This is a genomic window from Mesorhizobium sp. WSM4887 (assembly GCF_029625865.1).
Taxonomy (GTDB): domain Bacteria; phylum Pseudomonadota; class Alphaproteobacteria; order Rhizobiales; family Rhizobiaceae; genus Mesorhizobium.
On the sequence record NZ_JARTVP010000001.1, the window covers coordinates 374,750 to 603,533 of the forward strand.

Genomic DNA, 228,784 nt, shown 5'->3' on the forward strand with positions numbered 1-228,784 from the left:
CCACAAATAATTTGTTGTGTTGTGTTGGTCCTAAAAAAATATTTTTTTTTCCCCGGGGCGGGGCCGGCCCCCCCCCCCCCCCCCCCAAAAAAACACCGGGGGTTCCCCCCCCCCCCCCCCCCCCGGTTCGATCGCTGGCAAGCGGCTCAGGCGTTGGCGGCTTGCTTGTGCTGGATCGTATGGCTTTTCTTGAGCAGATCCGAGACCAGAAAGGCCAGTTCGATCGCCTGGTCGGCATTGAGGCGCGGATCGCAATGGGTGTGATAGCGGTCCTGCAGGTCTTCCGCCGTGATGGCCCGGGCGCCGCCGGTGCACTCGGTGACGTTCTTGCCGGTCATCTCGACATGGATGCCGCCCGGATGCGTGCCTTCGGCGCGGTGCACCTCGAAGAAGGTCTGCACTTCCTTCAGGATACGGTCGAACGGCCGCGTCTTGTAGCCGGCCGCCTCGATCGTGTTGCCATGCATCGGATCGGAAGACCACACCACGTTGCGGCCCTCCTTCTTCACCGCCCGCGCCAGCTTCGGCAGATGCTCGGCGACCTTGTCGGAGCCGAACCGCGCGATGAGCGTCAGCCGTCCGGGCTCATTCTCGGGGTTGAGCAGGTCGATAAGCTCCAGCAGGCCGTCCGGCGTCAGCGACGGACCGCATTTCAGGCCGAGCGGATTCTCGATGCCGCGGCAATATTCGACATGCGCATGGTCGGGCTGGCGGGTGCGGTCGCCGATCCAGATCATATGGCCCGAAGTCGCGTACCAATCGCCGGAAGTCGAATCGACGCGGGTCAGCGCCTCCTCGTAGCCGAGCAGCAGCGCCTCGTGGCTGGTGTAGAAATCGGTCTCGCGCAGCGCGAAATTGGTTTCCGACGTGATGCCCACCGCGCGCATGAAATCCATCGTCTCGGTGATGCGGTTGGCGAGCGATTCGTATTTCTCGCCCTGCGGGCTGTCGGCAACGAAGCCCAGCATCCAGCGATGCACGTTCTCCAGGCTGGCATAGCCGCCTTGCGCGAAGGCGCGCAGGAGATTGAGGGTCGCCGCCGACTGGCGATACGCCATCTCCTGCCTTGCGGGATCCGGGATGCGCGACGCGGCGTCGAACTCGATGCCGTTGATGATGTCGCCGCGATAGCTCGGCAGCGTCACGCCGGCCTTGGTCTCGCTGTCGGAGGAGCGCGGCTTGGCGAACTGGCCGGCGACGCGGCCGACCTTCACCACCGGCTGCGCGCCGGCGAAGGTGAGCACCACCGACATCTGCAGGAAGACGCGAAAGAAGTCGCGGATGTTGTCGGCGCCATGCTCGGCAAAGCTCTCGGCGCAGTCGCCGCCCTGGAGCAGGAAGGCCTCGCCGGCGGCGACCGCCGCCAGTTGCTTCTTCAGCTTGCGCGCTTCACCGGCAAACACCAGCGGCGGATAGGTGGTGAGCCGGGCTTCCGTGGCCTCCAACGCCGCAAGGTCCGGATAGGCCGGAACCTGCTTGATCGGCTTTGCTCTCCACGAATTCGGCGACCATTTTGTCATCGCTGCACCCAAAACTCTTCAGAGCAATTCCAGGAAAACTGTGAACGGTTTCCGTCCGGAATTGCGTCAAAACAAACTGGCGAGCGGTCTCGCTCGCCATTCCCACCCCAATCAGAGGTCGCGGCTCCTTACACGAAGCCGATTTTCTATTCTAGCCGGGAATTTCAGCAGTGGCGAATGCCTTGAACTGCTCGGATGCCGGTCTGGAGCCGTCAGGCAGCTTTGTCGACCAGCCGCGCCAATTGAGTCATGACAACAGCCGAGCCGGCCAGCCGCTTCTCGGCATTCGGCCAGTCACGCATGAAGACGACGCTGTGGTCGGCCCTGATCTTGGCCAGCGAGCCCTGCTCGCCGATGAATTTGACCAGTCCGACCGGATTGGGGAATTCGCGCTTGCGGAAGTGGATGACGACGCCCTTGGGGCCGGCATCGAGCTTCTCGACATTGGCCTTGCGGCAAAGCGCCTTGATGAAGACGATCTTCAACAGATGCGTCACTTCTTCCGGCAGCGGCCCGAAGCGGTCGATCAGCTCGGCGCCGAAGCCGTCGATCTCCTCGGTGGTCTCCAAGTCGCCAAGGCGGCGGTAGAGCGCCATCCTGAGCTGCAGGTCCGGCACATAGCTCTCCGGGATCATCACCGCGGTGCCCACCGCGATCTGCGGCGACCAGCCGCCATCCAGCACTTCGCCGGAATCCTTCACTTCGGCCACCGCTTCCTCCAGCATCTGCTGGTAGAGCTCGAAACCGACCTCCTTGATGTGGCCGGATTGTTCCTCGCCGAGGAGATTGCCTGCGCCGCGGATATCGAGGTCGTGGCTGGCAAGTTGGAAACCAGCGCCGAGCGTATCGAGCGACTGCAGCACCTTGAGCCTGCGCTCGGCCGTATCGGTGAGCTTGCGGTTGGCCGGCAGCGTGAACAGCGCATAGGCTCGCACCTTCGAGCGGCCGACGCGGCCGCGCAACTGATAGAGTTGGGCCAGACCGAACATATCGGCTCGGTGGATGATGAGCGTGTTGGCGGTCGGAATGTCGAGGCCGGATTCGACGATAGTCGTCGACAGAAGCACGTCGTACTGGCCGTCATAGAAGGCATTCATGATGTCGTCGAGTTCACCGGCCGGCATCTGGCCGTGGGCGACCGCTACTTTCAGTTCCGGCACGGATTCTCTCAGGAAATCATGGATTTCGGCAAGATCGCTGATACGCGGCACGACATAGAAGGAATGGCCGCCGCGGTAGCGCTCGCGCAGCAGCGTCTCGCGGATGACCAGCGGATCGAAGGGCGAGATGAAAGTGCGCACCGCCATGCGGTCGACCGGAGGGGTGGCGATCAGCGACAGCTCGCGAACACCGGTCAGCGCCAACTGCAGCGTGCGCGGAATCGGCGTCGCCGAAAGTGTCAGCACATGCACGTCGTTCTTGAGCTCCTTCAGCCGCTCCTTGTGCTTGACGCCGAAATGCTGCTCCTCGTCGATGATCAGCAGGCCGAGATTTTTGAAGGAGATCGAGCTACCGAGCAGCGCGTGCGTGCCGACGACGATGTCGACCGTGCCGTCGGCGACGCCCTTCTTGGTCTCGGCCAGTTCCTTGGAGCCGACCAGGCGCGATGCCTGCGCGACGCGGATCGGCAGGCCGGAAAAGCGTTGCGAGAAGGTCTTGAAATGCTGCCGCGACAGCAGCGTCGTCGGCACCACGACGGCGACCTGGAACCCTTCCATCGCCGCGATGAAGGCGGCGCGCAGCGCCACTTCCGTCTTGCCGAAGCCGACGTCGCCGCAAACCAGCCGATCCATCGGCTTGCCGGCGCCGAGATCGTCCATGACGGAATCGATTGCCGTCTGCTGGTCGTCGGTTTCTTCATAGGGAAAGCGCGCCGCGAACTCGCCATAAAGGCCGTCGGCCGGAATCATGGCGGGTGCTGCGCGCATCTGCCGCTCGGCGGCGATGCGGATCAATTGCCCGGCCATGTCGAGCAGCCGCTTCTTCAGCCGCGCTTTGCGCGCCTGCCAGGCGCCGCCGCCGAGCTTGTCGAGTGGCGCTTCCGCCGAATCCGAACCGTAGCGTGAGAGGAGCTCGATGTTTTCGACCGGCAGGAACAGCCGGTCGTCGCCGGCATAGTGGATTTCGAGACAGTCATGCGGTGCGCCGACCGCTTCGATGGTGCGCAGACCAATGAATCGGCCGATGCCGTGGTCCGCGTGAACGACGATGTCGCCGGATGACAGCGACGATGCTTCGGCAATGAAGTCGGAGGCACGCTTTTTGCGCTTGGAGCGGCGGATCAGCCTGTCGCCTAGAATGTCCTGTTCGGCGACGACGACCATCCCGTCGGTCTCGAAGCCGGATTCGAGCGGCAGCACGGCAAGACCGGCCTGCCTCGGCTCGAGCTTTTCGACCTCGGAAAGAGTCGCCACCGGTTTCAGGTTGCCGAGATGATGCTCGGCGAGGATCTGGCCGAGGCGGTCGAGCGAGCCCTCGGTCCAGCCGGCGACGATGACGCGGCGGCGCGCGGCGCGCTCGTCGGCAATATGCTTCACCACCACGTCGAAGACATTGCTGTTCGGGTCGGCGCGCTCCTCGGCGAAGCTGCGGCCTTGCCGCGAGCCCGCATGGAAGACCTTCTTGCCGCCGACATCGGGTGCGTCGAAAACGGTGAAATCAATGTCCTCGCGCGGTCCGAGCGAGGCTTTGAGATTTTCCGGCGAGAGATAGAGCAGATCCGGCGCCACCGGCTTATAGGGCACGGCATCTTTCAGCGCGCCGTCAGCCTGCTTCCGCCGCGCCTCATAGTGATCGAGGATCAGCGTATGGCGCTCGGCCAGCGCCTCATGCGCGAGATGATCGAAGATGACAGGCGCGTCCGGCAGATAGTCGAACACCGTCTCCAGTTGCTCGTAGAAGAAAGGCAGCCAGTGCTCCATGCCGGCAAAGCGCCGTCCTTCGCTGACGGCTGCGTAGAGCGCATCGTCGCGCGACGGCGCGCCGAAGGCTTCGATATAGGAGCGGCGGAAGCGGCTGATCGTTTCCGGCGTCAGCGCCACCTCGCTCATCGCCTGCAGCGCCATCGACTTGCGCTGGCCGGTCGTGCGCTGGGTCGCCACGTCGAAGACGCGGATCGATTCCAGCGTGTCGCCGAAGAAGTCGAGCCTCAGCGCCTCGCTCCAGCCGGGCGCGAAGAGGTCGAGAATGCCGCCGCGCACCGCGAACTCGCCGACGTCGCGCACGGTCGGCACGCGCTCGAAACCGGAATTCTCCAGCCGCGCGATCAGCACGTTCATGTCGATCTGGTTGCCGGGCTTGGCGTGGAAGGTCTGCGCCTCGATCAGTTCGGCCGGCGGAATGCGCTGCAAGAGCGCATTGGCCGTCGTGAGGATAACGGCGCGGTGCGGCTTTTTCGCCAGCGCAACGATGGCGGAGAGCGCGTCGAGGCGCCGCGCGGCGGCATCCGCGCCCGGCGAGACACGATCGTAAGGCAGGCAGTCCCAGGCAGGCAGTTCCAGAACCGGCAGGCCGGGAGCGGCAAAGGCGAGCGCATCGATGATCGCCGGCAGCCGCTGGCCGTCGCGCGCGACGAACAGCACCGGCTTGTCGGGCGCGATCTCCTGCGCCGTCCGCGCCAGCGCGAAAGCTTCGTAACCGTCGGCGACGCCATCGACGATGAACTGGCCGGCGCGGCCCTTCGGCAGGCCAATGGAGGGAATGAGACTCATGCTTCTTTCAAAATGTCATGGTCCGGCGCGACGCCAGGATCTTCTGCAGCACCGCGCAATCGATATCGGGCGGAACCGGGCGCTCGCCGGTGATCATCGGCAGGAATTCGGTGTCGGGGATTTCGAGGAGCTTTTCATATTGGTCGATTTCGTCGGCGGTCAAGGCGCCGATCTCGGCATCGGCGAAGGATCCCAGGATGAGATCCATCTCGCGCATGCCGCGATGCCAGGAGCGGAACAGCAGCTTGCGGCGGCGGACGTCCAGGCCCTCGCTTGATCGCTGTGTTCCGGTCATCGCGCTACATCCCTGTTCGAAGCGGCGCATATAGCGTGGATAGCGATTGGTGTCAGCCTTTGCGCTGCGGCCTCCGCGACATAAGCTGACGAGATGCGTCCTTCCATCCTCGATCCCCTGTTCGTCCCGATCACCTCGCTCGCCGGCGTCGGCCAGAAGGTCGGGACCATGATCGAACGTGTCGTGCCGGCCGATCTCGGCGACCGCGCCGCGCGCGCCGCCGATCTTCTGTTCGTGCTGCCCAACACGGTTATCGACCGCCGCAATCGGCCTGGCATCGCGCTAGCGGCCGAAGGCCAGATCGTAACACTCGAGGTGCGGGTCGACCGTCACCAGCCGCCGCCGCGCGGCAACAGGTCCGTGCCCTACCGGATCTACGCCCATGACGACACCGGTGAGATCGCCTTGACCTTCTTCCATGCCCATGCCGCCTATCTGCAGAAGATGCTGGCTGAGGGCGAGCGCGTCGTAATCTCCGGCCGCATGGAATGGTTCAACGGCCGCCCGACCATGGTTCATCCCGACCATATCGCGCCGCTCGACGAGGCCGAGGGCCTGCCGCTGGTCGAGCCCGTCTATCCGCTAACCGCCGGCCTGTCCGCAAAAGTGCTGCGCCGCGCCATCGGACAGGCGCTCGGCCGCTTGCCGGAACTGCCGGAATGGCAGGACGACGCCTTCATGCGCCGCCACACCTTTCCGTCCTTCGGCGATGCGCTCACCCGCATCCACTATCCCAAGGACCCGATCGACGTTGCCGTCGAGGGTGCGGCCTGGCGGCGCCTGGCCTATGACGAGCTCCTGGCAGGGCAGGTGTCGCTGGCGCTGGTGCGCGCCAGAATCCGCCGCCTTTCGGGCCGGCCGCTGGTCGGCGACGGGCGCGTTGTCGAGAAACTGCGCGCTGCCCTGCCCTACAAGCTCACCCCCAGCCAGGAATTCGCGCTCGGCGAAATCAACGCCGACCTGGCCGACCCCGAACGCATGCTGCGTCTGCTGCAGGGCGATGTCGGCTCCGGCAAGACGGTGGTCGCGCTGCTTGCCATGGGGCGCGCGGTCGAGGCAGGCGGCCAGGCTGCGCTGATGGCGCCGACCGAAATCCTGGCGCGGCAGCATCTGGCGACCATCGCCCCGCTGGCGGAAAAAGCCGGCCTCAGCGTCGCCGTCCTTACCGGCCGCGAGAAGGGCCGCGAACGCGCCGAAACACTGGAAGGCCTCGCCAGCGGTGCGATCGACATCGTTGTCGGCACGCACGCGCTGTTCCAGGAGACGGTGACCTTCCACGACCTCGTGCTTGCCGTCGTCGACGAGCAGCACCGCTTCGGTGTCCACCAGCGTCTCGCCATCACCGCCAAAGGCGACGCGCCCGATATGCTGGTGATGACGGCGACGCCCATTCCGCGCACGCTGGTGCTGACCGCCTTCGGCGACATGGATGTCTCGAAGCTCACCGAAAAGCCGGCGGGCCGCCAGCCGATACGCACCGTCACTTTGCCAATGGAGCGGCTGGACGAGTTGGTCGGGCGCATGGTCGACGCCGTCGCCGAGGGTCAGAAGATCTACTGGATCTGTCCGCTGGTCGAGGAATCCGAAGAGATCAAGCTGATGTCGGCGGAAGACCGCTTCGCTTCACTGAAGCCGCTCTTCGGCGAACAGATCGGCCTCGTCCATGGCCGCATGAAAGGGGCAGAGAAGGACGATGCGATGCGCGCTTTCAAGCAGGGCGAAACGCGCATATTGATCGCCACCACCGTCATCGAGGTCGGCGTCGACGTGCGGGACGCCACGATCATCGTCATCGAGCATGCCGAGCGCTTCGGCCTTGCCCAGTTGCACCAGCTGCGCGGCCGGGTCGGGCGCGGCGACAAGCCATCGTCCTGCGTGCTGCTCTACAAGGATCCGCTCGGTGAGACGGCGAAGCGCCGGCTGTCAGTGATGCGCGAGACGGCGGACGGCTTCCGCATAGCCGAGGAGGATCTGAAGCTGCGCGGCGAAGGCGAACTGCTGGGCACCCGCCAGTCCGGCACGCCAGGTTTCCAGGTCGCGCGCATCGAGTTCCATGCCGACCTGCTGGAAGCCGCCCGCGACGACGCACGGCTGATCCTGTCGCGCGACCCCGAATTGCAGTCTGGGCGCGGCGAGGCGCTGCGGCTGTTGCTCTACCTGTTCGGGCGCGACGAGGCGGTGCGGCTGCTGCGCGCCGGCTGAGCCGCGCCCAGCGCCGGATTGGCAAGCGGCCCTTCGATCGGCTCGCCGTTCAGCGTCACCAGCTTGGCCTTGACCTCCGGCGCCACCATGCCGGCCGAAACGATCAGCTTGGCGCCGTCCTCGATCGTCATGTCGAGCAGCACGATCTCGGATTTATAAACATACATCAGGAAGCCTGTGGTCGGGTTCGGCGTGCAGGGCATGAACACCGCGACCAACGGATCGCCTTCCTGGTCGAGCTTCTGGTTGATCTCGGTTTCCTTCTCGCTGGCGACGAAGACCAGCGACCAGACTCCCTTGCGCGGATATTCGACCAGCCCGACCTGGCGGAACATGTCGCCCTTGTTCGACAGCACCGTCTCGAAAATCTGCTTCAGGGAGCGGTAGATACCGCGCACCAGCGGCATGCGGCCAAGCAGCCGCTCGCCGAAATTGACGATTGCGCGGCCGACGATGTTGGCCGTCATGAAACCGATGAACGTGATCAGCACCAGCGCCACGATCAGCCCGAAACCGGGGACCGGAAACGGCAGATAGGTGTCGGGGTTGTAGCGGGCGGGAATGTAGGGCTTCACCCAGGAATCGACCCAGCCGATGAGCGACCAGGCGATATAGGCGGTGATCGCCAGCGGCGCGCAGACGATGAAGCCCGTCAGGAAATAATTCCTGAGCCGGGTCATGCCAGAGGTCTTCAGGGCGTCGGACATAGGATCACCGCGGCGCAGATTGCGGTTGAACTTTAGTGAACCGCAATTCGGTTTGGAACTGCGAAGTTTTTAAAGAGCGCTCTCTATGAAGCGGCTTTCAGCGTTCCAAATGGAAGCTCCTGCGTTCGCGACTGGCTGCAACACCCCTTCCCTTCGTCATCCACGCGCGGAGCAAGGAGCGAAGCGACGCGGCGTAGACCCAGGATCCATTCCGCGACGCCCCTCGAGGAGTGAAAGGGCCATCGGCAAGCCATACTTCGAACTACGGTGCCCAAAAGAAGCAGTGACAGTGCTATTCCACCGTGACCGATTTCGCCAGATTGCGGGGCTGGTCGACATCGGTGCCCATGAACACCGCGGTGAAATAGGCGAGCATCTGGATCGGCAGCGCGTAGATGATCGGCGCGATGATCTCAGGTACTTCGGGCAGGATGATCGTCTCCATCGACTTGATGCCGGCCTGGGCCGCGCCCTTGGCGTCGGTGATCAGGATGATCTTGCCGCCGCGCGCCGCGACTTCCTGCATGTTGGAAACCGTCTTTTCGAAGATGCGGTCATGCGGCGCGATCACGATAACCGGCATGTTCTCGTCGATCAGCGCGATCGGTCCGTGCTTCAGCTCGCCGCCGGCATAGCCTTCGGCGTGGATGTAGGAGATTTCCTTGAGCTTCAGCGCACCTTCCATGGCTAGTGGAAAATTGGTGTCGCGGCCGAGATAGAGCACATCCTTGTAGCGGGACAGCTCACGCGAGATGCGTTCGATCTGCTCGTCGAGCTTCAGCACCTGTGTGGCAAAGCGCGGCGCCTCGGAAAGCTCCCGCACCAGCCGCTTCTCCTCATCGCGCGAGATCGTCCCGCGCGCCACGCCGGCCCGCACTGCGAGCGAGGCCAGCACGGAGAGCTGGCAGGTGAAAGCCTTGGTCGAGGCGACGCCGATCTCCGGCCCGGCAAGCGTCGGCAGCACGACGTCGGATTCGCGCGCCATGGTCGATTCGCGCACATTGACGACCGCGCCGATCTTCATGTCGGCCTGGCGGCAGTAGCGCAGGGAAGCCAGCGTGTCGGCGGTCTCGCCCGACTGCGAGATGAAGAAGGCCGCGTCATTCGCTGACAACGGCATCTCGCGGTAACGGAATTCCGAGGCGACGTCGATGTCGACCGGCAGCCGCGCATAGCGCTCGAACCAGTACTTGCTGATCAGCCCGGCCAGATAGGCGGTGCCGCAGGCCGAGAGCGCCAACCGGCCGATCTTGGCAAAGTCGAAGGGCAGATCGAGCGGCCTCGACACGCCGGAGACGAAATCGACATAATGCGCCAGCGTGTGCGAGATCACCTCCGGCTGCTCATGGATTTCCTTTTCCATGAAATGGCGGCGGTTGCCCTTGTCGACCATGAAGCTGGTCGAGAGCGACTGCTGGCGCTTGCGGTCGACCTTCTTGCCGTCGGCGTCATAGATGGTGACGCTGTTGCGACGCACTTCCGCCCAGTCGCCATCTTCGAGATAGGTGACTGCGTTGGTGAAAGGCGCCAGCGCGATCGCGTCCGAGCCCAAAAACATCTCGCCGTCGCCATGGCCGACGGCAAGCGGCGGACCGTTGCGGGCGCCGACGATCAGATCCTCGTCGCCCTTGAACATGATCGCCAGCGCAAACGCGCCCGAGAGCCGCTTCAGCGCCTGGTGCGCTGCCTGGACCGGCTTCAGCCCCTTGGCGAGCTCCCGCGCGACCAGATGCGCGACGACCTCGGTGTCCGTCTGAGAGGCGAATTTGTAGCCATCGCGGGAGAGCTCGTCGCGCAGCTCGGCGAAGTTCTCGATGATGCCGTTGTGGACAATCGCGACGCCTTCGGAAAAATGCGGATGCGCATTGGTCTCGTTCGGCACGCCATGGGTCGCCCAGCGGGTATGGCCGATGCCGATCGTGCCTTCCAGCGGATCTTCTTTCAGCCGGCGTTCGAGATTGATCAGCTTGCCTTCGGCGCGGCGGCGGCCGAGCGTGCCATTCTCGATGGTGGCGACGCCGGCCGAGTCATAGCCGCGATATTCGAGCCGCTTCAGCGCATCGACGATCAGCGGCGCGACCTGTGAATGGCCGACAATTCCAACGATACCGCACATATGCTGCCCCCGATTCCCCGCGAAAACCCAGCGCTATTTACGGATGGCCGGCCTGCCGCGAAAGTCACTTTGCGTTTCGTTCGGTGTCACCCGGAACGGTTTTGCGACTGATGCACCATGACACGCCGCGCTTGCAATCCGGTTACTGCAAATGGTTGGTTTTTCGCGGCGCGGTGCTCGATCATTTATGGTTGGCGCCAGCGGCGCCGGCCCAGCAAACGTCCTTTGACGATCATTCCGCGGCTCTTTTCTTCGCCGCGGCCGCCGACGCGAAGCGCTCGCGCAATTCCTTGCCTTTTCTGGGCAGCGTCTTTTGGCGGGCGCGGCCGAAGGCCAGCGCATCGTCGGGCACGCTCTCGGTGATCACGCTGCCCGAAGCGATGTAGCCACCCTTGCCGATCGTGACCGGCGCCACCAGCGCGGAGTTGGAGCCGACGAACGCGCCCTCGCCGATATCGGTGAAGAATTTGGAAAAGCCGTCATAGTTGCAGGTGATGGTGCCAGCGCCGATATTCGCCCCAGCACCGACCCGCGCGTCGCCGATATAAGTCAGGTGGTTGACCTTGGCGCCTTCCTCGATCGTTGCCTGCTTGACCTCGCAGAAATTGCCGACCTTGGCCTTTTGCCGCAGATCGGCGCCCGGCCGCAGCCGCGCGAACGGCCCGACATCGCAATTGGAAGCGATCGTGGCGCCTTCGATATGGCTGAAGGCGTGGATTTTCGCCCCTGAAGCGATCTTGACGCCCGGGCCGAACCAGACATGCGGCTCGACAATCGTATCGGCACCGATCTCGGTGTCGTGCGAGAAGTAGACGGTTTCAGGCGCGATCAGCGTCACGCCGGCAAGCATCGCCTCGCGCCGCTGGCGCGCCTGCCAGATAGCTTCCGCCTCGGCGAGCTCGGCCCGGTTGTTGATGCCGAGCGCGCTTTCGAAGCTCGCCTCCGTGGCCACCACATCGAGCCCGTCCGCGCCGGCGAGCTCGACGATGTCGGTGAGATAGAACTCGCCCTTGGCATTGTTGTTACCGACCTTGTCGAGCAGCCGAAGCGCCTGGTTGCCGGCCACCGCCATCATCCCGGCATTGCAGAAGCCGAGCTTTTTTTCCGCCTCGGAGCAGTCCTTCTCCTCCCTGATGGCGACGAGACGCCCGCCCTTCTCGATCAGCCGGCCGTATCCCGTCGGATTGGGCGGGCGGAAGCCGATCACCGCAACGGCAGCACCCTCCGCCAGCTTCTGCCGCGCGGCAGCCAGCGCTGCCGCATCGATCAGCGGCGTGTCGCCGAACATGACGAGGATGTCGTCGTAGCCCTTCGCTATCGCTTCGCGCGCGGCAAGCACCGCATGGGCCGTGCCGAGCCGCTTCTCCTGCACGAAGGTCTCGGCTTTCGGCGCGAATTTCTGCACCGCCTTCCGCATCTCGTCGGCGCCGTGGCCGATCACCAGCGCCAGACCCGTTGCCCCGGCGGCCTCAGCGGCCTTCACCACATGAGCCACCATCGGCAGGCCGGCAATGGCGTGCAGCACCTTGGGCATCGCGCTCTTCATGCGCGTACCTTCGCCGGCGGCGAGGATGACGGACAGGCAGGATCTCTGGCTCATAGGGCAACCGTATGAAAGGATTCAAATCATCGCATGCTAGCAGCGGCGTGATGCTGCACCAATGCGGTTAAATTCCGGTGAGACAGCGGATCACCTGGACTCTTGATCGGCGGGTCCACAATTCGATCCTGTGCACGAAGTGGCAGATCACCCGAGCCGCCCGAGCGCCGGGAAGTTTTCCAGCAGCCAGTAGGATGCGCTCTGCACGCCACCGGTGAGAAAAAACACGCCGGCGACGACGAGCAGCGCGCCGATCGCTTTTTCCACGCGACCGAGATGGACGCGGAATTTTCCCAAGAAGCGCATGAAGGCGCCGGAAAACAGCGCCGCGATCAGGAAGGGGATGCCGAGCCCGAGCGAATAGGCGGCGAGCAGCAGCGCGCCCTCGCCCACCGTCTCGCGGCCGCCGGCTAAAGTCAGGATCGGCCCCAGCACCGGGCCGATGCAGGGCGTCCAGCCGAAGGCAAAGGCCAGCCCCATGACATAGGCGGCGATCATGCTGGCCGGCTTGCCCTGCGACTGGAAGCGCGCCTCGCGCGACAAGAGCGGGATGCGCACGATGCCGAGGAAATTCAGGCCCATGATGATGATCAGCGCGCCGGCCACCATCGCCAGCGGTTCCTGCCAGACGCGCAGCAGCCGGCCGATCGTCGAGGCGCCGGCGCCAAGCGCGACGAAGACGGTCGAGAAGCCGAGCACGAAGGCAACAGAGGCATAGAGCAGCGCGCCACGTGCGCCTTCGCGCGCCGTCGCGCCGGCGTTGCCGCGGAAATCGTCGACCGAAACGCCGGCCATGTAGCAAAGATAAGGCGGCACCAGCGGCAGCACGCACGGCGACAGGAACGAGATCGCCCCGGCTCCGACCGCGCTGACATAGCCGATGTCCAATGCCATTTCACGATGCCCCGGTTGTGCTGGCGCCGATATAGCGATGCCGGCGCCCTCGTGCCAATCACCATTGTGTGGCGCGTGGTCGCTAGCCGAGGAAGAAGCGGCGGCCGCTGCGCGTTCAATGGATGGCGCGCCAGTGCCGCGTGCCGTCCGCGTACCGCCGGGCCGATGCTGGTTCTGTCGGCGACTCCCCTCGGTAAAAGACCGAACCAAGACACGATCCGTCGGTGCGCCAAAAAATGTGTTCTCCGCCATACACTCTAAGAGTGTATCGCTGTCGGCCAGTTCGCAAATTGGGCCTGTCCCCTTGACCGATTGCAAAAGCACGGCCATGTGAGCGACGAAAAGAGTGGGATTTCGTCGTGCGCCGCGGAGCTCTTCCGCCGCCTCACAGCTGATAAGAGACCTCATGGACGTCGTCGTCGTCGAATCGCCGGCCAAGGCGAAGACAATCAACAAATATCTGGGCAAGAACTATAAGGTCCTGGCCTCGTTCGGCCATGTCCGCGATCTGCCGGCCAAGGACGGCTCGGTGCGCCCGGACGAGGACTTCGCCATGTCCTGGTCGGTAGACACCGCCTCCGGCAAGCGCCTCGCCGACATCGCCAAGGCGGTCAAGGACGCCGACGGGCTGATCCTCGCCACCGACCCGGATCGCGAGGGCGAGGCGATTTCCTGGCATGTGCTGGAAGTGCTGAGGCAGAAGCGCGCGCTGAAGGACAAGCCGGTCAGCCGCGTCGTCTTCAACGCCATAACAAAGACCTCGGTAATGGAGGCCATGGCCAATCCGCGCCAGATCGATGCGCCGCTGGTGGACGCCTATCTCGCGCGCCGCGCGCTCGACTATCTCGTCGGCTTCACCCTCTCGCCGGTGCTGTGGCGCAAGCTGCCGGGCGCCCGTTCCGCCGGGCGCGTGCAGTCGGTGGCGCTGCGGCTGGTCTGCGACCGCGAATCCGAGATCGAGCGCTTCGTCCGCGAGGAATACTGGCAGATCGCCGCCATCCTCAACACGCCGCGCAACGACAGTTTCGAGGCGCGGCTGACCGCCTATGCCGGCAAGAAGCTGCAGAAGCTCGACATCGCCAACAAGGCCCAGGCCGACGACATCAAGGCGATGCTCGAAGGTGCGACCTTCAAGGCGCTGTCGGTCGAAGCCAAGCCCACCAAGCGCAATCCGGGCCCGCCCTTCACCACCTCGACGCTGCAGCAGGCCGCCTCCTCGCGGCTCGGCTTCTCGGCCAACCGCACCATGCAGGTGGCGCAGAAGCTTTACGAAGGCATGGATGTCGGCGGCGAGACCGCCGGCCTCATCACCTATATGCGAACCGACGGCGTGCAGATGGCGCCGGAGGCGATCACCGCGGCGCGCGATGCCATCGCCAGCGAGTTCGGCGCGAAATACCTGCCCGAAAACCCACGCTATTATTCGGTCAAGGCCAAGAACGCCCAGGAAGCGCATGAGGCGATCCGCCCTACCGATTTCAAGCGCACGCCGGCATCGGTCAGGCAATATCTCGATGCCGATCAGGCGCGCCTCTATGAGCTGATCTGGAAGCGCGCGATCGCCAGCCAGATGCAGCCGGCCGAGATCGAGCGCACCACGGTCGAGATCGAGGCGGTCAACGGCGCCCGCACCGCCGAGCTTCGCGCGGTCGGCTCGGTCATCCGCTTCGACGGCTTCATCGCCGCCTACACCGACCAGAAGGACGAGGACGCGGAGGACGAGGAAAGCCGCCGCCTGCCCGAGATCCGCGCCGGCGAGCAGCTTGCCCGCGAGGCGATCAACGCCACCCAGCACACGACCGAGCCGCCGCCGCGCTATTCCGAGGCGTCGCTGATCAAGAAGCTGGAAGAGCTCGGCATTGGCCGGCCGTCGACCTACACGGCGATCCTGAAGACGCTTGAGGACCGCGACTACGTCGCCATCGACCGGCGCAAGCTGGTGCCGCAGGCCAAGGGCCGGCTGCTGTCGGCCTTCCTCGAAAGCTTCTTCGAGCGCTATGTCGAATATGACTTCACAGCCTCGCTCGAGGAAAAGCTCGACGAGATCTCCGACGGCAAGCTCGCCTGGAAGGACGTGCTGCGCGACTTCTGGAAGGATTTTTCGGGCGCCGTCGACGACATCAAGGAACTGCGCGTCTCAGACGTGCTCGATGCGCTCAACGACGAGCTGGCGCCGCTGGTGTTCCCCGCGCGGGAGGACGGCTCAAACCCGCGCGTCTGCCCGAAATGCGGCACCGGCAACCTGTCGCTGAAGCTCGGTAAGTTCGGCGCCTTTGTCGGCTGCTCGAATTATCCGGAATGCTCCTATACCCGCCAGCTTGGCGACGCCGCCAATCCCAACGGCGAGAACGGCAACGGCGACGACGGCGTCAAGCTACTCGGCAAGGATCCATACACCGCCGAGGAGATCACGCTCCGGAGCGGCCGCTTCGGCCCCTACATCCAGCGCGGCGAAGGCAAGGACGCTAAGCGCTCGAGCCTGCCCAAGGGCTGGACCGCCGAGTCGATCGACCATGAGAAGGCGCTGGCGCTGCTGGCATTGCCGCGCGATGTCGGTAAGCATCCGGAAACCGGCAAGATGATCTCGGCCGGTCTTGGGCGGTACGGACCCTTCGTGCTGCACGACGGCACCTACGCCAATCTCGAAAGCATCGAGGACGTGTTCTCGATCGGCCTGAACCGCGCCGTTTCGGTGATCGCCGAGAAGCAGCAGAAGGGCAAGGGCGGCCGCAACGGGAGCACGCCGGCTGCGTTGAAGGAACTGGGCGAGCATCCCGACGGCGGCGGCAAGATCGTCGTGCGCGACGGCCGCTACGGACCCTACGTCAATTACGGCAAGGTCAATGCCACGCTGCCCAAGGGCAAGGATCCGCAATCGGTGACGATGGACGAGGCAATCGCCCTGATTGCTGAGAAGGAAGCCAAGGGCGGAGGCGGCAAGAAGCCGTTCCGCCGGGCGGCAAAGAAAGGATAGCACGACGTGGCGCGCAGGATCTCCGGAAGAAGTCACGGCGATCCGCGCAGCGCCGACACCAGGGCGAAGGTGGTCAAGGATGACTACCGGCCCTCGCGCGACGAAATCCTGCGCTACATCGCTGAGAACCCCGACCGCTCCGGAAAACGCGACATCGCCAAGGCGTTCGCGCTGCGCGGCGAGGACCGCATCTGGCTCAAGGATCTGCTGCGCGACCTGCAGGATGAGGGCCTGCTGACCAGGAACCGCAAGCGGCTCACCCGCGCCGGCTCCCTGCCCCATGTCGCCGTGCTCGACATTTTCGGCCGCGATAACGATGGTGTGCTTCTGGCGCATCCGAGCGAATACACCGGCCCGGGCTCGCCGCCCGTGATCGCCATCCGCATTTCGCGCGGCGCCAGCGGCCCGGTTCCGGGCATCGGCGCCCGCGTCCTCGCCAAGACCTTCCCGACCGACGATCCCTCAGGCCCCGCCTATACCGGGCGGGTCATGAAGATTTTCGAGAAGCGCAGCGAAGCCGTGCTCGGCGTCTTCCGCGTGCTGAAGGACGGCACCTTTCGCATCGAGCCGGTGGAACGCCGCCAGCCCGAGCTGATCGTCGACAAGGAATTCCAGAACGGCGCCAAAAATGGCGATCTGGTCGAGGTCGAGCCGGCGCGCGCTTCGCGCTACGGCCTGCCGCGGGCCAAGGTGCTGGCGGTGCTGGGCTCGCTGACTAGCGAGAAGGCGGTCTCGATGATCGCCATCCACGCCCACGACATACCCCACGTCTTTCCGGCCCATGTGATCGCCGAAGCCGACGCCGTGAAGCCGGTTTCGCTTGCCGGGCGCGAGGACTGGCGCGATCTGCCGCTGGTTACCATCGATCCGGCCGACGCCAAGGACCATGACGACGCGGTGTTCGCCACGCCCGATACGGATAAGAAGAATCCCGGCGGCGTCATCGTCACCGTGGCAATCGCCGATGTCGCGGCCTATGTCCGCTACGGCACGCCGCTCGACCGCGAGGCGCTGAAGCGTGGCAATTCGGTCTATTTCCCGGACCGCGTCGTGCCGATGCTGCCCGAGCGCATCTCCAACGACCTCTGCTCGCTGCGCGAAGCGGAGGACCGCCCGGCGATCGCCGTGCGCATGACCTTTTCGGCGGAAGGCCGCAAGCTCAGGCACTCGTTCCACCGCATCATGATGAAATCGGCGGCCAAGCTCGCCTACCCGCAGGCGCAGGCGGGGATCGATGGCGTGCCCGACGACAAGACGGGGCCGATCCTCGAAGGCGTTCTGAAGCCCCTCTGGGATGCCTATGCCGTGCTCAAGCGCGGCCGCGACAGCCGCCAGCCGCTCGAACTGGAGCTGCCGGAACGCAAGATCCTGCTCAAGCCCGACGGCACCGTCGACCGGGTCGTCGTGCCGGAGCGCCTCGACGCCCACAAGCTGATCGAGGAGTTCATGATCCAGGCCAATGTCGCGGCCGCGGAGACGCTTGAATGCAAGAAAGAGCCGCTCGTCTATCGCATCCACGACGCGCCGTCGCTGGCGAAACAGGAATCGCTGCGCGAGTTCCTGCACACGCTTGGCCTGTCGCTGACGCGCGGCGCGCAGATGCGGCCCGGGCAGTTCAACGGCATTCTGGAGCGGGTGCGCGGCGCCGACAACGAGGCGCTGGTCAATGAAGTGGTGCTGCGCTCACAGAGCCAGGCCGAATACTCGCCGAAGAACATCGGCCATTTCGGTCTCAACCTGAGACGCTACGCGCATTTCACCTCGCCGATCCGGCGCTATGCGGATCTCATCGTGCATCGCGGACTGATTGCCGCGCTCGGCCTCGGTCCCGGCGGCCTGACGCAGCAGGAAGCGGATCGCCTGGAAGAGGTCGGCGCGCTGATCTCGGCCACCGAACGCCGCGCCATGGCGGCCGAACGCGACACGGTCGACCGGCTGATCGCGGCCTATCTCGCCGAGCGCATCAACGACACCTTCGACGCTCGCATCTCCGGCGTCGCCAAGGCGGGACTCTTTGTCCAATTGCCGCAGTATGGCGCCGATGGTTTCATCCCGGTGTCAAGTTTGGACGGCGATTACTATATCTACGATGAAACCGCTCGATCGCTGTTCGGAGAGCGCACCGGCAAGGGCTACCAGCTAGCCGACCGCGTCGAGGTGCGGCTGCTCGAGGTTGCGCCGATGGCGGGCGCGATGCGTTTCGAAATGCTGAGCGACCCGAAGCCGCTGCCAGGCTCGCGACGGTCGTTCCACAAGACCAAGGGCCGCGCCCGCGCGTCGCAGTCGCGCATGGGTCCCCGCGGCAGGAGAAGATGATGTCGAAGGGCATGGAAGAACAGGTTTTCGGCGGCGAGCACCATTCGGGCCGCGTCGCGCGTCCGCTGTGGACGGCAATCAAGCGCGGCATGCTTGGCCGGTGCCCGCATTGCGGCGAAGGCAAGCTGTTCGGCGCCTTCACAAAGCCCGTCGACAAATGCGGCGTCTGCGGCGAGGAGCTTCATCACCATCGCGCCGACGACCTTCCCGCCTATCTGGTGATCGTCATCGTCGGCCACATTGTGGTTGGCGCCTTCATGACTGTGGAGGCCGCCACCACGCTTTCGACCTGGCAGCACGCGCTGATCTGGGTGCCGCTGACCATTATTCTGGCCGTCGCGCTGTTGCAGCCGGTCAAAGGCGCCGTCATTGGCCTGCAATGGGCGCTCTATATGCACGGCTTCGGCGGCGAGAAGGACGAGTTCGAGCCGCATCTCTAAGCCTGGAGCGGTTCTGTCCTTGATACAAACAACGACCATCTCCGAGCAGTGGAATTCCAGATCGAGAACCGCTGCGCGTTTTTCCTGGAATTGCTCCGGCAGCGACGTTTGGTCCGGGGCTGGTGCAAAGGCCCGAACACGTAAGCCACTTTCGCGTTCGAGAAGTTTCCGCTAGGTCGAGCGCATGGAAGGAATGACCAAGGCGGATGTCGACAAGCTCGATAAAGGCTTGGCCGTGCACGGCGGTCGGCCGCTTCGCCCGCGCGATGCCGCAACCTTGATCCTGCTCGACAGGAGAGCCAGCGACGTTCTGGTGCTGATGGGCCGGCGCCATGCCGGCCACGCCTTCATGCCGGGAAAAATCGTCTTCCCCGGCGGCCGCACCGATCCCGCCGACAGCCGCGTTCCGGTGGCTGCCCCGCTGCATCGTGAGGAAGAGGCAAGGCTTGTGAGCGGCCCCGGCCGCGCGAGCGCCGCACGGGCGCGCGCCATCGCCATGTCGGCAATTCGTGAGACTTACGAGGAAGCCGGCCTGCTTATCGGCCGTAAAGGCCCGTTCGCGACCGCCAAGCGCGATTGGCAGGGTTTCGTCGAACACGGCGTCGCACCGTCGCTGGACGCCCTGCGCTTTATTGCGCGCGCCATCACGCCGCCCAACCGCGTGCGCCGCTTCGATACCCGGTTCTTCAGCGCCTGGCGTGAGGATGTTGCCGTCGAATTGCCCGACGGCGGTCCAACCAACGAGTTGGAAGAGCTCGTCTGGCTACCGCTTGGCAACGCCCGCAAGGCCGACATTCCCGACATCACCCGCATGATCCTGGAAGAACTGGAAAGGCGCCTCGCCCGCGATCCGTTACTGCGTCCGGGCGGCGCAGTGCCGTTCTTCCGCCTCATCCGAAACCGCTTCGTTCGCGAAGTCCTTTAGAAGCAGAGCATCCCCATCGATGACGGTCGATACCCAGCAACAGGGCGACGAACGCGTACACTGGCTGCCGATGACTGCGGCGATCTCCTCGATCAGCGTGGTCGGCATTGCCATCGGCCTCGGCATGCCGCTGCTCAGCGTCATCCTCGAATCGCGCGGCCACTCGGCCTCGATGATCGGCCTCAACACGGCGGTCGCCGGGCTCGCCTCGATCGCCGGCGCGCCGCTCGCCACGCCGCTGGCCATGCGCCTCGGCGTCGCCCAGACCATGCTTTTGATGATCGCCGTTGGCGCGCTCGCTTTTGTCGGCTTCCATTTCGCGCCGGCCTTCTGGATGTGGTTTCCGCTCCGCGTCGCGCTGCACATCTCGCTGACGGTGCTCTTCATTCTGTCGGAATTCTGGATCAGCACCTCGGCGCCACCGCATCGTCGCGGCCTTGTGCTTGGCATCTACGCCACGGTGCTTTCCCTGGGCTTCGCTGCCGGGCCGTGGCTGTTCGCCCATGTCGGCTCCGGTGGCTTCCTGCCGTTCGGCGTCACCATTGCGCTGGTGACGCTCGCTGCCATCCCGGTGCTGGCGGCTCGTAACGAGAGCCCGGCGATCGTCGCCGACGGCGAAACCAGCCATTTCCTGCGCTATATCTGGATGGTGCCCACAGCAACCTTCGCCGTGCTCGTATTCGGCGCCGTCGAGACCGGCGGCTTTTCGCTATTCCCGGTCTATGGCAGTCGCATCGGCTACTCGGAGGCCGACGCCGCGCTGTTGCTGACCATGATCGGCCTCGGCAACGTTCTGCTGCAGATACCGATCGGGATGATCAGCGACCGCGTCTCGGACCGCCGCTACCTGCTTCTGGCCTGCGCCACGGTCGGCCTCATCGGAACCGTGTTCATGCCTTTCTTCGCCAAGGACTGGCACCTGATGGCGGCGCTTCTGTTCGTCTGGGGCGGTGTGGTCGCGGCCATGTACACGATCGGCCTTGCGCATCTGGGTTCCCAGCTTTCCGGCCATGAGCTCGCCTCCGCCAATGCCGCCTTCGTGCTCTGCTACGGCGTCGGCATGGTGATCGGTCCGCAGGCGATCGGCATCGGCATGGACGCCTTCGGCCCTTCGGGCTTCGGCTGGTCGCTGGCGCTGTTCTTTGCCGCGTACATGCTCCTGGTCCTCGTCAGGCTGGTGCGAAAGATCCTCTAGTGAAAATGTCGCCCAGCGCCGGGCATGCTGACATCACCGTGTCAGCAGGCCCCCTGCTATACCCTCGCTCCGATGCAGGAAGAGCGAGGATATAGCGATGATCGACAGCGGCTTTGAAACCAAATCCCTCAGGATGGAACTGCTTCTGCTCGTCACCTTCCAGGCGCCGGCAGCCGATGTCGAGCGCATCATGGAGGCGGTGGTGGCGATCACGCCGCTGCGCATGGGCAAGTATGACGGCAATGCCTACCAGTCGGCGCAAGGCATAGAGCGATACCGGACGCTCGAAGGCGCTGCCGCGGGCGCCGAGATCGAGTTGCGCAGGCGGCCGGGCACGGTCGAGGTGTCGTTCGAACTGCCCGACGATCAGGCGCTCGCCGCCCGTGTCGCCGAAGCGATATTCCAGGCCCATTCCTACCAGGAGCCTGTGATCCGCATTCAGCCGCTGCTGACCAGCCGTTCCAAGGGACTCGACGACCATACCAATCTGAACCGCTGGTGGAACACCACCGGCGACTGGAAGAAGGCCGATCTGCAGGTCAGGGAGAACGCCTGACGCGGCGAGTTCCGCCGCGTCAAAACGGGGCAAGAAGGCGCTTGGACTTGACTTTCCGGGCGCGTTCTTTATGTGTCGCGCCAAGTTTCCCGCGTCCGGGTGTTTTCCCCGTGCTCCAGCGGCCAAAACTCCACGAACATTAACGGACGAACATCATGGCCAAAGCCGCAAACATCAAGATCAAGCTTCTGTCGACCGCCGACACCGGTTTCTTCTACGTGACCAGCAAGAACAGCCGCACCAAGACGGACAAGCTGTCGTTCCGTAAGTACGACCCGATTGCCAAGAAGCACGTCGAGTTCAAGGAAACCAAGATCAAGTGATCCGGTTTATCCTGAAATGCCGAACGCCGCCCCTTGGGGCGGCGTTTTTGTTTTCAGCGGGCGGACGCTCGAGCAAGAAAGCCCGCGGCTGCCTGACGCTGAATCATGCATGAGAAAAAGGGGGCCGGTCGGCGGTTGGCAGCGGTACGAGGAGGCCACTATGTGCCAGCGCCGGCCGGCCGACCCCACGGACCCAGGAGATGCGGCGGACCTGAGCATCATGGGGTATTTTTTGGATCGAGCCGGGCAGTCTACCCTCGTGCCGGCTTCGTCTTCGGTCTATGCCAAGCAGATTTGCGCAAGAACGTATGAAAATCAACCATTTCTTAACCACGGCTCCCGAATCGCTTGGATTAAGGTAAATTCCTAACCCTATCGGGTTGACGCGGAATTGGGGCTTCCGTGCGTAACCGCTTCACGGCGCAACGATTTCAGGCAACGCGCTTAAGTCTTCTGGTCTTGTCCATGTCGATGCGGCAAAACTGCTGCGCACCATTGGGTGGCATGGATTAGGCGGCCTTGGCGACAACCCGGTTGCGGCCGCCGCTCTTGGCCTCGTAGAGCGCAAGGTCGGCTCGCTTCATCAACCCCGCGACCGTATCGGCTCCCCTCAGCACCGATGACACGCCGACGCTGACCGTCACCTCGATCGTCTTGCCACTGCTTCCGATTGCGAAGGGCGCCTGCGCGATCTCGGCGCGGATACGCTCGGCCACCTTCTCGGCGATGGGCCCGTCGGTATCCGGCATGACCACGACGAACTCCTCGCCGCCGAAGCGGCAGGCGAGATCGATGCCGCGCACGTTCTTGCGCAGCCGCCTGGCGAATTCGCGCAGGACGTCGTCGCCGCCGTCGTGGCCATGCGCGTCATTGATGGATTTGAAACGGTCGAGGTCGGTGATCATCACCGAGAGCGGCCGCCGCCGCGCCACGGCGCGGTCGAACAGCGTCTCAAGATGGCTGTCCAGGTAGCGGCGGTTGTGCAGGCCGGTCAGCGCGTCGGTCACCGCCATCTCGATGGTCTGGGTGACGCTGGCGCGCAGTTGATCGTTATAGCGCTTGCGCCGCACCTGCGTGCGCAGGCGCGCCGTCAGCTCGTGCTGATCGATCGGCCGCGTCAGATAGTCGTTGATGCCGAGTTCGAGGCCGCGGATGATGCGGCCCTCCTCGCCCTCATCGGCCAAGAGCATGATCGGCAGGAAGCGGGTGCGGTCGAGCGAGCGCAGTTGCGAGCAAAGCCGGAGCGCATCGAAATCGGCGAAGGCCGTCGAGATCAGCACGCATTCATAGGCAGTCTCGGCGGCCTGGAAGAATCCGGCATTCGGATCGGTGGCGACGTCGAGATCGGCGCTGCCGCGAAGCATCTTCTGGATACGCTCGATAGACGACTTGCGCTCGTCCACCAGAAGCACCTTGGGCTTGGTATCTTCCGTCGCGAAGTTGCGGCTGAGCAGCTCTTCGATACCGATGTTGCGCGTGGTCGAGGCGCGCAGCCGCAATTCGTCGGTCAGCGACTTCAGCCTGACCAGACTCTTCACCCGCGTCATCAGTTGCAGATCATTGACCGGCTTGGTGAGGAAATCGTCGGCGCCCGCCTCAAGGCCGCGCACCCGGTCCGATACCTGGTCGAGCGCGGTGATCATGACAACCGGAATATGCGAGGTCGCCGGGTCGCTCTTCAGCCGCTTGCAGACCTCGAAGCCGTCCATGCCCGGCATCATCACGTCGAGCAGCACGACATCGACCTTGCCGTTTTCGCAGGTCTCGATCGCATCCGGGCCGTTGCCGGCCGTCAGCACCTCGAAATATTCGGCCAGCAGCCGAACCTCCAGCAGCCGCACATTGGCGGGGATGTCATCGACGACGAGGATCCGCGCGGTCATCTCAAAGGCTCCGGCTCAGGCATCGCCCAGATAGGATTTGATTGTTTCGATGAAGCGCGGCACCGAGATCGGTTTGGAAATATAGGCCTCACAGCCGCCCTGACGGATGCGCTCTTCGTCGCCCTTCATCGCGAAGGCGGTGACGGCGATGACCGGGATCGAGTGCAGTTCGTCGTCTTCCTTCAGCCACTTGGTCACTTCCAGGCCAGAAACCTCGGGCAGTTGGATGTCCATCAGGATCAGGTCCGGCCGGTGCTGGCGCGCGAGATCCAGCGCCTCCAGGCCGTTGCGCGTGCGGACCGTTTCGTAACCGCTGGCTTCGATGAGGTCCCGAAAGAGCTTCATGTTGAGCTCATTGTCCTCGACGATCATGACCTTCTTAGCCATCAATTTCCCGTCCCGACGGTCCCCTGAGCCGAAGACCGCCGTCATGCGTCCTTGCCGGATCGCACCCAACCCGCCTGTACCCTACGTCAATATGATTGACGAAACGCAAACCTGCCGTTGGAAAAGCACACCCATTCCACTTGCGGCTGCAGGGCTGAAGCGGCTGAGACTTGCCGCAAGCGACGCTTGCCATTACTGCGGAAGAAAGACTCAACATGCACATCGGCAAAAGGTAATGATGACGAACGCAGCGTCAATGCGCGAGGAGGCGGAAACCCTTGCCGTCAGGGCGCTTGGCTTCGTCGCCGGCGATCCGGAGCTGTTGCCTCGCTTCCTGGCGATAACCGGCATCGAGGCGCGGTCGATCCGCCACGCTGCCGCGGAGCCGGGCTTCCTTGCCGGCGTGCTGCAGTTCATCCTCGCCCACGAGCCGACGCTTTTGCGCTTTGCCGAGGAAACGGGCACGCCACCGGCTGCCGTCGGCAAGGCTTTGCGGGAGCTGCCGCTCGGCAACGACGATCATGAGCGCTCGACATGAGCGACGATCCCGAAACCGCGCGCCAGATCGAGGAGTTGGCGGCCGACGACCGGCCGCTGCTGGTGCTCGATGTCGATGATGTCGTGCTCGAATTTATCCGTCCCTTCCCGCGCTACCTGAAGTCGCGCGGCTTCGGGCTGACTCTCGCCTCCTTCCGCCTCACCGGCAACATCGCCGAGACGACGTCCGGCCGGCTGATCGAGCAGGCGGAAGTGACGGCGCTTCTCGGCGATTTCTTCGATGCCCAGGCCGATTGGCAAAGCATCACCGACGGCGCCGCGGAGGCGCTGGCGTCGCTCGGACAGCGCGCCGAAATCGTGCTCCTGACCGCGATGCCACACAAGCACCGCGCCGTGCGCCGGGCGTATCTCGACGCGCTTGGCCTGAACTACCCGCTCCTGACCACCGAAATGGCCAAGGGCCCAGCCATCGCCAAGCTGCGCGGCGCCAAGGGCCGGCCCGTCGCCTTCGTCGACGACCAGCCCTCCAACCTGCTGTCGGCGCGCAGCTCTGTGGTCGACGCGCACCTCTTCCACCTGATGGCCGACAATTCGCTGCGCGCTTTCCTGCCGCCGACGCCGGACGACATCATCTCGGTCGATAACTGGCGCGAGGCGGCGCCGAGGATTGCGGGCGCGCTCGGGCTATAATTCAGGCGCTCAGGGCTGCAGCTTCGCTCCAGCCCCGTCATTGTCGCCGCCGTCCGAATCGGCCCCGCCGGTTGAATTGTCCGTTCCGTTCGCGCCGTCATCGCCGCTCGAATTGTCGTCCTGCCCCGCGCTGTCGTCCTGGACTTTATCCGGGCCCTTCAGCATGGCGCCGTTGACGACGATGGACCCATCGGCCTTGGTGTTGATCACCCACTCCAGGCGACCGTCAGGCAGTGTCTTGCCAAAACCCTTGACGGCAAGCGCGAACGGGAAGGCCTGCACCATTTGCTCATCGCTCTTTGCCGCTTCCTTCAGGGCATCGACGATCCTGTCGTAGCCGGCGACGTCGATGGTCACGCTCCCATCGGCTTTCTTGCTATCCGGGAAATACACCTCGCCTTCCATGGCGACTTCGATACCGCCATTCTTTACTGTCGAGTGCCCGAACACGATCTTGGGCTTCTTGGCCTTGAAATCCTCGACCAAAGCCTTGCCGAATGCATCCGGCAGCGACGGATTCTTATTGAGATCAAAGGCTTCGATCGTCTTCCTTGCCATGGTATCGAGATCAATATTGGCGCCACCGAAGTTGAGGTCGATATCCGTCGGCAGCAACGCGACGCTCCAGGCGGGCAGCGCTTGCTGCGGGATCGTCAGGCCGGAGGCCTTGATCGAGTAATCGACTCTGCCGTTCGGTGAGATTCCGTCCATCGCGAACGCGGTGCTGAACTGCTTCGCCGCGAATTTGCCGACAGGGCTCTCCACCTCGAAATCCTTGAAGCTGTAGTTGCCGTCGATCCTTTCCCAGACGGGCAGCGCGGCCAACAGGAGCGATTTGAGCTCCGCCTGGTTAGCCTTGAGCTTGCCTTCGTCCTCATTGGCGACGGCAAAGGCAAGAAGGTCGAGCAACGGCTTCGTCCGTACGCCCTTGCCATTCGCATCAACGGAAAGTTCGGGCGTTTTCAGGGTGACTGGAAAATTCATTCCGCTGTTGGGATCGTCCATCTTGATAGTCTCGACGAAGCTCGAGACCTTTTGCGTTGCCTTGAAGTCGACGCCGCCATTGGCCGACTTGGTGGCGGCAATCGTCGCGGTGCCGGCACCGGCGGTGACGTCCGCCTGCTGCTTGGCTTCCCGAGACGTCATCGTCATGCCGGCCATCGAGCTGGCGCCGCTGGTGAACGCCGCCAGGTTCGGATCGTAGACGGCGGAGCCCTTGCCGTCCTTGACCGAAACTTGGATGCTTTGCGGGCCTTCGGGTCCGTTGAATTCGAAGGACATGGTGTGGGAAAAATCCGAGGTGACCTCCCAGAATCCATCGCTGCGCGGCTTCACCATCAAGGCATAGGGCGCGAGGTCGATCTTGAACGGCTTCTGCTCCGGCAGGGCGCTGACCAGGGCCTTGACGTCCACTGCGATCTTGTAGGCGTCGCCTTCGACCGAGACCTTGAGCACGCCCTTCTCGAACGCCTGCTTGCCGAGATAGCGCGCCAGATTGTCCGAAAGCTGTTTGGCGCCCTGGCTGTCGACGGTCTGCGCAACGGCCGGCGCGCTGAAAGCAAGAATGAAAACAAGTGGCAAAACACAATTCACGTCAGTCTCCGTCGGTCTCGGAAGGCAAATCGTTTCGTCTTCTGGTGGAAAAGAAGCATTACAGCCGCAAGACGATGACTGTAAGCCAAATCATCAAGCGGCTAAAGCACCAGCCGCATCAGCGGCCTGCCGGGCTTGCGCTCCAGAAGCCTCTCGAACCCGGCCTTCTCGAACACGCGCGACGAGCCGACGAACAGCCCGATCGAACGCGAATCGCGCGACAGATCGATCGGGCAGGCTTCCAGCAGCCTGGCGCCATTTTCGCGGGCAAAGGCGATGCCGCCGTCGACAAGGCGATGAGTGATGCCCCTGCCCCGCGCCTTGGCGCGAATGAAAAAGCAGGAGATCGCCCAGACGTTCGGGTCTTGGGCATCCGCGGGATCGACAGGCGCCGAGCCCCGGCCTTGATTGTTCCATTCAGGCACGTCGGCGCGCGGGCCGACCTGCATCCAGCCGACGGCCTTGCCGTCCTCGAAAGCTAGAAGCCCGGGCGGCGGGCCGGCTTCGATGCGCGCCTTGATGTGATCCTTGTTGCGCTCGCGGTCGCTTGCCCGCCGCTCCGCCGGGGTCAGCCGGAAATGCGTGCACCAGCAGCCGTAACAGGCGCCCTGCTTGCCGAAGAGATCCTCGAAATCGGTCCAACGCTCAGGACTCAGCGGTACTATGGTCGTGCTCATACGTTCTCCCCAGGCCAAGCTTGTTGCAGGCCCTGCACTGTCGTACCATTGCGTTTGTTCTCTTTATGTTCGCAGCGATGGCGGCTCCTGTCAACAATCCCGAACACGGCTTCTGTCGCGACTGCCTGGCTTCTCAGCGCAGCGAGACGCGCCGTTGCGAGCGCTGCGGCAGCCCGCGCCTTGTCCGTCATCCGGAACTCTACCGGCTGCACATCGCTCACATCGACTGCGACGCTTTCTATGCCGCCATCGAAAAGCGGGACAATCCGGCGCTGAAGGACAAGCCACTCATCGTCGGTGGCGGCAGGCGCGGCGTCGTCTCCACTGCCTGCTACATCGCCCGCATCCAGGGCGTGCGCTCGGCGATGCCGATGTTCAAGGCGCTCGAGGCCTGTCCCGAGGCCGTGGTGATTCCGCCGAACATGGAAAAATATGTCCGCGTCGGCCGCGAGGTGCGCGCGCTGATGCAGGCGCTGACGCCGCTGGTCGAGCCGCTGTCGATCGACGAAGCTTTTCTCGACCTCGCCGGTACCGAGCGGCTGCATGGCATGCCGCCGGCGCTTGTGCTGGCCCGCTTCGCACAGACCGTCGAGAAGGAACTCGGCATCACCGTTTCCGCCGGTCTCTCTTACTGCAAGTTCCTCGCCAAGATCGCGTCGGACTTCCGCAAGCCGCGCGGCTTTTCAGTCATCGGCGAAGCGGAAGCGCCAAGCTTTCTCGCCGGGCAGCCGGTCACGCTGATCTGGGGCGTCGGCAAGGCCTTGGCCGCGACGCTCGAGCGCGACGGCATCCGCACCATTGCCCAGCTGCAGCGCATGGAGCGCGGCGAGCTGATGCGGCGCTACGGTGTCATGGGCGACCGGCTCTACCGGCTTTCGCGCGGCGAGGATGACCGCCGCGTCGACCCCGACGGCGATGCCAAGAGCGTATCGGCCGAAACCACCTTCGACAACGACATCGGCTCGCTGGCAGAATTGGTGCCGGTGCTGCGCGGCCTGTCGGAAAAAGTCTCGGCGCGGCTGAAGAAATCCGGCATTGCCGGGCGCACCGTGGTGCTGAAGCTGAAGACGCAGGATTTCAAGCTGCGCACACGCAACCGCCAGCTTGGCGATCCGACACGGCTGGCCGATCGCATCTTCCAAACCGGGCTCGATTTGTTGCGTCGCGAGACCGACGGCACGAAATTCCGCCTGCTCGGCATCGGCGTCAGCGATCTTTCCGACGACGGGAAGGCCGATCCGCCGGATCTGGTCGACGTCCAGTCGCGCAAGCGCGCGATGGCCGAAACCGCGATCGACGAGCTGCGCGACAAATTCGGCAGGAAGGCCGTCGAGACCGGTTACACCTTCGGCAAGGGCCGTGCTGCCAACCCGCCCGAGCCGCTCGAGGACTGAGACCGGCTGGCATTCATGGGCGGCTTGATCAGGTGCGCTGCAGGTCGATCCGGCTCGTCACCATGGTCTTGCCAGTTTCTGGATCCGTGTCGGTCACCGTCAGCCGCATGCTGTCGCTGCCGGTCTTTTCGACGGTCAACTGCGCTTTGCGGTCGCCATTGACCTCCTTTGCCCAACGGATGCCGAGATTGAGCGCGTTGCCCGAGCGGCTGCCGTTCAATTGCGCCGGCCCGGTACGTGAGCCGATATAGACGCCGCTATAGCCCCTGCCGGTGGCCTTCAGATCCGCGCTGATCTCCCGCGTCATCAAGATCAGCCCGCGGCATTTGCCGTCGAGCGACAGCGAGGTCGAGGTAGCGCCGGATTTGAAGTCGCAGGAGATATTCACCGTCGGCGCATTCGCGCTCACCTTGAAGGTGCCGTTGCCGGCGAAGCTGCCCTGGAACGAGCGCAGGAAATCTGCATCGTCGGCGTAGGCGCTCGCGGCAGTCATCAGGCAGCCGGCGAGAACGAGCGGAACCACTGGTCTCATCGAAATTCTCCCCCGTTGGAGCCGAAACGCGCCTCCTGGCCTCGGAAGGCGCAAACAGACTCAGGAACGCAAGCGATCTTGGCAGGTTCCCCTGCCGATATCACCGTTTTGCAACAATGTCGGTTGGCGTGAGGGTATTTTAAGCCGGCGGCGGCTCAGGCCGAGAGCGCGGCCTTCACCCAATCCAGCCGCGCTGCCGGCACCAGCCCGTAATTATAGAAATTGATGCCATCGACATCAGTTTTCCGCGCCGGGCTGACCTTCGCCGCTAGCAACTGCGGACCCGCCATTTCCGGGTAAAAAAGCCGGTAGCCGGTGCCGAGAAATTTGCCGGCGCCGAGCGCGGCGCGGCCGTCCGTCACCAGGCTTGCGACATCCTCGGCCTGCATGTCATAGGCGCACAGGATCGCCCCGTCGCAGACCTTGCCGACAGCCGCCAGATCGCAGCCACCCAGCCAGCCTTCCTTGAGGTCGATGATGAGGACCTCGGTGACCGGATGCGCCACCTCGCGCAGCTCGGCGATCAGACTGGTCACCGGCTCGAAGCGCCAGACCAGATAGGCGTGTAGCTCCGGCCATGGCCCGAAAACCTCGAGTCCGCTCGCTGGAAAGCTGGGGAAGCGCCGCTCCGGCACTGCGCGCTCGCAGGTCTCGACAATCCATTGCCGGACGAGCGCTCGCGCCGGTTCGGCGTTGACCCCGGCTTTGGCTGCGCGATCGACACAGGAGGGACAGAAGCACAGCGACAGCAGGAAATCCTCCTCGGGCGTCAGGCCGACGCCGTCCTTTTCGTGATGGTACTCATGGGCAAATCCCATGAAGGAAGGGCTTTCGAGTTCGATCCTGTCCGGTTTGTAGCCGTGCGAGATGTCCGCAACCAGCGCCCGGACATAGGCGCGCGCGTCGGGATGCGAGGGACAGAGATTGTAATAGTTGGGATCGCCGAAGGCGTTGCGAGTGACCGCCTCGGGATGAAGCATGCCGAGGCGGGTGTTGTGCAGGCACACCGTCCAGCAAGAGACCCCGGGGCCGCCCTGTTCCCGCCGGCGGACGAGTTGGCCAAGCACGTCGCCGCCTTCGCTGATCACATCCGCGACCTTGGGCTGGATGGCGAGGTCGGCCCATCGCGCCGCTGACGGCTTGAAATAGATGGTGCCATCCTCTGGAAAATAGGCTTTTCGCCGCGGGCTACGCGGCTGCAGGAAGCGACCGGCATGATAGGAGGTGGCCAGGCTGATCATGTTGAGGCCGGCGCGCTGGACAATATCGCGCTCGACCGTCTCCAGGCCGAGATCCTGAATGTCCCAGGGATAGGTCCACATCGAAAGCTGCATGCTCATCCTCGGTTCTTCGTCCCTTCCGGGCCGGCGTCAGCCTTCGACCGGCTCGGCCACTTGCATCAGGCAGTCGCCCGCCTCGCACATGGTGTGCAGCCGGCGCGACAGCACGATGCCGCTTTCGGAGAAACGCATCGCCTCCTCGGCAAGCTCCAGCCGTTCGAGATCGTGATACCATCCCGCCAGCTGGCCAGCACTGACGCTGTCGCCGAGGCGGACCGCAGGCTCGAACCAGCCGCGCCGCGTCGAGTAGATGCCCTGGCTGTGCCTCGACAGCGAAAGCAACCGCGTCGGCTTCGCCGGCTCTGCGTCCGATGTGAGCACCGGCGCCGCGACCACGCCCAGCTCGACCATCAGGCGATCGAGCGCGCGAGCGGTAAGCGTCATCGAATCGACGGTAGCGGTTCCGCCGCCGCCGAATTCGCCGCTGACGCCGATGGCGCCAGCCCGGCGCGCGGCACCCATCGAGGTCGGCGAGGCCTGGCCGTTGTCTGCGACGAAGCCGAACGGCATCCCGAGCGCGCGCATTAGCTCGACACCCCGCCGATGGCGCTCGGCATCGGCATTGCGCTCGACCAGCGCCGTCGGCAGATGCTCCATCGAGGTGCCGCCCGAATGGATGTCGAAGACGACATCGTGACGGGGAAACAGTTCCGTTTCCAGGAAATGGGCGAGCCGACTGGTCGGCGTGCCCGTCGGATCGCCCGGGAACGCGCGGTTGAGGTTGCCGCCGTCCAGCGGCGAGCAGCGCTTGGCGGCCATAACCGCCGGCGTATTCGCCATCGGCAGGATTGTGATGCGACCGCTGATTGCGGCCGGATCGAGCCGGCGGATCAGCTTGGCCAGCGACAGCTCGCCCTCATACTCGTCGCCGTGGTTGCCAGCCATCAGCAGCAGTGAGGGACCCTTCCCGTTGCGAATGGTGCAGATCGGTACCTTGACCTGGAAATAGGGTGAGCGGTCGACCGAGAACGGAATGCTGAGATAGCCGTGCGTTTTGCCTTCGCGGTCGAAATCGAGCGTGTGGACAAGGCCGGTATGCATGCTGTCCTCTCAGACGGCCGCGACGGCGGTGACTTCGATGCGCAGGTCCGGGTCGGCCAGACGCGCTTCGACGCAGGCGCGTGCCGGCAGGCGCTCGGGATCCACCCAGGCATCGTAGATCTTGTTCATCGCGTCGAAATCGCCGATCTGTGGCAAGAAGATGTTGACCGCCACGAGCTTCGACTTGCTGCTGCCGGCCTCATGCAGCAGCGCCTCGACTTTGGCCAGAACATCGCTGGTCTGCGCTTCGATGCCCCCCTTGCGGTCGTTGGCGACCTGGCCGGCTATATGCACCATGCCGCCATACACCACCGCCTGCGACATGCGAGAGCCGGACTGGAAGTATTTGATCATCTCGGATCCTTTCGAGTTCTTTTTGGAGGCCTGGTCAGCCGAAATAAGTCGGAATGGCATGGGCCACACGACCGGTCTCATCCACACCGAAAATAACGCGATAGCGGTCGAGGCAGGTGCAGGGATGCGAAATGCCGAATTCGATGACGTCGCCGACCGCGATGTCGTCGCCAGGCTGGAGAGCCAGGAAGGCATGCTGATCGTTGAGCTTGACTACCTGCGATTTCTCAGGTGAAGCCGGCAGCGGCTCGCCCGAACGATACACCCTGAGCGGCTTGGGAAAACCCTGGTCGAAGGAGACGTCGCGCATGCCCATGCCGCAAATGACGAGATCAGGTTCCGGCCGCGAAAGCACTTCGGCCCAGACACGCAGGACCGGACGGAAAGAATTGCGCGCCGAGGCGGTGGCGCCGCCGAGCTCGAAACCGCTGCGGCTGTCGACCGCGCCAAGCGATCGGTCATAGACGCCGTGGTCGTGGAAGAAGATGGCACCGCTGCGCAGCACCAGCGTCGCCTTGCCGTCCTGTTCGACCAGCGGCGAAAGCGCCGCCACCACCCTGTCGAAGAAGACCGACCCGCCGGCCGTCACGACCAGGGGAGCCTCGCCGCCGAGGCGAGCGCGGAGCCTGAGGAACATGTCGCCCACCGATGCCAGCAGCGCAGAGACCGCTTCATCGGTGCGCAGCGAATCAGGCTGAGCGGCAGCACCTTCATAGGTGCCGACGCCGGCAATGCGCAGCCGTCCGCCGGTCGCAGCGACGGCATCGGCGATTGCTTCGGCCTCGGCCGTGGTTCGTGCGCCGGCCCTCGCCGCGCCGAGCTCGACCAGGACACGCAACGGCGGGAGATCGGCAGCTGCCCGCCACGCATCCGCCAGTGCCCGCACGGCCGCGACCGAGTCGGCGAAGACATAGAGCTCGGCATCCGGCCACGCGCCAGTCAGTTTCGCGAGCCGGCCTGCACCACCGGCGCCGCCGACCTCGTTGGCAATGATCAGTCTCGAGAGACCCGCCTTCAGCATCACCGTTGCCTGCCTTATATCGGCGACCGTCGTGCCCCAGGCACCGGCCTTGACCAGCGAATGGGCGAGATCCGGCGCCATCGGCGTCTTGGCATGCGGCGCGACCGCAGCGCCCTGCTCGCGCGCATAACGCAGGAACAAGTCGCGATTTGAGGCGAAGGCCGCTTCGTCAAGGGTGAGCAGCGGCAGCGACATGCGGCCATCGGCCGGATGCCAGCCTTGCTGTCCGGCCAGGCTGGAATCCAATCCGGACGTGCCGGGGGGCACGCCACGGATACGATCGTCGAGCATGAAATTTTCATGCACGACAAGCGATTGGGCCGGTGTGTTCTCGCTCATCCGATGCTAACCCTTCCGTCGCCGAACAATGGCTCAACCGATTGCCGGCCAAGGCCTGAGGGAACCGCGTGCCAAATCCCTACTCCGGACCCATCATCGACGCCCATCACCATCTCTGGGATCTCAGCCTCGGCCGCCATCCCTGGCTGACCGCCTCTGCCGGCGAACGCGGCGGCCTCGGCGAGCTTGATGCCTTGCGCCGCAACTATCTGCCCGAGGATTATCTGCGCGACGCCGCCCGGCACAATGTCGTCGCCAGCGTCCATGTCGAAGCCGGCTGGGCGAGCGACGACAGCGTCGGCGAGACCCGCTGGCTCGAGACGCTCGACAAGTCGTGCGGCGGCGTAGCGGCGCGCTACGTCGTCCATGTGCAGTTGGCGAGCCACAACGCGGCGGAGTTGATCGAGGCGCAGGCCGCGTTCGACCGCGTCATCGGCATACGCGACATTCTGAGCTGGGACCCTGATCCCGCCCGGCGCTTCGCCGCTCGCGACGGCATAATGGACGATCCCGCCTGGCGCGCCGGCCTTGGCTCGCTCGCCCGGTACGGGCTCTCCTTCGACCTGATGGTGTTTCCACGCCAACTGGCCGAGGCAGCGCACCTCGCCGCGGCCTTTCCCGACCAGCAATTCGTCCTCAACCATTGCGGCAGCCCGATCGACCGTGATCCCGAAGGCTTGCAGAGATGGCGAGACGGGCTGCGCCTGCTGGCCGAGCGCGACAACGTCGCCATCAAGATATCCGACCTGGTCGCTTACGATCATGACTGGACGCTCGAAAGTCTGCGGCCGATCGTTCTGCATTGCATCGACTGCTTCGGCATGAAGCGCGCCATGTTCGGCTCCGACTTCCCGGTCGCCGGCCTGCACGCCTCGTTCAATGAGGTATATGACAGCTTCAAGGTGATCACCGCGGATCTTTCCCGGGACGAGCAGGCGGCGCTGTTCTTTGGCAACGCCGCTCGCATCTATCGCCTGGACGCCGGGTCATCGCCGGGCTTGCTCCCTGCCTGAGAGCAGCAGGAGCCCGAGGATGAGCGAACCGAACAGGATGCTGCGCCAGCCGGGCGATGCATTGACCACGGTGATCAGCGCAGTGATCGTCATCAGCAGGATGGCTCCCGGGATGGTGCCGGCATAGGTGCCGAGCCCGCCGAGGATCGAGGTGCCGCCAAGCACCACTGCGGCGATCGAGGCGAGCAGATAAGGATCGCCGATCCCGACATAGCCCTGCCCGTTCATGCCGAGCACCAGCACGCCCGCGAGCCCCGCCGTGAATCCGCTTATGCCGTAGACAGCCAATGTCGTGGAAATGATCGGCACGCCCGACAGCGAAGCCGCAAGCGGATTGGCGCCCATGGCGAAGATGCGGGCGCCGAAAGGCGTTGCATGCATCAGCGTCAGCACGAGCATGGAAACCGCGATCCACAGCAGGATGCCGGCCGGGATGCCGGCCGGCCGCGCATTGCCAAGCCAATGAACCAGCGGGTTCTCGGCGGTGACGGCACTGCCGCCGGCAATGATGATCAGCAGACCCTGCAGGAATGTCGCCATGGCCAGCGTCATGATCATCGGATGGACGCGCAGCAGCGCCACCCCTAACCCGTTGACCACGCCGATAGCTGTGGTCAGCGCAAGCACCGCGAGCACGGAGGCAAGGCCGGTCGGATCGGCCTGCCATGACAGCAGCGGCAGGCTGATGGCGCTGACGGTGACGATCGCTGCCACCGAGAGATCGATCCCGCCGGCGATCACCACGAAGGTCTGCCCGGCCGCCACGAGGCCGATCACCGCGCCAAGTTCTACCAGGTAGCGCAGATGTCCGTAGGCGCCGAAGCCGCGCGATGCGATGCTCGCCGCAATCCAGACTGCGACGACGATGGCAAGGGTGAGGAACGGTCGGCTGGTGAGGATCGCCCTGGCGCGTCTGCCGCCGGGGCTTTCGGTCCACGCTGTCATTGCTGCACCTTGCGGAATTGCGGGATGGCGACCGCGCCGATGATGATCAGCCCTTGCGCGACATACTGCGCTACCGGGGTGAAGCCGAGGAAGAACATCACGCTAATCATCAGGCTGAGCAGCAGGCTGCCGGCGAGCGCGCCTCGCATGGTGCCCTGCCCGCCGAGAAAGCCAATGCCGCCAAGCACGGCAGCGGCAATGGAATTGAGCGTGAAGGCGGTGCCGATGACCGGATCGCCAGAGCCCGTTTGCGCGGCGACGAACAGCCCGGCGCCGGTCGACAAGAGGCCGCTGATCGCATAGGCGGCCACACGCGCCGCGTCGACCGGCACACCGGAACGGTAAGCCCCGACCGGATTCTCGCCGGCGGCATAGAGGCTCAATCCAAGCGGCGTGGCGAGATAGAGCTTCCACAGCAGGACGACCACCACCAGCAGCACGAACGCCGCTGGCGTGTCGCCGGCAAGCAGGTCGGACAGCCAAGCCGGGATGGAGCCGCCAGGCCTCGGCAGGATCAGCAGTGCGGCGCCACCGATGATGAACGAGCCGGCGAGCGTCACCACGATCGCCGGCAGGCGCAGCCTGACCACGATGAAGCCGGTCGCGGCGCCGATGCCGAGCCCGGCAAGCGCCACGGCGGCCGCGCCGCCGGCGACGCCCAGCGGTCCGCCCATGGTGGTCGCGGCAATGACCGCGCCGAGGCTGACGGTCGCGCCGATCGCAAGGCTGATGCCGCCGGTGAGCATGAGGATCGCCTGCGCCATCGCCACCAGCGCCAGCGGGAACCAGCTCTGGGTGAACTTGGCAAAGCCGGAGACCCTGAACAGGCCCGGAAAAAGCACGGCATAAGCGATGAGAAACGCCAGCACCACCAGGAAGAGGCTGCGAACGCCGATGTTGCGGCGCGCCTGCACCTGCCAGTAGAGCGCGCCGTCGGCTCTCGCGGATGGAATGATGCTCATGCCGCCACCTTCCGCCTCTCTGCACCCATCGCCGCCGACACGATGGCTTCCTCGCTCAGCGCGGCACGCTCGATCATCCTGACGACGCGGCCTTCACGAACCACCGCGACGCGGTCGCATAGATGCACCAGTTCCGGCGTATCGGAACTGAGCAGCACGACCGCCTTGCCAGCGGCGGCGAAGGCGCGAAGCATCAGATAGATTTCGCGCTTGGTCTCGACATCGACGCCACGCGTCGGATCGTTGAGCAGCAGCACCAGCGGATCGTGCGGCATCCACTTCGCCAGCGCGACCTTCTGCTGATTACCGCCCGACAAGGCCTGCGCCGGCCGCTGCAGATCGCCCTTGATGGAAAGCTGGGCGGCGAGATCCCTTCCCTTCTGGCGTTCAGCCTTGCGGCTGCGCAGCTTCAACGACGGAAGTCGTGCGAGGGTAGGCAACATCATGTTGGTGATGATCGGATGAATAAGGTGGAGGCCCTCGCGCTTACGGTCGGCTGGCACATAGGCGAGCCCCAGCGCGTTGGCTTTCGGCACATTACCCGGCAGGCCCGACACGCCGTTTACCGTCGCCGAAACCGTCCTCGCCGGGATGGCCCCATAAAGACCGAGCAGCAGATCCTCCTGCCCCTGACCGACCAGGCCGCCTATGCCCAGCACCTCGCCGGTCCCGATGTCGAGGTCGACGTCGTGCATCAGGCCGGCCGAGAAGCCGCGGACCGAGATGGCGGCGCCGGGCGATATCGACGGCTGCCATTTCGGAAAGAGATCGCCGGGGTCGCGCCCGACCATCAGGCGCACCAATCCAGTCGCATCGGTTCCCTCCAGCGGCCGGTCGGCCGTGCAGGCGCCGTCCTTCAGCACCGTCACATGCTGGCAGAGCGCCATCACCTCGTTGAGCCGGTGCGAGATGTAGAGAATGGCGACGCCTTCTCCACGCAGCCGTCCCAAAAGGTCGGTGAGGATTTTCGTTTCCGTCGCCGAGAGCGACGAGGTCGGCTCGTCGAGGATGAGCACGCGCGGCCGGCGATAGAGAGCCTTGGCGATCTCCACCATCTGCCGTCGCCCGAGAGATAGATTCCCAACCGGTGTCGACAACGGCTCGTCGAGGCCGACGAGTTTGCATGCCGCCTTCGCCCGCGCGGCAAGCTCCTTGTAGTCGACCAGCCCGAAGCGCTTGGGATAGGCGCCGATGCCGATGTTCTCGGCTATCGAAAGGCTGGCCGTCAGGCTGAGCTCTTGCTGCACGACGGCGATGCCGGCCTGTCGCGCGAGCGCTGGCGTCATGCGTGCCACGGCACGCCCATCGACCTCGATGGTCCCGCTGTCCGGGCGCAAGGCGCCCGACAGGAGGTTGATCAAGGTCGACTTTCCGGCGCCGTTCTCGCCGAGCAGCGCATGCACGCGGCCCGGCTGGAGAGCGATGGAAACGTCGCGCAGGACGGGGTTGCCGAAGAACGCCTTCGACACCCCCCGCGCGGCAAGGAGCGGAGCCATGGTCAATGCTGCGACCCTTCGCCTACTTCTGCGCCAGCAGCTTCTTGAACAGCTCCTCATCGTAGGGCGAATAGATGTAGCCGTCAGCCGGGAAATCTTTCGCCCGGGCGAGGTATTGATCGATGTTGGAATTGTCGATGACCGGCAGCGGAATCTTGACGAAGGCCGGCACGTCCTTACCCTCCAGCGCCTGAACCGCGGTGTAGGTGGCAAATGCGCCGAGCCAGTTCGGCTGCATGGTCGCCCAGCTCTTCAGGCCCTTTTGCTTCCACAGCTCGAGGAACTGGCGCGCATTCTCGCCGGTGATCGGCACCTGGTCGCGGCCCTGCTTGTCGAGCGCGAGCACCGCACCGGCCGAGAGCGCGCCGCCGAGCGACAGGATGCCGTCGATCTCGGGATTGGCGAACAGCAAGCTGGTGACGGCTTCCTGGGCCGGCGCGACATTGTACGGCGTGTTGGTCTCGGCGAGGATTTTCACGTCGGGGTGGGCCTTGAGCTCGGCATCGGCGCCCTTGCGGCGATCGTCGCTGACCGAAACGCCGGCCGGGCCGTTGAGGATGAGGATCTTGCCCTTGCCGCCGATGGCGTCGATCAGGAACTTCGCAGCCTGGTCGCCCCACTGCGAGGAATCCGTGTTGACCTTGGCCGTCACCTGGTCGGTATCGACCAGGCTGTCGAAGTTGATGATCGCAATGCCCTTGGCGCAGGCATCCGCGATCACGCGCGCCGGAGCGGTCGAGGAACCGGCGATCAGGATGATGGCGTCGACATTGGAATCGATCATCGACTGGATCTGCTGGATCTGCACATTGGCGTCGCCCTGGGCGTCGGTCACGACCAGCTTGTCGACCAGCCCCTGCTTCTTGAGCGCCTCGACCTCGGCTTCGATCGTGCCCTGGGTCTGCTTCATCCAGGTCGGCACGGAATAGATGTTGGCCCAGCCGATCGTATACGGCGCCTTGCGGTCGCCCTTGATGCACTTCGCGGCCGCATCGGCCTGCGAGCCGACACCCACGGCCAGGACGAGACCGAGGCAAAAGGCGCTGGCGGATGCGAAAAACGATGACTTCTTCATGACGGTTCCCCTTCTGTAGCTCTTGTCCGGACGCGCGGAGTCGGGACGGCGAAACACCGCGGTCGCCGCGTCGCGGAAACCGCTTGTTCGTCGTCTGGACTTCTTCTGCCCAGCTCGTTAGTTTGTCCGATATTCCAGACAGAATGTCTGTATATCGGACAAACTGGATGCTAGACTGAGCCTTGACATCTTTCAAGCGTCTTGAGACGAGAGCCGAAAATGATTTTTGGGCGGCTGGCATGAGCGAAGGCGCAACTGGTTTGATCGAGGCAGGCGCCGGGGCACAACCGCAGCCCGGCGAGCGCCGCCGCGGCATCGACCGCGTCATCATGCTGCTCGAGGCCCTGCTGAAGCATCGCGCGCCGATGCGCGTCGGCGACATCGCAAAGATGATCAACGCACCGCGTTCGACGACCTATGAGATCGTCAACAGCCTGCTCGAAGCCGAGATGCTCGAAAATGTCGGGTCCGAGGGCTACGTCTATTTCGGGCGGGCGATGCACTTGTTCGGATGGGCGTACTCGCATCACAACGCACACTATCGCCGCATCCTTGAAACGCTGGACAGGATGGCGGCCGAGACCGGTGAGACCGTTCAGCTCTGTGGTCTGCGCGGCAACAAGTATGTCGTTCTCGATTGCCGGGATTCTCCTGGCCCTTTCCGCATCTCGAGCGATGTCGGCGTCGAGGTGCCGATCCCCTGGACGGCGTCGGGGCGGCTGCTGGTCGGCCATATGCAGGAGAGGGAACTCAAGGATTTCATTCCTGCCGCCGACTACGAACTCCCCGACGGTCGGGTCATTGCTCCCGACGAGTTCTTCGCCGATGTCGACCTGGCTCGCCGGCAGGGCTTCAGCGAGACCTCGGCGCTCGCCGACCGTTTCACCTGGTGCATGGCGGCTCCCATCCGCGACAGCCACGGCGCCATCAACACGACGCTTTGCTTTGTGCTGCCGGTCGATACGCCGGAGCCGCGTCGCAACCAGTTGCTTGAGCTGCTGCGCGAGCGCGCCCGCGCACTGTCGCTCGCCGGAAGCTGAGCCGGAATGCGGCCGTCTGGCCCAGTCGAATGCCGCGACTACCGGTTGCGGCACAACGACGGTGTTGCGACATAGCGCCAATGGCACCCGCTCCCTCGATCACCAAGGCCGCGCTCTGGATGGCGCTGTCGATCGCCTCGTTCCTGGCGATGTCGGTCGCTGGCCGTACCGCGACGGCCGCGCTCAATGTCTTCCAGGTGCTGGAGCTGCGCTCGGTGATCGGCTTCTTCATCCTGCTGCCGCTGGTGCTGATGGGCGGCGGCTTTAGGGCGATGCGCACCCAGCGCCCGCTCGCCCACATTGCCCGCAACGTGGTCCATTATGCCGGCCAGGCCGCCTGGCTCTATGCGCTGACCTTGATTCCGCTGGCCGTGCTGATCTCGATCGAGTTCACGACCCCGATCTGGACGGCGATCCTGGCGGTGAGCTTTCTCGGCGAAAGGCTGTCGCGGGCCAGGCTGACGGCAATCGTGCTGGGGCTGATCGGCGTGGTGATAATCGTGCGTCCCGGCGTCGGCTCGGTCGATCCCGGGCATCTCGTCGTGCTGGGAGCCGCAATGTGCTTCGGCGTCTCGGTGGTCATGGTCAAGTCGCTGACGCGAACCGACAGCGTCGTACGCATCATCTTCTGGATGCTGATCATTCAGTCCGTGGTCGGCCTCGTCCCGGCGCTCTATGTCTGGCGCAACCCGGCAGTCGAACTGTGGCCGTCGATATTGGTGGTCGCCTTCACCGGCATGTCCTCCCATTTCTGCATGGCCCGCGCGCTCAGCCACGCCGATGCGACCGTCATTTCGCCGATGGACTTCCTGCGCGTGCCGCTGTCTGCGCTGATCGGATGGCTGCTTTACAACGAGCAGATCGATGTCTTCACCGCCGGGGGCGCCTTGCTGATCCTGACCGGCAATCTGCTCAACCTGCAGCGCAAGGCGCCTCAGCCTGCCGAAGTCGCGACCTCCTAGCTGCCAGGTCAGACGCCCGGTTGGGTTGCCTGCGAACTGGCGTCGGCGGGACCGTCATCACTCGCCTCATCGCTCAATCGTAGACGCCATCAAATAGAAGATCATTGTCGCCGCCGGCCTTGAAATGTCCGGCGTAAGAGCCCGCTGGCAGCAGCAGGGCTTCGCCCGCACCGTTGCGTAATGTTACGGTCTTTGGCCCGATCGCAAGGTGAAATGGCGGATCAAGCACGGTGCCGTCGATTTCGACCCGGCCCCGCAAAGGCGTTCCATCGGCGCTGTAGAGCGCATAAGTTCCAGCAATAGGAACATCAAAGATCTTCCGCTCACCGGGTTGCAGGCGGAAACCAGCGATCCTGAGGTTTGGCGCCACACGGACATAGCTGTTCAAAATCAGGGGCGCGACTACCGGATAGATATAGTCCATCCGGTAGGACCACAGGATCAGCTTCGGGCGAGACTTGCTAAGCACATTGTAAGCCTCGGAACGCCCGCTTTCCCGCAAGGTCGCGAGCACGTAGTGTTTGTCGAGCCACAAAGTTGTTGGCTCCATTCGATTGGGCAACATTCCTATGCCGTCGAAGTACCGCTCGTCGGGTGCAAGCAATGACTCCGCACGCGCCACCAGCTCAAGTTGGGCCGTATTGTCGAAGCGAAAGTAAAGTATATTGGCAACGAAGCTTATGGCCATCGCCGTGACCAAGGCTATCCACGCCAGGCGCAGATAACGCGCGCGGGCTGCGAGGCCGTCGAGCATCGTCAACGACCATAGCGACATGAACGGCAACGCCATGATGAACACGTAGGGCCACGGCTGGTCGTGCGCGAAGACCAGCACCGTGATGACGACAGAGAAGATCAGCGCAATTCGCCTCCGCTCGTCGAGCTTCATGATCTGTATCAGAGACAGAGCCATGCCGGCGAAACAGAAGACGTAAAGAACATAATTGCGCGCGAGCGTCTGAACCACGAAGCGCCTCAGCCCCCCGTAGTCACCGCCGCCGCGCGTTGCGACCTCAAGAGGGCCGAACACCAAGCTCTTGGCGATGGGAACAGGGTCGGCGCCGCCGAAGATGAAGCAATATGCGATTATAGGCAGAGTCCATCCCAGCACGAGCCATGCCCCGCGGACCATGCCTGCCAGGTAGCGTCTCATCAAAGCCGCGTCGGTGACCAGGCCAAGGCCTAGCGCAAGGTTGAAGTAGATTGATTTCTGCGTTGCGAGAAACGACAGGCCGCTCAAGGCGCCGGCAGCGACAAGCTGCCATCCCCTCAATTCACGGGCCCGTAGCACGACCAGCAGCGCCCCTACGGCGAAGAACACCGCCAGCGGTTCGGCGATAGTGCGAAAGATGCGCTCCATGAAATTCGAGAAGCACAAGAGGACGAGGACAATGGCCAAGGCACGAACCCGATCCTCCCCAAGCGCGCGAGCGCAGGCGTAGACCAAAGCAATGGTCGCGCATGCCAGCAACGCGGTCTGCATACGACCGACAAGCAGAATGGACGTGGCATCCCAACCGATCAGGTGAGCCAGCTTGTAAAAGGCGGTGGAACCGACCGCCTTGCTTGGCTGCACGGTGGCGAACAGCCCATTAAACAAATGCTTCGCGTATCCAAGCTGACCAAATTCGTCCATGACGAATCGGCAATTCCAAGCCAAGGCGAACAACAACGCGATCTTCAGTACGATCAAAGCGCGTAGAAAGATCGTTAAGCGGCGCGATCCTGCACCGAATAAATCAGTCAGACCTGCTTCTGATCGCATTCAATCCCGCCCTGGAATGAACCTCAGATTTAAGCGACGTTAATTAAGAAAATTGGCTAGGCCACACGGCCCAGACGTTTGGAACCCTGTTCGGTGTTCGTTGCTGGAAGGCCTCAAGCACAGGCCAGGGCCGAAAGCGCCTGAACTTCGGCCAGATGCGGACGCGAAACCGCATCGACCATGGCGAAGTAGGTCAAGGTTTGGCCACTCCTCCGCCTGCCAAGGTCAGCACGCCGAGCGCCGTTGCGCGCCAGTCGTACTGCGCCAACGCGTAACGAGCCATGGCGGCTCGCTCCTCGGAGGTGAGGGCAAGGCTGTCGATGGCATCGGCGCAACGCCTGGCCGACCCGTCGGGATCGGTGAGGTCGATGGCAACGCCACGCAGCCATTTGGCCGCGCCTGGGTCGGCACGGTTGCTCGGTTCGCCGCAGACGACAGGCAGCCCGCAGGCCATTGCCTCTTGAATAACGAGCGGAAAGCCCTCTCCGACGCTCGGCAACAGCAGGAAGTCAGCCCCCCGATAAAGGTCCGCCAGGGCCTGAGGGCTCTGGACACCAAGGTCGTGAACATTGGCAAGTCCCCATTTGCCGGGGTGGATCGGGCCGCTGCCGACCATCAAAAATGCGAGATCCTGGCGGAACGCAGCCAAGGCCCGCAGCACCGACAGTCCTTTCTTCTCGACGTAGCGACCAACGAAAAGAATGCGACGCGTACCCAGGAGGATCGAGATCGCCGCAGGGGCCTCCGGCACAGGCAGCGGGCCTGAAGCGGGATGAAAAATCGCACCGTCAACACCGTTGAACAGCAGTTGGAAGGGAATGCGCGCTGGCGTGCCCACAAGATCATGGCGCACGGTGTCGCTGATGAACACAACTGCGTCAGCGGCTCGGAGCATCGGGCGCGTGATGACGATGTTGGCTAGTGCCATCACGGAGCGGAGAATGCGCGAAGAAAAGGGGATGCCGGCGATATGCTGGATCAGCACCACGCGCTTGCGGAAAGCCTTCGACATCAGCAATGCCAGGATCGATGTCATGTACAGCGCATCGTGCACTACGACCGCATTGCTACGGTGCATTTCGCGGGCCAGCGCGCGAATCGCACGGACGCGCGCCAGCGGCATTGGCAGCCCAATGACCTTCTCGATTGGGTCGACGCAGGCAAGAGGGACCGCTTCAACGTCGCTTTCCGGCGGCTGATCGGCATCGCTGGCGGCCCAAACAGCCTGAACGCCCAGTTGCGTGAATTGTCGGCACAAATGCCCGGCCACACGCTCTATGCCGCCGCCGTGACCTTCATAGAAATGGCTGACGGTCAAAATGCGCATCGGACCGACCCATCAAGCGGGCTCGAAGCGCATTGTCACTTCGAGACGATTGGGAAACAGCAGTTCATGGATGCTTTTTCGATATTGCTTCGGCGCAGCGCGACGAGCAATGCGGTAGCCACTTTCGGTTGCTAACTTCCCCCATTCTGCCCGCTTCAAGTAGCGCGCCCAGATCATTCCGCCAAATGGGATATTGCCTATCGCATCCATTGCGGTGAGGCGCAGGTCGTCCAGCCTTCCGCAGCTTTCGTGATCCTTTATGTAAAGCGGACCATCAACCACGCGCCGAATTTCACGCAGCAAGTCCGTACGTGCTGTGACTGGAACGTGATGTACTACATTGTTGAGTGTCGCCGCATCAAAACTACGGTCCGCGAAAGGCAGGGTTTTGCCGTCATACTGCTTGGTCAGCACGCTCAGCGAAGGGCAGAAACGGTCAACCATGTCCACTGTCTGCACCTCATCCACCGGAAAGAGTTCGGCTATGGCTTGAGCGATCACCCCAGTGCCACCACCGACGTCGAGCAATTTGCAATGCTGCTTGTCCCACAGCTCGCGTAGACTATCGAGCATAACCGCCTGATAAGTCGGCGCCTTGTTTCGATAAAAGGCGAGGTGACGCGACAGGATGTCCTGCAGAAGCTTCGGATCGATCGGGCCCATTGCCGTGGCCAAGGTCATGGTCCCCCCGTCATCCAGCGGTTTGGCGTGGCGATAGCCCATCGACCAAGCAGGAAGTTCAGCGCCAGCATGCAGACCGAGGCAAGTGGCGAGGCGAACACCATCGGCAGGCCGGCCTGCTGATGCCAAAACCATATGGTGACAAATGCCAATGGTATGTTGGCGATCATTGCAATGACGTACCGTGCGAAGGTTATGGGAGCCAATGGTCGCCGAAAGGTGAATACGCTATGAAGCACATAGCCAGTGCCCGCCACGACGCAGAAGGACAACAGTACGGCCAGCCACAAACGTATCCCGACCCTGTCAGACAAGATGATGACCACGTTGTGCAGCGCGATGCAGATGCCGGCGATCACCATATAGGCGAAGGGCGCGCGCACGCTCATATCGCTGCCTTCCGAGCGCGGACCAAGAAAACGCAGGCATTGTCGTCGCGTATCTGGGCGGGCGTTAGACGATCTTCCAATTGAGCGCGCAGGTTCATCAACAGGGCAAGGAGCGACGCCAAAATTGCGCCTATGATCGGTAGGCGGCGAAGGAAGAAAGCAAAGCCCGTAAGGCGGATTAGCGTCGTGGTTGCCAAGGGCCCGGCAATCGCATGCACCTCTTCGACTTCGAGGCCGCGATCGGCAAGATCTACGACAAGTCCGGTGCGTGTCCAACGACGATGGTCCTCAGGGTGAGGGTGGTAGAGCCAGCTGCCGTGAGTAGACAACAACAGCACACCGTCATCGCGCAGCAATCTCCGAATCTCGGCGCAGTACGAGTCAAGGTCGCGCACGTGCTCCAGGACCTGTACTGAAAGCACTGCTCCAGCGATGCCATCTGCTAGTGGCACGCGGCCCTGCTCGTCAATTTTCAGGAAGCTGCCCTCGCCGATATCCGCGCCGCGATAGTCGATCTTCATTTCGAACATCATGTCAGCATAGGGCATGTCACCACAGCCGAGATCGACCATTAGTGTGCCCGGCCTAACATGCGCCCTCGCCTCTTTTCGCAACAGCCGAGCTAGCCCGCGCAAGACCAGCCAGTCCGTATCCCAAATCCGCGGAACCGCCCTGCTTCCCCTCATCCCACCAGCTTTCAATGCACCACCGACCTGCTGGCGCCGACTCTATCTTTTTTCCGTCGCGCTAGGCGCTCGATGTCGAAGCGCTCAGAACGCACGCCTATCGTCCAGATTATCAAGCAGCAACTTGAGAACGAAGCCGGACAGCACCATGGACATCCCGGCCACGCAGGCGGTGGTGATCACGAAGGTCAGGTGCACCGATTGCTCCATCGGGCCGCCTATGAAGATCCAATGCAGTGCCAGCAATACGTCCGCGACAAAGCCCGCCACCGCGAGCATGCCGCCGGAAAAGACCAGCCATTCCAGCGGGCGGCCGCGCATCAGCCAAGGCACGACCCGGCCGCCGTGGCCCGGGTGATAGATAGCGATCGCCACCTTGGCCAGCATACCGAAAAGGATGGCCGAAAGGCCAATCAGCGTCGCCATCGCGGAGAGCGCGACGAAGTGAATTCCGAAATACCACCCTCCGATCCGGACAGGTCCCGCCGCGAGGACCGCAAGACCAGCAATACCGGACACCAGCAAGGTCGCTCCCGGTATGAGATACATGGTGTTGGGTGCATGGGCCACGATCAGCCGCAGATGTCGCCAACCGTCGCGGAACGAACGCAGGTGAGGTGGGCGGCCGCGCTTGTCCGGATAGAGCTTGATTGGCACCTCGCGGATCACCAGGCCCGCGCGATGCGCGTTGATGACCATCTCCGAGGCGAATTCCATGCCAGGCGAGCGCGCGCCCATTTGGCGAAACGCATCGCGGGTGAATCCTCGCATGCCGCAATGAAAATCGTGTATCGGAGAATGATGAAGCCAGCGGGCAATTGTTGAAAGCGCAGGATTGCCAAGATACCGATGCAGAGGGGGCATGGCGCCGGGCTCGATACCGCCGGCGAAGCGATCGCCCATCACCAGTTCGGCACCACCCTCCAGCGCGTCGATGAAGTCGCCTAGGCTGCTCCAGTCGTAGGAATCGTCCGCATCCGCCATGACGAGGTACTTGCCTCGTGCAGCTTCAGCCGCCGCGCTGATCGCCGCGCCGTATCCCTTGACCCGCTGGTGCACGACACGCGCGCCGAGGGACTCGGCAATCTCCACCGACCGATCGGTCGACCCATTGTCCCCGACGACGACCTCGCCCTTAATGCCCCGCTTCGAAAAAACGTCAAGCGCCTTGCGGATGCAGATGCCGAGCGTGCGCTCTTCGTTCAGGCAAGGGATAATGGCCGACACGAGAGGGGCCCCTGCGTCATCGGCGTGCTGCCCATCGAGATCAGTTGCGACGATCGCGAGATTCGACTTGTCGACCATCGTGCCCGCTCCTGCCCAATCGTCAGCCTTGCTTACAGCTTGGGCCCCAACATTTCCGCAGCCCAGCTGCAAGATTAGCAAGAACAAGTTAGGCAAAGATATACAAAACCATACGTCGTTGAGCGAATGACGTGGTTTGGCCAGTACGGGTGATGGCGGCGGGGCTTGAACTGGTGGCCACGCCTCGCGCCAAAGCATTCCAGGAAAGGCGTGAGCCGGTTGCTGTTCGGAGTTGCGCGAAAACAAGTCGTTGGAACGCTTACACCAGTTCCACTTCGACGACACCCGGCACCGCGCGCATGGCCGACGCGACCTGCGGCGAGATGCGATAGCGGTTGGGGAGTTCGATCTCCACCTCGCCCTGGCCGGCTTCCTTGATCAGCACGAAGCTCACCTGACCCTCGCCCTTCACGGCAAGCTGGTTGGCAAGGACGTTGATCGGCTGAGCATCGCGCACGAAGATGCGCAGCGCCTTTTGGATGCGGCTTGCTTCGTCCTCCAGCGACTGCACCGTCTGGATGCGCAGATTGATCCCCTCCGGCCGGTCTTCGGCCGAGACGGTGATCACCACCGAACGGCCGGGCTCCAGCATGTCGCGATACTGCGCCAAGCCTTCGGAGAACAGCACCGCCTCGTATTGGCCGGTGGTGTCGGAAAACTGCACGACGCCCATCTTGTTGCCGGTGCGGGTCTTGCGCTCCTGCTTCGTGGTGACGGTGCCGGCGAGCCGGCCGGCCGCAGCGCCGCGTTTGACCGCGGCGGAGAATTCCGCCCAGTTCTGCACCCGCATCTTCTGCAGCGCGGCCTTGTATTCGTCGAGCGGATGCGCAGAGAGATAGAAGCCGACCACCTGGAACTCGCGGTGCAGCCGGTCGGCGGCAAGCCATGGCTCGGCCGCCGGCAGGTTGAGCGCCTGCGATTGCGCGCCGAGCGAGGCGCCGAAAATATCCGTCTGGCCCGAGATGGCGTTCTGCTGCGCCAGCGACGCGAGCCCCATCATCCGCTCCACGCCGGCCATCATCACGGCGCGGTCGTGCCCGAAGCAGTCCAAGGCCCCCGCCATGATCAGGCTTTCGAAGACGCGCTTGCCGACGATCTTCGGATCCACGCGCTCGCAGAAATCGGCAAGGCTCTTGAACGGCCTCTCACCGCGCTTCTCGACAATGTGCTCGACCGCCGCGTCGCCGACGCCTTTGAGCGCAGCCAGCGAGTAGAAGATCTTGTTCTCGCCGACCTCGAAGGGTCGGAAGCTGGTCATCACCGACGGCGCCACCACCTCGATGCCGAGGCGCAGCGCGTCCTGGCGGAAATCGGCCAGTTTGTCGGTGTTGCTCATGTCGAGCGTCATCGACGCCGCCAGGAACTCGACCGGGTAGTGCGCCTTGAGGTAGGCGGTCTGGTAGGAAACGACCGCATAAGCCGCGGCGTGCGACTTGTTGAAGCCGTAGTCGGCGAATTTCGCCAGCAGATCGAAGATGAAATGGGCCTGCGCCTTGCCGACGCCGCGCTCTACGGCGCCGGTGACGAAGCGCTCGCGCTGCTTGTCCATCTCGGCGCGGATCTTCTTGCCCATGGCGCGGCGCAGAAGATCGGCTTCGCCGAGCGAATAGCCGGCAAGCTCCTGTGCGATCTGCATCACCTGTTCCTGGTAGACGATGACGCCTTGAGTTTCCTTCACAAGGTGGTCGATCTTGGGGTGGATCGAGGCCATCTCCTCCTCGCCATGCTTTCTGGCGTTGTAGGTCGGGATGTTCTCCATCGGGCCTGGGCGATAGAGCGCGACCAGCGCGATGATGTCCTCGATGCAGTCCGGCCGCATGCCGATCAGCGCCTTGCGCATGCCTGCGCTTTCAACCTGGAACACGCCGACCACCTCGCCGCGCGACAGCATGGCGTAAGTCTCGGGGTCGTCGAGCGGGATGCGGGCAAGATCGATATCGACACCACGCCGCCGGATCAGTTTCACCGCCGTTTCCAGCACCGTCAGCGTCTTCAGGCCGAGGAAGTCGAATTTTACCAGCCCGGCCTGCTCGACATATTTCATGTTGAACTGGGTGACCGGCATGTCCGAGCGCGGATCGCGGTACATCGGCACCAATTCCGACAACGGTCGGTCGCCGATGACGATGCCGGCGGCATGCGTCGAGGCATGGCGGTAGAGGCCCTCGAGCTTCTGCGCGGTGTCGAGCAGCGTCTGCACGATCGGCTCCTTTTCCGCCTCCTCGGCGAAGCGCGGCTCGTTGGCGATGGCGTCCGCCAGCTTGACCGGGTTGGCCGGGTTCTGCGGCACCATCTTGGAGAGCTTGTCGACCTGGCCATACGGCATCTGCAGGACGCGGCCGACGTCGCGCAGCACCGCACGCGCCTGCAACGTTCCGAAGGTGATGATCTGCCCGACCTGGTCGCGGCCGTATTTCTGCTGGACGTACCGGATGACCTCCTCGCGCCGGTCCTGGCAAAAGTCGATGTCGAAGTCCGGCATCGAGACGCGGTCCGGGTTGAGGAAGCGCTCGAACAGCAGCGAGAAGCGCAGTGGGTCGATGTCGGTGATGGTGGTCGAATAGGCGACAAGCGAGCCGGCGCCCGAACCGCGCCCCGGTCCGACCGGGATGCCTTGCGCCTTCGCCCATTTGATGAAGTCGGCAACGATCAGGAAGTAGCCGGGGAACTTCATCTTCTCGATGATGCCGAGCTCGAATTCGAGCCGCTCGCGATATTGCTCGACCGTGTAGCCGGGCGTCGGTCCGTGCGCGGCAAGTCGCGCCTCCAGGCCCTCGCGCGCCTGGCGCGCGAGCTCGGCGGCTTCCGCCTTCTCGGCGGCGTCCTTGTCGGCGGAGTCGGCGCCGGTGAAACGCGGCAGGATCGGGCTGCGGTTCTTCGGATAATAGGAGCAGCGCATGGCGATCTCGACCGTGTTGTCGATCGCTTCCGGCAGGTCGGAGAACAGCCGCGCCACCTCGGCCTGGCCGCGCAGAAAATTGTCAGGCGAAAGCCGCCGGCGATTGTCTGCGGCCACCACCGAGCCTTCGGCGATCGCAATCAGCGCGTCATGCGCCTCATAGTCTTCACGCTTGGAGAAGAAGGCCTCGTTTGTGGCGACCAGCGGCAGTTCGTGGGTATAGGCAAGGTCGAGCGTCGACTTTTCGACCATGCGGTCATAGCCGGCGACCCGTTCCAGCTCGACATAGAGACGGTCGCCGAAAAGCTCTTTGAGGAACAGCAGCCGCTGTTCGGCAAGGTCGCGGCGGTCCGCCTTCAGCGCGCTGCCGATCGGGCCACGCGGGCCGCCGGTCAGGCATAGCAGGCCATCGCAATGGCTCTCCAGCATGGCGCTCGTCATGTGCACCGGCTCGCCGGGCGGCGTTTCCAGATAAACCTTGCTGATCAGCCGGACCAGATTGGCATAGCCGGCCTCGCTGGCGGCGATCAGCACGATCGGCGACATCTCGGGACCGTGCCGGCGGCGGTCGCGTTGGGCGTCGCTCGTTTCGCCGGAAAAGACGAGGTCGACCTGGCAGCCGATGATCGGCTGGACGCCGTCCTTGACCGCTTTCTGGGCGAATTCGAGCGCGCCGAACAGATTGTTGGTGTCGGTCACTGCGATCGCCGGCGCTTCATCCTTGACCGCGTGGCCGACGATGGCGCCGAGCTGCAGGGCGCCCTCGAGCAGCGAATAGGCTGAATGCACGCGCAGATGGATGAACCTCCGTGCAGGCGTCTCCGGCTGCGTGGCCTTCACGAGAGCTTCGCGCTGCAAAGGGTCGCGTGGAAGTCGTTCATCCGCCATGTTTTTTCGCGCTATCTCAAGGACTCATCCGTGCAGATGTATTGTCCCGGACGCCGCGATGCCAGTCCAGTACAATCGATCGCGAACCACAAGCTTGCGGCCTATGTCGCCCTGGCTCAGGCGAACTCCATGATCACAGCGTCGACCGCCAGGCTGTCGCCCGGTTTGGCGTTTAGCTTCGCCACGGTGAGGTCGCGCTCCGCGCGCAGCACGTTCTCCATCTTCATCGCCTCGACCACGGCCAGCGTCTCGCCGGCCTTGACTTCTTGGCCCTCGGCGACGGCGATCGACACCACCAGTCCTGGCATCGGGCAAAGCAGCATTTTCGAGGTATCCGGCGGCAGCTTTTCCGGCATCAACCTTTCCAGCTCCGCCGTCCGCGGCAGCATGGCTTGAGCCGTCACCGACATGCCCTTCCAGGCGATACAAAGGCCGTTCAGCACCGGCCGGACCTGCGCCGCGATCCGGTTGCCGCCGACCCTGCCGCGCCAGATCGCGTCGCCCGGCCGCCAGTCGGAAGCGACCGTCAGCGGCTCGCTGCCATCGATCGACAGATCGATCTCCATCGGGATCGAGACCATGCCGTCGAGGATGCCGGCGCAAAGATAGTCCGAGCCGATCTTCACCACCCAGTCGCGCTTGAGATGGCCCGAATGCGGTGCCAACCGGCCGCTGAGCCGGTCGAGCCGGTCCCGTCGCAGCAGCTCGATTGCGGTGGCGATCGCGGCAAACACCGCCATCTCCTCACCGTCCGGTTCGACCGGCGCGAAACCGTCCGGATACTCCTCGGCGATAAAGCCGGTGGAAAGCCGCCCCTCGCGCCAGCGCGGATGCTGCATCAGCGCAGCGAGGAACGGAATGTTGTGCTCTATGCCGTCGACGACAAAACCGTCCAGTGCTTCGGACATGGCATCGATAGCCTCGAGCCGCGTCGGCGCCCAGGTGCAGAGCTTTGCCACCATCGGGTCGTAGAACATCGATATCTCGGCGCCTTCGGCAACGCCGGTGTCGTTGCGGATCACCACATCGCCGAACGTGCCCTCTTGCGGCGGCCGGTAGCGCGTCAGCCGGCCGATCGAGGGCAGGAAATTGCGAAACGGGTCCTCGGCATAGAGACGGCTTTCCACCGCCCAGCCGTTCAGCTTGACCTCGCTTTGCCTGATGCCGAGCTTTTCGCCGGCGGCGATGCGGATCATCTGCTCGACCAGATCGATGCCGGTGACGAGCTCCGTCACCGGATGCTCGACCTGTAGTCGCGTGTTCATTTCAAGGAAATAGAAGTTCCTGTCCTTGTCGACGATGAACTCGACCGTGCCGGCGCTCTGGTAATCGACGGCTTTCGCCAGCGCCACAGCCTGCTCGCCCATGGCCTTGCGCGTCTTGGCGTCGAGGAACGGCGACGGCGCCTCCTCGACCACCTTCTGGTTGCGGCGCTGGATCGAGCATTCGCGCTCACCCAGATAGAGCGCATTGCCATGCGCGTCGGCCAGCACCTGGATCTCGATATGGCGCGGGTCAACGACGAATTTCTCGATGAAGACGCGGTCATCGCCGAAGGAGCTTTTCGCTTCCGAACGCGCGCGCTCGAAGCCGTCGCGCACTTCCGCGCTGCTCCAGGCGATGCGCATGCCCTTGCCGCCGCCGCCGGCCGAGGCCTTGATCATCACCGGATAGCCGATCTCGCCGGCAATCCTTTCGGCGTGGTCGGCATTTTCGATGACGCCCAGCCAGCCGGGCACGGTCGAAACCTTGGCCTGGCTCGCGAACTTCTTCGATTCGATCTTGTCGCCCATTGCGCGGATCGCCTTGGGCTTCGGTCCGATGAAGATGATGCCTTCCTTTTCCAGCGCTTCGCAGAAAGAGGCGCGTTCCGACAGGAAGCCATAACCCGGGTGCACCGCTTTGGCGCCGGTTTCCTTGCAGGCGGCGATGATCTTCTCAGGCACTAGATAGCTCTGCGCCGCCGGCGACGGGCCGATATGCACGGCCTCGTCGGCCATTTCGACATGCACGGCGTCGCGGTCGGCATCCGAATAAACCGCGACCGTGGCGATCCCCATCTTGCGCGCCGTCTTGATCACGCGGCAGGCGATCTCGCCGCGATTGGCGATCAGGATCTTCTTGAACATTCGGATGTCGTTCCTCCGGCGAAGCCGTCCAGTTCTATGGACAATCCCGACGCGCCTCAAGTGTCTGCAGCCCCTGCCCTTCGGCGCTCGATGCTTTTGCAGAAGCGGCGTCGAAAAACGTCGCAACAGACGTTGGCCGCCACCTTCGAACCCGGTAAGGTGGTGGCGAGCGCAAGAAAATGGCAGGCGGTATTCGCCTCGCCGGGCAGGCTCGACGGCCTGCCATAAAGCTGAGACTTTTAAGATTGCCTTGGGAGGAATGCCTCATGAAAACGCGTGCCGCAGTTGCCGTTGGTGCCGGAAAGCCGCTGGAGATCATGGAGGTGGATCTTGAGGGGCCGCGCGAGGGCGAGGTGCTGGTCGAGGTCAAGGCGACCGGCATCTGCCACACCGACGAGTTCACGCTCTCGGGCGCCGATCCGGAAGGCATCTTTCCGGCGATCCTCGGCCATGAAGGCGCCGGCATCGTCGTCGATGTCGGCAAGGGCGTCACCTCGGTCAGGAAGGGCGACCATGTCATCCCGCTCTACACGCCCGAATGCCGGCAGTGCCCGTCCTGTCTCTCGCGCAAGACCAATCTGTGCACCGCCATCCGCGCCACGCAGGGCCAAGGCCTGATGCCCGACGGCACCTCGCGCTTTTCGGTCGGCGGCGAGAAGCTGTTCCACTATATGGGCTGCTCGACCTTCTCCAACTTCACCGTGCTGCCGGAGATCGCGGTCGCCAAGGTCAATCCCGACGCCCCCTTCGACAAGATCTGCTATATCGGCTGCGGCGTGACCACCGGCATCGGCGCTGTCATCAACACCGCCAAGGTCGAGCAGGGCGCTACGGCCGTCGTCTTCGGCCTCGGCGGCATTGGCCTCAACGTCATCCAGGGCCTTCGCCTGGCCGGCGCCGACATGATCATCGGCGTCGACTTGAACAACGACAAGAAGGCCTGGGGCGAGAAGTTCGGCATGACGCATTTCGTCAATCCGCAGGAGATCGACGGCGACATCGTGCCTTACCTGGTCAACCTGACCAAGCGCGGCGCCGACCAGATCGGCGGCGCCGACTACACTTTCGACTGCACCGGCAACACCAAGGTGATGCGCCAGGCGCTGGAAGCCTCGCATCGCGGCTGGGGCAAGTCGGTCATCATTGGCGTTGCCGGCGCCGGCCAGGAGATTGCGACGCGGCCCTTCCAACTGGTCACCGGCCGCACCTGGATGGGCACCGCCTTCGGCGGCGCGCGCGGCCGCACCGACGTGCCGAAGATCGTCGACTGGTACATGGAGAAAAAGATCCAGATCGATCCGATGATCACCCATACGCTGACGGTCGACGACATCAACAAGGGTTTTGACCTCATGCATGAGGGCAAGTCGATCCGCAGCGTCGTGGTTTACTGAAGCAATGCCGCATCGGTCGTGGGCTGGAGCCCGCAACCTTTGCGGCTCAACATGGGAGGAAGGACGAATGGCGGAAAAATTGCATCCGAAGATCGACAACGGGCTGCCGAAGGAAAGTGCTGCCTTTTCCGGCGGCACGCTGGTCTGTCTCTGCACCAGCAACCCGGTGAAGGTGAAGGTCAAGGGCCAGATCGCCCACAACCATGCCTGCGGCTGCACCAAATGCTGGAAGCCGGAAGGCGCGGTGTTCTCGGTCGTGGCCGTTGCCGGCACCGGCGACGTCACTGTGGCCGAGAATGGCGACAAGCTGAAGGTGGTCGACCCGGCAGCGCTGATCCAGCGCCATGCCTGCACCAGCTGCGGCGTGCACATGTACGGCCCGGTCGAGCGCGACCATCCCTTCAAGGGTCTGTCCTTCATCCATCCCGAGCGTTTCGAGGAGGACGGCTGGTCGCCGCCCGGCTTTGCCGCCTTTGTCTCCTCCATCATCGAAGCCGGCGTCGACCCGAGCCGCATGGACGGCATCCGCGGCCAGCTGAAGTCGATCGGGCTCGAACCCTATGACTGCCTCAACCCCGCCCTGATGGACTACATCGCCACCTGGACGGCGAAGAAGTCGGGAGCCTTGGCGGCCTGACGATTGCGGGATTTCTGGTAAAGGGCCGGCCAACGCCGGCCCTTTGCACATTTGGAGAGACGATGCCAGCACCCATCATCTATGTCGATGCCGATGCCTGTCCGGTGAAGGCCGAGGTCGAGAAGGTGGCGGAGCGGCACGGCGTCGTGGTTACCTATGTCTCCAATGGCGGCCTGCGCCCGTCGCGCGATCCGATGATCCGCAATGTCGTAGTCTCCAAGGGCGCGGACGCTGCGGACGACTGGATCGTCGAGAACGCCAAACTCAACGATGTCGTAGTGACGGCCGATATCCCGCTTGCCGCGCGCACGGTGGCGCTCGGCGCGCATGTGCTGGGACCCACGGGCCGTCCCCTCACGCCCGAGACCATCGGCATGGCGGTGGCGATGCGGGATTTGAAGCAGCATCTGCGCGAGACCGGCGAAAGCCGCGGCTTGAACGCCGCCTTCACGGCGAAGGACAGGTCAAACTTTCTCGGCGAGCTCGACCGCATCTTGCGGCGGGCGCTCAAATCCGCCACACCCGGCTGACCCGAAGCCCTTTGAGAACCGGCCATGGGCGACGACATATCCCTCAACACGCCGATCCACCGGCACGTGCAGTTCGCTTTGGCTGCGGCCATCGGCATTGTCGCGCTGCTTCTCGCCCTGATGCTGGGGGCGCCGCTGCCCTACTCCATCGGCGCCAACCTCTTCTTCGCCGCTTACACTCTTCTGGTGCTGGTCGCGATGCCGAGGCTCACCGTCAGTTACCTGAGCAAGAACGCGCGTGCCACGGACCTGCCGGTGCTGCTGATTTTTGCGGTCACGCTCCTGGTCGTCGGCCTCGCCATCGGCTCGCTGTTTCAACTCATCAACCAAAAGGCTGCCGCGCATCCGCTGGAGGTTCTGTTCGCGATGCTGTCGATCCCGCTTGGCTGGTTCACAATCCATGCCATGGCGGCGCTGCATTATGCGCATGTCTACTGGATGGACGGCGACGAGATCGACGAGAAAACCAGGAAGAAGAATCCGGTCGGCGGCCTCGATTTTCCCGGCGGCAAACGCCCGGAAGGCTGGGATTTCCTGTATTTCGCGACCGTCATCGGCATGACTGCGCAAACCGCCGACACTGGGATCACGACCTCGCGCATGCGCCAGGTCGTGCTCGTCCATTCGATCCTGAGCTTTTTCTTCAACACGGTGATCGTCGCCGCCGCGGTCAATCTCGCGGTCAGCCTGGGCAGTCCATAATAAATCCGTGATCGGATGAAACAACGCTTGGGCCGGAGACGTATTGGGAGGAGAACAAGGCTCTGAGAGGCCGCAGACGAGCGAGCCGGGAGGACACCAAGATATGGAGACCGTCGCCAGAAGCGAACCCTCCGCCGAGGTGGAAGCATCCGCGCCGAAGGACCCGACGCTGATTTACCGGCAATCGCGCTGGACGCGCCTGACCCATTGGCTCTGGGCGTTCTCGCTGTTCTTCATGCTGCTTTCGGGCCTGCAGATCTTCAACGCGCGCCCGCAACTCTACATCGGCAAGGAATCGGGCTTCCAATACAACAATACGATCCTCGAGATCGGCGCCGAAAACACAGACGGCGGACCGCGCGGCTTTACCAAAATCTTCGGGCATCGCTTCGACACCACCGGCGTGCTCGGCTGGTCCGGCCCTCCCGGACAGGAAACGCCGCGCGCCTTTCCGTCCTGGGCGACGATCCCGTCCTACTACGACCTCGGCACGGCCCGCGTCGTGCATTTCTTCTTCGCCTGGGTGCTGAGCGCAACCCTGCTCATTTGGCTGGTCGCGAGCCTGATCAACGGCCATATCCGCCGCGATCTTGCCCCTCGCCTGGATGACTTGCGCAAGCTGCCGCGCGACATCCTCGACCATGCGAGGCTGAAATTCCACCATGCCCGCGAGTACAACACGCTGCAGAAAATGGCCTATGGCGGCGTGCTCTTCGTGCTGTTGCCGCTGATGATCATCACCGGGCTTGCGATGTCGCCGAGCATGAACTCGGTGCTTCCCTGGCTCAATGAAATCCTGGGCGGTCGGCAGACGGCTCGCACCATCCACTTCATTGTCATGGTGTTGCTCGTGCTCTTCTTCGTCGTCCATATGCTGATGATCGTGGCTGCCGGTCCGATCAACGAGCTGCGCTCAATCATCACCGGCTGGTATCGCACCGACCCGCCCGCAAAGCACGACCAGGCAACCGAGAGGAGCGCCTGACATGGCAAAATTCCAGATTAGCCGCCGGAAGTTCTTGACCTCCGCCAGCCTCGGTCTGTCAGGCATCGCGCTGTCCGGCTGCGATGCCTTCGACAGCGGTCTGGGCGTCGGCAGCGGGCTGCGCAGCTTCCTCGAAAACGCCAACGGGCTGACATACCGCGCGCAGCGCCTGCTTGCCGGCCGGGACGCGCTGGCACCGGAATTCAGCGAGGCCGACATCCGCCAGCCGCAGCGGCCGAACGGCGTCACCGCGCCTGACGACGACACCTATAAGGGTCTTCTCGCCAACAATTTCGCCGACTGGCGCCTGGAGGTGACCGGCCTCGTCGAAAAACCGCTGTCGCTCACCCGCGAGCAGTTGCAGAACATGCCGAGCCGCACCCAGATCACCCGCCACGACTGCGTTGAAGGCTGGAGCTGCATCGCCAAATGGACCGGCACGCCGCTCGCGCTGGTGCTCGATCAGGCCATCGTCAAGCCGCAGGCGAGCTACGTCATGTTCCATTGCCTCGACACGATCGACCAAAGCCTGTCTGGCGACATCAAATATTACGGCAGCATCGACCTGATCGATGCCCGCCATCCGCAAACGATCCTGGCCTACGGCTTGAACGGCAAGCCGCTGCCGGTCGAGAACGGCGCGCCGCTGCGGGTGCGGGTCGAGCGCCAGCTCGGCTACAAGATGCCGAAATATCTCTACAAGATCGAGCTGGTCGACGGCTTCGCCAATGTCGGCGGCGGTCGCGGCGGCTATTGGGAAGACAATGGCTACGACTGGTATGCCGGTATTTGATGGCGCTTCGCCTGCAGGCCGAGCACGATCTTGCGTCAGCCGAGTTCAACGCGATTGAGAAAAGCCTCACGGCGACAATCGGCCATTCCAACATCATCCTTTGCAAGACGATGGCCTCGGGCGACTAGGCCGCCTTGCTGGGCCGCCGTTCAGACCGGATCGGGTGTTGTCATCGGCGTCGGCTGCCGAGAGATATGTCGCTGGGAGGTGACAAGGTGTCGCCGACGGGCTATGGATGGCGCGTCGAGGGCTCAGGTGACTGAGTCCTACCTGTTTGCGGGAGAGAACAGCGCAAGCTGTCGCCGAAGGGGAAATCGCCCGAAATCTCTCAGGCAAAAGAACCGTGGACGGGAAAGACAACTCTGGAAAGTCGGGAATCTTCCCGCGCCGAAGGTGTAAGCGCTGCCGACAGAGTTACGGGGCGCGAGTCTCTCAGGCTTCAGACAGAGGGGCACGGACTAGACCGCTAATGGCGGTCGATTGCGTGCAACTCTGGAGAAGACATGACCGGCGAAGACACCAAACATCTACCCCTCGAGGATTTGCATAGCGCCGCGGGCGCGCGTTTCGGCGCTTTTGCCGGCTGGTCGATGCCGCTGACCTATCCGGCCGGCGTGATGAAGGAGCACCTTCACACGCGCGAGCATGCCGGCCTGTTCGACATCTCGCATATGAAGCTGTTCGAGGTCGGCGGCCCGGGCGCCGCCGCCCTACTCAACCGCGCCTGCCCGCTCGACGCCGGCGCGCTGGAAATTGCCCAATCCAAATATACCTTCTTCCTCAACGAGGCCGCCGGCGTCATCGACGACTTGATCGTCACGCGTCTTGACGATGGCCGATTCATGGTGGTGGCCAACGCCGGCAATGCGGCCGAGGATGAAAGGCATCTGCGTGCGTTGGCCGCGGATTTCGATGCCAAGGTCGAGCCGCTCGACCGCGTCTTCCTGGCGATCCAGGGTCCGGATGCCTGGGCGGCCCTTTCGCGAGCCGGTATCGAAACGGGCTCGCTGCTGTTCATGCATGGTGTCGAGCCCCGGCAAAACTGGTTCATGAGCCGCTCCGGCTACACCGGCGAGGATGGATTCGAGATCGGGCTGCCGGAAGCGGATGCCCGCGATCTCGTCGGCAAGCTGCTGCAGGATGAGCGCGTGCAATGGATCGGCCTTGCCGCCCGCGATAGCCTGCGGCTCGAGGCCGGGCTCTGCCTGCATGGCCAGGATCTGACACCCGAGATCGATCCGGCGAGCGGCGGTTTGATGTGGGCGATCCCTAAGGAGCTCCGCGCTTCCGGTCACTTCATCGGCGCCGACGCGCTGCGCTCGATCCTCGAGCGCGGGCCGTCTCAGAAGCGGGTTGGCCTGAAGCCCGATGGTCGTCAGCCGGTGCGCGCCGGCGCCGCGCTTGTCGATGCCGACGGCAATGCGGCCGGCCACGTGACCTCGGGCGGCTTCGGCCCGTCGACGGGCCACCCGGTCGCCATGGGCTATGTCGACAATGCGCTGGCCAAGCCCGGCATCAGACTATTCGCCGACGTCCGCGGGACCAGGATCCCGATCGATGTCACTTCGCTGCCCTTCACGCCACATCGCTACCGCAAAGGATGATATTCCGATGGCAAATACCTATTTTACTGAGGATCATGAATGGCTGCGCGTCGAAGGCGGCGTCGCCACCGTCGGCATCACCGACTATGCGCAGGAGCAGCTCGGCGATCTCGTCTTCGTCGAACTGCCGGAAATCGGCCGCAAGCTCGCGAAGGGCGACACTGCAGTAGTCGTCGAATCCGTCAAGGCGGCCTCTGACGTCTATGCGCCGGTCGACGGCGAGATCACCGAAGCCAACACAGCACTGTCGTCGGACCCTTCATTGGTCAATTCGGCGGCGACCGGCGATGGCTGGCTCTGGAAGATGAAGCTTTCCAACGCAAGCCAACTCGACAGCCTCATGGACGAGGCCGCCTACAAAGCCCATATCGGCTGATACCAGGATCTTGGAAATGACCGCAGCACCCATTCCTTTCTCGGCCCGTCACATCGGCCCCAGTGTCAACGATGTCAGGGCCATGCTCGCCACCATCGGCGTTCCGTCCGTCGAAACGCTGATCAGCCAGGCCGTGCCGAGATCGATCCGCCTCGACCTGCCGCTCAACCTGCCCACTCCGGCCAGCGAGGCCGAAGCACTGGCCGAATTGTCGGCGATGATGGTGAAGAACACGGTGCTGAAGAGCTTCATCGGCGCCGGTTATCACGGCGTCCATGTGCCGCCGGTCATCCAGCGCAACATGTTCGAGAACCCGGCCTGGTACACGGCCTACACGCCTTACCAAGCCGAGATCAGTCAGGGCCGGCTGGAGATGCTGTTCAATTTCCAGACCCTGGTTGCCGAGCTGACCGGCCTGCCGGTGGCGTCGGCATCGCTGCTCGACGAGGCCACCGCCGTTGCCGAAGCGGTCGGCATCGCACTGCGCCATCACCGCGACAAGCGCACCAAGGTGGCGCTTGCCGGCACGCCGCATCCGCAGACGCTCGATGTCGTGCGCACCCGCGCCGAACCGCTCGGCACCGAGGTCGACGGCGAGACCATCGACGACAACACCGCCGCCCTGCTCGTCTCCTGGCCGGACACTTTCGGCGTCTATGGCGACCACAAGGCGGCGATCGAGAAGGCCCGCGCCGCTGGCGCTCTGGTCGTCTTCATCGCCGACCCGCTCGCGCTTACGTTGACGGATGCGCCGGCCAAGCTCGGTGCCGACATCGCCGTCGGTCCGATGCAGCGCTTCGGCGTGCCGATGGGCTTTGGCGGCCCGCACGCGGCCTATTGCGCCGTCTCCGACAAGCTCACCCGTCTAATGCCCGGCCGCCTCGTCGGCCAGTCGACCGACAGCAAGGGCCGCCCGGGCTATCGCCTGGCGCTGCAGACGCGCGAGCAGCACATCCGCCGCGACAAGGCGACCTCCAATATCTGCACCGCGCAGGCGCTGCTCGCCAACATGGCGACGGCCTATGCGATCTGGCACGGTCCCGCCGGTTTGCAAGCGATCGCGGAGCGCGTCCACACTCTCGCCAACCGCCTTGCGGTGGGGCTGAAGACAGCGGGCGTGGCCGTTCTCGGAGCACATCGCTTCGACACTGTGACGGCGGAAGTGAAGGGCAAGGCAGCGGCAATAGCCGCCGCCGCCGAGAAGACTGGCCGGCTGCTGCGCGTCATCGATGCCGACCACGTCGGCATCGCCTTCGACGAGACCTCGACCGAAGCCGACCTCGAAGCGATCGCGGCGCTATTCGGCGCCAAGCCCGGCACGGTGGCAGCCGGCTCGATGCCCGGTAAGCGGCGCGGCAAGGAGTTCCTCACCCAGCCGGTTTTCCACGAGAACCACTCCGAGACCGAGATGATGCGCTTCCTGCGGCGGCTGGCCGACAAGGACCTCGCGCTGGACCGCGCCATGATCCCGCTCGGATCCTGCACCATGAAGCTCAACGCCGCCGCCGAGATGATGCCCGTGAGTTGGGTGAATGTCGCCAACCTGCATCCCTTCGCGCCGGCCAGCCATTCGGCCGGCTATCGGGCCATGGTCGGCGACCTGGAGGCTTGGCTGTCGGAGATCACCGGTTTCGACGCGGTCAGCCTGCAGCCCAATGCCGGCAGCCAGGGCGAATATGCCGGCCTGCTCGCCATCCGCGCCTATCACCGCGCGCGCGGCGAAGGCCACCGCACCGTGTGCCTTATCCCGTCCTCCGCGCATGGCACCAATCCGGCGAGCGCGGCGATGGCGGGAATGAGTGTCGTCGTCGTGCGCTGCGCCGAGGACGGCAGCATCGACATGGATGACATGCGGGCCAAGGCCAACGAGCATTCCAAGAACCTCGCGGCGCTGATGTTCACCTATCCCTCGACGCATGGCGTCTACGAGGAAGGCGCGCGCCATCTCTGCGCCCTCATCCACGAGCATGGCGGCCAGGTCTATTTCGACGGCGCCAACCTCAACGCCCTAGTCGGTCTCGCCCGCCCCGGCGATATCGGCGCCGACGTCTGCCACATGAACCTGCACAAGACCTTCTGCATCCCGCATGGCGGCGGTGGGCCGGGCGTCGGCCCGATCGGCGTCAGGGCGCATCTGAAACCCTATCTGCCGGGCCATGTCACGGAAGGTTCGGCGCATGCCGTCGCCGCCGCGCCCTTCGGCAGCGCTTCGATCCTGCCGATCACCTGGATGTATATCCGCATGATGGGCGGCTCCGGGCTGAAGCAGGCCACCGAGACGGCGATCGTTTCGGCCAACTATGTGGCGACGCGGCTCGCGCCGCATTTCCCCCTCCTCTACAAGGGCAGGAGCGATCGCATCGCCCATGAGTGCATTCTCGACACGCGCGTGCTCAAGGAGAGCGCCGGCATCAGCGTCGACGACATCGCCAAGCGCCTCATTGACTACGGCTTCCACGCCCCGACCATGTCGTTCCCGGTTGCCGGCACGCTGATGGTCGAGCCAACGGAATCCGAACCCAAGCGCGAACTCGACCGATTCTGCGAGGCGATGATTGCGATCGCCGGCGAGGCGGCGAAGGTGGCGAAGGGCGAATGGCCGCTCGACGACAACCCGCTGGTCAACGCCCCGCACACTGCCGCCGAGGCATTGGCAGGCGCATGGCCGCATCCATACTCGCGGATGGAAGCAGCCTACCCAGCGGGTGACGTCGATCTGGCAGCAAAATACTGGCCGCCGGTTTCGCGCATCGACAATGTCGCCGGCGACCGCAACCTGGTCTGCTCCTGCCCGCCGCTGTCGGAATATCTCGGCGCCGCAGAGTAGACGGTAGGGCAAGTTAGGCCGAGCGCAGGGCTGGCCCGCTATCGGGCTGGTCCTCCTGGCGTTGGGCGATCACGCGGTTTCGCCCGGCGCGCTTTGCGGCGTAGAGCGCGGCGTCCGCCTCAGCCAGCACCTCGTCTAGGGTCCGGCCATCGGGGGCGCCAAATCCCATGCCGCCGCTGACGCTGCTGCGCAACGGACCACGTTGAGTCGGAACGATTTCGGTGCCGAAAGCGACCCCGATCCTGCTTGCCATATCGTGCGCCTTTTCCGGCGTCATGCGCGATAGGACGAGCGCGAACTCCTCACCGCCTAGCCGGAAGGCATCGACCCCGGCCCTGCCATATTTCTTGATGACCGCCGCGAAGCGGCAAAGCACCTGATCGCCGACGGGATGGCCGAAGACATCGTTTGTGGTCTTGAAATGGTCGAGGTCGAACATCGCGATCGCCATGAACGGACCGAAGCTGCGACCGCCGTAAAGCTCGTTGAGCGCCCTGCGGTTCATCAGGCCGGTCAGCGGATCGGTCATCGTCGCGGCCTTGAGCTCGATCTGCGCCTGCAGATGGTGCAGCGAAAGCGTCAGCGCGCCGAAGCCGGTCATGCAGGCGACCGCGACGACGGAGTTCAACCGCTCCGCCCAGTTGTCGGGCGCGGCGCCTAGGACCCATTGCCCTTGCACCAGCAGCACCAGGCCGCACAGCGCGAAGGATATCCCGCAGGCGCCGCTGAGAAACGAAACGACGAGCAGTATCCGGCGGTCGTGATCGCCCTTCATCCAGAACATCGTTCCGATCGCGCCGAGCAGCGCCGTCACCGTCGAATAGGTGATCAGAAAGCCGACGCCATCGAAGCCGAAATAGGTGACGAGGGCGCAAGCCGCCATCGCTGCCAGCGCCGGCACGATGGCGCGGCGATAACTGTGGATGCCGAGATACTGCATCGCCGACAAACAGATGACGAGGAACCCCAGGCTGAGCAGGGCAAGCACCATCTGGCAGAGCCACGGGTTGGCGTCCTTGGTATAGCGCCAGAACAGGACGACATGGGCAACGAGCACGAGTATGCCGCAGGCGACCGTAAGCACGAAACGCGCCTGCGGCGCGGTGAGCCAGATCGCGAGCATCGTGACGCTGAGGCATGTGCCCGACAGCGCCGCCGCGAGCAGGAGCGAGCTGAAATCCAACATCTCTGAAGATCTGCCGTTGGGGAGACTCGTTGCTTCCTCAATGTAGGTTGTAGAGGCGTGGCGCAAACCCTTTTCGGCCGGTGTCCGCTGCTCGCTCGACAAAGGGTTTACAAAGCGTCGACATGTCCGCTGAAACTACGGCCCGGTTCCGCGGCGGGACGAGCCGGAAGCGGATCAGCTCTTGTCGAGCAGCGCTAGGTTGGCGTTGACCACGGTCTGGTCGGCGAGACCGGCCTTGGCTTCGAGCAGCAGCGCCCTTGCCTTCTTCTTGTTGCCGCGCAGGAGCTGCGAATAGCCCATATTGTTGACGATCTGCGGCTTGCGCCCGGCAACCCTCAGCAATTGCGTATAGGCGCGGTCGGCGAAGTCGAAGCGGCCGAGCTCGTCATAGGAGGCGGCAAGCCCCATCCAGGCTTCGGCATTGTCTGCCTTGAGCTCCACCGCTTTGCGGAAATGCTGTTCTGCAAGACCGAAATTCGCCTCCCGGAATTGCGCCTTGCCCTCCGTCAGGTCGGCGGCGCTGATATCCTTGGCCGTCGCCTGGATTGCGGTGGTCTTGGTCGTGTCGACGCTGCTGTTCGTAGTACAGCCGGTGATCATCAAGACGGCCGCCAATACCGCCGCTGCCGTGGAAAGTCTGTGACGCATGCCCTGCCCCGTCGCCCGATTTGCCGGGTCGTTCTTCAGCAAGGACCATACAGGAGAGCGATTAAGCTTCGGTGCCGAAATGCGCCTAAATTTCAGTTGCTTGCAAAGGATGCGTTAACCAGCACCGCCGGCCTCAGTGCGACGTCAGCCTTACCACGATCGGGATGATGGCGACCATCAGCACCACCGGCAGGATGCACACCGTCACCGGCACCGACATCTTGGCCGGCAAGGCATGTGCCTTTTCCTCGGCCAGCGACATGCGCTTGTGGCGCATTTCGTCGGAAAAGACACGCAGCGCTCCCGACAGGCTGGTGCCGAGCTCCTTGGACTGCTGCAGGAGCGTCGCGAAGGAGCGCACCTCGTCGAGGCTGAGGCGATCGGCGAGCGCTTTCAGCGCATCGTCGAGGCTGCGGCCGGCCCTCAGCTCCAGCGACACAAGCTGCAGGTTTTGGCTGAGCGACGGATAGGTCCTGGCGAGTTCCTTCGAGACCCGCTCGATGCCGGCCTCCATGCTCATGCCCGCGTCGGAGCAGACGATCATCAAATCCATGAAGTCGGGAAAGCCATTGCGGTATTCGCGCATCTTTTCCCGCACCTTCTGCGTCAGCACCAGGCCGGGCAGGAAATAGCCGGCCGCTCCCGACAGGATGATGAAGGTCCAGCGGCTGGTCACGGTCGATTCGGCGCTGGCCGCCCAATGGTTGACCAGGAACGCCCCAAGCGCCATTCCGACCAGCGCGGCAAAACGGATCAGGAAGAACGTACCGACGGCGCGCGGCTCCATGTAACCGGCCTGGATGAGCTTCATGCGCAGTCGCGCGACATTCTCCGGATCGCTCTTGGCATAGAATTCCTGCGCCCGCCTCACCGCCTTCTCGCGCACGGCGTTCGCGTTCTTCCTGGGTGCCGGCTCGGGCTGCTCGATCGGCTGCGCCGCCTCGACCTTCAGCCGGCGCTTGACCTCGTTGCGGTCGCCCTGCGCGACGACCAGCGGCCAGGCCACCGCGCCGCCGCCCATCACCAGCAGCAGCACAGCCACCGGCATCAGCGATGTCGGCGCTAGCGAGGCAAGGAAGCGGATGACCTCGTCCATTTCAGAACCTGAAATTCGACATCTTGAACATGATGGCATTGCCGAGCAGGAGCCACAGGATCGAGCCGCCCAGCATGTACCAGGTCTTCGGTATCCCCCACACCTCGCGATAGAATTGCGGCATCAGCACCATGATGGCGGTGAACAGAAGCACCGGCACGGCGGTCAGGATATAGGCCGACATGCGGCCTTCGGTCGAAATGGCGCGCACCTTGCGCCGCAGCTTGCCGCGCTCGCGGATGGTCGACGACAGGCCGTCGAGGATCTCGCGCAGATTGCCGCCGGAGCTGCTCTGGATCGAGACTGCGGTGACGAACAGCGGCAGGTCCTCATGGCCGACGCGATCGAACAGGTTGTTGAGCGCTGAAACCAGGTCCGAGCCATAAGTCACTTCGTCGGCCACGACGCCGAACTCGGTGCCGATCGGATCGGCCATCTCGCGCGCCACCATCGCGATCGCCACCGGCACCGGGTGGCCGGCCTTGAGGCCGCGCGTGATCAGCTCCAGCGCTTCCGGCAATTGCATGCCGAAGCGCTTAAGCCGGCGCTTGCGCAGAAAACGCATCGCCATAACCGGCAAGACCGGCACCAGCACAGGAAGCAGGACCAGCCCGAACAGCAAAGGCAGGCCGTACCAGACGGCGAAAAGCGCCAGAGTGAACGCTGTCCCCGACGTGATCGTGAGGAATTTGGGCATCGGCATGATCATGCCGGACTGCGTGCGCAAGGCGCGAAAGCGATCGAAGGAAAGGAGGGGCGTGCCCTCTTCCATGCCGCGCTCCTTGCGCAGCTGGATCAGCACCTGCTCCTGGCTGATCTTGTTCTCCGCCAGCTTCATGCGGCGATTGATCGCCGTGCGCTTGTCGCTGCGGCCGGCATAGAGCAGGTAGCAGCCTTCGGCGATCATGATGCCGGTGAGCGCCGCCGCCGCGTAGACGGCATAGATCGGGCTGAATCCCTCGAGCACCGGCTACTCCTGCGGCCGGCCGGGTTCGAAATACTTGCCCGGAAATTCGATGCCCATGTTGCGCAGGTCCTCGAGGAAGCGCGGTCGGATGCCCGTTGCCTCGAAATGGCCGACGATCTTGCCGTCCGCCTCCATGCCGGTGCGCACGAAGCGGAAGATCTCCTGCATCTGGATGACGTCGCCTTCCATGCCCGTCACCTCGGCGACGCTGGTCACCTTGCGCTTGCCGTCGGACAGGCGTGTCAGCTGCACGATGATGTCGATGGCGCTCGCGATCTGGCTGCGGATCGACTGCACCGTCATCGGCATTCCGGTCATGCCGAGCATTTGTTCGAGGCGCGATATTGCGTCGCGCGGCGTGTTGGCGTGGATGGTCGCCATCGACCCTTCATGGCCAGTGTTCATAGCCTGCAGCATGTCGAAGGCTTCCTCGCCACGGCACTCGCCAAGGATGACGCGGTCGGGCCGCATGCGCAGCGCGTTCTTGACCAGATCGCGCTGCTTCAGCTCGCCATGACCCTCGATGTTTGCCGGGCGCGTTTCCATGCGCGCGACATGCGGCTGCTGCAGCTGCAACTCGGCGGCGTCCTCGATGGTGATCAGGCGCTCGTCCTCGGGAATGAAGGCCGACAAGGCATTGAGCATCGTCGTCTTGCCGGTGCCGGTGCCGCCGGAGATGATCGTCGTCTTGCGCGCATGCACGGCCGCCGCCAGCACCTCGGCCATGTTCTGGGTGATGGCGCCGAACTCTACCAGTTTGTGCAGGCCGAGCTTGTTCTTGGAGAATTTGCGGATCGATACCAGCGGCCCGTCGACGCCGACCGGCCTGATCGCGGCGTTGAAACGCGATCCGTCGAGCATGCGGGCGTCGACCATCGGCTGCGATTCATCGACGCGGCGGCCGACGGCCGCGACGATTTTATTAATGATCCGAAGCAGATGCGCCTCGTCCTTGAACGGGATATGGACCTGCTGCAGCTTGCCTCGCTTTTCGACGAAGCAGTTCTGATGGCCGTTGATCAGGATATCGTTGATCTCCGGATCCTTGAGCAGCGGCTCCAGCGGGCCGAGGCCCACCATCTCGTCGACGATGTCGTCCACCAGCGCGTCCAGCTCGGCGGTGTTGATCGCCATTCGCTCCTGACGCGTCTTTTCCGAGACGAACTCATGCACCTGGCGGCGCATTTCATCCTTGGGCAGCCGCTCCAGCGCGACGAGGTTGATTTCTTCGAGCAGCATGCGGTGGATGCGCACGCGCGCGTCGAGCACCTTGTTGGCGCTCTTTGCGGGTGCTGCTTCCGGCTTCGGCGGCGCCGGCTTGCGGGTCGTCGGAATGACCACGGCGTGATGCGCAACGGGCGCGGGTTCGGGCGCCCGCAGCGGACGGACATCGCGATTCTGCAGGTTGGAGAAGCGACTGCTCATCCTGCTTTCCTCTTCAGGAGGCCCTTGCCGAGGCCGAACAGCGACTTCGACTTTGCCGTCGTTGCCACCGCCTCCTCGGGCAGGATGATTTTCTTCAGGTCATTGACGACATTGGCGTTCGGATCGATGTCGTGCAGCGGCACGCCGCGGTCGACGGCCTCGCGCACCAGCCGGTAGTTGTTGGAGATGCCGCCGACGAAGTGCTCGCCGAGGATATCCTGGACGTCGGCCTGCTTGATGCCGCTGTCGAACATCTTCTGCTCGAAACGGTTGACGATGACGTTCGGCTTCACTTCCTTGCCGGCCGTCTCGTAGATGGCCTGGATGAGACGCTGCGTGTGGCGCAGGCAAGGCACCGTCATCTCGGCCACGATATAGAGCTTGTTGGAGCCGAGCAGCACCGTCTCGGTCCACGGGAACCAGGTGCGCGGCATGTCGATGACGACATTGTCGAAATAGGCCGAGACGAGGTCGAGCATGCGCACCACGACATCGGTCTTGAACGAGCGCATTTCCGAAGGGCGCGTCGGCGCCGCCAGCACGCAGAGCCCGCTTGCATGCTTGGACAGCATGACGTCCAGCAGCTGCCGGTCGAGACGTTCGGGCTGGTTCTCGATTTCGGTGATGTCGAAGCGCGGTTCGAGGTCGAGATATTCGGCGCAGGCGCCTTGCTGGAAATTGAGGTCGACCACGCAGGTCGAGGCGCCGCGCGTCACCGAATGGTGCAGCTGGAAGGCGGTCTGCAGGGCAAGCGTGGTGGTGCCGACACCACCGGCGGCCGGCATGAAGGTGTAGATTTGCGATTCGGAGTTTTCCTCCCGCCCCGGCCCCTGCAGCGCGCGAATGACGGAACGCACCAGATCGGCGGTGGTGATCGGCTTCACCAGGAAGTCGGCGACTTGGAGCTGAACCAGGATGCGCACCGCCGCCGCATTGAATTCCTGCGTGACGACGACCACCGGGACGCGGCCTTCGATCCTGCGCATGATGCGCCGCAGCGACTCGATCTCTTCAAGCCTGGCCGCGTCCATGTCGACGATGACGGCGCCGAAATCGGTCTCCTGGACCTCGCCGCGCAGTTCGTTGACGCTTTTCTCGACCGTCAGAAGCTCGATGACCTCGGATGCAGCGAAAGCCGTCCGCGTGTCCTGCGAAAACGCCCGATCGGTCGAAACGAGCAGGATCTTCTTGGTCTTGGTGCCCGATGCCATGGTCGTCAGCTCATCAGTCTGCTGTCGTTGATACCGATGTCGTTGAAGCCGACGCCGCGCCGCCCTTCGCGCCCGCGGCAGTGGCCGTGGAGTTCGTGCTCGGAGCCGGCACCAGAAGCCTGGTGTTCTGGACGCCGTACTGCCAGGGATCGACCATCTGCATGGCCGTGTTGGACGCCTGGGCGTTGCCGGCGGCCGGAGATACGCCTTCGGTGCGCACATAGTCGTCGCTGGTGCAGCCGGAGAGCGCGCCGGCGAGCAGCAGAGCGATGCAAGGAGCCAGACGCATGGCTTCAGTCCTTCGGCAGATCGAGGAAATGGCCCGACGTGGTCGCCGCCACCGGACGGGCCCCGCTGCCGTCGGCCAGCGCCAAGGGGCGCTTGGGAGCGGAAGCGTCGACTTCCTCGGTGTTGTTCAGGAAGTAGTCGGCATTGCTTGGCGGCCGCGTTCCGTCGGTGGGCTCGACCATCTTCTTCGACGGGTCAACCGGTTTGACCAGGTAGGGCGTGACGATGATCACCAGATCGGTCTCGCGCCGCTGATAGGATTTCGAGGAGAACAGCGGACCGAGAACCGGCAGCTTGCCGAGCCCCGGCAGGCGCGAGGTGGTGATGTCGTTCTGCGACTGCAGAAGGCCCGCGATCATGAAGCTCTGGCCGTTTTTCAAGTCGACCGACGTCTTGGCGCGACGCACGATGAAGGCAGGAATGGAAATGCCGCTGCTGACTTCGATCGACGCGGAGGGATCGATCGACGAAACTTCCGGCGCGATATCGAGGCTGACCAGTCCACCCTTGAGCACGGTCGGCGTGAAATCCAGACCGACGCCGTATTTCTTGTAGCTGACGCTGATCTTGCCGTTGTCCTCGGACACCGGGATCGGGAACTCGCCGCCGGCAAGGAAGCTCGCGGTCTGGCCCGAGCGGGCGATCAGGTTGGGCTCGGCCAGCCGCCGGGCGAGACCGCGCTCTTCCAGCGCCTTGATGGCGATGTCGATCGAAACCCCGTTGGAAAGCAACCGGCCGATGATCTCGCCGGTCCCGGCGGTTGGCACGGTGCCCGGGTCGATGATGACGTCGCGACCGCCGACGCCGAAGGCAAAATTGGCCCCGTATTTGGCGCCGAGATCCTGTCCCGCCTGCCGGTTGATCTCGACGAAACGGACATTGAGCTGAACCTGCTGCGAGGACGAGATGTTGACCGAGTTGATCACTTCCTCATTGCCGGAGAAGCGCGACGCGATCTTGCTCGCCTTGTCGGCCGCGACCGCGTCTTCCGCCTCGCCCGAAAGCACCACGCGGCCGTTGGCCGAACCGACCTTGATCTTGGCATCCGGCACGCTGGCGCGGATGGTGTTCGCGAGTTGGTCGGTGTCCAGCGTCACCTCGATGTCGATGGTGCCGACGAGCTGCTTGTTCTGATCGAACAGCGCGATGCCGGTGGTGCCGAGATTGTTGCCCAACACATAGAAGGACTTGTCGGTCAGCGGATTGACGTTGGCGATCTCCGGATCGCCGATGACGATCTGATAGAAGGCCGCGTTCGTCATGATCGTCTTGGGCTTGCCCTTGGCGACTTTGATCGAGGCGTTCTTGGTCGCCGAGACGTATACGACGTCGTTGTTGGCCTGGGCCGGCGCCCCAAAGGCCAGCATTCCGGCGGCTGCCAGAAAGGCGCCCGCCGCCATTGCACGCAGAAGGCGCAGCCCTCTCGTCGTCCGTTCTTTGTTCAACACATGCATTGTCCCGTTCCCGCCGGTCCCCACCGGCTATTGTTCTTGTTCCTTGGAAGGAACGACGTCTCCCTCGGCGGGCTTGGAGGGAACCTTGTATTCCTCCACCTTCGTGCCACGGGACACGATCACCGTCTTGAATTTTGGCTCCTCCGGCTCCTTCGCCACCGCCTTGACCAGCGAGGCGGCGCTTGCCTCGGCGCTCGCGGCAACCGAACCGCCGAAGGAAGAGATGGTGGTAAGCCCGTTGCCGCTGGCGCTGGCATCGGCGGCGGACCGCAAAGACAGCGACAAGGAGCCGACGGTGCGGGCGAGCGCTACCTTCTGCGCCCCTTCGTTCGTGACCTCGAGGGTGACGGAATTGGCGACCTGCGGCTCGGTCTTGCGCGCGTCCGCGCCCTGCCCGACCGAAAGCACCTTGGCGTCGGAGACGACGATTTCGGACGTGACCGTCGAGCCGGCTGCCCCTTGCGCGTTCTTGGACACTTCCTGGATTTCGCCGGCATCGCGCGTCAGCACGACGTCGACCCGGTCGCCCGGCGTGATGAAGCCGCCGACGCCGGCGATCTCGTCGGTGCGGATGGTGACGGCCCGCATGCCCGGCGACAGCATGTTGGAAAGTGTGGCGCGGCCATTCGGTCCCGACAGCTTGGCGAGCAGCACCGGCTCGTTGACCTCGATCGGCGACAGCACGACGCGGCTGCCTTCGGCCAGCAGCTTGTCGACGGTCGGGAAGGCGCCTTGCGGCAGAGAATCCTGCGGCCACGGAATTTCGGTGAGTTGCGACCGGTCGAGCTGCATGCCGTAGCGCAGCGGCGCATTCGCCACAACGATGGTCTTGAATTCGACTTTGGCCTCGTGCGGCACCACGATCGATGCCGTCTTCTGCTCGGACTGGGCCCTCGCCTGGCTTTTGACCCAGAAGTCCGCGGCAAAGATCGAGATCGCGCCGAAAACGGCTGCGATGCCGATCATGGTTATGGCCCTGCCCTTCACAACGAAACCCCTGACGCCCCGTGGTCTTTTGTCGTTGAGGCTCACGCTAGGCGTTAATGTTAAAGAATCAGGAATCCGAAGGGTGGAGCCCGCCCTATTTCCAGCGGCTTGGTTATCGAATGGTTTTGGAATAAGAGACAGTTTGATCCCTGAACGGAACAGGAACTCGTTCGCCCGCCAAAAGCGTGGCAGTATCGAGGAGTGATTCGCAGTACCGGACTTAATGGCTAGCATGGACGACACCAGCGATCTTTTCGGCAACCCGGAAAAGCAGCCCCAGCAAGTACGCGCGCCCTCGCGGCCGGCCGATCCGCTGGTGCAGGCCGCGAAGCGCTCGGCCGCCGCCCGCGACGGCAGCGAGAGCTACAGCGCCGCCGACATCGAGGTTCTGGAGGGGCTGGAGCCGGTGCGGCGGCGCCCAGGCATGTATATCGGCGGCACCGACGACAAGGCGATGCATCATCTCTTCGCCGAGGTGATCGACAATTCGATGGACGAGGCGGTGGCCGGCCACGCGACCTTCATCGACGTCGAGCTTTCGGCGGACGGATTTCTTACCGTCACCGACAATGGCCGCGGCATTCCGATCGACCCGCATCCGAAGTTCAAGAAGCCGGCGCTCGAAGTCATCATGACGACGCTGCATTCGGGCGGCAAGTTCGACTCCAAGGTCTATGAGACCTCCGGCGGTCTGCACGGCGTCGGCGTATCCGTCGTCAACGCGCTGTCCGATCACCTCGAGGTCGAGGTCGCGCGCGGGCGCCAGCTCTATCGCCAGCGCTTCTCGCGCGGCGTTCCGGTGAGCGGGCTGGAGCACCTCGGCGAGGTGCACAACCGCCGCGGCACCAGGACCCGCTTCCATCCCGACGAGCAGATCTTCGGCAAGGGCGCCGCCTTCGAGCCGGCCCGGCTCTACCGCATGACGCGCTCGAAGGCCTATCTGTTCGGCGGCGTCGAGATCCGCTGGACCTGCGATCCCTCGCTGATCAAGGAAAAGGATCAAACTCCGGCCAAAGCCGAGTTCCATTTCCCGGGCGGCCTCAAAGACTACCTCAAGGCCACCCTCGGCGACGAATTCCAGGTCACGCGCGAAGTCTTCGCGGGCAAAAGCGACAAGCAGGGCGGCCACGGCTCGCTGGAATGGGCGGTGACCTGGTTCGGCGGCGACGGCTTCCTCAACTCCTACTGCAATACGATTCCCACTCCCGAGGGCGGCACCCATGAGGCGGGCTTCCGCAACGTGCTGACGCGCGGGCTTCGCGCTTATGCCGACCTCATCGGCAACAAGCGCGCCTCGATCATCACGACCGAGGACGTCATGATCTCGGCCGCCGGCATGCTGTCGGTATTCATCCGAGAGCCGGAATTCGTCGGCCAGACCAAGGACAGGCTGGCCACCATCGAGGCGATGCGCATCGTCGAAACCGCCATCCGCGACCCGTTCGACCACTGGCTGGCCGACAACCCGCAGGAAGCCTCGAAGCTTCTCGAATGGGTGATCGCGCGCGCCGACGAGCGTGTGCGCCGGCGCCAGGAAAAGGAAGTGTCGCGCAAGAGCGCGGTACGCAAGCTGCGCCTGCCGGGCAAGCTCGCCGACTGCACGCAGAACGCCGCGGCCGGCGCCGAGATCTTCATCGTGGAGGGCGACTCGGCCGGAGGCTCGGCTAAGCAGGCGCGCGACCGCGCCAGCCAGGCGGTGCTGCCGCTGCGCGGCAAGATCCTCAACGTCGCCAGCGCCGGCAACGACAAGCTTGCCGCCAACCAGCAGATTTCCGACCTGATCCAGGCGCTCGGCTGCGGCACCCGCTCGAAATATCGCGACGAGGACCTGCGCTACGACCGCGTGATCATCATGACCGACGCCGACGTTGACGGCGCGCATATCGCTTCGCTTTTGATCACCTTCTTCTACCAGGAGATGCCTAACCTGATCCGCGGTGGCCATCTCTATATGGCCGTGCCGCCGCTCTATTCGATCCGTCAGGGCGGTAAGGTGGCCTATGCACGTGACGACGCGCACAAGGACGAATTGCTGCGCACCGAATTCACCGGGCGCGGTAAGGTCGAGATCGGCCGCTTCAAGGGCCTTGGCGAGATGATGGCCTCGCAGCTCAAGGAAACCACGATGGACCCGAGGAAGCGCACGCTTCTCAGGGTCGACGTGATCGATGCCGAGCAGGCGACCAAGGACGCCGTCGACGCGCTGATGGGCACCAAGCCCGAGGCCCGCTTCCGCTTCATCCAGGAACGTGCCGAATTCGCCGAGGCCGACGTGCTGGATATCTGAACGCGGACTGGTCCATAACAGGCTCCGGCACGGAGACTTGCATGTGACCTGGACGCGGCTGAAGGATCTAGCCGGGACACCGTTAAGTGAGTTGACCCAGCCGACGCGTTCGGACTGGATCTTCGCCCTGCGAACGGTTTCTGCCGGGCTGATCGCGCTGCTTGCCGCCTACGCCTTGAAGCTCGATCATCCGCAATGGGCGATGATGACGGTGTTCATCGTCGCGCAGCCGGTCGCCGGCATGGTGCTGGCGAAAGGCTTCTACCGCCTGCTCGGTACGCTGGCCGGCGGCCTGGCGGCGATCGGCATCACATCGCTGTTCGGCACCAATCCCTGGCTCTTGGTGACGGTGCTGGCACTATGGATCGGCGTCAGCACCCTCGTTTCCTCGCTGCTGCGCAATCCGGAAGCCTATGGCGCCGCCCTTGCCGGCTATACAGCGATGATCATCAGTCTGCCGGCATTCGGGCAGGCGCATCTCGTCGTCGATCTCGCTGTCGCGCGCTGCGCCGAAATTGTGCTCGGCATCGTCTGCGCCGGCGTCACCAGCCGGCTGATCCTGCCGAAGCTCGCGGCGGACGCCATCATCTCCAGGCTGAAACGCAGCATTCTCGATCTCGCCGACTACGCCTCAGGCGCCTTTTCCGACGGCGATCCGGCCGGTCTTGCCGCTCTCCAGCGCAAGCTGATCACCGATGCCCAGACACTTGCCGAAATGCGCACCTATGCGCGCCTCGAAGCGCCGAGCTTCGCGACCCGCGCCCATCCGGTCCGGCGCACGATCGGACAGCTCCTGTGGGCGCTCTCGGCGGCCCGCGCGCTGCATACCCATGCCGCGCCGGAGAATGCGACGCTCATCCCTGTTCGCAGCGAGTTGAAGGCAATCGTCGGGGAACTCGCTACGACGCGCGACGCGTTGGACGACACCGGCCCATGGGTGGCTCGGCTCGAGGCAATCGCGATCAGGGCAAGAGAAACGGCGCCGGTGGCCACCGATCCCGGTGAAGACAAGGTCGGCACCATCACCCGCCTCACCATTGCCGCCGATTTCGCGGAGGCGCTGAAGCAGGTGATGCGCGGCTTGGATGCGCTTCGCTCGCCGGTTTCCCGAACGTCTCGTGAGCGGCAGCAACCGGCCCTGGTCGTGCACCGCGACTATCATGCGGCCTGGCGCAATGCGGTGCGCGCCGCGCTCGCCACGCTTCTGGTGGCCGCCTTCTGGCTGACCACCAAATGGTCGGAGGCGGCGGGCACCGTCATTCTCGTCGCCGTCGTCTCCAGCCTGTTCGCGGCGCGTCCCGATCCGGTTCAGTCGGCCTGGGGCTTCTTCACCGGAACGCTCCTCGCTTTGCCTTTCGCTTTCCTCGTCGGCCAGATCGCAATGCCGGCGCTGCCCGGCTTCGGCTGGTTCACCCTCTTTGTCGTGCCGATCCTGGTGCCGGCAGCGCTCGGCATGGCCAATCCGCGGCATGTCGGCGTGGCCACCGCCTTCGCCATCAATTTCCTGGCTTTTCTCAGCCCGCACCAGATGATGACCTATGATCCCGGCCCGTTCTTCGCCGGATCGACATCGATCCTGGTCGGCATCCTGATCGCCATCGGCGTCTTCATCGTCGTTCTGCCGGCCAATCCCTCGGCCAGTGTTGAGCGCATCTCGCAGGCGATGCGCGAGGACCTGGCGCGCCTTTGCCTGCATGAGCGCGTCCCCAGGCGTTCGGCCTTCGAAAGCCTGGCCTATGACCGGATCAACCAGTTGATGCCGCAACTGCAGCAGACCGGGAGGAAAGGCGACCCTATTCTTGGCGGCAGCATTGCCGCCGTGACCGTCGGCCTCGAAGTGCTCCGGCTGCGCCAGGCGCAACTGAACTCCATCGTGCCACGCGAGACGGTCGAGTCGATCGGCAGCTTCCTGCGCGGCCTGGCGCGGGAATTGCTGTTCAGGAGGCATGGCGAGCCGCAGACCTCGACCATCGCCGTGGCGCGGGAATATGCGGCGAGCATCGCCGGTCGCAGCGACCGGCCGGAAATGCTTCAGGTCGCGGCCTCACTGCGCATCATCGCTGCCGCGATGCAGGATTATCCGGATTTTTTCGCGAAGGGGGCACCCTTAGACGGGCCGGGCCGGGATACGTGAGCATCGAGCAGGAAGCCGCCAGGCCGGCCACACCTGGCACCGACGTGCGCTAGGCGGCGGCAATTGCCAGCGCATGCCCGCGCGCGTTCTCGCGCAGCGCGTCGAGATGGATCGACTTCACCAGTCCGGCGAGATCGCCCTCGGCCGATTGCCCGCCGAGTTCCTTCAGCATCAGCCAGCTCACCTCCTGCACGCCGGCGACACGCTTGCCGTTGGCGACCTCGCGCCAGATCTTCAGCGCGCGCAGGATGATGCCGTGCGTGGCGGCGGCGAGGCCTGCGCTGCGGAACAGCGCCTGCAACGCAACGTCGTGCCCGCCGGCCAGCAACGCCCTCACCCGCTGCTCGGATTGCTGGGCAAGCGCCACCAGCGCCGAGCCGAAGAAGTCGACCTTGCCATGCGCGACGGTGCGGATGATGAAGCTCGCGGTGAGGTCTCCGCGCAGTCTGAGATGCTCGATCAGCGCCGCGTGCTCCTCGGCGCGCGTGCCCTCGATCAGGGTCACCGAGGCCTTCACGCAGGCGTCGCGCATCACGCGGTCCGCTCGTGCCGCCCCCATCAGCGCCAGCACCAGCGGCGATCCCTTCAGCGTCTCGCCGAGCTTGACCAGAAGCATGTGCCGGCAGTCGGCGGGAAGCCGCGCGTCGGCGATCAGCGCCTCACGGACCAGCGGCAGGTGGCCGTGCCGTTCGGCCATGCGGCGGAAGCTCAGCGATGCAATATCGGCGCCGCTGTTGGCGATCAGCGTGGCGCAGGCTTCCGGCTCGCCGATCTCGGCGATGGCTGCCGCCAGCGACATCGAGACGACGGGACGGTTGGCTATCAGCTTTTGGGTGGCCTTCTGGCCGCAGGCGACGCGGTCGATGAGATCGGCATCGGTAAGCAAAGGCGAACGCGCCAGCACCAGCGCCGCCACTTCCGGCTGGTCGGAAGCGAGTGCTGCGATCACCTGCGGCGGGGCGTGATGGCTCATCGACAGCGCTTCGGCGAGCGCCTGCCGGACCTTGGCGGAAACGTCGTCGAGCAGCAGCGTGAGCGCCGCCTCGGCGGCGCAGCGATCCTCGAACGGCAGGTCGGAATTGATGTAGGCGCGGGCCAGCGCGCTCGCGGCGGCGGCGCGCTCGGAAACCCTTGCCTTATCGATCCACTTTAGAAAATGCGAAACAACCATGCCGATCAGCTACGCCCTTGCCGAAACGTTTCGGCCCCGTTGGGAACGGTAAGCTGGAAATGGTTTACGAACGGTTCACCATGTTTCTTAACCGGCTTGATGGCTTTGCAACCAACACCTATCAAACAGGAATAGCGAGGAGATCGACCATGGCCGGGCTTTATCTGGAGGAGTTCGTCGTCGGCCGCGTCTTCCGGCACACGCTGCGCAAGACCGTCACCGAAAGCGACAACATGCTGTTCTCGGTGATGACGCTGAACCCGCAGCCGCTCCACATCGACTTCGACTTCGCCGCGAAGAGCGAATGGGGCAAGCCCTTGGTCAATTCGCTGTTCACGCTCGGCCTGATGATCGGCATCTCGGTGAACGATATCACCGTCGGCACCACTGTCGCCAATCTCGGCATGAAGGAGACCGTCTTCCCGCACCCGGTTTTCCACGGCGACACCATTCGTGTTGAGACCACGGTCGTTTCGGTGCGCGAGTCCAGGTCGAAGCCCGATCGCGGCATCGTCGAATTCGAGCACCGCGCCTATAATCAGAACGATGTTCTGGTCGCCAAATGCACGAGGCAGGCGATGATGATGAAGAAGGCGTCCTGATGCGCTCGCTGCTCTTCGTGCCGGGCGATTCCGAGCGCAAGCTGGAAAAGGGCTTTGGCGCCGGCGCCGACGTGGTCATCGTCGACCTTGAGGATTCGGTCGCTGCCGGCAACAAGGCGGCCGCCCGCAAAGTCGCGGCGAACTTCATCGCCGGCCACCGACAGCAGACCAGCTCCGACATCTACGTACGCGTCAACGATCTGTCGACCGGCCTGACCGACGATGATCTTGCGGCGCTCGTCCCGGTGAAACCCGACGGCATCATGCTGCCGAAGTCGAACAGCGGACAGGATGTCCAGCAGCTCGCGGCCAAGCTTCGGGTGCACGAGGCCGAAAGCGGCTTGCCGGATGGCGGCATAAAGATCCTGCCGATCATCACCGAAACCGCATCCGGCCTGCTGGCTGCCGCGAGCTACGCCGGAGCAAGCAGCCGGCTTGCCGGACTTACCTGGGGCGCAGAAGATCTGTCGGCCGCAATCGGCGCGCGTTCGGCGCGCGACGAGAGCGGCCGCTACACCGACGTCTTCCGCCTGGCGCGCGCGACGACCATCCTGGCGGCCGGAGCGGCGGAAATCGCCGCGATCGATACCGTCTTTCCGGATTTCCGCGACATGGCCGGTTTCGAAGCCGAATGCAGAGAAGCCGAGCGCGACGGCTTTACCGGCAAGATGGCGATCCATCCAGCGCAGGTGCCGGTCATCAACACCGCCTTCACGCCGTCGCCGGAAGCGGTCGAACGATCGCGGGCGATCGTCGACGCCTTCGCGGCGGCGGGAAATCCGGGCGTCGTCGGCATCGACGGCAAGATGTATGATCGGCCGCACCTGCGGCTTGCGGAGCGGCTGCTGGCGCGCGCGAGGGCGGCGGGACTTTCAGCCTGAACCGCCAATCACCAGACCATGGGGATCAGCTTGCAGCGGACGTGAGCCGTGTACCCCTCCCAGTTAATCCTTGCTCCAGCGCGGCCGCCGCATCGAGAAAATCTCGTTCACGCTGGCATAGTCCATATAGCCGAGCCTGGCGACATTGCCGGCCCTGACGATGTCGAACAGGCCGTCCCTGAGATAAGCATCGTCGATGTGGACCCCGACGACCTCGCCGGCGACGACGATGGCGCTGGTCTCGGCGCCGTCCAGCGCCCGCGGCCGAAATATCTCGGTCACCTTGCATTCGAGGGCGGCGGGCGCTTCCGCCACGCGCGGCGGCGCGACGAGGCGCGACGGCGCGATGGCGAGATCGGCATAGGCGAACTCGCTGACGCCGCGCGGTGCATCGACGGCGGTGCGGTTCATTTTCTCGGCAAGCTCGCGGCTGACGAGATTGGCGACGAATTCGCCGGTTTCTTCAGCGAAGGTGGCGCTGTCCTTCGCGCCTTCGGATGAGAACCAGACGATGAAAGGACGCGTCGAAACGGCATTGAAGAAGGAATAGGGCGCCAGGTTGATCTCACCGGCCTTGTTCAATGTCGAGATCCATCCGATCGGGCGGGGTGCAACGATCGCCTTCGACGGATCGTGCGGCAGGCCGTGCCCCTTGGATGGCTCGTAGAACATCTCAGCCGGCCCACGGCCCGGCATAATCGGCATAGAGCTTCGCCGGATCGGGTCGGGGCCGCTCCGGCGCCGGTCCCTGGTACGAGCCGATATGGACGAAGCCGATGACGCGCTCCTGCGGCGACAGCCCGAGGATCGCCCTGCCTTCCGCAACGTCGGAATACCAGTTGCTGATCATGTTGGTGCCATAGCCCAGCGCGTTGGCCGCGATCATCAGATTCATAGCCGCCATTCCGCCCGACAGGAACATCTCCCATTGCGGGATCTTTGGGTTCTCCCGCGGCACGGAGACGACGCCGATCACCAGCGGGGCGCGCGAGAAGCGCGCCAGTTCCTGGTTGCGGCGCCCCTCCGGCAACGGTCCTTCGCGCTGCTCGGCAAGCGCCGCGAGCTTCTTGCCAATCTCGACCCGCGCCTCGCCGCGGTAGACGATAAACCGCCACGGCTCGAGGCGGCCATGGTCTGGCACCCGCGACGCCGCGGCGATCATCGTGGCGATTTCCGCATCGCTCGGCGCCGGCTCCTTGAGGTCGGGAATCGGCGCTGAATTGCGGGTCAGCAGGAAGTCGATGATCGGCGACGCCATGGGCGCAAGTCTCCTAGCATTTCAATTTTGAGCTGAAGCGCGCCATCGGGAGGTCGGGCGGCTCGGGCAATGGCGCAATTATACGCCGGATAAAGAGCCCTGGCGGAGGGCGGCAGGCTCTTGAGCCTTGAAATTGCCACCGCCTTGGGCTTCAACGCAAGGCATGTTTGAGGAGACTCTGCGCCTTTTCGTGATCGGGCTCGTCGCCGCGTTGTTTGCGGTGCCGGTTTCGTTCGCGCTGGCCCAGAACGCCAACGATGTCGGCAATATCAAGGTGCCGGGCATTTCGAGCTATGCGACGCCGAAGAGCGAGCGGTCGCTGGCGCTTGGCAGCGGCGGAGCGATCACCCTTTCTGCGCAACTGACCGACAAGGGCGCCGACATCACCCGCGGCATCGTCTGGCGCGTCTTCAAGCCGGAACCGGCCAGCGACGGCAAGCTGCCGATGGTGGCGTCCGCGCATGGCGGCACGGCGGTGTTCCAGCTCGACCCCGGCAGCTACCTAGTCCACGCCTCTTACGGACGGGCCGGCGCCACCAAGCGCATCACCGTCGGCAAGGACGCAAAGCGAGAGAGCCTCGTTCTCGATGCCGGCGGCTTGAAGCTCGATGCGGTGACGTCCGGCGGCGCGCACATCGCGCCAAAGAAGCTCCGCTTCGCGATCTATGAGGGCCAGGCCGAGACCAATGGCGACCGCGCGCTGATCGCCCCCGATGTGGAGCCGAACACGGTGGTGCGGCTGAATGCAGGCACCTACCATGTCGTCTCCACCTATGGCGCGGTCAACGCCGTGATCCGCTCCGATATCCGCGTCGAGGCCGGCAAGCTGACCGAGGCCACCGTCGAGCACCGCGCAGCCGAGATGACGATGAAGCTGGTGCGCGAACCCGGTGGCGAAGCCATTGCTGACACCTCTTGGTCGCTGCTCAATGAATCGGGCGATCCGATCAAGGAAGCCGTCGGCGCCTTCGCCTCGATGGTGCTGGCCGAAGGCCAATACACCATCATCGCCAAGAACCGCGACCGTATCTACCAGAAGGATTTCACCGTCGTCGCCGGCCAGAACCAGGAAATCGAGGTCGTGGCCAACGAATCGTCCGCAATCGATCCCGAGGAGGGCGCGGACTAGCTGCTCAGGCGGCTTTGCGCATCCGCTTGCTTAGAAACGGTACGCGTCCGCGCCGCGCAGCCGCCGGAGCGAGATCGAAAACCGCTTGGTAGAGCTGGTCGAGCAACGCCTTGCGGTCGCGCAACGGTTCGAGCTCGCTCCACTTCAGCACATCGCCGATGCGCACCTCGATCGCCTTGCCGGACAGCCGGGCGAATTCGCGGATGAGCAGGGAGGTGCGCAGCGTCAGCGACGCCTTGCCGACGAATTTCGCCACGCGGTTGTCGCGCTCGGCCATGTTCATCGGCCCACTGACGAGGTGGAACAGACGGCCGTTCTGGCCGGAGAAATGCAAAGGGATGACCGAGGCCTTGGCCTCCTGGATGAGCTTGGCCGGAAACATCTTCCACGGCAGGTCGATCGCCCGGCCGAACCCCTTCGGCGCCGTGGCGACGCCGCCGGCCGGAAAAACGACGATGGTGACGCCTGCCTTCAACAGCCGCACCGCCTCGTGGCGCACGGCCATGTTGTTCTTCAGCGCTTCCTTGGTCTCGGAAAAATCGATCGGCAGCGAATAGGCTTCCATCTCGCGGATCCTGAGCAGGTCCTTGTGGATCATGACCCGGAACGGACGGCCGAGCTGCTCGGCGAGCGACAGCACTGCAATGCCGTCGCCGATGCCGAAGGGATGGTTGGCGACGATCACCAGCGGACTAGCCGGCACATTTGCCGGCGGCCAACGGCCGGCGTGGTGCACCCTGACGTCGATCAAGTCCAGCATGCGGCTGAACACACGTTCGCCCGTTGGAGCGACCTGGCGCCGCCACAAGTCGTAGAGCACGGCAAAGCGGTCGCGGCCCGACAGGCCTTCGACGGAATGGATGAACCACCGCGTCAGCGCCGGCTGATGCCGGTTGGCGTAGGAGAGCTCGGGAAACGGCCTTCCCCGCGGTTTCAGCTTGAGCATGGCGGCTCGGCTACAAGGTTGGCGTGACAGGCGTGTGAAGATGGCGGTGGACTATGTGCCACCGCCATTCGAGAAGCGATTGGAGATTAACGATTTTAGGCCGCGCGGCGCTTGCGGTCCGGAGAGACGGCCTCGTCCGCCAGCAATTTCACGGCGTCGTCGAGCTTCAGCGATTCCTGGTCGCGGGAGCCGAGACGGCGGACATTGACGGTTTCCTCTTCCGCCTCCCGCTTGCCGCAAACGAGAATGACCGGAACCTTGGCCAGGCTGTGCTCGCGCACCTTGTAGTTGATCTTCTCGTTGCGCAGATCGGTTTCGGCGAGCAGCCCCGCAGCCTTCAGCCGCTCGACCACTTTCGTGGCATACTCATCCGCGTCGGAGGTGATCGTCGCCACCACCACCTGCAGCGGCGCGAACCACAGCGGGAAATGGCCGGAATAGTTCTCGATCAGGATGCCGAGGAAGCGTTCCATCGAGCCGCACACCGCGCGATGCACCATGACCGGCTGCTTCTTCTCCGAATCCGAGCCGATATAGAAGGCGCCGAAGCGTTCCGGCAGGTTGAAGTCGACCTGGGTGGTGCCGCACTGCCATTCGCGGCCGATGGCGTCCTTCAGCACATATTCGAACTTCGGCCCGTAGAAGGCACCCTCGCCCGGATTGACCGAGGTCTTGATGCGATTGCCGGAGCGCGTGCGGATCGTCTCCAGCACATTGCTCATGATCGCCTCGGCATGATCCCAGGCCTCGTCTGTGCCGACGCGCTTGTCGGGCCGCGTCGACAGCTTCACCGCGACCTCGTCGAAGCCGAAATCGGCATAGGTCGACAAGATTAGATCGTTGATGCGCAGGCATTCCGCGGCGAGTTGCTCCTCGGTGCAGAAGATATGCGCATCGTCCTGAGTGAAGCCGCGCACACGCATCAGCCCATGCAGCGCGCCCGACGGCTCATAACGGTGCACATTGCCAAACTCTGCAAGCTTTACGGGCAGTTCTCGGTAAGACTTCAACCCATGCTTGAAGATCTGCACATGGCCGGGGCAGTTCATCGGCTTCAGCGCGAAGACGCGGTCGTCGTCGGTGTCGTCACCGGCAACCGTCACCTTGAACATCGCGTCGCGATACCAGCCCCAGTGGCCGGACGTCTCCCACAGGCTCTTGTCCAGCACCTGCGGCGCGTTGACTTCCTGGTAGCCGTGCTCGTCGAGGCGGCGGCGCATGTAGTTGACCAGGTTCTGGAACATCTTCCAGCCCTTGGCGTGCCAGAAGACGACGCCCGGTCCCTCCTCCTGAAAATGGAACAAATCCATCTCGCGGCCGAGCTTGCGATGATCGCGCTTCTCGGCTTCCTCCAGCAGCATCTGGTATGCCTCGAGCTGCGCCTGGTCGGCAAAGGCGGTACCGTAGATGCGCGTCAGCATCGGGTTGTTGGAATCGCCGCGCCAATAGGCGCCCGCCACCTTCATCAACTTGAAGGCGTTGCCGATCTGCCCGGTCGAAGCCATGTGCGGACCGCGGCAGAGATCGAACCAGTCGCCCTGCGCGTAGATCTTGATATCCTGATCCTCGGGGATAGCGTCGATCAGCTCGACCTTGTAGCGCTCGCCCTTGTCGGCAAAGACCTTCTTCGCCTTCTCGCGCGACCACACTTCCTTGGTGAACGGCCTGTTGCGGGCGATGATCTCGCGCATCTTCTTCTCGATCACCGGGAAATCGTCCGGGGTGAACGGCTCGTTGCGCGCGAAGTCGTAATAGAACCCGTTCTCGATCACCGGCCCGATGGTCACCTGCGTTCCTGGCCAAAGTTCCTGCACCGCCTCGGCCAGCACGTGCGCCGCGTCGTGGCGGACGAGTTCCAGCGCGCGCGGATCCTCGCGGGTGATGATCTCGACCTTGCCGGACCCGCCGAGCGGATCGGAAAGATCGCGGACGGTGCCGTCGAGGCTATAGGCAACAGCCTTTTTCGCCAGCGATTTGGAGATCGATTCGGCAAGGGCGGCGCCGGTCATGGCCGCGTCGTACTCGCGGACGGAACCATCGGGAAATGTCAGGGACACGGAATTCAGCATCAGAGTTGTCCTATCCAGTCCCGCAAACGAGCGCGGGTGGTGAATGCATGTCGCAGGAAGTGTGCTGGAGCATGCAGGGTTGGCCGGAGGCGCCAATCACTTGGACGCTGGCGGGCGGCAGTCTTTTATGAGGAGTTTCCGCCGCCGTAAAGCCGCAAGCCGTTCTATTTGATGAGCCCGGGAAGATCGTTCAGGAAGCCGCCCGCGTCGCGAGCCCCTTCGGCAAGATCGAAGCCGGGCTGACGCGCTCGTCGCGGAAGCCATCCTGGCAAAGCGTCGAGCCGCTCGCCGAGTCCTCGATCAAAGTGCAGTGGATGTCTTTGAGCGGCGCCGACTGCGCCCGCATCGGCAGGCCGAGCATCCAGGCCAGCAGGAACAGAATAATGGCAATGAAGAACGGATAGCGGTCTATCTGGCGCATCGAAGTTCACTCCGGGAAAGGGATTATGCGGAGCGGCTTAGCGAGGCCTCTTGTCTCGATTTTGTCTCAAATTGGCAGTGTTTGTGCAGGCTGACGTTAACCCTACCGGATCGTAAACACCGGCTGCGAAGCGCTTACATAGTCAGCCATCTGCGTCGCCGTGCTTCCTGCCGATCTGCCAATAGCGCCACGGCATGAACCAGACATAGCGCGGCGCAAGCGTCTCCGGCACGCGGTCGATGCCATGCGTCCCGAACGGCCCACAACGCGAGACCCGGAACAGCGCCAGCCAGCCCCCGGTCCACAATCCATGGCGGGCGATTGCCTCATGCGCGTATTCGGAACAGGTCGGCAGATGCCGGCAGCTATTGCCGACGAAGCCGGAAAGCGTCAACTGGTAGAGGCGCACGAGCGACGTGCCGAGGACGCGGCCCGGCGTCTTGCGCCAGGGTCCCTGCCAGTTTCGCCCATGCCGGACCGGCCGGACACCATGGATATGTCCTGGATGGTCTCCCATCCGCACTTCTCCGCAGCCAGCTTCCTTGTGCGTTAGATGTGGGTTTCGAGCCGGGAACGCAACGACCTTTTATCGGTCATCGCCGGGAAGGCCGGACGGGACGCCGGTCGGTCCACTCGACATGGCGCCGGGATACCAAGCGAGTTCGCCATAACAGGCAAGCAGCTCAGGAGATCGCCCTCAAGCAGCCTCTCCGGCGCGCTTCTTCTCGATCTGGCCGATCGCGTCGACCACCGCATCGAAGGTCAGCATGGTCGAGGCGTGACGTGCCTTGTAGTCGCGCACCGGCTCCAGATATTTCAGATCGGCGAACCGGCCTTCCGGCGGCGCGCCGTTTTCCTTGAGCATCTTCAGCATGGTCTCGCGCACTGCGCGCAGCTCATCGGCGTTCGCGCCGATGACATGCTGGGCCATGATCGAGGAGGATGCCTGACCAAGCGCGCAGGCCTTCACGTCATGAGCGAAATCGGTCACCACGTCGCCATCCATTTTGAGGTCGACTGTGACGGTCGAGCCGCACAGTTTGGAGTGCGCTCTGGCGGTCGCATCGGGGTGGTCGAGCCGGCCGATCTTGGCGATGTTTCCGGCGAAGCTCAGGATTTTCGCATTGTAGACGTCGTCGATCATATTTTTCCAATCCGTCGCCGCCAAGCGAACAGGCTTTGCCGCTGTTGCGTCTTCCTTTCGCTGTGCACGACCATATATAATGATGGCAGCCGGGCATCGACAAGGCAAACTCAAGCCATTGTCATTGCTCATCTGTTCACGCCGCTTACGGGCTGGAAACCGGGCGAGTTTCACCCGAAAGGTCGTGGTCCGTTCAACTCGTCCCACCTTTGAGTGGGACTACGGGAGACGCCTTTATGGATGCCGTCATCAAGAAACTCATGCCCCCTTCCTCCTACATGGAGAAGCCTGTCACCGATCGCCCAAGCGAGGCCGAGGTCGAAGCCGCCGTGCGCACGCTTTTGCGCTGGACCGGCGACAACCCTGATCGCGAGGGCCTTGTCGACACGCCGAAGCGCGTCACCAAGGCTTTTCGCGAGATGTTCAACGGCTATGACATGTGCCCGGCCGAGGAGCTTGGCCGCACTTTCGAGGAAGTGGCCGGCTATGACGATCTCGTCATCGTCAGGGACATCAAGTTCCACTCCCATTGCGAGCACCACATGGTGCCGATCATCGGCAAGGCGCATGTCGGCTACCTGCCGGACGGCAAGGTCGTGGGTCTGTCCAAGATCGCGCGCGTCGTCGACATCTTCGCCCATCGCCTGCAGACGCAGGAAGCAATGACGGCGCAGATCGCAGGCGTCATCCAGGACGTGCTCAACCCGCGCGGCGTCGCCGTCATGATCGAGGCCGAGCATATGTGCATGGCCATGCGCGGCATCCGCAAGCAGGATTCGACCACGCTCACCTCGACCTTCACCGGCGTCTTCAAGGACACGCCCGAGGAACAGGTGCGCTTCGTCACCATGGTGCGTGCCTGATCGCCGCCTGCTGCCGGCCTTCAGACCATGGTCCCGAAAAGCGGGACCCGGTTTTCGGATAAGATCATGGTCCAACAAAAAGACGAACCGGCAATGTCGGCACTGCAATTTCCCAAAGCCCCGGCAGACAAGAAGGCGCTGGAGGAAGGCACCGTCCTTTCTCCGCGCTTCGATGCTGCCGGCCTCGTGACCGTCGTCGTCACCGACGCCGGCGACGGCATGCTTTTGATGGTCGCGCATATGAATGCCGAGGCGCTGGCGCTGACGCTCGAAACCGGCATCTCCCACTACTGGTCGCGTTCCCGCAACGCGCTGTGGAAAAAGGGCGAGACGTCGGGCAACGTCCAGCGCGTCGTCGAGATGCGCACGGATTGTGACCAGGACGCGATTTGGTTGAGCGTCAAAGTATTGGGCCAGGACGCAACTTGTCACACCGGTAGGCGTTCCTGCTTTTATCGGACGGTGGGGCTCAGCGACGGCAAGGCGGTGCTTGCCGACGATGGCAGCAAGCCGCTGTTCGATGCGCAAGAAACGTATCGGAAGCCGGTGTGAACCATTCGATATTCACAAACCACTCATATTCACTATTCTCAAACATCCTTGTGATAGAAGGGACACGGGACAAGGGAGATCATGATGCTCGAATGGGCGTCATTGCGCAGCAGACCTGACGTTCAGGAGGCCAACGGCCTTGCATCGTCCGGCGGCGTGCTCGATCCGAAATCGGCGAAGAAGATGGGCATCTCGCTGGCGCTCGGCGGCGGCTGTGCGCGTGGCTGGGCCCATATCGGCGTGCTGCGCGCGCTGGACGAAGCCGGCATCGAAGTTTCGATGATCGCAGGCACGTCGATCGGCGCGCTGGTCGGCGGCTGCTATCTTGCCGGGAAATTGGACGAACTGGAAGAGTTCGCCAGAAGCCTGACCAAGCGGCGCCTCTTCGGACTGCTCGATCTCAATCTGCGCGGCAGCGGCCTGTTCGGCGGCATGAAGCTCGATGCGCGGCTGCGCGAACATGTCGACGGTATCCGTTTTGAGGAACTGTCGAAGCCCTTCGTCGCCGTCGCTTCCGAAATCCGCACCGGCCACGAAATCTGGCTGTCGAAAGGTTCGCTCATCACCGCCATGCGCGCGTCCTACGCGTTGCCCGGCGTCTTCGAGCCCGTAAACTGCAACGGGCGCGTGCTGGTCGACGGCGCGCTGGTCAATCCGGTGCCGGTCTCGGTCTGCCGTGCTTACGAACAGCCGCTGGTCGTTGCCGTCAACCTCCACTACGATCTGTTTGGGCGTGCCGCGGTGATCAAGCACAGCGCGGGCGAACTCGTCATCGAGAACGACGCGCCGCGTCCCGGTCAGGTCAATCCCCAGCACCCGCCGCACCAGACCCGCCTCGGCATCACCGGCGTCATGGTCGAGGCCTTCAACATCATCCAGGACCGGATTTCGCGCGCCAGGCTCGCCGGCGATCCGCCCGACATGTCGCTGCAGCCGAAGCTCAGCCATATCGGACTGACCGAGTTCCACCGCGCCGACGAGGCGATCCGCATCGGCTATCAGGCGACCATGTCCCAGATCAGCGAATTGCGGCGGCTGCAGACGGTGCTCGCCTGATCCGAAGCGTCAGTCAAGCAATCGCGGCATCTGTGATGCGGAATTGCACTGAGCGGTTGCCGTTCCAGTAATTGCCCGACAGCGAACCGGCTATGTGCACGGTCTTGCCCCTGTTCTTGAACAGGAATTCGCCGAGCGCGGTGTCGACGGCGCGGAACGCGATCGCCTGGAGGTTGCCGCCGCTTTGCGACTGCAGGTCGGCGCGGATGTGGTTGGTGCCGATCGGCCGCGCATCGATAAGTCTGTGGCGCGGCAGCACAAACACCGGCGCGATGTGTCCGGCGCCGAACGGGCCGGCTTTCTCCAGCGCGTCGAGAAGCGCCAGCGTCGCGCCCTCGGCGGCTAACGCGCCGTCAATCGCGAGGCTTTCCTCGCTCTGCAGCCGGAACACATCCGCCGCAGCGCGCTCCTCGAAGAAAGCCCGAAGCGCGCCGAGCTTGGCACGTTCCACGGTGATGCCTGCCGCCATGCCGTGACCGCCGCCCTTGGCGATCAGGCCGGCCTGCGCCGCCTCGCGCACCAGCCGGCCGAGATCGAAACCGGAGACCGAGCGCCCCGAGCCGGTGCCGATCCCATTGGCATTGAAGGCGATGGCGAAAGCGGGACGGCGCGCATGTTCCTTGAGCCGCGAGGCCAGCAGCCCGACGATGCCGGGATGCCAGCTGTTGCTGGCGGTCACGACGATGCCAGGGCCGGTGCCGCCGGCAAGCTCCGCGTCGGCCTCGGCGCGCGCCTGCGCCAGCATCTCCAGTTCCATCTGCTGCCGTTCCTGGTTCAGCCGGTCGAGCGTCTCGGCAATGCTTGTGGCTTCAACGAGATCCTCGGTGGCAAGCAGCCTGCTGCCGAGCGCGGCATCGCCGATGCGCCCGCCGGCATTGATGCGCGGCCCGATCAGATAGGCGAGATGGAAGGTATTTATCGGCTCGCCGATGCGCGAGACCCGCGCAAGCGCCGCCAGCCCCTCATTCTTCTGCTGGCGCGCCACCTGCAGCCCCTTGACTACGAAAGCGCGGTTGACGCCGGTGAGCGGCACCACGTCGCAAACGGTCGCCAGCGCGGCGAGGTCGAGCAGCGAAAGCAGATCGACCGGCGCGGCGTTCGGCAAGCGTTCACGAAGCACCTTCGCCGTCTGCACTAGGCACAGGAAGACCACACCGGCGGCGCAGAGATGCCCCTGCCCCGAAAGGTCGTCCTCCCGGTTCGGATTGACCACCGCATCCGCCGCCGGCAGCGGTCCGCCGACCTGGTGATGGTCGAGCACCACGACGTCGGCGCCGGCATCTTTCGCCGCCTCGATCGACACGGCGCTGTTGGTGCCGCAGTCGACGGTGACGATCAGCTTCGCGCCGCGCGAGATCAGCTCGCGCATAGCTTCCGGATTCGGGCCGTAGCCTTCGAAGATGCGGTCGGGGATATAGATCTCGGACGGCACCGAAAAATGCGCCAGAAAGCGCTTCAGCAGCGCCGACGACGCGGCGCCGTCGACATCGTAGTCGCCGAAGATCGCCACCCTCTCGCCGGCCACGACCGCATCCGCGATGCGCGCCGCCGCCTTCTCCATGTCGGTCAGCGAGGCCGGGTTCGGCAAAAGCTCGCGAATGGTCGGATCGAGGAAGCGCTCGGTCTGCTCGACCGTCACGCCGCGCCCAGCCAGCACCCTTGCGACGATGTCCGGCACGCCATGGCCCTGCGCGATGGCCAAAGCGGCCATGTCCTGCCGCTCGGTCAGCCGGTGCTCCCAGGAAACACCGGTCGCCGACTGCCTGACATCGAGGAAGAAGCGTCTCTCGCCCATCATGAGACGCGCCGTCTGCACACCATCTTTCGGCAGATATCAAGATGCGACAGCCCTAGCAATTCCGGGAAAGCGAACCACCCCGGAAAACTGTGGAAGGGCGCTCCGACCGTAATTGCGCGAAAGTGTCTACAAGGACGAAATCAGAACTTTTCCAGATCCTGGTGGCGCGCCTTGATCTCGCGCACTGTGCGCGAGGACGAGCGCAGCACGATGGTGTGAGTGGTGATGAAGGTGCGCCCGAACTTCACCCCGCCGAGCAGATTGCCGTCGGTGACGCCGGTCGCCGCGAACAGCACGTCGCCGCGCGCCATGTCCTGCGCGCGATAGACCCGCTTCGGATCCGAAATGCCCATCTTTTCGGCCCGTGCAATCTTCTCCGGCGTGTCGAGGATCAGCCGGCCCTGCATCTGTCCGCCCGTGCAGCGAAGCGCCGCCGCGGCCAGCACCCCTTCCGGCGCGCCGCCGGTGCCGAGATAGATGTCGATGCCGGTCTCTTCCGAATCGGTGGTGTGGATGACGCCGGCGACGTCGCCGTCGCCGATCAGCCGGATGGCGGCGCCCGTGGCCCGCACCGCGTCGATCAGCTTGGCATGGCGCGGCCGGTCGAGGATGCAGGCGGTGATGTCGGGCACCGCCACGCCCTTGGCCTTGGCGAGATTGGCGATGTTCTCGGCCGGCGGCGCGTCGATGTCGATCAGGCTGTCCGGGTATCCCGGCCCGATGGCGATCTTGTCCATGTAGACGTCGGGCGCGAACAGCAGGCTGCCCTTTTCCGCGATCGCGATGACGGCAAGCGCGTTGGGAAGGTTCTTGGCGCAGATCGTCGTGCCTTCGAGCGGATCGAGCGCGATGTCGACCGCCGGGCCTTTGCCGGTGCCGACCTCTTCGCCGATATAGAGCATCGGCGCCTCGTCGCGCTCGCCCTCGCCGATGACCACGGTACCCTTGATGGCCAACCGGTTGAGTTCCTGGCGCATCGCATCGACCGCGACCTGGTCGGCCGCCTTCTCATCGCCGCGACCGCGCAGCCTGGCAGCGGCGACCGCGGCCCTTTCGGTCACACGCACCACTTCCATGGTGAGGATACGATCGAGGCCGGCTGCGATGTTTTGGGCCATGTTCATGGATGGGCATTCCTCGTTGAAACTGCGCTTTGCCTCCCGCCAGAAGCGCGCTTCTTCTGGCAAAGCTCCATGACAACGGCAAGACTTGCCATTTCAATTTTTGAAATGGCAGCAATATCAATCGATTAAAGGTGAAGTATGACTCGAACTATTCCGCCCGCTCGATACGGATCACCTGCGGCTTGTCGGTGAGATGGCCGTCCTTGGTGACGCCTTCGACCGCCTTGCGCACCGCCGCTTCCGTTGTCTCGTGGGTGACGAGGATGACGGTCTTCTGCGCTTCGGTAGCCGGCCCGGCGGCCTGCTGGACGATCGATTCCAGTGAAATATCGTTGTCGGCCATGCGCTTGGCGATCGCCGCGAAGACGCCGATGCGGTCGTGCACGGTGAGCCGGATGAAATAGCCGCCGGCATGGCTGCGCATCTGCGCTTTCCTGTAGGGCTTCAATTCCTTCGCCGGCCAGCCGAAGACCGGCCCGTGCTGGAAGCCCGGCCGGCTCTTGGCGATATCGGCAATGTCGCCGACCACCGCCGAGGCGGTGGCATTGCCGCCGGCGCCGGGGCCGGAGAGCAAAAGCTCGCCCAGGATGTCGGTCTCGATCGCCACGGCATTGGTGACGCCATGCACCTGCGCGATGACCGAGGCCGTCGGCACCATGGTCGGATGCACGCGCTGCTCGATGCCGCTGTCGGTGCGCTGCGCGACGCCGAGCAGCTTGATGCGGTAGCCGAGCTCGGCTGCGGCGCGAATGTCGGCCTGGGTGATGTTGGAGATGCCCTCCATGTAGATGTCGTTGGCGGCAATCTTCGTGCCGAACGCAAGGCTGGTCAGGATCGACAGCTTGTGCGCCGTGTCATGGCCTTCGATGTCGAAGGTCGGGTCGGCTTCGGCATAGCCGAGGCGCTGCGCGTCCTTGAGGCAGGCATCGAAAGAGATGCCTTCGGCCTCCATGCGGGTCAGAATGTAGTTGCAGGTGCCGTTGAGGATGCCGAAGACGCGACTGACTTGGTTGCCGGCCATCGCCTCGCGCATCGTCTTGATGACCGGGATGCCGCCGGCCACCGCAGCCTCGTAGTTGAGCAGCACGCCCTTCTTCTCGGCGATCTCGGCGAGTTGCACGCCGTGCTTGGCCAACAGCGCCTTGTTGGCCGTCACGACATGGCGGCCGGCCTCGAGCGCCGCCTTCACCGATGCACGCGCTGGCCCTTCGTCGCCGCCGATCAGCTCGACGAAGACATCAATGTCGGCCTTCTCGGCCATCTTCGCGGCATCGTCGAACCATTTGGTGTCGCCCAGATCGACACCGCGGTCCCGCTTCGGATCGCGCGCCGAAACCGCTGTGACGACAATGTCGCGACCGCACTGGCGGGTGAGCTCGGCGGCCTTGTCGTTGAGCACGCGCGCCACCGAGGCGCCCACCGTGCCAAGGCCGGCAATTCCAACACGCAACGCTTCAGCCATGTCCGGCGACGCCCCTCAAAGATTGGTCGGTGTGATGTGCGGTGAATTCAGCGGCGCGCGGTGAGCGGCACAACATTGTTGGGCTGCTTGGCGGTCGAGGCCAGGAAGCGCTTGATGTTGCGCGCCGCCTGGCGGATCCGGTGCTCGTTCTCGACCAGCGCCACACGAACGAAATCGTCGCCGTGCTCACCGAAGCCGATGCCCGGCGCCACCGCCACGTCGGCGTGCTCGATGAGCAGCTTGGAGAATTCGAGCGAGCCGAGCTGGCGGAACTGTTCCGGGATCGGCGCCCAGGCGAACATCGAGGCCGCCGGCGCCGGAATGGTCCAGCCGGCACGGCCGAAGGAATCGACCATCACATCGCGCCGCTTGTGATAGACCTCGCGCACCTCGGCGATGTCGGCACCGTCGCCGTTGAGCGCATGCGCCGCCGCCACCTGGATCGGCGTGAAGGCGCCGTAGTCGAGATAGGATTTGACGCGCGTCAGCGCCGCGATCAGCCGCTCGTTGCCGACCGCGAAGCCCATGCGCCAGCCGGGCATGGAAAAAGTCTTCGACATCGAGGTGAACTCGACGCAGACATCCATCGCCCCTGGAACCTGGAGCACCGAAGGCGGCGGATTGCCGTCGAAATAGATCTCGGAATAGGCAAGGTCCGACAGGATGATGATGTCGTTCTTCTTCGCGAAGGCGACCACGTCCTTGTAGAAATCGAGCGAGGCGACAAGCGCCGTCGGGTTCGACGGATAGTTGAGGATCAGCGCCAGCGGCCTCGGAATCGAGTGGCGGATGCCGCGCTCGACCGCCGGGATGAAGCCGTCATCCGGTTCCACCTGCAGCGACCGGATGACGCCGCCCGACATGATGAAGCCGAAGGCGTGGATCGGATAGGTCGGATTGGGGCACAGGATGACGTCGCCGGGCGCGGTGATCGCCTGCGCCATGTTGGCAAAGCCCTCCTTCGAGCCGAGCGTCGCCACCACTTGCGTGTCGGGATTGAGCTTCACGCCGAAGCGGCGGGCATAGTAGTTCGCCTGGGCCCGGCGCAGGCCCGGAATGCCGCGCGAGGACGAATAGCGATGCGTGCGCGGATCGCGCACCACTTCGCATAATTTGTCGACGATGGCCTTCGGCGTCGGCAGGTCCGGATTGCCCATGCCAAGGTCGATGATGTCGGCACCGCGCGAGCGGGCGCTGGCCTTCAGCCGATTCACCTGCTCGAACACGTAAGGCGGAAGCCGGCGGACCTTGTGAAATTCTTCCATTGGAGTTCCAGACGATCAAAGGGGGCGCTTTTCGGCGCGCGATATAGACCTAATTGCAGTTAGGGTCGAGGGCAGGATCGCATTTGCCTTCGATCTGCTTCAGCGCGTCGTCGCCATGCGTCCTGGCGAGCGTGTTCAGCGCCGCCGTATTGGCGGCTGGCTTCGCGCGGCCGCCCTTGGCAAGCTGCGCCTGCTGCTCGGCCTTGAGCTGGGCAAGCTTGGCGGCAGTCTCTTCCTTCGTCAGCTGCTTGGCGGCTACCGGCGGCGGAATGTTGAGGTTCGGATAGGAGCCGGTGTCCTTCGGCCCCTCGGTCACCGCGGTCGGCCTCGCATTGTTGGTGTTGCTGCTGGTCTCGCAGCCGCCCGCAAGCAACGGCGTGCATAGCACCGCGGCTGCGGCGGCGATGCGGCAAATCGAACCGGCGCCGAGAAAATAAGTCCCGCCAACATTAATCGTCATATTGTTTTCCTGGCAGCCGGGTTAGAGCGTGTTGGACCCGGTCAGATGTCCCATGGTAATATGTCAAGAAAACGCTCCGGGAGGAACCCCGCGAACCATGTCCAAAGCGCCCGATTCGGACAAAGCGGAAAATGGCGGACCTTCGACCGTCGAGCAATATCTGGTGAAAGATCCCGAACGCTTCGCGTTGAACATGGCGCGCATGATCGAGCAGGCCGGCAAGGCGGCCTCCGCCTGGGCCGAGCCGCGCGAAAAGGGTGAGGTGCGCGACCACGTCGCCGAACCCGTGGTCGACATGGTCAAGACCTTCTCCAAGCTCTCGGAGTACTGGCTGGCCGACCCGCAGCGCGCGCTTGAAGCGCAGACGCGGCTGTTCGCCGGCTACATGACGGTCTGGGCGAACGCCATCCAGAAGGTCAGCCCCAGCCCCAACGCCGAAGCCCCGGAGGACGCGGTCAAGCCCGAGCGCGGCGACAAGCGCTTCCAGGATCCGGAATGGGGCCGCAATGCCTTCTTCGACTTCCTGAAACAGGCCTATCTCGTGACCTCGCGCTGGGCCTCCGATCTCGTCGATCATGCCGAGGGCCTCGACGAGCACACCCGCCACAAGGCGAGCTTCTACGTCAAGCAGGTTTCCAACGCCATCGCGCCGTCGAATTTCATTCTGACCAATCCCGAGCTGTTCCGCGAGACCGTCGCCTCCAACGGCGAGAATTTGGTGCGCGGCATGAAGATGCTGGCCGAGGACATCGCCGCCGGCAGGGGCGACCTGAAGCTGCGCCAGGCGGACTACGCGCCGTTCGAGATCGGCAAGAACATCGCCACGACACCCGGCAAGGTCATCGGCCGCAGCGATGTCGCCGAGATCATCCAATACGATCCGACGACGGAGACGGTGCTGAAGCGCCCCCTGCTCATTTGCCCGCCGTGGATCAATAAATACTATATCCTCGACCTCAACCCGCAGAAATCCTTCATCCGCTGGGCCATCGAGCAGGGCCACACGGTCTTCGTCATCTCCTGGATCAACCCGGACGAGCGCCACGGCGCCAAAGGCTGGGAGGCCTATATCCGCGAGGGCCTGCAATATGGCCTCGACATGGTCGAGAAGGCGACCGGCGAGAAGGAGGTCAACGCCATCGGCTATTGCGTCGGCGGCACTCTATTGGCCGCGGCGCTCGCGCTGCTGGCGCAGGAAGGCGACCACCGCATCAGGTCGGCGACCTTCTTCACCACTCAGGTCGACTTCACCTATGCCGGCGATCTCAAGGTCTTCGTCGACGAGGACCAGGTTGCCGCGGTGGAGCGCTCGATGGGCGAAAAGGGCTATCTCGACGGCACCAAGATGGCGACCGCCTTCAACATGCTGCGCTCGGGCGACCTGATCTGGCCCTATGTCATCAACAACTATATGCGCGGCAAGGATCCCCTGCCCTTCGACCTGCTCTACTGGAATGCCGATTCGACCCGCATGGCGGCGGCCAACCATTCCTTCTATCTGCGCAATTGCTATCTCGAGAACAATCTCTCCCGCGGCACGATGGAGCTTGCCGGCCGCACCGTCTCGCTGGCCGACATCACGATCCCCGTCTACAACCTCGCCACGAAGGAAGACCACATCGCGCCGGCGCTCTCGGTGTTCCTCGGCTCGCGCTATTTCGGTGGCGACGTCGAATATGTCATCGCGGGCTCCGGCCACATCGCCGGCGTCGTCAATCCGCCGGCGGCGCACAAGTACCAGTACTGGACCGGCGGCAAGCCGGTGGGGGATTTCAGCACCTGGTTCGCCGGCGCGCACGAGCATGCCGGCTCATGGTGGACGCACTGGCAGCACTGGATCGAAAGCCAGGACAACATCCATGTGCCCGCCCGCAAACCGGGCAAGCGTATGAAAACCTTGGGGGACGCGCCGGGCACCTATGTCAAGGTGCGTGTGTAACCGGCTGTAATGTCTGGTGAGTTGACGGGCCGCCCAAACAGGGCGAAATGGTGCTGTTAATCGTTTTCGTAGCCTCAGCTCGCCTGCAGACAAACAATAAATCCGAGGCTTTGCAGATCGATACAGATCCCGTTTCCGGTTCGGGAACAGGAGGTCGCCGCCAGAGGCACTGGAGTGCTGCGGCGACGATGTACGGACCGGATGCCAAGGGGGAATTTTATTTTGAAATCAGCAGGTTGGCGCCTCGCACGAAGGGAAAGCCGCAGCATCGTGGCAGCGCTCTTATCCGTGCTTCTGGCCTCCTGCACCTCGACCGGCGACCCGACGATGTCGGTCGTCACGCCCGCCTACAATTCAACCGCCACCGAGATGAGCGCGGCTTCCAGCGCCCAGTCCGAGGCGTCGGCCGATTCGACCTCGCAGGCGGCGTCGACCTCCCCGGCATCCCCAGAGGCGGCATCGACCGTGATGGGCGAAGACGACAAACCGTTGCCGGAAAAAGTTGCCTATGTGCCGGAAACCCGGCCCGGAGCAGCCTTCCCCGCGGTAGCGGTTCCTGCTGACGCCGGCTCGATCGCCGGCAACACGCCGCAACCGCTGGTACATCCGCCGCAGACGGCAGAGGAGACGAAAGCGGCCACCGACAAAGTCGCTGCCGGCGATGCCGCCGCGGTCGCATCGCAAGCGCAGGCGACCGTGCAGGCGATGAGCAAAGGCGTCTACGTGACAGCGGGCGAGCCCCAGCAGCAGCCGATCGCCGCGCCGAAGAAGGGGCTGTTTGCTTCTCTGTTCAGCACCACGCCGGCCTCGGCCGCGCCTGCCCCGCTGATCAACACGCGCTCCAGCGACCAGCCCGCCGCCCAGGCCAAGACCACGTCGCCGGCGACAAAGCCGATCGTCACCCTCGCCTCCGCGACCCCGGGCGACAAGCCGGTGCAACTGGCTTCCCTCGGTGACGACAGCAGCAACCACATCACCGGCGCCGATGCCTTGCCCGGCGTGCGCCAGACGGCGCTGTTCGAGATCAAGCGCAAGTCCGGCATCGACGACGAGAGCGACGTCGATCTCAACGAGGACGAAGGCGGCGGCTCCTACCAGGTGGCGTCCGCCGCCGGTATGGCAAGGCTCGCGCCCAACGGCCTCTTGAGACAGAACGAAAGTGTCGACGTCGCCTGCCTGAAGCCTTCGCTGGTGCGCGTGCTGAAGACGATCGAGGGTCATTTCGGCCGCAAGATGATCGTCACCTCCGGCTATCGCGACCCTGCCCGCAACCGCCGCGCCAACGGCGCCAAGAACTCGCTGCACATGTATTGCGCTGCCGCCGACATCCAGGTTCCCGGCGTCTCCAAGTGGGAGCTGGCGAGCTATGTGCGTTCGATGCCGGGCCGCGGCGGCGTCGGAACCTACTGCCACACCGAATCCGTCCATGTCGACGTCGGCCCCGAGCGCGACTGGAACTGGCGCTGCCGCCGGCGCAGCGGCGGTGGCGACAACTAAGCGGCTTACCTGCTTCGGTCGAACTGTTTTCCGGTTGCCAAACATGCGTTTTGCAGGCTCGCGAAAAAAGTTGTCGCATGTGGCGGCAGATGGGTTGCCGGTTGCGAACAACGCAATTATAAGCCGCTTCGTCTGAGCGCGCCCATCGTCTAGCGGTTAGGACACCGCCCTTTCACGGCGGTAACAGGGGTTCGATTCCCCTTGGGCGTACCAGCAGATGTCAGCGACTTAGCACCCTCTCCCGGCAAATCATCCAATAAGCGTCAAATAGCGACTGCGTATTACGGCCGACGGTGACCGCGAAATGGCCCGCTCTGAGAATCCGTGGCGGCTCCTGTCATCCGTTCGCGCTTTTCATAACGTGAACGCCTTCCAGCGCTCCATCGAGCCAGACATTATGGCTCAAGGAGTGCGAAACCATATAGCGCCCACAACTGCTCACATTCTCTCGCCCTGAGGCTCGGTGTTCCTGCTTTTCCGTAAAACACCATCGCTCCGCGAACTCCGTATCCAAGCACGGATGCATTCGCAACGAACTGGATAGCTTGCCCCAGGCGCATGGTGCCGATCTTGGCATCAGTCTTGTTGGCGAGGTCGACGATTCTAAGGATCTCAGCGTCAGTGTTCCTGGCTTCGAGAACAGCATCCGAAGTCGCACTGGTGACGCTAAAAGGCATCGTATTAGCCTCTGCTAATAATAACAGCGAACTAACGCGTCTTGTTCCCGAGGATCGACAGGCCCGGCCACCGAGGTCGCCGGGAATTGCCTCGTATTTTAGCGACATCTGAAACAAAGGGATTTCGCGAGCGTTTAAAGCTCCACAAAGGAGCTTCGACGATGGACCCGGCTACGGCAGCGGTGATGGTTTTGCTTTTGTGCAGCCCAGGCGAGGCTTCGATCTGCAAACCGCTTAATACGGCGCCTCGGGTTTTCGCCTCCCTCAACGAATGCCGTGCCTCATTGGCAGATGAACTCGCCGGCGCTCCTAGCGCAAGAATGGTCGGCCGATGCCAGGTCGTCGATCCGACCATCACGGGCTCTTTGCCAGCCGGCTATACGACAGTTACGGTTACGCGCGGCGACAGCAATGTCAGGTATATTGTTCCGTACAAGGAATAGCCGGGCCACCTGAGCAGCCGAGCCTCGTCCGAAGAGTATCGATGAGCAGCCCGTCTATTTCCGCCGCCAAACATTCTCCACCCGAACCAAGACGAAGCCAGTAGCGTGGGTCGATCTCAATCCGGTAGGAATCGCCGTGCAGGGTTTCGCATCGTATGGGCCAGGAATCGCGCAGCAAGATCGACTTGGGCCAGCTTCGCCTTGACCTCTGCGGCTCCGTCGGCGACGGCATCGGCACGCTGCGGAATTGTCCTCCTGCCGAACAAGGGCGGCTTAGCCGGCTCTACGCTGAAACTTCGTCAGATACCGTCCCAAGTGTTGGAAGAAAGATATTTGGTGGTCGGCATAACTGCCCAGCCAAAATCCATTTGCATTTCGCGCGGCGGGCTGTTCAGCATCCGCGTCGTTTTTTGGGCATCATGCGCATATTTCAGGGCCGCTCCCATGCGGTTGAGCGTTTTTAAAATCGACATGGCTCATCATCCTTCCATGTGCCGAAGCCGTCCCGCGAGCGATCTTCGGCTGCTTTCGATCGGTACTAGATGGTCGATGATTGTTTCCGCCGCGTCGCACGCAAGCTCACGGGCTGTAACCAAACAGTTGCCCCTGAAACGCTCGCACACAACCAAGCTGGTCAGAAGGTTTTGAGGTGATCGGAGTTGTCCCAGGCATCCCACGCACAGGGAGCGTGTGCCGTTGCCTCCTCGAAACAAAGCCGAAATTGCACACCATCAGATCGAAACATGATCGCTGCAAAAACGGCCTCGACCGGCACTGCCGGAAATGAGAGCAAAGGGAAACTCAAATGACCAACATCATTCGTAATGCAATTCTGGCTACTGTCGCGGTTTTCAGCTTGGCCGGTGCGGCTTATGCTCAGCAGCAGATTATCACTTCTTGCAGCAATCACGATGGCTACTGGAACCAGTGCCTGGGTGCCGCAAACAACGGCCACCAGAGCGGCGGCCGCGGACACGATCGCCACTGATTGACGATCGGGTTCCAACAAATGCCTCGCTGGCAAGTTGCCGGCGTGGCTTTGTGCGTTCTGGCAATTTTTTTGACACAGCACTCGCGGCCCAATCGCCCCCAGTGTCCTGAGTTGCACGACAGCGCATGCAGCCGACCAGCCGCAGGCGGTTGAGACGGCACGATCGACAGCACGACGCCCGAAGTCATCGAGGCGTCACGACTGGTCCCGCAGATGACATCCAAGACGCAGTGATACAAAACCGAACCTCTGCCTGACGCCTCGGAACAAATCTCCGTGACCCATAGCTGAAAGCAATCGTGCACTATATTATAACATGGTCGAGGCGATGCGATGTCGAACGTCTACGATCTTGGAACCGATCTGGTGCGTCGTATCTATGAAAAACGCATAGATGCACCGGCGATTCTTGATGCCTCCACGCATTTTCCCAACGCGACGAAGTTCGCAGCCGTCTGGCAGAGTATTCGCGATGAAGCGCTGTCGGTGCAGTTGAACCGGGTTCCGCGTTTTCACGACATCATGCCGGAACAGGCCGAGATTTCGGCCAATGACGGCCTCGATTGGCGCATGTTCGTGCTCAAGGCCTACGACATGACGATCCCGGAAAACCTTGGGAAGATGCCTACCCTCAGCCAGTTGCTGTCGGAATGCCCCGAGGTCAAATCGGCGGCTGTTTCATTCCTGGCGCCGCGCAAGCACATCCCGCCCCACCGCGGCCCCTTTCGCGGCATCATGAGGTTTCATCTCGGCCTTGTCATTCCGAAACTGGCGGACGGCCGCCCGGCAACGATCATGATGATCAACCATCAGGAAAAGCGGATCGCCGACGGCGAATGCCTGCTGTGGGACGACACTTTCGAGCACGAGGTCATGAACAGCGCCGATCAAGCGCGTATCGCCTTGTTGCTTGATGTGTGGCGCCCGGAGATGCCGCTGGACATGGAGGTCCTGTCCAGGTTGATCGTTCGCGGCGTGCAGTTGGGAATGCACTACAGAGGAGTATCTTTCGCCGGGTGAAGCGTCACGCCCTCGCTTCCCGAAACCCTCTTGCGCTGCCGCCGCGCTTCAGCGGCAACATCATGTCCCTTGCGAGCAAACCGCTGACCCGGCAGAAGACCATGAAGGCCCGGCACGCCTCCTCGGCGCTCGCCACATCGACGGTCGCGCCGAAGCAGGCGTTAAACGCGGCGTCATAAAGCTTGCCCTGCCGGCGCTTCGGCCAGTTCTGCAGGAAATCGAGCGCCTGCTCGACGCTGTAAATTTCCTCGACCGGCAGGCCGGGCGCGGGCGTGATGCGCACCGGCACCTCGAATTGCAGCCTGTCCATTCCCTGTCTCCCGAACTGGCGCAGCGGAGCAACGCCGTTCGTTCTGAAAAGTTCTCTGACCGGCTTTTGACGCAGGAATGTGACCTCAGTGGGGTGCGGGCCCGGCGACTGCCACTGCAAATCGGCGCCCCAGCCACATCGTTCGACCGGGCGATGCAACCGGCATCGCCCTGTCGAGGTTGCGTCTACTGGTTCGGCTGGTCCGTCTCCGCCTCATAGGCCATGCGCGAGACCACCACCAGCAGATAGGCGGACGGCACGGCGAAGATGACGCCGAGCACGAGGGCCTGCGCCTTGCCGGCGATCCTCAGCCAGGCAAGCGTTACGCCCTGCCGCATCGCGCTGATGCCGGCGCCGCCCGGGGCAGACGCTGTCGAGGCGGAGACCTCGGCCTGGGCGAAGCTCACCAGCGCAAGCGCAAGCAGCGCCATCAGGGCCGAGCACGCGGTCCTGCTTGCAGCAGCGTCGATCTTGCGCGTTCCGGTGCCGTCAACGGGCGTAAATCTCCTGCATCCTGACCCGGCTACCTCAAGGGATGGCAAGGAAAGCTTTGCGACACCCAGACGCGCCCGCCCAGCGAATATTCCCTCGACAAACCGGTTGCAGGCACTTCGTCCTTGAACCTTGCGGCTTCCAGTGCCAAATCTGAAGAAAATTTCCGCACCGGCTCGCGTCAGGAGCCAACCCGCGAACGGACAAGAATGGTTACCTATCTCGACGCCGCAACGGCCCCCTTGAGAAACACCGGCCAGATCCGCCTCTATGGCGAGGAAGGGTTCGCGGGCATGCGCAAGGCCTGCGATCTCACCGCGCGCTGTCTCGACGAGCTTGTGTCGATGGTGAAGCCCGGCGTCACCACCGAGACCATCGACCGTTTCGTCTTCGAGTTCGGCATGGATCACGGCGCGTTGCCGGCCACGCTCAACTATCGCGGCTACACCAAATCGTCCTGCACTTCGATCAATCACGTGGTCTGCCACGGCATTCCCGACAACAAGCCGCTCAAGGACGGCGACATCGTCAACATCGACGTCACCTACATCCTCGACGGCTGGCACGGCGATTCCTCGCGCATGTATCCGGTCGGCACGATCAAGCGCGCCGCCGAGCGCCTGCTCGAGGTGACTTACGAATGCCTGATGCGCGGCATCGCCGCAATCAGGCCGGGCGCTCGCACCGGCGCGATCGGCGCCGCTATCCAAACCTATGCCGAGGCCGAGCGCTGCTCGGTGGTGCGCGACTTCTGTGGCCACGGCGTCGGCCAGCTTTTCCATGACGCGCCGAACATCCTGCATTACGGCACCGCCGGCGAAGGCGTCGAGATGCGGCCCGGCATGATCTTCACCGTCGAGCCGATGATCAATCTCGGCCGCCCGCATGTGAAGGTGCTCTCTGACGGCTGGACGGCGGTGACGCGCGACCGTTCACTGTCGGCACAGTACGAGCATACGATCGGCGTCACCGATAGCGGCTGCGAGATCTTCACGCTGTCGCCAAAGAAGCTCGACCGCCCCGGCTTGCCGGATTAGTCTGCCGCAGGCACGGCATCGGCAGGATTCCCAAGCCCGGCTCCGGCCAGAAGCGCGGACCTGAGGCACCTGGCTGCTGGCAGCAAGGGTTTGTCGAGCCGTCGGGCAAGATAGACCCAGCTCTTCGTTGTCCCATTTTCACCAAGCGCAGCGGCTGAAAGCTGCACGAGCCGCTCTTCGACAAGATCTTGCTCGATCAACCAAAGTGGAAGCCGCTACCAACCGATGCCTGCTCTGATCAACGCCAGTTTCGCCTCTTGGCTACCCACCCGCCACTTGCGCTGGGAGAGCACGCCATAGTCGCGGCCATGGGAGCGAGGAGAAGGGTCCATCAGGACGATCTGGATGTGATCGGCCAGCTCTGGCGTACTCACCCGGCCTTTCTTCGCTATCAAGGCCAGAGCGTGCCCAGCACCGACGACCGCCGCCATCGACAGCGGCGCGAGGGAATCGAATTCCAGGCGCGGATCGCGCAGGTCTTCGCCCACCGTTATCGCGAGGTCGACCGTGCCCTGCAGGAGGCAATCGATCGGTTCCCCAAGGGTACCTATCTGCAACCGGACGCCAACCGTCGGATAGGTGGCGTGGAGGGCTTCAAGAGCCCTGCCGACGGCCGGCAATGGAACAAGCGTGTCCACCATCAGCGCAAGCTCGATTTCAATGCCGCTGCCCATACCCTGCGCCTTCGCGCGCAGCAGATCGGCGCGTAGAACCAGCGAGCGACAGTCGTCCAGCAGGGCCCGTCCGTCCGAGGTCAAGGTCGGCCGACGAGTCGACCGGTCGAACAGGACCGTCTTGAGTTCGGTCTCCAGATTGGCAATCGCGTGGCTTACCGCCGACTGGGCGCGACCGAGCCGCATGGAGGCCAGGCGAAAGCTACCCGCGTCCGCCACGGCCAGGAACATCCGCATCTGATCGAGAGTGAGCGCGTCGAGCATGATCGATCAATTAGATCAGAAAGCGCCAACTTTTAGCAATCCCATCGATCGCCCCGATGTGTCATCAGTTTCCTGGCCTGAGACAGGAGAGCGAAGTGACTGAACGGCTCAAGCTCGCAGCGCTGATCGGCAGCACGCGGGAACGACGCTATGGCGACAAGGTCGGACACTGGTTTGCCCAGGAGGCGCAGAGACTGGGCGATTTCGAGCTTTCCCGCATCGATGTTGCAGACATTGATCTGCCCAGCCGGCACTTGGCGGAGCCGACACCGGCGATGAAGGCATGCACGAGTAAGCTCGCCAAGGCAGACGCCTTCGTTGTCGTCACCCCCGAATACAATCACAGCATGCCCGGTCATCTTAAGCACGCTATCGACCAGGCTACTGAAGAGTGGCACGCCAAGCCGGTCGGCTTCGTTTCATACGGTGGCGTTTCCGGCGGGTTGAGGGCCGTCGAACATCTTCGGCAGGTATTTGCCGAGCTCCACGCCGTCACCGTCCGGGACGCAGTAAGCTTTCACGGGGTGTGGGAGCATTTTGCTGATGGTGCGGGCCCGCTCGATCCGAAGCGCAGCTCCGGCGCTGTCAAAACCATGCTCCACCAACTCAAGTGGTGGGCTCTTGCGCTGAAGGAGGCGCGTTCGCGCGCCCCCTATACCGTAGGCTAACACATGGATTCGCAACGCATCATTGCAGGCGCCCTCATGACCATAGCCATGACGCTGGTCGGATCCGGCGTGGTGGCCTCGAAAATCATTGCCGGCGGCATGCACCCTTTCCTCGCCGTTCCCCTGCGTTTCCTGATTTCGACGCCGATCCTCTGGGGACTCGTCTTCCTGACAAGCACGCCGCGGTCGCGGCTCTTGGCAAAGGAATATATGATTGTGATGATTCAGGCGGCCGCGGGCAGCGCCGGCTATAGCATTCTAATGATCCTCGCCTTGACCTTGACGACGAGTGCCAATGCCAGTGTCATCCACGGCCTTTTGCCTGTATTGGCTGCCCTCGTTGCAACGCTGGCCTTGAAGGAGAGGCTTGGCGCCAAGCTATGGATCGCCATCGGCGCTGTCACGGCAGGCGCACTTCTTGTCAATGTCGCCTCTGCCAAGGGCTTTGGCCTCGATCTGAAGCTGCTGGCGGGTAACCTGCTGGTGGTCCTCGCTGTTTCCGGCGAAGCACTGTTTGCTATCCTGAACAAGAGAATCAGCAAGCCGCTGGCGCCGCTCTATCTCGCGGCGCTGATGAGCAGCATTTCACTGGTGCTGACCTTGCCGCTCGCCGCTGCCCTTGTCGCGTTTAGCACCGTTGCAGCAGCACCTGCCGCCCTATTGGCGACAGTCTATATCAGCATTTTTCCCACCGTGATCGGCTTCTGGCTCTGGTATTCAGGAGCCGCGCGCGCCAGCGGCGGAGAGGCTGGCGTGTTCATGGCAGTGCTGCCGGTCGCGGCACTCGCGCTCTCGTTTCTTCTTCTCGGTGAGACCATCACGACGATCCACATTCTCGGAACCGCCCTTGTCGTCCTCGGCATCGCTGTTTCGGTCAGCGGGGCAAGAACAGTGAAGAAGCAGGCTGCCGAGGGTGCTCATGTTTAACGTTCGCCAATAGGCGATGCAGCCCTCATCGTCACGGCGTCTTGATATGTCCCAGCAACGCTCCCGGCTACTTTCTTGAAATGATCGAGAACCGTTTCGCGTTTCAGAATCATGCTTTAGTCTCTGGCAAAGGTCTTCTTTCGATCAGCGATGTGGGCGGGCGATGGGAAAAGTCGAGGACGAGCGGGCGTTTTTCTCTGAAGCCTGGGTAGAGCCGCCGAAGAAAGAGGTGGCGCCTGTTGAGAAGCCGCACTACCACGGCCATCGTGATCGTCTGCGCGAACGCTTCTTGGCCGGCGGTCCGGACGCCCTGCCCGACTATGAACTGCTTGAGCTGCTTCTCTTCCGGCTGATCCCGCGCGTCGACACCAAGCCGATCGCCAAGGCGCTGATCGCGCGCTTTGGTTCGCTTGCCGAAGTGCTCGGCGCGCCGGCGTCCCTGCTCGAGGAAGTGAAGGGCATCGGGCCGACGGTGGCGACCGATCTCAAGGTCATCGCCGCCACGGCGCAGCGCATGGCGCGCGGCGAAGTGCGCGGCCGCGAGGTTCTGTCGAACTGGACGCAGCTTCTCGATTATTGCCGCTCGGCCATGGCCTTCGAGGCCCGCGAGCAGTTCCGCATTCTCTTCCTCGACAAGAAGAACGGGCTGATCGCCGACGAGGTGCAGCAGACCGGCACGGTCGACCATACGCCTGTCTATCCGCGCGAGGTGGTCAAGCGCGCGCTCGAACTTTCCGCCAGCGCGATCATTCTGGTGCATAACCATCCGTCCGGCGACCCGACGCCCTCGCGCGCCGACATCGACATGACCAAGCAGATCATCGACACGGCCAAGCCGCTCGGCATCGCCGTTCACGACCACGTCATCATCGGCCGCAAGGGCAATGCCTCGATGAAGGGCCTGCTGCTGATCTGACAGTCCCGAAAATCAGCTGGACACCGATCAGGAAATCATCCGACGGCGGGCACCTCGCGGGCAATGGCTCGATCGAGACGCGCGTTGACGTTAGTTCATCAAAAGCACCAGAGCGGGATGCAGCTTCTTCAGGTTCGGCAATGATTTCGATTGCCAGGGCATGTCGGGCGTTCCGCGCACGACAAATCGAACATCGGGATGCTTGCGCACCTCGATGGTAAATTTCGCCAGCAGGTTGATGCCGGAAGAGTTGAGAAAGTGAAGGTCCTTCAAATTGAGTGTGATGGAAGCGGGATTTGAGGCAAGAACACTGGTCGCCAAAGCCGTGATCGGGGCACCTGCCTCGGAACTGGCAAGCCGCATTGCACCGTCGAAAAAGATATCGCTTCCCTCAGTCCCTCAGGGTCTCGCAGCTAAGAATCGCTGTCGCCCACGTTGATCGGAGGCCTCCGTGCGCGGGAGTAGAACCAGCGGACATAGCCGGATAGAAATAGGTTGTCTGCTGGCGAACCCGACCATATGCGACGAATGGAAGGCGCGGCTTAGCGCGCCTTTAAGGGTTGTTTTTTGCTGGCCGTAGTCGTTGCGTCGGCCGCCAAAGCCGCCAGCGTAGGTGGGCATCCGCGACGTCATCCAGAACGTGAAGCGCGAGATTGACGAGTTCCGGGTGTAGGCAAGCCCCCGTCCCCCATCAGGCCTGCATGGATTCACGGCCTTTGCTCTCACGTTTGCGTGATCCCCAACCTCAGCCTGCGTCATTCGCAAGCGAGTGTTGCGGTCGGGGTACAGCCAATCCCGAACGTTCTGCTAAAACAACCACTGCTTGTAACAACCTGGGCGGGTCCGACTTTGAAAAAGCTAATAGGCTCTATAGCTCTCTACTGTGCATTTAGTTCGTCAGCGTTCGCGGCGGATGCCCTCTCGGTTGGAGGCCCTGCTTCATACAACTGGAGTGGCGGCTACATCGGCGCCGTCGCCGGTGTAAACTTTTTGCAGGGGGATGTGACGATACCTGCGTACGACCCCACTGGTTATGACGGAGATAGTACATCCGCGTCGATCGGCGGGCAGATCGGCTATCAGTACCAGTTCGACAACAACGTCGTCCTCGGGGCCGAAGCGCGACTGGTGGCAGTGTTCAACAGGAAGACTGTGCCGACCCACGACGACGAAACCTTTGAAACCGGTGCCAACTGGCAAGGCAACATCGTGGCGAAAGCCGGCTACGGTATGGGCAATTTTCTCCCTTACCTCAAGGGCGGCGTAGCTTTCCTGCACCTTCACGACACTGGCTACGAATCGGGTTTCGGGATTGCCAAATTTGACCGTACCTACACCGGCTGGACGGTTGGATTCGGAGCCGACTACGCTTTGAACGAGAAATGGGTGGTGGGCGTCGACTACGCCTATTCGCATTTCGCAAAGCACGACTTCTCGGAAGACAGCGCGGCCGTGGGACCGACGATCGTGAAACCCAGCACGCACACTGTGTCGCTGAGCCTCAACTACCGTTTTTAGATCGTCGATCGCGTGAGGCGATTTGGGAAGCCCGTTGGCTATGGCCGGCGGGTTTTTCTTTTTAGTCATCCAACTGCAAACATGGAAGACAAGGCCAACAACCCCGCGATGTGGATGGCATTCTACGAGCGAAGCCGAAACTAGCTTCGAGAGAACACGCGACAGTTCGGACAAGCAGGTTAGTTCATCAAAAGCACCAGAGCGGGATGCAGCTTCTTCAGGTTCGGCAGTGATTTCGATTGCCAGGGTATGTCGGGCGTTCCGCGCACGACAAGTCGAACATCGGGATGCTTGCGCACCTCGATGGTAAATTTCGCCAGCAGGTTGATGCCGGAAGAGTTGAGAAAGTGAAGGTCCTTCAAATTGAGTGTGATGGAAGCGGGATTTGAGGCAAGAACACTGGTCGCCAAAGCCGTGATCGGCGCACCCGCCTCGGAACTGGCAAGCCGCATTGCACCGTCGAAAAAGATATCGCTTCCCTCAGTCCACACGCGGTAGTCGTCTGTCTTGATTTCCATATCTGGCTTCGTTTCATCTAGTTGTGAGTTTGCGAGATCGGAATGGAGGCATATGTTTCCAGGCAAATACGGTCGTTTTCATCGGCCGGGCTGAATATCCAGGCCAGACGTGCGCCATAGTCGCTCATCAACGTCAGCAATCCAAGCCCGGAGCTCCCCACGTCGGGGTTCGCGGCATTCGCCTCAATCCGCTGTATCAGCAGGTCCTTTGGGTCGCCAACCGTGATGTCCGCCAGCAGGCGTTGGAACTCGGACGCGATTTCACCATCGACGTCATTCGACACCTTGAGCTTGAAGCACTCCGAATCCATCGACGCCTCAACCACGATTTCGCCTGGTGCGCGGAACTTAACGGCGTTTTCGATGAGTTCGTTGACCAGATATCCGATGCTATGCCGCACCTCCATGTAGTCATTGCGCGACGACTGAAAGCGCAACGCGAAAAGATCGGCAATGAAGTCCGAGGTCGTGGCGCAATGACGCCAACTCAAGTCGAGAGGTCCGTCGAACAGCCGCACGCGACTGACGCTCCCCTTCATCCCTATTGCAATGTCAGGCGTACCGAACAGCGCTGTCATCCTACGTATGCCTTATGATCACGAGTGTGATGTCGTCGTGGATCTTCTGGATTCCGATATGAGCCATCAAATCCTCGATGATCCCGGTCTTGATGTCCTCGGCGCTCCTGCCATGGCGCTTTTGCACGCTCTTGCAGAGGCGATCGAACCCGAACAGTCTTCTGTCTTCATCTTCCGCCTCGGTCACACCGTCGGTGTGCAACACGATTACGTCGCCGCTCCCGAACACGATGTCTCGCGTGTCAACGAACTGCGAGATGTCGTTCTCCAGGCCAACGGGCAGACCCAGATCAAGCGTGTCGATACGTTCGACGTCCCCATCCGCACGCACGACGAGAATGTCCTCGTGCTGGCCGGATAGCGTTACCCGCCCGTCCTCAAAGTCAAGAAAGGCCAGCGAGAGATGCTTGTCGGTGTTCGTCCGCTCGATGTTCTTGTAGATGGCCCTGTTCAGACGAACCAGAAACTGATGCGGATCGCCTTCGTTGGCCTCCTGCAGCGCGCGTGCAACGGATTGGACCATCAGCATCAGCACGCCGCTCTCGAGACCATGACCGGTCACGTCGCCGATGCCTATCTTGACCCGTGATCCGTTCTGCAGGACGTCGTAGTAGTCCCCGCCCACCTCGTCGGCCGGCCGCATGTAGGCCGCGATCTCCAGCCCCGGAATCGCTTCGAGTTCGAACGGTTTCGGCAGGACCATCATCTGGATTTGCCTGGCGACCGCGAGTTCGGCGCCGAGACGGACGTTCTCGTCCCGCAGCTTTTCGTTGAGCGCGGAAATCTCCTGATTTGCGTCGCCGAGTTCCCTGGTGCGTTCGTCGACGAGTTGCTCGAGGTTTTCTGTGTGAAAGCTGATCTGCTCGGCCATGCGGTTGAAGGCGACCCCGACCGCTCCAACCTCGTCGCGCGTTGGAACGCGAACACGGACCGAATAGTCTTTGGACTGCAGCCTCTGGGCGGCGCTGGCAAGCGCCCTGAGGCCGGCCGTGATCCGCTTCGAGATGCCGAGCACTGCCGCAAATACAATCAGAAGCGAAACGACGATGGCGGCGACCTGAAAGAGCAGAATACGATTGGTCGCGCGAGAAATACTCTTTTGCGCGGCGACCAGGGACGCATAGATTTCGCGTTCTGGAACGACGATTCCGACCGACATCGTTTCAGACTTGATCGGTCCCGAGCTCCACAGATTGGTCGGCTTCAATCTTTTGAGGACAACTATGTAGGGTACGTGTTCGCCCTTGTTGTCGAGCATGATATGCTGAATGACACCGTCATTGTTCTGGTCGAGCGGCAGCGACGCGATGGCCGGCTGCGTGCTTCCCCGCAGCGACCTCTCCAGGCCGGTGACGCCCTGCGTGCCCGCATCGTTGGATGAAGTCAGGCCGATGATCGCCTCGCCCGATGGATTGATCGCCACTACATTGCCGGTCGACATCGTGAGGAAGCCGAACCCGGTTTCGGCGATCTTGACGCGCTCGACGACTTCCGCGAGTTGATCGAGAGTGATGTCTGCACCCGCTACACCGGCGATACCGGTACGGTCGCGCGTCCACAGCGGGTGGAAAAAACTGACGATCAGCTTTCCCGTGATCGCATCGGTGTAGGGCGCTGTCTGAGTGATATCGTCGGGGACTGGACGTGAGGCTGGATCACTCGCCCATTGCTGCCATGACCCGTAGATCCCCGGAAAGAAGAACTCCCAGAACTCCGCCTTGTTGTGGCCCGGATAGAGTCGGTCGAAGGTCTGTGCCTGGTCCGTATACGGTACCGTCCTGAAGATCGGGCGTTCCTTCGGACCAATATAGTACATCTGCAGTTTTGGCGATCCGCTGGCCATAAGGGTCGGCGCGACGAGATCCAGAACGGTACTGTCTTCGATTTCCCGCTCAACGCTTGGCAGCGGCGTGTGGTCGGCGCCCAGCAGGTAGCCCCAGACGCTAATCACGGAAGGCGCGCCCGGCAGGTTCTGCGCCCAATCGCCCTTCGCGTCATAGACGACCTTCACCGAGCCGGGTGCCTCCTGCGAAAGGGTTGCTCCGACCTGTCGCTGCCGGCTCGGATGGTCGGTCTGGGCCTGCAGAACGCCGGCCAGCGCCTTCACGTCCCCATGAACTCGATCGAGCAGGAGGTCGACGCTTAACGCTGTCGAGTCGGCATAGGAGCGAATGTATTCCTGGTTTGCGGTGGTCAGGCCCTCACCGACTTCCGACGTGGCGTCGCGCGACAGCTTTTGAACGTTCCAGAGCGCAAGGCCACCGCTCAGCAAGAGGTCGAACAACACGGCGCCGCCGACGACCAAGACGAATTTCGCCCGGAAGGAGCGCAGGCCGAAGCGCGGTGTAGGCTGATCGTCGGCTTTCATTGCGGCCTTCGCCCCGATGCGACCCAGATCGGCCAACCCGCATAACCCTTGGGGTGTAGCGCAGCGAATATGTGATCCTGGAAACCCTGCCGGAACCGTGCAACGAACTCCGGCCCGTCGCCGCGTTTGATGGCCATCTCGCCGGCATAGACATCGGCCCAGGCGACAATGACATCGGCGAAGTCCTGCGGATCTCCGTCCAAGTTGGTGACGGTGAAGGTCTCGACACGTATGTCGTCGAATCCGGCTTCGATCAGATATCGCCGACTCTTGGGCCCGAGCTCGACGTCCATTTCGAAATGCGCGAACAGCTTCGCCACTTCATTGTATGTCCAACGGATGCTTTCGGCGCGCGGCTCGCCGAGGCAATGCGAATTCTTCTCGTTGGTGATGTAGACCCGCCCGCCTGGCTTGCATATGCGGTAGAGTTCCTTGAGGATGAGTTCCGGTCGATTGAAGATTTGAAGCGAATGTCGGCAGGTGACCAAGTCGAACTGCTCCTCGTCGAGCAGCATTTCCGAGGCATCGCCATAAGTATATTCGATGCCCCGGATATCGAACTCCCGCATCACGCGTCGGGCGTAGTCCAGGCTTGATATGGAGTGGTCGAGGGCGACAATCCGCGACGGCTGGAACTCTTTCTGCACGAGCACGGCGAAATCGCCGATCCCGCAACAGATGTCGGCCATAACGATCCCGGGTCTCATGCCATGTCGCGGCAGGATTGCACGCTCGTGGCGCCAGGTCATCTTTGTCTGCGTGCGCAGGATTGGAACGAACCCGCCTTCCTCGAGGAAGCCCTGCCCTGGATAGAATTCGCTGTCATACTCCTCGACCGTGATGTTCGGTTCGATTCCGCTCAGCCGACCGAATTTTCGCGAGGTCCATCCGACGACGCTCGACGTGATGACAACAAATTTGAGATCGGGTCGAGCGCGACAGGCATCGATGATGATCCTCGAAAAGGCGTAAAATGCAGCGTTGTTCATCTGCGCCAAGCGCCTGACATTGACGTAGAGAACGCCGCGTACTCGGCCGATCGCATCGCGAAGCAATGCTAGGCTAGGCCCAAGCTCATCGATCGCCTGAGGCCGGACCACCCCAGATATTGAGAACTCCTGGTTGTTCGCATCGTACTGCGCCTTGAAGCGCGCGTGCAGGTTGTAAGGGCTCAATGTTGCAGGCCCTCAAGCGGAAGATCCACGACGAGCTTGATCGCATCGCCGTCGGCTTCCTCGACCCTGAGTGCCGCGTTGTAGTCGACAGCCAGTTCCAGGAGTACCACCTCCCGGCTGGGCGCCAGATCCCCAGACACAGAATTGAGATATCGCTCCTTGGCCTCAAATCCCGCGACTTGCGAAACGGCTTCTTCGTAGAATTGGCGCTCCTCCGGCATGCAGGGAAATGTCAGCTCGATCCTGTCCGTGGCGCCATAGCGAGACACCCTGCATGCCAGTTCGCCGTCGGCGTGGCGGGTACGAAAGGCGACTTCCAGTAATTCGTTGAACGCAGAGGAAAAGAGATTCGAATGCCGCACCGAGTCTGATCTGTTTTGACTGATCATCCGGGCGATGTACGTCGAGACATAATCGCAGTGTTTCCAAGCGGAGACAAAAGTCTTGATTTCCATGTCGATCTGGATCATCGGCTCAAAAGTCGGTTCGCCAACCGGGTCATGATGAACAGATCCCATCCGCATCCTCTCCTATTCCATCCGTATTTGAGCCCAGATGACGCGATGAACTCCGGGACGGAAGTTTGACCGCCTCGTGATGAGCCAGTCCCGCATTGCGCGGCATCTAGCTCGATCGTTTTTACAGCCCTCCGATTTACAAACGGTGCAAGTGGCTAGCGCGCCCGATTTGATTCCTCCATCGCTACCAGCCCGTTCGGCGGCGACCGCCTGATGAAATCGCCGGTTGCCTCGGATCCGAGCGGCCGTCCCATGAAATTGCCTTGCAGGTAATCGCAATTTTCCTTGATCAGCCACCGTGCCTGCGCCGACGTCTCGACCCCCTCGGCGGTGACGCTTATTCCCAGGCCGTGCGCCAGACTTATGATCGATCGCACAATCGTTTGACTCTTCAGATCCGTCTCCAGGTCCGCGATGAAGTATTGATCTATCTTCAAGGTATCAAACGGAAAATTCTTAAGGTAGCTCAAGGACGAATAGTATGTTCCAAAATCGTCGAGCGAGATTCGTATTCCCAGGACGTTCAACGTATTCAATGTATCTATATTGTCGATAGTCTTCTCAAGAAGAACCGTTTCGGTTATCTCGAGTTCAAGCCTTTCAGCCCGGATTCCAACTGCGTCGATGATCTGAGCGACCGTGTCCGTCAGCGAACCGCTTAGGAACTGAGCCGGCGACAAGTTGACTGCGACTGTCAGCGCGGAAGGCCACGCCAATGCCTGGCGACAGGCTTGCTCGAGCACCCATCGTCCAATTTCGTCCATCAGACCGTCGGCTTCGGCGATCGGAATGAACACGCCGGGCGGAATGATTCCTATCTCGGGGTGCCGCCACCGCAGCAGCGCTTCGAAACCAATCACCGACGAAGGAGGCCTGATGAGCGGCTGATAGTCCAGGTAAAGCTCGCCCCGCTCCAGCGCGGTTCGAAGGCTGCGCCTCAGATTTTCGCGTTGCTCGAGCAACAACAGCATCGAGCGATTGAACGTTCGAGCGCAGCCGCGACCATCCGTCTTGGCTGCGTAAAGAGCAATATCTGCGGCTTTCATCAGCTGCTCGCCATCGGTCCCGTGCTCCGGCCCGAAAGCGATTCCGATACTTGAACCGACGAAGACGGGAATGCCGTTGATGACGAAAGGGTCCTTGAACGAGTTGACCAGCGATGTTGCGAGGCGCTCGGCTTCCGCGGGCTGCTCCTTGCCCAATTGGATGACGGCGAACTCGTCGCCGGCATACCGGTACGCAGATTCGCCGTCCTCCAGCGCGTCGCGGATTCGACCTGCCGCGAGTTGCAGAAGCGTGTCGCCTGCCCCATGGCCGAGCGTGTCGTTGACCGCTTTGAAATCGTCAAGATCGATTTGCAGCAGGGCGGCTTTTGGCTGAGATCCGCCGATGGCCGCCAGCGCTTGCTGCAGCCGCTCGCCGAATCGCCGCCGATTCTGCAGTCCGGTCAGCACGTCGTGCGTCGCTTGATGGAGCAGAATCATATGCTCCTGCTCCTGCGCCGCGCTGCGCTCCCCCTGCTCCCGGGATTCGATGATTCCCACACCATCTGCAGTGCCGAAGACGAAAACGGAGCGGGGCGCTTCGCCCGATGATCGCGGCAGGTCAATGCTTGCCGCAGAGCCGCCCTGGAACACCCGAAGAAATTCGTCGCGGCACCTCGTATCGAGGAAGCTTGGATAGATCTCCCAAATGGCTGCGCCTAGCACAACCGCACCTCCGTACAGACGTTTAAGCCTGGCGGCGTAGTGAGTTAGGCGGAAGTCGCTATCATAGAACGATAGAAGTTCGGTCGTATTCGCCAACAGGTTAGCGAGAAGCGCTTCGCCGGCACGTGAACCATCGCTTGAGGACGACTCCTCATTCTGCGTGCCGACGCCTGATGCCTCTGAACGCAAAAGCCACCTCCGTAGGCGGTGAAAATTAGCGTCCCCCAGTTTAGAAATAGCATAAGTAACAAGCTTGGCAAACTTTCAACTCGCTATTTCAACAAGCGGTGCATGCGCTGTAATTGCAATGGATCCTCCGCTGTGATTGGCGGGCAGGTTATTCCACGATGGACGTTCATTCATTGTTAATAAATCGCGAATCGACAGATAATCGGCGTCGCGCCCGGCGTGATTCGAAATATTGCGATCCACAGGACAGAGCGGAATTCGCGGCCTGGGCTCGATCACAGACCTAGTGTTTCGAGATCGGCTTTCTCAAAAATTTGGTTTTCAGCCACGTTTTCGACGGTCCGCTCTGGTAGGGGCTATCGGCGCGTTTCGAGATGACGCCGTCGAGCTCGGTTTTCTCGGTGGCGCGAAAGATCGCGAGCGCGTCGCCCTCAAAATGCTCGCTGTATTGGATCTTGCCGAGGCCAGGCTCAACCAGTCGCCACAGCGCTTGCTTGCGTTGCAGCAGGGGTAAGGGAATAAGATTGCGACCGTCGAGATGGAGGATGTCGAAAGCGACGAACACCAGCCGGCTCGGCTCGTTCCAGATCGCGGCTTCCAGCTCAGGAGAACCGGGCGAGCCACGCCCGCCTGAGACAATCACCTCGCCGTCGAGAATGGCAGCCCGGCATGGCAGGTCGACAGCTAGCGCGATGGGCCAGTATTTAGTCGTCCAGTCGCGCCCGTTCTTGTTGTAAAGACGCGCGCCGTTCTTATCAATGATGATTTGCGTGCGGTAGCCGTCGAATTTGGCCTCGTGGACCCACCCTTCATCTTCGGGCGGCCGCTCGACAAGAGTTGGTATCTGCGGCGGAATGAACTCCAGCCGTTCGTCGTCGACCTTGTCACGATGACTCAACTACGCCACCATCTTTGCCGGATAGCGGTGGCGCGAGCGGCACCGGCGATCTGGTATCCATTTGGACACCTGCCGCCTGTGCCTTGCCCCCACTAAGCCATTCTGCGACGGAATGAACACCGGCCAGCCGCCCCCCGGCCATTGGCACGCTTACTCAATTACGCCACACCTTCGACGGATAGCGGTAGCGCGAGCGGCACAGGCGATCCGATGTCCCCCAACTTGGACATCTGCCGCCTGTGCCGAGCCCCCACTAAGCCATCGAGCCCCCACTAAGCCATTCTGCGGCGGAATGAACACCAACCGGCCGCCTCGGCCTTGGCACGCTAACTCACTTACGCCTTTGACGGTTTGCGGCGGCGCGGTCGGCACAGGCGGTGCGATATACCCCCCAACTTGGAAACCTGCCGCCTGTGCCGAGCCCCCGCTAAGTCACAGCGAACATCTACGAATATGACCGCGCTGTCGTTAGCTGCGCATCCAGATACTTATCCGGGCGTACATATCTCGATCGGCACGGCATCTCTCGCCAGGGATTTTGCCAATGGGGTACCGCCAGCCAAGGATCGCTTGCCCGGCAAGGATTGTCGCCGGATCCAGTATCACTCCGGGCATACTGATGAAACGTCCGCCGCGGATGCTATGATCAGCTTCCAAGTGCCTTGAGCCATCCTTCAAACGAGGAGGTCTTCTCGTGCTCGCCAAGCGAAACAGAGTGGGCGGGGCGCGGCAACACCGTCGTCCTGCGCCCTTCGCGGGGGCTGTAACCGAACTCCTTGCTGAACGCCCGGCTGAAATTTGCCGCTGAACTGAACCCGAAGGCCTCCGCAATTTGAACGATGCGCCGGCTGTCCGCCGGATCGCTGAGCGCAACATGGGCCGCTAGAAGTCGGCGACTTTGAATGTAATGGAGCACCCCACCGCTCGGTTCGAACAGCTGGTAGAGACGAGATCGCGAAACACCGAGCGCCCGGCACATTGAATCCGGCGTCAGATGAGCCGCTTCCAGGTTGTTTTGGACGTATCGACGGGCCCGCTCCATCAGCGCGACACTCGCCAGTTGTTCGGCCGCAGCCGCATGTTCGGCCGGCGGCGCTAGGCACGCAATGATCATGCTGCGGGTTGCGTGTACGATGCGAGGCAGGTCGTCAGCGGTGAGGCTGCGCAGTCTTGTTACCATGCCGTCGACATAGTCGATCAAAAGGTTTGCAAAATTGCCGGAAAGAATTGAGTTGTTGTTTGCGTCGAGGGTTGCCGCCGCGTCGGCGAACAAATCACGCGGCAAATATAGAACGAGACTTTCGGATTCGGTCATCCTCCCGCGAAACGGGTAGCCTAGCGACCTGATCTCAAGTTTGCCCGGCTGGCCCTCCGCGACGCGGCGATTGACCTCCGTCCACGACCGGCCGGTATGTGGCAAGACGACATACCAATGATCGATCGAGCTGGACCGAAGCTTTGCGGCGGAACGGATGTAACTGTGCGCCGGCGTCCGCTGTTCGACGATCAGCATGCCGCCGAGATTCCAAGCCTTGTGCGCTGCGGGGAAGCCGTCGTCCAGCGATTTGTCATCCGGCAGCCTGACCTCGACAAGCGGTGCCACATGCGCTTGCCAAGCGGGGAATTGATCCTCTGCTGCCAGTTCGAGCGTTGAAAAGGACAGCGGTTCCAGTGCCGGCGCGATTGGCCGAGCCGCCTCATTGTCGGGTTGAACGTCGCGAGGCCAACGCCGTCGCTCGCGCTCCGGTACAGGCCCGGTATGCGCCTCGTCTTGCTCCTTAGCGTCCATCGCGCGTGGTGCCATATCCGATTCCGGTATGCCCATGCCCCCGCAATCATGTGGTGTATCCCGGGATCTGGCAAGCCTGTGGACCGCATCGTCGATCACGCTGGGTTACAATAAGAAATGCATCCCGAGATAAGTTTCTGGATACGAGGCTAACGACACACTTCAGACCGGCGCCTATAGATTCCGACATCGTGAAAGCGACGTTGAGGAGACCAGGTAATGAATGAAAAAGTCAAAGGAGAAGCTCGCCGCAAGATAATTCTTGATGGATATGTCAACAACGAGCCATTAAAAGACATTGCGGCAAAGCTCGGATGCTCACTGGCGAGTTTGAAAGTCAGCGCCAGCAAACTTGGCTGCACTCGCGCCCCGAAAGAGGCGGCTGACTTTCGACGCGGCTTCCGTATACCCGACAACAAACGGCAAGACTATTACCAGCTCATGCGGGCCGGCCAATATAGATCTCGGGACTGCGCACAGATTTTGGGATTATTGACAACACAATCGCCGAGCATGGAGTAACGTTACTAGAAGCTGGGGACAACATCTTTTCAAGCCTCGGTGACAAGGCCCCGCCGCAAAGCACGGGCGGCGGGCGCTGAAAGGTTCGCTCAAATGCTGCGTCGGCGTTTCAATCGCACCTGCCTTAGCCCTCTCGATCTGGCCGTTTGCGAACGCGTGTTCAATCAGGTCTGCGCAGATGAACAGCTCGATCCTTTGGACCCGGACGCCGAAATTCTAGCGGTATTGGTTGTGGCCATCTTTCGAAATGCTCACACCAGCGAACGCGAACTGCTGGAGGCGGTCAAATCTCGCCGGCAAAAGGCCAGGGCAGCCGTCCGCACGCCTAAAATGAACTAGTTGATCTACCCGCCAGCGGCATCAAGCCGGCCATTCAGCCCTCTGCACATCGTCCGTAAGGGCAATGCTTCGACGAAGGGCCCGCTGCGCCAAGGCCCGCCGCCCCAAAAGGTCCGGGCGCGCAGCAACGTTTTGCACATCAGCTAGTCGGCTCTGGAATTTCAACCGGAAATCGAGCATGATGCGGCTTGGTATTGGCGTTGGATGCTTCGCGCTCCCATGAAATACCGGAGGACGGGACATGGCCATCGCGCTTGTACTCGTTTTGATCGTCGTGGGCTCGGTGTTGTTCCACTTCCTGAGCCCATGGTGGTGGACGCCGATTGCCTCGAACTGGGACTATATCGACCACACCATCATCATCAGCTTCTGGATCACCGGCGTCGTTTTTGCCGCCGTTGTTCTCTTCATGGCGTATTGCGTGTTCCGCTTTCGCCATCGCGAAGGCAATCGCGCGGTATACGAACCGGAGAACAAGCGTCTCGAATGGTGGTTGACGATCGTCACTGCGATCGGCGTCACCGCCTTGCTCGTTCCCGGCCTGTTCGTCTGGAGCCGCTTCGTCAACGTGCCGAGCGATGCGACCGAAATCGAGGTCGTTGCTCAGCAATGGCAGTGGAGCTATCGCCTGCCAGGCAAGGACGGCAAGCTCGGCACTTCGGACACCCGTGAAGTAGCCGCTGAGAACCCGCTAGGCATCGCCCCAAAGGATCCCAACGGCCAGGACGACGTCGTGGTCGAGGCGGCGGACCTGCACTTGCCGGTCGGCAAACCGGTCAAGATGCTGCTGCGTTCGATCGACGTGCTGCATGATTTCTACATCCCGGAATTCCGCGCCAAGATGGACATGATCCCGGGATCGGTCACCTATTTCTGGTTCACTCCAACAAGGACCGGAACCTTCCAGGTCCTGTGCGCCGAGCTCTGCGGCCAGGGACATCCGCTGATGCATGGCATGGTGATGGTCGACACCGAGCAGGATTACCTGACCTGGCTCGGGCAGCAGCAGACTTTTGCGCAACTGTCGGCGCCTCAGCAAACGGGCTCGGCGAACCCGCTGCCAGGAAAGACAATGGCGTCCGCTTTGGACGTCGGGACAAAAGTCGAAACTGTCGAGGCCCGCTGAACAGGGAGGTGCTCCCATGGTCGACGTCACACCCGCAGATGCCGTTCCCCCCGCCGAAGTCGGGGAAATGGAACTGTACCATCCGCACAGTTGGTGGACGAAATACGTCTTCTCGCAGGACGCCAAGGTCATAGCGATCCAGTATTCGGCAACGGCAACGGCGATCGGCTTTGTAGCGCTGTTCCTGTCCTGGCTGATGCGCCTGCAGCTCGGCTTCCCCGGCACGTTCGATTTCATTACTCCGGAGGCCTACTACCAGTTCATCACCATGCACGGCATGATCATGGTGATCTACCTGCTCACCGCACTCTTCCTCGGCGGCTTCGGCAACTATCTCATCCCGCTGATGGTCGGCGCCCGCGACATGGTCTTCCCCTATGTCAACATGCTGAGCTACTGGGTCTACCTGTTGGCGGTGCTCGTTCTCGTCGCAAGCTTCTTTGCGCCCGGCGGACCGACCGGCGCCGGCTGGACGCTCTACCCGCCGCAGGCGATCATGACCGGCACGCCGGGTGGCCAGGACTGGGGCATCATCCTGATGCTCTCTTCGCTCATCCTGTTCATCATCGGCTTCACCATGGGTGGCTTGAACTATGTTGTGACGGTGCTGCAGGGCCGCACGCGGGGTATGACCTTGATGCGCCTGCCGCTCACCGTATGGGGCATCTTCACCGCCACCGTCATGGCTCTGCTCGCCTTCCCGGCGCTGTTCGTTGCTTGTGTGATGATGCTGCTCGACCGCGCGCTCGGCACCTCCTTCTTCATGCCGGCGATCGTCGAGATGGGCCAACAGTTGCAGCACAGTGGCGGCAGCCCGATCCTGTTTCAGCATCTGTTCTGGTTCTTCGGCCATCCGGAAGTCTACATCGTGGCCCTGCCGGCCTTCGGCATCGTGTCCGACCTCATCAGCACGCACGCGCGCAAGAACATCTTCGGCTACCGAATGATGGTCTGGGCGATCATCGCCATCGGCGCGCTGAGCTTCGTGGTCTGGGCGCACCACATGTATGTCAGCGGCATGCACCCCTATTTCGGCTTCTTCTTCGCCACGACGACGTTGATCATAGCCGTTCCGACCGCCATCAAGGTCTATAACTGGGTGCTGACCCTGTGGCGCGGCGACATCCATCTCTCGATACCAATGCTTTTCGCGCTCGCCTTCATCGTCACCTTCGTCAATGGCGGTTTGACGGGGCTGTTCCTCGGCAATGTCGTCGTCGACGTTCCCCTGTCGGACACGATGTTCGTCGTTGCCCATTTCCACATGGTGATGGGTGTCGCCCCGATCCTGGTGATCTTCGGCGCGATCTATCACTGGTATCCGAAGGTCACCGGACGGATGCTGGACGAGGCGCTCGGCCAGTTTCACTTCTGGGTCACCTTCCTCGGCGCCTACCTGATCTTCTTCCCCATGCACTATATCGGCCTGATTGGTGTACCGCGCCGCTACGCCGAACTGACCGACATGACGATCATGACGGAGTCGGCCCATCATCTGAATTCGTTCATCAGCATCATGGCCTTCTTGGTCGGCTTCGCCCAGATGATGTTCCTGTTCAACCTGATCTGGAGCATCCGTCACGGCCGTGAGGCCGGCGGCAATCCGTGGCGGGCAACGACGCTCGAGTGGCAGACGCCGCAGACGCCGCCGGCGCACGGCAATTTCGGCAAGGAACTGCCGATCGTCTATCGTTGGGCCTATGACTACAGCGTGCCGGGCGCGAAGGAGGATTTCATTCCGCAGAACGTGCCGGGCTCCTTCATCCCATCGAGGGAGCCGGCATGAGCGTCATCCTGGTCTTCCTGCTGGTGATCGCCGGCTTTGCCGGATGGTGGCTTTCGCACCAGCGGCTGACCGCGAAGCCGTGGCTCGAGCAAGGCTTGGCCGGGGATTTCGTCGGCCTCGAGCGATCGCCCCTGCCCACCGCCAAGATCGGCCTCGGTGTCTTCCTCGCGGTTGTCGGCTGTCTGTTTTCGCTGTTCACCAGCGCCTATTTCATGCGCATGGGTCTGCCGGACTGGCGGCCTCTGCCGCTGCCGCGCCTGCTCTGGCTGAACACCGGCGTGCTGGTGCTGAGCAGCGTCGCGCTGCAATGCGCCGTGATCGCGGCGCGCAGAGGCCAGACGGACATGGTCAGGCTCGGTCTTGCGACGGCCGGGCTGACCGCCCTCGCCTTCCTCATCGGCCAACTGATCGCGTGGCGGCAGCTGACCGATGGCGGCTACCTGCTGGACTCCAACCCGGCCAACAGCTTCTTCTATCTGATCACCGCCATGCACGGCCTGCACATACTGGGCGGGCTGGTCGGCCTTGGCAGGACGAGCATCGGCGCCTGGACGGGCGCCCGGCCGCAGCGGCTTCGCCTCGGGATCGAGCTCTGCGCGATGTACTGGCATTTCCTGCTTTTCGTCTGGCTCGGCATCTTCGCCGTCCTGGCCGGCTGGGCGGCGACATTCGTGAGCATTTGCCAACGGCTGCTGACCTAGGAGGCTGGCGATGGCCGAGACGACACTGACGGATAGCAGCCAGTTGGATCGCCCCCAGGGCTGGCGCGGGATTGCCGCCGACTGGGCCTCGGATCAGCGCGCGTTCAAGAACGTGTCCTGGGGCAAGGCCATGATGTGGATCTTCCTGCTCAGCGACACCTTCATCTTCGGCTGCTTCCTGCTCTCCTACATGACCGCCCGCATGTCGACGCGCGTGCCGTGGCCCAACCCAAGCAAGGTCTTCGCGCTGCACATCGGCGGGTCGGAGGTCCCGCTGATCCTGATCGCCATCATGACCTTCGTGCTGATCTCCAGCAGCGGCACCATGGCCATGGCGGTCAATTTCGGCTACCGCCGCGATCGCCGCAAAACCGCGATCCTGATGCTTTTGACCGCCGCGCTCGGCGCAACCTTCGTCGGCATGCAAGCCTTCGAATGGACCAAGCTCATCACCGAAGGAGTGCGGCCCTGGGGCAATCCCTGGGGAGCCGCGCAATTCGGCTCATGCTTTTTCATGATCACCGGCTTCCACGGCACGCACGTCACCATCGGCGTCATCTTCCTGATCATCGTGGCGCGAAAAGTCTGGCGCGGCGATTACGACATCGGGCGTCCAGGGTTTTTCACCAGTCGCCGGGGCCACTACGAGAATGTCGAGATCATGGGACTCTACTGGCACTTCGTCGACCTGGTCTGGGTGTTCATCTTCGCCTTCTTCTATCTTTGGTGAGAGGCAGGCTTTGCTGAGAGGACGAAATGGCTGAAGCAACCGCAAACGGTCTCGGACAACAGGCGCTGCACTCCACCAACGATGCAGCGACCGCCGGCAAATCGGACACGCACCAGGAACACCCGATCAAGCTCTATCTGGTGGTCTGGGTGTGGCTGTTCATACTCAGCGCCTGTTCCTATATGGTCGACTATTTCGGCCTGCACGGCTATCTCAGATGGTCGCTGATCCTGATCTTCATGATGCTCAAGGCAGGACTGATCGTGGCCGTCTTCATGCACATGGCCTGGGAACGGTTGGCGATGATGTATGCGATCATCCTGCCGCCGATATTGGTGCTGGTCTTCGTGGCGATGATGGTCTTCGAGGCCGACTATACGCTGCTGACCCGCATCGCGTTTTTCGGGCCCGGCCCCTGACGCGCGGTTCGGATAAACCGCAGCCTAATCAGCCCGAAATGGCCGGTGCCTCGAAACAACCGGCGGTTTGGTTTTGATATGCGTCGTGAACTCAAGCAAAGGACGCGGAAAATGACGATAGCGAACAGACTGAGGAATTTCATAGACGGCAAGGGAATCCCGTACGACACCGTCGCGCATCATCGGACTGCAACCAGCAGGCAGGCCGCCATTGCCGCCCACGTGCCCGGCAGCATGATGGCCAAGTCCGTGGTCGTTCACCACGAGCTCGGCTATGCGCTGGCCGTGGTCCCAAGCACCCACAGGATCGAACTCGCCAAGCTCCAGGACGTCATGGACAAGCGCCTCGGGCTCGCTTCCGAGGACGAGGTGGTCTCGCTCTTCGACGATTGCGATATCGGCGCCGTACCGCCGATCGGCGCGGCCTATGACGTGCCGGTCATTTTGGACGAAAGCCTCGGCGACGCCGCCGATATCTACTTCGAGGGCGGCGACCACAAGACCCTTGTGCATGTCAGCGGCAAGGATTTCCGCGACCTGACCACAGGCGCGCGTCGGGCACGCTTCAGCCACCCGGCCCTGTGAGAGCACCGGCACTCCAGCCCGTGCTCGACAGGGTTTGCTAGTTCGCCGGTCTTGGGGCGGCGGCCGGCGCTTCCACGACCTTACGATACACGTGCCAGGTGGCATGGCCGAGGACTGGCAGCACAACCGCCAGCCCCGCGAACACCGGCAGCGAACCGACGATCAGCCCAACGGCGACGATCAGTCCCCAGACGGCCATTACGATGGGGTTCGCCAGCACTACGCGTACCGAAGTGTGAATGGCTTCGTAGGCGCCGACATCGCGATCAAGCAGCAGCGGAAAAGCCACCACGGTGGTGCACAACACGACCACGGCGAAGACGAATCCGATGGCGTGACCCAGCACGATCAGGGTCCAACCGCGCCCGGTGGCGAATATCTCAGCGATGAAACTGGACAGCGATGCCGGGGGCGCGGGACCGAACAGCTGCTCGTAGAAGATTTTGGCGGTCAAAAGCCACGCGATGAAGATCGCGAACAGCATGATCCCGACCGCGGCGATGGCCGGCAGCGCCGGGGAGTTCCTGACCTCGAAGGCATGGCGCCAGGATGCATCGAGCCCGGCTTCCCGTCTGCGGCTGATCTCGTAAAGACCGATCGCCGCGAATGGGCCGATCAGCGCAAAACCGGACACCAGCGGAAACAGCAGTGGCAGCGCGTTCGCTCCCGATGTCCAGGTAGCAAGCACCACGCCGACGAGCGGATAGATCATGCACAGAAACACGATATGCGAGGGTTTCACCATGAAATCGTCGACACCGCGCCTGAGCGCGTCGAAAAGATCGGAAAGGCCGATCTTTCTCACTCTGGTATGCTCGAGCGTTTCGCTAGCGCCTGCAATGACGTGAAAGCTTGCCATGACCATTCCTCCAGACCAGGGTCCGGCAAGGTCGCGGATTCGCGGTGCTACCGCTCTGCATGGTTGGCCACGCAAAACCGCGACCTGCACCGGCAGCCAACATACTCCATTGCGCCTGATTTGTCTCTTTTCATTGAAACGAGGGTGCGGTGGCCGGCCAGAGCTCCACGCTGGTTCGAGAGGTTTTTTTGCGGTATTCTTATACAGCTACAACGCAGCGCCTCCGGTACGCGCAAAGGAGGCTGGATCACTTTGATTGGCCCGTGATCCTTTCCCGATTTCCGGGTCATGCGCCTGGTCGAAGGCGAACGTCATGGACACGCGAACGCTTCTCATACTCGGCCTTGGCATAGCCATTCTGTTGGTGCTGGGATTTTTTGCGCTGCCTGCATGACGGCGCCGGCGGCCACACTTCAGCAGCGTCATGCCGGCCGCCTTCGGTCGGGGCGAGCCGGCGCCACCGAAAGGGGCCTGGAAGGGCCCGCTTACTTCGAAAACTGTTTCAGGTAAGCGATGACGTTGGCTACGTCCTGATCGTTCTTGAGGCCGGGAAACACCATCTTCGTCCCTTTGATCATGCCCCTGGGGTCTTGAAGATACTTCGTCAGCGTGGGCTCATCCCATTTGATGCCGGATTTTCCGGCCTCGATCATAGCAGGAGAAAAAGTGAAACCGGGATGCGTGCCCGCCGTGCGCCCGATGACGCCGTGCAGAGACGGGCCGACCTTGTTCTGGTCCTGGTCTGCAATGTGGCAGACCTTGCACTTGGTGAAGACCTTCTCGCCTGCGGCTGCATCCTGCGCCCGCGAAGGGCTTGCAATGAAGATCGTGGCCGCCGAGGCGATGAAAAGTGCGATTGCGCGCATGGCATTCCTCCCTGATCGATCGTCATCTGCGCCGGACGATGCGCACCACGCCAGCTGCGCTGGGGCGGCCTGCACGGTACAGCGGAATATCCGTGGTCCCACCAATGGAATTGCGGCATCTACATACCACAGTATCAAGCCAATGGGTAGAAACGGCAATTTGTGCGAAGGTGCACGTCGCCCAAGCTGCGCAGCGGTTCTGGCAGAACGACATGCATCAAAACAAGGACCTAAAGCGCGTCGCCTGAGTCCGGCTCCTCGCGACGCCCTTTAGGCCGTGTACTGAGACTCACGGCGGATCGGTATTGCAGCTTGCAGCCATCTGTCCGATCGCCTCGGACAGTCCGGCGAGTTCGAAATCGGCCTCGCCGCGTCCCGACAGCAGGCCGAAGCGCCATGACAGCAACAGCCGGCTCGCCGAAACCAGCCGCTTGATGCCATCGGCTCCGTCCCTGACCAGCATTTTACCGCGTGGGCCGACAGACCAGCTTTCATCGAACTTGCCGCCGCCATCGACCATGACCGACATGGTGATCTTGCGGCTGGCGGAGACTGAATCGTTGAGTTGCAGCCATTCGCTCCAACGCGGTTCGCCGCCCGGTCGACAAGCCAGCGTCAGCACCGGACTGTAGCCCAGCGCGCCGCCGCCGGTGATCAGCTTGTTGGTGGCGTATAGCGACGCAGTGACCTGGCCGTCGTTGCCGGCGTCGACGCGCCAGTTGCCGAGATCGGGTCCGGCCTCTGCCACACCGGCCGCGGCAAGCAAGAGCGCCGCGGTAACGACCACGCCCCTCATCGTGAATGCCACACCCACCGACGCCTCCAAACGACCCTGCGCAATGTGATATCGAGCAGATAATCATCAATGTTCGGTATCGCCAGCAGCGTGCATTCATCTGAAGCGGGTGGTGTTGCCCCGCAGCAACAACAGAGAACATGAACGAAAAAGGCCGCCTCGTGGGCGGCCTTTCGAAATCAGCTTATCGCCGGGTTTACTCGGCGTCCTTGGCGGCCTTCTTCTTCGGCGCGGCCTTCTTCTTGGGCTCTTCCGCCTCACCGGCTGCTTCGCCGGCCTTGGCCTCGGCTTTCTTGGAGGAAGCCTTCTTCGCCGGCTTCGCCTTGCTGGCGCTCTCGGCCTCCTCGTCGTCCGCCATCAGCTCTTCCTTGCTGACCTTCACGTCCTCGACCGAAATCTGGCCCAGCAAATAGTCGACGACCTTTTCCTCGAACATCGGCGCGCGGAGCGAATTGATCGCCTCGGGGTTGCTGCGGTAGAACTCGAAAGCTTCCTGCTGCTGGTTGGCCGGGAAGCGGCGAACCTGCTCGAACAGGCCGCGCTGCAGTTCATCGTCCGACACGGTGACCCCGGCCTTCTCGCCGATCTCGGCAAGAACCAAGCCGAGACGCACGCGACGTTCGGCCAGGCGCATATATTCGGCGCGCGCCTCTTCCTCCGTCGTTTCTTCGTCGGCAAAGGTACGGCCGGCGGCTTCGAGGTCGCGGTTGACCTGCGCCCAGATGTTGTTGAACTCGGCCTCGACGAGCTTCGACGGCGCCTCGAAGGAATAGGCGGCATCGAGCTGGTCGAGGAGCTGGCGCTTCACCTTCTGGCGGGTCATGGAACCGAACTGGTTCTCGATCTGGCCGCGCACGATCTCGCGCAGGCGCTCCAGCGATTCCAGGCCAAGGTTCTTGGCCGTCTCGTCATTGATCTCGAGCGCGCCCGGCTTGGCCACTTCCTTGACTGTGACGTCGAAGGTGGCTTCCTTGCCGGCCAGATGCGCTGCCTGGTAGTTCTCCGGGAAGGTCACCGTGACCTGCTTCTCATCGCCCGCCTTGGTGCCGACCAGTTGGTCCTCGAAGCCCGGGATGAACTCTTTCGAGCCCAGGACCAGCGGCTGGTCGGTGCCGGCGCCGCCGGCGAACGCCTCGCCGCCGATCTTGCCGACATAATCGATGCTCACGCGATCGCCTTCGGCGGCCTTGCCCTCCTTGGGCTCGTAGCTGCGAGCCGATTCAGCGACCCGCTTCACCTGGTCGTCGACCTCCGATTCCGGCACGTCGTAAACCTGACGCGTCACCTTGATGTCGGAGAAATCCTTGACCTCGATGGCCGGGATGACCTCGTAATTGAGGCGGAACTCGAAGTCGGCGCCGCCGGCCAGGATCTTCTCCGCCTCCTTCTCGTCCTCGGTCATGATGACTTCAGGCTGCATGGCGGCCTTTTCGCCGCGGCCCGAGATGATCGAGCGGGTCGAGTCGTTGAGGATCTCGTTGACCACCTCGGCCATGAACGACTTGCCGTACATCTTGCGCAGGTGCTGCACCGGCACCTTGCCCGGGCGGAAACCGTTGATCCGCACCTTGCCGCGGGCGTCGTTCAGCCGCGCCATCAGCTTGGCTTCCATGTCACCGGCCGGCACGGTGATCTTGATCTCGCGCTTGAGACCGGAGTTGAGCGTTTCGGTGACCTGCATCCTAAAACCTTTGTTTTCACCAACGAGGCTGCCAAACGGTCCTTAGCCGTTTACAGCCTGCCGGTATATTCTTGCCGGAAATGGCTTTGGTACGGAACCTGGTGATTTGACCGCCAATGCGGCTCAAACTCTCCTGAACTGCGCTTCCAAAATGTGAAGAAGTCTTTGTTTTTCCTACTTCTTCTTACATTCGGCAGAAGCGGATAGTCGCGTCCCGTCACATTCGACACGCCTTTTGTCACAGGCTAGGCTAATTTTCAACCATCTTCGCGATTACGAGAATGACGGTGACTTGGACCCCGACATTGACAGAATGATGGCTACATGGGATTGCCGGGGAACGCGGATGTGGCGGAATTGGTAGACGCCCTGGATTTAGGTTCCAGTGCCGAAAGGCGTGGGGGTTCGAGTCCCTTCATCCGCACCACCCTTCGCCTTGGCGAGCTTCTGGTGTAGGTCACCCTATGGTCGTCAGAGCGAAGCGTGTCCCCGAACCTTTGCAAGGAAGGACCGGAGCCATCAACTTCTGGCGGCGCACGCAAGGCTCGAGCAGACAATCCGCTTTTTCGTGTGCAATTCCCTTGAAATAGCGCGTCAACAGGTTCTTAGTCGCAGCAACAGGCAGGTTGGGGCTCTGTCAGGTTGTGCGCGTAGTTTCTCTGGTCCTGGCGGTTGGGTCGGCTGTCGCGGCAGCGACGTGTCACGTTGAGGCCTTAGAGTACACTTCGGTTTCCTCTCCGAGCCAGCAGCCAATGCTTCTTGTATCCGGTGAGTTTGGCGCAAATGAACCCCTGAACGCCTTCAGCAACGCGGTCGCGAGCAGCAGGGCCAGGATGATCGTCTTCAACTCCCCCGGCGGCAACGTCGGCAGTGCGATTCGCTTGGGGAGAATGATCCGCGCGGCGGGGTTGGATACTTTTCAGCTTCGCCAATTGCAGTGCGCTTCAGCCTGCTCACTGGCCTTCCTGGGCGGCGTCCACCGCGTTGCCGAACCAGGTTCCATCGGCGTTCATCGGCCGTCCCTCAAACCGGCCGACGGGATGTCAAATGAAGACGCGGAGGCCCGTTTCCAGTTCGGCACGGCCGCAATCATATCCTATGTGGTCGAGATGGGAGCGGATCCCAAGCTGATGGAATTGGCTTCGAGCTATGACAAGCATGAAATGCGGTACCTGTCGGCCAGCGAAATGGCAGAGTTGCGTGTGACCAATGCCGCAGCGAACCAGCCGCAAGCAGATGCATTGCAGGTATCAACGACGCCGGATCCTGCGTCCGTGTCCGCTCCTGCGCCCGACGCCAGGCAACAGCCGGAAGGCGTTGCGGTCACCTTCGTCAGGGACCTCATCGAGCATCATGGCAATAACAACGATTTCGCTCTTGCTCAGTCTCAGGCGTCCTACGCTCCCACGGTCGACTATCATGGCAAGTTGACGAACCTAAGTTCGATCATTGAGGACAAGAGGAGCTATTACCAGCGATGGCCTGAACGCGGATACAACGTCCGCAATGACAGCATTGCGGTCAGCTGCGCCAACGATCGCTGCAAGGTCTCAGGCATCTACGACTGGATTGTGCGCAGCCCCTCGACACACAAGCAGGAGAAAGGCGTAGCGGACTTCAGCTATACGATATCGATCGGTCCCTATCCCAAAATCATCGCCGAGACGGGCGATGTCCGGCCATAACCAGGACCGTCGTTAACGCGGACCGTCGCGCTGACGCCCAGGCCCGAACACACTAATAAAGCGGCTCCTCGAACAGCGTCTTGTCGCCGTCCATGAGCGCCTTGATCTGCGCCTTGCCATTGGCGGAGAGCGCCAGCTTGACGCCGAACGGCCGCACGCGCATGTCGTTCTGGATCGCCATCCCCTTGCCCTCCGGCAGGTAGAAACGCTCGATCCCGTATTCCGGCGTGATCGTCATCTCGGGTGAGCGCAGATCCCAGCCATCCGCTACATGCCCGACAATGTCGGCCTCATCGGAAGCGGCAGGCGCCGGCGCCTGATCGAACCATGCCGCGCTCGGCTGCCAGTAGCCGTCCACAGCCTTCTTCAACCTGACGACGATCTCGGAGTCATTGCTGGTGAACTTGCCCGGCGGAATGTTGGCGATAAGCTTCACCGGGATGCGCGAGATGTCATAGCCAAGCGAAATATAATCGCCGCGCAGAAGATCGCGCGGGTCAACGGGCTCAACCTTGAGCAGGACCTCCTTGCCGTTGCGCAGGATCGCCGCGCGTCCGGCGATGATCCAGCCCAGCAAGCCGATTTGGACAAGCGCCGTCACCAGCGCCGCGATGATCAGTCTTTTGCCGCTCATGCCGCTGCTCCTCCGGCGGGCGTCTTCATTCGTTTTTCAACGCGGATGATGACCAGCGCCAGTATTCCCAGCAGCACGGCCGCGGACAGGAAGAAGCCCGCCGTGTCGAGCATCGACTGCAACATCACCACATAGATAATGGCGAGCTCGAAGGCAAAGCCGGCATACGCCACCCAGCGCAAGCCTCTGCTTTCACGGCCGCCGAGCATGATCGCCGCGACGATGCCGGCAAGCGCGGCTGCCGAGGCAATGGCAAAGCCGCTGTTGTAGCTCGCCTCATCGGCCAGTTCGAGCTGGACCATTGCGAGGCCGGCAAGAAAGCCGATGAGCGCATGCAATGGCAGCCTGCCGCCGAGTTGCACGACGCTGTCGACGGGTTCGGCGACAAAGATCGCTGCCGCGAACAGCAGCATCGAGACGAGCACAAGCGGAATCGCGACCTGGAGCGTGTTGTGGTCGATCGCCAGCAGCAGGAGATAGAATACGATCGAAAGGATGATGACGTGCCGCGCCGCCTGGCTGCGTGTCCAGAATGAAATGGCGAACAGCACCAGCACGATAGCGGCGAAGAGATGCGGGAACTCGGCCCGGCGGAAAAATCCTCCCCATTTAAGGAACAGCCAGGCATCGGCGATGCCGACGGAGGCGACGGTGAGCGGGTTCGAGCGCAATGCGACCGCCGCCAGCGCCGTGCCGGCGCACCACGTCAGCAATGCCGAAGCCTCGTCGCCCGACAGATGATACATCTGACCGATCAGCGCGATTGACCCGCCAAAGGCCGCGGCGGCGATGATCCATAGCGCCTCACCGATCGCCGCATGGTCGCGTGTCTTCAGAACGGCGCCAGCGACATAACCGCCGAGGATGACAGCAAACAGCGCCGTCACACGCGCCAGGCGCGGAATGGCTTCCCAGTTGGCGGCGACGAAGATCAGGATCGCGGCACCGAACAGTAACGCCGCCATCATGGCCAGGATAGAGCCGAAGCTCAGCGAGGCGCGATCGTTGGCGGCAACGTCACGCGTCAATGCGTCCGCAGTCGGCGCGTCGATCAGGCCCGCCGCCCGCCAGCGGGCGATATCGGCCCTCACCTTCGTCGCATAGCCCGCCATCCGTTCCCCCGAGCTTGGCCATTTTTACTACCTCGCGCCGCAAATCGTTGACGCAACGGCATTTTCCGATTCGGTCTTTCCTTATGGCGCAAGCGTGAATCGCCGTTAATGTTGCATTGCACAATTTGCATTGCTGCCATGCACCAATGGCACTTTTAAACCGATATGACCCTGCCTATTTTTCCGTTCGTACACAAACGGAATGATCCGAACCAAAGACGAAACGAGCACTACCATGAACCTGATCCGCAACTACCGCAACTGGCGCCGCTACCGGGACACCGTTTCCGAGCTGAGCCGCCTGTCGAACCGTGAACTGACCGACCTCGGCATCAGCCGCAGCGACATCCACTACGTCGCTCGCAAGGCGGTCTAATCCGCTTCGGACCGCGAATGGTCCGAACCAGTTTTTGAGAAGAGCAAGACAATGGACCTGATCCGCAGCTACCGTAATTGGCGCGTTTATCGCGAGACGGTTTCTGAGCTGGGTCGGCTTTCGAACCGCCAGCTCAATGATCTCGGCATCGTTCGCGACGAGATCAAGATGATCGCCCGCAAGGCGGTTTGACAAGGAATCTCGCCAGGGTCGACCTCCTCCCCGACCCTGACGGATACGGTCAGCCTTTACCTCCTCCCGAAGGTTGACCACCGAAACGGCGCCCGCCGGACCTCCTCCCCCGGCGGGCGTTGTTCTCCGAAAGGATCCGCCCCTTCAATTGGCGGAAGGAATTTCGTCAAAGCCGACCTCCTCCCCGGCAATGACGAATATGGTCGATCTTCACCTCCTCCCGAGGATCGACCCCCAAAACGACACCCGCCGGACCTCCTCCCCCGGCGGGTGTTGTTGTTTTGGAGGTAGTCGGCCCGTCGAAGCCGGCAATTGCATTCGCCGCGCCAAGCGACTATCTCGGCGCTCATGAGCAAAGATCCCGTTCACGTCATCGGCGGCGGCCTCGCCGGCTCCGAAGCCGCATGGCAGATCGCAGAAGCCGGCGTGCCGGTCGTGCTGCACGAGATGCGCCCGGTGCGCGGCACCGACGCGCACAAGACCGACGGGCTCGCCGAGCTCGTCTGCTCCAACTCGTTCCGCTCGGACGACGCCGAGACCAATGCAGTTGGCTTGCTCCATGCCGAAATGCGGCTCGCCGGCTCGCTGATCATGAGCGCCGGCGACGCGCACCAAGTCCCGGCCGGCGGCGCTTTAGCCGTCGACCGCGACGGTTTTTCCGACGCAGTAACCGCAAAAATCGAAGCGCATCCGCTGATTGCCATCCAGCGCGAGGAAGTGCCTGGACTTCCGCCGGCGGATTGGGACCAGGCGATCATCGCCACCGGTCCGCTGACCGCGCCTTCGCTTGCGCAGTCGATTGCCGAAGCAACCGGCGCCGATGCGCTCGCCTTTTTCGACGCCATCGCGCCGATCGTGCATTTCGACACCATCGACATGAACACCTGCTGGTACCAGTCGCGCTACGACAAAGTTGGCCCCGGCGGCACCGGTAAGGACTACATCAACTGCCCGATGGACAAGGAGCAATATCTCGCCTTCGTGGCGGCGTTGCTGGAGGGCCAAAAGACCGAGTTCAAGCAGTGGGAAGGCACGCCCTATTTCGACGGCTGCCTTCCGATCGAGGTGATGGCCGAGCGCGGCGTCGAGACGCTGCGCTACGGGCCGATGAAGCCGATGGGGCTGACCAACGTCCACAATCCGTCGGTCAAAGCCTATGCAGTGGTGCAGCTTCGCCAGGACAATGCGCTGGGCACGCTCTACAACATGGTCGGTTTCCAGACCAAGCTGAAGCATGCCGAGCAGGTCCGCATCTTCCGCACCATTCCCGGACTGGAGAATGCCGAATTCGCCCGCCTCGGCGGCCTGCACCGCAACACTTATATCAACTCGCCGACGCTGCTCGATCCGTCGCTGCAGCTGAAGTCGCGCCCCGGTCTGCGTTTTGCCGGCCAGATCACCGGTTGCGAAGGCTATGTCGAAAGCGCCGCGATCGGCCTGCTCGCCGGCCGCTTCGCCGCGGCCGAACGGCTCGGCCGGGCGGCCTCACTGCCGCCGTCGACCACGGCCTTCGGCGCGCTGCTCAACCATATTACCGGCGGCCACATCGTCTCCGACGACGAGCCGGGCAAGCGCTCCTTCCAGCCGATGAACGTCAATTTCGGCCTGTTCCCGCCGGTCGAGGCTCCAAAGTCTGAAGGCAAGCGCCTGCGCGGCAAGGACAAGACCGTTGCCAAGCGCCGCGCGATCACGGCGCGCGCATTGGCCGATTGTCGCGTGTGGTTGGGCCTGCCTTCGCAGGCGCAGGCAGCGGAATAGCTACTCCGCCGGCTCGGCACTCGCCGCCGGCAATCCCGACTTTCCTGCTTCGGACGGATTCCTCCGCACATAGGCCGCCTTCAACGTCTCCGACGTATCGCGCGAGCCGTCATGGCTCCAGCCTGGCGGCCGGATCAGATAGCTGAGACGCTGGCCGAGCGTCAGTCCCGGCATCATCGCATCCTTGAACATGCCGATCCATTCATGGAAGGCGACCTTCAGCGGGTTGAAGGTGCCGATGTTCTTGACAATGCCGTAGCGCGGCCGGTCCTCGTCCAGTTCCGCAACGAAAGTGCCGAACATGCGGTCCCAGATGATCAGCGTGCCGGCATAGTTGGCGTCCAGATAGCGCGGATTGGTGGCGTGGTGGACGCGGTGGTGCGAGGGCGTGTTGAAGACGAATTCGAACCAGCCCCACATCTTGCCGATCGTTTCGGTGTGGATCCAGAACTGCCAGACGAGGTTGAAGCCGAAGACGAACGCAATGACGGCCGGATGGAAGCCGAGCAGCACCAGCGGCGCCTGCAGCACGAACATGAAGGTGAAGAGACCGGTCCAGCTTTGCCGGAGCGCGGTCGAGAGATTGTAATGCTGGCTGGAATGATGGTTGACGTGCTCGGCCCAAACCCAGCGCACCCGATGCGCGATGCGGTGGTAGAAATAGTAACGCAAATCATCGAGCAGGAAGGCGGCGACAAACACCCAGATCGACAGGCCGAGATTGAAGAAACGGAACTGCCAGAGCCACAGCAGCGCCCAGTAGGATACGACACCGAGCAGCAGGCCGGCGACGACATTGCCCGTCCCCATCATCAGGCTGGCCAGCGTGTCGCGCGTCTCGAACGATCCCTTGGCGCGGCCGGTGCGTACCAGCCAGAGCTCGATCAGGATCGCCGTGACGAAGAACGGGATGGCAAGCTGGGTGACCTGCGGGAAATTGTAATCGTCCATCACGCCGCCTCTCGGATCTGATCGTGCCTCAGCAGCACCGCCGCCACGGTCAGCGCGTCTGCCTCGTCGGCGAGGGCAAACCGCCCGCCTTTCCAGGTGAAATCATCCATTCGCAGCGACAAGACATTCCCTTGCCGTACCAGGGCGAGCACATCCCGCGGCGTGACGATGCGGGTTAGGAAACGGTCGCCGATGCTCTGGACGATGCCGCAGCGTTGCGGGTCGAGTTCCAGGACGGCGGCTTGCCTGTCCGATGTCAGCCTGACCGCCCGAGGCTTTTCGTCTGGAAAATCTTCGGCAAAACGCGCGAGCGCGTGTTCAGCCCCGGCAAGCGTCGCGGTCGTCGTACCGCCGGTGAAATGCACGGCCGCCACCGACAGCGCGATGCCGAACACGACAAGGACGACCAAAACTGGCAGGCTCATGGAAAGGCGGTCCTCCGCTGGCTCGCATTTCTCTGATGCGAGTCCACGCGCAGAACCCCTAGCATGGTTGACGTTTACGTCAAAGGGGCGTCCAGCCGCGCATGGCATGACGCAAGAGCAGCCAGTGCCGGCGCAGGGTTGAGAGGGTCGAAGTGCCCCCGAGTGGAGACCGACCCGGCTTTTCCATCCTGTCGAGATAGGCATGTGTGAGCGCCAGCGGCAGGAAGGCGGGGCGCAGCGACGCGGGGAGAGCCGACGCGCCCTTCTCGAAAGCGCCGAGATGCTCTCGCGCCAGCGCGATCATCGCCCCGACCGCGCGCTCCGCGGCAGCATCGCCGTCGCCCTTGACGAACTCTTCCGGCGAGGTGCCGGCGGCTGCTAGGATATCGGAGGGGATAAAGCACTGTCCACGGCGACGGTGCAGCGGCAACAAAAGCAGCAAGCCGGTGATGGCCTGCGCGCAGCCCGCCCTGCCCGCCAGTTCGGCAAAGCGTGGCGCGGCATTCGGATCGAGCACCATGGCCGCAAGCTGGATCATCGCCGCGGCCGTCTCGCCGCAATAACCCTCAAGGTCGGTCCGCGACGGCATCGGATCGTTGTAGAGATCGAAGATACGCGCTTCGAGCATGTTCTCGAAAGCGGCCTTCGGCAGATGGTTGGCGGCGATCGCCGCCCTCAGCGCGTCGGCGGTCGGATGACCTGTCTCCGCCTCGCCCTCGGCCAAGAGGACATCGCGCCACCATTGCAGCCGGACCTCGCCCGGCAGCGGCTCGTGGATGCGGTCGCGAACGCCGGCGACCTCGGCATTGAAGGCATAGAGCGCAAGCAACGCGTCACGCCTGTCGGCGGGCGCGTAGAGCGCGGACAGATAGCGATCATGGTCTGCGGCACGCACCGCATCCATGACCATGTTGGGCATGCCGGCCATCAATCGACGGCGATCAGCGCTGCGGCCACGGCACGGTCCTCGGCCAGCAGCACGTTGTAGGTGCGCACGGCCGCGCCCGTCGACATCGGGTCGGCCGAAATGCCGGCCTCTTTCAGCGCGGAGCGGAGTGCAGCCGGCAGCGGCCGCAGATCCTTGCCGGTGCCGACCAGCAGGATTTCTACCTTGTCGGCCTGGGCGAACAGCTTGTCGAAGTCCGAAGCTTTTAGCGCCAGCGGATCGGCCGGCTCCCAGCCATGGATACCGGACGGCAGGCACAGCAGCGAGCCTCGATGCGACATGTCGGCAAAGCGGAACCCGCCATTGCCATAGGCCTCGACCGGCGCCCTGCCCGGGAAATGCGCCTCTCGGATGACGATGCCTTTGGCCATGGGGCTAGAGCATGATGCCGAAAAGGGTGGAGCGGTTTTCGGACGACATTATGCTCTATCTCTTTGATTTAGAGCGGATTCAGATCTCAGTTCGACTCGACCTGAGATCATCCGGCTCTGACGGCTTCAGGTCGCCACGGCCTTGCCGTTCGCCGGCTTGGTCTCTTCGGCGGCTGCGGCCTGCGGCCTGAGCTTGAAGAGGATCAGCAGCGGCGCGGCGATGAAGATCGACGAATAGGTGCCGAACACCACGCCGAACAGCATCGCCAGCGTGAAGGAGCGGATCACCTCGCCGCCGAACAGCACCAGTGCCAACAGCGCAAGGATGGTGGTCACCGAGGTCAGCGTGGTTCTGGACAGCGTCTCGTTGATGGCGTTGTTCAACAGCTGCGGCAACGGCATCTTTTTGTATTTTCTTAAGTCTTCGCGGACGCGGTCATAGACGACGATGGTGTCGTTGAGTGAGTAGCCGATGATGGTCAGGATCGCCGCGAGCGACGACTGGTTGAATTCCAGTCCGGTTATGACGAAGAAGCCGATGGTCATCACCACATCGTGCACCGTGGCGATGATGGCGCCGACGGCGAACTGCCACTCGAAGCGGAACCACACATAGAGCAGGATGCCGACCAGCGCGATGAGCATGGCGATCGTGCCTTGCTTGGCGAGCTCGCCGGAGACCGTCGGTCCGACCACCTCCACGCGGCGGAAGTCATACTGGTCCTGCAGTTCGCCGCGCACCTTGTCGATGACGGTCTGCTCGGCATTCTCGCCGGCGTCCTGCGTGCCGACGCGGATCAGAACGTCGTTCGGCGCGCCGAACTGCTGCACCTGGATCTCGCCGATGTTGAGCTCGGAGAGCCTGTTGCGGATGTCACCGAGATCGGCGTCGCCCTGCTTGGACTGCACCTCGATCATCGAGCCGCCCTTGAAGTCGATGCCGTAATTGATGTCGATGGTGAGGAACCCGACAACTGACAGGATCGACAAGATGCTGGACAAAGCGAACGTCCAGCGGCGGATACCCATGAACGGGATCCTGGTGCCGGGCGGAATGAAGGTGACCGGCGCGCGCGGCAATTCCTTCGGACGGGCGCGGCGCAGCCAGATCGACACCAGCATGCGGGTGAAGGTGAAGGCGGTGAAAACGGTGGTCAGAATGCCGATCGCATAGGTGATGGCGAAACCCTTGACCGGTCCTGTGCCCAGCCAGAACAGCACCACGGTGGCAATCAGCGACGTGACATTGGAGTCGACGATCGTTGCCAGCGCCTTGGCGAAGCCGGTGTCGATCGACTGGATCACCGAGCGGCCAAGTCGCCGCTCCTCTCGAATGCGTTCATAGATCAGAACGTTGGAGTCCACCGCCATGCCGATGGTGAGCACGATGCCGGCGATGCCGGGCAAAGTGAGCGTGGCGCCCAGCAGCGACAGCAGCGCAACGATCATCGCCACGTGGACGGCCAGCGCGATGTTGGCGAGGAAGCCGAGGAAGCCGTATGCGACGAACATGAAGGCGACGACGAGGATCGAACCGATCACGCCCGCCACCTTGCCGGCATGGATGGAATCCTGGCCGAGGCCTGGACCGACCGTTCGCTCTTCGATGACCGTCAGCGTTGCCGGCAACGCGCCGGCGCGCAGCAGCACGGCAAGGTCATTGGCGCTCTGCGGGGTGAAATTCCCGGAAATCTGCCCGGTACCGCCCAGGATCGGCTCACGGATCTGCGGCGCCGAAATCACCTGGTTGTCGAGGACGATGGCGAACAGCTTGCCGACATTCTGCGCCGTCGCCTGGCCGAACCGTGTCGCGCCCTTGGAATCGAAACGGAACGAAACCACCGGCTCGTTGGTCTGCGAATTGTAGGTCGCCTGCGCGTCGACCAGATTTTCGCCGGAAACGATGACGCGGTTTTCGATGAGATACGGGACCGGCGGATCGTCTTGCGAGTAGAGGACGGAAGAGCCCGCGGGCGGACGGCCCTTCAGCGCATCCTGCACAGGCATCGACTGGTCGACCATCTGGAAGGTCAGCTTGGCGGTCTGCCCGAGGATCTCCTTCAGCCGCTGCGGATCCTGCAGGCCCGGCACCTGGACAAGGATGCGGTCGTCGCCCTGCCGCTGCACGATCGGCTCGGTCGTGCCGAGCTCGTTGACGCGGCGCTCGACCACTTCGATCGACTGCGACAGAGCCGTTGAGGTGCGGTATTTCAGGCCGGCGTCGGTGACCGTGAATTTGAGCAGGCCGGGCTCGGAGTCATCCAGCGACATTTCCTGGATGGAGCCGCCGCTGAACAGTCCCGCCGCCACCGGATCGGTCAGCGGTTTCAGGACCTTCTTGGCCTGGTCGAGTTGAGCCTGGTCCGTGATGCGAACCTGCACGGTGCGGCCGGAACCGGAAAGGCCGGTGTAGTTGATCTTGGGATTGGCCTCGCGCAGCAGCGTCCTGATCTCGTCGCGCGTCGTCTCCATCCTATCCTTGATCAGATCGTTCTGATTCATTTCAAGCAGGATGTGCGAGCCGCCCTGAAGGTCGAGGCCGAGCGTCATCTGCCGCTTCGGCACCCAGCTCGGCAGTTGCGCCAGCATGCTTGCCGGAAACAGGTTGGGCGCGGCGAGGACCACTGTCACGGCCACGGCCAGCCAGATCAGGATCATCTTCAGGCGCGAGAAATAAAGCATTAGTTCTTATCCGTTCAGGCGTACAAGCGGCAGCGTTCCGCCATCGAGGTGGTGATTACTTCTTGGCGTTCTGGTTCGCCACCGGCTCGCCCTTGACGCGCACGTCGGAGATCGTCGAGCGCAGCGCCGTCACCTTGGTCCCGCCGCCAAGGTCGATCTCCAGTTCATTGTCGTCGATCACCTTGGTCACCTTGCCGACGAAACCGCCGCCGGTCACCACCGTATCGCCGCGGCGCACTGCGGCCAGCATTTCCTGGCGCTTCTTCAACTGCGTGCGCTGCGGCCTGATGATCAGAAAATACATGATCACGAAAATCAGGACAAACGGCAAAATGCTGATGAACATATCGGGCGAGGTGCCGACGCCTTGGGCGTATGCCGGTGTGACGAACATCAAGAAACTCCTGGATGGTGAAATACCGCCGGGACGGCCCCGCGAAATTTTGGCCGGAATATAGTCGGTAAAGTTGCCAATGCAACTGCGCGACCCGCCGAATCCGTTGCTTTTCCGGCCGTTTGGCGCGTGCTAGAGCGTCGCAGCCGGAAGCCGGTTGGAGCCGGCCGAAAAGATCGTGCTACAACAGAAGCTTGCAGTTGGTTCTTGGTGCGCAGCCGCGGATCCGTTTCACGTTCCGTGATTGCCAAGTTAAAAAGACCGGAAATGACCGATAGCCTGGATGCCCTGAACAAAAAGCTCGACCGCCTGATCGACGCGGTCTCCCGTCTCGGGCCGCCACCGGTTCCCGAGACCGACCTCGGCGTGGCCGATTGCTTCGTCTGGCAGGCCGATCCCGGCTACCTGGAGCCGGTCCATAAGGTCAATCGCGTCGACATCGGCCTGATCCGCGGAGTCGACCGGGTCCGCGACATCCTGCTCGACAACACCGAGCGCTTTGCGTCCGGCTTCGCCGCCAACAATGTGTTGCTCTGGGGCGCGCGCGGCATGGGCAAGTCGTCGCTGGTCAAGGCCGTGCACGCCAAGGTCAACGCCTCGGACAAGCTCGACCGGCCGCTGAAGCTGATCGAGATCCATCGCGAGGACATCGACACCCTGCCCAAGCTGATGAGCTTGTTGAAGGCGGCGCCCTACCGCTTCATCCTGTTTTGCGACGATCTTTCCTTCGACCATGACGACACTTCCTACAAGTCGCTCAAGGCAGCGCTCGAAGGCGGCGTCGAGGGCCGCCCGGCCAATGTCATCTTCTACGCCACGTCGAACCGGCGGCACCTGCTGCCGCGCGATATGATCGACAATGAGCGCTCGACCGCGATCAACCCGTCGGAAGCGGTGGAGGAAAAAGTCTCGCTCTCCGACCGCTTCGGCCTGTGGCTCGGCTTCCACAAATGCTCGCAGGACGAATATCTCGACATGATCGACGGCTATGTCCGTTACCATGCCCTCGCGATTGATCCCGAGACGTTGCGCGCGGAAGCCTTGGAATGGGCAACGACGCGCGGCAGCCGCTCCGGCCGCGTCGCCTGGCAGTTCACCCAGGATCTTGCCGGACGGCTCGGCAAGCCGCTCAAGGACTGATAGCCCATCACCGGCTGCACTGAAAAAGCCCGCTCCTGGCGGAGCGGGCTGAAGCCGGCGGGCCGGACTGGAGGTCAGGCGGCCCGCAATTTGTTCTTGTTCTATTCGAGATAGCCGCTCGGATCGACCGGAGCAGAGTTCTTGCGCACCTCGAAGTGCAGCTTCGGCGAGTCCGTGGTGCCGCTCATGCCGGACAGCGCGATCTCCTGGCCGCGCTTGACCTTCTGGCCGCGCTGCACCTCGATCGAGCTGGCATGGCCGTAGACGGTGACCAGGCCGTTCTCGTGGCGCACCAGCACTGTGTTGCCGAACTCCTTGAGGCCGTCGCCGGCATAGATGACGACGCCGTTTTCGGCCGCCTTGATCGGCGTTCCTTCCGGCACCGCGATGTCGACGCCGTCCTTGCCGGAGCCGAAGCCGGAGATGACGCGGCCGCGCACCGGCCAGCGCATCTTGCCGATGCCGGTCGCATCCGGCGCCACTGCATCGTCGTCCTCGGCCTGCTGGATGACCTTGGCGTCCTTCTTCGGCGGCGTGTAGGAGGCGAGCGTCTCCGACGGTGTGGTCTTTGCCGGCGGCTGCGTGGTTGCCGTCGTCACCGGATCGACGGTCGGCTTGGTCGCGACAGGCTTCGCGGCAGCGACGGCAACGGTGCCGCCGGCCGGAACCTTGAGCGTCTGGCCGATCTTCAAGAGGCCGTCCTTCATGCCGTTGGCCTGCTTGAGCGCCGTGACGTCGACGCCGGTCTTGCGGGCGATCGAAGACAGGGAATCGCCCTGCTGAACGGTGTAGGTACCGCCGGCGCCGGCCGGCTTTGCCTCGGCCATCTGGGCGGGCGTGGCGCTCTTCGAACCGCTGGCCGCCGCCGATGCATCGACCTGCGCGGCGGATTTGCCGTCCTTGAGTTTTGGCTGCTGCGGCAGCACGGCAACCTTCTCCGGCGCGCCGGCGGGCTGCTTCGGTGTGTTGGCGGGCTTGGTGCTGTCGGCAACCTTCGGCCCGCCCTTGCTCGAATAGGCATAGGCCGGAATGACGATCTTCTGGCCGGTTCTGATGCCCTTGTTGGCATCGAGCCCGTTGACCTTGATGATCGCATCGGCCGGCACATGATATTGGCGGGCCAGACCGGAAATCGTCTCGCCTTCCCTCACCACGATCTCGGTCGCGTGCGGCGCCGCGCTTGCGTTGCGCACCGCGTCGGGTTCGGCGGTCTTGAACGGCTTCGCGGCCGGGGCGACTGTGTTGGTGGCCGTCCTGTCCAGATGAGGCGCGGCGGGGGCCGGCGCGAGTGCCGGGGCCGAGGCGGTGCGCATCGGCTTGGCGGCGGCCGGCGCCGAGGGCGGCGGCAATTGCTGGGACGTCACCGGCTCGAGACTGGAGCGGCTCACCGACTGGGTGTGACTGCCGTCGACTGGGGCCGGCGCGACCGTATCGCCCGGATAGGGCTGGTCGACATTCTGCTTGTTGATGATGGCGCGCTGATTGTTGGTGGACGATGTGAAGACGTCGTCGACACCATTGAAGCGAATCGCCTGGGAGCTGCAGCCTGCCGCGGCACCGGCGATCATCAGGACGGCGCAGCCGCGCGCCAGATTGCGTCCGTTTGCCTTCAAACCATTGAATTGCATCGCACTAACCCGCACAGACCCGGTACAAACTGGTCATGATTAAAGCGCGTTAATGTTACTGGCCGGTTAACCCATTAGAATCCGCCGAAAATTTTCTTAAAACATTTTTCGACAGGCGTGACGAAGTCCGGACAGATCGTGCCGGCCGAGACGAGACGGACGTCTCGGGAACCGGCGAATCGCACGAAATGAGACCGGGCGAGCAGCGGCACCACCCTCACACGACCACGCCTTCGCTTGGTTTGGCTTGCTGACCGCCCAAGTCGGGTACAGCGTCGACAACGCCCTCTTCTACGTCAAGGGAGGCGCGGCCGTGACTCACGACCGTTTCGATGTTCTCTTTTCCCCGACACGCCCGCCGGCGAGACAGACGATCAGACCCGCTGGGGCGGTGCCTTGGGTGCCGGTCTTAAATATGGCTTTGCTCCGAATTGGTCACTCGCGATCGAATACGATCACCTGTTCATGCCCGACAAGACCACCTTCACGGTCGTTGGCGCGCCGGGAGGCCCCTTCAGCACCGAGCGCATCGATCAGGATGTCGATCTCGTTGGTTTGCACCTGAACTACCGCTGCGGCGGCTGACTGGAGTGATGGTCTGCAGGCGCGTTCGGCGCGGTTAGCCGTCGATCGCAGGGCTGGCGCGCTAGATCACCGCGGCGACGCTGCGCAGGACCGGCTGCAGCCTGACCAGGCCGATGTCCTCGCGCTCGAAACGGCTGCCGACCTTGGTGAGCTTGGCCAGCACCTGCTCGCCCTCCTCCGGGCCGATCGGCGCGATGACGACGCCACCGCTCGACAATTGATCGAGCAGGAAGCGCGGAAGACTGTCGAAGGCCGCCCAGGCGATGATGCGGTCGAACGGCCCTTCGTTGGGCAGGCCGTTGGAGCCGTCGGCCTGGCGTACGATGACATTGCTGATGCCGAGCGCCTCGAAACGCTGCTTTGCCTGCTCGGTCAAGGTCTTGTAGCGGTCGACGCTGACGACTCGCGCGGCAAGCCTGGACATCACGGCTGCCGTATAGCCGGACCCGGTGCCGATCTCGAGCACGCGGTTGCCCGGCTCGATGGCCAAAGCCGCAACCACCGCCGCCTGCAGGTCCGCGCCCTCGATCGCCTCGCCGCATTCGATCGGCAGCATGCCTTCCGACCAGGCCATCGAATGGAACTGCGCGGATAGGAAGCCGCGCCGCGGAGTCGCCTCGAAAGCAGCGACCAGTGCCTTCGGCGCCGTGCCCCTGCCGCGCAGCCGCAGCAGGAAAGCGGCGAAACCTTCACGGTCGTCGATAGCCATGGTCATGACAGCGCCTTGGTCAGCTGGTCGCGGAGTTCATGGGCGGTGAGGTCGAGCTGCAGCGGCGTCACCGACACCAGCCGGTTGCGCAGCGCGTAAAGATCGGTGCCCTTTTTGCCTTCGACCGGCTCCCGGCCGAAGCGCAGCCAGTAATAAGGCAGACCGCGACCGTCGCGGCGCTCGTCGACCCAAAGGCTGTGCACGAGCTTGCCCTGCGCGGTGACGACCGTGCCCTCGATTTCGTCGGGTGCGCAGTTCGGGAAATTGACGTTGAGCAGCACGCCTTCCGGCAGCGGCGTTGCGATCAGCCTTTTGAGCAGCGCCGGCGCCAGCGCTTCGGTCGTCTCGTAAGGGACGACGCGGTCCTCGCCGAGATAGGAATAGGCCTGGCTGACCGCGATCGAACGGATACCGAGCAGCGCCCCCTCCATGGCGCCGGCCACCGTGCCCGAATAAGTAACGTCGTCGGCGATGTTGGCGCCGGAGTTGACCCCCGAAAGGATGAGGTCAGGCGGCCCGGGGAGGATCTTTTTCGTGCCCATGATGACGCAGTCGGTCGGCGTGCCGCGCACGGCGAAATGCTTCTCGCCGACCTTCCTCAGCCTGAGCGGTTCCGAAATCGAAAGCGAATGCGCGTAGCCGGACTGGTCCTGCTCGGGCGCCACCACCCAGACATCATCCGAGAGCGTTCGGGCGATGCGTTCGAGCGACGCAAGGCCTTCGGCGTGGATCCCGTCATCATTGGTCAGCAGGATGCGCATGAACTCATTTCGATTCGATCTTGGCGAGACCACCCATGTAAGGCCGCAGCACTTCAGGAATGGTTACGCTGCCGTCCTCATTCTGGTAGTTTTCGACCACGGCGATGAGAGCGCGGCCGACCGCGGTGCCGGAGCCGTTCAACGTGTGCACGAAGCGGTTGCCCTTGCTGTCCTTGTCCTTGTAGCGGGCATCCATGCGCCTCGCCTGGAAGTCGCCGCAGACCGAGCAGGACGAGATTTCGCGATAGGCGTTCTGGCCCGGCAGCCAGACCTCGATGTCGTAGGTCTTGCGTGCGCCAAAGCCCATGTCGCCGGTGCAGAGCGTCACCGTGCGGAACGGCAGGCCGAGCCGCTTCAGCACCTCCTCGGCGCATTGCGTCATGCGCTCATGCTCGGCGAGCGAGCTTTCCTGGTCGGTGATCGACACCAGCTCGACCTTGTAGAACTGGTGCTGGCGCAGCATGCCGCGCGTGTCGCGGCCGGCCGAGCCCGCTTCCGAGCGGAAGCACGGCGTCAGCGCCGTGTAGCGCAGCGGCAGCTTCTCATGCGGCGTGATCTCCTCGCGCACCAGGTTGGTGAGCGGCACTTCCGCGGTTGGGATCAGGCCCAGCCGTCCGTCGCCATGCGGCGTGAAGAACAGGTCCAGTTCGAATTTCGGCAGCTGGTTGGTGCCGAAGAGAACCTCGTCGCGCACCATCAGCGGCGGCTGGATCTCCTCATAGCCGTGCTCTGTCGTGTGCAGGTCGATCATGAACTGGCCGAGCGCGCGCTCCATGCGCGCCAGATGGCTCTTCAGCACCGTGAAGCGCGAGCCGGACAGCTTCGCCGCACGCTCGAAATCCATCATGCCGAGCGCTTCGCCGATCTCGAAATGCTCCTTCACCCAGTTCGGGCGGGTCGGCACATCGCCGACGACGCGCTTGACGACATTGTCGTGCTCGTCCTTGCCGACCGGCACGTCGTCGAGCGGCACGTTGGGCAGGACCGCAAGCGAGTCGTTCAGCGCCTGGTCGAGCTCGCGCTCGCGCGCCTCGCCGTTCTGGATGAACGCCTTGATCTCGCCGACCTCGGCCTTGAGCTTTTCAGCAAGCGCGGCCTCGCCCGAGCGCATGGCATTGCCGATCTCCTTCGAAGCGGCATTGCGGCGCTCCTGCTTGACCTGCAATTCGCTGAGATGGGTGCGCCGCTCCTCGTCCCTGGCGATCAGATCTTCGACGGCGGACTGGGCGTCCTCAGCAGACCACGAGCGCTTCACCAGCGCTTCGACAAGGGCCTTCGGGTTGTCGCGAATCCATTTGATGTCAAGCATGGCTTTCCGTCCTCGAGTAAGGTTCGAGGGCGTAAACCGCATCCCTGATCGATGCAAGACAGCAGCAGCCGGCAGCCGTGTTTTTCAGGCCTGGGACCAGGTTTTAGCGCTAGGTTGACGGCGCGTCCGGCGTCTTTCCGGCGACAGCGCTGCCTGCCTCTTCCTGCCTGTCGCGCGCCAGACGGTCGCGCTCCCGGCTGCGCTCGATCAGGCGCGAAGTGAAGATCGCGACCTCGTAGAGCACGATGGTCGGAAGAGCGAGGCCGATCTGGCTCATCGGATCGGGCGGGGTCAACACCGCGGCGACGACGAAGGCAATGACGATCGCCCATTTGCGCTTCTCGGCCAGCGCCTGCGACGACAGAAGGCCGACGCGCGTCAGCAGGCTGGTCACCACCGGCAGCTGGAACACCAGGCCGAAGGAGAAGATCAGCGTCATGATCAGGCTGAGATATTCCGACACCTTCGGCAGCAAGGAGATCTGCACCTGGTCGTTGGTGCCGACCTGCTGCATGGCGAGGAAGAACCACATCACCATCGGGGTGAAGAAGAAATAGACCAGCGAGGCGCCCATCAGGAACAGGATGGGCGACGCAATCAGGAACGGCAGGAAGGCGCTGCGTTCGTTCTTGTAAAGACCCGGCGCGATGAATTTATAGATCTGCGTGGCGATCAGCGGGAAAGCGATGACCATGCCGCCGAACATGGCGAGCTTCACCTGGGTGAAGAAGAACTCCTGCGGCGCCGTGTAGATCAGCTCGACCTTGTGCGGGTCGAGCCCAGCCCATTGCGTCGCCCATTTGAACGGGACGACCAGAAGGTTGAACAGGCGCTTGGCGAAGAAGAAGCAGGCGAGGAAGGCGATGAAGAAGCCGCCCAGCGACCAGATCAGCCGCCGGCGCAGCTCGACAAGGTGCTCGATCAGCGGCGCCGAGGATTTTTCGATCTCTTCCCTCTCCTTGTCCGAGACGCTCACTTGGCGGCTCCTGCCGTCTTCTTGGCATCGGCGGCCTTTTTCACGGCCGGCTTCTTCGCCGCGGGGTTGGCCTCAACCTTGGGTGCCGCTTCCTTAGCAGGCGCTGCGGCCTTTGCCGCCGCCGGCGCAGATTTTGCCGGGACTTTAGGCGCCGGAGCCTTGGCCGATGCCGCTTTCGCCGCTGCACCGGCGGCTTTCGTCTTCGACGCGGCCACTTTTTTCGCCGGCTGGGCGGACCCGGCGGTCTCCGCAATGGGCGTGGTCACGGAGGCCTCATTCAAGGCCGGGGAGATCGGCGCAGCTGGCGAGGACATCGGCACAGCCGGGGCGACGTCGGTTCCGTTGATGCCCGGGATCTCCGTCGCGCCGTTCTTCAGCGGCTCGGCAGGCTGCGGGGTCGTTGCATCCGAGGGCGCCTGATCGGAAGCCGGCTTGGGCTTCATCATCGTATCGACGCCGGCCCGAACGTCGGCCGCCGCCTGCTCGAACGGATTGAGCTGCTTGCGGATTTCGTTCATCGGGCTGAGCCCACGAAGGCTGTCGACCGAGTCCTTGACATCGTCAAGCTCGGCTTCCTTCAGGGCGTCGTTGAACTGCTTCTGGAAGTCGCCCGCCATGGCGCGCAATTTGGCCGCGGTGCGGCCAAACGTGCGCAGCATGTTGGGCAAATCCTTCGGCCCGACGACCACGATCATGACGACCGCGATCACCAGCAGCTCGCTCCAGCCGACTTCGAACATGGCAATCTATTCCAACGAGAGCCTGTCGCCCAAAAACACGAAAGGGTTCTGGGACAACGACATGCTCAAAGCAACAACCGGACTCAGCTCTTGCTGACCTTTTCCTTGCCCGGCGATACGGTCTCGTCGGCGCGGTGCTCGACGGTCCGCTTGTCGTCGGTATCGTCCTCAGCCATGCCCTTCTTGAAGCTCTTGATGCCCTTGGCCATGTCGCCCATCAGCTCCGGCAGCTTGCCGCGGCCGAACAGGAGCAGCACGATGACCAGAACGATCAGCCAGTGCCATATCGATAGTGAACCCATAACAATCTCTCTCGAATGTTTTCCCTCGGCGATGATCTATGCGTTTTCGCTCGGGGATTCAAACACAACCGCAATGAAGTTGGTAAAATGGCTAGCGGATGTCACGCACTTTCGGCGTGAGCGCCTTGCTACGAATCCGCGCAGCCCCTGCTAATAAACCATTCGTATCGGTTTCGCACTCACTCTTCGGTGACGCGCGGCGTGAGCAATCCGAGCTCCTCGAGGTCGATATCGGTCAGCGCATCCTCGTCCTCGGCCAGCGCGTCCGGATCGGCCGGTGGCACCGGCATCGAGAAATTGGACGGCATGCGCGTCGAAAGCAATCCGGCGCCCTTCAGCTCTTCCATGCCGGGCAGGTCGCGGATCTCCTCCAGCGCGAAGTGATCGAGGAAAGCGTCGGTCGTGCCGTAGGTCACGGGACGGCCGGGCGTGCGGCGGCGGCCGCGCATCCTGACCCACTCCGTCTCCAGCAGCGTGTCCAGCGTGCCCTTCGAGGTCTCGACCCCCCTGATATCCTCGATCTCGGCGCGGGTGACCGGCTGGTGATAGGCGATGATCGCCAGAACTTCGAGCGCCGCGCGCGAGAGCTTTCTCTGCTGGACCGAGTCCCGGCTCATCAGGAAAGCCAGGTCGCCGGCGGTGCGGAACGCCCAGGCGTCGCCGACCCGCACCAGGTTGACCCCCCGCTTGGCGTAGATTTCCTGCAGATCGGCCATTGCGGCCGCAATGTTGACGCCCTCGGGCAGGCGCGCCGCCAGTTGCCTGTCACTGACCGGCTCGGCGCTGGCGAAGATGATCGCCTCGGCCATGCGGACTGCTTCCGACAATTGCAGCCGCTCGGCGGGGTTCTCGATAGAACCCTGCTCGGCCATCTCGGCTTCCGGTTCGACCTCGACCTTGAACGGGATGACCGAAGCGTTGGCGCGTTCACTCATGATGCCACCTCGACTGCCTTGACCCCTCGTGCGCGGCCGCGCAGATAGATCGGCGCGAAGACCTGATCCTGCCGCAGATCCAGCTTGCCCTCGCGCACCATTTCGAGTGTCGCGGCGAACGAACTGGCGATTGCCGTGCGCCTTTCTTCCGGCGCGGCCAGATATTGGATCAGGAAGCTGTCGAGCGCCGTCCAGTCGCCAATCGTTCCAACCAGCCGTGCCAGCACGTCGCGTGCGTCCTTCAGCGACCATACGGCGCGCCTGGCGATCGTCACGTTGCTGATCGCCTGCCGCTGGCGCTGCTGCGCATAGGCGGTCAGCAGATCGTAGAGCGAGGCCGAATAGGCATTGCGCTTCTCGACGATCACCATTTCCGGCATGCCGCGCGCGAAGACGTCGCGGCCGAGCCGGTTGCGGTTGACCAGGCGCGCAGCGGCATCACGCATCGCCTCCAGCCGCTTCAGCCGGAACTGCAGCACCGCTGCCAGTTCCTCGCCGCTCTCGCCCTCTTCGCCCGGCTGTTTCGGGATCAACAGCTTCGACTTGAGGAAGGCAAGCCATGCCGCCATGACCAGATAGTCGGCCGCGAGTTCCAATCTCAGCGCCCTCACCTTCTCGATGAAGGCCAGATATTGCTCGGCGAGCGCCAGGATCGAGATGCGGGCGAGATCGACCTTCTGGTTGCGCGCCAGATGCAGCAGAAGATCGAGCGGGCCCTCGAAGCCGGCGACATCGACCACCAGCGACGGGTCGCTGGTCAGACGTGACTCGTCGTTCTCGGCCCACAGACGGTCCATCGGTGCGGCCTTCGCGGCCTTGCTGTCCAATGTTTCCGCCACTTGCCTTGCTTTCCCTTCGGTTCAGGCCACCGCGTCGAAATAGGTGGCGAATTCCGCGCGTATGGTGCTTTCGTCCGCGACGTCGCGGTCCTTTATATAGGCCAGCGCCCGCTCCGCTCTCGCCAAGGACTTGCCTTCGAGCATCGTCGTACGCGACGCGATCCCCGACATTTCCTCGAAAACGCCGTTGCAGTGAAGGACGAGATCGCAGCCCGCCGCAAGGATCGCGGCCGCCTTTGTCGGGAAATCCCCAGAAAGTGCCTTCATCGAGGTGTCGTCGCTCATCAGGAGCCCGTCGAAGCCGATCTCGCCACGGATCACCTCGTTGACGACCTTGGCCGAGGTCGTCGCCGGATTGTCCGGGTCGATCGCGCTGTAGACGACATGCGCCGTCATCGCCATCGGCAGGTGGTTGAGCGCCTTGAACGGGGCGAAATCATGTTGCCGCAACTCGGCGAGGGGCGTGTCGACCGTCGGCAGCGCGAAATGCGTATCGGCAAAGGCGCGGCCGTGGCCGGGAATATGCTTCATGACCGGCAGGACGCCACCCGACATCAGACCCTCGGCCGAAGCCCGGCCAAGCTCGATCACGGCATTGGGCTCCATACCATACGCGCGCGCGCCGATGACATCGCTGGCGCCCGCAATGGGGACGTCGAGCACCGGCAGGCAGTCGGCGGTGATGCCGTGGCGCAGCAGATCGAAGGCGTGAAGCCGCGCGAGCAGCCACGCGGCACGGCGGCCGGCCTCGCGATCGTCGCGCCAAAGCGCGCCGAGCGCTCCGCCTGCAGGATAGTTCGGCGCCAGCGGCGGTCGCAGGCGCTGCACCCTGCCGCCCTCCTGGTCGATGAAGACCGGGGCATCCGGGCGTCCGACGCTCTCGCGCATCGAGGCGACCAGGTCGCGGATCTGCTCGGTCTCGCCGACATTGCGCGCGAACAGGATGAAGCCCCAAGGACGTTCGTCGCCGTAGAAGCGGATTTCATCTTCAGTGAGGGATTTCCCGGCGCAGCCGAGGATCATGGATTTTGATTCGGTCATGGATCGAAGCTTAGAGCAATTCCAGGAAAAGTGTGTAACGGTTTTGCGTCCGGAATTCCGTAAAAACAAGGAGTTATGCGGGTTCGGTGATTCTGCCGGCGCTGAACCGCTCTAAGATTTTGCGAACCAAAGGGGAATCACCCCTGACCGGTGCCGCATGAATGACGACAGCCGTCCACAACGAAAAAGCCGGCGCGGCCTCGCGGCGACGCCGGCTCTGAACGGTGGTAAATGATCAGCGCGACACGAAGCAGGTGCCGCCGGCCGCCTTGTAGTTGGTGCACAGATTGATCGCGTCGTTGCGCGACTGGGCCGGGACCCGGACTCGGTAGAAAGTGCCCTTGCCGGCGATCTGCGCCTTGACGATGTTGGCTGTGCGTCCGGCGAGCACACTTCCGTAACGGCGCTGCAGGTCCTGGTAGGTGGACTGGGCGCTTTCAACCGTCGGCTGCGAAGCGATCTGCATCGACCACGAGCCGCCGCCTGCCGCCGCCGGATCGATGGAGGCGACCTGGTCGGGCTTGACCTCGCCGACGATATCGACCGGCTGATCGGACGGACGCGGCGGCGCCACCGGCACCTTCGCCGGCGTGTTGGCGGACTGGACCCTGGCTTCGGTCTTCGCCGCGGCGGCTGGCTTCACCGCGGCGGCAGCGCTTTGGTCATCACCGCCTTGGTCGGCAGCCTGATCGGTTGCCGGCGTGACGGCGCCTGTCGGCTGGGCATCGCCCTGCCCGGCGGAAGCGACGTGCTGCGGCGCCGGATCGGTCGGTTCGGTTGCCGCGACCTGCGGCGCGGGAGCCGGATCCTCGCGCGGAACCAGCGAGCCGTCAGGCTTCACCATCATGGTCTTCACCTTGCGCGGCGCCACGGCGACGACATCGTTGTTGGTCCCCTTGTCTGCCTCCTGCAGAACCTGGGCGATGCGGTCTTCCGATTTCGGCGCCGGAGCGGCCTGCTGTGGGGTTGCGAGGGCGGCGGCCTGGGCGTCAGCCGGCGCTGCTGCGTCCGGTGCGGGCGCTGCGGCCTCCGGTGCCGGCGCTGCGGCTTCCGGAGCCGGCGCTGCTTCGGCCGGTGCCGGCGCGGCTGCGGCCGGAGCTGCTGTGTCCGGAACCGGCGCTGCCGCGGCCGCATTGCCGGCTGAGTTGGTGCCAGGCGCGGCGTCGGTGTCGTCAGGCGAAAGGTCGACGATCCGGCTCTGCGGGGGTTCCTTCGACGCCACGTCGATAGGTTCCTCGGTGTTGGTCACCAGTTTCTGCTGCGCCGGTTCGGCGGGCTTGGCCGCCCCACCCTTGGCCACGGCGTCATAGACTTTGTTGTCCTGGTTCGGCACCACGGTGCCGCCCGGGTTTTGCGGCTTGACCTTGATCGGCGAATTGTCCGCCTTCACGATCACGGGCGCTTCGCTGCCGCCCTTGCCGCCAAAGGAGAAGGCGAGAGCGCCGAGACCGCCCGCGACCACAACGGCGCCGACGAGCGCGGCAAGCATCATGCCACGGCTTCGCGGCTTCGCGGCTTCGCGCTCGGCAAAGCCGGGCACAGTCATCGCTTCGTCGAGCTCAGGATCGTAGTCAAGTTCGTCGACGGCGAAGTCGTCCGCCTGCGAGACCGGCCGGCTGCCGGGCAAATCGTCTGCATCGAATTGGCTTGCAGCTGCGGCATAGGACAGGGTCGCCGGTGCAGCGGCCGTCTCGGCCCGCAACTCGCGGCGGTCGTAGCCGGTCTTGAGTCCGGCATTGTGGGAGTCGTCCTCATAGCCCCGGCTCTGCACAGGCGCCTGAGCGATCTCGGTTGCGTTCATCTCGCTAAGCAGGCCGGCAAACTCGGCATCGAGATCGTCATAGGCAGCCGCCGCAGGCTGATCCTCCTCGAAGCTGAGCTCCGGAATGTCGAGGTCGTCGGCCAACGCCACCACGCGCTCCGGCACGTCGACCGTCTTGACATCGGGCATTTCCTCCTGCTGGCGAGACTGCGGCGCCGCGGCTGGCTTGGCGTAAGCGGAATAGTCCCTCGCCGGCTCCTCACGATAGGCAGGCGCCGACATCTGCGGCGCCGGGGCCGGCGTGGCGTAAGCGGAATAGTCCCTCGCCGGCTCCTCACGATCGGCAGGCGCCGACATCTGCGGCGCCGGGGCCGGCGTGGCGTAACCGGCATAGTCCTTCGCCGGCTCCGCACGATAGGCAGGCGTCGGCATCTGCGGCGCCGGCTTGGCGTATGCAGAATAATCCTTCACCGGTTCGTAGGCAGGGGCCGCGGTTTGCGGCGCCGTAGCCGCAGGCTGGGTGGCATAAGAGGCGTGCACCGGCGCTGCGACCGGGGTCACGCGGCTCCACGACTTTGGCGGTTCGGCAGGCGCGACAGGCGCGTCCATCTCGATGCCCTTGGCGAAGGCGGCGTCGAAAGCCTCGTCATCGAAATCTATACTCGGTTCGGCATCCTGTTCGGAAGCCGCGCCTTCGAAGCCCTGCCGGTCGAGTTCGCCGGCGAGCAGCCTATCGAGATCGGCATCGGCGGACTGGGCGATCTGCGTGCCGTAGGCGGGCTCGTTGCGTGCGTCGAGGTCCCAATCGAGCTCATCGCCCACGCCAGCCTTCTGGTCGGTGTCGCCAGCCGGCTGAACGACCGACCGCGGCGCCGATGCGGCGGCCGGCACGGGAGCAACCGGGACCGGCGCAACCGGAATTGGCCGCGCCGTCATGGCGCCAAGCAGCGCATTGAGTTCGTCTTCCAGGCTGCGCTCGCCTGCGGCCGGCTTAGCCGGGTCGACTGCCGCAACCGGCGGAACCGGTGCCGATGCAGAAGGAGCAGGCTCGGCAAATGGCGGCTCCGCCGCGGCGACGGCCTCGGCAGCCGGCGCTTCCGGATCCCCGAACGGCACGTTGTCGAAATTGAGTTCGAAATCGTCTCCGAAGACCTCCTCGGCCGCGGCCTCGTGACCGGCGACCGGTTCAGGATCGACAGCCGGACCTTCCGGCTCCTCGGCAAGCGCGTCACGGAAGCTGAGCTCGAAATCGTCTTCGAAGACCTGATCGGCTACAGGTCCGTGATCGGGTTGGGGATCGAAGGCGGGCTCGGGATCGGCGGCGAAATGCTCGGCCTCGACAGGCGCCTCGAGGGCCGGCGATGGCTCGTCGTCGACCGACAGTTCCTGTTCCAGGATCAGGTGCTGCGGCTGATCGATATCCATGGCGATATCAGCCGTCGCCTGCTCAAATTGGGCCTGATCAAAATGAGCCTGATCGAGATGGGCCTGATCAACTGCGGCCCGAACGAATTCGGCCTGATCGGACCCACTCTCGTAGTCTTTAGCGGCGATCGGCTGGTCGACAGCGGCGTGAGCCTCGATCGGCTGCACGTCGGCGCCTTCGGGCTCAATATCACGGTCATCGAAGGCCAACTCGTCCTCGAGCGACATCTGGACCGCAGTGTCGAAATCGGCGTCGAACGCCGTCTCGTCCGCAGGCTCAAGGACAGCAGGCTCGACAGCCGCAGGCTCGGCGGCCGCGGCGGCGCTCTCGTCCGTGTCAGGCTGGTCGTCGATCCAGAAGCCCTCATCCAGCGAGGCCGCCATTTCCTGGTCGACGGAAAGCTCGTCCTGCACGGGCGAGACTTCCAACGAACGCGCGACCGCCTTCTCGAAATCATCGTCGTATGCCGTGTCCGCGGCCGGCTCCGGCGCTGGGGGCGTGGCAACAGCGGGCGTGGCAAAATGGGCGTGATCCGCCGCATCGTCAAAGACGAAATCCCGTTCGAGAGAAGCGGCGAGCTCGTCGTCGGTGAGAGTGGCAGCCCAGTAAGCCGGCGCAGCCTGGGCAGCCTGCTGCGCCACCGGCTCGCTTTCCTCGGCAATGTCGAAGTCGCCCATCAGCTCCTTTTCGAGGTCGATGTCGAAGTCGGCCCCATCGGCAGCCTGGTTCGCGGGCGCAGCCTTTGCGGCCGCCGGCGACTGCGGCCTGACCGGTTGACGCGGATCGAAACCCATGATGCGGGTCAGTTCGGCGAACGGATCGTCGTCGGCGATATGATTGCTTGCGGCTACTTTCAGCTGGGTTCTGTCTGCCATTATTGTTCCCGAACTCGCACACAGTCGGACGCCATGGACGTCGCGCAGGGTTGGCCCTTACCAGCGCAATGTGGGCAAAAGGTGACAGGCTTTTTAGTCAAACCTAACGCATTTCGGTAGGCGCATCAGCTCCTATCAGCGTCAGGCCGGAGGTCAAAACATCCGAAACAGCCTGCACCAGCCCCAGTCTGGCATACGTCAATTGTGGGTCGTTAACCTTAACAAAACGTAAGTCTGGGTTGTCGGTGCCCCGATTCCAGTGTGCGTGGAAGCTCGACGCCAGATCGTAGAGGTAGAATGCCAGCCGGTGCGGCTCCAGCGCAAGCGCCGCGGATTCGATTAGCCGTGGATATTCAGCGAGTTTCCGGATGAGGCCGATTTCGCCCTCGTCCGTCAGCGACGCAACCGAAGCCACAAGCCGGTCGCGGTCGAAATTCGCTTCGCCCAATTGCTCGCTCGCCTGCCGGAACACCGAGTGGCAGCGCGCGGAAGCGTATTGCACGTAGAACACCGGATTGTCCTTGGACTGCTCGGTGACCTTGGCGAAGTCGAAATCGAGCGGCGCATCATTCTTGCGGTAGAGCATCATGAAGCGGATCGGGTCGCGGCCGACCTCCTCCACCACGTCGCGCAGCGTGACGAAATCCCCTGACCGCTTCGACATCCGGACCGGCTCGCCGTCGCGGAACAGCTTCACCAGTTGGCAGAGCAGGACCGTGAGCTTGACCGTGTCGCCGGCGACCGCGCGCGCCAGCGCTTCGAGCCGCTTGACGTAACCGCCATGGTCGGCGCCGAGCACATAGATGAGATCGACGAAGCCGCGCTCGACCTTGTCCTTGAGATAGGCGACGTCGGCGGCGAAATAGGTGAACGAGCCGTCCGATTTCACCAGCGCCCGGTCCATGTCGTCGCCGACCGCGGTCGAGCGGAACAGCGTCTGCTCGCGGTCTTCCCAGTCGTCCGGCTTCTCGCCCTTCGGCGGCGGCAGCTTGCCCTTGTAGATATGGCCCTTCAGCGTCAGGTCGGCGATTGCCGCGCGGATCTTCTTGGCGTTGTCGGCATGCAGCGTGCGTTCGGAGAAGAACACGTCATGATGCACGTTGAGCAGCGCCAGATCCTCGCGGATCATCGCCATCATCGCGTCGACCGTGCGATCCTTGACGATCGCCAGCGCCTCGTCTTCCGGCATCTCCAGCAGGCCGAGGCCGAACTGTTCGGCCAGCGCCTGCCCGACGGGTATCAGATAGTCGCCTGGATAAAGGCCTGGCGGAATCTCGCCGACGGCTTCGCCGAGCGCCTCGCGATAGCGCAGCATGGTCGAGCGTCCAAGCACGTCGATCTGCGAGCCGGCATCGTTGATGACATATTCCTTGGTCACGTCGTAGCCGGCGAAGGCCATCAGGTTGGCTAAAGTGTCGCCGACGACGGCGCCCCGGCAATGGCCGACATGCATCGGGCCGGTCGGATTGGCCGAGACATACTCGACGTTGGCCTTGCGGCCGCCGCCTATCTTGGAGCGGCCATAGTTGCGGCCCTCGCCGAGCAGCACTGCCAAATGCGCCTGCCAGAAGCCGTCCTTCAGCCGGAGATTGACGAAGCCCTGGCCGGCAACATCGGCGGAAGCGATGTCGGCATCGCTGCGCAGCGCTGCGGTCAACTGCTCGGCCAGCGCGCGCGGGTTCTGGCCGGTGGGCTTTGCCAGCACCATCGCCGCATTGGTGGCAAGGTCGCCATGACTGGCGTCGCGCGGCGGCTCGACCGCGATGCGCGACAGATCCAGCGCTCCGCCATCCTTGTCCTTCAGATCAAGGGCTTCGACGGCTTTTACGATCCGCGCGTTGAAATCGGCGAAGATATTCATCGGGTATGCTCTGGGCTTTAAGAGGGACCGGCTGCTTGGCCGACAAAATCGTGGCTCGCCCTAGCCCAAATCCGGCGTATGGTCAAACAATCGCCTATGCTCCTTGAGCGCATAGGTATCGGTCATTCCGGCCAGGAAATCGGCGACGCTGCGCGCCTTGATGCGATCCTGCGCCCTGTCGAGCCCTTCGCGCCAGCCGTCCGGCATGGCACGCGGGTCGGCGAAATAGACCTCGAACAGGTCGCGGACGATCTGCTCGGCGTCGGCCCGCACGCGCATCACTTCGGCATGCCGGTAGAGATGCTTGTAAAGAAAGGCCTTCAGCTCCTTTTCGGCTGCCGCCATTTCGGCCGAGAAGGTGACCATCGTCTCACCCGCCGCCCTCACCGCATCGGCGCTGTCCGGCTTGAGGCGTTCGATATTGGCGGCAGCGGCAGCAATGACATCCTCCACCATCAGCGTGATCTGCCGCCGCATCAGCTCGTGGCCGGTGCGAACGTCGTCGAGTTGCGGGTAGCGGGCGCGCACGCCACTCAGGATCGAGCCCGGCAGGCCGATGCCTTCCAGCATGTCCAGCGTCAGCAGGCCGGCACGCAGGCCGTCGTCGATGTCATGCGTGTTGTAGGCGATATCGTCGGCGATCGCGGCGCACTGCGCCTCGATGCCGGCGAAGCGGTCGAGCTCGAGGTCGTGCAGCGCGGAATAGTCGCGGATCGCCTGCGGCACGGGGCCCTTGAGCCCCTTCCCGCTTGCATCGGTAAGCGGCCCGTTATGCTTGACCAGCCCTTCCAGCGTCTCCCAGCTGAGGTTCAACCCGTCGAACTCGGCGTAGCGCCGCTCGAGCCGGGTGACGACGCGCAGCGACTGCGCGTTGTGATCGAAGCCGCCCCAGCCGGCCATCTTTTCGTTCAGCGCCTCCTCGCCGGTATGGCCGAAAGGCGTGTGACCGAAATCGTGCACCAAGGCCACTGCCTCCGCCAGATCCTCGTCGCCGCGCAGCGCGCGTGCCAGGGCGCGGGCAATCTGCGCCACCTCGATCGAATGCGTCAGCCGGGTGCGGTAGTGATCGCCCTCATGCGAAATGAACACCTGCGTCTTGTGCTTCAGCCGGCGGAAGGCGGTGGAATGGATGATGCGGTCGCGGTCACGCTGGAATGGCGTCCGGGTCGGACTTTCCGGCTCATCGAACAGGCGGCCGCGCGAGCGCGCCGGATCGCTCGCGTAAACGGCGCGCGGCCGGTAGCCGAAACCGATCTCACCGAGAGCATCCTTGCCCATTCGCCCACCAGTTGACTTGCCCCCGTCCGCTTCATACCTATCATGGGAAACCGAAAGCAAGGTGACGCCGATGGGCGCGGATGCCAAGACTGCCATGAAGGTCGAAATGACCGAAGCGGCCGCGAAGCGGATCGCCAGGATTCTGGCCGGCGAGCCGGGCAAGAATGCCTTGCGCGTTTCCGTCGAAGGCGGCGGCTGCTCCGGCTTCTCCTACAAGTTCGATCTCGTCGATAGTCGCAACGACGACGACGTAGCCATCGAGAAGGATGGCGCCACGATCCTCATCGACGACCTCTCGCTGGTCTATATGGGCGGCTCGGTGATCGATTTCGTCGATGACCTTATGGGTCAGTCTTTCCAGATCCGAAACCCGAACGCCGTCGCCTCCTGCGGCTGCGGCACCAGCTTCTCCGTCTAGCGGGCCGCCAATGCCCACGGTCGGCGCGGTCCGTCAGGTCGCGCTGTCGGCCGGGCGCGATCTCGATAGAACGCTGGCTTTCTGGCACGATGTGCTCGGCATGAGCGTGCATGCGCGCTACGATCCGCCGGGCATCGCCTTCATCATCGCGGGCGGCGTGCGGCTGTTTTTTGGCGACGGCGTGCCCCCCGGCACCGTCTATCTCGATATTGCCGGCCTCGAGGCCTTCCATGCCGAGGCGAAAGCCGCCGGTGTTCCTTTCACCGCGTCGCCGGCGCTGGTCCATCGCGACACCGAGGGCCGGTTCGGTCCGGCGGGGGAAAGCGAATGGATGGCCTTTCTAAAGGATCCGGCAGGCAATACGATCGGCCTCGTCGAGCGCCTTGCGCCGGAAGAACATTGAGGTCCGCATGAAGATCGTCACCTGGAACATCAACGGCGTTCGCGCCCGCATCGGCAACCTCACCCACTGGCTGACCGAGAGCGCGCCGGACATCGTGTGCCTGCAGGAGATCAAGACCGTCGACGACCAGTTCCCGCGGGCCGAGATCGAGGCGCTGGGCTATAATGTCGAGACCAACGGCCAAAAGAGCTTCAACGGCGTCGCTCTCCTGTCGAAGCTGCCCTTCGACGAGGTCAATCGCGGTTTGCCTGGCGACGATGCCGACGACCACGCGCGCTTCATCGAAGGCGTCTTCTCGACCGATAAGGGCGCGCTGCGGGTCGCCTCCCTCTATCTGCCGAACGGCAACCCAGTCGATGACGAGCGGAAGTTTTCCTACAAGCTGTCATGGATGGCGAGGCTAGAGCGCTGGGCGGAAGAGCGGCTGAGGCTCGAGGAAGCGCTGGTGCTGGCCGGGGACTACAACGTCATCCCCGAGCCCGCCGACGCCAGGTTCCCCGAAAACTGGCGCAGTGACGCGCTATTCCAGCCTCAGACGCGGCAGGCCTTCCGGCGCCTGAAGAATCTCGGGTTCACGGAGGCCGTGCGCGCCGTGACCGATTCGCCGGATGTCTATACTTTCTGGGACTATCAGGCCGGCGCCTGGCAGAAGAACAACGGCATCCGCATCGACCATCTGTTGCTGTCTCCCGAAGCCGCCAACCGCTTCTCGTCGGCCTCGGTTGAAAAGCACGTCCGCGCCTGGGAAAAACCTTCCGACCACGTGCCGGTGGCCATCGATCTGCGCTTGCAGCCGGCCTGAAGGCGCTGCTTGCGGACTCTTGCCGAACCCTGATGTCGCCACAAATCGTGTGTCTGATGCGGGATTGTTGCGGGGTTCGATGGCGATCCGATTTGTTCTTTGCCCGGTCGGCCTTGCGCTGGCATTTGCCGCGCCGGCGCTCGCGGCGCCGGAGTGTCTTGCCAACGGCAAATCGTTCAAGCTCGGTGAGACGGCCTGCCTGACCATTGCCGGCGAAAGTCACCTCGCCCGCTGCGACATGGTTCTCAACAACACGTCCTGGACTGAGGTCCAGGACGACTGCCCCGGCGAGAATCAGGCGCCGAAACTGCACCCGATCTCAATCACGGCGCCGACGGAACCTACCGAAAATTGAAGCCGAAGCTGCGGCCTACTGGTCGCCGTTGTTGCCCTTGGTCAGGATGTCGTCGGCGAGCGAAATCGCCGTGCGACGGTCGGCTTCGCCAGCCGCGGCGAAGGCCTCTTCCTGCATGCTGCGGATCCAGGGCTGATCCGCCGGCGGGGCACGCTCCAAGGCAGCCGTCATCATCGCCAGGCCGCGCACGATCTTGCCGCTCTGGAACAACAGATTGCCGAGCGTCGCCTGCGCGCCGGCATGGCCTTTTTCGGCCGCGAGTTGCAGCCAGCGCCCGGCCTGCTTGACGCTGGCCTTCACGCCGCCCTCGCCTTTGAGGAACATCTGACCGATCTCGAACTGCGCGTTCGGGTTGCGGTAGTTGGCGGCGGCGCGCATGTAGTATTCCTGCGCCGCAACCTCGTTCTCCTCGACCGGGCTGCCGGGGATACCTTTGCGCAGATAGTCGCCGAGCGCGACAAGCGCGTCGGAGACATAGCTTTCCTCGGGCGAGCCGGGCTCGACATCCTGATCGACGATCTCGGAGAAGAACTTGAAGGCCGCATAGTCGTCGCGGGCCACGCCGTCGCCCTGGGCATACATTCGCGCTAGCTTCCAGGTGGCGCCGATCTGGCCGTTCTCGGCGGCATATTTATAGGCCTCGACCGCTTGGTCCTTGTGGCCGTTCTTGTAGGCGGAGAAGCCGAACTGGAACACCGCCCACGGACTCGACTGCGGCTTGACCCCGGTCTTGTCGTCGAACACCTTGTCATCGAAGGCCATGGCCTGCCCGACGGCGCCCAAGGTCGCCACCGCGACCAGTGCCGGCAAGACAAATGACCTCAACACCTCAAATGTCCGCATAGCAGTGTGTTTCTTTTGCGCCGCCCGGATGGGTGACCGCGCCGTCGCGGGCCGACCCTACGGTCTGCGCATATTTCCAGATCGCGCCGGACTGATAGTCGGTCTTGCGCGCCTTCCATTTCTTGGCCCGGGCCGCCAGTTCGGCATCCGACAGCGCCACCTCTATCGTGCCATTAACGGCATCGATAGAGATCACGTCGCCATTCTTGATGAGCCCGATCGGCCCGCCGACCGCCGCCTCCGGCCCGACATGGCCGATGCAGAAACCACGTGTAGCACCGGAAAAACGGCCGTCGGTAATCAGCGCCACTTTGCCGCCCATGCCCTGGCCGTAGAGCGCTGCCGTCGTCGACAGCATCTCGCGCATGCCCGGACCGCCGCGCGGCCCCTCGTAGCGGATGACGAGAACCTCGCCCTCCCGGTAATTGCGCTGCGTGACCGCTTCGAAGCACTCCTCTTCCGAATCGAAGCAGCGCGCCGGGCCTGAGAATTTCAGCTCCGACATGCCGGCGATCTTCACGATCGCGCCTTCGGGGGCGAGGTTGCCCTTCAAGCCCACAACGCCGCCTGTCTTGGTGATTGGCCGATTGGCGGGACGCACAACATCCTGGCTCTCATTCCAGGCAACGTGCTCCATGTTTTCGGCCAAAGTGCGGCCAGTGACCGTCATGCAGTCGCCGTGAAGATAGCCGTGGTCGAGCAGCGTCTTCATCAAGAGCGGAATGCCGCCGGCCTCGAACATGTCCTTGGCGACATATTTGCCGCCGGGCTTGAGGTCGGCGATATAAGGCGTCTTTTCGAAGATCGCCGCCACGTCGAAGAGGTCGAACTTGAGACCCGCCTCATGCGCGATCGCCGGCAGATGCAGTGCCGCGTTGGTCGAGCCGCCGGTGGCCGACACGACCGTCGCGGCATTCTCCAACGCCTTGCGGGTAACGATGTCGCGCGGCCGGATGTTTTTCGCGATCAGCTCCATGACCTTTTCGCCGGAGGCGAAATTGAACCGGTCGCGCATTTCGTAGGGCGCCGGCGCGCCGCAGGAATAGGGCAAGGCCAGCCCGATCGCCTCGGCGACCGTGGCCATGGTGTTGGCGGTGAACTGGGCGCCGCACGACCCTGCCGACGGACAGGCGGCCTGCTCGATCTCGAGCAGCTCGGCATCGGAGATCGTGCCGACCGAATGCTGCCCGACCGCCTCGAACACATCCTGCACGGTGATCTGCCTTCCGCGGTAGCTGCCGGGCAGGATCGAACCGCCATAAATGAAGATCGACGGCACGTTGAGCCGCACCATCGCCATCATCATGCCGGGCAGCGACTTGTCGCAGCCGGCAAGCCCGACCAGCGCGTCATAGCAATGGCCACGCATGGTGAGCTCGACTGAATCGGCGATCACCTCGCGCGACACCAGGGACGACTTCATGCCCTGGTGGCCCATGGCGATACCGTCCGTGACGGTGATGGTGCAGAATTCGCGCGGCGTGCCATTGGCGGCCGCGACGCCCTTCTTCACCACCTGCGCCTGGCGCATCAGCGAGATGTTGCAGGGTGCGGCCTCGTTCCAGCAGCTGGCGACGCCGACGAGCGGCTGCGCGATCTCGGCCGCCGACAATCCCATGGCGTAGAGGTATGAACGATGCGGCGCGCGCGCCGGACCTTCGGTCACGTAGCGGCTGGGCAGCTTGGCCTTGGAGATTGCCTTGGCGTCCATCGTCGTCCTTGCCGCACACCCCGCGGCCGGTCCCATCGCCGGGCCAACCTGGCACGCGTCCCGAGACCTACTCGAGTTGCTCCGGGTTTATGGCGGGAAATGGGCAGTTCCCTCGGCTAGCCTTTTAGCTTCGGGGTTGTTCATAAACTGTTGCTGAAACGTCACAATCGTCTGAAGCGCCGGCTGTGCAGCTAATTTGCAACACAGGATCGGCCAACCCGCCCAGGCCGTTGATTGCCCAATAGAAAAAGGCCGGGCGGTGCCCGGCCTTCTTCGCGGAATTGCGGGAGCGGCTTAGAACTTGATCTTTATGCCACCCGAGATCGCCGTGACCAGATCGTTGCCGAAGTCGTAGCTGGCGTCGGTGCCGGCCTGATAACCGTTGTCTCCGGTCACGATGCCGGAATGCCCGCTGGTCAGCACACCGAATGCACCAGCCAACCGAACCTCGATGTTCGGCCGCGGCGTGTAGGCGACGCCGCCCCCGAGTGTCCAAGTATCGGTCTGCGCGCCATAGCCGTGCGAAGTGCCGCGATCCCAGGTGAGCTGACCGGCGGCGCTCCACTGATCGTTGAACTTATGGCCTATGCCGCCGGACACCGTCCAACCGTCGCGATACATCAGGTCCAGCGAGGTGGCCTGAAGAGAGCCGGAAGCATCATTGCCCGTAAAACATGCGGCGGTGGGAGTCCCGACAATACAAATGGGAACGCTCTGCAGCACGCTCCAGTTCACCCATTTGATCGAACCGAAAGCAAGCCAGCCTGGCGCGATGCCGGATTGCAATTTCAACTCCACGGAGTCCGGCATGTACTGAGTGCTGCCGTAGATCGGCGCAGAACCCGTGGGTAATGTCGGTGACGTCAGGGTGCCGGAGATGTTGTCGAGCTTGACCTGGGAATTATAGACCAAGCTGGCGCGGAGTGCGATCTCAGGGATTTCGTAGGCAAGGCCAGCGCGCCAGCCCCAGCCGCTGGCCTCCAGGTCGACGCGGCCAATCGGTGACGGCCCAACTGGATTGAAACCCACTAAGCTTTGCTTGAAGCCTGAAATATCCTGGTAGAACGCGCCGCCGATAAAGCGGAGCTGGCCCTTACCGACATCGAACTTGTATGAACAGGTACCAGCGTAGTTATTGCTCTTGATGTCCGTTTCAACGTTGGAAAAAGCGCCATTCCACGACGCGCCAGGGGCGGTGTGAGCGCCCCACGGCTGTGAATAGTCGATCATACAGTCGACGCCCGGCACAACCTGAACCTTGCCCCCGATGCGCGGCACCCAATAACCCTCGGCGCCATCCGCCGTGGAACTGAGAAAATTGAATGTCCCATTCAGACCAGTCGCATTCTTGTACTTGCGATCCGGCATCACATAGGTAGCTTCCGCTTCCGTCGCGAACGGCGCCGGGTCGAACAGCAGGTCAATGTCGTAGCCGCCGCGCTCGAGCCCACCGGCATGCGCCGGGTGCATCGCCGCTCCGATCAAAGCCAGCGAAAAGCACCCTGCCCCCAGCAGTGCTTTGAGCCGCAAAACGTTCATGGAAATCCTCCCCGAAACACGAAGTGGGGCAAGCTAGAACCAATTCAGGTTAACGGCGCAACAACGAATTCGTGAGCTGTACATGTACACCTTGACAGCTCGTATTTTCGCCATGGTCATCGACCGCCCATTGAGCCTTAAAAGCGGCCCACTCGGCATCGGACTGAGAGAAAAAATTGCAAAAACGGTCCGAAACAGCTCAAAACGGGCCATTTTGATCGGACTGGGCTCCATTGTTACATTACGGCAACAATGGGGCCAAAACTTTCCGTTTACGTCAAAATTAACCCAACGGCAGGCCCGTATACGAGCGTGGTGACGCTTCGTAAAGCGCCCTCCAGTGAAGCCGAATCTTGCCGGTCACCCGGCGTCTCGGACCCTGGTCAGGGCAACTGAAAGCTTCTCTTGCGCCTCGCGATATTCGGCGAGCTTTTCGCGCTCTGCCTCGACCACCTCCTGCGGCGCGTTGGCGACGAACTTCTCGTTGGAAAGCTTCTTGTGCAGGCGGGCGATCTCCTCGGTCACCTTGGCCAGTTCCTTCTGCAGCCGCGTTGCTTCGGCCTGAAGGTCGATCAGGCTGCCGAGCGGCAGACAGACGGTCGCTTCGTTGAGAACGATCTGGGCCGAGCCTTTCGGAGGCGCATCGACCAGCGCGATGTCGCCGACGCGCGCCAGCCGCTTGATGGCCTGGGCGTGGCGATCCAGCCTTTCCTGCGTGATGGCATTGGCGCCGATCACCACCAGCGGCGCGATCGCCGCCGGCGGCACGTTCATTTCCGAGCGCACCGAGCGAATGCCGGAGACGAGCTCGACCAGCCAGTTGATGTCGGCGGCAGCCTCGTCATCCTCGAAATCGGGCGCGGGCCAGGCGGCGTGGCAAAGCAGGGAGGTGCGTTCCTTCCCCTCGCCCGCGGTCTGCGCCCACAGCTCCTCGGTCATGAACGGCATCATCGGGTGCAGCAGCTTGTAGATCTCGTCCAGCACGAAGGCGACACAGGCCCGGCTCTCCGCCTTGGCCGCCTCGTCCGTGCCCATGAACACCGGCTTAAGCAGTTCCAGATACCAGTCGCAGAACAAGTTCCAGACGAAGCGATAGGCGGCGCCCGCCGCCTCGTTGAAGCGGTAGGTGGTGATGCCCTCCGTGATCGCCCGCGCCGCCCGCGTCAGCTCGGTCAGGATCCAGCGGTTGACCGCGAGCTTGGCGTCGTGCAGCCAGAAATCGTCGTTCCTGGCGACCTCGTTCATTTCGGCGAAGCGCGTGGCGTTCCAGAGCTTGGTCCCGAAATTGCGGTATCCGGCGATACGCGCCGGGTCGAGCTTCACGTCGCGCCCCTGCGCCGCCATCACCGTCAAGGTGAAGCGCAGCGCGTCGGCGCCATACTCGTCGATCAGGTCGAGCGGGTCGATGACGTTGCCTTTCGACTTCGACATCTTCTGCCCGTTCTTGTCGCGCACGAGCGCATGAACATAGACCGTGTGAAACGGCTCCTCGTTCATGAAATGCAGGCCCATCATCATCATCCGGGCCACCCAGAAGAAGATGATGTCGAAGCCGGTCACCAGCACGTCGGTCTGGTAGTAGGTCTTCAGCTCCGGCGTCTGGTCAGGCCAGCCGAGCGTCGAGAACGGCCACAGCGCCGAGGAGAACCAGGTGTCGAGAACGTCCTCGTCGCGCGTCAGGATCTCGCCCGGCTTGAAATTTTCAAGCTTGTCCTCGACCCAGGCCTTCCACGGGCCTTCCAGCGCCAAATAATATTCGACCGCCGCAGCCAGCGCCTCCTCTTCGGTCTTCTCGACGAAGACGCGTCCGTCCGGTCCGTACCAGGCCGGAATCTGGTGCCCCCACCACAGCTGCCGCGAGATGCACCAGGGCTGGATGTTCTCCATCCAGTCGTAATAGGTCTTCTCCCAGTTCTTCGGCACGAAGTTCGTGCGGCCCTCGCGCACAGAGGCAATGGCCGGCTTGGCGAGCTCCGCCGCGTTGACGTACCACTGGTCGGTGAGGAACGGCTCGATCGGCACGCCGCCGCGATCGCCATGCGGCACGGTGTGGCGATGCGGCTCGACCTTTTCCAGGAAGCCGCCCGCTTCCATCAGCTCGACGATCTTCTTGCGCGCCACGAAGCGATCCAGCCCGTCGAGCTCATCCCAGACGGCCTGGCGCTGCGGCGTCACTTCAAGACCTGCAAGGAACTCCTCGTTATCCTTGAGCTTGATGTAGGCTTCGACGGTCAGGATGTTGATCGCCGGCAGCTTGTGGCGCTTGCCGACCTCAAAGTCGTTGAAGTCATGCGCCGGGGTGATCTTGACCGCGCCGGAACCCTTTTCCGGATCCGAATACTCATCCGCAACAACCGGTATCCTGCGGCCGACGATCGGCAGGATGACGTTCCCGCCGACCAGGTCGCGAAACCGCTCGTCGTCGGGGTGAACCGCCACCGCCGTGTCGCCCAGCATGGTTTCCGGGCGTGTCGTGGCGACGGTGATGAACGTCTTCGGATTCTCGGGATCGAACGCGAGGCCTTCGACCGGGTAGCGGAAATGCCAGAGATTGCCGTTGACCTCATGCTGTTCGACCTCGAGGTCGGAAATAGCCGTCAACAGCTTCGGATCCCAGTTCACAAGGCGCTTGTCCTTGTAGATCAGCCCCTGTTTGTAGAGGGTGACGAACACCTCCAGCACCGCCTTGGACAGACCCTCGTCCATGGTGAAGCGCTCTCGGCTCCAGTCGGCCGAGGCACCGAGCCGCCTCAGTTGATTGAAGATGGCGCCGCCGGATTCGGCTTTCCACTCCCAGACCTTTTCGATGAACTCCTCGCGCGACAGGTCGCGGCGATGGATCTGCCTCTCCATCAGCTGCCGCTCGACCACCATCTGCGTGGCGATGCCGGCATGATCCATGCCCGGCTGCCACAGCACATTCTTGCCACGCATGCGCTCGAACCGCACCAGGATATCCTGCAGCGTGTTGTTGAGCGCGTGCCCCATATGCAGCGAGCCCGTAACGTTCGGCGGCGGGATGACGATGGTGAAGGCTTCCGCCCCTTCCTCCGCGCCGGCGCCGGCGCGGAACGCATCGGCCTCTTCCCAGATTTTGGCGATCTTCGGCTCGACGGTCTTGGCGTCGTAGGTTTTATCAAGCATGGAGGAAGTCCGAACTGTCGGGAACAAGCGTCCGGTGTAAATCGGAAGCTCTTGGCCGAGTCAACCGCGAGAAGGATGAGCCCGCCTTGCCCAGATAGGCTTGCGGCGATCAGCGGCAAGCCCACTACTCATCGCAAGACAAATCGCGCGGCCGCATTTTCGCGGAAATAAAAAGCACCGCCTGAGGGTGGCGCTTTTTGCGCTGAAAGCCCAGACGAAATCACTGCGCGCCGCGCGCCACGCGTTCGATTTCCTCGCGCACCAGCCGTTCGACCAGTGTCGGCAGGTTGTTGTCGAGCCAGTCCTGCAGCATCGGCCGCAGCATCTCCTCGGCCATCTCGTCGAAGCTCTTCTTGCTGCGGCTGGCGAAGGCATCGGAAAGCTCGCCGAAGGCCGCCGCGACCTGACGGCCCGCATGCTCGGACAGGATTGCCGGCCGGGCCGGCGGCAGGTCGGCCGAGGATGGTGCCGAAACGTTGCCGGGCGCCGCGGTTTCGGCCGTTGGCGCGGCAAGATCCTCCTCGTCGATCTCGACTTCGGGCGCCACTTCCGGAGTTGCTACCTTCGCCTTGACGGAACTTCCGCCAACGGCGGCGATCTCGCGCCGCCAATCGGCGACGATGGTATCGGCGCTTTGCGGCACGCTCGCCGCGCTCCCCGCAACCACCGGGATGTCCGGCTCGGCGGCTACCCTGGCCCCGACTTCCGCCAGGGTGGTGGGAGCAGGCGCGGCCTTCACCGGTTCAGGGCTCGTCTCGGCGATCATCGGATCGGACGCCGCAAGCTGGGCCTGTATCTCCGCCAGACTCACCGGCTTGCTGGGAGCGGATCCGGCGCTGAGCTCGGAACGGAAGTCATCGAGGTCGGCTGTCTGCGCCGCCGGCGTCGGCCGGAGGTCCTGGCGCACTTCACCATTGTCCGCCGCCGGTTGCTTGCGGCCGGTGTCGCTGTCCTCGATGATCCTTCGGATGGAAGCGAGTATCTCTTCCATGGAAGGTTCGCGCTGCGCGCTGCTCGCTGTCGCCATCGTCACATCCGCCGCCTTTGTGACTTGTTCAAGATTCCCATTCAGGCAAGACCGGAATTCGAATCAATGCGGACAGCGTAACCGACCGATCGCCATCCGAGAATCCCCAATCTGGGGAGACGTTGGATTTCAACAGATTAGCTCGCTACGCCGCCGGCAGCCGACCGTCTGGTTCCAATGCAAAAGCGCCGCGCATCCATTGGACACGCGGCGCTTTTGGAAATGCCAAAGGTTCAGCGGCCGTCCGGCGTGCGCAGCCCGATCCACTTGTCCTTGACGGCGTTGTAATGCTCTTCCGGGTTGTATTTCGTGACCGCCAGGCCGAGTTGGCCGGCGGACAGGCGGCCAATCGCCGACAGGATGGCGTAGCTCGCCACGACGACATCGCGCTCGGAGCTCGCCTGGTTGATCTTGGCGGTGATGACGGCGTTCTGCGCGTTGAGCACGTCGAGCGTCGTGCGCTGGCCGACATTGCGTTCCTCGATGACGCCGTTGAGCGCCAGTTGCGCGGCGGCGATCACCTGCCTGTTGGCATCCACGCTTTCGCGCGCGGCGGTGTATTGCGTCCACGCCGAAGCCACGGCCTGGCGCACCTGGTCGCGGCTGACGTCGACCTCGATGCGGGCCTGGCTGAGCGATTCCTTCGATTGGCGGACCAGCGCAGAGGTGCGCCCGCCCGAATAGATCGGCACGGTAAGCGTTGCACCGATATTGGCCGAATTGGTCGTTCCTTCGGAACCCGCCGATGCAAAAACGCCGGGCGAGGTGTTGCGATACTGGCTCGAAATCCCGGCACTGGCGGAAAGTTGCGGCAATAGCGCCCCTTCGGCCGACTTAACCGAAAAGGCCGCGGCGTCGACGAGATGCTCGGTGGCAAGGATGGCCGGATGCTCCGCGGCGGCGATGGCGAAGGCCGAATCGAGGCTTCCCGGCAGCAGCTTTCCGACCGGCGCGGCCGCCTTGAGCTTGCCCGGCTCGTCGCCGATGATCTGGTGGTAGGTCGCAGCGCTTGCCAGCGCCGTCGCGCGAGCGCTGGCGAGTTGCGCCACCGAGGTCGCCCGCGAGGCATCGGCCTGTGCGACGTCGGTGCGGGTGCCCTCTCCGACCTCGAAGCGCGACCGCGCGGCGCGCGCCTGCTCGGTCAGGAATTGCAGGTTCTGTGCGGTCAGGACCGCGATCTGGCGATCGCGGATCACATCCATGTAGGCGCTTGCCGCGTTGAACAGGATGTTCTCTTCGGTGTTGCGGAGACTTTCTTGCGAGGCCCTGACCTGCGCTTCGGCGGCGGCGACATTGTTCTTGGTTTGAAAGCCGTCGAACAGCGTCTGGTCGATCTCAACCCCGAAATTGCCCGTAGTGATATTTAAGGTTTGACCAAGGTTGTTGTTGCGGCTGCTCGTGTAGTCGATGCTAGCCGATCCCCTGATCGTCGGGCGGTAGCCGGACTTGGCGATGGCCACGCCCTCGTCGGTGACACGGGTGCCCGCGCGGGCGGAATTCAGCTGGGAATTGTATTGATAGGCTTTGGCGAGCGCGCCGGTGATGGTTTCGGCGGATGCTGCCAGCGGCGAAAGCGCGGTCGCCGAAACAAGTATGGCTGATAGAAAAGTCTTGTGTAGGGGCGGCACGTATTATCCCTCATTCGTTTGCATGGGAACCACGCCGCGCACCTTTTCCTTCCGGATCAGCTAGCGCCGCGTGTTTATCGTCCCCCGCTGACAGCCCCCGAAAATGCACGTGAAGCAAATCAGCAACGATTGTTCAAGCGCAAGCGATCATGTCAGCGCCTTCGCTGCAAGGCAAAACCGCTCAAAATTCGAACGCATGAGCACGTTCGAACCCCGGTAGTGGCTTAATTGCCGCATTAAATGCGCGTCTGCCGGTTACAACCCCCCCGGCCTTGACAAAAAGACGCGCAACGCCGGAGTTGCCCTGCCCCTCGACCACAACCAGCCGTCCGTCCTCGGCGAGCTGGCCGAGCAATGCCGCGGGCACCTCCTCGACGCTGCCGCCGATGAAGATGACGTCATAGGGCGCCGCGGCGGCATGACCCTGCGGTAACGGCCCGATCACTACGGTGGTGTTCTGGCAATCCAGTGCGGAAAGGGTCGACTTCGCGGCTTCGGCAAGCGCCGGGTCGCTTTCGAGCGCAACCACCGATTTTGCGATTCGGGAAAGCAGCGCGGCCGAATAGCCGGTGCCGCAGCCGACATCGAGCACCGAATCGGTGTCGCTGATTTCGGCCAGTTGCAAAAGCTTGGCGAGCGGTGACGGTTCCATCAGATAGCGGGCACCGCCGCCACTGACGCCATCGGTGATGCGGATGTCCTCGTCGATATAGGCTAGGTCCCGCTGCCCGGCGCCGACAAAAGCCTCGCGCGGCACGGAAAGCATCGCTTCGATCAGCGGCGCGCTGGTCACATCGGTGGTGCGGATCTGGCAATCGACCATCTTCACGCGGCGTTCGGAGAAATCAGCGTTCATGTCCCAACCAACCCGCTTCCCGCGCCCAATTCGCTGCCCGCGCCCGATCCGATTTCCAGGCAAATGACGCGGGCCAATTCGACCGGAACCTAGCGCCCCGGCGCGACAGCGCCGGAGCCCGGGCATTGGAGGCCTCGCCCGGAATCGAACCGGGGTGCAAGGATTTGCAGTCCTCTGCGTAACCACTCCGCCACGAGGCCTTCCATGCTCCCGGCGTTCCGGGGCAACTCAATATGTTGGCGGTGAAAGGTCGTCAAGCACCGGCAAGTCATTCCCGATGCTTTCCCATTCCTCATCGAAGGCAGTGGTTGCCGATTGCTTGCGGCCGATCCCGATGGTGTCGGCAGCACCTGCCGGACCCTCTCCCTGCAAAGCTCTCAATCCGGCCGGCGGCGGCGTTCCCACCAGACGACGAAGCGCCGCCTGTGACGTCGCACCAGTGCGAATTCGTAGGACAGGACCAGCAGGCCGATCGGAACCATCCAGAAACCGAGAATCGGCAGAAAGCCCAGAATCCCGCCGATTGTGAGCAGCACGCCGATCGCGATCCGCAATCCCCGCGAGCGCGGCATCGAGAAGTCGCGGCCGAAGACCGTGATCTTGCGCGCCGGTGGGTTATCGTCGTCAGTTGCCGTCATTCAAAGCCAGATCCCATCTGCGCGGCCCATGTCATAAATACCAAAGGACGACCAGCCGCATTGTTCCATGCCGGTGTCAAGCCGCTCATATGTGGGCACGCCGAGACGATGCCACAAATCGCCGCACGAAAAACTGCAGAAAAATTGCGAATTGCTGCTTTGCAAAGCCGAAAGGTGTTTGCTATAGGCTGCGCCACTCACGTCAGAGCCTCCGTTCCCCGGTAGCTCAGTGGTAGAGCAACCGGCTGTTAACCGGTTGGTCGCTGGTTCGAATCCGGCCCGGGGAGCCAATCGCCATTGAATTTCACTGAATAGACTTCCGATTCTACAAGCGCGCGGCGCTGGATCCGGCAGCATGCGGCAACGGTCAAGCCGGGCCGGGTCAGTCTGAGAAAATTTCGTAGTGAAGGATTTCGGCGTCGCCGAGGGACGATCTCCGTCCGGGCGAGATGACGCCGGAGCCGAAGAGAAGAATATCTTCGCGGCGCACGAATACCTCATGGTCGGGTCCCATCGACACAAAGGTGCCCGACGAGCTTCGCTCGATAAGCACGGCCTTGCCATTCGAAATGGTGAAGGTCGCGTGGTGCCTTGAGACCCAGGGCCGCTGGATGACGATGTTGCATTCCGGGGATCGGCCGATCGTCACCAACTCGTTGTTTCGGCAGGATCGCAACTGATCTCCATAGCGGATGACCAGATTGATCTGCCGCGGCGGGGCGGAGCGTCTCTCGATAACCGTGCCCCGGCTGACGATTTGCGTACTGAGGGCCCGATCCTCGCTCCCCAGGGTATAGACATCGAAGAGTTCTTGCTTTCCCTTGAAAGCCATTTTGTCGAGGAGCCGCAGGGCACTGCGGCTATCCGCGCAAAGGGCTTCGAAGAAGCTCTGGCTGATCAGCACCTCCCCGGGGTTGGCCGTGGTGGACAACCTTGCGGTGACATTGATAACGTCTCCGAATACCGCGCCCCGCGCGCGAATGACCGCCCCGAAATGCAATCCGATCCGGGCGTGCAACGGCCCTTTCGTCAGTTCGCTGCTGATTTGGAAGACGGCCCTCAGCGCCGCCTCCGAACTGTCGAACAGGCTGAGCACGTCATCGCCCTTCGAGTAAATGAAGTCACCGCCGTGCCGGGCGACGATCTCGCGTATCGCGTCGAGGCAATCCGAGATCTGCTGCAGAGCTGCATCGTCGCCGATGCGCTCATAGAGCGGCGTGCTGCCCACGACATCAGCTAGGAGGACTGCGGCCAGAAGTCTTTCCTGATCCATCGGCTCGTATCCGACCAAGAACGCGACGTATATAGCATAACTCACCCTGCTTGCCCGCCTGGGAGCCGGTGCTGTGGCGTGAGCATCTTGCACGGACAGGCCTTGTTGCCGCCTCGGCAACTGCACAAGACTTTCCACGGCTATGACCAAGGCTGCCAAGCGCACGTTGAAGCGCAAGCGGACGATGCGGTCCGGAACAGCATTCCGAAAGCGACGATGAGGATAGCGACGAATAGGCGCGGCATACGGGCCGGTTCAGGGTAATGCTGAGCGGCGCCCGTGAGACGAACGGGTGGAGTGTATCATTTTAATACAATCCTCAATTTGTAGACTCCTGCGATGCATCGGCAGCTAGTGTTCTCCCGTCCAGGCTAGTGGAGGGAAGACCGCGGACCGGGAGGAAAAAGATGTCCATCCAAAAGGAAGACTATCGAACGAACCGAGCCGACTATGCCCTTGCCGCGAAAGGCCAATCGGCCGTTGATGGGGGCCGCAACGAGATTCTGGAAAGAAGAAAGAAGACTCTCTGGCTAAGAGATCCGCGAATCGCCAGATTGGCCGCAAATCCGTGCGAAAGCCTTCCAGGACCAAAACCCAGACCGCGCGGGAATTAGCGACGTTGCTTCACTTATGGATGCGTGCCCCATCATAGCGGCAGGAGCGTATAGCCGGTGCCGTATTTCGTTTCCTAGGCCCGCCGGCTAGGCCCAGCCCTGTTGGCCTGCCCGCTTTGTGAAGACGAAATCACGGACGCGTTCCTTGCTGCTCCAAGTCCTCCGAGTTTTGTAAGTTGTCATGCTGTTTCGCTGCGCGATCGAGATCGCCAACGGTATAGCCGGTGGATTGGATGCGGTAGAGTCACGAACGTTTTGGTCTAGATCTCGGGCCTTGCATCAAAGGGGAGATGGTTCCAGGCCGAGCCCTGTGGTCCGCGCCGGCGATCGCGCCTGCAGCGAACCGAGTCTGAGATAGATGGCGGGCACGACGAAGAGGTTCAGAAGCGTTGACGTGATCAGCCCGCCCAGAATGATGATGGCCATCGGATGTTCGATTTCCTGCCCGGGAATGTTGCCGGTAACAACCAGTGGAACGAGCGCAAGGCCGGTCGCCAGCGTCGTCATGAGAATGGGCGAAAGGCGTTCACGCGCGCCGCGCAGGACAAGTTCCGGTCCGAAGGGCTCGCCCTCCTCGCGCTCCAGATGCAGGAAATGGTGGATCAGAAGCACCCCGTTGCGGGCCGCGATGCCCAACACCGTCAGGAACCCCACGAGGCCGCCTAGCGAGATGATGCCGTCGCCCAGATAGGCGGCGATGACCCCGCCGACCATAGCGGCCGGCAGTGACAGGAAAACCAGGGCAGCGAGCCTCCAGCTTCTCAAGGAGGCCTGCAGCAGCATGAAGATTACGACCGCGGCGACAACAGAGGCATAGACGAGCCTGCTTTGCGCAGCCCTGCGTTCCGCCGCCTCGCCCAGCAGCTGGGCATGATAGCCGAGCGGAAACTCGAACTTGGCCAGGCGCTCCTCAACCTCATGGACGACCGAGCCCAGGTCGCGGTCGCGCACGTTGGCATGCACGTCATGGCGGCGCGAGGCGTTCTCACGTTTTATGGTGCTGGCCACCGGGGCAATCTTGACTTCGGCAACGTCGCCGAGCCGGACCTGACCGCCGTCGGGGGTATCCAGGAGAACGTTCTGTACGTCGTCAAGGCCGCGCCGCGATTTGGGCGTCGACCATACCATGACGTCATACACCTTTCCGATGCGATGAACGTCGCTCACCTCGTGACCGGCGAAGATCACGGCAGCAGCGCGACGAACATCGCCGGGCTTGAGACCCCTGGAAGCCGCCTTGGCGATATCCACGGTGACCTGAATTTGCGGTACCGTCTTCTGCGGCTCCTCGTGTAGGTCAATCAGGCCCTCGATGCCGGTCAGGGCGTCGCGGACCCTCACCGCCTGCTCCCGCAACATCGCCGCGTCAGGCCCGAAAATCCGAACCACTATCGACTCGCCCGACCCGGTGAGCACTTCCTTCACGCGCTCGCGAAGGTAGGTCTGGACGTCGCGATAGATACCGGGATAGCCGCCGACCGTGTCCTGAACCGCTTTAAGGGTCTCGTCATAATCGACCTTCGGATCGACGCTGATCCAGTTCTCCGTGAAGTCGATGCCCACCACCTCGTCGGCCACCAGCGCCCGGCCGATGTGAGCGCCGAAGTTGCGCACCCCGGGAATGGATCTCAGTTCTTTGCTGGCAGCCACCGTCATCCGGTACATCTCTGCATGCGATGTCCCGGGCGGCGTCAGCCAGTGCATGAGGAAGTCACGTTCCTTGAAGGAGGGCAGGAGCGAGGTTCCGAGCAGCGGCCAAACGGCCAATCCCGCGACCACGACGAACGCGGTGATCCCAAAGATCGTGCGAGGAGCCGCGATGATCCGCGACAGCATGGCGGCATAGCCTCGCTGCAACCGCCCGACAAGCGGCGAGACGCGCTCGATCGGCGCTCCTTGAAGCAGGATAAGGCAGAGTGCCGGCGTCACCGTCAGCGCCACGGCCATCGAAGCGAGGAGCGCGATGGAATAGGACGTCGCCAGCGGTACGAAGAAAGTGCCCGACAGACCACCCATGAAGAACACAGGGACGACCGAGATGACGATGATGAGGGTCGCGGCGACGATCGGGCTGCGGATCTCGAGCGATGCTTCCAGGATAACTGATGCCACCGATTTGCCAGCGCCGCTGCGGCGATTCTCGCGCAATCGCCGCGTGATGTTTTCAACGTCGATGATAGCGTCGTCCACCACCGATCCCACCGCCACGACGAAGCCGGCCAGCACCATCGTGTTGATGGTCGTTCCGAGCCAGTAGAGAACAAGTCCCGCCGCGACCAGGGAGAGCGGGATCGCCAGCAGGCTGATGAGCGCCACCCGCCACTCGAACAGGAAGGCGCCGAGAACGCAGACCACCAGGACCGATCCCACCAGCAAGGCCATTGTCAGATTATGGATCGAGAGCTCGATGAACGTCGCCGGGCGGAAGATCTGCAGGTCGACGTCGATGCCCTTGAGGCCGTCCCTCATTTCGGCGAAGGCGGCCTCGACGCCGCGCGTGACCTCCAGCGTATTCGCCCACGGGAACTTCTCGACGATCAGCATCATGCCGGGACCGTCATTGATCACAGCGTCGCCGATCGGCAGCGGTTCCCCCCAGGTGACGTCGGCAAAGTCCGCCAGTACCAGTCGCTCGCCGGCTTTTGACTCGACCGGAATTCTCTTGACGTCCTCCAGCTTCACGCTGGACGCTATGTCGGCGCCGACATACAATCGCTGGTTGTCGGTGTCGATGAAGCCTACGGTCTGGCTCTTGGCTGAGCTCGACATCGGCAGCAGGCCGAAGTCCAGCGCATCGGCCGAAGCCTCCATGACCTCGTTCAGCGTCACGCCGTGTTTCAGCATGCGTGCGGGATCGACCTGGATCTGCAGCTGTTTGAGCTTTTCGCCCCACATCGCCACGTTGGCGACGCCGGGCACGCGCAGCAGGCGGAAGCGAATCTTCCAATAGGCGGTCATCGACAGGTCGAGCTGAGTGAGCTCCTTCGACGAAAGGCCGATCTTCATGGTCCTGCTGGTCGACGACAAGGGCTGCAGCATGACGGGCGGGCTCGAGCCGAACGGCAGTCTGGCCGACGCAAGCTGCACGCGCTCCTGGACGAGCTGCCGGGCGTGCATGATGTCGGTTCCCCGCTTGAAGATCATGACAATGGAGGACAGCGACATCACGCTCTTCGAGCGGATGACGTCGAGTTCCGGTGTGCCGCGCAGTGCATCCTCGAGGGGAATGGTGATCAGCTCCTCGACCTCGGCGGTCGACATGCCGATACCCTCGGTCTGAATCTCCACCAGTGGCGGGGAGAATTCGGGGAAGACGTCCACGGGCATCTTGCGGAACACGTCCAGACCCAGCAGCACCATCAGCGCTGCCGCGGCCAGTACCAGATACCGGTATTTCAGATTCGTGCCGATGATCCAGCGGAACATGGCCCTGTCCTTTGTTCGGATGATTGGACGCCGGCTAACTCAGGCGTTCGCAAGCGACGGAATGTCTTTCACGCCCGCTCAGTGGCCGCCAAACTTCAATTCAACCCCCATCAGCTCGACCGCGCCGACCGACACGACCGGCGTACCGCGCGCTGGTCCGTCCGACAGCACTGCTATGTCGCCAAGGACGCGCTCGACAGCCACTTTTTGGCGGACGAAGACGAGCGGCTCCGGATTGGAGTAGAGCCAGCTGTCCCCGTGCTCGTCATAGACAACCGACGAGTAGGGCACGATCTTCGCCATGCTGCCGCTCTCCGGCGCCTTCATCGCCACGAACGCATGATCGCCTGGCTTGACGCCGCTGCTTGCCTCGAGGAATTCAAAGAACCGCCCGTCGTCCCGGTCCTTCACCGCCACCGGCCGCGCCGTGTAATATTTACCGGAGCGGCCTTGGCCGGTCAGCAGCACGACCACTAGACCGTCCTTATCCTCGTCCGCCGGGTTGGCGACGCCGAAAATCTCGGCAAACTCGTCGTGGTCGCCGGTCTCGTCCTCGTCATCCTCGTCGTCGACAACCGCGATCAACATCTGGCTTGCCGCGTCCACAGGCACCTTGATCAGGGATTGCCGTGCTTGGCCGCTTTCACCGGCCGGCGCGATGGAAGCCGTCTCCGTAATTGCATTCACCGACGGTTCACCGCTCGCAATCTCGACCTGGGCGTTCATCATCATCCACCGCTTGGCCGTCTCCTCCCGCAGCGCTTCGGTCTGGATGCTCAGTCGTTTGGCAGCCTGTTCGGTCAGAACCACGCGTGGAAATGGGGAACCTGCGACCTCTACCAGCTTGGCAGGCGCGCCTGCGGGCGACTCCGCGACTGCGAGGGGTCCCGTGGCAACGACGACGAAAGCCACACCGGCGACGAGGGATGACTTAAGAAAAAGCCTATTGCGAAGCATGTGCAACTCCTCCAAGGCGTCGTGAAACCGGGCCGGAATGGAGCATCATGGCCGGTAGGACGAACAGATTGATCAGGACTGAAATGACTGCGCCTGCGATCACGACCCATCCCATTGGATGCAAAATCTCCAGACCGGCGGCGCTGCCCATGACCACTGCGGGAAGGAAGGCGAGGCAGGTGACCAGCGTGCTCGTCAGCATAGGCGCAAAGCGCTCGCGCGCGGCCGCCGCGACACGGTCCGGCCAGGATTCGTCACCCTCCCCGGTCTGATCGACGCGGCTGGCCAGAACCAGACCGTTGCGGAGTGCAAGCCCGAGGACGGCGAGAAGTCCGGCAAGCGCCCCAACCGAAACGGTGCCCGTTACCGCCACGAGGATCGCCGCGACGCCACCCGACACTGCCACCAGCGAAAGGAACATGCCGGTCGCCAGTCGCCAGCTTTGCAGCGCCGCCTGCAGCAGGAAGAAGATCAGCACTGCCGCCGACGCTGCGAAGAGCGTCACCTGCAGCATGGCTGCACGGCTCTCGGCATACTCGCCCCGAACGTAGGCATGGTATTCGAAGGGGAGCTGCACCTTCTTGAGCTCTGCCGCCACGTCTTCCGCCACTGCCGTGACGCTGCGGCCTGCGACGCTGGCGTGAACGTCCATGCTGCGCGTGACGCCGTCACGCTCGATGGTGCTCAACTGCGGCACCATCCGCACCTCGGCGATATCGCCAAGGCGTGTATGCGGGCGATCAGGCGTTTCGATCAGAAGATTCTCGACGTCGGCGATGCTGCTTCGTGCGTTGGGAGCCCCCCAAACGACCACTTCGAAGACCTTTTGCTGCTCGAACAGATTGCCAACCTCGAGCCCGGCGAAGACCGTCGCTGCCGCGCGCCGGATGTCTCCCGGTTTCAGTCCACGTGCGGCAGCCTCCGCAACGTCGACCTTGACCTCGATTTCGGGCGAGAAAGCGTTCTTGTCGATGCGTACGGAGTTGATGCCGTCAACGGCGGCGATTCTCGCCGCGACGAGCTTTGCCTGCTCTTCAAGCACGGCCGTCTCGGCCCCTTCGATGCGGACCACCACTGGTTCGCCGGCGTCGGCGAAGATCCGCCCGGCCGTACTGGCCAGATAGCCTTCAACCTTCACCTCGAGGTCCGCGAAGCCTTCCATCGTGTCGCGAATTTGCGACAGTGCGGCGGCTCGGTTCCCCCGCTCGTCGAGCCCAATCCAGAGCTGCCCGGATTCGATGCCGGTGACCTGGTCGCCCGTGATGGCCCTGCCGAGATGGCCAGCGACAGAGCTGACTCCATCGATTGCGCGGACTTCGGATTCCAGTCGCGCCATCGTGCGGATCATGGCGGGCAAGGATGCACCCGGCGCGGCCTTGAACGAAACGCGGACGGTGCCTTCGTCAAAGGACGGCGACGGCGACCACTTCAGGGCGGGCGTCGCCGCGAGTAGCGCCAACGCTCCGAGACCCACGATCGCATAGGCAGGACCGGTCGTCGCCGAGAACCTCCCCAGCAGCCGCCCATAGGCCGCACCGAACAGCCGCGCCACCACAGGTTCGGACCTGTTTCCTGCTGCGCTGCCCGAACGGAAAAAAACCATCGCGAGGGCGGGCGCCGCCAAGAGCACGACGACCATGGCAGCGGCCACCGTGACGCCATAGGCCTGAGCCAGCGGCCGGAAGAATGCCGCGGTTTCGCCGTCGAGTCCGAGTATCGGAGCGACCGCCAGCAGACCGATCACCGCTGCATAGATCATTGGCTTGCCGATTTCGCCGATCGCATCGAATAGAGGCGCGGCGAGCGGACGGCCGCCACCGGCGCGAAGGCGTCGCCCGAGGGCCTCGGCAGCCACTACCGCAGTGTCGACCACGAGGGAAAGCGCGGCCGCGAGGCCGGCCAGGTGGATCAGGTTGAAGATCGGGCTGCTGAAATAGAGAGCGACAAGTGCCGCGACATACGACAGGACGATCGCGACGACGGCGACGCTCGCCGTGCCGACCGGCGTCAAGGACAGGAAGAGGGCTACGGACACGACCACCATGGCGGCGATCACCATCCGGACCAGATTGGCCAAGGCGCTGTCGACATAGTCGGAGGCGCGGTAGAGGGAGGCGTCGATGTCGATGCCCGGCATGCCTTGGCTCAACTCCGCGAGCGCAGCTTCGACCCCCGCTACGACCGCTTTGGTGTCGACGTTGGGAAGCTTCTCGACGACGAGGATGAGGCCAGGCTGTCCGTTGATCATCGCATCGCCGATCAGCGGCGGATGGCCTTCGACGACCTCGGCCACGTCTCCTAGCCTGAGCGCGGAAGACGGGACAGCAACCTTCGTCAGGTCGCTGGCCTTGCTGATCGGTTGCACATGCTGGATGCCGAGCCTCTGGTTCGGCGTGTCGATCCAGCCTCCGCTTCCGAGTACTGACGCTTCCAGATAACTGAGCGGCGAGACCCAGAGCGAATCCCCGGCGCTCTCTACGGCTTCATCGAGCGAGACGCCTGCCGATTCGAGGCGCTGAGGTTCGATTTGCACCTGAAGCTGGCGAGCGCGCTGGCCCCAGATCGCGACGTTGGCGACGCCCGGCACGCTGAGCAGCTTCGGCGTCATCGTCCACCGGGCCAGCACCGACATGTCGATCAGCGACACGGTCTTGGACGACAGTCCGACGATCATGGCGCGGCCTGCCGCCGACTTCGGCTGCAGCATGGTGGGCGGCTTCGAGACATTGGGCAGGGCCCAAGCCATCGTAAGACGCTCCTGCACCATTTGTCGGGCTTTCATCGGATCCATGCCGGGCTCGAAGGTGAGCAACACCGAAGCCATCCCCGGCACCGACTTGGAATGAATTGATTTGAGGAACGGCGTCGCGGTCAGAATCTCTTCGAGATTGATGGTCACCAGGCTTTCGACTTCGCCTGTCGACAGCCCGAGCGCCTCGGTCTGCACCTCCACGACCGGCGCCCCGAACTCGGGAAGAGCGTCGATTCTGGCCTTGGGAAGAAGAACGGCACCCGCCGCTACCAGGAGTATCGCGGCTGCTATGACCAGATGCCGAAATTCCAGACTCAGCTTGACGAGCGTTTGCAGCACGGCAATCCCCCACGATTCCGCGGCGCGCGAAACCGCGCCTGCGACAGATCAGAGACAGTCCCGAAGCGTATCATGCGGGAGGGCGCCGCATAATTAATCAATATTGCAAGGCGCTATTACCGTATATCCGGCGGGTCTCTAACTTTTGGAGTAGAGAAATAGTTCATACAAATTTATTAGGATAGCCACTCACGCCGTGAGTGCTCGCGTCGGTTGCATGCGCGTGTGTCTGTTTCCAGCGAAAGGCTGGACGTGCTCTGGCGCAATTTGCCTCGGTCGGGGAGTGCCCGAATATTCATTCGAGGAAGGCGAAGCGGGACCGCCAATTTGCTGCGCCGGCGGTCCTCGGGGGAGCGTACCGGGCGCGGAATAGCGAAGAAGTGTTGTAGAGATGCGACACGTTTGCGTTTGTATGAGACAAGTCGCGTTTGTAAGGGACAAAATGACGAAATCGCAGTTGCCACAGTGGACTCATCGGATATCATCGACGCGTGGTGCATCTCATGGGGGCTCGACGGTCATTCGTCTTTTTATCTTAGCGCTTAGTGGCATATGGCTGCTGTACTCTTCGGCTTCTGCACTGGCGGAGGAGCACGAACGGGCTCTGGCCGAAGAAACGATACCGGCTCTGGCCGAAGAATGCGCCGCGCCCTGCGCGGGGTACGAGGCTACCGCGGAGTTGCAGAACGACTGGATATTTGGCGCACATCCGTCTTTCCTGAGATCCAATGTGTTGTTTCCGAAGTTCGAACTCGATCTTTTCTACGCGCCGACGGATTATCTTCGGTTCGTGAGTGCCATCGTTACCGAGCCCGTGGTCGACCCGGAACCCGGGGAGGATGCGGCCTTTCAAGGGATCGGCACCTATGTCGGTGAGCTCTACGCTCTCGCTAAGGTCGATCCCCTGACCGTGAGGGCCGGAAAGTTCGACACGGTGTTCAGCCTGGCCAGCGAAGCCCTGCCGGGGATACACGCCCCGGATCTGGCGTCTGTTTTTGACGCTGACGAACGTCTGGGTGGCGAAGCTGTTGTTGGCTTCGAGGGCTTTGGGCTGAACAATGCCTTGGCCGCGACGGTATTCACGACCGACCGGACGTTCCTCAGCGAGTCGCTCTTTACCAACCGTGGACGGACCACGCTGGCGGATGGCGGTGCCGGCAACACCACCGGTTTATCCTCATTCTCGGTTACCCTTGATGGCTGCAAAGGGGCGGAAAAGGGCGATTGTTACAAGGACGGTGAATTCGGCTATCGCCTTGGCATCCGATACCAGAAGCCCGGGCTATCCGCCGACACAGGGGAGGAGGAGGAAGAAGAAGAGGAACCGCTGCCGGGGACCGGCAATGAATTGGCCTACCTTGCTGCCGCCACTGGAAGCTTCGACCTTAACGGGAACACACTGAGGCTTCTCGGCGAATCGGCCTACCTCAAGCATTTCGACGGCGGTCCGGACGACGCTCTGCTTCTCACCGGCTCTGTCGCGCTGGAAGTGCAACCTATGACCTACATAGCCACCTACACGCAGCAGCGGAACTTTGTCGCCGACGGTCCGGACACCCGCGAGCAATTGGCGGATTTCGAAGTGATTTATGCGTCCGGGGAAGAAGACGCGCCGTCCGGCGCGGCGAAATGGAACCTCGGCGCCGGCTACACATTCGCGGAGAATGCTGAGGACGAGAGAACGCACACCTTCAGTGTGCGCGCGACGCTCCAGTTCGGTGGACACGTGAAGTTAGGCAAGTAGGCTCGATCGTCCGGATGTCCGACGCTTGTTGACAGCTGCCTTCTGCTGAACTCGAATGAGGTCCGCAAGCCCGTCTGCATGCGCCGAACTTGTTCCTTCCCTCAGGCTGATTGAAGCTATTTCAGCGGCCCTTCAGCACAAAAGTTGCGTCCATCAGCCCTTCACTTCCTTTCCATCCGGATCGAAGACGGGCTGCACGTTCTTGCCCTTGAAGCTTATCTGGAACTCGTAACTCACCTTGCCGTCGCGCATCAGCTTCTCCGCAAGCTTGATCTTTCCACCTGCGAATTTCGTATCAACGGCCGCACGCACCGATTGAGGCACCGCTTCCATCGGAATTGATTCCTCGACGACGATGATCTTACCGTCTTGATGGTAGAGCACATCGCGCGTCATTGCGCCCTCGACGCTTGCTATCTCGAAAACCAGTTCTCCGTTCTCGACCTCGCGGGCGCATGCCTTGACCTTAGCGACGGGAAAATCCTTGTGGAACCTGTCCCGCACCACCAACGGCACCTTCTTGCAGGCGATCGGCTGTTCCGCGGCCGACGCGCCGGTCGCCCCGGCAAGCACGAGGACGAACGCGCCGGGCGCTAGGTAGTAACCAGCAGGTTTCATGGGAGACCTCCTTCATATGATCTCATCGGAGCACCAACACTGGACTCGACCAGACAAGCACGCAGTGCCGCTTGCCGCCTCTGCCGGGGGCCGAGTTCGCGTACTCCTTGCTTATGGCTCTGCTGGCGGTGTGCGGTTTGTACGTATTTGCGCGAGCTTCGCCTGCAGCACTGCGACCCATCAAGTTGACAAGTGTTGCGCAACCGACCCGCCGCGCCAGCGGAGCGTAGGCTGGCTAAGGGAGCCAGTGCGACCGTTGCCCGACGTTGGAAACCCAAGATAGGACAAAGCGCGCCGGCGGACCGATAGCCCAAAACGGCTTTGCCGGCCTAACCGAAAGCCGTAGCGGCTCATGCGAAGTTCCGGACGCCCCCAGCGGGAGGTGGCGCCGTTCCGGTCGTCGCTCCCGTCGCGAGCATGCTCTTTTGCAGCCGCAGCTCCGGCGCCTGCTCGGCGACGACTTCCTTCAAGCGCTACAATGAGCCGAAATCCCGCTGTCGGTTAAGCCCACTCTGGCGTTGATGTCGGACACCACGGACGAGGCCCCTTCGCAAAAAGGGGTAATCCCGTCGCAAGCGAGTCAGCTCAACTGCCGAATCGTAAAGCCTAACGACTGCAGCGACAAATAGGCGCGTCAACCTGAAAGCATGCTGGCAGGCACGAGGGAGCCTGCACTGAATGTCTCGCGGAAGTGTCGCCGTAGCGCCCGGCTCATCTGCTCACGTCTTCGCGCCCGAAGACCCTAACAAGTCCTATGGGTCACGAAAGGCGTTTTGCCTGCAGCGCCGTTTGGGTCGAGCAAGCCAAGAACCCGGCCGGCGCGCAGGGGGAACGATCGACACAGAAGCGACCTCCATCCGCATCCTGACGACCATTCTGCAGCCTATCACGGGACATTTTGTCAATGGAGACGCGGGCTGGCTGCGCGTCGAGCTTCTTGATCCGACGAAAACACCTCCAAGCCGCCAGCTCAACAACGAAATCCCGAACGTCCTGATCCGCGCCGAGATGCCGATCCTCGCCTTCGAGGCCGAGAGCGGGCGGCTCCAGGACGTCTTCCTTCAGCTTACCGAGGAGACGATCCAATGATCGATACCCCTCCTGTTCAACCGCACGGCCAGCAAAGCCTGGCAAGCGCAAGCGAGCCGCATATCGGGGGGTGCCGTCAAAATGCGGAGCCCAGAAACGCGGCCCCTTCATTCCCGGGGGCCTCGATGAGAGTTCAGTCAGTCAATCAAAGGATGCGGATAAACGCCGCTCGGGCAGCGGGGCTGGTTGCTGCAACCGTTATCCTGTTTTCGCACCCCGGATTGGGTGGGGGCGTACATGAACTGATCCAGATGGCGGGTCTCGGCCTGGTCCTCACCTGCTTCGTGGGCAGGATGTGGAGCATTCTCTATATCGGTTCAAAGAAGAATCTGGAGTTGATTACCTCCGGCCCCTACTCGTTGACCAGAAACCCGCTCTATCTCTTTTCTACGCTTGGAGCAGCTGGAATCGGATTGATCCATGGATCGATCGCCGTCGCTCTGGCGCTGGGATTTTTCAGCTATTGGATCTTGGTCATCACGGCAGCCAAGGAGGCCGAACACCTGAAGACGATCTTCGGCTCGCAATACGATTCCTATGCGCGCTGTACGCCGCTGTTCTGGCCGAAACTGTCCCAATATACGGACTCTGCCGAAGTTGTCTTCTCCCCGAAAGCGCTCAAGCGCAACTTCCAGGATGGACTGTACTTCCCCGCAGCCTATCCCGCCATCGAAGCAATCGAACAATTGCGAGCAGGCAGTTACCTCCCGATCCTCATGACGATCTACTGAGATCCGCCAAGTGCCAGATCCTCTCTCGGCAGCAGGACCAAATGGCCTGCCGATTTCGGCATCGTCAGCAGTTCGTCGAGCTTGATGAGGTAGCCGCGGGAGTCTTGGCGCTCGTGCCGGGCACCGCGATGGCCATTTTGCATGGCCGAACTGTCGCCCAGATGGTTGACCACCGAGGTCTGTGACCTAGCTTAAACTTTACGATGGAGCGTCCAGACTCCGAAATGGTGGCATGGCGTGCACCGTGGGAGAACTCCCCGGGACGTTGAAGATGGAGAGGCGCGAGCTGGCTTTCGACCGGCGCCCAGCCATGCATCGACAACATTCCCCCAGTACTGGGGCCGAAGCGGTGACAGCTTCGAAGGCAGGCAGCAAAGTTAGCCAGGGCGAGGAGCCACACACCACTTCACGAGCTTAAAGTTACATCAGAAATCGCGCAGGTACGGCGATGTCAGATCTTGCCGGGTTTTACGCAGACGACACAGGTCTCGCTCTCCTGGGCGGGATGACAATATTTGTATTGGTAGGCTTCTTCCTTGTGGTCCGGCGTATCCTCATCGCAGCGAGACGGCGTCACCAGTATGGCTACCTGAGCGAAAGCACGCCTATTCCCCTCGATGAGGCTTCTTGGGCCTGGGATCGCCCACGCAATCTTGCAGCCAAGGCGGCTTCTTCCCGGGCCGCCGTGGCCCCGGCCCCGGATGTTCAGGGTCTAAACTCCGGTAAGTCCGGGGTGCGAAAGGATTATCTCAACACGACGCCCGAAGCGGGCGAGAACTCGCGCGAGGACCTGCCCGATGCTTTCGCTCCGGCGACAAGCTTCGCCATGGCCTTACCTCCCCGTGTTCGCAGGCCGACGAGCCCCTTGTTACGCTTGAGCGTCGCCGCAATTTGTCTGGCCGTGCCGCTTGGCTATGCGTTGACGAGACAAAAGCCGGTCGAAAGCGCCCCCGCTGTTTCGCGGGCCGATAGCTACTCCCTTCCCGATCTTTCACACCGCTTGGAGATTCCTGCCAGCACGGCATCAACCGACGCACCCACGAACGGCGAATTGCCCAAACCGGATCTCACCGCTGCCGAAGCACAGGTCGAGGCAGCTCGTGCTCAGGCAGCAGCTGCAACGGAATTGGCTGGCCAGGAGCACCGAGCGATGGAGGAGGAGCGCGCCAGGAGTGCCTCTCTGGAGAGTGCGCTCGCTGAGACGCGCAAGCAGATCGAGGTGCTGAAGACAAGCATGGCAGCCGCGGACGACGCCAGCGAGGAGCGTTTGCGCAACGAACTTGTGGCAGCCCGCACGCTCGAGGCATTGCGGTGGATTGCGCAAGATATCCGCGCGCGGATCAGCGAAACCATCGACCATGTCTTTATACAGATGCCCGCTGCTCGCCTCGAACGGGAGCGAACCGAACAGATGGCGCGCGACCTAGCGCAAGCGCGAGCGCAAATTGAACAGCTGGAAGCCAAAGCCGCCGGGGATCGCGCCAAAGCCGAGGCTTCGCTGGCGCAAGCGAGCGGGATGCTTGACGAGGAGCGCCGGAAGTCGGAGGACCTTCGTGGCGACATCGCTGAAATGGAGCAGTCCAAGGCCGCGATCGCGGACACGGCTGAGCGGGAACGGACCGGTGCCGCCGCGACGCGAGCAAGGGTTGAGCAGACTGCTGCCGAGACGGCGCAGGCATTGGCGCGGGAACAGGCTTCAGCAGTCGCGGCCCGTGCGGACCTCGACAAAGCCCGGCTCGAGCGCGACGCGGCCGAACAGGAGCGAGCCAAGGCCGTCTTAGCCAAAGAGCGTGCCGAGCAGACTGCCGCCAAGACGGCGCAGGCTCTGGAACGCGAACGCGCTTCAGCAATATCGGCCCAAGAGGACGTCAACAGAGCCCGCCTCGAGCGCGACGCGGCTGAGCAGGAGCGAGCTAAGGCTGTCTCGGCGAAAGTGCATGCCGAGCAGGCTGCAACTGAAACAGCGCAGGCGCTGGAGCGCGAACGCGCTTCGGCAGTCGCGGCCCGTGAGGACCTCGACAAAGCCCGGCTGGAGCGTGACGCGGCGTTGCAGGAGCGAGACAGGGCTGTCGCAGCGAGAGAACGTGCGGAGCAGACTGCTAGCGAGACGGCGCAGGCGCTGGAGCGCGAACGCGCTTCGGCAGTCGCGACCCGGGAGGACCTTGACAAGGCCCGCTTGGAGCGTGACGCGGCGTTACAGGAGCGCACCAAGGCGGTCGCAGCGAAAGAGCGCGCGGAGCAGAGTGCTGCCGAGACGGCGCAGGCTCTGCAACGAGAACGCGCTTCAGCAGTGTCGGTCGGAGAGAACCTCAACAAAGCCCGCCTCGAGCGTGACACAGCCCGCCAACTTTTGGGACAGGCCGCCATGAGGCTGAAGGAGGCTCTGGACAAGCAACGTGAAGCGACGGTTTCTTTCGCCCGCGAGCTGGCCGCCGCGCGTGCCGATAATGATAAGCTTCGGGCTCAGCGCCGCGACGCTCAGATAGAGCCGCCGCTGAAGCCGCGCACTGGCCGCGCATCGGCCGGCGCAGGCCAGACGAAAGCTGTCAGCCAAAAGAAGACTACGTCCAGCAAGGTTCGCAAACCGTCGCGCGAAATCCGTGTGCGTGCCATCACGCTTCCGTTTTCCCTCCGGCCAAGCCATTCGACGTTGGACTGAGCTGGAACGACTGCCCTGGAAAATCGGGGCTGGGCAGCCTGAACTCGACGTCTACGGCGAGGGCTCCCACTGTGCGCTATGTCAGCCCGATCACGCTGCCTTTCGCGTTCAATTCGCAGCCGACCGGCGCCTGGCGCGTCTCGACGCCGCCTTGATATCCGTAGTCGATGCTGACCTGGACGGGAGCCGATATCCTCTGTCGGCTCAACCGCCGTACGGAACCTGCACTGCTGACGCGCACACTGGTCGCGCCAAACTGAGCTGCGGCCTGCTCGATTGCCTCACGGCAGGCACGAACGATGTTGTCCGGGACACCCGGCAGCACTTCAATTGGATGGACTGCCAGTGGAATAGCGCTTTCTTCGAAGGGCAGCAGGGCGGGCGGAAGGTCGAGCGACCTTCCGCCGTTGCCGCCTACGCCCGGCGTTGACCTCACTGACCCGGTTGTGGTGGGGCTGCTTCCGTCATCGTTAGACGGTGGGGACGGTGGGTCAGACGGCGGACTGCCGCCGGAGCCACCGGGATCGCCGCTAGTTCCGTTGTGCTGACCGTTGTTGCTGCCAGCGCCATGACCGCCGCTATTCCCGTGATCGCCACCAGCGTTATCACCTTGGCCGCGCTCGCCGGCGGCCGCGGCTCCCGCGCAAGCTATCGCGACAGAGCACGCGAACGCGAGATGGGCCAAGCTGGATCCCAGATATTGACGCACGGCACCCTCCAAAGGCGCTTCGGCCGGCCGTCCTTCCGCCGCATGCCGTCAGAACGGCGCAGCACCCCCAGGCAACTCGCGACTACGCCAGGGAAACTAACTAGGGGATGATTCCGGTCTATCAAGGGACTGGGTGCGGCAGCACCCAAGTGGGGGGCAGATTTGAAGGACCTGGCAGCTGATAGTTCATACAGCCCGGGAAGCCCCAAAATCCTTTCTCCTTGCGAGTCGACAGCGCTTAGGCGATTCTGCCGATCATTTCGGGAGGAAATCGTGCGAAACATTCCGGCATCGGCGCTGCTGCTGGCGGCCGCTTTTTATGCAACCACCGCCGACGCTCTGGACAGTTCGGCCACACCTGTTGTCGTGACGCCATTGGCGTCGAAGACGACCACGGCATCCGGCCAGCCGATCAAGCTGCCGCAGAAGAATGTCGAGGTCCAGGTCTCGGCCTATCAGATCGCGCCCGGCGCGACGCTGCCGGTGCACAAACATCCCTTCCCGCGCTATGCCTATGTCGAGGCAGGCACCCTCAAGGTCACCAATGTCGAGACCGGCAACAGCAACACCTACCAGACCGGCGATTTCATCGTCGAGATGATCGGCCAGTGGCATCAGGCGACCAATATCGGCAGCGATCCGGTGAAGCTGCTGGTGATCGACCAGGTCGAACAAGGCGCCAAGAACACAATCCTGAAGCAGTAGCGAGGCAACGGGGCTCAGCTGTTCCGCGGTAGGGCGGGCGCTCCAAGTCTTGAGCAATCATAACTGCGCGCCGAACAAAACCGGAAGCGCAAAGTGACCGCTTCGCTTGCTGGACCGATTGATGCGGCTTTCGCCTCGATCGCTCCAATGCTAGGGCTGCGCTTTCTCTTCAACATGGATGGATGATGGTGACCGACGCTCAAAGGCCCCTGATCGAACTCTGCGTCGAAGGCATTGACGGGCTGCTTGCCGCGCAGGCCGCCGGCGCCGACCGGGTCGAGCTTTGCGCCAGCCTCGTCGAAGGCGGCATTACGCCGAGCCTCGGCACGGTGCGCGTAGCCCTCGAACATGCGACCATCCCGTTTCATGTTATCGTGCGCCCGCGCGGCGGCGATTTTCTCTACAGCGAGGCGGAATACCAATCGATGCTGGCCGATATCGGCGCGCTGCGCGATCTCGGCGTCGCCGGCATCGTCGTCGGCTGCCTGACCGCTGACGGCGCAATCGATGAAGCGAGGATGAGCGAACTGGTGCGCACCGCCGGTCCCCTCAATGTCACCTGCCACCGCGCCTTCGACATGACGCGTGACCCGGCCGAGGCGCTCGAAGCGCTGATCCGCTGCAAGGTCGGCCGCGTGCTGACTAGCGGGCAACGCGACACGGCGCTGGAGGGCGTCGATCTGCTCGCGCGCTTGGTTCGCCAGGCCGGCGCACGCATCATCATCCTCGGCTGCGGCGGGCTGGCGCCCGACAATATCGGCGAGGTTCGCCGGCAAACCGGACTGACCGAGATGCATTTCGCCGCCCTTGCCGACGTGCCGAGCGCCATGCGCTACCGCAACCCGCATGTCGGCATGGGCGGCACCGATCTCGATCGCGAGTACCGCAACACGGTGACCGACCAGGACTTGGCGGCGGCAACGATCGCGGCCGCGAGGGTCTGATGCCGGAAGTGACGATGTCGAAAGATCGCTCGCCGATCGAACGCGTTTCGCCTGCCGACGAGGCCGCCATTCTCGCTCTCAACAACGAGCATGCCGCCGAGTTGTCCTGGCTTGAGCCGGAGCGCCTGTCATTCCTGATCGGGCAGGCTTTCTACACGCGCCGCATCGGGGCGCTCGAAGCCTTCATCATGTGCTTCGATCAGGATGCCAGCTACGAAAGCCCGAACTTCCTCTGGTTTCGTGAGCGCTACCCCCGCTTCGTCTATGTCGACCGGGTGGTGGTCGCGGCCGAAGCGCGCGGCCGCGGCCATGCCCGCCGGCTCTACGAGGATCTGTTCGCGCATGTCAGGCGCGCATGCCACACGATCGTAACCTGCGAGGTCAATGCCGATCCCCCGAACCCCACATCGGATGCCTTTCACGCGGCGCTCGGCTTTGCCGAGGTCGGCGATGCCGTGATCCACGGCGGCAGGAAGTCGGTGCGCTACTACGCCAAGCCGATCGACTAGCGCATGGCCCTGGAAGCCAGAGGCTTTCAACCATGAGCCAAACAAGGTCTCATGCGGCCGCCGCACTGGCCACAAACAGAAGCTGCAGCTAATGTATCGTCTTCGCGTGCCGGGGGCGTGACATCATGCCAAGCAACGTCTTCCGCTTCGACGAGAGTTGGAACATTCCCGATGCCACGCCGCAGGAAGTGTGGGACGTTCTGTCCGACGCCGAGTTGCTGCCGCTCTGGTGGGGCGACGCCTACAAGGAAGTCGAGCCGCTCGACAAGAAAGGCAAGGCCGTCGTCGGGTCACGGGCAAGAGCCAGGGCGCGAGGCGCCCTGCCCTACGAGCTGAACTTCATCATCGAGGCCGCGGAGCTCGAGCCTGGCCGACTGGTGGTGGTGAAGACCTTTGGCGATTTCGACGGCCTGTGGCGGGCTGAGCTGTCGCCAGCCGGAAGCGGAACGCATGTGAAGCTCACCTGGCAGGTCATCGTGGAGAGGCCGATCCTCAAACTCCTGGCACCCTTGCTCAGACCGGCTTTCGCGTGGAATCACCGCTGGACCACACCTCGCGGCGAAGCCGGGCTTCGGCGCTATCTCGCCGCACAAAAAACCGGCAAGGCCTGACCTCCTCACCAATTGCGGTTGAGCCAGCCGCGCGCCGGTTTCTCGACGATGTAGTAGCTCGCCAGGGCGCAGGCGAAGACCGCGCCCAGCATCGGGATCGGCGCCACGTCGCGGTCATGGACGAATTTGTAGAAGGGCTGCTGCCACAGATAGAGCGAGTAGGACCACAGCCCCAGCATCACCATCGGCCGCGATGACAGTAGGCCGGTCAGATAGCCGCCGGCGAAGTCGAGCGTGTTGACGGCGAGCGCCAGCAGCGGCACGCCCAGCAGATAGTGCAAGGGCGTCGGCACCGGATCGAGGAACAGCAAGATTCCCCCCACCGCGGCCGCCAGCGCCAGATGCCGGCTCCTGAGGAATGCCGGCAGGTGTCCATCGGCCTTGAGCAGGCAGATCGCCGCCGACAGCAGGATCGAGGCGATATGCACGTCGGTTCGCCAATAGCTGGTTTCGTAGTCCATGCCGAAGACCCAGTAGGAAATAGCGCCGTTGGCCATAGCGAGCAGCGACAGCACGACAAGCAGGCGCACGACATTCGCGCGCCTGGAAACCGCCACGCTGATCAGCGCCAGGATGACATAAGAATGCTCCTCGATGGCAAGCGACCAGATATGGTCGAGCGCGCCCGCGCGATTGATGAGAATGCCGGCATAGTTGTAGGTGAATGTCAGCGCGGTAAGCGCCGCCTTCCATTTGAAGGCAATGAAGGTGCCGGAGAGCCCGATCATGACGGCAACCACGAACACCAGCAGGGCTGGATAGACGCGGGCGAACCGGCGCTTGAAGAACTTCTTCAGCGGAAAGCGCTCGACGAACAGGATTTCCCCCATCAGCCGGCCGCTCAGCACGAAGAAGAACTCGACGCCGAGCACGCCGAGATTGATGCCGCGAATCGGAAAGACATGGCCGATCAGCACGAAGGCGATCGACAGGCCGCGCCAGCCGTCGAGATAGGCCAGCCTTGCCCGTGCCGCCTTGTCGGCTGCGGCCCGCGGCAGGACGCCGGCCGTCGCGGAGATGTCGGTCATGCCCGTCCCTCGCAACTCGAGGTCCCGGCATAGCCGTGCCTGGAACCGCTTCGTTTTCCCCGCCGCAGTTATTTTGCAGTGCGGGATAATCTTGTGCAAGTGCGAAGCAGCGAATTCACAGGCAGTTCCTGCCAACCGATTGCGAACACAAAAGAAAAAGGGGCCGCGGCGGGTCCTGCCGCCGCTTGGTGAACCCGCCATGGTCGGCAATGTTTCGTGGCCTCATCCCTTGCCCGCCTGCCGAAATCGGCCGAATGTGCGGATAGATTCATTTCCAACGCAGAGACCGCCTATGGCAGACTTCGTCCTCCCTCCGCCCGCGATCGCTTCGGTCGCGGTGACCGGCTCGGCGGAACGGTTTGCCGTGCGCCGCATCTTCTGCGTTGGCCGCAACTACGCGGCGCATGCGCGAGAACTCGGCAATGACGAGCGCGATCCGCCCTTCTTCTTCACCAAGCCGGCCGACGCCGTGGTCGACAGCGGCGCCGAGATCCCCTACCCGCCGCTGACTGGCAATCTCCACCACGAGATCGAGCTGGTCGTGGCGATCGGCAAGGCCGGCTTCCGCATCCCTCGCACCGAGGCGCTCGCGCATGTCTGGGGCTATGGCGTCGGCGTGGACCTCACTCGCCGCGACCTGCAGGACCAGGCAAAGAAAGCGGCCCGCCCCTGGGACTGGTCGAAGGCCTTCGACTTCTCCGCGCCTTGCGGCTCGCTACTTCCGGTCGCAAGGTCTGGCCATCCCGAAACGGGTCGCATCTGGCTCGCTGTAAACGGTGACGTAAAACAGGACGGCGACCTCGCCGAGCTGATCTGGCCCGTCGCCGATGTCGTCTCGATCTGCAGCGAGTCGGTCGAGCTCCAGCCCGGCGACCTGATCTTCACCGGCACGCCGGCCGGTGTTGGCGCGGTTCAGGCGGGCGACAAGATCACTGGTGGCGTCGACGGCATCGGCGCCGTCGAGGTCACCATCGGGCAGCCGAGACGATGAGCGACCTCGTCCTCCATAACTATTATCGATCCTCCACCTCATACCGGGTGCGGATCGCGCTGGAGATGAAGGGGCGTGCCTACACCTATGTGCCCCACCATCTGCGCCATGGCGAGCATCTCGAGCCCGCCTATCTCGCGGTCAATCCGCAAGGGTTGGTGCCGGCGCTGGTGCTCGACGACGGAACGCTTTTAACCCAGTCGCTGGCGATCATCGAATATCTCGACGAGATCGAGCCCGAGCCGCCGTTGTTGCCCAAGGATGCGCTGGGACGCGCCAGGGTCCGGATGCTGGCGCAGATGATCGCCTGCGACATCCATCCGGTGAACAATCTGCGCGTGCTCACCTCGCTGCGCACTTTGTTCGGCGCCGGCGACGAGGATGTCGTCAACTGGTTCCGGCATTGGGTGAATGAAGGTTTCCAGCCGCTTGAAAAGATTCTGGCCGCCTCGCCCGAGACCGGCAAGTTCTGCCATGGCGATACACCGGGGCTCGCCGATATCTGCCTCGCCGCGCAGGTCACCAACAATGCCCGCTTCGGCGTCGACATGGCGGCCTATCCGGTGATCTCGCGCATCCACGCCGCCTGCATGGCGCTGCCGGCGTTCCAGAAGGCTGCGCCGCAGAACCAGATCGATGCCGAATAGGGAAGCAAGGGATCCCGACGAGGCTAAGACGCTCGCCGATATCGAGGAGTATGGCTGTCATATTCTCTACGTGCTGGAGGACGACGAGCACCCGCCATTCGCTTACTCGGTGGGGATAGAGTACAATTTCAAAGCCCCTGAGCTGGTCGTCATCGGGCTCAAGCCGGAGCTTTCGCAGACCATCATCAACGAGTATTGCCGACGAGTGCGCAGCGGCGAGAGGTTCAAGGTTGGAGAGCGGGCGTCGGGTTTCCTGGGAGGTGGCTGTCAATTCGGTGCGGTCCATCCCGCCCACTACCCTGAATATTTCGGTTGGGGCATATGGTTTTACGACGGGCCCGTTTTCCGGATTATGCAGCTTATCTTTCCGACAACCTCCGGTGTTTGGCCATGGGATGCCGAAGCCGGCGAGTGGTTTTGCAAGCGGCAACCATCGCTCGACCAACCACCATTGCCGACCTAGCTTGGGACCTACTACCCAAAACCGCACTGCCTTTGAACTGGATAGAAAGCACTCCCATGAAAGCTGTCGTCTTCGAAAAATTCGGCGAAGCTCCCACGATCCAGACCGTGCCTGACCCCAAGCCGGCGGGGGATGGCGTCGTCATCAAGGTCGAGGCGACCGGTCTTTGCCGCAGCGACTGGCATGGCTGGATGGGTCATGACGACGGCATCACGCTGCCGCATGTCCCCGGCCATGAACTGGCGGGCGTCGTCGTCGCCGCCGGCAAGCAGGTGAGCCGCTGGAAGGCCGGCGACCGCGTCACCGTGCCTTTCGCCGTCGGCTGCGGCCGCTGCTTCGAATGCAACTCCGGCAACCATCAGGTCTGCGAGCACCAGACCCAACCTGGCTTCACGGGCTGGGGCTCGTTCGCCGAATATGTCGGCATCGAGCATGCCGACACCAATCTCGTACGCCTGCCGGACGAGATGGAGTTCGCCACTGCCGCCAGCCTCGGCTGCCGCTTCGTCACCTCCTTCCGCGCCATCGTCGACCAGGGCCGGGTTACGCCCGGCGAGTGGGTGGCGGTGCATGGCTGCGGCGGTGTCGGTCTCTCGGCGATCATGATCGCCAGCGCCATGGGCGCCAATGTCATCGCCATCGACCTCACCGACGAGAAGCTGGAGTTTGCGAAAAGGATCGGGGCGGTCGCGACCATCAACGCTTCGACCACGCCCAATGTCGTCAAGGCCGTCAAGCAGATCACCAACGGCGGCGCGCATATGTCGATGGACGCGCTCGGCCATCCAACCACGTGCTTCAACTCGATCGCCAATCTGCGCCGGCGCGGTCGCCATGTTCAGGTCGGGCTGATGCTGGGCGACCATGCCCGGCCGCAAGTGCCGATGGACAAGGTCATCGCCTTCGAGCTCGAAATCCTCGGCAGCCACGGCATGCAGGCCTACCGCTATTCCGCCATGATGGACATGATTCGCACCGGCAAGCTGAAGCCCGAACTGTTGGTCGGCAAAAGGATCAGCCTCGATGAGGCGCCAGCCGCATTGATGGCGATGGGCGGCTTCGAGGGCATCGGCATCGGCGTGGTGACGAAGTTTTGAGTAGGCTCCCTACCTGGCGAACTTCTTCGCCCCGAACACGCAGGCCACCACGCCGAGCGTGACCACCACCATCAGCGGGCTGACCTGCTCGTGCAGCAGACTCGCCGCGAGCGCCAGGCCGAAGAAGGGCTGCAGCAGTTGCAATTGCCCGACCGCGGCGATGCCGCCCTGCGCCAGGCCGCGATACCAGAACACGAAGCCGATCAGCATGCTGAACAGCGAGACATAGCCGAGGCCGATCCATGCGCCGGAGCCGACAGCGGCAAAAGACGGCGGCAGGGTCGCAAAGCTCAGCGCTAACATGACCGGCAGCGACAGCGCCAAGGCCCAGCAGATCACCTGCCAGCCGCCGAGCTTGCGCGACAGCGCCGCACCTTCCGCATAGCCCAGCCCGCAAGCGATGATGGCTGCGAGCATCAACCCGTCGCCGACCGGTGAGGCGGTCACGCCTTGCGACAGCGCGAAACCCGCGACTAGCGTGCTGCCCAGGCAGGAAAACAGCCAGAAGGCCGGGCGCGGACGGTCGCCGCCGCGCAGCACACCGAAGATCGCCGTCGCCAGCGGCAGCAGGCCGACAAAGATGATGGAATGCGCCGCCGTGACATGTTTGAGCGCCAGCGCCGTCAGCAGGGGAAAGCCGACCACGACGCCTAGCGCAACGACGACCAGCGAGACCAGATCGCCGCGATCCGGGCGCTTCTCGCGGAACAGGAACAGCACCGCGATGCCGAGCAGACCGGCGATCGCCGCACGGGCCGACGTCAGGAAGGTCGGGTCGAAATCAACCACGGCCACGCGCGTCGCCGGCAGCGAGCCGCTGAAGATCAGCACGCCGATGAAGCCGTTGAGCCAGCCGTTGAAACTCTTATACATCATCCGCTCCGTTTGCGCTTCTGTACCGGCAGAGCGCATGGCATTGCCAGAGACAATGGGGTACAATTCCGTAAAACTGTATTGGTCGACAGGGAAGTACAGATGGACACGCCCGACCCGAAAGCCACGAATGCCGGAACGCTCGTCGAAGCCGTCATGTCGGCAATCCGGCAGCGGATCGCCGCGCGCATCCTGACGCCGGGCGCGCGCTTGCCTTCGATCCGCGCCTTCGCCGGCACGATGCAGGTGTCGAAGTCTACCGTGGTCGAGGCCTATGAGCGGCTTGCGGCGGAAGGCACGATCCGCTCGCGGCCGGGCTCCGGCTTCTTTGCTGCCGGCCCGCTTGCGCCGCTGTCGCTGGCCGAGATCGGCCCGCGGCTCGACCGCGCCGTCGACCCGCTCTGGGTCTCGCGGCAAGCGCTGGAGGCAGGCGACGATATGCTGAAACCGGGCTGCGGCTGGCTGCCGGCTTCCTGGATGCCTCAGGCCGCGTTGCGGCAAGCACTGCGCGGCGCCGCCCGAGCCGACGATGCGACGCTTGCCGACTACGGCACGCCGCTCGGCCTGCCGGCACTGCGGCAGCTGCTTGCCCGCCGCCTGTCGGCGCACGGCGTCGAGGCTTCGCCGGACCAGATCATGCTCACCGAGTCCGGGACGCAGGCGATCGACCTGCTGTGCCGCTTGCTCCTCGAGCCGGGCGATGCGGTGCTGGTCGACGATCCCTGCTATTTCAACTTCCATGCGCTGCTGCGCGCGCATCGCGCCAAAGTGGTCGGTGTCGCGATGACACCCTCGGGGCCCGATATCGACCTCTTCGCGCAAGCGCTCGCCGAGCACCGGCCGCGCCTCTACATCACCAATTCCGCGCTTCACAACCCAACCGGCGCGGTGCTCTCGCCGGTTATAGCGCACCGGCTGCTCAAGCTTGCCGATCAATCGGATCTCGCCATCGTCGAGGATGACATCTTCGCCGATTTCGAGCACGCGCCGGCGCCGCGGCTGGCGGCCTTCGATGGCCTCGGCCGCGTCGTCCAGATCGGTTCCTTCTCCAAGACGCTGTCGGCTTCGGTGCGATGCGGCTTCATCGCCGCGCCCCGCGACTGGATGGAACGGCTGATTGACCTCAAGATCGCCACGACTTTCGGCGGCGGGAGGCTCTCCTCGGAACTGGTGCTGACTCTGCTGAAGGACGGCAGCTACCGCAAGCATGTCGAGCAGTTGCGCACCCGCCTGTCGCGCGCAATGGCCGAAACAGCCGGCAGGCTGAAAGCAATGGACGTTATGCCCTGGATCGATCAGGGGGCCGGCATGTTCCTGTGGTGCCGCCTGCCCGACGCCATCGACGCCGCCGATGTCGCCCGCCATGCGCTGGCGGATAATGTCGTGCTGGCGCCCGGCAACGCCTTCAGCCTGTCGCACTCCGCCGGCCGCTTCATGCGTTTCAACGTCGCCCAATGCGCCGATAAGCGCAACTTCAGAGTGCTTGAAAGGGCAATGGCCGCGTCCCGCCGCAAAGGCGCGTCGCAGCCCGGCAGCGGCAGAGCTTAGGCGCCTGCCCGCTTGCGGCGCTCATACATCATCACCAGCGTCTCGGCAGTCAGCGCCGGCTTCTGCTCGCCCTCGATCTCGACGGTGTTCGCGGCCTTCATCAGATATTGGCCGGGGCCGCGGTCTTCCATGGTGAGCAGCGTCGTGCGCAGCCGGATACGTGCGCCGGACTTCACCGGCGCCAGGAAGCGCACTTTGTCGAAGCCATAGTTGAAGGCGGCTTGCGTGTTTTCCGGCACGATGCCCATCTCCAGCGCCAGCGCGCCGATGATCGACAGCGTCAGATAGCCATGCGCGATCGTAGTGCGGAACGGGCTCTGCCGCTTCGCGCGCTCCGGATCGACATGTATCCACTGGTGGTCGCCCGTGCATTGGGCGAACTGGTCGATGCGCTGCTGGTCGACCGTCGTCCAGTCCGACACGCCGATCTCCTGGCCGGCCATTGTCCGCAACTGTTCGAAGGTCGGCGGCGTCCTCGGCCGATTTTCCGTCATTCCTGCTTTCCTGCTGGCTTCTGCCAATCTCCCGACCATGAACCGGCGGCTCCTGTCAATTCGCGGCGCCTCGATTTCACCCTCAGACTTGACGGTTTTACGGCAAGCCGCGAACGCGCAGCCGCACGCGCCGATTGCTCAGCCGCCTGAACCCGATCCGGAAAACCCGAATAGGCGCCCTGGATTGCTCACTTCCCGTCGTAGCCGGCCCGGATTTCCGCCATCGCGTCCTTGATCCTGTCGCGCAGGATTTCGACCGATTCGGTGCCGGATTTCCGAACCAGGTCGGCGACCTCGCCGGCATTCTTCAGCGTTGTCTCGAAGGATTTCCTGGCGAAATCCACCTGCTTCGTCATCAACTCCTGCGGATTGCCCGGAGGCTGGTAGTTGCGTGCCATCCGGGTAATTTCGCCGAGCGCCTCCTGCACCATTTCGTGCTGTCTCGACAGAATGGATGACGCGCCGGCGGCGCTTGCCCGGGCCGACTTCTCCAGAGCCTCGAGATTCCTGCGGTGGTGATCGAGGATCGCCTGGATGTCGACCTTCGGCAGCTTCAAGTCGCGGCCGAACCTGCTGAAGATGTCCAGAAAAGAGTCGGATTCCGGTTGTCTTGCCATGTCGTCGCCTCCCGATCTGCCGCTCTTACAGCGCCCACTAGGGAGAATAGTGCGCGCCCGGTCCGCGTCAATTGAGGAGAAGCAGCCGCTCCGCCGTATAGAGTGCCAAGCCGGCCAGACCGCCGATTACCATGCCGTTGAAGCGGATATACTGCAGGTCCTTGCCGATATTGATCTCGATCAGCCGCGTCAGCTGGGCCAGATCCCAGCGCTTGACCTGATCGGCGATGAATTTCGACACGCCGCTCTTCTGGCTTTCGACGAAGGAGGCGAGCGCCACAACAAAACCCTGGTTCATGTCGGCCCTGATCTGGGCATCGTCGGCCAAATGCCGGCCGACCTCGACGAACAGGTTGGCGAGGTGCTCGCGGATCGTCGAATTGGCCGCGTTGGCGTCCTGCTCGATGAACAAGCGCAGGCTTGCCCAAGTCTCGCCGGCGAGAGCCCTGACTTCCGGACGGCCCAGGAAATCGCGCTTCAGCCTTTCGGCGCGTCTTGCATATTGCTTCGAGGTCCTGAGCCGCTCGACGAAGCCAAGTACGAAACGGTCGAACTCGGCGCGCGCCGGATGATCGGGATCGGCCCGCACCTCCTCCAGCAGCAACCCGGCGGAAGCGACAATCTTCTTGAGCAGATAGGCGTCGGCGCGAAACAGGTTGAACAGCGACGGCAGTTCCTCACGGATCTTTTCGCGCATCGTCGCCAGCGCCTTCTCGTCGTTCAGGAAGCGCCCGACCACCCTGGTGAACTCGTCGAACAGTTTCTGGTGGCGCCGGTCGTCGGTGAGCGCCGACAACAGCTCCGCGGCTAAAGGCGCTAGCGGCACTTTTTCGATCTGCTCCAGCAAGCGGCTGGTGACGAAGTCGCGCAGCCCGGACTGCTCCACGGCGGTCAGCGTCTGCGGCACCAGGCGGGCGACGAATCGCGACAGGTCGGCGGCGCGTTCGGCGTCGGCCAGCCAGTCGGCGACGAGGGCGGCAAAGTCGACCTCGGCGAGCTTTTCCCGCACGGGCTCCGGCGCAAGGAAATTGGCCTCGATGAACCGGCCGAGATTGTCGGCGATGCGGTGCTGGTTCTCAGGAATGATGGCCGTGTGCGGGATCGGCAGGCCGAGCGGGCGCCTGAACAACGCCACGACCGCATACCAGTCGGCCAGCCCGCCAATGATCGCCGCCTCGGCGAACGCGGCAACAAAGCCGAGCCACGGATGGGTGATCTCTAAAGACTTGGCGAGCGCGAAGACAAGGATGCACAGGCCAAGCGCTGCGGCGGCGACGAACTTGGTCCGCCGCAATGCCGAGAGCTTTGCCTGCGCATCGGCGTCGAATCGAACCGGCGCGAGGGCCTGAGCTGATTGTGACATGGAAAGGCCTTCCCTATTGCACCCGGACTTATCTAGGGCCTGCGCCGGGGAAACGCTCGCTCAAAGCGCATTGCGGCGCGATGCGGCGGACACGCACAAAAAGTTGATAAGTTTATTCAGCTATGTAGCGGTCCAGTCTGGAATTGTTCCAAACTATGGGCCATATTCGGCCCAAGCTCATTTCGCGAGGATACCATGCGGCTCACGCGCCAGACGAACTATGCGATGCGCATACTGATGTATTGCGCCGCGAACAGCGACCGCCTGAGCCGCATCCCCGAGATCGCCACCGCCTATTCGGTTTCGGAGCTGTTTTTGTTCAAGATCCTGCAGCCGCTTGTCGAGGCCGGCCTGGTCGAGACGGTGCGCGGCCGCAATGGCGGCGTCAGGCTCGGCCGCCCGGCGGAGCAGATCAGCCTGTTCGACGTCGTGCGCGTCACCGAAGAGAGCTTCGCCATGGCCGAGTGCTTCGAGAACGACGCCGCCGAATGCCCGCTGGTCGACAGCTGCGCCTTGAATTCGGCACTGCGCGAAGCGCTCAATGCCTTCTTCGCCGTGCTCTCCCGCTACACGATCGCCGACCTCGTCGCCGCGCGCCCGAATGTGCGCCACCTGCTTGGCATCGATCTCCTGGAGCAGCGCGCCCCGGCTGCCTAAGCTGCCGATTGCGGCAACACGAACGGAACGCTTCCAGCAGGCAGTGCGCCGACCTTGAGCCGGCAGTCGAACACCTTTTCGATCAGCTCGTCATTGAGCACCTCTTGAGGTGAGCCGGCGGCAGCCAGTTGGCCACGAGAGAGCACGAAAATCCGGTCGGCATACATGGCCGTCAGATTGAGGTCGTGCAGGATCGCCACCACGCCGCCGCCGCGCCGCGCGAAATCGCCCGCAATATTCATGATGATCAGTTGGTGCTTGACGTCGAGGCTGGAGACAGGCTCGTCGAGGAAAAGGTAGCGCGGCCTGCCCTCGAGAACCGGCGCCCAGACCTGGCAAAGTACACGGGCAAGCTGGACGCGCTGCTGCTCGCCGCCTGAAAGCTCCTGGTAGAAGCGCCCGGCAAAGCCGTCGAGATCGACACGCGCCAGCGCCCGCTCGGGCAAGCGCGCATCCTCGCCGGGCAGCACCCCGGAACGCCCGCCGATCAGGCCGAGACGAACGATCTCTAGCACCGTGAAGGGAAAGGACAGCGTGGTGGACTGCGGCAGCACGGCGCGATGCGTCGCTGCCTCCACCGGCTTCATGGAAACCAGGTCTCGGCCATTGAGGATGACAGTGCCGGTATAGGAGAGCTCGCCCGTCAGCGCCTTGAGCAGCGTCGTCTTGCCCGAGCCATTGGGCCCGACGATTGCCGTTACCTCGCCCGGCCGCGCGGTGAAATCGACATGCGACACGATGCGCCTGGAGCCGATCGCTACGGAGATGTCCCGGGCTTCGATCATCGGCTGCTCACAGATCAATGACGCCGCGCTTGCGCAGCAGGATCCACAGGAAGAACGGCGCGCCGGCCACTGCCGTGACGATGCCGATCGGCAGTTCGGCGGGCGCGACGACGGTACGGGCGACCGCGTCGGCAAGCAGAAGCAGCGAGGCGCCGAGCAAGGCCGAGGCCGGCAGTAGGTAGCGGTTATCCGGACCGATCGCGAGGCGCAACAGATGCGGCACGACGATGCCGATGAAGCCGATGCCTCCGCTGACGGCGACCGACGCACCGACCGCCGCCGACACACCGACGATGGCCGTATATTTCAGCCGCTGGACCGGAATGCCGAGATGGCCGGCGGTCGCCTCGCCGAGCGCCAGCGCATCGAGGCCGCGCGACAGGAACGGCATCGTCGCCAATGCCAGCAAGATCACCGGCCCGACAGTGCCGATTTTCGGCCAAGTGGCGCCACCAAGCGAGCCGAGTTGCCAGAAGGTGAGGTCGCGCAATTGGCTGTCGTCGGCCACGAAGACCAGTATGCCGGTGAGCGCCATGGCAAGGGCGGCGATCGCCAGGCCGGCGAGCAGCATCGTGGCGACTGACGTCCGGCCGTGGCGCGTCGCAATGGCATAGAGCAGCAGCGTCACCGCCAGGCCGCCGAGGAAGGCTGCCAGCGGCAGGGCGAGCGTGCCAAGGGCGAGCGTGACAGGCGCAAGCCAGGTTGTGCCGAGCACGATGATTGCCACCGCGCCAAGGCTCGAGCCGGCCGAGACGCCGATCAGGCCGGGATCGGCGAGCGGGTTGCGGAACAGTCCTTGCATCACCGCGCCGGAGACGGCGAGCGCGGCGCCGATCAGCACGCCGAGCAGCACGCGCGGCATGCGGATGTCATAGACGATCAGCCGGTGGCGCGCGGCGAGCGCCGTATCGGCCGGCACGCCTCCGGTCAGCCAGTCGCGGATGACGCGAACGGCGGACGCGTCCGAAGCGCCCGAGGTCAGCGACAGGAATATGGACAGCGCAAGCGCGACAGACAAAAGCAGGATGACGATCCTTGCCCGCGCCGAGCGGTCGCCATCGGATGCCCTCACCCTGCCCGCCGGCCCCGCAATCGACTGTTCAGCCATCACCGCTCAGTCCGTGACCTGATTGCCGTAAAGCGAGACGGCGAGGTCGTGGATGGCCGCGGCCGTGCGCGGCCCGAAGCCCAGCAGGTAGCCGCCATCCATGCTGATCAGCTTGCGGGCAGCTCCCGCGGGCGTCGAAGCGATCGATGGATTGGCGAACAGCTCATCTTCCGAGATCGGTGGACCGGCGTTTTTCATGGTCAGGAGCACATCCGGCCTTGCGGTGACGATCGCCTCGTCGGACAGCTGCTTGTAGCCCGAAAAACCCTCGACCGCGTTGACGGCGCCGGCAAGCCTGATGATGCCGTCGCCGGCCGTATCGCTGCCCGCGGCCAGGATCTTGCCGCCCTGCATCGACAGCACGAACAGCACGCGCTTGCGCTCCTTGATCGCGGCCGTCTGCTTTTCGGCCGACTTCAGCTTCGCGTCCGTCTCCGCAGCGAGCTGCTCCGCCTTAGCCTCGACCCCCAGCGCCCTCCCGACGGTGCGGATCTTTTCGAGGATGCCTTCATGGCTGTAGCGCTCTGGCACCTCGATAAAGGGCACGCTCGATTTCTTCAACACGTCGACGGTTTCCTTCGGGCCGCTGCCATGCAGGGCTAGAATCCCCGATGGATTGACCGACAGAACGCCCTCCGGCGACAGCGCGCGCATATAGCCAACATCAGGCAATTTCTGCGCGGCTTGCGGGAAAGAGCTGGTCGAATCACGGGCGACGAGATGACCTTCCTCGCCGAGCGCATAGACGATCTCGGTGATCGAGCCGCCGATGGAGGCAATCCGCGAGGTGTCGGAGAAGACGGCCCTACCTTCATCGGCTCCGGCAGGCAGAGCGGCGGCGGCAAGCAGAACGCCGATCAGCGGCGCAAGCGTAGAGCGGAAACGGTGAACGACACGCATCGAGTCTCGCTTCATGCAGCGGTCGGGCTGGGGATACGGGGCAGGTTCTCGGCCAGGAAGCGCCAGTCTTCGCGCTCGCCCTCGCCTTCATGGCGCTTGCCGAAGAACTGGATGATCATGCCCCCCTTCGCGTCATAAGCCTCGAGCGACGTGACATGGCCATCCTTGGTCGGTTTGCGCACCGCCCAGACTTCATGGATGTGATCGGTCCTCAGATGCAGGTGGAAGGTCTCGTCGAGCACGTTGATCCACGGTCCCATCGGCTTGACCGACGTGATCGGGCCGGAGTGGATCTGGATGCAGCCGCGGTTGCCGACGAAGCACATGATCGGCATCTCGCCTTCCGCCGCGTGGTGGAACATGGCGCTGACGGCATCATTGTCGAGCAGCCATGCATAGTCCTGGCCCACCATGCGCACCGCCTCACGGCGGCTGAGCTTCAGCGTCTTCAGCATGCCGAAGAACTGATGCACGTCGGTCATCCGGCTCCAGCGGTCGCGGAGGTCGTCGATGCTGGCTACCGAGGCTTGCACCTCCACTTCGTCCTCCGGCGCGCTTGAGGCGATTGCGATCGTCGGCTCCTGGTTCGACGATTCAAGGCTCGCCATCAGCTTCTGGTAAGCATAGAGGTTCGAGGCTGCCCGCAGATGCACCTTGTGAACGGCCTCGCCGGCCGCATCGAAGAACTGCAGGCTGCGGCGGATCTCGCCCCCGTCGCGTTTCTCGACGGCAAAGCCATGTGCCCACACTTTCGGGAAGATGCGCAGGTCGATGTTCTCGCCGAGCACCATGGCGTTGTGATTGCCAGTGACGACCTTGTCGTAGACGCCGATCTTTTCGTGCACGGCGCTTTCGTTGCGGGTCAGCGCCATCACTTCGCCGACCGCTTCGAGGCCGCTCAGCAAGTCATTGACGCGCGGCTCGACGCGCACGGCGCCATGGCCGCAATGTGCCGCGACCAGCTCTGCTTCCGAAATGCCGAGTTGGGCCGCCAAATCGCGCTCGCGCATCTTCGGATTGTCTTCCCGCGAACCCCGGATCTCGTCCGGCGACGGCTTCACGCGTTGGTCCATATCGTCCACCTGCCCACTTTTTGTCTGCCCTGTTCGTCTGCCGATCGTGCTTACTTGTTGAGGATCAGCTTGCCCTGGCGGGTGATCTTCAGACGGTAGAGAGCACCATGATGTTCGATGCCGATCTCATGCTCGCCCTGGAACAGCGCGTTGCTGGAGAGCGTGCGCACTGACATCGCCACGCGGTCAAAACGCGCGGGCACGTCGTCGGAGCGGCGGCCGCGGTAGCGAAAGTCGCTTGGATTATGGCTGTTCATCTCATTCGGTCCCTTTTTCCTGTGCCGGCCACCGGGCCGGTCGCCTCGTCAAATGCCGATTAAATTCTTGACTCGATTTCTCATGTTTAATAGTCGTGCATTACCGGACTAAATCAGTCAACATTTAAGACGCCGGACGCGATCAAAAATGCGAGCGAGCCCCGCGCCAGCCAGCATCGAGCCTGAGAATCTGGAGTTGGGGCATGGGGTTGGTGAATTGGGGACGGCCGACAGATCGGCCGATGGCGAAGGAAATGGCGGCCTTGCTGGCTGGCGCGGCGGCAATCGCGCTCTGTATGCCGGCGGCCAAAGCGCAACAGGCCACCCAGCCGGCGGCTGACCAGCAGAGCGACCAGACAAAGAAGACTGACCAGAAAAGTGCAGGCGACTCGACGCTGCTCGACAAGATCCTCGTCATTAGCCGCACCGGCGAGACGGCGATCCAGTCGCTGGCCTCGGCCAGCCATGTCGACAAGGAACAGCTTGAGCGCCGCATGGCGACGACGCCGAACGAGATGCTGCTTGGCGTGCCGGGAGTTGCAGTGCAGGCCGACGCGCGACGCGTCAGCTCCAGCATCAACATCCGCGGCCTGCAGGATTTCGGCCGCGTGGCGGTGATCGTCGACGGCGCCAGGCAGGATTTCCAGCGCTCCGACCACGGCACGCAGTCGACCTTCTATGTCGATCCCGAGCTCATCAAATCCGTCGACGTGATCCGCGGCCCGGTCGCCAACACCTATGGCTCCGGCGCCATCGGCGGAGTGGTGTTCTTCGAAACCAAGGACGCCGGAGATTTCCTCAAGCCGGAGGAAAGCTGGGCGGCTTCCGCCACCGGTCGCTATGAAACGAATGGCAAGGGCTGGACCACCAGCGCTAGCGGCGCCTATCGCTTCAACGAGAACTGGGACGTTTTGGGCAACATCGTCTACCGCGACTACGGCGACTACAAGAACGGTGGCGGCGAGACCGTTGCCGGCACCGGCTTCGACGTGCTGAGCGGCCTGCTCAAGACCACCATTCGCCCGACCGAGAACAGCGAGTTGAAGCTCGGCTGGGTCGGCTCGAAGGACGGGTGGACGGAGACCAGTGGCGGCGTTCCGGCCAACGATGTCGACCTGAAATCGAATACCTTCACCGCCCGCTACAACATCACCGACGATGCCAAAAGCTGGCTCGATCTCCACATCAAAGCCTCTTACAACAAGACGCTTCTCGATCTGACGACGCTCGTCCCGCAGAACCGTTTCGATCCGACGACCGGCCTGCCCGTGGTGCTGCCCGCCGGGTCGCTCTCGACTTTCGATGTCGGGACGACCGGCATCGACATATGGAACACGTCGCGATTCGAGACCGCCGGCATTGCGCATGAGTTGACTTACGGCGGTGACTGGGTCGGCGACGACGTTGAAACCGGGGGCACAGCCGGCGGCGACAGCTTCTACACGCCGTCAGGTAAGCGCAACGTGTCCGGCGCCTATGTCCAGGACAAGCTGACCTGGGAATGGCTGGAGGTCATCACCGGCCTGCGCTACGACAATTACAGCCTGAAGGACTCCGAGCACGAGACATCGGGCGACCGGCTGTCGCCGCGCATCACCGTCGGCGTATCGCCCTTCGAAAGCGCTGACCTCGCCGGCCTGCAGTTTTACGGCACCTATGCGGAAGGCTACCGCTCACCCTCGCTGACGGAGACGCTGATCAGCGGTAACCATCCGGCCGGCGTCACCTTCCCCTTCCTGCCCAATCCAAATCTCAAGCCTGAGACCGGCAAGACCGTCGAGTTCGGCGTCAACTACAAGCAGAACGATATTTTCGAAGGCGGCGACGCTCTGCGGCTCAAGGCCGCCTATTTCAACAACAATGTCGAAGACTATATCGACGGCGTCACGCTGTCGGCCTTCGACCCGACCAGCGGCTGCCCGTTCGGCCCCGGCATCCCGATCTGCTTCCAGTACCAGAACTTCGCCAAGGCCAAGATCAACGGTTTCGAACTGGAAAGCGTCTATGACGCCGGCTGGGGCTATGCGGGCTTCTCGGCCTCGATCATCAACGGCCACACTATTTCGTATGAAGGCGAGCGGGCCGACCTTGCCACTATTCCCTCCTCGCAGGTGACGGCGCAGCTCGGCCTTCGCTTCCTCGAGGACAGGCTCACCGTCGGCGGTGAAGTGCAATATAACGGCAAGCCCAAGGGCAATCCGGTGGCCAAGGACTATACGCTGGTCAATGCCTTTGCCAGTTACCAGGCGACCGACAACCTCAAGCTCGACGTCCGCGCCGACAATCTGTTCGATGTCAAATACACCAATCCGCTCAACGCAAGCACGACTGCCGTCCTCTACGAACCGGGCGTCACGCTGAAGCTTGCGGCAACCATGCGCTTTGGAGGCTGAGAACCATGAACTTGACGACATCGCTCTGTCTCTTGACCTCGGCGCTGGCGATGTCGCTCGGCCCGGTGCCGGCGCGCGGCCAGTCCGCGCCAGCGCCGGCCCTTAATCTCGAACTCAACGCCGTGCAGCCTTCGGACAAGGGCTGCCGGCTGACCTTCGTCGTCAACAACGCGCTCGGCGCCGACCTGTCGAAGTCCGCTTTCGAAATCGCGCTGTTCAATGAGTCCGGCGTTGTCGACCGCCTCACCGTGCTCGATTTCAAGGACCTGCCGGTCGGCAAGACGAAAGTCACGCGCTTCGATCTCGCGGGCGCCGACTGCGGCAAGCTCGGCCGCGTGCTGATCAACAGCGCGACGGAATGCGCTGGAACCGGCGTCGAGCCGACGGCCTGCATGCGCGACCTGAAGACCTCGACTAAAACCGCCATCGCCTTCGGCGTATAGAGGTGGGGATTGCATCCGGCCCGCCAGGAGACGCCATGGCGTGGGCCATAGGCGGCAACCGATCTTGATTTGACAATTTCTTATCGCGTACAGCAGGTCTCGGCGCGAGACATGCAGGACATCAATCACTCCTCCGATGCAGGCAGCGAACCGGCGATCACGCCGGCCGAGCCGCTCATGCAGCCGCGGCACTCGGCCGGGCATCGCAAATGGCCGGTGGCGATCATCGCTTCCGGCCTGCTCCATGGCGCTGCGGCGGCCGCGTTCCTGTTCGCGCCTGCCGGGATATTCGACTCCATGGACGCGATTCGGGCCGAGGGCACAGATCAGTCCGGCGCCAACGTCACCGGCAGCGCCCTGGACGACCAGTCGTCCGGCGCCGTGGATGTCACCTTGGTGCCCGAACTGCAGCCGGTGAAACGCCAGGCCGCGCAGCCCGCACCGCCGGTCGAAGCGCAGGAACCAGCAAGCGAACCCTCGACGCCTCAGCTTCCGCCGCAAGCCGTCAAGGAAGCCGCTTCCGCGCCGGATATCGTGGCGGCCACCAGCCCACGCCAGGATGACCAGACTGTCCCCGACGACAGCAAACCTACGCCCGCGACCGAACTGCAAAGCGCTGAAGCGCCCCTTGCCGAGCCTCAACAGCCACCGGTCCCCAGTGCGACATCGAGCGGCCCAGCCCCATCGGCAGCGGCAGACCAGACCAATGCAACCGGCGGCACGGCGGATGGCGATACACGCGACGCGCCTGTTACCGCCAGCAAGGGCAAGAAACAGGTCGCTGCCGGCAATGCCCTGGAATCCCACTACAGCGGTGAAATCCAGAAGAAACTTGCGCGCGCCAACCGTCGCGTTTCGAAATCGATCCAGGCCAAGGCTCGCAACAACGCCAGGGTGGTTTTCGTCGTAGCGGCCGACGGCAGCGTCAGCGACCTGCAGCTCACTGAAAGTTCAGGGTCCGCCGAGCTCGATCAGTTCGCTTTGACGCTGGTGCGCAAGCAAGCCCCGTTCCCTCCCATTCCACCCGAGACCGGAAAATCAAGTTGGGTGTTCAAGGCGCGGATCGGCCCTTTTTAAAGCCTCCGCCACCCTAAACCTCAGAATTCGTCCATCTCGAAAGGAAGCCAATGTACATCGCCATGAACCGCTTCAAGGTCCAGAACGGCTCAGAGGAGGCTTTCGAGAACGTCTGGAAGAGCCGCGATTCCAGCCTCTCCGACATGAAAGGCTTTAAGGAATTCCACCTGCTGCGCGGCCCGGTCAACGAGACCGAGGGCTATCCACTGTTCGCCTCGCACACCGTCTGGGCAAGCCAGGACGATTTCATCGCCTGGACGAAGTCGGAGAACTTCCGGGCCGCCCATCGCAACGCCGGCACCGCCAAGGTGCATTATCTTGGCCACCCCCAGTTCGAAGGGTTTTCGGTCGTCGAGGGCGCCTGACCGCCGCTAACGCGGCGGCCTTCCCGCACCTGATTAGGCCGCAGCAAGCAGGCTGGCATTGCCGCCGGCCGCCGTCGTGTCAACGCAGACCGCGCGCTCATGCGCATAAGCCGCCGGATTAAGCACCTCGCTGATCAGCGGCACGATCGGCCCGGCGCGCTCGGCAACCACCTTGCGCACGATGCGCGCCGCTTCCGGCGTGCCGGAGAAGGCAACGACGTCGACGCGCAGCGAGCGCGCTTCGACCGGGTCCGGCCGACCGTCGATCGCCGCCAGCGGCAGGCCCTTGCCGGTCAGCGCCGACAGCGCCGCCGGCGCGCCTGGCGCCACTGCCAGAACGGCATTGCCGGCGGCTAAAGCCTGGATTGTCTGCGCAAGCAGCGTCTCGGCATCCGGCCCGAGGCAGAGCACCCGTCCGCGCGGCGCCAGCGACAGCGTGTTGGCCTCGCCGGTCGGGCCCGGCAGGTCGACCTGCCCGAAATCGAGGCCCGCTGCGGCGGCGATGGCCGCAACCCCCTTGCCGCGCAGATGTTTTCTCAGAATCGCCACGCGATCGGGTCGCGTCGACCAACCGCCAAGCGTCGGGTCCGGCAGATTGTCCGCGAGTTCCGTCGCCGTCACCTTGTGGCCGTCGCCGACTTCCGTTCCGGCTTGCGGGCCCTTGCGGAAGCGGCGCAGATAATGCGGCCCGCCGGCCTTCGGCCCGGTGCCGGACAGACCCTCGCCGCCGAAGGGCTGCGAGCCGACGACGGCGCCGATCTGGTTTCGGTTGACATAGATGTTGCCGGCATGGATGCCGTCGACGAAATGCTGGACGCGGCCCTCGATGCGGGTGTGCAGGCCGAAGGTCAGGCCGTAGCCCTTGCGGTTGATGCCGGCAATCACCGCGTCGATGTCGTCGGCGTCGAAGGTGGCGACATGCAGCACCGGACCGAACACTTCGCGCTCCATCTCCTCGATGCCTTTGACCCGAAAGACATGCGGCGCGACGAAGCGGCCGGCAGCCGGCGCTTCGAGCTTGGCGATGAGGCGCCCCTCCAGCCCCTTTTTCTTGCAGTAGTCGCCGATCGAGGCCTGCGCCTCATCGTCGATGACCGGGCCGACATCGGTCGAGATCAGCCACGGATCGCCGACATTGAGGGCTTCCATCGCGCCCTTCAGCATGGCCAGCATCTTCTTCTCGACATCCTTCTGCACGTAGAGCACGCGCAGCGCCGAGCAGCGCTGCCCGGCGCTCTGGAAGGCGGAGGCGAGGATGTCGCGCACCGCCTGCTCGGGAAGCGCCGTGGAATCGACGATCATGGCGTTCAGCCCACCCGTCTCGGCAATCAGCATGGCATCGGGCGCCGCCGTTTCGGCCAGCTGTTTTTCGATCAGCTTGGCGACCTCGGTCGAGCCGGTAAAGCAGACACCTGCGATGCGCGGGTCGGCGGTGAGCGGCGCTCCGACCGACGCACCGTCACCCGGCAGAAGCTGGATGATATCCTCCGGCACGCCGGCCTCGCGCAGCATCTCGACGGCGCGGAAGGCGATCAGCGGCGTCTGCTCGGCGGGCTTCGCGATCACCGAATTGCCGGTGACGAGCGCCGCCGCGATCTGGCCGGTGAAGATGGCCAGCGGGAAATTCCACGGCGAGATGCAGACGATTGCGCCACGGGCTTCAGTGCCCGCTTCGGCATTCGCCGCCTCGGCCGCATAGTAACGCAGGAAATCGACCGCCTCGCGCACTTCGGCGACGCCGTCGGCCAACGACTTGCCGGCCTCTCGAGTGGCCAAAGCGAAGAACTCGGCGGCATTGGCCTCGTAGAGGTCGGCGGCGCGGTTGAGGATCGCGGCGCGCTCGGCAACCGGGCGTTTTGCCCAGGCCGGCTGCGCCTCCACAGCGATACGCACGGCGGTCGCGACCTGCTTGGCCGCCGCCTCATGCACTGTGCCGACGACCTCATCGGGCTTGGCCGGGTTGACGATCTGGCGCGGCTTGCCGTAGCCGGCGGCGGGCGTGATCGGCTTGGCATGCCAGCGATCCGCTCCCGCGAATTCCGCCCGTGCCCTGTCGATGGCTGCAAGAGTCACCGCATCACTGATGTCGAATCCTTTTGAATTGCGCCGGTGGGCGCCGAAGATCGCGGCGGGCCGCGCGATCGCCGGATTGGCGGCGGGGCCTTGTTTCTCTACAGCCTCCAGCGGGTCGCGGGCGATTTCTTCCGGCTCGACCTCCTCGTCGGTCAACTGGTGGACGAAAGAGGAGTTGGCGCCGTTTTCCAAGAGCCGCCGCACCAGATAGGCGAGCAGGTCGGAATGCGCACCGACCGGCGCGTAGATGCGGCAGCGCGTCCTTTCGGCCTTGCGCACCGTCTCGTGCAGCGATTCGCCCATGCCGTGCAGACGCTGGAATTCGAAGGAGTCGCGATCCTTCGCCATCGACAGGATGGCAGCCACCGTGTGCGCGTTGTGGGTGGCGAATTGCGGGTAGATGCGGTCGGTCATCGACAGCAGTTTTCGCGCGCAGGCCAGATACGAGACGTCGGTGTTGGTCTTGCGGGTGAAGACCGGATAGCCGGCAAGCCCAAGCGTCTGTGCCCGCTTGATCTCGGTGTCCCAATAGGCGCCCTTCACCAGCCGCACCATGATCTTGCGGTCGTATTTTTTGGCAAGCGCATAGAGCCAGTCGATGACGAAGGCCGCGCGCGGGCCATAGGCCTGGACGACGACGCCGAAACCATCCCAACCGGCAAGCTCCGGTTCGGCGAGCACGCGTTCGATGACGTCGAGCGACAGATCGAGCCGGTCGGCCTCTTCGGCATCGATGTTGAGGCCCATGCGCGAATGCCGCGCGGCAAGCGCCAGCGACAACAGCCGCTCGGCCATTACCGGCAGCATCTTCTCCTTCTGCGCCACCTCATAGCGCGGATGCAGTGCCGAAAGCTTGACCGAAATGCCGTGGTTGTAGCGAATGTCCGGGCCATTGGACCCCGCGTCGAGCGAGGAAATCGCATCCGCATAGGCGCGGTGATAGCGCAGCGCATCAGCCTCGGTGCGGGCCGCCTCACCCAGCATGTCGAAGGAATAGAGATAGCCCTTCTGCGTCATCGGACGGCCGCGCTTGACCGCTTCGGCGATGGTGCGGCCGAGCACGAACTGCTCGCCCATTTCGCGCATCGCCGCCGCCACGGCCTTGCGGATGACCGGCTCGCCGAGCCTGCGCACCATGGCGCGCAGCGTGCCTTCGATACCGCCCTCGCCTTCATCGAGCACGCGGCCCGTCAGCATCAGCGCCCAGGTCGAGGCGTTGACGAAAATGGAACTCGAGCTGCCCGAATGCGCCGACCAGTCATGGGGCGCGATCTTGTCGGCGATGAGATCGTCCATCGTCTCGGCATCGGGAACGCGCAGTAGCGCCTCGGCGAGACACATCAGCGCCACGCCTTCCTTGGTCGACAGGCCATAAGCCGAAAGAAAAACCTCCATCAGCCGAGGGTCGCTCGAGCCGCGCACCGCGCGCACCAGATCGGCCGCACGCGCCGAGATCGCCTTGCGCTCTTCCGCCGAAAGCCTGGCAGCCGCGGACAGTCGCCTCACCGCCTCGTCTTCGTCGGGCAAATAGTTGGCGCGGATCTGCTGGCGGATGGCATCGAGCGGCATGTCGGATCCTGAGAGCAAGCGTTAGCGAGCAGGTCTGGCGGTCGCCGGACCGATTGGCGCAACGCTAGCACAGCTGGGAGCCCAGGTCGGTCCAAAGAAATCGACGAGACAGTCCATTCGAGCTATCGTATAGGCTTAGCTCCCGCCATTTTGACCGTAAGACCGATGAGCGAAGACCAATTGGACCGCATTGACCGCAACATCCTGGCCGCGCTCGGGCGCGACGGCCGGCTTTCAATGTCCGAGCTGGCTTTGAAGGTCGGGCTGTCGAAGACCCCGGTGCAGGCCCGTGTGAAGCGTCTTGAGAAGGAGGGCTACATCAGAGGCTATCGCGCGATTATCGACCGGGAGCGCATGGGCGAAGGACATGTCGCCTTCGTCCAGGTGAAGCTGTCGGATACGCGCTCGGCGGCGCTCGACGCGTTCAACCGCGCGGTGCAGGGCGTGCCGGAGATCGAGCAGTGCCATATGATGGCGTCGAGCTTCGACTATCTCCTGAAGGTCCGCACCACCGATATCGCCGCCTACCGCCGCGTGCTCGGCGAGCGCATTTCGGCCCTTCCCCACGTGGCACAGACTTCCACCTTCGTCGCGATGGAAACGGTGAAGGATCGCTAGCGCAATTCCAGGAAAGGTGCGCAGCCGTTTTCCGTCCGGAATCGCGCAAAATTAAGACTCTACTCCGACAGAGTCTTCAGGAACGCCACCAGAGCCGCGCGCTCGCGATCGGAAAGCTCGAGCGGGTGGATCTCCGAAACGCCTTCAACGCTGGGCGCCGCTTTCGAATAGTGCGCCACCACCTCGTCGAGGGTCGAGAACTGCCCGGCATGCATGTAGGGCGCACGCGTAGCTGCCCCCCTGAGCGACGGCGTCTTGTAGGCGCGCACGAGTTGCTGCCCGTCCTTCACCATGAAGCGCAATTCGCGGCAGGCGCTTTCATCGCCGTCGCGGAACTTGCCGAAGCAGTTGAACGGGTCCGCCTGCACTTGAGCCACGGCATCGACCCGGCCGCGGTCGGGCGGCAGATCCTTGACCGGCGGCACGCCGGTGTTGTGGAACGAATTGTCGGTGAAGCGCGGCCCGTTATGGCAGGTCACGCAATTGGCCTTGCCGATGAACAGCTTCAGCCCGAGGATCTCTTCCGGCGAGAAGGCAGCATCGCCTTGCGGCTTGGTGCCGGTCGCGAGGTCGATCGCGAAGCGGTCGAAACGCGTCTGCCCAGGTTCGATCGAGCGCTCGAAGGCCGCGATTGCCTTGCCGATATTGGCAAAGACGCGGTTGACGTCTTCGGCCTGCCTGGCGGGCATGGCGTTCCATGCCGCCTTTTCGGCCTCGGTGCCGAGCGGGCTGGCATTGGCCGGCACGGTGGAAAGATCGGGCAGCGGCCCGAAAATGCGCTCATAGCGCTCGCCGAACCGCTCCTTGATGTAATGCGCGAAGGCCGCGCGGTTGCCGGCCTGCTCCAGCGGGTTTTCGAGCGGCGTCAGCGCTTGCGCCCACAAACTGTCGCGGCGTCCGTCCCAGAAGAACCAAGGATCGCGCGCCACGCCGGCCAGCGGCATGGTTCGGCGATTGGTGTGGCCGACGCCGACCGCCCGCGGCAGGTCGTCCTGGAACTGACGGTCGATCTTGTGGCAGGTCGAGCAGGACACGGTGCCGCCGCGGCTCATGCCGACATCGAAGAACAGCGTCGATCCGAGCGCCGCAGCGGCCGGCACATCGGCATACTGGTTCGTCATGTCCGCTTTGAGCGCCGGCAGCGTGTTCAACGCCAGCGAGGCGATGGCCTTCTTCTCGGCGTCGCTGAACTCGGGCTCGCCGCAACCGCCAAGCCAAGCGAGCGCAGCCAGAGCGGACAGGTTTGCGAGGCGGAGAAGACGCTTCATCGGCCGCTCACAACACGATGTTGAAGACGACGGAATCGGAACCCGCCGCCGCCGAGATCGCGAAGCGCAATTGCCACCAGCCGGTCATGGTGAATTTCACGCCGTCGATGCGGTAGCGTCCCGCCCCCATATAGTCGGTCGCCTGCGGGCTGGTCGGCAGGCCGTGATTGTGCTGCGGCATGCCGCCGGAAACGGTGATCGCGGCCCCCTCCACCGGAGCGCCGGCGGAGGTCTTCAGCGTCAGCAGCCAGGATTGCAGCTCGCCCTGCCGGATGACGCCGCGCTCCGGCTCGAAGCTCGCAACGAACAGGCCGCTCGCCGTCTTTTTCGAACGCGACGTATCGGGGCCCGGTGCCGAATGCGGCGCCGTCAGGTAGACGACAGTCAGAATGCCGACCAGCAGGGCAGCAAGACCGAGACCCGCAAGAATGTAACGCCATATCGATGCCAAACCGGCTCCTCTTCGGCTGATAACGTCACGGGCTGCGCGCAGCATCCCTCCCGCCTGTGGGAAATCGCTTCTGGCGCAAAAATCGGCCTGCGCCAAGCATGGCGCTGCTGGCTGCAAAAAGCTACAGCACCAAAGCTTTAGGAGGACAAGTCATATGGAAGCCAATGGTGTCGCGTCGATCGGCGAATGCATGCTCGAACTGTCGGGCCAGGCAGGACCGAACTGGCGTATGGGCTTTGCCGGCGACACCTTCAATACGCTATGGGCGCTGCATGCGCTCAGCCCCGGCCGGCCCGCGACCTATGTCTCGGCCTTCGGCGACGACCCTTTTTCCCGCGATCAGATCGCGTTCTTAGCCCAGAACGGCATCGGTATCGGCAGCAGCCCGGTCATTGCCGGCGCAAGACCGGGCCTTTACGCCATCACGCTCACTGGAGCCGAGCGCGCCTTCACTTACTGGCGAAGCGATGCTGCCGCGCGCCAGCTTGCCTCCGATGCAGCGGCACTGGCGAAAAGTCTTGAAAACCAGGCGCTTGTCTATTTTTCCGGAATCACTTTGGCAATTCTGGATGATGCCGCGCGCAAAACCCTGCTTTCGGCCGTCGCGACAGCACGCGCGGCGGGTTCGCTGGTCGCCTTTGACCCGAATTACCGTCCCAGGCTGTGGCCGAGCCGTGAAACCGCGCAGGCTGCGATCTTGGAAGCGCTCGCCGTCGCGGATATCGCATTGCCCACTTTTCCGGATGAGCAGATGCTGTTTGGCGATGAGGCGCCGGAAACAACTGCCAGGCGTCTCGGAGGAGTGGTCGGCGAGGTTGTCGTCAAGAACGGCGAGCAGCCGGCATTGATTGCCATGGACGGCGCCTCGGAAACAATCGAGGCAGTGCATGTCGCCTCGCCTGTCGATACAACCGGCGCCGGCGATTCCTTCAACGGCGGCTATCTCGCCGCCCGGCTTGCCGGTCACGCCCCAGTCGACGCGGTTCGGCGCGCGCATCGGGTGGCTGCGGCCGTCGTACAGGTGCGCGGCGCGCTCGCGCCGTTCGAGATTCTAAGAACAGCCTTTGGGATCTAGCTAGGGAGCCGGAACCTGTATTCCGTCACCTGATGGTAGATCTGGCCCGGCCAAAGCGTGGCCTGTGGGAAATAGGGCCGGTTCGGCGCGTCGGGCCAGGTCTGAGCTTCGAGGCAGAGGCCTGAAAAGGCTTTGTAGCCGCGCCCGTCCAGCCCAGGGGAGGACGGCGCGACATACTGGCCGATATAGAGCTGCAGGCCGGGCTCGGTGGTCCAGACTTCCATTTCGACGCCGGAACTGGCGCCCTGCACCCAGGCTGCCTGGTGCAGCGGTCCACGGCTGGAGGCGAGGCAGTAATTCAGATCGTAGGGAAGCTGCTCGCCTTCCGATTCCATGCGCAGCGGCCGCGCCTGGCGGAAGTCATAGGGCGTGCCGTCGACGGGCTTCACCGCGCCGGTCGGGATCATCTCTGCGTCGACGGGCGTATAAGCGCCGGCATTGAGCATCAGCCGGTGGTCGAGAGTGTCGCCCGCGCCCCCGTCGTCGAGATTGAAGTAGGAGTGCTGCGCAAGATTACAGAGCGTCGGCTCCTCGCATGTGGCGGTCAGTTCCATGCTGAGCGTGCCGGGGATCTTCAGCCGATAGGTGCAGGTGACGTCCAGCGCGCCTGGAAAGCCCATCGTGCCGTCGGGATCGTGCAGTGTCAGCGTCACGAAATCGCGCCCGTGCAGCGAGACCGACCATGGCCGGTGGAAATAGCCCTGCGAGCCGCCATGCAGCGTGTGTTTCCCTAGAAAATTGCGCTCGGTCTGGTAGCGCTTGCCGGCGATGGTGAAGCGACCGTCGCGAATGCGGTTGGCGAAGCGGCCGACGACGGCGCCGAAATAGGCGCGGTCGGTCTCATAGGGCTCGAACTGGTCGTAGCCCAACACCAGCGGCGCATCATGGCCGGCGAGCCGCAGATCCTGGATGATCGCGCCAACCCCGATGATGTTGGCCGTGAGACCACCGCCACGGATGGTGAAGCGGCGAACAGCCTCGCCCGCCTGCGTCGTGCCGAAGACCTCGCCGTCCTTCATCGCTGTGCCCGAAAACGTCAGTTCATTGATCTGTGGACTACGCCGGCCATCTCCGGCAAGGGCAGGCCTGATGCCTGCCCCGCCAGTCAAGCGGTGTCAGAGGCCGAGGCCACCGAGGCAGACATATTTGGTGTCGAGATAGTCCTCGATGCCCTGATGTCCGCCTTCCTTGCCGAGGCCCGATTCCTTGACGCCGCCGAACGGCGCCTCGGGCGTGGTGATCAGGCCTTCATTGACGCCGACCATGCCGTATTTCAGCCCTTCCATGACGCGGAAGGCGCGGCCGAGATCGCCGGTGTAGAAATAGCAGGCGAGGCCGAACTCGGTGTCGTTGGCCAATGCGATCGCTTCTTCCTCGGTCTCGAACTTGAACACCGGGGCGACCGGCCCGAAGATCTCTTCCTTCATGAAGCGCATCTTGGGCGTGGCGTCGGCGATGACCGTCGGCTGGAAGAACGAGCCGCCGAGCGCATGGCGATTGCCGCCGGCAACGACCTTGCCGCCCTTCGAGGTGGCATCGGCGATCAGTTCCTCGACCTTCTCGACCGCTTTCTCGTCGATCAGCGGCCCCTGCTGCACGCCTTCTTCCAGGCCGGAGCCGACCTTCAGACTGTTGCTGGCAGCGGCCAGCTTCTCGACGAACTTGTCATAGATACCCGCCTGGACGAGGAAGCGGTTGGTGCAGACGCAGGTCTGGCCGGAATTGCGGTACTTCGCGGTGATGGCGCCGGTGACGGCGCGATCGATGTCGGCATCGTCGAAGACCAGGAACGGAGCATTGCCGCCGAGTTCCATCGACACTTTCTTGACCGTCGTCGACGACTTCTGAATCAGGATCTTGCCGACCTCGGTCGAGCCGGTGAAGGTGATCTTCTTGACCAGCGGGTTGGCGCAGATCTCGTCGCCGATCTCGCCGGCCGAACCGGTCAGGATGTTGATGACGCCCTTGGGGAAGCCGACCTCTTCGGCGAGCGCGCCCCAGGCGAGGCCCGAATAAGGCGTCTGCGAGGCCGGTTTGACCACGGCCGTGCAGCCCGCGGCCAGCGCCGGTCCGAGCTTGCGGGCGAGCATCGAGGACGGGAAGTTCCAGGGCGTGATGGCGGCAATGACGCCGACCGGCTCCTTCGTCACCAGGATGCGGCGGTCGCCCCAGGGCGACGGCACGATGTCGCCATAGATGCGGCGGCCTTCCTCGGCGAACCACAGGATATAGCTCGCGGCCGAGCCGATCTCGCCCTTGGATTCGAACAGCGACTTGCCCTGCTCGATGGTGAGCAACTCGGCCAGCACGTCCTGATTGTCCATCATTGCGTCGTGCAGCTTGCGCAGAAGCTTCGAGCGCTCGAGCGCGGTGGTCTTGCGCCAGCTCTTGAATGCTTCATCGGCGGCCTCGATGGCGCGACGGGTTTCGGCCTTGCCGGCCTTCGGCACAGTGCCGATCTTCAGCCCGGTCGCCGGGTTGTTGACGTCGATGGTCTGGCCGCTGTCGGCCTGCACCCATTCGCCGTTGATGAGATTGGCCTGGCGCATGAAATGACTGGTTTTCTGAAGCATGGTCTGGCCTCCGTTCGGCGCGCTGATCGGCCGTTTTTCTGGATATTCGGGGGCGTGCAAGGCTGCACGCCGGCGCATTGCTCTTACCTAGGGAAAGCCCGGCAAGCAATCACAAGATGGCATATAGGGGTTGGGCCAGCAAAAACGAGCGCTAGCCGAACACGTGCAGGACCACCGTCAGCCAGAAGGATGTGGTGAGCACCGCGCTGGCCGTGGCGATCGTCATCTGGTTGGACGCCAGCGCCTGGCCGGTGTTGAATTGGACGGCGATGAGATAGGAATTGATGCCGGAAGGCAGCGCCGCCACGACCACGGCGACCTTTGCCGTCAGCGGCGGCAGGCCGAGCAGCCAGACCGCGAGCAGCACCAAGGCCGGCATCAGGAAGAGTTTCAGCGCCGACAGCGCGAGCGCTGGGCGCACGTTGCCGGAAATGCCGAAGCGGCGCAGGCTGAGCCCCATCGCAAACAGCGCCACCGGCCCGGCCGTATCGGCCAGCGCGTCGACCAGCCGCTCGATCAGCGGCGGCAGCGGCGCGCCGATGAAGCGCCAGGCGAGCCCCGCGAGAATGCCGATGATCAGCGGGTTGACGAACAGCCGCCTGAGGAAATTCCGGATGACGCGCAACGGATGCACAGACTCGTCGTCGCGACGACCGAACATCTCGAACAGCACGATTGACGCCATCATCATGACAGGCAGGTGGATCGAGACCAGCAGCGACAGCACCTCGAAGCCGCTGGTGCCGAATATGCCGAGGATGAAGGGCGCGCCAAGCAGCACGACATTGGAATAGGCCGAGGACACGCCGCCGACGATGCCGGCGCGGGCATCGCGGCCGAAGAGGCGCGTCATGACCAAGTGCCCGGCGGACCAGGTGACGGCAACCGCCGCAAAATAGGCGCTCCACAGCGACCACGGCGCCACGCCATGGAAATCGGAGTTCACCATCGTCTGGAACAAGAGCAGCGGCTAGCCACGTTGACGGCGAATTCGGATATGCCCTCACCACTTGCCGGCTTCAGATAGCCGGTAAGGCCGGCGAAATAGCCGAGCGCAACGAGACTGAAGACGAAGAGGACGGTTTCGGTGAGCGGCGTCATTGTTCGGGCGGAGACATCTTTCCCGTGATAGGCAAGCCCCGAGCGCCGTGCAATCGGCCGTTCTCCGGCCGACCGTTGGTCCTCTGCTTGTTTTTCAGCCGGCTTTGCGGTCCCTATATGCCGATCATGGCCCCGGCCTCTCCGGCCGCCATAAGGACTTCACATGCTGCGACTTGCCCTGGCGCTTTTCCTGCTTGCCGTTCCCACCCTCGCCCACGCAACCGACGCCGGCTGGGCGCTGCTGCGCGATGGCGGCCATATCGTCCTGCTTAGGCATGCCTTCGTCACCGGGACCACCGATCCGGCGAATTTCGACATCGGCAATTGCGCCACCCAGCTCAACCTGTCCGAGCGCGGCAAGCAGCAGTCAAGCCGCATCGGGGCGCTGTTTGCGGCGCGCGCGGCGCCCATCGAGCGTGTGCTCTCCAGCCGCTACTGCCGCTGCCTCGATACCGCCCGCATCGCTTTCGAGGCCGAACCGAAACCATTTGCGCCGCTCGACCTGCTCAAGACCGACTCGGCTGAGAAGGCCGCTCAGATGGAGGCGGTAATGAAGGAGATCCGGGGCTATTCCGGCTCTGACAATCTGGTGCTGGTCACGCATCTGGAAAACATCCAGGCGCTCACCGGCGTCGCGCCGCGCGAGGGCGAGGCCGTGGTCGTGGCGCCTAATGGAGACGGCCTCAAAGTGCTCGGCCGCGTCACCTTCTGACGGCATAGGTCTGCCCAGCTCAGCACTGTGGCCGAAATGCCACAGACGCAAGAAGCCGCAAGCCCCCGCGATAATGCCGCTTGCGACAAGCCGTCGCAGGGTCTATAGGCGCGCTCCCGGTCACGAAAAACGAAGCGAGCACAACGGTTGGAGCTTTCGTCTCCGCCCGCGCAGCCGGCTTGCCGCGCTGTGTACGGCGCCGTTTCGGAGTGTTGGAATCGCCGATGTAGCTCAGAGGAAGAGCGCCGGATTTGGGTCCGGAGGTCAGGGGTTCGAGTCCCTTCATCAGCACGGATAGCTCAGTTTGGTTAGAGCGTCAGACTCATAATCTGATTGTCGAAGGTTCGATTCCTTCTCCAACGGCCTGTTAAGCCGACACCTTTGGGTGGTGTTATCCAAAACGGTCCGGGGACCGGAATGCAGAAGACCTGACAGACGGCTAAGCCTTCGGGCCGAGGCCGTATCGAACGGTCCGATGCCATCGGCTCGCGGCCAGGCTCGCGGTGACGATCAAGGCGCGGCAATGCCGGCAAAGGAGCCTTCGGGCGCCGGCGCCCGCCTTGCCGCCCCGCGATCCGCTCCCGAAGGCCCGCCGCCTGGCGATGCCACCGGTCTCCGGATCATCCGTGCCGGGAAACGAAACGAGAAACGAAAGGACGATCGACGCATGACGTGACGCCTCGCACGGGGCCATGCCCGACAGGAGTAACGACAATGAAGACCATTCTCGAAAAGGTTCTGGGACGCCAGCGCGTCCTCGTGAAGGAAAATGAACGTGCCGTCGCCCTCTACAAGGGCGAGATCCAGGCTGTCCTGATGCCGGGCGAACATTGGCTCGACAACCGGCGCGGAAACCTGGAAATCTCCAGGCACGACCTGAAGAACCCGGAATTCGTTTCGGCCTACGAGAAGGCATTGTTCGACAAGCTCCCGGATGTGGCCGCGCGTCACTTCACCGTGGTTCGCACCGGGCGCACCGACATTGCCGTGATCGAGCGCGACGGCGCCCTTCATGCCGTTCTCGCTCCGGATCGCAAGCTCGTGCTGTGGACGGATGCCGGCCCGTGGGCGGTGACCTCCGTCGACGCGGCGGCCGATCTGGCCGTCGATCCGGCCTTGATGCGCTGGATCGGCCAGGCCCGAAAGACGGAACACATGTTCCTGCATCCGGTCGTGGACGGTCAGGTCGGTCTGCTGTTCGTGGACGGCGTCTACACCCGCACGCTTGCCGCGGGGGTGCACGCCTTCTGGAATGTCGGGCGCATGGTCCAGGTGAAGGTCGTCGATCTCAAGCGGCAGTCGCTTGATGTCGCCGGGCAGGAAGTGCTGACCAAGGATCGCGTGACGATCCGCGTCAACATCGCCGCCGAATACCGGGTCGTCGATCCGGTGACGGCGGTGAGCACGGTGAAGGACTTCTCCGAAGCCCTCTACCGCGCCCTGCAGTACGCCTTCCGGAAGACGCTCGGCGCGCTCACCCTCGACCAGATCCTCGACAAGAAGATCACGGTCGATGAGGAGGCAGCCGCCAAGGTGCGTTCCGACATGGCCGCGATCGGTCTCGAGGTCAGCGATATCGCGCTCAAGGATGTGATCCTGCCGGGCGAGATGCGCGAGATCCTCAACCAGGTGGTTTCGGCCGAGAAGCAGGCCGAAGCCAACGTCATCCGCCGCCGCGAGGAGACGAACGCCACGCGTTCGCTGCTCAACACGGCCAAGGTGATGGCCGAGAATCCGGTGATGCTGCGGCTGAAGGAACTCGAGGCTCTCGAGGCCATCGCCGGCAAGGTCGAGCGCCTGACTGTCCACAACGGGACGGGCGGGCTGCTCAACGATCTGGTCAAGCTCCGCGAAGGCTGAGCTTACGCCACGTAAAATGGGAAGGGCCGCCGGTTGCCCGGCGGCCCTTCTTGCGTCCACAAAGCCGGCATCCCATCTGCGCCCGGCGTGTCAGGCCTTTTCCTGCCCGGAAAAACCGATTAGACAGCGCCAAAACAAGATGCGGACAGATTCCGCCCGCAACCGAAGGAAGAGCCCTTGTCCACCACGTTCGAGAAAGTCGCCAAGATCATTGCCGACACCAGCGAGATCGATATCGACACCATCACGCCCGAAAGCCATACCATCGACGATCTCGGCATCGACAGCCTCGATTTCCTCGACATCGTCTTTGCCATCGACAAGGAATTCGGCATCAAGGTGCCGCTCGAGAAGTGGACGCAAGAGGTCAATGACGGCAAGGCTTCGACCGACGACTACTTCGTCATGCAGAACCTGTGCGCCAAGATCGACGCGCTGGTCGCGGCCAAGGCCGCCTGAAGAGCGCGACCTTGCCCCGCCTCCAGCCTGACCAGCAAAGCCGCTCATGAGCAGCCCGCGCGACGTCGTCATCACCGGCATCGGCCTTGTCTCTTCGCTGGGAGAAGGACCGGACGCGCATTGGCAGAAGCTGACCCGGCCGGGCGTTGAGCCGGTGCTCGATGCGACGCGCTTTGCGCCCTACACAATTCATCCCCTGCCCGAGATCGACTGGAACCTGCAGATCGCCAAGCGCGGCGACCAGCGCCAGATGGAGACCTGGCAGCGGCTCGGCACCTATGTCGCCGGCCTGGCGCTGGACGACGCCGGCATCAAGGGCAATGACGAGCTTTGCGCGACCATGGACATGGTTGTGGCGGCCGGCGGCGGCGAGCGCGACGAGGCCGTGGACAGCGCGATCCTGGCGGCGTCCGAGAGCCGCAACGACCGCGACGTGCTGCTCAACGAGAAGCTGACCACGGAATTGCGGCCGACGCTGTTCCTCGCCCAGCTTTCCAATCTGCTCGCCGGCAACATCTCCATCGTGCACAAGGTCACCGGCTCGTCTCGTACCTTCATGGGCGAGGAAGGCGCCGGCGTCTCTGCCGTTGAGACGGCCGCCGCGCGCATCCGCTCCGGCCAGTCGACCCATGTGCTGGTCGGCGGCGCCTTCCAGACCGAGCATTCAGACATGCTGCTCGGCTATGAGCTCGCCGGTTATCTGCATCGCGGCCCGTGGAGACCGGTCTGGCAAAGACAGGGCGCGGAAGGCGGCGGCGTGGTGACGGGCTCGGGCGGCGCTTTCTTGGTGCTCGAACAGCGCGAGCATGCGCAGAGCCGGGGTCGCAAGATCTATGCTGAGCTCGGTCCTGTGGTTTCCGGCCGGGCGAGGCGCCGGCGCGGCGAGCTGAATGCCGAAATCGCCGCTTCGCTGAAGCAGGCGGCGCTGCCCGCCGGCGAATTGCTGACGATTTCCGGTGCCTCCGGCGCCCATGCCGCCACGGCGGCCGAAAAGGCGGCACTCGATGCCGACCCGGCGCTTGCAGTGCGCGCCTTCTCGACGCTCACCGGCCACATGAAGGAAGCCCAGTTCCCCTTCGCCGTGGCGCTTGCCGCGCTCGCCGTCGACCGCAAGGCCCCCTACCCTGTCTTCGATGCCACAGTGGAGCAGCCATTCGTAGGCGTCCCCAGCTCCGTCCTTGCAACGGCGATCGGCTATCACCAATTCGAGGGCCTGGGGCTGATCAAGGCCGCTTAGAGCGAGACAGACAGAACATGGCCAATCTCCGCGATCACATGGGCAGGCCTATCGTCGCCGTGACCGGCATCGGCGTGGTGACTTCGCTTGGCGTCGGCAAGGCCGACAACTGGGCGGCGCTGACCTCAGGCAAATCCGGCATCCATCCGATCACCCGTTTTCCCGTCGATCATCTGAACACCCGCATCTCCGGCATGGTCGATTTCCTGCCGTCGAGCTCCAAGGGTGCCAGTCCCCTCACCTACGAGCTGGCCGAGACGGCCGCCCAGGAAGCGGTGTCGGAGGCCGGCCTCGATTCCGGCGATTTCGGCGGCCCGCTCTTTCTCGCCTCGCCGCCGGTCGAGCTCGATTGGGCCGACCGCTTCTCGCTCTACAATTCCGACAAGAAGGAAAGCGGTTCCGAGAGATTGCTGCGCGTGGCGCGCGGACTGAAGGAGCTCGGCATTTTCGAGACCACCCAGTTCGGCTCGATCGCCGATCGCCTGGCCGATCGTTTTGGCACGCGCGGCCTGCCGATCACGCTGTCGACAGCCTGCGCGTCAGGCGCCACCGCCATCCAGCTCGGTGTCGAGGCGATCCGCCGCGGCGAATGCGACAAGGCGCTGTCGATCGGCGCTGACGGCTCCGCCACGGCCGAAGCCCTGATCCGCTTCTCGCTGCTCTCGGCGCTTTCCACCCACAACGACATTCCCGAAAAGGCCTCGAAACCCTTCTCCAAGGACCGCGACGGTTTTGTCCTTGCCGAAGGTTCCGGCGCGCTGGTGCTGGAATCGCTGGAGGCGGCACTTACCCGGGGAGCCACCATCCTCGGCATCATGCGCGGCTGCGGCGAGCGCGCCGACGACTTCCACCGCACCCGCTCCAAGCCTGACGGTTCGCCGGCCATCGCCGCGGTACGCGCCGCCCTTGCGGATGCCGGCTTGAGCGAGGACGAGATCGACTACGTCAACGCGCACGGCACCTCGACGCCGGAAAACGACAAGATGGAGCATCTGTCGCTGTCGACCGTGTTCGGCGAGCGGATCGGCTCGATGCCGATCTCGTCGAACAAGTCGATGATCGGCCACACGCTGTCCGCTGCCGGCGCGGTCGAGGCCGCGTTCTCGCTGATGACCATGCGCGAAAGCGTCATCCCGCCGACCATCAATTACGACAATCCTGATCCGGCAATCGTGCTCGACGTGGTGCCAAACAAGAAGCGCAACGCAGAGGTCGGCACGGTTCTGTCGAATTCCTTCGGCTTCGGCGGCCAGAACACCTGCCTTGTCATGGCGCGGGAACCGGTCTAAGCGGACGTTTTCCCGCTTCCAAAGTACCGACAGGCCAAATGCGCGCATTGCAACTTATCGAGGACCGCCGCCTTGAAACGGTGGACCTTCCGCCTCCCCCGCCGCCTTCGCAAGGTGAAGTGACGCTCCGCATCAAGGCGGTGGCGCTCAACCATATCGACGTCTGGGGCTGGCGCGGCATGGCCTTCGCCAAGCGCAAGCTGCCGCTGGTCGTCGGCGCCGAAGCCTCGGGCGAGGTCGAGGCTGTCGGGCCAGGCGTCTCCACCCTCCTGCCGGGGCAACTGGTGTCGATCTACGGCGCGCGAACCTGCGGGCTCTGCCGTGCCTGCCGCGAGGGCCGCGACAATCTTTGCGAGCACGTCTCCGGCGTCCACGGTTTTCATCTCGACGGCTTCGCGCAGGAAAAGATCAACCTGCCTGCCCGTCTCCTGGTGCCTGCGCCGCCCGGTGTCTCAGAGATCGGCGCTGCCGTCGCACCCGTCACCTTCGGCACGGTCGAGCATATGCTGTTCGACAACGCGAAACTGGAGCCCGGTGAGACCATCCTCGTCCATGCCGGCGGCTCCGGCATCGGCTCCGCAGCCATCCAATTGGCGAAGCGCATGGGCTGCACGGTCATCACTACGGTCGGCTCGAACGACAAGATCGACAAGGCGAAGGCGCTTGGCGCCGACCATGTCATCAACTATCGCGAGGATCGCTTCGAAGGCGTGGTGCGCAAGCTAACGAAGAAGAAGGGCGTCGATGTCGTGTTCGAACATGTCGGCGCCGACACTTTTGCAGGTTCGATGCTATGCCTGAAGCGCGGCGGCCGCCTCGTCACCTGCGGCTCGACCTCCGGCGTCTCGACGCAGGTCAACCTGATGCAGCTTTTCCAGCAACAGCTGAAGCTGCTCGGCTCCTTCGGCTGCCGCATGGAGAACATGGCCGATGCCATGCAGAAAATGGCGGCCGGTCTCGTCGCGCCCGTGATCGACACCGAAGTCGGCTTCGACGACATCGACGACGCGCTGAAGCGCATGGAAGGCCGCGACGTCTTCGGCAAGATCATTCTTCGCGTTTCCTAAGACAAGATGGTCGGCAAGGTGCTCAAGAAAGCCCGCCGGGACTTCATGTTCCGCTATGCCCGGCGGCTACGCCAAATGGAGCACTGGCTGGTGGCGCGGCTTGCCATGGCGGTCATCGGCCTGCTGCGCCTTTTGCCGCCTGACAGCGCGCTCAACTTCGCCGACCGCGTCGCCCGCCGCATCGGGCCGATGGTCGGACGGCACAGGGTAGCCGTCAACAATCTGCGCCTTGCCTATCCGCAAAAGAGCGATGCCGAAATCGAGGCCATCGCGTCCGACATGTGGGGCAACATGGCCCGGCTTGCCGCCGAATACATCTTCCTCGATGCACTCTTCGATTTTGACCCGAATGCCGCCAAGCCGGGCCGGGTCGAGGTCAGCGGTATCGAGCATTTCGTCGAAATCGCAGGCGAAAAGAAGCCGCACATCCTGTTCACCGGCCATCTCGGCAATTTCGAGCTTTTGCCGGTCGCCGCCGCCACCTTCGGCATGAACATCACGGCACTGTTCCGCCCGCCCAACAATCCCTACCTTGCCGACTACATCCACTCGACACGCCGCTCGAGCATGGGAGGCCTGCTGCCGTCCTCGACCGGCGCATCGTTCGCCCTTGCCGCCATCCTGGAAAACGGCGGCAATATCGGCGTGCTGGTCGATCAGAAATTCACGAACGGCGTCGAGACGACCTTCTTTGGTCGCCCCTGCCAGAGCAATCCCGTGCTGGGCATGCTCGCCCGCCACTATGACTGCGATGTCTATCCGGCGCGCTGCGTCAGGCTGCCGGGAAACCGTTTCCGATTGGAAATCGAAGACAAGCTCGACTTGCCGCGCACCGAAACCGGCAGCGTCGATGTTCACGCCACCACGCAGCTGCTCGCCGACGTCGTTGAGCGCTGGGTGCGCGAGGATCCCGGACAGTGGATGTGGTTCCACAAGCGCTGGGAGATGAGCGGCCGGCGACGTAAGCGGCGTGAGCGGGCCAAGATCAGCTAAAGCGGCCCAGAACGTTCAGATCGCTTTCGTCTGGATCAAACGCTAAACCGCTAGGAGATAGCTTTCTGCTAGCCGTGTTGCGTGCCATGCGCAACGAAGGGCCGCGAGGACTAAGTCCACGCGGCTCCAGGTTCTGCTGTCTCAAAGCGGAGCGGGGATGGTGAAGTTCGGCCGGAACGTATCCATCGTGGCACCGTTGCGATCCTCGGAAAGCAGTGTGTCCGAGCCGAAGCTTGCCCGCAGGCCAACCACGTATTTGTGGATGTTCACGGTGCCTGAAGCTTCCGAGAAGGTTAGGTGATCCAGCTGATAGCGGCCAAATACCGACCAAGGGGTCCCTGAGAACCGATAAGTAGCCTGCAAGGCCGCCGTTACCGTATCGAAATGTCCGCCAAAACCGGACAGCCGCGAGAAGCCGAGTTCACCGTCGAAGCGGAGATTGTCTTGCGCGAAATACCGCACGACACCCCGGCCGCCCCAATTGTCGAAATGTTCGGACTCGCCGCTGGCCCGCAACTGCCCGTAGTAGGCCTGCCCGTAGATCGTCACGTTGCCGAAATAGGCCTGAGCCTCTGGACCGACAGTGAAGGTATAAAGGTCTAAGTCACCGATGCCGTTATCGCCGCCAAATCCGTTTATCGTCGCAAATCCACCCAGCGCATATGAGCTCGGATCGCGCCAGTAACCGTGGATCGCACCGCCGTAGCTGTAGATGTTCGTGCCTTCGACCCAAAGCGAATCGATCACCCCGTCAGTCTGGATGTTCCAGCGGGCGTCGATCGGGAAATTCACCCGAACAGCGCCGCCGGCAGTCGTGCCATCCGAGTCGTCCCCAGGGGTCGCGAAATAGAGACCTCCGAGATAGATTTCGCCATAACCTGATATATGCGGCTGCGCGAGTTCCTGGTCCAGAAGAACGGGTGCATCGGCAGCAAAAGCCGAGGTTGCGGTTGCCGCGATCGCAGCGCTCAATAGAAATCGATACATTAAAGTCCCCAAGCAGCCAGAACAACGCTTCGTACTTACCACTGCGCCGTCATGCAAACCAGCTCCGGCGATGCTCACGCTAGTATAAGCTGCTTGTTTTTGAAGCATGTGCGGCATTGCTGCAACGCTCCGAGCAGGCGCAGCCATCAAATGCTGCCTGCGGCCTAGGCAGCCCTCTCCGGCCCGTTTCAATCG

General features: G+C 63.3%; 206 protein-coding genes, 6 tRNA genes, 2 pseudogenes and 1 riboswitch (1 of these 215 only partly in view). Of the genes and pseudogenes, 89 read left to right on the forward strand and 125 right to left on the reverse strand.

Going from position 1 to position 228,784, the window contains the following annotated elements:
* Positions 1-146: 146 nt before the first annotated feature.
* From P9230_RS01875 to P9230_RS01885, 3 genes are all read right to left on the reverse strand, one after another.
* Positions 147-1,520, reverse strand: coding sequence for a 3-deoxy-7-phosphoheptulonate synthase class II (locus tag P9230_RS01875; RefSeq protein ID WP_278117182.1), 1,374 nt, complete (start codon positions 1,518-1,520; stop codon positions 147-149).
* A gap of 212 nt (positions 1,521-1,732) precedes the next feature.
* The gene (gene mfd, locus P9230_RS01880; RefSeq protein WP_278117184.1) at positions 1,733-5,230 is read right to left on the reverse strand and encodes a transcription-repair coupling factor; all 3,498 of its coding nucleotides are present in this window, start codon (positions 5,228-5,230) and stop codon (positions 1,733-1,735) included.
* Positions 5,231-5,237: 7 nt separating this feature from the next.
* Entirely contained in the window at positions 5,238-5,525 is a 288-nt protein-coding gene (locus P9230_RS01885; RefSeq protein ID WP_067000926.1) for a succinate dehydrogenase assembly factor 2, read from the reverse strand.
* Positions 5,526-5,618: 93 nt separating this feature from the next.
* Between P9230_RS01885 and recG the strand changes: the two genes are divergently transcribed.
* Positions 5,619-7,727, forward strand: coding sequence for an ATP-dependent DNA helicase RecG (recG, locus tag P9230_RS01890; protein ID WP_278117187.1), 2,109 nt, complete (start codon positions 5,619-5,621; stop codon positions 7,725-7,727).
* Here recG and P9230_RS01895 read toward each other — a convergent pair.
* From P9230_RS01895 to P9230_RS01910, 4 genes are all read right to left on the reverse strand, one after another.
* Positions 7,679-8,434, reverse strand: coding sequence for a DUF502 domain-containing protein (locus P9230_RS01895; protein ID WP_278117189.1), 756 nt, complete (start codon positions 8,432-8,434; stop codon positions 7,679-7,681). The two genes, recG and P9230_RS01895, sit on opposite strands and share 49 nt — an antisense overlap.
* A 292-nt stretch (positions 8,435-8,726) precedes the next feature.
* The gene (gene glmS, locus P9230_RS01900; protein ID WP_278117191.1) at positions 8,727-10,550 is read right to left on the reverse strand and encodes a glutamine--fructose-6-phosphate transaminase (isomerizing); all 1,824 of its coding nucleotides are present in this window, start codon (positions 10,548-10,550) and stop codon (positions 8,727-8,729) included.
* 232 nt (positions 10,551-10,782) lie between these two features.
* The gene (gene glmU, locus P9230_RS01905; protein WP_095802209.1) at positions 10,783-12,150 is read right to left on the reverse strand and encodes a bifunctional UDP-N-acetylglucosamine diphosphorylase/glucosamine-1-phosphate N-acetyltransferase GlmU; all 1,368 of its coding nucleotides are present in this window, start codon (positions 12,148-12,150) and stop codon (positions 10,783-10,785) included.
* A gap of 147 nt (positions 12,151-12,297) precedes the next feature.
* Positions 12,298-13,044, reverse strand: coding sequence for a cytochrome c biogenesis CcdA family protein (locus tag P9230_RS01910; RefSeq protein ID WP_067000319.1), 747 nt, complete (start codon positions 13,042-13,044; stop codon positions 12,298-12,300).
* A gap of 406 nt (positions 13,045-13,450) precedes the next feature.
* Between P9230_RS01910 and topA the strand changes: the two genes are divergently transcribed.
* The 7 genes from topA (at position 13,451) to rpmG (ending at position 21,773) form a co-directional block, all read left to right on the forward strand.
* Positions 13,451-16,018, forward strand: a complete 2,568-nt coding sequence (topA, locus tag P9230_RS01915; RefSeq protein WP_067328149.1) for a type I DNA topoisomerase — start codon at positions 13,451-13,453, stop codon at positions 16,016-16,018.
* A gap of 6 nt (positions 16,019-16,024) precedes the next feature.
* Positions 16,025-18,334: a ribonuclease R gene (gene rnr / locus P9230_RS01920; protein WP_278117194.1), complete on the forward strand. Its 2,310-nt coding sequence runs from the start codon at positions 16,025-16,027 to the stop codon at positions 18,332-18,334.
* Positions 18,334-18,774, forward strand: coding sequence for a DUF983 domain-containing protein (locus P9230_RS01925; RefSeq protein ID WP_095802261.1), 441 nt, complete (start codon positions 18,334-18,336; stop codon positions 18,772-18,774). Before rnr ends, P9230_RS01925 begins: the two co-directional genes overlap by 1 nt.
* Before the next feature lie 184 nt (positions 18,775-18,958).
* The gene (locus tag P9230_RS01930) at positions 18,959-19,699 is read left to right on the forward strand and encodes an NUDIX hydrolase (RefSeq protein ID WP_278054161.1); all 741 of its coding nucleotides are present in this window, start codon (positions 18,959-18,961) and stop codon (positions 19,697-19,699) included.
* 19 nt (positions 19,700-19,718) lie between these two features.
* On the forward strand, positions 19,719-20,894 hold the full coding sequence (locus P9230_RS01935) for an MFS transporter (protein ID WP_067328142.1): 1,176 nt from the start codon (positions 19,719-19,721) through the stop codon (positions 20,892-20,894).
* Positions 20,895-20,991: 97 nt separating this feature from the next.
* Complete coding sequence (locus P9230_RS01940; RefSeq protein WP_278117197.1) at positions 20,992-21,450, forward strand: hypothetical protein; 459 nt, start codon at positions 20,992-20,994, stop codon at positions 21,448-21,450.
* 155 nt (positions 21,451-21,605) lie between these two features.
* Positions 21,606-21,773, forward strand: a complete 168-nt coding sequence (gene rpmG, locus P9230_RS01945; RefSeq protein WP_040995604.1) for a 50S ribosomal protein L33 — start codon at positions 21,606-21,608, stop codon at positions 21,771-21,773.
* 509 nt (positions 21,774-22,282) lie between these two features.
* On the opposite strand, the gene P9230_RS01950 is transcribed toward rpmG, so the two are convergent.
* On the reverse strand, positions 22,283-23,656 hold the full coding sequence (locus P9230_RS01950) for a PleD family two-component system response regulator (protein ID WP_095802204.1): 1,374 nt from the start codon (positions 23,654-23,656) through the stop codon (positions 22,283-22,285).
* Positions 23,657-23,671: 15 nt separating this feature from the next.
* Entirely contained in the window at positions 23,672-24,043 is a 372-nt protein-coding gene (locus P9230_RS01955; RefSeq protein WP_027166515.1) for a response regulator, read from the reverse strand.
* 238 nt (positions 24,044-24,281) lie between these two features.
* Here P9230_RS01955 and P9230_RS01960 point away from each other — a divergent pair, with 238 nt between their 5' ends.
* The gene (locus P9230_RS01960) at positions 24,282-24,581 is read left to right on the forward strand and encodes a DUF3572 domain-containing protein (RefSeq protein WP_095826132.1); all 300 of its coding nucleotides are present in this window, start codon (positions 24,282-24,284) and stop codon (positions 24,579-24,581) included.
* Positions 24,578-25,231: a hypothetical protein gene (locus tag P9230_RS01965; protein ID WP_278117199.1), complete on the forward strand. Its 654-nt coding sequence runs from the start codon at positions 24,578-24,580 to the stop codon at positions 25,229-25,231. The genes P9230_RS01960 and P9230_RS01965 overlap by 4 nt, the downstream gene beginning before the upstream one ends.
* Positions 25,232-25,240: 9 nt before the next feature.
* Here P9230_RS01965 and P9230_RS01970 read toward each other — a convergent pair whose 3' ends face one another.
* A complete protein-coding gene (locus tag P9230_RS01970) occupies positions 25,241-26,824 on the reverse strand; it encodes a hypothetical protein (RefSeq protein ID WP_278117201.1) in 1,584 nt (527 codons plus the stop codon).
* A 101-nt stretch (positions 26,825-26,925) separates the two neighbouring features.
* On the reverse strand, positions 26,926-27,501 hold the full coding sequence (locus P9230_RS01975) for a GNAT family N-acetyltransferase (protein WP_067328128.1): 576 nt from the start codon (positions 27,499-27,501) through the stop codon (positions 26,926-26,928).
* A gap of 65 nt (positions 27,502-27,566) precedes the next feature.
* Here P9230_RS01975 and P9230_RS01980 point away from each other — a divergent pair, with 65 nt between their 5' ends.
* The gene (locus P9230_RS01980) at positions 27,567-28,895 is read left to right on the forward strand and encodes a DNA polymerase IV (RefSeq protein ID WP_278087424.1); all 1,329 of its coding nucleotides are present in this window, start codon (positions 27,567-27,569) and stop codon (positions 28,893-28,895) included.
* A gap of 28 nt (positions 28,896-28,923) precedes the next feature.
* Here the strand turns inward: P9230_RS01980 and P9230_RS01985 are convergent, their stop codons facing one another.
* The 5 genes from P9230_RS01985 to P9230_RS02005 all read right to left on the reverse strand — a co-directional run bounded on the left by P9230_RS01985 (position 28,924) and on the right by P9230_RS02005 (position 33,522).
* On the reverse strand, positions 28,924-29,427 hold the full coding sequence (locus P9230_RS01985; RefSeq protein WP_127404286.1) for a hypothetical protein: 504 nt from the start codon (positions 29,425-29,427) through the stop codon (positions 28,924-28,926).
* Positions 29,428-29,582: 155 nt separating this feature from the next.
* Positions 29,583-30,761, reverse strand: coding sequence for a hypothetical protein (locus tag P9230_RS01990; RefSeq protein WP_278118315.1), 1,179 nt, complete (start codon positions 30,759-30,761; stop codon positions 29,583-29,585).
* Between the two features lie 36 nt (positions 30,762-30,797).
* Positions 30,798-31,808, reverse strand: coding sequence for a succinylglutamate desuccinylase/aspartoacylase family protein (locus P9230_RS01995; protein ID WP_127242076.1), 1,011 nt, complete (start codon positions 31,806-31,808; stop codon positions 30,798-30,800).
* A 9-nt stretch (positions 31,809-31,817) separates the two neighbouring features.
* Positions 31,818-32,162, reverse strand: coding sequence for a RidA family protein (locus P9230_RS02000; RefSeq protein ID WP_067000282.1), 345 nt, complete (start codon positions 32,160-32,162; stop codon positions 31,818-31,820).
* Between the two features lie 34 nt (positions 32,163-32,196).
* Positions 32,197-33,522 carry an alanine racemase gene (locus P9230_RS02005; RefSeq protein ID WP_127242075.1) on the reverse strand — a complete coding sequence of 442 codons (1,326 nt, stop codon included), beginning with the start codon at positions 33,520-33,522 and terminating at the stop codon, positions 32,197-32,199.
* A 68-nt stretch (positions 33,523-33,590) separates the two neighbouring features.
* Between P9230_RS02005 and P9230_RS02010 the strand changes: the two genes are divergently transcribed.
* A complete protein-coding gene (locus P9230_RS02010) occupies positions 33,591-34,535 on the forward strand; it encodes an amidohydrolase family protein (RefSeq protein ID WP_278117205.1) in 945 nt (314 codons plus the stop codon).
* Here the strand turns inward: P9230_RS02010 and P9230_RS02015 are convergent.
* From P9230_RS02015 to P9230_RS02030, 4 genes are read right to left on the reverse strand one after another with little or no spacing between them, the layout of a single operon-like run.
* Entirely contained in the window at positions 34,509-35,480 is a 972-nt protein-coding gene (locus tag P9230_RS02015; protein WP_278117207.1) for an ABC transporter permease, read from the reverse strand. The two genes, P9230_RS02010 and P9230_RS02015, sit on opposite strands and share 27 nt — an antisense overlap.
* Entirely contained in the window at positions 35,477-36,442 is a 966-nt protein-coding gene (locus P9230_RS02020) for an ABC transporter permease (RefSeq protein ID WP_278117209.1), read from the reverse strand. Before P9230_RS02020 ends, P9230_RS02015 begins: the two co-directional genes overlap by 4 nt.
* The gene (locus P9230_RS02025; protein ID WP_278117211.1) at positions 36,439-37,938 is read right to left on the reverse strand and encodes a sugar ABC transporter ATP-binding protein; all 1,500 of its coding nucleotides are present in this window, start codon (positions 37,936-37,938) and stop codon (positions 36,439-36,441) included. The genes P9230_RS02020 and P9230_RS02025 overlap by 4 nt, the downstream gene beginning before the upstream one ends.
* Before the next feature lie 22 nt (positions 37,939-37,960).
* On the reverse strand, positions 37,961-39,013 hold the full coding sequence (locus P9230_RS02030; RefSeq protein ID WP_278117213.1) for an ABC transporter substrate-binding protein: 1,053 nt from the start codon (positions 39,011-39,013) through the stop codon (positions 37,961-37,963).
* A gap of 239 nt (positions 39,014-39,252) precedes the next feature.
* Here P9230_RS02030 and P9230_RS02035 point away from each other — a divergent pair, with 239 nt between their 5' ends.
* Positions 39,253-40,053, forward strand: coding sequence for an IclR family transcriptional regulator (locus P9230_RS02035; protein WP_278117216.1), 801 nt, complete (start codon positions 39,253-39,255; stop codon positions 40,051-40,053).
* Positions 40,054-40,133: 80 nt separating this feature from the next.
* Entirely contained in the window at positions 40,134-41,015 is an 882-nt protein-coding gene (locus P9230_RS02040; protein ID WP_127240814.1) for a DMT family transporter, read from the forward strand.
* Positions 41,016-41,088: 73 nt separating this feature from the next.
* Here the strand turns inward: P9230_RS02040 and P9230_RS02045 are convergent, their stop codons facing one another.
* The 8 genes from P9230_RS02045 to P9230_RS02080 all read right to left on the reverse strand — a co-directional run bounded on the left by P9230_RS02045 (position 41,089) and on the right by P9230_RS02080 (position 53,084).
* Positions 41,089-42,780, reverse strand: coding sequence for a hypothetical protein (locus P9230_RS02045; protein WP_278117218.1), 1,692 nt, complete (start codon positions 42,778-42,780; stop codon positions 41,089-41,091).
* A 193-nt stretch (positions 42,781-42,973) separates the two neighbouring features.
* Positions 42,974-44,107, reverse strand: a complete 1,134-nt coding sequence (locus P9230_RS02050) for a glycosyltransferase family 4 protein (protein WP_127240812.1) — start codon at positions 44,105-44,107, stop codon at positions 42,974-42,976.
* A 12-nt stretch (positions 44,108-44,119) separates the two neighbouring features.
* Positions 44,120-44,788 (reverse strand): class I SAM-dependent methyltransferase, encoded by a 669-nt coding sequence (locus tag P9230_RS02055; RefSeq protein WP_067000248.1) that lies wholly within the window; start codon positions 44,786-44,788, stop codon positions 44,120-44,122.
* Positions 44,785-45,177, reverse strand: coding sequence for a GtrA family protein (locus P9230_RS02060; RefSeq protein WP_278117220.1), 393 nt, complete (start codon positions 45,175-45,177; stop codon positions 44,785-44,787). The genes P9230_RS02055 and P9230_RS02060 overlap by 4 nt, the downstream gene beginning before the upstream one ends.
* A complete protein-coding gene (locus P9230_RS02065) occupies positions 45,174-45,749 on the reverse strand; it encodes a methyltransferase domain-containing protein (protein ID WP_197504263.1) in 576 nt (191 codons plus the stop codon). The genes P9230_RS02060 and P9230_RS02065 overlap by 4 nt, the downstream gene beginning before the upstream one ends.
* 198 nt (positions 45,750-45,947) lie before the next feature.
* On the reverse strand, positions 45,948-47,168 hold the full coding sequence (locus P9230_RS02070; protein WP_127240809.1) for a glycosyltransferase family 2 protein: 1,221 nt from the start codon (positions 47,166-47,168) through the stop codon (positions 45,948-45,950).
* A gap of 259 nt (positions 47,169-47,427) precedes the next feature.
* A complete protein-coding gene (dnaE, locus tag P9230_RS02075) occupies positions 47,428-50,955 on the reverse strand; it encodes a DNA polymerase III subunit alpha (RefSeq protein ID WP_278117222.1) in 3,528 nt (1,175 codons plus the stop codon).
* A gap of 116 nt (positions 50,956-51,071) precedes the next feature.
* On the reverse strand, positions 51,072-53,084 hold the full coding sequence (locus tag P9230_RS02080; RefSeq protein ID WP_278117224.1) for an acetyl/propionyl/methylcrotonyl-CoA carboxylase subunit alpha: 2,013 nt from the start codon (positions 53,082-53,084) through the stop codon (positions 51,072-51,074).
* Between the two features lie 266 nt (positions 53,085-53,350).
* On the opposite strand from P9230_RS02080, the gene P9230_RS02085 reads away from it, so the two are divergent.
* The 10 genes from P9230_RS02085 (at position 53,351) to gcvP (ending at position 62,932) form a co-directional block, all read left to right on the forward strand.
* Entirely contained in the window at positions 53,351-54,478 is a 1,128-nt protein-coding gene (locus P9230_RS02085) for an S-(hydroxymethyl)glutathione dehydrogenase/class III alcohol dehydrogenase (protein WP_278117226.1), read from the forward strand.
* Between the two features lie 67 nt (positions 54,479-54,545).
* Complete coding sequence (gene gfa / locus P9230_RS02090; protein WP_067000227.1) at positions 54,546-55,115, forward strand: S-(hydroxymethyl)glutathione synthase; 570 nt, start codon at positions 54,546-54,548, stop codon at positions 55,113-55,115.
* A 62-nt stretch (positions 55,116-55,177) separates the two neighbouring features.
* Positions 55,178-55,645 (forward strand): YaiI/YqxD family protein, encoded by a 468-nt coding sequence (locus P9230_RS02095; protein ID WP_127217010.1) that lies wholly within the window; start codon positions 55,178-55,180, stop codon positions 55,643-55,645.
* 24 nt (positions 55,646-55,669) lie between these two features.
* Positions 55,670-56,347 carry a DUF1345 domain-containing protein gene (locus P9230_RS02100; protein ID WP_278117228.1) on the forward strand — a complete coding sequence of 226 codons (678 nt, stop codon included), beginning with the start codon at positions 55,670-55,672 and terminating at the stop codon, positions 56,345-56,347.
* Positions 56,348-56,450: 103 nt separating this feature from the next.
* On the forward strand, positions 56,451-57,332 hold the full coding sequence (locus P9230_RS02105; protein ID WP_278054130.1) for a cytochrome b/b6 domain-containing protein: 882 nt from the start codon (positions 56,451-56,453) through the stop codon (positions 57,330-57,332).
* A 1-nt stretch (position 57,333) separates the two neighbouring features.
* On the forward strand, positions 57,334-58,125 hold the full coding sequence (locus tag P9230_RS02110; protein ID WP_278117230.1) for a molybdopterin-binding protein: 792 nt from the start codon (positions 57,334-57,336) through the stop codon (positions 58,123-58,125).
* Entirely contained in the window at positions 58,125-58,253 is a 129-nt protein-coding gene (locus P9230_RS02115; protein WP_259979720.1) for a hypothetical protein, read from the forward strand. The genes P9230_RS02110 and P9230_RS02115 overlap by 1 nt, the downstream gene beginning before the upstream one ends.
* A 139-nt stretch (positions 58,254-58,392) precedes the next feature.
* Positions 58,393-58,479: riboswitch (glycine riboswitch) on the forward strand.
* Positions 58,480-58,628: 149 nt separating this feature from the next.
* Positions 58,629-59,729, forward strand: coding sequence for a glycine cleavage system aminomethyltransferase GcvT (gene gcvT, locus P9230_RS02120; RefSeq protein WP_127248603.1), 1,101 nt, complete (start codon positions 58,629-58,631; stop codon positions 59,727-59,729).
* 7 nt (positions 59,730-59,736) lie between these two features.
* Positions 59,737-60,105 (forward strand): glycine cleavage system protein GcvH, encoded by a 369-nt coding sequence (gene gcvH / locus P9230_RS02125; RefSeq protein WP_067000208.1) that lies wholly within the window; start codon positions 59,737-59,739, stop codon positions 60,103-60,105.
* A gap of 16 nt (positions 60,106-60,121) precedes the next feature.
* Positions 60,122-62,932 carry an aminomethyl-transferring glycine dehydrogenase gene (gene gcvP / locus P9230_RS02130; protein WP_278117231.1) on the forward strand — a complete coding sequence of 937 codons (2,811 nt, stop codon included), beginning with the start codon at positions 60,122-60,124 and terminating at the stop codon, positions 62,930-62,932.
* Positions 62,933-62,945: 13 nt separating this feature from the next.
* Here gcvP and P9230_RS02135 read toward each other — a convergent pair whose 3' ends face one another.
* The 9 genes from P9230_RS02135 to cpaB all read right to left on the reverse strand — a co-directional run bounded on the left by P9230_RS02135 (position 62,946) and on the right by cpaB (position 72,173).
* Positions 62,946-64,118, reverse strand: a complete 1,173-nt coding sequence (locus P9230_RS02135; RefSeq protein ID WP_278117232.1) for a GGDEF domain-containing protein — start codon at positions 64,116-64,118, stop codon at positions 62,946-62,948.
* A 174-nt stretch (positions 64,119-64,292) separates the two neighbouring features.
* Positions 64,293-64,766, reverse strand: a complete 474-nt coding sequence (locus tag P9230_RS02140) for a hypothetical protein (RefSeq protein WP_127216322.1) — start codon at positions 64,764-64,766, stop codon at positions 64,293-64,295.
* Between the two features lie 133 nt (positions 64,767-64,899).
* Positions 64,900-65,862 carry a type II secretion system F family protein gene (locus tag P9230_RS02145; protein ID WP_095829898.1) on the reverse strand — a complete coding sequence of 321 codons (963 nt, stop codon included), beginning with the start codon at positions 65,860-65,862 and terminating at the stop codon, positions 64,900-64,902.
* Position 65,863: 1 nt separating this feature from the next.
* A complete protein-coding gene (locus tag P9230_RS02150; RefSeq protein WP_095802175.1) occupies positions 65,864-66,829 on the reverse strand; it encodes a type II secretion system F family protein in 966 nt (321 codons plus the stop codon).
* Positions 66,830-66,832: 3 nt separating this feature from the next.
* Positions 66,833-68,254: a CpaF family protein gene (locus P9230_RS02155; RefSeq protein WP_067000192.1), complete on the reverse strand. Its 1,422-nt coding sequence runs from the start codon at positions 68,252-68,254 to the stop codon at positions 66,833-66,835.
* On the reverse strand, positions 68,251-69,465 hold the full coding sequence (locus P9230_RS02160) for a response regulator/pilus assembly protein (protein WP_278117236.1): 1,215 nt from the start codon (positions 69,463-69,465) through the stop codon (positions 68,251-68,253). The genes P9230_RS02155 and P9230_RS02160 overlap by 4 nt, the downstream gene beginning before the upstream one ends.
* 13 nt (positions 69,466-69,478) lie before the next feature.
* Positions 69,479-69,754, reverse strand: coding sequence for a hypothetical protein (locus P9230_RS02165; RefSeq protein ID WP_278117238.1), 276 nt, complete (start codon positions 69,752-69,754; stop codon positions 69,479-69,481).
* A 4-nt stretch (positions 69,755-69,758) separates the two neighbouring features.
* Complete coding sequence (locus P9230_RS02170) at positions 69,759-71,153, reverse strand: type II and III secretion system protein family protein (RefSeq protein WP_245322498.1); 1,395 nt, start codon at positions 71,151-71,153, stop codon at positions 69,759-69,761.
* Between the two features lie 81 nt (positions 71,154-71,234).
* The gene (cpaB, locus tag P9230_RS02175; protein ID WP_278117239.1) at positions 71,235-72,173 is read right to left on the reverse strand and encodes a Flp pilus assembly protein CpaB; all 939 of its coding nucleotides are present in this window, start codon (positions 72,171-72,173) and stop codon (positions 71,235-71,237) included.
* A gap of 253 nt (positions 72,174-72,426) precedes the next feature.
* On the opposite strand from cpaB, the gene parE reads away from it, so the two are divergent.
* Positions 72,427-74,481: a DNA topoisomerase IV subunit B gene (gene parE, locus P9230_RS02180; RefSeq protein ID WP_067000178.1), complete on the forward strand. Its 2,055-nt coding sequence runs from the start codon at positions 72,427-72,429 to the stop codon at positions 74,479-74,481.
* A gap of 43 nt (positions 74,482-74,524) precedes the next feature.
* Complete coding sequence (locus tag P9230_RS02185) at positions 74,525-76,615, forward strand: FUSC family protein (protein ID WP_127248596.1); 2,091 nt, start codon at positions 74,525-74,527, stop codon at positions 76,613-76,615.
* Positions 76,616-76,664: 49 nt separating this feature from the next.
* Here P9230_RS02185 and P9230_RS02190 read toward each other — a convergent pair whose 3' ends face one another.
* Positions 76,665-77,786 (reverse strand): DUF2336 domain-containing protein, encoded by a 1,122-nt coding sequence (locus tag P9230_RS02190; RefSeq protein ID WP_067328054.1) that lies wholly within the window; start codon positions 77,784-77,786, stop codon positions 76,665-76,667.
* 149 nt (positions 77,787-77,935) lie between these two features.
* On the opposite strand from P9230_RS02190, the gene P9230_RS02195 reads away from it, so the two are divergent.
* Both P9230_RS02195 and P9230_RS02200 read left to right on the forward strand, forming a co-directional pair.
* Complete coding sequence (locus tag P9230_RS02195) at positions 77,936-78,388, forward strand: MaoC family dehydratase (RefSeq protein WP_067000165.1); 453 nt, start codon at positions 77,936-77,938, stop codon at positions 78,386-78,388.
* A complete protein-coding gene (locus P9230_RS02200; protein WP_127248595.1) occupies positions 78,388-79,269 on the forward strand; it encodes a CoA ester lyase in 882 nt (293 codons plus the stop codon). Before P9230_RS02195 ends, P9230_RS02200 begins: the two co-directional genes overlap by 1 nt.
* Positions 79,270-79,332: 63 nt before the next feature.
* Here P9230_RS02200 and P9230_RS02205 read toward each other — a convergent pair whose 3' ends face one another.
* Positions 79,333-79,941: a flavin reductase family protein gene (locus P9230_RS02205; protein ID WP_127248611.1), complete on the reverse strand. Its 609-nt coding sequence runs from the start codon at positions 79,939-79,941 to the stop codon at positions 79,333-79,335.
* A gap of 1 nt (position 79,942) precedes the next feature.
* Entirely contained in the window at positions 79,943-80,527 is a 585-nt protein-coding gene (locus tag P9230_RS02210) for a nitroreductase (RefSeq protein ID WP_067328052.1), read from the reverse strand.
* Between the two features lie 163 nt (positions 80,528-80,690).
* Between P9230_RS02210 and P9230_RS02215 the strand changes: the two genes are divergently transcribed.
* Complete coding sequence (locus P9230_RS02215; protein ID WP_128203022.1) at positions 80,691-81,656, forward strand: hypothetical protein; 966 nt, start codon at positions 80,691-80,693, stop codon at positions 81,654-81,656.
* 4 nt (positions 81,657-81,660) lie between these two features.
* Here P9230_RS02215 and P9230_RS02220 read toward each other — a convergent pair whose 3' ends face one another.
* The 5 genes and pseudogenes from P9230_RS02220 to P9230_RS02240 form a co-directional block, all read right to left on the reverse strand.
* The gene (locus tag P9230_RS02220) at positions 81,661-82,602 is read right to left on the reverse strand and encodes a 1-acyl-sn-glycerol-3-phosphate acyltransferase (protein WP_128203021.1); all 942 of its coding nucleotides are present in this window, start codon (positions 82,600-82,602) and stop codon (positions 81,661-81,663) included.
* Between the two features lie 95 nt (positions 82,603-82,697).
* On the reverse strand, positions 82,698-84,671 hold the full coding sequence (gene thrS, locus P9230_RS02225; RefSeq protein ID WP_127217304.1) for a threonine--tRNA ligase: 1,974 nt from the start codon (positions 84,669-84,671) through the stop codon (positions 82,698-82,700).
* A gap of 229 nt (positions 84,672-84,900) precedes the next feature.
* A pseudogene (locus P9230_RS02230) lies at positions 84,901-85,092 on the reverse strand (class D beta-lactamase); the annotation flags it as partial.
* A 142-nt stretch (positions 85,093-85,234) separates the two neighbouring features.
* Positions 85,235-85,609, reverse strand: a complete 375-nt coding sequence (yidD, locus tag P9230_RS02235; RefSeq protein WP_127324127.1) for a membrane protein insertion efficiency factor YidD — start codon at positions 85,607-85,609, stop codon at positions 85,235-85,237.
* Between the two features lie 180 nt (positions 85,610-85,789).
* Positions 85,790-86,236, reverse strand: coding sequence for an iron-sulfur cluster assembly scaffold protein (locus P9230_RS02240; protein WP_067328046.1), 447 nt, complete (start codon positions 86,234-86,236; stop codon positions 85,790-85,792).
* A 236-nt stretch (positions 86,237-86,472) separates the two neighbouring features.
* On the opposite strand from P9230_RS02240, the gene folE reads away from it, so the two are divergent.
* From folE to P9230_RS02255, 3 genes are all read left to right on the forward strand, one after another.
* Positions 86,473-87,099 carry a GTP cyclohydrolase I FolE gene (folE, locus tag P9230_RS02245; protein WP_067328045.1) on the forward strand — a complete coding sequence of 209 codons (627 nt, stop codon included), beginning with the start codon at positions 86,473-86,475 and terminating at the stop codon, positions 87,097-87,099.
* 93 nt (positions 87,100-87,192) lie between these two features.
* Positions 87,193-87,651, forward strand: coding sequence for a phosphoribosyl-AMP cyclohydrolase (hisI, locus tag P9230_RS02250; protein WP_127248610.1), 459 nt, complete (start codon positions 87,193-87,195; stop codon positions 87,649-87,651).
* An 84-nt stretch (positions 87,652-87,735) separates the two neighbouring features.
* Positions 87,736-88,707, forward strand: coding sequence for a patatin family protein (locus P9230_RS02255; RefSeq protein ID WP_067000906.1), 972 nt, complete (start codon positions 87,736-87,738; stop codon positions 88,705-88,707).
* Positions 88,708-88,720: 13 nt separating this feature from the next.
* Here the strand turns inward: P9230_RS02255 and recJ are convergent, their stop codons facing one another.
* From recJ to P9230_RS02280, 5 genes are all read right to left on the reverse strand, one after another.
* Positions 88,721-90,505 (reverse strand): single-stranded-DNA-specific exonuclease RecJ, encoded by a 1,785-nt coding sequence (recJ, locus tag P9230_RS02260; RefSeq protein ID WP_278117247.1) that lies wholly within the window; start codon positions 90,503-90,505, stop codon positions 88,721-88,723.
* Positions 90,506-90,645: 140 nt separating this feature from the next.
* Positions 90,646-91,629, reverse strand: a complete 984-nt coding sequence (glpX, locus tag P9230_RS02265) for a class II fructose-bisphosphatase (RefSeq protein WP_095826122.1) — start codon at positions 91,627-91,629, stop codon at positions 90,646-90,648.
* Positions 91,630-91,777: 148 nt separating this feature from the next.
* On the reverse strand, positions 91,778-93,091 hold the full coding sequence (locus P9230_RS02270; RefSeq protein WP_127248590.1) for a homoserine dehydrogenase: 1,314 nt from the start codon (positions 93,089-93,091) through the stop codon (positions 91,778-91,780).
* 47 nt (positions 93,092-93,138) lie between these two features.
* Positions 93,139-94,356, reverse strand: coding sequence for an LL-diaminopimelate aminotransferase (locus P9230_RS02275; RefSeq protein WP_067000132.1), 1,218 nt, complete (start codon positions 94,354-94,356; stop codon positions 93,139-93,141).
* 49 nt (positions 94,357-94,405) lie between these two features.
* Positions 94,406-94,816, reverse strand: coding sequence for a hypothetical protein (locus P9230_RS02280; protein ID WP_067328042.1), 411 nt, complete (start codon positions 94,814-94,816; stop codon positions 94,406-94,408).
* 97 nt (positions 94,817-94,913) lie between these two features.
* On the opposite strand from P9230_RS02280, the gene phaC reads away from it, so the two are divergent.
* The 3 genes from phaC to P9230_RS02295 all read left to right on the forward strand — a co-directional run bounded on the left by phaC (position 94,914) and on the right by P9230_RS02295 (position 98,465).
* Positions 94,914-96,755 (forward strand): class I poly(R)-hydroxyalkanoic acid synthase, encoded by a 1,842-nt coding sequence (gene phaC / locus P9230_RS02285; protein ID WP_278117251.1) that lies wholly within the window; start codon positions 94,914-94,916, stop codon positions 96,753-96,755.
* A gap of 201 nt (positions 96,756-96,956) precedes the next feature.
* On the forward strand, positions 96,957-98,252 hold the full coding sequence (locus tag P9230_RS02290; RefSeq protein ID WP_278117253.1) for a D-Ala-D-Ala carboxypeptidase family metallohydrolase: 1,296 nt from the start codon (positions 96,957-96,959) through the stop codon (positions 98,250-98,252).
* Between the two features lie 138 nt (positions 98,253-98,390).
* Positions 98,391-98,465 (forward strand) — tRNA-Glu (locus P9230_RS02295).
* Between the two features lie 182 nt (positions 98,466-98,647).
* Here P9230_RS02295 and P9230_RS02300 read toward each other — a convergent pair.
* The 3 genes from P9230_RS02300 to P9230_RS02310 form a co-directional block, all read right to left on the reverse strand.
* Positions 98,648-98,929 (reverse strand): hypothetical protein, encoded by a 282-nt coding sequence (locus tag P9230_RS02300; RefSeq protein ID WP_278117254.1) that lies wholly within the window; start codon positions 98,927-98,929, stop codon positions 98,648-98,650.
* Positions 98,930-99,671: 742 nt separating this feature from the next.
* Positions 99,672-99,845, reverse strand: coding sequence for a hypothetical protein (locus P9230_RS02305; protein ID WP_095829885.1), 174 nt, complete (start codon positions 99,843-99,845; stop codon positions 99,672-99,674).
* 161 nt (positions 99,846-100,006) lie between these two features.
* The gene (locus P9230_RS02310; protein WP_278117256.1) at positions 100,007-100,378 is read right to left on the reverse strand and encodes a hypothetical protein; all 372 of its coding nucleotides are present in this window, start codon (positions 100,376-100,378) and stop codon (positions 100,007-100,009) included.
* A gap of 318 nt (positions 100,379-100,696) precedes the next feature.
* Here P9230_RS02310 and P9230_RS02315 point away from each other — a divergent pair, with 318 nt between their 5' ends.
* Positions 100,697-101,383 (forward strand): aspartyl/asparaginyl beta-hydroxylase domain-containing protein, encoded by a 687-nt coding sequence (locus P9230_RS02315; protein WP_278117258.1) that lies wholly within the window; start codon positions 100,697-100,699, stop codon positions 101,381-101,383.
* A gap of 4 nt (positions 101,384-101,387) precedes the next feature.
* On the opposite strand, the gene P9230_RS02320 is transcribed toward P9230_RS02315, so the two are convergent.
* Both P9230_RS02320 and P9230_RS02325 read right to left on the reverse strand, forming a co-directional pair.
* Positions 101,388-101,693, reverse strand: a complete 306-nt coding sequence (locus P9230_RS02320) for a DUF982 domain-containing protein (protein WP_067325334.1) — start codon at positions 101,691-101,693, stop codon at positions 101,388-101,390.
* Positions 101,694-101,878: 185 nt separating this feature from the next.
* Entirely contained in the window at positions 101,879-102,124 is a 246-nt protein-coding gene (locus P9230_RS02325) for a hypothetical protein (protein WP_095802156.1), read from the reverse strand.
* Between the two features lie 270 nt (positions 102,125-102,394).
* Here P9230_RS02325 and map point away from each other — a divergent pair, with 270 nt between their 5' ends.
* On the forward strand, positions 102,395-103,222 hold the full coding sequence (gene map, locus P9230_RS02330) for a type I methionyl aminopeptidase (RefSeq protein WP_067000098.1): 828 nt from the start codon (positions 102,395-102,397) through the stop codon (positions 103,220-103,222).
* A gap of 215 nt (positions 103,223-103,437) precedes the next feature.
* On the opposite strand, the gene P9230_RS02335 is transcribed toward map, so the two are convergent.
* Positions 103,438-104,160, reverse strand: coding sequence for a LysR family transcriptional regulator (locus P9230_RS02335; RefSeq protein WP_278117262.1), 723 nt, complete (start codon positions 104,158-104,160; stop codon positions 103,438-103,440).
* A 95-nt stretch (positions 104,161-104,255) separates the two neighbouring features.
* Here P9230_RS02335 and P9230_RS02340 point away from each other — a divergent pair, with 95 nt between their 5' ends.
* From P9230_RS02340 to radC, 3 genes are all read left to right on the forward strand, one after another.
* Positions 104,256-104,828 carry an NAD(P)H-dependent oxidoreductase gene (locus P9230_RS02340; RefSeq protein ID WP_278117264.1) on the forward strand — a complete coding sequence of 191 codons (573 nt, stop codon included), beginning with the start codon at positions 104,256-104,258 and terminating at the stop codon, positions 104,826-104,828.
* A 3-nt stretch (positions 104,829-104,831) separates the two neighbouring features.
* Entirely contained in the window at positions 104,832-105,755 is a 924-nt protein-coding gene (locus P9230_RS02345; protein WP_127248583.1) for a DMT family transporter, read from the forward strand.
* 163 nt (positions 105,756-105,918) lie between these two features.
* Complete coding sequence (radC, locus tag P9230_RS02350; protein ID WP_095779209.1) at positions 105,919-106,671, forward strand: DNA repair protein RadC; 753 nt, start codon at positions 105,919-105,921, stop codon at positions 106,669-106,671.
* A 90-nt stretch (positions 106,672-106,761) separates the two neighbouring features.
* Here radC and P9230_RS02355 read toward each other — a convergent pair whose 3' ends face one another.
* A complete protein-coding gene (locus P9230_RS02355; protein WP_278118317.1) occupies positions 106,762-107,052 on the reverse strand; it encodes a hypothetical protein in 291 nt (96 codons plus the stop codon).
* 468 nt (positions 107,053-107,520) lie between these two features.
* On the opposite strand from P9230_RS02355, the gene P9230_RS02360 reads away from it, so the two are divergent.
* Positions 107,521-108,189, forward strand: coding sequence for an outer membrane protein (locus P9230_RS02360; protein WP_164748202.1), 669 nt, complete (start codon positions 107,521-107,523; stop codon positions 108,187-108,189).
* Between the two features lie 179 nt (positions 108,190-108,368).
* Here the strand turns inward: P9230_RS02360 and P9230_RS02365 are convergent, their stop codons facing one another.
* From P9230_RS02365 to P9230_RS02400, 8 genes are all read right to left on the reverse strand, one after another.
* Positions 108,369-108,707 (reverse strand): hypothetical protein, encoded by a 339-nt coding sequence (locus P9230_RS02365; RefSeq protein WP_067000080.1) that lies wholly within the window; start codon positions 108,705-108,707, stop codon positions 108,369-108,371.
* A 17-nt stretch (positions 108,708-108,724) separates the two neighbouring features.
* Positions 108,725-109,285 (reverse strand): ATP-binding protein, encoded by a 561-nt coding sequence (locus P9230_RS02370; protein WP_278117267.1) that lies wholly within the window; start codon positions 109,283-109,285, stop codon positions 108,725-108,727.
* A gap of 1 nt (position 109,286) precedes the next feature.
* A complete protein-coding gene (locus tag P9230_RS02375) occupies positions 109,287-111,653 on the reverse strand; it encodes a SpoIIE family protein phosphatase (RefSeq protein WP_278117269.1) in 2,367 nt (788 codons plus the stop codon).
* Entirely contained in the window at positions 111,650-112,828 is a 1,179-nt protein-coding gene (locus P9230_RS02380; RefSeq protein WP_127214214.1) for a class I SAM-dependent methyltransferase, read from the reverse strand. Before P9230_RS02380 ends, P9230_RS02375 begins: the two co-directional genes overlap by 4 nt.
* Entirely contained in the window at positions 112,825-113,346 is a 522-nt protein-coding gene (locus P9230_RS02385) for a ubiquinone biosynthesis methyltransferase UbiE (RefSeq protein WP_278117271.1), read from the reverse strand. The genes P9230_RS02380 and P9230_RS02385 overlap by 4 nt, the downstream gene beginning before the upstream one ends.
* Positions 113,347-113,501: 155 nt before the next feature.
* Entirely contained in the window at positions 113,502-115,151 is a 1,650-nt protein-coding gene (locus P9230_RS02390; protein ID WP_278118319.1) for an EAL domain-containing protein, read from the reverse strand.
* A 376-nt stretch (positions 115,152-115,527) separates the two neighbouring features.
* Positions 115,528-116,142, reverse strand: a complete 615-nt coding sequence (locus tag P9230_RS02395) for a DNA ligase (RefSeq protein ID WP_127248580.1) — start codon at positions 116,140-116,142, stop codon at positions 115,528-115,530.
* A 646-nt stretch (positions 116,143-116,788) separates the two neighbouring features.
* Complete coding sequence (locus P9230_RS02400) at positions 116,789-117,946, reverse strand: AraC family transcriptional regulator (RefSeq protein ID WP_245475462.1); 1,158 nt, start codon at positions 117,944-117,946, stop codon at positions 116,789-116,791.
* 204 nt (positions 117,947-118,150) lie between these two features.
* Here P9230_RS02400 and P9230_RS02405 point away from each other — a divergent pair, with 204 nt between their 5' ends.
* From P9230_RS02405 to P9230_RS02440, 8 genes are all read left to right on the forward strand, one after another.
* Positions 118,151-118,453, forward strand: a complete 303-nt coding sequence (locus P9230_RS02405; RefSeq protein WP_127248579.1) for a hypothetical protein — start codon at positions 118,151-118,153, stop codon at positions 118,451-118,453.
* Between the two features lie 93 nt (positions 118,454-118,546).
* Positions 118,547-118,792: a hypothetical protein gene (locus P9230_RS02410; protein WP_067000066.1), complete on the forward strand. Its 246-nt coding sequence runs from the start codon at positions 118,547-118,549 to the stop codon at positions 118,790-118,792.
* Between the two features lie 241 nt (positions 118,793-119,033).
* Positions 119,034-119,918 carry a cytochrome c oxidase subunit II gene (locus P9230_RS02415; RefSeq protein ID WP_127245630.1) on the forward strand — a complete coding sequence of 295 codons (885 nt, stop codon included), beginning with the start codon at positions 119,034-119,036 and terminating at the stop codon, positions 119,916-119,918.
* A 16-nt stretch (positions 119,919-119,934) separates the two neighbouring features.
* Positions 119,935-121,704, forward strand: coding sequence for a cbb3-type cytochrome c oxidase subunit I (locus P9230_RS02420; protein ID WP_278117277.1), 1,770 nt, complete (start codon positions 119,935-119,937; stop codon positions 121,702-121,704).
* Positions 121,701-122,405 carry a cytochrome c oxidase subunit 3 gene (locus P9230_RS02425; protein WP_127245631.1) on the forward strand — a complete coding sequence of 235 codons (705 nt, stop codon included), beginning with the start codon at positions 121,701-121,703 and terminating at the stop codon, positions 122,403-122,405. Before P9230_RS02420 ends, P9230_RS02425 begins: the two co-directional genes overlap by 4 nt.
* A 10-nt stretch (positions 122,406-122,415) precedes the next feature.
* Entirely contained in the window at positions 122,416-123,135 is a 720-nt protein-coding gene (locus tag P9230_RS02430) for a heme-copper oxidase subunit III family protein (protein ID WP_067000053.1), read from the forward strand.
* A gap of 26 nt (positions 123,136-123,161) precedes the next feature.
* On the forward strand, positions 123,162-123,554 hold the full coding sequence (locus tag P9230_RS02435) for a cytochrome C oxidase subunit IV family protein (protein ID WP_127245632.1): 393 nt from the start codon (positions 123,162-123,164) through the stop codon (positions 123,552-123,554).
* A 111-nt stretch (positions 123,555-123,665) separates the two neighbouring features.
* Positions 123,666-124,139 carry an aminoacyl-tRNA deacylase gene (locus tag P9230_RS02440; RefSeq protein WP_067325364.1) on the forward strand — a complete coding sequence of 158 codons (474 nt, stop codon included), beginning with the start codon at positions 123,666-123,668 and terminating at the stop codon, positions 124,137-124,139.
* Between the two features lie 37 nt (positions 124,140-124,176).
* On the opposite strand, the gene P9230_RS02445 is transcribed toward P9230_RS02440, so the two are convergent.
* The 4 genes from P9230_RS02445 to tig form a co-directional block, all read right to left on the reverse strand.
* Positions 124,177-124,998 (reverse strand): DUF2189 domain-containing protein, encoded by an 822-nt coding sequence (locus tag P9230_RS02445; protein ID WP_067325381.1) that lies wholly within the window; start codon positions 124,996-124,998, stop codon positions 124,177-124,179.
* Between the two features lie 485 nt (positions 124,999-125,483).
* Complete coding sequence (locus tag P9230_RS02450; RefSeq protein WP_067000047.1) at positions 125,484-125,864, reverse strand: cytochrome c family protein; 381 nt, start codon at positions 125,862-125,864, stop codon at positions 125,484-125,486.
* Positions 125,865-126,153: 289 nt separating this feature from the next.
* Positions 126,154-126,660, reverse strand: coding sequence for a hypothetical protein (locus P9230_RS02455; protein WP_067000878.1), 507 nt, complete (start codon positions 126,658-126,660; stop codon positions 126,154-126,156).
* 196 nt (positions 126,661-126,856) lie between these two features.
* Complete coding sequence (gene tig / locus P9230_RS02460; protein WP_067329599.1) at positions 126,857-128,341, reverse strand: trigger factor; 1,485 nt, start codon at positions 128,339-128,341, stop codon at positions 126,857-126,859.
* 342 nt (positions 128,342-128,683) lie between these two features.
* On the opposite strand from tig, the gene P9230_RS02465 reads away from it, so the two are divergent.
* Positions 128,684-128,768: transfer RNA gene (locus tag P9230_RS02465), tRNA-Leu, on the forward strand.
* Positions 128,769-129,174: 406 nt separating this feature from the next.
* Positions 129,175-130,026, forward strand: coding sequence for a hypothetical protein (locus tag P9230_RS02470; protein ID WP_278117281.1), 852 nt, complete (start codon positions 129,175-129,177; stop codon positions 130,024-130,026).
* Positions 130,027-130,078: 52 nt separating this feature from the next.
* Here P9230_RS02470 and P9230_RS02475 read toward each other — a convergent pair whose 3' ends face one another.
* Positions 130,079-130,660, reverse strand: coding sequence for a GDYXXLXY domain-containing protein (locus tag P9230_RS02475; RefSeq protein WP_095825602.1), 582 nt, complete (start codon positions 130,658-130,660; stop codon positions 130,079-130,081).
* Complete coding sequence (locus P9230_RS02480; RefSeq protein ID WP_278117283.1) at positions 130,657-131,772, reverse strand: DUF2157 domain-containing protein; 1,116 nt, start codon at positions 131,770-131,772, stop codon at positions 130,657-130,659. The genes P9230_RS02475 and P9230_RS02480 overlap by 4 nt, the downstream gene beginning before the upstream one ends.
* A 235-nt stretch (positions 131,773-132,007) precedes the next feature.
* Here P9230_RS02480 and P9230_RS02485 point away from each other — a divergent pair, with 235 nt between their 5' ends.
* From P9230_RS02485 to trmFO, 3 genes are all read left to right on the forward strand, one after another.
* On the forward strand, positions 132,008-132,148 hold the full coding sequence (locus tag P9230_RS02485; protein WP_006335194.1) for a DUF1127 domain-containing protein: 141 nt from the start codon (positions 132,008-132,010) through the stop codon (positions 132,146-132,148).
* Positions 132,149-132,199: 51 nt separating this feature from the next.
* Positions 132,200-132,340 carry a DUF1127 domain-containing protein gene (locus tag P9230_RS02490; RefSeq protein WP_127245636.1) on the forward strand — a complete coding sequence of 47 codons (141 nt, stop codon included), beginning with the start codon at positions 132,200-132,202 and terminating at the stop codon, positions 132,338-132,340.
* Between the two features lie 348 nt (positions 132,341-132,688).
* Positions 132,689-134,098 (forward strand): methylenetetrahydrofolate--tRNA-(uracil(54)-C(5))-methyltransferase (FADH(2)-oxidizing) TrmFO, encoded by a 1,410-nt coding sequence (gene trmFO, locus P9230_RS02495; RefSeq protein WP_127241416.1) that lies wholly within the window; start codon positions 132,689-132,691, stop codon positions 134,096-134,098.
* Here the strand turns inward: trmFO and P9230_RS02500 are convergent, their stop codons facing one another.
* The 6 genes from P9230_RS02500 to yajC all read right to left on the reverse strand — a co-directional run bounded on the left by P9230_RS02500 (position 134,099) and on the right by yajC (position 139,867).
* Positions 134,099-135,049, reverse strand: coding sequence for a sterol desaturase family protein (locus P9230_RS02500; protein ID WP_278117286.1), 951 nt, complete (start codon positions 135,047-135,049; stop codon positions 134,099-134,101).
* Positions 135,049-135,474 carry a hypothetical protein gene (locus P9230_RS02505; RefSeq protein ID WP_278117288.1) on the reverse strand — a complete coding sequence of 142 codons (426 nt, stop codon included), beginning with the start codon at positions 135,472-135,474 and terminating at the stop codon, positions 135,049-135,051. The genes P9230_RS02500 and P9230_RS02505 overlap by 1 nt, the downstream gene beginning before the upstream one ends.
* Positions 135,475-135,553: 79 nt before the next feature.
* Positions 135,554-136,393, reverse strand: a complete 840-nt coding sequence (locus tag P9230_RS02510) for a phytoene/squalene synthase family protein (RefSeq protein WP_278117290.1) — start codon at positions 136,391-136,393, stop codon at positions 135,554-135,556.
* A gap of 8 nt (positions 136,394-136,401) precedes the next feature.
* Positions 136,402-136,791 (reverse strand): Mth938-like domain-containing protein, encoded by a 390-nt coding sequence (locus P9230_RS02515; RefSeq protein WP_067329577.1) that lies wholly within the window; start codon positions 136,789-136,791, stop codon positions 136,402-136,404.
* A gap of 126 nt (positions 136,792-136,917) precedes the next feature.
* Complete coding sequence (secDF, locus tag P9230_RS02520) at positions 136,918-139,473, reverse strand: protein translocase subunit SecDF (protein WP_095801856.1); 2,556 nt, start codon at positions 139,471-139,473, stop codon at positions 136,918-136,920.
* A gap of 55 nt (positions 139,474-139,528) precedes the next feature.
* Positions 139,529-139,867 (reverse strand): preprotein translocase subunit YajC, encoded by a 339-nt coding sequence (yajC, locus tag P9230_RS02525; RefSeq protein WP_067000009.1) that lies wholly within the window; start codon positions 139,865-139,867, stop codon positions 139,529-139,531.
* A 267-nt stretch (positions 139,868-140,134) separates the two neighbouring features.
* Here yajC and P9230_RS02530 point away from each other — a divergent pair, with 267 nt between their 5' ends.
* Positions 140,135-141,007: an ATP-binding protein gene (locus tag P9230_RS02530; RefSeq protein WP_095778420.1), complete on the forward strand. Its 873-nt coding sequence runs from the start codon at positions 140,135-140,137 to the stop codon at positions 141,005-141,007.
* A gap of 101 nt (positions 141,008-141,108) precedes the next feature.
* Here P9230_RS02530 and P9230_RS02535 read toward each other — a convergent pair whose 3' ends face one another.
* The 13 genes from P9230_RS02535 to P9230_RS02595 all read right to left on the reverse strand — a co-directional run bounded on the left by P9230_RS02535 (position 141,109) and on the right by P9230_RS02595 (position 158,034).
* Positions 141,109-142,635 (reverse strand): LysM peptidoglycan-binding domain-containing M23 family metallopeptidase, encoded by a 1,527-nt coding sequence (locus P9230_RS02535; RefSeq protein ID WP_278117292.1) that lies wholly within the window; start codon positions 142,633-142,635, stop codon positions 141,109-141,111.
* A 646-nt stretch (positions 142,636-143,281) separates the two neighbouring features.
* Positions 143,282-143,935, reverse strand: coding sequence for a protein-L-isoaspartate(D-aspartate) O-methyltransferase (locus P9230_RS02540; protein ID WP_095825608.1), 654 nt, complete (start codon positions 143,933-143,935; stop codon positions 143,282-143,284).
* Entirely contained in the window at positions 143,932-144,690 is a 759-nt protein-coding gene (surE, locus tag P9230_RS02545) for a 5'/3'-nucleotidase SurE (protein WP_278117295.1), read from the reverse strand. The genes P9230_RS02540 and surE overlap by 4 nt, the downstream gene beginning before the upstream one ends.
* A gap of 4 nt (positions 144,691-144,694) precedes the next feature.
* Positions 144,695-145,999, reverse strand: a complete 1,305-nt coding sequence (gene serS / locus P9230_RS02550) for a serine--tRNA ligase (RefSeq protein ID WP_278117297.1) — start codon at positions 145,997-145,999, stop codon at positions 144,695-144,697.
* 109 nt (positions 146,000-146,108) lie between these two features.
* A complete protein-coding gene (gene tatC / locus P9230_RS02555) occupies positions 146,109-146,975 on the reverse strand; it encodes a twin-arginine translocase subunit TatC (RefSeq protein WP_095778424.1) in 867 nt (288 codons plus the stop codon).
* A complete protein-coding gene (tatB, locus tag P9230_RS02560) occupies positions 146,972-147,715 on the reverse strand; it encodes a Sec-independent protein translocase protein TatB (protein ID WP_095825611.1) in 744 nt (247 codons plus the stop codon). Before tatB ends, tatC begins: the two co-directional genes overlap by 4 nt.
* A gap of 83 nt (positions 147,716-147,798) precedes the next feature.
* Complete coding sequence (locus tag P9230_RS02565; RefSeq protein WP_066999984.1) at positions 147,799-148,017, reverse strand: twin-arginine translocase TatA/TatE family subunit; 219 nt, start codon at positions 148,015-148,017, stop codon at positions 147,799-147,801.
* Between the two features lie 179 nt (positions 148,018-148,196).
* Entirely contained in the window at positions 148,197-148,952 is a 756-nt protein-coding gene (gene scpB, locus P9230_RS02570) for an SMC-Scp complex subunit ScpB (RefSeq protein ID WP_067329549.1), read from the reverse strand.
* Entirely contained in the window at positions 148,949-149,749 is an 801-nt protein-coding gene (locus tag P9230_RS02575; RefSeq protein ID WP_067329546.1) for a ScpA family protein, read from the reverse strand. The genes scpB and P9230_RS02575 overlap by 4 nt, the downstream gene beginning before the upstream one ends.
* 63 nt (positions 149,750-149,812) lie before the next feature.
* Positions 149,813-150,832, reverse strand: coding sequence for a beta-N-acetylhexosaminidase (gene nagZ, locus P9230_RS02580; RefSeq protein WP_127216655.1), 1,020 nt, complete (start codon positions 150,830-150,832; stop codon positions 149,813-149,815).
* Positions 150,833-151,067: 235 nt separating this feature from the next.
* On the reverse strand, positions 151,068-154,895 hold the full coding sequence (locus P9230_RS02585) for an SPOR domain-containing protein (RefSeq protein ID WP_278117302.1): 3,828 nt from the start codon (positions 154,893-154,895) through the stop codon (positions 151,068-151,070).
* Between the two features lie 103 nt (positions 154,896-154,998).
* Positions 154,999-156,756: an arginine--tRNA ligase gene (argS, locus tag P9230_RS02590; protein WP_278117303.1), complete on the reverse strand. Its 1,758-nt coding sequence runs from the start codon at positions 156,754-156,756 to the stop codon at positions 154,999-155,001.
* Between the two features lie 60 nt (positions 156,757-156,816).
* Entirely contained in the window at positions 156,817-158,034 is a 1,218-nt protein-coding gene (locus P9230_RS02595; RefSeq protein ID WP_278117305.1) for a deoxyguanosinetriphosphate triphosphohydrolase, read from the reverse strand.
* Between the two features lie 70 nt (positions 158,035-158,104).
* Here P9230_RS02595 and erpA point away from each other — a divergent pair, with 70 nt between their 5' ends.
* The 4 genes from erpA (at position 158,105) to P9230_RS02615 (ending at position 160,012) form a co-directional block, all read left to right on the forward strand.
* Positions 158,105-158,452, forward strand: coding sequence for an iron-sulfur cluster insertion protein ErpA (erpA, locus tag P9230_RS02600; RefSeq protein ID WP_066999964.1), 348 nt, complete (start codon positions 158,105-158,107; stop codon positions 158,450-158,452).
* 10 nt (positions 158,453-158,462) lie between these two features.
* Complete coding sequence (locus P9230_RS02605) at positions 158,463-158,855, forward strand: VOC family protein (protein WP_095778431.1); 393 nt, start codon at positions 158,463-158,465, stop codon at positions 158,853-158,855.
* 7 nt (positions 158,856-158,862) lie between these two features.
* Positions 158,863-159,657: an exodeoxyribonuclease III gene (gene xth, locus P9230_RS02610; protein ID WP_067329529.1), complete on the forward strand. Its 795-nt coding sequence runs from the start codon at positions 158,863-158,865 to the stop codon at positions 159,655-159,657.
* A 79-nt stretch (positions 159,658-159,736) separates the two neighbouring features.
* Entirely contained in the window at positions 159,737-160,012 is a 276-nt protein-coding gene (locus tag P9230_RS02615; protein WP_278117308.1) for a hypothetical protein, read from the forward strand.
* A 15-nt stretch (positions 160,013-160,027) separates the two neighbouring features.
* On the opposite strand, the gene P9230_RS02620 is transcribed toward P9230_RS02615, so the two are convergent.
* The 10 genes from P9230_RS02620 to P9230_RS02665 form a co-directional block, all read right to left on the reverse strand.
* Entirely contained in the window at positions 160,028-160,855 is an 828-nt protein-coding gene (locus tag P9230_RS02620) for a tetratricopeptide repeat protein (RefSeq protein WP_278052967.1), read from the reverse strand.
* Positions 160,842-162,566: a dihydroxy-acid dehydratase gene (gene ilvD / locus P9230_RS02625; RefSeq protein WP_066999948.1), complete on the reverse strand. Its 1,725-nt coding sequence runs from the start codon at positions 162,564-162,566 to the stop codon at positions 160,842-160,844. Before ilvD ends, P9230_RS02620 begins: the two co-directional genes overlap by 14 nt.
* A gap of 294 nt (positions 162,567-162,860) precedes the next feature.
* The gene (locus P9230_RS02630; RefSeq protein WP_278117310.1) at positions 162,861-164,105 is read right to left on the reverse strand and encodes an OmpP1/FadL family transporter; all 1,245 of its coding nucleotides are present in this window, start codon (positions 164,103-164,105) and stop codon (positions 162,861-162,863) included.
* A 360-nt stretch (positions 164,106-164,465) separates the two neighbouring features.
* Positions 164,466-167,249 carry a valine--tRNA ligase gene (locus P9230_RS02635; RefSeq protein ID WP_278117312.1) on the reverse strand — a complete coding sequence of 928 codons (2,784 nt, stop codon included), beginning with the start codon at positions 167,247-167,249 and terminating at the stop codon, positions 164,466-164,468.
* Positions 167,250-167,469: 220 nt separating this feature from the next.
* A complete protein-coding gene (locus P9230_RS02640; protein WP_278117314.1) occupies positions 167,470-168,276 on the reverse strand; it encodes a PopZ family protein in 807 nt (268 codons plus the stop codon).
* Positions 168,277-168,509: 233 nt separating this feature from the next.
* Positions 168,510-169,904: a TolC family outer membrane protein gene (locus P9230_RS02645; RefSeq protein ID WP_278117316.1), complete on the reverse strand. Its 1,395-nt coding sequence runs from the start codon at positions 169,902-169,904 to the stop codon at positions 168,510-168,512.
* A gap of 181 nt (positions 169,905-170,085) precedes the next feature.
* Positions 170,086-170,760, reverse strand: coding sequence for a protein-L-isoaspartate O-methyltransferase (locus P9230_RS02650; RefSeq protein WP_278117318.1), 675 nt, complete (start codon positions 170,758-170,760; stop codon positions 170,086-170,088).
* A gap of 126 nt (positions 170,761-170,886) precedes the next feature.
* A tRNA-Cys gene (locus P9230_RS02655) sits at positions 170,887-170,960 on the reverse strand.
* A 177-nt stretch (positions 170,961-171,137) separates the two neighbouring features.
* On the reverse strand, positions 171,138-171,398 hold the full coding sequence (locus P9230_RS02660) for a hypothetical protein (RefSeq protein WP_066999931.1): 261 nt from the start codon (positions 171,396-171,398) through the stop codon (positions 171,138-171,140).
* Positions 171,399-171,599 carry a hypothetical protein gene (locus P9230_RS02665; protein ID WP_278117320.1) on the reverse strand — a complete coding sequence of 67 codons (201 nt, stop codon included), beginning with the start codon at positions 171,597-171,599 and terminating at the stop codon, positions 171,399-171,401.
* A gap of 14 nt (positions 171,600-171,613) precedes the next feature.
* Here P9230_RS02665 and P9230_RS02670 point away from each other — a divergent pair.
* Positions 171,614-171,688: transfer RNA gene (locus tag P9230_RS02670), tRNA-Asn, on the forward strand.
* Between the two features lie 92 nt (positions 171,689-171,780).
* On the opposite strand, the gene P9230_RS02675 is transcribed toward P9230_RS02670, so the two are convergent.
* The 4 genes from P9230_RS02675 to P9230_RS02690 all read right to left on the reverse strand — a co-directional run bounded on the left by P9230_RS02675 (position 171,781) and on the right by P9230_RS02690 (position 180,759).
* Positions 171,781-172,671 carry an FHA domain-containing protein gene (locus P9230_RS02675; RefSeq protein WP_278117322.1) on the reverse strand — a complete coding sequence of 297 codons (891 nt, stop codon included), beginning with the start codon at positions 172,669-172,671 and terminating at the stop codon, positions 171,781-171,783.
* An 893-nt stretch (positions 172,672-173,564) separates the two neighbouring features.
* Positions 173,565-176,711 (reverse strand): efflux RND transporter permease subunit, encoded by a 3,147-nt coding sequence (locus tag P9230_RS02680; RefSeq protein WP_067329506.1) that lies wholly within the window; start codon positions 176,709-176,711, stop codon positions 173,565-173,567.
* Positions 176,712-176,789: 78 nt separating this feature from the next.
* On the reverse strand, positions 176,790-177,668 hold the full coding sequence (locus tag P9230_RS02685; RefSeq protein ID WP_127214972.1) for a hypothetical protein: 879 nt from the start codon (positions 177,666-177,668) through the stop codon (positions 176,790-176,792).
* Positions 177,655-180,759 (reverse strand): efflux RND transporter permease subunit, encoded by a 3,105-nt coding sequence (locus tag P9230_RS02690; RefSeq protein WP_164746729.1) that lies wholly within the window; start codon positions 180,757-180,759, stop codon positions 177,655-177,657. The genes P9230_RS02685 and P9230_RS02690 overlap by 14 nt, the downstream gene beginning before the upstream one ends.
* 442 nt (positions 180,760-181,201) lie before the next feature.
* On the opposite strand from P9230_RS02690, the gene P9230_RS02695 reads away from it, so the two are divergent.
* The gene (locus P9230_RS02695; protein WP_278117325.1) at positions 181,202-182,503 is read left to right on the forward strand and encodes a hypothetical protein; all 1,302 of its coding nucleotides are present in this window, start codon (positions 181,202-181,204) and stop codon (positions 182,501-182,503) included.
* A 153-nt stretch (positions 182,504-182,656) separates the two neighbouring features.
* Here the strand turns inward: P9230_RS02695 and P9230_RS02700 are convergent, their stop codons facing one another.
* On the reverse strand, positions 182,657-183,121 hold the full coding sequence (locus P9230_RS02700; RefSeq protein ID WP_278117327.1) for a hypothetical protein: 465 nt from the start codon (positions 183,119-183,121) through the stop codon (positions 182,657-182,659).
* A gap of 678 nt (positions 183,122-183,799) precedes the next feature.
* Here P9230_RS02700 and P9230_RS02705 point away from each other — a divergent pair.
* Both P9230_RS02705 and P9230_RS02710 read left to right on the forward strand, forming a co-directional pair.
* The gene (locus P9230_RS02705) at positions 183,800-184,210 is read left to right on the forward strand and encodes a hypothetical protein (RefSeq protein WP_278117329.1); all 411 of its coding nucleotides are present in this window, start codon (positions 183,800-183,802) and stop codon (positions 184,208-184,210) included.
* Positions 184,207-184,941, forward strand: a complete 735-nt coding sequence (locus tag P9230_RS02710; RefSeq protein ID WP_245475174.1) for an isoprenylcysteine carboxylmethyltransferase family protein — start codon at positions 184,207-184,209, stop codon at positions 184,939-184,941. The genes P9230_RS02705 and P9230_RS02710 overlap by 4 nt, the downstream gene beginning before the upstream one ends.
* Here the strand turns inward: P9230_RS02710 and P9230_RS02715 are convergent.
* Positions 184,935-185,114 (reverse strand): hypothetical protein, encoded by a 180-nt coding sequence (locus P9230_RS02715; protein WP_127240287.1) that lies wholly within the window; start codon positions 185,112-185,114, stop codon positions 184,935-184,937. The two genes, P9230_RS02710 and P9230_RS02715, sit on opposite strands and share 7 nt — an antisense overlap.
* A 275-nt stretch (positions 185,115-185,389) precedes the next feature.
* Between P9230_RS02715 and P9230_RS02720 the strand changes: the two genes are divergently transcribed.
* On the forward strand, positions 185,390-187,600 hold the full coding sequence (locus tag P9230_RS02720; protein WP_278117331.1) for a hypothetical protein: 2,211 nt from the start codon (positions 185,390-185,392) through the stop codon (positions 187,598-187,600).
* A 76-nt stretch (positions 187,601-187,676) separates the two neighbouring features.
* Here the strand turns inward: P9230_RS02720 and P9230_RS02725 are convergent, their stop codons facing one another.
* Complete coding sequence (locus tag P9230_RS02725; RefSeq protein WP_278110473.1) at positions 187,677-188,036, reverse strand: hypothetical protein; 360 nt, start codon at positions 188,034-188,036, stop codon at positions 187,677-187,679.
* Positions 188,037-188,582: 546 nt separating this feature from the next.
* Here P9230_RS02725 and P9230_RS02730 point away from each other — a divergent pair.
* The 4 genes from P9230_RS02730 to P9230_RS02745 all read left to right on the forward strand — a co-directional run bounded on the left by P9230_RS02730 (position 188,583) and on the right by P9230_RS02745 (position 191,078).
* The gene (locus P9230_RS02730) at positions 188,583-189,014 is read left to right on the forward strand and encodes a cupin domain-containing protein (RefSeq protein WP_278117333.1); all 432 of its coding nucleotides are present in this window, start codon (positions 188,583-188,585) and stop codon (positions 189,012-189,014) included.
* Between the two features lie 185 nt (positions 189,015-189,199).
* Entirely contained in the window at positions 189,200-189,958 is a 759-nt protein-coding gene (locus P9230_RS02735) for a copper homeostasis protein CutC (protein ID WP_278117335.1), read from the forward strand.
* A 14-nt stretch (positions 189,959-189,972) separates the two neighbouring features.
* Positions 189,973-190,467 carry a GNAT family N-acetyltransferase gene (locus tag P9230_RS02740; protein ID WP_278117338.1) on the forward strand — a complete coding sequence of 165 codons (495 nt, stop codon included), beginning with the start codon at positions 189,973-189,975 and terminating at the stop codon, positions 190,465-190,467.
* Positions 190,468-190,592: 125 nt separating this feature from the next.
* Complete coding sequence (locus P9230_RS02745) at positions 190,593-191,078, forward strand: SRPBCC family protein (RefSeq protein ID WP_095778449.1); 486 nt, start codon at positions 190,593-190,595, stop codon at positions 191,076-191,078.
* Positions 191,079-191,083: 5 nt separating this feature from the next.
* On the opposite strand, the gene P9230_RS02750 is transcribed toward P9230_RS02745, so the two are convergent.
* A complete protein-coding gene (locus tag P9230_RS02750) occupies positions 191,084-192,106 on the reverse strand; it encodes an acyltransferase (protein ID WP_278117340.1) in 1,023 nt (340 codons plus the stop codon).
* A gap of 292 nt (positions 192,107-192,398) precedes the next feature.
* On the opposite strand from P9230_RS02750, the gene P9230_RS02755 reads away from it, so the two are divergent.
* From P9230_RS02755 to P9230_RS02770, 4 genes are read left to right on the forward strand one after another with little or no spacing between them, the layout of a single operon-like run.
* Entirely contained in the window at positions 192,399-193,097 is a 699-nt protein-coding gene (locus tag P9230_RS02755) for a fumarylacetoacetate hydrolase family protein (protein ID WP_067329472.1), read from the forward strand.
* Positions 193,094-193,744 (forward strand): maleylacetoacetate isomerase, encoded by a 651-nt coding sequence (gene maiA / locus P9230_RS02760; protein ID WP_127241798.1) that lies wholly within the window; start codon positions 193,094-193,096, stop codon positions 193,742-193,744. Before P9230_RS02755 ends, maiA begins: the two co-directional genes overlap by 4 nt.
* A complete protein-coding gene (locus P9230_RS02765) occupies positions 193,734-194,207 on the forward strand; it encodes a DUF4262 domain-containing protein (RefSeq protein ID WP_278117344.1) in 474 nt (157 codons plus the stop codon). The genes maiA and P9230_RS02765 overlap by 11 nt, the downstream gene beginning before the upstream one ends.
* Positions 194,208-194,263: 56 nt before the next feature.
* Positions 194,264-195,304 carry a zinc-dependent alcohol dehydrogenase family protein gene (locus P9230_RS02770; protein ID WP_067329463.1) on the forward strand — a complete coding sequence of 347 codons (1,041 nt, stop codon included), beginning with the start codon at positions 194,264-194,266 and terminating at the stop codon, positions 195,302-195,304.
* 9 nt (positions 195,305-195,313) lie between these two features.
* On the opposite strand, the gene P9230_RS02775 is transcribed toward P9230_RS02770, so the two are convergent.
* Positions 195,314-196,177 (reverse strand): DMT family transporter, encoded by an 864-nt coding sequence (locus tag P9230_RS02775; protein WP_278117346.1) that lies wholly within the window; start codon positions 196,175-196,177, stop codon positions 195,314-195,316.
* A 102-nt stretch (positions 196,178-196,279) separates the two neighbouring features.
* Here P9230_RS02775 and P9230_RS02780 point away from each other — a divergent pair, with 102 nt between their 5' ends.
* Positions 196,280-197,725, forward strand: a complete 1,446-nt coding sequence (locus tag P9230_RS02780; protein WP_067329459.1) for a PLP-dependent aminotransferase family protein — start codon at positions 196,280-196,282, stop codon at positions 197,723-197,725.
* On the opposite strand, the gene P9230_RS02785 is transcribed toward P9230_RS02780, so the two are convergent.
* From P9230_RS02785 to P9230_RS02795, 3 genes are all read right to left on the reverse strand, one after another.
* Positions 197,722-198,219: a MaoC family dehydratase gene (locus P9230_RS02785; RefSeq protein WP_066999871.1), complete on the reverse strand. Its 498-nt coding sequence runs from the start codon at positions 198,217-198,219 to the stop codon at positions 197,722-197,724. The two genes, P9230_RS02780 and P9230_RS02785, sit on opposite strands and share 4 nt — an antisense overlap.
* Positions 198,220-198,407: 188 nt before the next feature.
* Complete coding sequence (gene phaP, locus P9230_RS02790; protein ID WP_066999869.1) at positions 198,408-198,836, reverse strand: TIGR01841 family phasin; 429 nt, start codon at positions 198,834-198,836, stop codon at positions 198,408-198,410.
* A gap of 67 nt (positions 198,837-198,903) precedes the next feature.
* The gene (locus P9230_RS02795) at positions 198,904-200,199 is read right to left on the reverse strand and encodes a DUF445 domain-containing protein (protein WP_067329456.1); all 1,296 of its coding nucleotides are present in this window, start codon (positions 200,197-200,199) and stop codon (positions 198,904-198,906) included.
* 195 nt (positions 200,200-200,394) lie between these two features.
* Here P9230_RS02795 and rirA point away from each other — a divergent pair, with 195 nt between their 5' ends.
* Positions 200,395-200,856, forward strand: a complete 462-nt coding sequence (gene rirA, locus P9230_RS02800) for an iron-responsive transcriptional regulator RirA (protein WP_066999863.1) — start codon at positions 200,395-200,397, stop codon at positions 200,854-200,856.
* Here rirA and P9230_RS02805 read toward each other — a convergent pair.
* From P9230_RS02805 to hemP, 5 genes are read right to left on the reverse strand one after another with little or no spacing between them, the layout of a single operon-like run.
* On the reverse strand, positions 200,853-201,641 hold the full coding sequence (locus P9230_RS02805; protein ID WP_067329454.1) for a heme ABC transporter ATP-binding protein: 789 nt from the start codon (positions 201,639-201,641) through the stop codon (positions 200,853-200,855). The two genes, rirA and P9230_RS02805, sit on opposite strands and share 4 nt — an antisense overlap.
* Before the next feature lie 7 nt (positions 201,642-201,648).
* Entirely contained in the window at positions 201,649-202,749 is a 1,101-nt protein-coding gene (locus tag P9230_RS02810; protein ID WP_067329451.1) for an iron ABC transporter permease, read from the reverse strand.
* A gap of 6 nt (positions 202,750-202,755) precedes the next feature.
* On the reverse strand, positions 202,756-203,649 hold the full coding sequence (locus P9230_RS02815) for a hemin ABC transporter substrate-binding protein (protein WP_067329448.1): 894 nt from the start codon (positions 203,647-203,649) through the stop codon (positions 202,756-202,758).
* 11 nt (positions 203,650-203,660) lie between these two features.
* Entirely contained in the window at positions 203,661-204,722 is a 1,062-nt protein-coding gene (locus P9230_RS02820) for a hemin-degrading factor (protein ID WP_067329637.1), read from the reverse strand.
* A 50-nt stretch (positions 204,723-204,772) separates the two neighbouring features.
* Positions 204,773-204,979, reverse strand: a complete 207-nt coding sequence (gene hemP / locus P9230_RS02825) for a hemin uptake protein HemP (protein WP_066999851.1) — start codon at positions 204,977-204,979, stop codon at positions 204,773-204,775.
* 203 nt (positions 204,980-205,182) lie between these two features.
* Between hemP and P9230_RS02830 the strand changes: the two genes are divergently transcribed.
* The 4 genes from P9230_RS02830 (at position 205,183) to P9230_RS02845 (ending at position 209,257) form a co-directional block, all read left to right on the forward strand.
* Positions 205,183-207,372 carry a TonB-dependent hemoglobin/transferrin/lactoferrin family receptor gene (locus P9230_RS02830; RefSeq protein ID WP_278117353.1) on the forward strand — a complete coding sequence of 730 codons (2,190 nt, stop codon included), beginning with the start codon at positions 205,183-205,185 and terminating at the stop codon, positions 207,370-207,372.
* Positions 207,373-207,377: 5 nt separating this feature from the next.
* Positions 207,378-207,815 carry a hypothetical protein gene (locus P9230_RS02835; RefSeq protein WP_127326061.1) on the forward strand — a complete coding sequence of 146 codons (438 nt, stop codon included), beginning with the start codon at positions 207,378-207,380 and terminating at the stop codon, positions 207,813-207,815.
* Positions 207,816-208,031: 216 nt separating this feature from the next.
* Positions 208,032-208,892, forward strand: a complete 861-nt coding sequence (locus tag P9230_RS02840) for a TonB family protein (protein ID WP_278117355.1) — start codon at positions 208,032-208,034, stop codon at positions 208,890-208,892.
* A 50-nt stretch (positions 208,893-208,942) separates the two neighbouring features.
* Positions 208,943-209,257, forward strand: a complete 315-nt coding sequence (locus P9230_RS02845; RefSeq protein WP_278117357.1) for an antibiotic biosynthesis monooxygenase — start codon at positions 208,943-208,945, stop codon at positions 209,255-209,257.
* 33 nt (positions 209,258-209,290) lie between these two features.
* Here the strand turns inward: P9230_RS02845 and putA are convergent, their stop codons facing one another.
* On the reverse strand, positions 209,291-212,899 hold the full coding sequence (gene putA / locus P9230_RS02850; protein WP_278117359.1) for a bifunctional proline dehydrogenase/L-glutamate gamma-semialdehyde dehydrogenase PutA: 3,609 nt from the start codon (positions 212,897-212,899) through the stop codon (positions 209,291-209,293).
* A 165-nt stretch (positions 212,900-213,064) separates the two neighbouring features.
* Between putA and P9230_RS02855 the strand changes: the two genes are divergently transcribed.
* Complete coding sequence (locus tag P9230_RS02855) at positions 213,065-213,517, forward strand: Lrp/AsnC ligand binding domain-containing protein (RefSeq protein WP_095778463.1); 453 nt, start codon at positions 213,065-213,067, stop codon at positions 213,515-213,517.
* Positions 213,518-213,576: 59 nt separating this feature from the next.
* Here P9230_RS02855 and P9230_RS02860 read toward each other — a convergent pair whose 3' ends face one another.
* Together P9230_RS02860 and P9230_RS02865 are read right to left on the reverse strand one after the other, a co-directional pair.
* Entirely contained in the window at positions 213,577-214,785 is a 1,209-nt protein-coding gene (locus P9230_RS02860) for a cytochrome c peroxidase (protein WP_278117361.1), read from the reverse strand.
* Positions 214,786-214,792: 7 nt separating this feature from the next.
* Positions 214,793-215,236, reverse strand: a complete 444-nt coding sequence (locus P9230_RS02865; protein ID WP_067329635.1) for a FixH family protein — start codon at positions 215,234-215,236, stop codon at positions 214,793-214,795.
* A 154-nt stretch (positions 215,237-215,390) separates the two neighbouring features.
* Here P9230_RS02865 and P9230_RS02870 point away from each other — a divergent pair, with 154 nt between their 5' ends.
* Positions 215,391-216,311, forward strand: a complete 921-nt coding sequence (locus tag P9230_RS02870) for a sugar kinase (RefSeq protein ID WP_067329424.1) — start codon at positions 215,391-215,393, stop codon at positions 216,309-216,311.
* Here P9230_RS02870 and P9230_RS02875 read toward each other — a convergent pair.
* The 3 genes and pseudogenes from P9230_RS02875 to P9230_RS02885 all read right to left on the reverse strand — a co-directional run bounded on the left by P9230_RS02875 (position 216,308) and on the right by P9230_RS02885 (position 219,985).
* Entirely contained in the window at positions 216,308-217,330 is a 1,023-nt protein-coding gene (locus tag P9230_RS02875) for an aldose epimerase family protein (protein ID WP_127245688.1), read from the reverse strand. The two genes, P9230_RS02870 and P9230_RS02875, sit on opposite strands and share 4 nt — an antisense overlap.
* 96 nt (positions 217,331-217,426) lie before the next feature.
* Complete coding sequence (locus P9230_RS02880; RefSeq protein ID WP_278117363.1) at positions 217,427-218,884, reverse strand: NAD-dependent succinate-semialdehyde dehydrogenase; 1,458 nt, start codon at positions 218,882-218,884, stop codon at positions 217,427-217,429.
* 151 nt (positions 218,885-219,035) lie between these two features.
* Positions 219,036-219,985: pseudogene (locus P9230_RS02885) on the reverse strand (AEC family transporter).
* A gap of 163 nt (positions 219,986-220,148) precedes the next feature.
* Between P9230_RS02885 and P9230_RS02890 the strand changes: the two are divergent.
* From P9230_RS02890 to P9230_RS02930, 9 genes are all read left to right on the forward strand, one after another.
* Positions 220,149-220,697, forward strand: coding sequence for a histidine phosphatase family protein (locus tag P9230_RS02890; RefSeq protein ID WP_278117365.1), 549 nt, complete (start codon positions 220,149-220,151; stop codon positions 220,695-220,697).
* 220 nt (positions 220,698-220,917) lie between these two features.
* Positions 220,918-220,988: transfer RNA gene (locus P9230_RS02895), tRNA-OTHER, on the forward strand.
* Positions 220,989-221,057: transfer RNA gene (locus tag P9230_RS02900), tRNA-Met, on the forward strand.
* Between the two features lie 354 nt (positions 221,058-221,411).
* On the forward strand, positions 221,412-222,557 hold the full coding sequence (locus tag P9230_RS02905; protein ID WP_278087680.1) for a slipin family protein: 1,146 nt from the start codon (positions 221,412-221,414) through the stop codon (positions 222,555-222,557).
* Between the two features lie 177 nt (positions 222,558-222,734).
* Positions 222,735-223,016 (forward strand): acyl carrier protein, encoded by a 282-nt coding sequence (locus tag P9230_RS02910; protein WP_066999801.1) that lies wholly within the window; start codon positions 222,735-222,737, stop codon positions 223,014-223,016.
* Between the two features lie 46 nt (positions 223,017-223,062).
* Positions 223,063-224,253: a beta-ketoacyl-ACP synthase gene (locus P9230_RS02915; RefSeq protein ID WP_127245692.1), complete on the forward strand. Its 1,191-nt coding sequence runs from the start codon at positions 223,063-223,065 to the stop codon at positions 224,251-224,253.
* Positions 224,254-224,270: 17 nt separating this feature from the next.
* Positions 224,271-225,542 (forward strand): beta-ketoacyl-ACP synthase, encoded by a 1,272-nt coding sequence (locus P9230_RS02920; protein WP_066999795.1) that lies wholly within the window; start codon positions 224,271-224,273, stop codon positions 225,540-225,542.
* A gap of 38 nt (positions 225,543-225,580) precedes the next feature.
* The gene (locus P9230_RS02925; RefSeq protein WP_127245693.1) at positions 225,581-226,609 is read left to right on the forward strand and encodes a zinc-binding dehydrogenase; all 1,029 of its coding nucleotides are present in this window, start codon (positions 225,581-225,583) and stop codon (positions 226,607-226,609) included.
* 6 nt (positions 226,610-226,615) lie between these two features.
* Positions 226,616-227,602 carry a lipid A biosynthesis lauroyl acyltransferase gene (locus tag P9230_RS02930; RefSeq protein ID WP_127245694.1) on the forward strand — a complete coding sequence of 329 codons (987 nt, stop codon included), beginning with the start codon at positions 226,616-226,618 and terminating at the stop codon, positions 227,600-227,602.
* 141 nt (positions 227,603-227,743) lie between these two features.
* Here the strand turns inward: P9230_RS02930 and P9230_RS02935 are convergent, their stop codons facing one another.
* Both P9230_RS02935 and P9230_RS02940 read right to left on the reverse strand, forming a co-directional pair.
* Entirely contained in the window at positions 227,744-228,589 is an 846-nt protein-coding gene (locus P9230_RS02935) for a hypothetical protein (protein WP_127245695.1), read from the reverse strand.
* Between the two features lie 188 nt (positions 228,590-228,777).
* Positions 228,778-228,784 carry the 3' end of a L,D-transpeptidase gene (locus P9230_RS02940; RefSeq protein WP_066999783.1) on the reverse strand. It continues 425 nt past the right edge of the window, so the window shows 7 of its 432 coding nt (coding positions 426-432); the start codon falls outside the window, past its right edge; its stop codon occupies positions 228,778-228,780.

What these genes read in the sequence shown, in the direction of transcription:
- P9230_RS02145 (WP_095829898.1), bottom strand. Translation starts at nt 65,862, where the DNA reads ATGGACGAGGTCATCCGCTTCCTTGCCTCGCTAGCGCCGACATCGCTG.
- P9230_RS02640 (WP_278117314.1), bottom strand. Translation starts at nt 168,276, where the DNA reads ATGGCGACAGCGAGCAGCGCGCAGCGCGAACCTTCCATGGAAGAGATA.
- P9230_RS02830 (WP_278117353.1), top strand. Translation starts at nt 205,183, where the DNA reads ATGGGGTTGGTGAATTGGGGACGGCCGACAGATCGGCCGATGGCGAAG.
- P9230_RS02815 (WP_067329448.1), bottom strand. Translation starts at nt 203,649, where the DNA reads ATGCGTGTCGTTCACCGTTTCCGCTCTACGCTTGCGCCGCTGATCGGC.
- gcvT (WP_127248603.1), top strand. Translation starts at nt 58,629, where the DNA reads ATGACCGGCGAAGACACCAAACATCTACCCCTCGAGGATTTGCATAGC.
- P9230_RS01980 (WP_278087424.1), top strand. Translation starts at nt 27,567, where the DNA reads ATGTTCGCAGCGATGGCGGCTCCTGTCAACAATCCCGAACACGGCTTC.
- phaP (WP_066999869.1), bottom strand. Translation starts at nt 198,836, where the DNA reads ATGGCAAGACAACCGGAATCCGACTCTTTTCTGGACATCTTCAGCAGG.
- P9230_RS02845 (WP_278117357.1), top strand. Translation starts at nt 208,943, where the DNA reads ATGTACATCGCCATGAACCGCTTCAAGGTCCAGAACGGCTCAGAGGAG.
- P9230_RS02335 (WP_278117262.1), bottom strand. Translation starts at nt 104,160, where the DNA reads ATGCTCGACGCGCTCACTCTCGATCAGATGCGGATGTTCCTGGCCGTG.
- gcvP (WP_278117231.1), top strand. Translation starts at nt 60,122, where the DNA reads ATGACCGCAGCACCCATTCCTTTCTCGGCCCGTCACATCGGCCCCAGT.
- P9230_RS02480 (WP_278117283.1), bottom strand. Translation starts at nt 131,772, where the DNA reads ATGGCGGGCTATGCGACGAAGGTGAGGGCCGATATCGCCCGCTGGCGG.
- P9230_RS02200 (WP_127248595.1), top strand. Translation starts at nt 78,388, where the DNA reads ATGCGCTCGCTGCTCTTCGTGCCGGGCGATTCCGAGCGCAAGCTGGAA.
- rirA (WP_066999863.1), top strand. Translation starts at nt 200,395, where the DNA reads ATGCGGCTCACGCGCCAGACGAACTATGCGATGCGCATACTGATGTAT.
- P9230_RS02755 (WP_067329472.1), top strand. Translation starts at nt 192,399, where the DNA reads ATGGCAGACTTCGTCCTCCCTCCGCCCGCGATCGCTTCGGTCGCGGTG.
- recJ (WP_278117247.1), bottom strand. Translation starts at nt 90,505, where the DNA reads ATGATGGGCGAGAGACGCTTCTTCCTCGATGTCAGGCAGTCGGCGACC.
- P9230_RS01955 (WP_027166515.1), bottom strand. Translation starts at nt 24,043, where the DNA reads ATGGCTAAGAAGGTCATGATCGTCGAGGACAATGAGCTCAACATGAAG.
- P9230_RS02160 (WP_278117236.1), bottom strand. Translation starts at nt 69,465, where the DNA reads ATGGCATCGGGCACCAAGACCAAGAAGATCCTGCTCGTTTCGACCGAT.
- P9230_RS02020 (WP_278117209.1), bottom strand. Translation starts at nt 36,442, where the DNA reads ATGAGCATCATTCCATCCGCGAGAGCCGACGGCGCGCTCTACTGGCAG.
- P9230_RS02135 (WP_278117232.1), bottom strand. Translation starts at nt 64,118, where the DNA reads ATGTTGGATTTCAGCTCGCTCCTGCTCGCGGCGGCGCTGTCGGGCACA.
- glpX (WP_095826122.1), bottom strand. Translation starts at nt 91,629, where the DNA reads ATGAACATGGCCCAAAACATCGCAGCCGGCCTCGATCGTATCCTCACC.
- P9230_RS02920 (WP_066999795.1), top strand. Translation starts at nt 224,271, where the DNA reads ATGGCCAATCTCCGCGATCACATGGGCAGGCCTATCGTCGCCGTGACC.
- phaC (WP_278117251.1), top strand. Translation starts at nt 94,914, where the DNA reads ATGTCCAAAGCGCCCGATTCGGACAAAGCGGAAAATGGCGGACCTTCG.
- P9230_RS02220 (WP_128203021.1), bottom strand. Translation starts at nt 82,602, where the DNA reads ATGCTCAAGCTGAAACCGCGGGGAAGGCCGTTTCCCGAGCTCTCCTAC.
- hemP (WP_066999851.1), bottom strand. Translation starts at nt 204,979, where the DNA reads ATGAACAGCCATAATCCAAGCGACTTTCGCTACCGCGGCCGCCGCTCC.
- yidD (WP_127324127.1), bottom strand. Translation starts at nt 85,609, where the DNA reads ATGGGAGACCATCCAGGACATATCCATGGTGTCCGGCCGGTCCGGCAT.
- P9230_RS02155 (WP_067000192.1), bottom strand. Translation starts at nt 68,254, where the DNA reads ATGAGCAGTCGCTTCTCCAACCTGCAGAATCGCGATGTCCGTCCGCTG.
- map (WP_067000098.1), top strand. Translation starts at nt 102,395, where the DNA reads ATGGTTACCTATCTCGACGCCGCAACGGCCCCCTTGAGAAACACCGGC.
- ilvD (WP_066999948.1), bottom strand. Translation starts at nt 162,566, where the DNA reads ATGGACGCCAAGGCAATCTCCAAGGCCAAGCTGCCCAGCCGCTACGTG.
- P9230_RS02115 (WP_259979720.1), top strand. Translation starts at nt 58,125, where the DNA reads ATGGCGCTTCGCCTGCAGGCCGAGCACGATCTTGCGTCAGCCGAGTTC.
- P9230_RS02770 (WP_067329463.1), top strand. Translation starts at nt 194,264, where the DNA reads ATGAAAGCTGTCGTCTTCGAAAAATTCGGCGAAGCTCCCACGATCCAG.
- P9230_RS02700 (WP_278117327.1), bottom strand. Translation starts at nt 183,121, where the DNA reads ATGAAACCTGCTGGTTACTACCTAGCGCCCGGCGCGTTCGTCCTCGTG.
- P9230_RS02935 (WP_127245695.1), bottom strand. Translation starts at nt 228,589, where the DNA reads ATGTATCGATTTCTATTGAGCGCTGCGATCGCGGCAACCGCAACCTCG.
- P9230_RS02675 (WP_278117322.1), bottom strand. Translation starts at nt 172,671, where the DNA reads ATGGATCAGGAAAGACTTCTGGCCGCAGTCCTCCTAGCTGATGTCGTG.
- topA (WP_067328149.1), top strand. Translation starts at nt 13,451, where the DNA reads ATGGACGTCGTCGTCGTCGAATCGCCGGCCAAGGCGAAGACAATCAAC.
- P9230_RS02870 (WP_067329424.1), top strand. Translation starts at nt 215,391, where the DNA reads ATGGAAGCCAATGGTGTCGCGTCGATCGGCGAATGCATGCTCGAACTG.
- P9230_RS02100 (WP_278117228.1), top strand. Translation starts at nt 55,670, where the DNA reads ATGGGCGACGACATATCCCTCAACACGCCGATCCACCGGCACGTGCAG.
- P9230_RS01925 (WP_095802261.1), top strand. Translation starts at nt 18,334, where the DNA reads ATGTCGAAGGGCATGGAAGAACAGGTTTTCGGCGGCGAGCACCATTCG.
- xth (WP_067329529.1), top strand. Translation starts at nt 158,863, where the DNA reads ATGAAGATCGTCACCTGGAACATCAACGGCGTTCGCGCCCGCATCGGC.
- P9230_RS02015 (WP_278117207.1), bottom strand. Translation starts at nt 35,480, where the DNA reads ATGACAGCGTGGACCGAAAGCCCCGGCGGCAGACGCGCCAGGGCGATC.
- P9230_RS02040 (WP_127240814.1), top strand. Translation starts at nt 40,134, where the DNA reads ATGGCACCCGCTCCCTCGATCACCAAGGCCGCGCTCTGGATGGCGCTG.
- P9230_RS02195 (WP_067000165.1), top strand. Translation starts at nt 77,936, where the DNA reads ATGGCCGGGCTTTATCTGGAGGAGTTCGTCGTCGGCCGCGTCTTCCGG.
- P9230_RS02785 (WP_066999871.1), bottom strand. Translation starts at nt 198,219, where the DNA reads ATGACGGAAAATCGGCCGAGGACGCCGCCGACCTTCGAACAGTTGCGG.
- P9230_RS02540 (WP_095825608.1), bottom strand. Translation starts at nt 143,935, where the DNA reads ATGACCATGGCTATCGACGACCGTGAAGGTTTCGCCGCTTTCCTGCTG.
- P9230_RS02415 (WP_127245630.1), top strand. Translation starts at nt 119,034, where the DNA reads ATGGCCATCGCGCTTGTACTCGTTTTGATCGTCGTGGGCTCGGTGTTG.
- P9230_RS02165 (WP_278117238.1), bottom strand. Translation starts at nt 69,754, where the DNA reads ATGCGTCTGGCTCCTTGCATCGCTCTGCTGCTCGCCGGCGCGCTCTCC.
- P9230_RS02270 (WP_127248590.1), bottom strand. Translation starts at nt 93,091, where the DNA reads ATGGCTGAAGCGTTGCGTGTTGGAATTGCCGGCCTTGGCACGGTGGGC.
- P9230_RS02735 (WP_278117335.1), top strand. Translation starts at nt 189,200, where the DNA reads ATGGTGACCGACGCTCAAAGGCCCCTGATCGAACTCTGCGTCGAAGGC.
- P9230_RS02630 (WP_278117310.1), bottom strand. Translation starts at nt 164,105, where the DNA reads ATGAACGTTTTGCGGCTCAAAGCACTGCTGGGGGCAGGGTGCTTTTCG.
- tig (WP_067329599.1), bottom strand. Translation starts at nt 128,341, where the DNA reads ATGCAGGTCACCGAAACGCTCAACTCCGGTCTCAAGCGCGAGATCAAG.
- P9230_RS02485 (WP_006335194.1), top strand. Translation starts at nt 132,008, where the DNA reads ATGAACCTGATCCGCAACTACCGCAACTGGCGCCGCTACCGGGACACC.
- rpmG (WP_040995604.1), top strand. Translation starts at nt 21,606, where the DNA reads ATGGCCAAAGCCGCAAACATCAAGATCAAGCTTCTGTCGACCGCCGAC.
- P9230_RS02660 (WP_066999931.1), bottom strand. Translation starts at nt 171,398, where the DNA reads ATGACGGCAACTGACGACGATAACCCACCGGCGCGCAAGATCACGGTC.
- mfd (WP_278117184.1), bottom strand. Translation starts at nt 5,230, where the DNA reads ATGAGTCTCATTCCCTCCATTGGCCTGCCGAAGGGCCGCGCCGGCCAG.
- cpaB (WP_278117239.1), bottom strand. Translation starts at nt 72,173, where the DNA reads ATGATCGGCATCGCAGCCGTTTTCGGCGCGATCTCGATCTTTGCCGCG.
- P9230_RS02565 (WP_066999984.1), bottom strand. Translation starts at nt 148,017, where the DNA reads ATGGGTTCACTATCGATATGGCACTGGCTGATCGTTCTGGTCATCGTG.
- P9230_RS01950 (WP_095802204.1), bottom strand. Translation starts at nt 23,656, where the DNA reads ATGACCGCGCGGATCCTCGTCGTCGATGACATCCCCGCCAATGTGCGG.
- P9230_RS02140 (WP_127216322.1), bottom strand. Translation starts at nt 64,766, where the DNA reads ATGCGTCACAGACTTTCCACGGCAGCGGCGGTATTGGCGGCCGTCTTG.
- secDF (WP_095801856.1), bottom strand. Translation starts at nt 139,473, where the DNA reads ATGCTTTATTTCTCGCGCCTGAAGATGATCCTGATCTGGCTGGCCGTG.
- P9230_RS02055 (WP_067000248.1), bottom strand. Translation starts at nt 44,788, where the DNA reads ATGACCTTGGCCACGGCAATGGGCCCGATCGATCCGAAGCTTCTGCAG.
- P9230_RS02810 (WP_067329451.1), bottom strand. Translation starts at nt 202,749, where the DNA reads ATGGCTGAACAGTCGATTGCGGGGCCGGCGGGCAGGGTGAGGGCATCC.
- P9230_RS02325 (WP_095802156.1), bottom strand. Translation starts at nt 102,124, where the DNA reads ATGGCGCTGCTTGCGCTTGCGCTGGTGAGCTTCGCCCAGGCCGAGGTC.
- P9230_RS02860 (WP_278117361.1), bottom strand. Translation starts at nt 214,785, where the DNA reads ATGAAGCGTCTTCTCCGCCTCGCAAACCTGTCCGCTCTGGCTGCGCTC.
- P9230_RS02510 (WP_278117290.1), bottom strand. Translation starts at nt 136,393, where the DNA reads ATGCCCAACATGGTCATGGATGCGGTGCGTGCCGCAGACCATGATCGC.
- P9230_RS02455 (WP_067000878.1), bottom strand. Translation starts at nt 126,660, where the DNA reads ATGAGGGGCGTGGTCGTTACCGCGGCGCTCTTGCTTGCCGCGGCCGGT.
- scpB (WP_067329549.1), bottom strand. Translation starts at nt 148,952, where the DNA reads ATGAGTGAACGCGCCAACGCTTCGGTCATCCCGTTCAAGGTCGAGGTC.
- P9230_RS02750 (WP_278117340.1), bottom strand. Translation starts at nt 192,106, where the DNA reads ATGACCGACATCTCCGCGACGGCCGGCGTCCTGCCGCGGGCCGCAGCC.
- thrS (WP_127217304.1), bottom strand. Translation starts at nt 84,671, where the DNA reads ATGCTGAATTCCGTGTCCCTGACATTTCCCGATGGTTCCGTCCGCGAG.
- P9230_RS02025 (WP_278117211.1), bottom strand. Translation starts at nt 37,938, where the DNA reads ATGGCTCCGCTCCTTGCCGCGCGGGGGGTGTCGAAGGCGTTCTTCGGC.
- P9230_RS02780 (WP_067329459.1), top strand. Translation starts at nt 196,280, where the DNA reads ATGGACACGCCCGACCCGAAAGCCACGAATGCCGGAACGCTCGTCGAA.
- P9230_RS02515 (WP_067329577.1), bottom strand. Translation starts at nt 136,791, where the DNA reads ATGGCCAAAGGCATCGTCATCCGAGAGGCGCATTTCCCGGGCAGGGCG.
- P9230_RS02410 (WP_067000066.1), top strand. Translation starts at nt 118,547, where the DNA reads ATGCTGCGTCGGCGTTTCAATCGCACCTGCCTTAGCCCTCTCGATCTG.
- P9230_RS01910 (WP_067000319.1), bottom strand. Translation starts at nt 13,044, where the DNA reads ATGGCATTGGACATCGGCTATGTCAGCGCGGTCGGAGCCGGGGCGATC.
- P9230_RS02835 (WP_127326061.1), top strand. Translation starts at nt 207,378, where the DNA reads ATGAACTTGACGACATCGCTCTGTCTCTTGACCTCGGCGCTGGCGATG.
- P9230_RS02680 (WP_067329506.1), bottom strand. Translation starts at nt 176,711, where the DNA reads ATGTTCCGCTGGATCATCGGCACGAATCTGAAATACCGGTATCTGGTA.
- P9230_RS02650 (WP_278117318.1), bottom strand. Translation starts at nt 170,760, where the DNA reads ATGAACGCTGATTTCTCCGAACGCCGCGTGAAGATGGTCGATTGCCAG.
- gcvH (WP_067000208.1), top strand. Translation starts at nt 59,737, where the DNA reads ATGGCAAATACCTATTTTACTGAGGATCATGAATGGCTGCGCGTCGAA.
- P9230_RS01990 (WP_278118315.1), bottom strand. Translation starts at nt 30,761, where the DNA reads ATGCAGCTTTCGATGTGGACCTATCCCTGGGACATTCAGGATCTCGGC.
- trmFO (WP_127241416.1), top strand. Translation starts at nt 132,689, where the DNA reads ATGAGCAAAGATCCCGTTCACGTCATCGGCGGCGGCCTCGCCGGCTCC.
- P9230_RS01935 (WP_067328142.1), top strand. Translation starts at nt 19,719, where the DNA reads ATGACGGTCGATACCCAGCAACAGGGCGACGAACGCGTACACTGGCTG.
- P9230_RS02030 (WP_278117213.1), bottom strand. Translation starts at nt 39,013, where the DNA reads ATGAAGAAGTCATCGTTTTTCGCATCCGCCAGCGCCTTTTGCCTCGGT.
- dnaE (WP_278117222.1), bottom strand. Translation starts at nt 50,955, where the DNA reads ATGGCGGATGAACGACTTCCACGCGACCCTTTGCAGCGCGAAGCTCTC.
- P9230_RS02000 (WP_067000282.1), bottom strand. Translation starts at nt 32,162, where the DNA reads ATGATCAAATACTTCCAGTCCGGCTCTCGCATGTCGCAGGCGGTGGTG.
- P9230_RS02405 (WP_127248579.1), top strand. Translation starts at nt 118,151, where the DNA reads ATGAATGAAAAAGTCAAAGGAGAAGCTCGCCGCAAGATAATTCTTGAT.
- maiA (WP_127241798.1), top strand. Translation starts at nt 193,094, where the DNA reads ATGAGCGACCTCGTCCTCCATAACTATTATCGATCCTCCACCTCATAC.
- P9230_RS02240 (WP_067328046.1), bottom strand. Translation starts at nt 86,236, where the DNA reads ATGATCGACGACGTCTACAATGCGAAAATCCTGAGCTTCGCCGGAAAC.
- P9230_RS02450 (WP_067000047.1), bottom strand. Translation starts at nt 125,864, where the DNA reads ATGCGCGCAATCGCACTTTTCATCGCCTCGGCGGCCACGATCTTCATT.
- P9230_RS02890 (WP_278117365.1), top strand. Translation starts at nt 220,149, where the DNA reads ATGCTGCGACTTGCCCTGGCGCTTTTCCTGCTTGCCGTTCCCACCCTC.
- P9230_RS02045 (WP_278117218.1), bottom strand. Translation starts at nt 42,780, where the DNA reads ATGCGATCAGAAGCAGGTCTGACTGATTTATTCGGTGCAGGATCGCGC.
- P9230_RS02685 (WP_127214972.1), bottom strand. Translation starts at nt 177,668, where the DNA reads ATGCTTCGCAATAGGCTTTTTCTTAAGTCATCCCTCGTCGCCGGTGTG.
- P9230_RS02875 (WP_127245688.1), bottom strand. Translation starts at nt 217,330, where the DNA reads ATGAAGGACGGCGAGGTCTTCGGCACGACGCAGGCGGGCGAGGCTGTT.
- P9230_RS02745 (WP_095778449.1), top strand. Translation starts at nt 190,593, where the DNA reads ATGCCAAGCAACGTCTTCCGCTTCGACGAGAGTTGGAACATTCCCGAT.
- P9230_RS02205 (WP_127248611.1), bottom strand. Translation starts at nt 79,941, where the DNA reads ATGTTCTACGAGCCATCCAAGGGGCACGGCCTGCCGCACGATCCGTCG.
- P9230_RS01995 (WP_127242076.1), bottom strand. Translation starts at nt 31,808, where the DNA reads ATGCATACCGGCCTTGTCCACACGCTCGATTTCGACCGCGAAGGCAAA.
- P9230_RS02315 (WP_278117258.1), top strand. Translation starts at nt 100,697, where the DNA reads ATGTCGAACGTCTACGATCTTGGAACCGATCTGGTGCGTCGTATCTAT.
- P9230_RS01940 (WP_278117197.1), top strand. Translation starts at nt 20,992, where the DNA reads ATGATCGACAGCGGCTTTGAAACCAAATCCCTCAGGATGGAACTGCTT.
- P9230_RS02505 (WP_278117288.1), bottom strand. Translation starts at nt 135,474, where the DNA reads ATGAGCCTGCCAGTTTTGGTCGTCCTTGTCGTGTTCGGCATCGCGCTG.
- P9230_RS01965 (WP_278117199.1), top strand. Translation starts at nt 24,578, where the DNA reads ATGAGCGACGATCCCGAAACCGCGCGCCAGATCGAGGAGTTGGCGGCC.
- P9230_RS02535 (WP_278117292.1), bottom strand. Translation starts at nt 142,635, where the DNA reads ATGCAATTCAATGGTTTGAAGGCAAACGGACGCAATCTGGCGCGCGGC.
- radC (WP_095779209.1), top strand. Translation starts at nt 105,919, where the DNA reads ATGGGAAAAGTCGAGGACGAGCGGGCGTTTTTCTCTGAAGCCTGGGTA.
- P9230_RS02435 (WP_127245632.1), top strand. Translation starts at nt 123,162, where the DNA reads ATGGCTGAAGCAACCGCAAACGGTCTCGGACAACAGGCGCTGCACTCC.
- serS (WP_278117297.1), bottom strand. Translation starts at nt 145,999, where the DNA reads ATGCTTGACATCAAATGGATTCGCGACAACCCGAAGGCCCTTGTCGAA.
- nagZ (WP_127216655.1), bottom strand. Translation starts at nt 150,832, where the DNA reads ATGACCGAATCAAAATCCATGATCCTCGGCTGCGCCGGGAAATCCCTC.
- P9230_RS02905 (WP_278087680.1), top strand. Translation starts at nt 221,412, where the DNA reads ATGAAGACCATTCTCGAAAAGGTTCTGGGACGCCAGCGCGTCCTCGTG.
- P9230_RS02070 (WP_127240809.1), bottom strand. Translation starts at nt 47,168, where the DNA reads ATGGTCGACAAGTCGAATCTCGCGATCGTCGCAACTGATCTCGATGGG.
- P9230_RS02060 (WP_278117220.1), bottom strand. Translation starts at nt 45,177, where the DNA reads ATGAGCGTGCGCGCGCCCTTCGCCTATATGGTGATCGCCGGCATCTGC.
- P9230_RS02305 (WP_095829885.1), bottom strand. Translation starts at nt 99,845, where the DNA reads ATGTCGATTTTAAAAACGCTCAACCGCATGGGAGCGGCCCTGAAATAT.
- P9230_RS02695 (WP_278117325.1), top strand. Translation starts at nt 181,202, where the DNA reads ATGACGAAATCGCAGTTGCCACAGTGGACTCATCGGATATCATCGACG.
- P9230_RS02290 (WP_278117253.1), top strand. Translation starts at nt 96,957, where the DNA reads ATGCCAAGGGGGAATTTTATTTTGAAATCAGCAGGTTGGCGCCTCGCA.
- P9230_RS01875 (WP_278117182.1), bottom strand. Translation starts at nt 1,520, where the DNA reads ATGACAAAATGGTCGCCGAATTCGTGGAGAGCAAAGCCGATCAAGCAG.
- tatB (WP_095825611.1), bottom strand. Translation starts at nt 147,715, where the DNA reads ATGTTCGAAGTCGGCTGGAGCGAGCTGCTGGTGATCGCGGTCGTCATG.
- P9230_RS02490 (WP_127245636.1), top strand. Translation starts at nt 132,200, where the DNA reads ATGGACCTGATCCGCAGCTACCGTAATTGGCGCGTTTATCGCGAGACG.
- P9230_RS02005 (WP_127242075.1), bottom strand. Translation starts at nt 33,522, where the DNA reads ATGAGCGAGAACACACCGGCCCAATCGCTTGTCGTGCATGAAAATTTC.
- P9230_RS02300 (WP_278117254.1), bottom strand. Translation starts at nt 98,929, where the DNA reads ATGCCTTTTAGCGTCACCAGTGCGACTTCGGATGCTGTTCTCGAAGCC.
- P9230_RS02720 (WP_278117331.1), top strand. Translation starts at nt 185,390, where the DNA reads ATGTCAGATCTTGCCGGGTTTTACGCAGACGACACAGGTCTCGCTCTC.
- P9230_RS02805 (WP_067329454.1), bottom strand. Translation starts at nt 201,641, where the DNA reads ATGATCGAAGCCCGGGACATCTCCGTAGCGATCGGCTCCAGGCGCATC.
- P9230_RS02085 (WP_278117226.1), top strand. Translation starts at nt 53,351, where the DNA reads ATGAAAACGCGTGCCGCAGTTGCCGTTGGTGCCGGAAAGCCGCTGGAG.
- P9230_RS02095 (WP_127217010.1), top strand. Translation starts at nt 55,178, where the DNA reads ATGCCAGCACCCATCATCTATGTCGATGCCGATGCCTGTCCGGTGAAG.
- argS (WP_278117303.1), bottom strand. Translation starts at nt 156,756, where the DNA reads ATGAATATCTTCGCCGATTTCAACGCGCGGATCGTAAAAGCCGTCGAA.
- P9230_RS02210 (WP_067328052.1), bottom strand. Translation starts at nt 80,527, where the DNA reads ATGGCGTCGCCGATCATCGACTTCCTGCTGACCCGCAATTCAGCGCCG.
- P9230_RS02605 (WP_095778431.1), top strand. Translation starts at nt 158,463, where the DNA reads ATGCCCACGGTCGGCGCGGTCCGTCAGGTCGCGCTGTCGGCCGGGCGC.
- P9230_RS02190 (WP_067328054.1), bottom strand. Translation starts at nt 77,786, where the DNA reads ATGGTTGTTTCGCATTTTCTAAAGTGGATCGATAAGGCAAGGGTTTCC.
- P9230_RS02320 (WP_067325334.1), bottom strand. Translation starts at nt 101,693, where the DNA reads ATGGACAGGCTGCAATTCGAGGTGCCGGTGCGCATCACGCCCGCGCCC.
- P9230_RS02855 (WP_095778463.1), top strand. Translation starts at nt 213,065, where the DNA reads ATGAGCGAAGACCAATTGGACCGCATTGACCGCAACATCCTGGCCGCG.
- parE (WP_067000178.1), top strand. Translation starts at nt 72,427, where the DNA reads ATGGACGACACCAGCGATCTTTTCGGCAACCCGGAAAAGCAGCCCCAG.
- P9230_RS01895 (WP_278117189.1), bottom strand. Translation starts at nt 8,434, where the DNA reads ATGTCCGACGCCCTGAAGACCTCTGGCATGACCCGGCTCAGGAATTAT.
- folE (WP_067328045.1), top strand. Translation starts at nt 86,473, where the DNA reads ATGGATGCCGTCATCAAGAAACTCATGCCCCCTTCCTCCTACATGGAG.
- P9230_RS02500 (WP_278117286.1), bottom strand. Translation starts at nt 135,049, where the DNA reads ATGGACGATTACAATTTCCCGCAGGTCACCCAGCTTGCCATCCCGTTC.
- P9230_RS02615 (WP_278117308.1), top strand. Translation starts at nt 159,737, where the DNA reads ATGGCGATCCGATTTGTTCTTTGCCCGGTCGGCCTTGCGCTGGCATTT.
- P9230_RS02880 (WP_278117363.1), bottom strand. Translation starts at nt 218,884, where the DNA reads ATGCTTCAGAAAACCAGTCATTTCATGCGCCAGGCCAATCTCATCAAC.
- P9230_RS02170 (WP_245322498.1), bottom strand. Translation starts at nt 71,153, where the DNA reads ATGGCGGCGGGCGCCTTTCTGGCAGCCGCCGGAATGCTGGCCTTTGGG.
- P9230_RS02475 (WP_095825602.1), bottom strand. Translation starts at nt 130,660, where the DNA reads ATGAGCGGCAAAAGACTGATCATCGCGGCGCTGGTGACGGCGCTTGTC.
- P9230_RS02080 (WP_278117224.1), bottom strand. Translation starts at nt 53,084, where the DNA reads ATGTTCAAGAAGATCCTGATCGCCAATCGCGGCGAGATCGCCTGCCGC.
- P9230_RS02445 (WP_067325381.1), bottom strand. Translation starts at nt 124,998, where the DNA reads ATGGCAAGCTTTCACGTCATTGCAGGCGCTAGCGAAACGCTCGAGCAT.
- P9230_RS02710 (WP_245475174.1), top strand. Translation starts at nt 184,207, where the DNA reads ATGATCGATACCCCTCCTGTTCAACCGCACGGCCAGCAAAGCCTGGCA.
- P9230_RS02400 (WP_245475462.1), bottom strand. Translation starts at nt 117,946, where the DNA reads ATGGCACCACGCGCGATGGACGCTAAGGAGCAAGACGAGGCGCATACC.
- P9230_RS02925 (WP_127245693.1), top strand. Translation starts at nt 225,581, where the DNA reads ATGCGCGCATTGCAACTTATCGAGGACCGCCGCCTTGAAACGGTGGAC.
- P9230_RS01930 (WP_278054161.1), top strand. Translation starts at nt 18,959, where the DNA reads ATGGAAGGAATGACCAAGGCGGATGTCGACAAGCTCGATAAAGGCTTG.
- P9230_RS02795 (WP_067329456.1), bottom strand. Translation starts at nt 200,199, where the DNA reads ATGTCACAATCAGCTCAGGCCCTCGCGCCGGTTCGATTCGACGCCGAT.
- P9230_RS01885 (WP_067000926.1), bottom strand. Translation starts at nt 5,525, where the DNA reads ATGACCGGAACACAGCGATCAAGCGAGGGCCTGGACGTCCGCCGCCGC.
- P9230_RS02110 (WP_278117230.1), top strand. Translation starts at nt 57,334, where the DNA reads ATGGCAAAATTCCAGATTAGCCGCCGGAAGTTCTTGACCTCCGCCAGC.
- P9230_RS02575 (WP_067329546.1), bottom strand. Translation starts at nt 149,749, where the DNA reads ATGGACCGTCTGTGGGCCGAGAACGACGAGTCACGTCTGACCAGCGAC.
- P9230_RS02705 (WP_278117329.1), top strand. Translation starts at nt 183,800, where the DNA reads ATGTCTCGCGGAAGTGTCGCCGTAGCGCCCGGCTCATCTGCTCACGTC.
- P9230_RS02375 (WP_278117269.1), bottom strand. Translation starts at nt 111,653, where the DNA reads ATGAAAGCCGACGATCAGCCTACACCGCGCTTCGGCCTGCGCTCCTTC.
- P9230_RS01985 (WP_127404286.1), bottom strand. Translation starts at nt 29,427, where the DNA reads ATGAGACCAGTGGTTCCGCTCGTTCTCGCCGGCTGCCTGATGACTGCC.
- P9230_RS02065 (WP_197504263.1), bottom strand. Translation starts at nt 45,749, where the DNA reads ATGGTCGATCTCGGCTGTGGTGACATGCCCTATGCTGACATGATGTTC.
- P9230_RS02385 (WP_278117271.1), bottom strand. Translation starts at nt 113,346, where the DNA reads ATGGGATCTGTTCATCATGACCCGGTTGGCGAACCGACTTTTGAGCCG.
- glmS (WP_278117191.1), bottom strand. Translation starts at nt 10,550, where the DNA reads ATGTGCGGTATCGTTGGAATTGTCGGCCATTCACAGGTCGCGCCGCTG.
- P9230_RS02595 (WP_278117305.1), bottom strand. Translation starts at nt 158,034, where the DNA reads ATGGGCAAGGATGCTCTCGGTGAGATCGGTTTCGGCTACCGGCCGCGC.
- P9230_RS01975 (WP_067328128.1), bottom strand. Translation starts at nt 27,501, where the DNA reads ATGAGCACGACCATAGTACCGCTGAGTCCTGAGCGTTGGACCGATTTC.
- P9230_RS02430 (WP_067000053.1), top strand. Translation starts at nt 122,416, where the DNA reads ATGGCCGAGACGACACTGACGGATAGCAGCCAGTTGGATCGCCCCCAG.
- P9230_RS02585 (WP_278117302.1), bottom strand. Translation starts at nt 154,895, where the DNA reads ATGGCAGACAGAACCCAGCTGAAAGTAGCCGCAAGCAATCATATCGCC.
- P9230_RS02740 (WP_278117338.1), top strand. Translation starts at nt 189,973, where the DNA reads ATGTCGAAAGATCGCTCGCCGATCGAACGCGTTTCGCCTGCCGACGAG.
- P9230_RS02775 (WP_278117346.1), bottom strand. Translation starts at nt 196,177, where the DNA reads ATGTATAAGAGTTTCAACGGCTGGCTCAACGGCTTCATCGGCGTGCTG.
- P9230_RS02275 (WP_067000132.1), bottom strand. Translation starts at nt 94,356, where the DNA reads ATGGAAGAATTTCACAAGGTCCGCCGGCTTCCGCCTTACGTGTTCGAG.
- gfa (WP_067000227.1), top strand. Translation starts at nt 54,546, where the DNA reads ATGGCGGAAAAATTGCATCCGAAGATCGACAACGGGCTGCCGAAGGAA.
- P9230_RS02425 (WP_127245631.1), top strand. Translation starts at nt 121,701, where the DNA reads ATGAGCGTCATCCTGGTCTTCCTGCTGGTGATCGCCGGCTTTGCCGGA.
- P9230_RS02765 (WP_278117344.1), top strand. Translation starts at nt 193,734, where the DNA reads ATGCCGAATAGGGAAGCAAGGGATCCCGACGAGGCTAAGACGCTCGCC.
- recG (WP_278117187.1), top strand. Translation starts at nt 5,619, where the DNA reads ATGCGTCCTTCCATCCTCGATCCCCTGTTCGTCCCGATCACCTCGCTC.
- P9230_RS02915 (WP_127245692.1), top strand. Translation starts at nt 223,063, where the DNA reads ATGAGCAGCCCGCGCGACGTCGTCATCACCGGCATCGGCCTTGTCTCT.
- P9230_RS02620 (WP_278052967.1), bottom strand. Translation starts at nt 160,855, where the DNA reads ATGCGGACATTTGAGGTGTTGAGGTCATTTGTCTTGCCGGCACTGGTC.
- glmU (WP_095802209.1), bottom strand. Translation starts at nt 12,150, where the DNA reads ATGAGCCAGAGATCCTGCCTGTCCGTCATCCTCGCCGCCGGCGAAGGT.
- erpA (WP_066999964.1), top strand. Translation starts at nt 158,105, where the DNA reads ATGGGCGCGGATGCCAAGACTGCCATGAAGGTCGAAATGACCGAAGCG.
- P9230_RS02050 (WP_127240812.1), bottom strand. Translation starts at nt 44,107, where the DNA reads ATGCGCATTTTGACCGTCAGCCATTTCTATGAAGGTCACGGCGGCGGC.
- yajC (WP_067000009.1), bottom strand. Translation starts at nt 139,867, where the DNA reads ATGTTCGTCACACCGGCATACGCCCAAGGCGTCGGCACCTCGCCCGAT.
- P9230_RS02035 (WP_278117216.1), top strand. Translation starts at nt 39,253, where the DNA reads ATGAGCGAAGGCGCAACTGGTTTGATCGAGGCAGGCGCCGGGGCACAA.
- P9230_RS02255 (WP_067000906.1), top strand. Translation starts at nt 87,736, where the DNA reads ATGCTCGAATGGGCGTCATTGCGCAGCAGACCTGACGTTCAGGAGGCC.
- P9230_RS02820 (WP_067329637.1), bottom strand. Translation starts at nt 204,722, where the DNA reads ATGGACCAACGCGTGAAGCCGTCGCCGGACGAGATCCGGGGTTCGCGG.
- P9230_RS02470 (WP_278117281.1), top strand. Translation starts at nt 129,175, where the DNA reads ATGATCGTCTTCAACTCCCCCGGCGGCAACGTCGGCAGTGCGATTCGC.
- P9230_RS02930 (WP_127245694.1), top strand. Translation starts at nt 226,616, where the DNA reads ATGGTCGGCAAGGTGCTCAAGAAAGCCCGCCGGGACTTCATGTTCCGC.
- P9230_RS02440 (WP_067325364.1), top strand. Translation starts at nt 123,666, where the DNA reads ATGACGATAGCGAACAGACTGAGGAATTTCATAGACGGCAAGGGAATC.
- P9230_RS01960 (WP_095826132.1), top strand. Translation starts at nt 24,282, where the DNA reads ATGACGAACGCAGCGTCAATGCGCGAGGAGGCGGAAACCCTTGCCGTC.
- P9230_RS02365 (WP_067000080.1), bottom strand. Translation starts at nt 108,707, where the DNA reads ATGGAAATCAAGACAGACGACTACCGCGTGTGGACTGAGGGAAGCGAT.
- P9230_RS02530 (WP_095778420.1), top strand. Translation starts at nt 140,135, where the DNA reads ATGACCGATAGCCTGGATGCCCTGAACAAAAAGCTCGACCGCCTGATC.
- surE (WP_278117295.1), bottom strand. Translation starts at nt 144,690, where the DNA reads ATGCGCATCCTGCTGACCAATGATGACGGGATCCACGCCGAAGGCCTT.
- hisI (WP_127248610.1), top strand. Translation starts at nt 87,193, where the DNA reads ATGTCGGCACTGCAATTTCCCAAAGCCCCGGCAGACAAGAAGGCGCTG.
- P9230_RS02280 (WP_067328042.1), bottom strand. Translation starts at nt 94,816, where the DNA reads ATGACGATTAATGTTGGCGGGACTTATTTTCTCGGCGCCGGTTCGATT.
- P9230_RS02420 (WP_278117277.1), top strand. Translation starts at nt 119,935, where the DNA reads ATGGTCGACGTCACACCCGCAGATGCCGTTCCCCCCGCCGAAGTCGGG.
- P9230_RS02635 (WP_278117312.1), bottom strand. Translation starts at nt 167,249, where the DNA reads ATGCTTGATAAAACCTACGACGCCAAGACCGTCGAGCCGAAGATCGCC.
- P9230_RS02345 (WP_127248583.1), top strand. Translation starts at nt 104,832, where the DNA reads ATGGATTCGCAACGCATCATTGCAGGCGCCCTCATGACCATAGCCATG.
- P9230_RS02370 (WP_278117267.1), bottom strand. Translation starts at nt 109,285, where the DNA reads ATGACAGCGCTGTTCGGTACGCCTGACATTGCAATAGGGATGAAGGGG.
- putA (WP_278117359.1), bottom strand. Translation starts at nt 212,899, where the DNA reads ATGCCGCTCGATGCCATCCGCCAGCAGATCCGCGCCAACTATTTGCCC.
- P9230_RS02215 (WP_128203022.1), top strand. Translation starts at nt 80,691, where the DNA reads ATGTTTGAGGAGACTCTGCGCCTTTTCGTGATCGGGCTCGTCGCCGCG.
- P9230_RS02105 (WP_278054130.1), top strand. Translation starts at nt 56,451, where the DNA reads ATGGAGACCGTCGCCAGAAGCGAACCCTCCGCCGAGGTGGAAGCATCC.